214 protein-coding genes, 4 tRNA genes, 11 pseudogenes and 1 riboswitch (2 of these 230 only partly in view) are annotated in these 225,970 nt (G+C 71.1%); of the genes and pseudogenes, 61 read left to right on the forward strand and 168 right to left on the reverse strand.

Features of this window, described 5'->3' with window-relative positions:
- Positions 1–48 carry the start of a tryptophan--tRNA ligase gene (gene trpS, locus BN1555_RS12340; protein ID WP_093799439.1) on the reverse strand. 966 nt of this gene lie to the left of the window's left edge, so 48 of the gene's 1,014 nt are visible here — the first part of the coding sequence; it begins with the start codon at positions 46–48; the stop codon falls past the left edge of the window.
- A 54-nt stretch (positions 49–102) separates the two neighbouring features.
- Between trpS and BN1555_RS12345 the strand changes: the two genes are divergently transcribed.
- Both BN1555_RS12345 and BN1555_RS12350 read left to right on the forward strand, forming a co-directional pair.
- Positions 103–723, forward strand: coding sequence for an RNA polymerase sigma factor (locus BN1555_RS12345; RefSeq protein ID WP_093799440.1), 621 nt, complete (start codon positions 103–105; stop codon positions 721–723).
- The gene (locus BN1555_RS12350) at positions 716–1,555 is read left to right on the forward strand and encodes a hypothetical protein (protein WP_255306011.1); all 840 of its coding nucleotides are present in this window, start codon (positions 716–718) and stop codon (positions 1,553–1,555) included. Before BN1555_RS12345 ends, BN1555_RS12350 begins: the two co-directional genes overlap by 8 nt.
- 88 nt (positions 1,556–1,643) lie before the next feature.
- Here the strand turns inward: BN1555_RS12350 and glyA are convergent, their stop codons facing one another.
- The gene (gene glyA / locus BN1555_RS12355) at positions 1,644–2,915 is read right to left on the reverse strand and encodes a serine hydroxymethyltransferase (protein WP_093799441.1); all 1,272 of its coding nucleotides are present in this window, start codon (positions 2,913–2,915) and stop codon (positions 1,644–1,646) included.
- Between the two features lie 41 nt (positions 2,916–2,956).
- Positions 2,957–3,048: riboswitch (ZMP/ZTP riboswitch) on the reverse strand.
- Between the two features lie 119 nt (positions 3,049–3,167).
- Here glyA and rocD point away from each other — a divergent pair.
- Entirely contained in the window at positions 3,168–4,379 is a 1,212-nt protein-coding gene (gene rocD / locus BN1555_RS12360; RefSeq protein ID WP_093799442.1) for an ornithine--oxo-acid transaminase, read from the forward strand.
- A gap of 78 nt (positions 4,380–4,457) precedes the next feature.
- Here the strand turns inward: rocD and BN1555_RS12365 are convergent, their stop codons facing one another.
- From BN1555_RS12365 to BN1555_RS12375, 3 genes are all read right to left on the reverse strand, one after another.
- Positions 4,458–5,006, reverse strand: a complete 549-nt coding sequence (locus BN1555_RS12365; protein ID WP_093799443.1) for a hypothetical protein — start codon at positions 5,004–5,006, stop codon at positions 4,458–4,460.
- Positions 5,007–5,163: 157 nt separating this feature from the next.
- The gene (locus BN1555_RS12370) at positions 5,164–6,357 is read right to left on the reverse strand and encodes a glutathionylspermidine synthase family protein (protein WP_093799444.1); all 1,194 of its coding nucleotides are present in this window, start codon (positions 6,355–6,357) and stop codon (positions 5,164–5,166) included.
- A 38-nt stretch (positions 6,358–6,395) separates the two neighbouring features.
- Positions 6,396–6,677: a hypothetical protein gene (locus BN1555_RS12375; RefSeq protein ID WP_093799445.1), complete on the reverse strand. Its 282-nt coding sequence runs from the start codon at positions 6,675–6,677 to the stop codon at positions 6,396–6,398.
- A gap of 127 nt (positions 6,678–6,804) precedes the next feature.
- Between BN1555_RS12375 and BN1555_RS12380 the strand changes: the two genes are divergently transcribed.
- Complete coding sequence (locus BN1555_RS12380; protein ID WP_093799446.1) at positions 6,805–7,668, forward strand: DMT family protein; 864 nt, start codon at positions 6,805–6,807, stop codon at positions 7,666–7,668.
- Between the two features lie 160 nt (positions 7,669–7,828).
- On the opposite strand, the gene BN1555_RS12385 is transcribed toward BN1555_RS12380, so the two are convergent.
- Entirely contained in the window at positions 7,829–9,208 is a 1,380-nt protein-coding gene (locus tag BN1555_RS12385; protein WP_255306406.1) for a MocR-like pyridoxine biosynthesis transcription factor PdxR, read from the reverse strand.
- Between the two features lie 128 nt (positions 9,209–9,336).
- Between BN1555_RS12385 and BN1555_RS12390 the strand changes: the two genes are divergently transcribed.
- Positions 9,337–9,870 (forward strand): carboxymuconolactone decarboxylase family protein, encoded by a 534-nt coding sequence (locus BN1555_RS12390; RefSeq protein WP_093799447.1) that lies wholly within the window; start codon positions 9,337–9,339, stop codon positions 9,868–9,870.
- 77 nt (positions 9,871–9,947) lie between these two features.
- Here the strand turns inward: BN1555_RS12390 and BN1555_RS12395 are convergent, their stop codons facing one another.
- The 9 genes from BN1555_RS12395 to BN1555_RS12435 all read right to left on the reverse strand — a co-directional run bounded on the left by BN1555_RS12395 (position 9,948) and on the right by BN1555_RS12435 (position 21,800).
- Complete coding sequence (locus BN1555_RS12395; protein WP_093799448.1) at positions 9,948–10,913, reverse strand: ABC transporter substrate-binding protein; 966 nt, start codon at positions 10,911–10,913, stop codon at positions 9,948–9,950.
- Between the two features lie 51 nt (positions 10,914–10,964).
- The gene (locus tag BN1555_RS12400; protein ID WP_093799449.1) at positions 10,965–12,971 is read right to left on the reverse strand and encodes an ABC transporter permease subunit; all 2,007 of its coding nucleotides are present in this window, start codon (positions 12,969–12,971) and stop codon (positions 10,965–10,967) included.
- Positions 12,968–14,023, reverse strand: a complete 1,056-nt coding sequence (locus tag BN1555_RS12405) for a quaternary amine ABC transporter ATP-binding protein (protein WP_093799450.1) — start codon at positions 14,021–14,023, stop codon at positions 12,968–12,970. The genes BN1555_RS12400 and BN1555_RS12405 overlap by 4 nt, the downstream gene beginning before the upstream one ends.
- A complete protein-coding gene (locus BN1555_RS12410) occupies positions 14,023–15,555 on the reverse strand; it encodes a GMC family oxidoreductase (protein WP_093799451.1) in 1,533 nt (510 codons plus the stop codon). The genes BN1555_RS12405 and BN1555_RS12410 overlap by 1 nt, the downstream gene beginning before the upstream one ends.
- A gap of 97 nt (positions 15,556–15,652) precedes the next feature.
- Positions 15,653–17,155: an aldehyde dehydrogenase family protein gene (locus BN1555_RS12415; protein ID WP_093799452.1), complete on the reverse strand. Its 1,503-nt coding sequence runs from the start codon at positions 17,153–17,155 to the stop codon at positions 15,653–15,655.
- A 356-nt stretch (positions 17,156–17,511) separates the two neighbouring features.
- The gene (locus BN1555_RS12420; RefSeq protein WP_093799453.1) at positions 17,512–18,501 is read right to left on the reverse strand and encodes a malate dehydrogenase; all 990 of its coding nucleotides are present in this window, start codon (positions 18,499–18,501) and stop codon (positions 17,512–17,514) included.
- A 311-nt stretch (positions 18,502–18,812) separates the two neighbouring features.
- Positions 18,813–19,928 (reverse strand): helix-turn-helix domain-containing protein, encoded by a 1,116-nt coding sequence (locus BN1555_RS12425; RefSeq protein ID WP_093799454.1) that lies wholly within the window; start codon positions 19,926–19,928, stop codon positions 18,813–18,815.
- A gap of 352 nt (positions 19,929–20,280) precedes the next feature.
- Positions 20,281–20,904, reverse strand: coding sequence for a DUF3017 domain-containing protein (locus BN1555_RS12430; RefSeq protein WP_093799455.1), 624 nt, complete (start codon positions 20,902–20,904; stop codon positions 20,281–20,283).
- Positions 20,905–20,924: 20 nt separating this feature from the next.
- On the reverse strand, positions 20,925–21,800 hold the full coding sequence (locus BN1555_RS12435) for a bifunctional methylenetetrahydrofolate dehydrogenase/methenyltetrahydrofolate cyclohydrolase (protein WP_093799456.1): 876 nt from the start codon (positions 21,798–21,800) through the stop codon (positions 20,925–20,927).
- A 256-nt stretch (positions 21,801–22,056) separates the two neighbouring features.
- On the opposite strand from BN1555_RS12435, the gene BN1555_RS12440 reads away from it, so the two are divergent.
- A complete protein-coding gene (locus BN1555_RS12440; protein ID WP_093799457.1) occupies positions 22,057–22,665 on the forward strand; it encodes a hypothetical protein in 609 nt (202 codons plus the stop codon).
- Positions 22,666–22,737: 72 nt separating this feature from the next.
- Here the strand turns inward: BN1555_RS12440 and purH are convergent, their stop codons facing one another.
- Complete coding sequence (gene purH, locus BN1555_RS12445; RefSeq protein WP_093803362.1) at positions 22,738–24,273, reverse strand: bifunctional phosphoribosylaminoimidazolecarboxamide formyltransferase/IMP cyclohydrolase; 1,536 nt, start codon at positions 24,271–24,273, stop codon at positions 22,738–22,740.
- Between the two features lie 23 nt (positions 24,274–24,296).
- Entirely contained in the window at positions 24,297–24,965 is a 669-nt protein-coding gene (purN, locus tag BN1555_RS12450) for a phosphoribosylglycinamide formyltransferase (RefSeq protein ID WP_093799458.1), read from the reverse strand.
- 265 nt (positions 24,966–25,230) lie between these two features.
- Here purN and BN1555_RS12455 point away from each other — a divergent pair, with 265 nt between their 5' ends.
- Complete coding sequence (locus BN1555_RS12455; RefSeq protein WP_093799459.1) at positions 25,231–26,013, forward strand: hypothetical protein; 783 nt, start codon at positions 25,231–25,233, stop codon at positions 26,011–26,013.
- A 25-nt stretch (positions 26,014–26,038) separates the two neighbouring features.
- Here the strand turns inward: BN1555_RS12455 and BN1555_RS12460 are convergent, their stop codons facing one another.
- On the reverse strand, positions 26,039–27,496 hold the full coding sequence (locus BN1555_RS12460) for a cell division protein PerM (RefSeq protein ID WP_141662840.1): 1,458 nt from the start codon (positions 27,494–27,496) through the stop codon (positions 26,039–26,041).
- A 116-nt stretch (positions 27,497–27,612) separates the two neighbouring features.
- Here BN1555_RS12460 and BN1555_RS12465 point away from each other — a divergent pair, with 116 nt between their 5' ends.
- Positions 27,613–29,097 carry a helix-turn-helix domain-containing protein gene (locus BN1555_RS12465; protein WP_093799461.1) on the forward strand — a complete coding sequence of 495 codons (1,485 nt, stop codon included), beginning with the start codon at positions 27,613–27,615 and terminating at the stop codon, positions 29,095–29,097.
- A 126-nt stretch (positions 29,098–29,223) separates the two neighbouring features.
- Here BN1555_RS12465 and sucD read toward each other — a convergent pair whose 3' ends face one another.
- The 8 genes from sucD to BN1555_RS12505 all read right to left on the reverse strand — a co-directional run bounded on the left by sucD (position 29,224) and on the right by BN1555_RS12505 (position 38,911).
- Entirely contained in the window at positions 29,224–30,108 is an 885-nt protein-coding gene (sucD, locus tag BN1555_RS12470; protein WP_093799462.1) for a succinate--CoA ligase subunit alpha, read from the reverse strand.
- Between the two features lie 19 nt (positions 30,109–30,127).
- Entirely contained in the window at positions 30,128–31,306 is a 1,179-nt protein-coding gene (sucC, locus tag BN1555_RS12475; protein ID WP_093799463.1) for an ADP-forming succinate--CoA ligase subunit beta, read from the reverse strand.
- A 339-nt stretch (positions 31,307–31,645) separates the two neighbouring features.
- A complete protein-coding gene (locus tag BN1555_RS12480) occupies positions 31,646–32,614 on the reverse strand; it encodes a hypothetical protein (RefSeq protein WP_093799464.1) in 969 nt (322 codons plus the stop codon).
- Positions 32,615–32,721: 107 nt separating this feature from the next.
- Positions 32,722–33,558 (reverse strand): hypothetical protein, encoded by an 837-nt coding sequence (locus BN1555_RS12485; RefSeq protein ID WP_141662841.1) that lies wholly within the window; start codon positions 33,556–33,558, stop codon positions 32,722–32,724.
- A 147-nt stretch (positions 33,559–33,705) separates the two neighbouring features.
- The gene (locus tag BN1555_RS12490; RefSeq protein ID WP_093799466.1) at positions 33,706–34,923 is read right to left on the reverse strand and encodes a VWA domain-containing protein; all 1,218 of its coding nucleotides are present in this window, start codon (positions 34,921–34,923) and stop codon (positions 33,706–33,708) included.
- Positions 34,920–37,265, reverse strand: a complete 2,346-nt coding sequence (locus tag BN1555_RS12495; protein ID WP_093799467.1) for a DUF5682 family protein — start codon at positions 37,263–37,265, stop codon at positions 34,920–34,922. The genes BN1555_RS12490 and BN1555_RS12495 overlap by 4 nt, the downstream gene beginning before the upstream one ends.
- Positions 37,262–38,383, reverse strand: a complete 1,122-nt coding sequence (locus tag BN1555_RS12500; protein WP_093799468.1) for an ATP-binding protein — start codon at positions 38,381–38,383, stop codon at positions 37,262–37,264. Before BN1555_RS12500 ends, BN1555_RS12495 begins: the two co-directional genes overlap by 4 nt.
- A 102-nt stretch (positions 38,384–38,485) precedes the next feature.
- Positions 38,486–38,911 carry a hypothetical protein gene (locus tag BN1555_RS12505; protein WP_093799469.1) on the reverse strand — a complete coding sequence of 142 codons (426 nt, stop codon included), beginning with the start codon at positions 38,909–38,911 and terminating at the stop codon, positions 38,486–38,488.
- A 133-nt stretch (positions 38,912–39,044) separates the two neighbouring features.
- Here BN1555_RS12505 and BN1555_RS12510 point away from each other — a divergent pair, with 133 nt between their 5' ends.
- Positions 39,045–40,418: an SWIM zinc finger family protein gene (locus BN1555_RS12510; protein WP_093799470.1), complete on the forward strand. Its 1,374-nt coding sequence runs from the start codon at positions 39,045–39,047 to the stop codon at positions 40,416–40,418.
- Positions 40,419–40,434: 16 nt separating this feature from the next.
- On the forward strand, positions 40,435–42,159 hold the full coding sequence (locus tag BN1555_RS12515) for a DUF5691 domain-containing protein (protein ID WP_255306012.1): 1,725 nt from the start codon (positions 40,435–40,437) through the stop codon (positions 42,157–42,159).
- An 8-nt stretch (positions 42,160–42,167) separates the two neighbouring features.
- On the opposite strand, the gene BN1555_RS12520 is transcribed toward BN1555_RS12515, so the two are convergent.
- Positions 42,168–42,581, reverse strand: coding sequence for a coenzyme B12-dependent isobutyryl CoA mutase small subunit (locus BN1555_RS12520; protein ID WP_093799471.1), 414 nt, complete (start codon positions 42,579–42,581; stop codon positions 42,168–42,170).
- A 357-nt stretch (positions 42,582–42,938) separates the two neighbouring features.
- On the opposite strand from BN1555_RS12520, the gene BN1555_RS12525 reads away from it, so the two are divergent.
- Together BN1555_RS12525 and BN1555_RS12530 are read left to right on the forward strand one after the other, a co-directional pair.
- Positions 42,939–43,802, forward strand: a complete 864-nt coding sequence (locus tag BN1555_RS12525) for an esterase/lipase family protein (protein ID WP_093799472.1) — start codon at positions 42,939–42,941, stop codon at positions 43,800–43,802.
- A 225-nt stretch (positions 43,803–44,027) separates the two neighbouring features.
- Positions 44,028–45,590, forward strand: a complete 1,563-nt coding sequence (locus BN1555_RS12530; protein WP_093799473.1) for a M23 family metallopeptidase — start codon at positions 44,028–44,030, stop codon at positions 45,588–45,590.
- Positions 45,591–45,712: 122 nt separating this feature from the next.
- On the opposite strand, the gene pcrA is transcribed toward BN1555_RS12530, so the two are convergent.
- On the reverse strand, positions 45,713–48,172 hold the full coding sequence (pcrA, locus tag BN1555_RS12535; RefSeq protein ID WP_093799474.1) for a DNA helicase PcrA: 2,460 nt from the start codon (positions 48,170–48,172) through the stop codon (positions 45,713–45,715).
- 297 nt (positions 48,173–48,469) lie between these two features.
- Here pcrA and BN1555_RS12540 point away from each other — a divergent pair, with 297 nt between their 5' ends.
- Positions 48,470–49,810: a glycosyltransferase gene (locus tag BN1555_RS12540; RefSeq protein ID WP_093799475.1), complete on the forward strand. Its 1,341-nt coding sequence runs from the start codon at positions 48,470–48,472 to the stop codon at positions 49,808–49,810.
- Here BN1555_RS12540 and BN1555_RS12545 read toward each other — a convergent pair.
- Positions 49,788–50,141, reverse strand: a complete 354-nt coding sequence (locus BN1555_RS12545; RefSeq protein ID WP_093799476.1) for a hypothetical protein — start codon at positions 50,139–50,141, stop codon at positions 49,788–49,790. The two genes, BN1555_RS12540 and BN1555_RS12545, sit on opposite strands and share 23 nt — an antisense overlap.
- A gap of 297 nt (positions 50,142–50,438) precedes the next feature.
- Here BN1555_RS12545 and BN1555_RS12550 point away from each other — a divergent pair, with 297 nt between their 5' ends.
- The gene (locus BN1555_RS12550) at positions 50,439–51,581 is read left to right on the forward strand and encodes a C40 family peptidase (RefSeq protein WP_093799477.1); all 1,143 of its coding nucleotides are present in this window, start codon (positions 50,439–50,441) and stop codon (positions 51,579–51,581) included.
- Between the two features lie 316 nt (positions 51,582–51,897).
- Here BN1555_RS12550 and BN1555_RS12555 read toward each other — a convergent pair.
- From BN1555_RS12555 to BN1555_RS12570, 4 genes and pseudogenes are all read right to left on the reverse strand, one after another.
- A pseudogene (locus BN1555_RS12555) lies at positions 51,898–52,032 on the reverse strand (glyoxalase); the annotation flags it as partial.
- 223 nt (positions 52,033–52,255) lie between these two features.
- The gene (locus BN1555_RS12560; RefSeq protein WP_093799478.1) at positions 52,256–52,627 is read right to left on the reverse strand and encodes a toxin Doc; all 372 of its coding nucleotides are present in this window, start codon (positions 52,625–52,627) and stop codon (positions 52,256–52,258) included.
- On the reverse strand, positions 52,628–52,867 hold the full coding sequence (locus tag BN1555_RS12565) for a hypothetical protein (protein WP_093799479.1): 240 nt from the start codon (positions 52,865–52,867) through the stop codon (positions 52,628–52,630).
- A gap of 129 nt (positions 52,868–52,996) precedes the next feature.
- Complete coding sequence (locus BN1555_RS12570) at positions 52,997–53,668, reverse strand: MOSC domain-containing protein (RefSeq protein ID WP_093799480.1); 672 nt, start codon at positions 53,666–53,668, stop codon at positions 52,997–52,999.
- 138 nt (positions 53,669–53,806) lie between these two features.
- Between BN1555_RS12570 and BN1555_RS12575 the strand changes: the two genes are divergently transcribed.
- Positions 53,807–54,703, forward strand: coding sequence for an IS982 family transposase (locus BN1555_RS12575; RefSeq protein ID WP_093799481.1), 897 nt, complete (start codon positions 53,807–53,809; stop codon positions 54,701–54,703).
- A gap of 744 nt (positions 54,704–55,447) precedes the next feature.
- Here the strand turns inward: BN1555_RS12575 and BN1555_RS12580 are convergent.
- Positions 55,448–55,690 carry a DUF397 domain-containing protein gene (locus BN1555_RS12580; RefSeq protein WP_093799482.1) on the reverse strand — a complete coding sequence of 81 codons (243 nt, stop codon included), beginning with the start codon at positions 55,688–55,690 and terminating at the stop codon, positions 55,448–55,450.
- Positions 55,687–56,490, reverse strand: a complete 804-nt coding sequence (locus tag BN1555_RS12585) for a helix-turn-helix domain-containing protein (protein WP_255306014.1) — start codon at positions 56,488–56,490, stop codon at positions 55,687–55,689. Before BN1555_RS12585 ends, BN1555_RS12580 begins: the two co-directional genes overlap by 4 nt.
- 70 nt (positions 56,491–56,560) lie before the next feature.
- Between BN1555_RS12585 and BN1555_RS12590 the strand changes: the two genes are divergently transcribed.
- Positions 56,561–56,989, forward strand: a complete 429-nt coding sequence (locus BN1555_RS12590; protein ID WP_093799484.1) for an ATP-binding protein — start codon at positions 56,561–56,563, stop codon at positions 56,987–56,989.
- Positions 56,990–56,999: 10 nt separating this feature from the next.
- On the forward strand, positions 57,000–57,587 hold the full coding sequence (locus BN1555_RS12595) for a riboflavin biosynthesis intermediates N-glycosidase (RefSeq protein WP_093799485.1): 588 nt from the start codon (positions 57,000–57,002) through the stop codon (positions 57,585–57,587).
- Positions 57,588–57,594: 7 nt separating this feature from the next.
- Here the strand turns inward: BN1555_RS12595 and BN1555_RS12600 are convergent, their stop codons facing one another.
- The 3 genes from BN1555_RS12600 to BN1555_RS12610 form a co-directional block, all read right to left on the reverse strand.
- A complete protein-coding gene (locus BN1555_RS12600; RefSeq protein ID WP_093799486.1) occupies positions 57,595–57,900 on the reverse strand; it encodes a hypothetical protein in 306 nt (101 codons plus the stop codon).
- 321 nt (positions 57,901–58,221) lie between these two features.
- Entirely contained in the window at positions 58,222–58,893 is a 672-nt protein-coding gene (locus BN1555_RS12605) for a LuxR C-terminal-related transcriptional regulator (RefSeq protein ID WP_093799487.1), read from the reverse strand.
- On the reverse strand, positions 58,890–60,200 hold the full coding sequence (locus BN1555_RS12610; protein ID WP_093799488.1) for an ATP-binding protein: 1,311 nt from the start codon (positions 60,198–60,200) through the stop codon (positions 58,890–58,892). The genes BN1555_RS12605 and BN1555_RS12610 overlap by 4 nt, the downstream gene beginning before the upstream one ends.
- Before the next feature lie 183 nt (positions 60,201–60,383).
- Between BN1555_RS12610 and BN1555_RS12615 the strand changes: the two genes are divergently transcribed.
- Together BN1555_RS12615 and BN1555_RS12620 are read left to right on the forward strand one after the other, a co-directional pair.
- The gene (locus tag BN1555_RS12615) at positions 60,384–61,712 is read left to right on the forward strand and encodes a PspC domain-containing protein (RefSeq protein ID WP_093799489.1); all 1,329 of its coding nucleotides are present in this window, start codon (positions 60,384–60,386) and stop codon (positions 61,710–61,712) included.
- On the forward strand, positions 61,699–62,004 hold the full coding sequence (locus BN1555_RS12620) for a hypothetical protein (protein ID WP_369688970.1): 306 nt from the start codon (positions 61,699–61,701) through the stop codon (positions 62,002–62,004). Before BN1555_RS12615 ends, BN1555_RS12620 begins: the two co-directional genes overlap by 14 nt.
- On the opposite strand, the gene BN1555_RS12625 is transcribed toward BN1555_RS12620, so the two are convergent.
- The 4 genes and pseudogenes from BN1555_RS12625 to guaA all read right to left on the reverse strand — a co-directional run bounded on the left by BN1555_RS12625 (position 61,914) and on the right by guaA (position 66,314).
- Positions 61,914–62,447 carry a DoxX family protein gene (locus BN1555_RS12625; RefSeq protein ID WP_093799490.1) on the reverse strand — a complete coding sequence of 178 codons (534 nt, stop codon included), beginning with the start codon at positions 62,445–62,447 and terminating at the stop codon, positions 61,914–61,916. The genes BN1555_RS12620 and BN1555_RS12625 overlap by 91 nt on opposite strands.
- Before the next feature lie 153 nt (positions 62,448–62,600).
- Positions 62,601–63,860: a hypothetical protein gene (locus BN1555_RS12630; RefSeq protein WP_176710273.1), complete on the reverse strand. Its 1,260-nt coding sequence runs from the start codon at positions 63,858–63,860 to the stop codon at positions 62,601–62,603.
- A 300-nt stretch (positions 63,861–64,160) separates the two neighbouring features.
- A pseudogene (locus BN1555_RS38945) lies at positions 64,161–64,646 on the reverse strand (Uma2 family endonuclease); the annotation flags it as partial.
- Between the two features lie 84 nt (positions 64,647–64,730).
- Complete coding sequence (gene guaA, locus BN1555_RS12635; RefSeq protein ID WP_093799492.1) at positions 64,731–66,314, reverse strand: glutamine-hydrolyzing GMP synthase; 1,584 nt, start codon at positions 66,312–66,314, stop codon at positions 64,731–64,733.
- A gap of 322 nt (positions 66,315–66,636) precedes the next feature.
- Between guaA and BN1555_RS12640 the strand changes: the two genes are divergently transcribed.
- Entirely contained in the window at positions 66,637–66,942 is a 306-nt protein-coding gene (locus tag BN1555_RS12640) for a chorismate mutase (protein ID WP_093799493.1), read from the forward strand.
- Positions 66,943–67,685: 743 nt separating this feature from the next.
- Positions 67,686–68,900, forward strand: a complete 1,215-nt coding sequence (locus BN1555_RS12645; RefSeq protein ID WP_255306015.1) for an LAETG motif-containing sortase-dependent surface protein — start codon at positions 67,686–67,688, stop codon at positions 68,898–68,900.
- A gap of 137 nt (positions 68,901–69,037) precedes the next feature.
- On the opposite strand, the gene BN1555_RS12650 is transcribed toward BN1555_RS12645, so the two are convergent.
- The 6 genes and pseudogenes from BN1555_RS12650 to BN1555_RS12675 form a co-directional block, all read right to left on the reverse strand.
- A complete protein-coding gene (locus BN1555_RS12650) occupies positions 69,038–70,864 on the reverse strand; it encodes a GMC oxidoreductase (protein ID WP_093799495.1) in 1,827 nt (608 codons plus the stop codon).
- 28 nt (positions 70,865–70,892) lie between these two features.
- A complete protein-coding gene (locus BN1555_RS12655) occupies positions 70,893–72,509 on the reverse strand; it encodes a succinic semialdehyde dehydrogenase (protein WP_093799496.1) in 1,617 nt (538 codons plus the stop codon).
- A 170-nt stretch (positions 72,510–72,679) separates the two neighbouring features.
- The gene (locus BN1555_RS12660) at positions 72,680–74,275 is read right to left on the reverse strand and encodes a serine/threonine-protein kinase (RefSeq protein ID WP_093799497.1); all 1,596 of its coding nucleotides are present in this window, start codon (positions 74,273–74,275) and stop codon (positions 72,680–72,682) included.
- A gap of 143 nt (positions 74,276–74,418) precedes the next feature.
- Positions 74,419–76,955: pseudogene (locus BN1555_RS12665) on the reverse strand (protein kinase).
- A 151-nt stretch (positions 76,956–77,106) separates the two neighbouring features.
- Entirely contained in the window at positions 77,107–79,014 is a 1,908-nt protein-coding gene (locus BN1555_RS12670) for a serine/threonine-protein kinase (protein ID WP_093799498.1), read from the reverse strand.
- Positions 79,015–79,248: 234 nt separating this feature from the next.
- Positions 79,249–80,958, reverse strand: a complete 1,710-nt coding sequence (locus tag BN1555_RS12675; protein ID WP_093799499.1) for a glycerol-3-phosphate dehydrogenase/oxidase — start codon at positions 80,956–80,958, stop codon at positions 79,249–79,251.
- Positions 80,959–81,189: 231 nt separating this feature from the next.
- On the opposite strand from BN1555_RS12675, the gene BN1555_RS12680 reads away from it, so the two are divergent.
- The gene (locus BN1555_RS12680) at positions 81,190–82,452 is read left to right on the forward strand and encodes a nucleotide sugar dehydrogenase (RefSeq protein WP_093799500.1); all 1,263 of its coding nucleotides are present in this window, start codon (positions 81,190–81,192) and stop codon (positions 82,450–82,452) included.
- Between the two features lie 81 nt (positions 82,453–82,533).
- Here BN1555_RS12680 and BN1555_RS12685 read toward each other — a convergent pair whose 3' ends face one another.
- From BN1555_RS12685 to BN1555_RS12705, 5 genes are all read right to left on the reverse strand, one after another.
- Complete coding sequence (locus BN1555_RS12685; protein WP_093799501.1) at positions 82,534–83,985, reverse strand: FG-GAP repeat protein; 1,452 nt, start codon at positions 83,983–83,985, stop codon at positions 82,534–82,536.
- A 163-nt stretch (positions 83,986–84,148) separates the two neighbouring features.
- The gene (locus tag BN1555_RS12690) at positions 84,149–85,273 is read right to left on the reverse strand and encodes a GuaB3 family IMP dehydrogenase-related protein (protein ID WP_093799502.1); all 1,125 of its coding nucleotides are present in this window, start codon (positions 85,271–85,273) and stop codon (positions 84,149–84,151) included.
- 113 nt (positions 85,274–85,386) lie between these two features.
- Positions 85,387–86,889 carry an IMP dehydrogenase gene (gene guaB, locus BN1555_RS12695; protein ID WP_093799503.1) on the reverse strand — a complete coding sequence of 501 codons (1,503 nt, stop codon included), beginning with the start codon at positions 86,887–86,889 and terminating at the stop codon, positions 85,387–85,389.
- Positions 86,890–87,028: 139 nt separating this feature from the next.
- Positions 87,029–87,604 (reverse strand): sigma-70 family RNA polymerase sigma factor, encoded by a 576-nt coding sequence (locus BN1555_RS12700; RefSeq protein WP_093799504.1) that lies wholly within the window; start codon positions 87,602–87,604, stop codon positions 87,029–87,031.
- 254 nt (positions 87,605–87,858) lie between these two features.
- Complete coding sequence (locus BN1555_RS12705; RefSeq protein ID WP_003948568.1) at positions 87,859–88,470, reverse strand: response regulator transcription factor; 612 nt, start codon at positions 88,468–88,470, stop codon at positions 87,859–87,861.
- A gap of 380 nt (positions 88,471–88,850) precedes the next feature.
- Between BN1555_RS12705 and BN1555_RS12710 the strand changes: the two genes are divergently transcribed.
- Positions 88,851–89,177: a WhiB family transcriptional regulator gene (locus BN1555_RS12710; RefSeq protein ID WP_093799505.1), complete on the forward strand. Its 327-nt coding sequence runs from the start codon at positions 88,851–88,853 to the stop codon at positions 89,175–89,177.
- Positions 89,178–89,268: 91 nt separating this feature from the next.
- Here BN1555_RS12710 and BN1555_RS12715 read toward each other — a convergent pair whose 3' ends face one another.
- Entirely contained in the window at positions 89,269–90,165 is an 897-nt protein-coding gene (locus BN1555_RS12715; RefSeq protein ID WP_093799506.1) for a LysR family transcriptional regulator, read from the reverse strand.
- Between the two features lie 127 nt (positions 90,166–90,292).
- On the opposite strand from BN1555_RS12715, the gene BN1555_RS12720 reads away from it, so the two are divergent.
- The 7 genes and pseudogenes from BN1555_RS12720 (at position 90,293) to BN1555_RS12750 (ending at position 97,812) form a co-directional block, all read left to right on the forward strand.
- A complete protein-coding gene (locus tag BN1555_RS12720) occupies positions 90,293–91,066 on the forward strand; it encodes an SDR family NAD(P)-dependent oxidoreductase (protein ID WP_093799507.1) in 774 nt (257 codons plus the stop codon).
- Between the two features lie 620 nt (positions 91,067–91,686).
- On the forward strand, positions 91,687–92,796 hold the full coding sequence (locus tag BN1555_RS12725) for a substrate-binding domain-containing protein (protein WP_093799508.1): 1,110 nt from the start codon (positions 91,687–91,689) through the stop codon (positions 92,794–92,796).
- A gap of 100 nt (positions 92,797–92,896) precedes the next feature.
- Positions 92,897–94,224: pseudogene (locus BN1555_RS12730) on the forward strand (ABC transporter substrate-binding protein).
- A 7-nt stretch (positions 94,225–94,231) separates the two neighbouring features.
- Positions 94,232–95,127: pseudogene (locus BN1555_RS12735) on the forward strand (carbohydrate ABC transporter permease).
- Positions 95,124–95,993: a carbohydrate ABC transporter permease gene (locus tag BN1555_RS12740; RefSeq protein ID WP_093799509.1), complete on the forward strand. Its 870-nt coding sequence runs from the start codon at positions 95,124–95,126 to the stop codon at positions 95,991–95,993. Before BN1555_RS12735 ends, BN1555_RS12740 begins: the two are co-directional and overlap by 4 nt.
- 24 nt (positions 95,994–96,017) lie before the next feature.
- Positions 96,018–97,046, forward strand: a complete 1,029-nt coding sequence (locus BN1555_RS12745; protein ID WP_093799510.1) for a hydroxyacid dehydrogenase — start codon at positions 96,018–96,020, stop codon at positions 97,044–97,046.
- Positions 97,047–97,116: 70 nt separating this feature from the next.
- Positions 97,117–97,812 (forward strand): ester cyclase, encoded by a 696-nt coding sequence (locus BN1555_RS12750; protein WP_093799511.1) that lies wholly within the window; start codon positions 97,117–97,119, stop codon positions 97,810–97,812.
- Between the two features lie 95 nt (positions 97,813–97,907).
- Here BN1555_RS12750 and groL read toward each other — a convergent pair whose 3' ends face one another.
- The 7 genes from groL to BN1555_RS12785 all read right to left on the reverse strand — a co-directional run bounded on the left by groL (position 97,908) and on the right by BN1555_RS12785 (position 104,113).
- The gene (groL, locus tag BN1555_RS12755) at positions 97,908–99,539 is read right to left on the reverse strand and encodes a chaperonin GroEL (protein ID WP_093799512.1); all 1,632 of its coding nucleotides are present in this window, start codon (positions 99,537–99,539) and stop codon (positions 97,908–97,910) included.
- Between the two features lie 94 nt (positions 99,540–99,633).
- Positions 99,634–99,942 carry a co-chaperone GroES gene (gene groES / locus BN1555_RS12760; RefSeq protein ID WP_028812332.1) on the reverse strand — a complete coding sequence of 103 codons (309 nt, stop codon included), beginning with the start codon at positions 99,940–99,942 and terminating at the stop codon, positions 99,634–99,636.
- 268 nt (positions 99,943–100,210) lie between these two features.
- Positions 100,211–101,113: a polysaccharide deacetylase family protein gene (locus BN1555_RS12765; RefSeq protein ID WP_093799513.1), complete on the reverse strand. Its 903-nt coding sequence runs from the start codon at positions 101,111–101,113 to the stop codon at positions 100,211–100,213.
- On the reverse strand, positions 101,110–102,033 hold the full coding sequence (locus BN1555_RS12770; protein ID WP_093799514.1) for a polysaccharide deacetylase family protein: 924 nt from the start codon (positions 102,031–102,033) through the stop codon (positions 101,110–101,112). Before BN1555_RS12770 ends, BN1555_RS12765 begins: the two co-directional genes overlap by 4 nt.
- A 101-nt stretch (positions 102,034–102,134) precedes the next feature.
- Positions 102,135–102,683 carry an NUDIX hydrolase gene (locus tag BN1555_RS12775; RefSeq protein WP_141662843.1) on the reverse strand — a complete coding sequence of 183 codons (549 nt, stop codon included), beginning with the start codon at positions 102,681–102,683 and terminating at the stop codon, positions 102,135–102,137.
- Between the two features lie 21 nt (positions 102,684–102,704).
- Complete coding sequence (locus tag BN1555_RS12780) at positions 102,705–103,181, reverse strand: hypothetical protein (protein ID WP_141662844.1); 477 nt, start codon at positions 103,179–103,181, stop codon at positions 102,705–102,707.
- A complete protein-coding gene (locus BN1555_RS12785) occupies positions 103,178–104,113 on the reverse strand; it encodes a hypothetical protein (protein ID WP_093799517.1) in 936 nt (311 codons plus the stop codon). Before BN1555_RS12785 ends, BN1555_RS12780 begins: the two co-directional genes overlap by 4 nt.
- A 46-nt stretch (positions 104,114–104,159) precedes the next feature.
- Here BN1555_RS12785 and BN1555_RS12790 point away from each other — a divergent pair, with 46 nt between their 5' ends.
- Positions 104,160–105,329 (forward strand): THUMP-like domain-containing protein, encoded by a 1,170-nt coding sequence (locus BN1555_RS12790; RefSeq protein WP_255306017.1) that lies wholly within the window; start codon positions 104,160–104,162, stop codon positions 105,327–105,329.
- Positions 105,330–105,376: 47 nt separating this feature from the next.
- Here the strand turns inward: BN1555_RS12790 and BN1555_RS12795 are convergent, their stop codons facing one another.
- From BN1555_RS12795 to tsaB, 5 genes are read right to left on the reverse strand one after another with little or no spacing between them, the layout of a single operon-like run.
- Positions 105,377–106,012 carry a hypothetical protein gene (locus tag BN1555_RS12795; RefSeq protein ID WP_141662845.1) on the reverse strand — a complete coding sequence of 212 codons (636 nt, stop codon included), beginning with the start codon at positions 106,010–106,012 and terminating at the stop codon, positions 105,377–105,379.
- A gap of 34 nt (positions 106,013–106,046) precedes the next feature.
- Positions 106,047–106,310, reverse strand: coding sequence for a hypothetical protein (locus BN1555_RS12800; protein ID WP_093799520.1), 264 nt, complete (start codon positions 106,308–106,310; stop codon positions 106,047–106,049).
- Positions 106,307–107,404 (reverse strand): tRNA (adenosine(37)-N6)-threonylcarbamoyltransferase complex transferase subunit TsaD, encoded by a 1,098-nt coding sequence (tsaD, locus tag BN1555_RS12805; protein WP_093799521.1) that lies wholly within the window; start codon positions 107,402–107,404, stop codon positions 106,307–106,309. Before tsaD ends, BN1555_RS12800 begins: the two co-directional genes overlap by 4 nt.
- Positions 107,397–107,891, reverse strand: coding sequence for a ribosomal protein S18-alanine N-acetyltransferase (gene rimI / locus BN1555_RS12810; protein WP_093803365.1), 495 nt, complete (start codon positions 107,889–107,891; stop codon positions 107,397–107,399). The genes tsaD and rimI overlap by 8 nt, the downstream gene beginning before the upstream one ends.
- Positions 107,892–107,908: 17 nt before the next feature.
- Complete coding sequence (gene tsaB / locus BN1555_RS12815; protein ID WP_093799522.1) at positions 107,909–108,568, reverse strand: tRNA (adenosine(37)-N6)-threonylcarbamoyltransferase complex dimerization subunit type 1 TsaB; 660 nt, start codon at positions 108,566–108,568, stop codon at positions 107,909–107,911.
- 136 nt (positions 108,569–108,704) lie between these two features.
- On the opposite strand from tsaB, the gene BN1555_RS12820 reads away from it, so the two are divergent.
- Entirely contained in the window at positions 108,705–109,256 is a 552-nt protein-coding gene (locus BN1555_RS12820) for a hypothetical protein (RefSeq protein WP_093799523.1), read from the forward strand.
- A 15-nt stretch (positions 109,257–109,271) separates the two neighbouring features.
- On the opposite strand, the gene BN1555_RS38950 is transcribed toward BN1555_RS12820, so the two are convergent.
- The 7 genes from BN1555_RS38950 to glmS form a co-directional block, all read right to left on the reverse strand.
- Positions 109,272–109,439, reverse strand: a complete 168-nt coding sequence (locus BN1555_RS38950) for a hypothetical protein (protein ID WP_176710030.1) — start codon at positions 109,437–109,439, stop codon at positions 109,272–109,274.
- Between the two features lie 127 nt (positions 109,440–109,566).
- A complete protein-coding gene (gene tsaE, locus BN1555_RS12825; protein WP_093799524.1) occupies positions 109,567–110,079 on the reverse strand; it encodes a tRNA (adenosine(37)-N6)-threonylcarbamoyltransferase complex ATPase subunit type 1 TsaE in 513 nt (170 codons plus the stop codon).
- A complete protein-coding gene (locus BN1555_RS12830; protein ID WP_093799525.1) occupies positions 110,051–111,283 on the reverse strand; it encodes an alpha/beta fold hydrolase in 1,233 nt (410 codons plus the stop codon). Before BN1555_RS12830 ends, tsaE begins: the two co-directional genes overlap by 29 nt.
- Positions 111,284–111,295: 12 nt before the next feature.
- Positions 111,296–112,438: an alanine racemase gene (gene alr / locus BN1555_RS12835; protein WP_255306407.1), complete on the reverse strand. Its 1,143-nt coding sequence runs from the start codon at positions 112,436–112,438 to the stop codon at positions 111,296–111,298.
- A 205-nt stretch (positions 112,439–112,643) separates the two neighbouring features.
- Positions 112,644–114,182, reverse strand: coding sequence for an NAD(P)H-hydrate dehydratase (locus BN1555_RS12840; protein WP_093803367.1), 1,539 nt, complete (start codon positions 114,180–114,182; stop codon positions 112,644–112,646).
- Positions 114,183–114,195: 13 nt separating this feature from the next.
- Positions 114,196–114,564 (reverse strand): holo-ACP synthase, encoded by a 369-nt coding sequence (locus BN1555_RS12845; RefSeq protein WP_093799527.1) that lies wholly within the window; start codon positions 114,562–114,564, stop codon positions 114,196–114,198.
- Positions 114,565–114,568: 4 nt separating this feature from the next.
- A complete protein-coding gene (glmS, locus tag BN1555_RS12850) occupies positions 114,569–116,443 on the reverse strand; it encodes a glutamine--fructose-6-phosphate transaminase (isomerizing) (RefSeq protein ID WP_093799528.1) in 1,875 nt (624 codons plus the stop codon).
- 77 nt (positions 116,444–116,520) lie between these two features.
- Between glmS and coaA the strand changes: the two genes are divergently transcribed.
- Together coaA and BN1555_RS12860 are read left to right on the forward strand one after the other, a co-directional pair.
- Positions 116,521–117,510 carry a type I pantothenate kinase gene (gene coaA, locus BN1555_RS12855; protein WP_093799529.1) on the forward strand — a complete coding sequence of 330 codons (990 nt, stop codon included), beginning with the start codon at positions 116,521–116,523 and terminating at the stop codon, positions 117,508–117,510.
- A gap of 12 nt (positions 117,511–117,522) precedes the next feature.
- Positions 117,523–118,467, forward strand: a complete 945-nt coding sequence (locus tag BN1555_RS12860; RefSeq protein ID WP_093799530.1) for a DUF389 domain-containing protein — start codon at positions 117,523–117,525, stop codon at positions 118,465–118,467.
- On the opposite strand, the gene glmM is transcribed toward BN1555_RS12860, so the two are convergent.
- The 4 genes from glmM to BN1555_RS12880 all read right to left on the reverse strand — a co-directional run bounded on the left by glmM (position 118,464) and on the right by BN1555_RS12880 (position 122,865).
- Complete coding sequence (gene glmM, locus BN1555_RS12865) at positions 118,464–119,822, reverse strand: phosphoglucosamine mutase (protein WP_093799531.1); 1,359 nt, start codon at positions 119,820–119,822, stop codon at positions 118,464–118,466. The two genes, BN1555_RS12860 and glmM, sit on opposite strands and share 4 nt — an antisense overlap.
- Positions 119,823–119,962: 140 nt before the next feature.
- The gene (gene rpsI / locus BN1555_RS12870; protein WP_093799532.1) at positions 119,963–120,490 is read right to left on the reverse strand and encodes a 30S ribosomal protein S9; all 528 of its coding nucleotides are present in this window, start codon (positions 120,488–120,490) and stop codon (positions 119,963–119,965) included.
- A 45-nt stretch (positions 120,491–120,535) separates the two neighbouring features.
- Positions 120,536–120,979: a 50S ribosomal protein L13 gene (gene rplM, locus BN1555_RS12875; RefSeq protein ID WP_028812351.1), complete on the reverse strand. Its 444-nt coding sequence runs from the start codon at positions 120,977–120,979 to the stop codon at positions 120,536–120,538.
- Between the two features lie 257 nt (positions 120,980–121,236).
- Positions 121,237–122,865, reverse strand: a complete 1,629-nt coding sequence (locus BN1555_RS12880; protein ID WP_093799533.1) for an ABC-F family ATP-binding cassette domain-containing protein — start codon at positions 122,863–122,865, stop codon at positions 121,237–121,239.
- A gap of 47 nt (positions 122,866–122,912) precedes the next feature.
- Between BN1555_RS12880 and BN1555_RS12885 the strand changes: the two genes are divergently transcribed.
- Positions 122,913–123,797: a hypothetical protein gene (locus BN1555_RS12885; protein WP_093799534.1), complete on the forward strand. Its 885-nt coding sequence runs from the start codon at positions 122,913–122,915 to the stop codon at positions 123,795–123,797.
- Here BN1555_RS12885 and truA read toward each other — a convergent pair.
- The 31 genes from truA to rpsJ form a co-directional block, all read right to left on the reverse strand.
- A complete protein-coding gene (truA, locus tag BN1555_RS12890; RefSeq protein WP_093799535.1) occupies positions 123,771–124,631 on the reverse strand; it encodes a tRNA pseudouridine(38-40) synthase TruA in 861 nt (286 codons plus the stop codon). The two genes, BN1555_RS12885 and truA, sit on opposite strands and share 27 nt — an antisense overlap.
- 88 nt (positions 124,632–124,719) lie before the next feature.
- Positions 124,720–125,217, reverse strand: coding sequence for a 50S ribosomal protein L17 (gene rplQ, locus BN1555_RS12895; RefSeq protein ID WP_028812355.1), 498 nt, complete (start codon positions 125,215–125,217; stop codon positions 124,720–124,722).
- A 79-nt stretch (positions 125,218–125,296) separates the two neighbouring features.
- Positions 125,297–126,319, reverse strand: a complete 1,023-nt coding sequence (locus BN1555_RS12900; protein ID WP_003956430.1) for a DNA-directed RNA polymerase subunit alpha — start codon at positions 126,317–126,319, stop codon at positions 125,297–125,299.
- 163 nt (positions 126,320–126,482) lie between these two features.
- Positions 126,483–126,887 (reverse strand): 30S ribosomal protein S11, encoded by a 405-nt coding sequence (gene rpsK, locus BN1555_RS12905; RefSeq protein WP_003948617.1) that lies wholly within the window; start codon positions 126,885–126,887, stop codon positions 126,483–126,485.
- 65 nt (positions 126,888–126,952) lie between these two features.
- Positions 126,953–127,333 (reverse strand): 30S ribosomal protein S13, encoded by a 381-nt coding sequence (rpsM, locus tag BN1555_RS12910; protein ID WP_093799536.1) that lies wholly within the window; start codon positions 127,331–127,333, stop codon positions 126,953–126,955.
- A 192-nt stretch (positions 127,334–127,525) separates the two neighbouring features.
- The gene (rpmJ, locus tag BN1555_RS12915) at positions 127,526–127,639 is read right to left on the reverse strand and encodes a 50S ribosomal protein L36 (RefSeq protein ID WP_009740505.1); all 114 of its coding nucleotides are present in this window, start codon (positions 127,637–127,639) and stop codon (positions 127,526–127,528) included.
- A gap of 61 nt (positions 127,640–127,700) precedes the next feature.
- On the reverse strand, positions 127,701–127,922 hold the full coding sequence (gene infA, locus BN1555_RS12920) for a translation initiation factor IF-1 (protein WP_003956442.1): 222 nt from the start codon (positions 127,920–127,922) through the stop codon (positions 127,701–127,703).
- 149 nt (positions 127,923–128,071) lie between these two features.
- Complete coding sequence (gene map / locus BN1555_RS12925) at positions 128,072–128,908, reverse strand: type I methionyl aminopeptidase (RefSeq protein WP_093799537.1); 837 nt, start codon at positions 128,906–128,908, stop codon at positions 128,072–128,074.
- A gap of 103 nt (positions 128,909–129,011) precedes the next feature.
- Positions 129,012–129,674: an adenylate kinase gene (locus BN1555_RS12930; RefSeq protein ID WP_093799538.1), complete on the reverse strand. Its 663-nt coding sequence runs from the start codon at positions 129,672–129,674 to the stop codon at positions 129,012–129,014.
- The gene (gene secY / locus BN1555_RS12935) at positions 129,674–130,987 is read right to left on the reverse strand and encodes a preprotein translocase subunit SecY (protein WP_093799539.1); all 1,314 of its coding nucleotides are present in this window, start codon (positions 130,985–130,987) and stop codon (positions 129,674–129,676) included. Before secY ends, BN1555_RS12930 begins: the two co-directional genes overlap by 1 nt.
- 239 nt (positions 130,988–131,226) lie before the next feature.
- Positions 131,227–131,682, reverse strand: a complete 456-nt coding sequence (gene rplO / locus BN1555_RS12940) for a 50S ribosomal protein L15 (RefSeq protein ID WP_028812360.1) — start codon at positions 131,680–131,682, stop codon at positions 131,227–131,229.
- Between the two features lies 1 nt (position 131,683).
- Positions 131,684–131,866, reverse strand: coding sequence for a 50S ribosomal protein L30 (rpmD, locus tag BN1555_RS12945; RefSeq protein WP_028812361.1), 183 nt, complete (start codon positions 131,864–131,866; stop codon positions 131,684–131,686).
- The gene (rpsE, locus tag BN1555_RS12950; RefSeq protein WP_028812362.1) at positions 131,866–132,468 is read right to left on the reverse strand and encodes a 30S ribosomal protein S5; all 603 of its coding nucleotides are present in this window, start codon (positions 132,466–132,468) and stop codon (positions 131,866–131,868) included. Before rpsE ends, rpmD begins: the two co-directional genes overlap by 1 nt.
- A gap of 46 nt (positions 132,469–132,514) precedes the next feature.
- Complete coding sequence (gene rplR / locus BN1555_RS12955) at positions 132,515–132,898, reverse strand: 50S ribosomal protein L18 (protein WP_093799540.1); 384 nt, start codon at positions 132,896–132,898, stop codon at positions 132,515–132,517.
- Between the two features lie 3 nt (positions 132,899–132,901).
- Positions 132,902–133,441 (reverse strand): 50S ribosomal protein L6, encoded by a 540-nt coding sequence (gene rplF / locus BN1555_RS12960; protein ID WP_093799541.1) that lies wholly within the window; start codon positions 133,439–133,441, stop codon positions 132,902–132,904.
- A gap of 21 nt (positions 133,442–133,462) precedes the next feature.
- Complete coding sequence (gene rpsH / locus BN1555_RS12965) at positions 133,463–133,861, reverse strand: 30S ribosomal protein S8 (protein WP_028812365.1); 399 nt, start codon at positions 133,859–133,861, stop codon at positions 133,463–133,465.
- Positions 133,862–134,083: 222 nt separating this feature from the next.
- The gene (locus BN1555_RS12975; RefSeq protein ID WP_003956452.1) at positions 134,084–134,269 is read right to left on the reverse strand and encodes a type Z 30S ribosomal protein S14; all 186 of its coding nucleotides are present in this window, start codon (positions 134,267–134,269) and stop codon (positions 134,084–134,086) included.
- A gap of 2 nt (positions 134,270–134,271) precedes the next feature.
- Positions 134,272–134,829, reverse strand: coding sequence for a 50S ribosomal protein L5 (gene rplE / locus BN1555_RS12980; protein ID WP_028812366.1), 558 nt, complete (start codon positions 134,827–134,829; stop codon positions 134,272–134,274).
- On the reverse strand, positions 134,829–135,152 hold the full coding sequence (rplX, locus tag BN1555_RS12985; protein WP_028812367.1) for a 50S ribosomal protein L24: 324 nt from the start codon (positions 135,150–135,152) through the stop codon (positions 134,829–134,831). Before rplX ends, rplE begins: the two co-directional genes overlap by 1 nt.
- 2 nt (positions 135,153–135,154) lie before the next feature.
- Complete coding sequence (rplN, locus tag BN1555_RS12990) at positions 135,155–135,523, reverse strand: 50S ribosomal protein L14 (protein WP_003966950.1); 369 nt, start codon at positions 135,521–135,523, stop codon at positions 135,155–135,157.
- A 100-nt stretch (positions 135,524–135,623) separates the two neighbouring features.
- Positions 135,624–135,908 (reverse strand): 30S ribosomal protein S17, encoded by a 285-nt coding sequence (rpsQ, locus tag BN1555_RS12995; RefSeq protein ID WP_028812368.1) that lies wholly within the window; start codon positions 135,906–135,908, stop codon positions 135,624–135,626.
- Positions 135,908–136,132 carry a 50S ribosomal protein L29 gene (gene rpmC, locus BN1555_RS13000; RefSeq protein ID WP_028812369.1) on the reverse strand — a complete coding sequence of 75 codons (225 nt, stop codon included), beginning with the start codon at positions 136,130–136,132 and terminating at the stop codon, positions 135,908–135,910. Before rpmC ends, rpsQ begins: the two co-directional genes overlap by 1 nt.
- Complete coding sequence (gene rplP, locus BN1555_RS13005) at positions 136,132–136,551, reverse strand: 50S ribosomal protein L16 (protein WP_028812370.1); 420 nt, start codon at positions 136,549–136,551, stop codon at positions 136,132–136,134. Before rplP ends, rpmC begins: the two co-directional genes overlap by 1 nt.
- Positions 136,552–136,556: 5 nt before the next feature.
- Positions 136,557–137,402: a 30S ribosomal protein S3 gene (gene rpsC / locus BN1555_RS13010; protein WP_028812371.1), complete on the reverse strand. Its 846-nt coding sequence runs from the start codon at positions 137,400–137,402 to the stop codon at positions 136,557–136,559.
- Entirely contained in the window at positions 137,402–137,749 is a 348-nt protein-coding gene (gene rplV / locus BN1555_RS13015) for a 50S ribosomal protein L22 (protein ID WP_028812372.1), read from the reverse strand. The genes rpsC and rplV overlap by 1 nt, the downstream gene beginning before the upstream one ends.
- Before the next feature lie 41 nt (positions 137,750–137,790).
- Entirely contained in the window at positions 137,791–138,072 is a 282-nt protein-coding gene (rpsS, locus tag BN1555_RS13020) for a 30S ribosomal protein S19 (protein ID WP_093799542.1), read from the reverse strand.
- 12 nt (positions 138,073–138,084) lie between these two features.
- Positions 138,085–138,921 (reverse strand): 50S ribosomal protein L2, encoded by an 837-nt coding sequence (gene rplB / locus BN1555_RS13025; RefSeq protein ID WP_069927446.1) that lies wholly within the window; start codon positions 138,919–138,921, stop codon positions 138,085–138,087.
- 39 nt (positions 138,922–138,960) lie between these two features.
- A complete protein-coding gene (gene rplW / locus BN1555_RS13030; RefSeq protein ID WP_093799543.1) occupies positions 138,961–139,284 on the reverse strand; it encodes a 50S ribosomal protein L23 in 324 nt (107 codons plus the stop codon).
- Complete coding sequence (rplD, locus tag BN1555_RS13035; RefSeq protein ID WP_093799544.1) at positions 139,284–139,937, reverse strand: 50S ribosomal protein L4; 654 nt, start codon at positions 139,935–139,937, stop codon at positions 139,284–139,286. The genes rplW and rplD overlap by 1 nt, the downstream gene beginning before the upstream one ends.
- 7 nt (positions 139,938–139,944) lie before the next feature.
- On the reverse strand, positions 139,945–140,589 hold the full coding sequence (rplC, locus tag BN1555_RS13040; RefSeq protein ID WP_028812377.1) for a 50S ribosomal protein L3: 645 nt from the start codon (positions 140,587–140,589) through the stop codon (positions 139,945–139,947).
- 14 nt (positions 140,590–140,603) lie between these two features.
- Positions 140,604–140,912, reverse strand: coding sequence for a 30S ribosomal protein S10 (gene rpsJ / locus BN1555_RS13045; protein ID WP_003948644.1), 309 nt, complete (start codon positions 140,910–140,912; stop codon positions 140,604–140,606).
- Positions 140,913–141,839: 927 nt separating this feature from the next.
- On the opposite strand from rpsJ, the pseudogene BN1555_RS13050 reads away from it, so the two are divergent.
- Positions 141,840–143,716, forward strand: a pseudogene (locus tag BN1555_RS13050) (PIG-L family deacetylase).
- Positions 143,717–143,833: 117 nt separating this feature from the next.
- On the opposite strand, the gene tuf reads toward BN1555_RS13050, so the two are convergent.
- The 6 genes from tuf to BN1555_RS13080 all read right to left on the reverse strand — a co-directional run bounded on the left by tuf (position 143,834) and on the right by BN1555_RS13080 (position 149,658).
- Positions 143,834–145,027 carry an elongation factor Tu gene (gene tuf, locus BN1555_RS13055; protein ID WP_093799545.1) on the reverse strand — a complete coding sequence of 398 codons (1,194 nt, stop codon included), beginning with the start codon at positions 145,025–145,027 and terminating at the stop codon, positions 143,834–143,836.
- Positions 145,028–145,173: 146 nt separating this feature from the next.
- Positions 145,174–147,303 carry an elongation factor G gene (gene fusA / locus BN1555_RS13060; protein ID WP_093799546.1) on the reverse strand — a complete coding sequence of 710 codons (2,130 nt, stop codon included), beginning with the start codon at positions 147,301–147,303 and terminating at the stop codon, positions 145,174–145,176.
- Between the two features lie 38 nt (positions 147,304–147,341).
- Entirely contained in the window at positions 147,342–147,812 is a 471-nt protein-coding gene (gene rpsG, locus BN1555_RS13065; protein ID WP_018101248.1) for a 30S ribosomal protein S7, read from the reverse strand.
- A 2-nt stretch (positions 147,813–147,814) separates the two neighbouring features.
- Positions 147,815–148,186, reverse strand: a complete 372-nt coding sequence (gene rpsL, locus BN1555_RS13070) for a 30S ribosomal protein S12 (protein ID WP_003948652.1) — start codon at positions 148,184–148,186, stop codon at positions 147,815–147,817.
- A 304-nt stretch (positions 148,187–148,490) separates the two neighbouring features.
- Complete coding sequence (locus BN1555_RS13075) at positions 148,491–149,099, reverse strand: hypothetical protein (protein WP_093799547.1); 609 nt, start codon at positions 149,097–149,099, stop codon at positions 148,491–148,493.
- Between the two features lie 112 nt (positions 149,100–149,211).
- On the reverse strand, positions 149,212–149,658 hold the full coding sequence (locus tag BN1555_RS13080) for a helix-turn-helix domain-containing protein (protein ID WP_093799548.1): 447 nt from the start codon (positions 149,656–149,658) through the stop codon (positions 149,212–149,214).
- 169 nt (positions 149,659–149,827) lie between these two features.
- On the opposite strand from BN1555_RS13080, the gene BN1555_RS13085 reads away from it, so the two are divergent.
- From BN1555_RS13085 to BN1555_RS13095, 3 genes are read left to right on the forward strand one after another with little or no spacing between them, the layout of a single operon-like run.
- Complete coding sequence (locus BN1555_RS13085; protein WP_093799549.1) at positions 149,828–150,118, forward strand: WhiB family transcriptional regulator; 291 nt, start codon at positions 149,828–149,830, stop codon at positions 150,116–150,118.
- Positions 150,118–150,870, forward strand: a complete 753-nt coding sequence (locus BN1555_RS13090; protein WP_093799550.1) for a hypothetical protein — start codon at positions 150,118–150,120, stop codon at positions 150,868–150,870. Before BN1555_RS13085 ends, BN1555_RS13090 begins: the two co-directional genes overlap by 1 nt.
- Positions 150,867–151,058, forward strand: coding sequence for a hypothetical protein (locus BN1555_RS13095; RefSeq protein ID WP_093799551.1), 192 nt, complete (start codon positions 150,867–150,869; stop codon positions 151,056–151,058). Before BN1555_RS13090 ends, BN1555_RS13095 begins: the two co-directional genes overlap by 4 nt.
- Before the next feature lie 188 nt (positions 151,059–151,246).
- Here BN1555_RS13095 and BN1555_RS40300 read toward each other — a convergent pair whose 3' ends face one another.
- From BN1555_RS40300 to BN1555_RS13145, 10 genes are all read right to left on the reverse strand, one after another.
- Positions 151,247–151,585: a hypothetical protein gene (locus tag BN1555_RS40300; RefSeq protein ID WP_255306019.1), complete on the reverse strand. Its 339-nt coding sequence runs from the start codon at positions 151,583–151,585 to the stop codon at positions 151,247–151,249.
- 191 nt (positions 151,586–151,776) lie between these two features.
- Positions 151,777–152,034 carry a hypothetical protein gene (locus BN1555_RS13105; RefSeq protein WP_093799552.1) on the reverse strand — a complete coding sequence of 86 codons (258 nt, stop codon included), beginning with the start codon at positions 152,032–152,034 and terminating at the stop codon, positions 151,777–151,779.
- A complete protein-coding gene (locus BN1555_RS13110; protein WP_093799553.1) occupies positions 152,031–152,282 on the reverse strand; it encodes a hypothetical protein in 252 nt (83 codons plus the stop codon). Before BN1555_RS13110 ends, BN1555_RS13105 begins: the two co-directional genes overlap by 4 nt.
- 76 nt (positions 152,283–152,358) lie before the next feature.
- The gene (locus BN1555_RS13115) at positions 152,359–153,219 is read right to left on the reverse strand and encodes a peptidoglycan-binding protein (protein ID WP_093799554.1); all 861 of its coding nucleotides are present in this window, start codon (positions 153,217–153,219) and stop codon (positions 152,359–152,361) included.
- Between the two features lie 121 nt (positions 153,220–153,340).
- Entirely contained in the window at positions 153,341–153,982 is a 642-nt protein-coding gene (locus BN1555_RS13120; RefSeq protein WP_093799555.1) for a hypothetical protein, read from the reverse strand.
- Positions 153,983–154,064: 82 nt separating this feature from the next.
- Positions 154,065–154,352 carry a hypothetical protein gene (locus BN1555_RS13125; RefSeq protein WP_093799556.1) on the reverse strand — a complete coding sequence of 96 codons (288 nt, stop codon included), beginning with the start codon at positions 154,350–154,352 and terminating at the stop codon, positions 154,065–154,067.
- Complete coding sequence (locus BN1555_RS13130) at positions 154,349–156,724, reverse strand: hypothetical protein (protein ID WP_093799557.1); 2,376 nt, start codon at positions 156,722–156,724, stop codon at positions 154,349–154,351. The genes BN1555_RS13125 and BN1555_RS13130 overlap by 4 nt, the downstream gene beginning before the upstream one ends.
- Positions 156,711–157,556 (reverse strand): hypothetical protein, encoded by an 846-nt coding sequence (locus tag BN1555_RS13135; protein ID WP_093799558.1) that lies wholly within the window; start codon positions 157,554–157,556, stop codon positions 156,711–156,713. Before BN1555_RS13135 ends, BN1555_RS13130 begins: the two co-directional genes overlap by 14 nt.
- 6 nt (positions 157,557–157,562) lie before the next feature.
- Positions 157,563–158,633: a hypothetical protein gene (locus tag BN1555_RS13140; RefSeq protein ID WP_093799559.1), complete on the reverse strand. Its 1,071-nt coding sequence runs from the start codon at positions 158,631–158,633 to the stop codon at positions 157,563–157,565.
- A 64-nt stretch (positions 158,634–158,697) separates the two neighbouring features.
- The gene (locus BN1555_RS13145) at positions 158,698–159,423 is read right to left on the reverse strand and encodes a hypothetical protein (RefSeq protein ID WP_141662846.1); all 726 of its coding nucleotides are present in this window, start codon (positions 159,421–159,423) and stop codon (positions 158,698–158,700) included.
- A gap of 46 nt (positions 159,424–159,469) precedes the next feature.
- Between BN1555_RS13145 and BN1555_RS13150 the strand changes: the two genes are divergently transcribed.
- The gene (locus tag BN1555_RS13150; RefSeq protein ID WP_093799561.1) at positions 159,470–159,889 is read left to right on the forward strand and encodes a hypothetical protein; all 420 of its coding nucleotides are present in this window, start codon (positions 159,470–159,472) and stop codon (positions 159,887–159,889) included.
- Positions 159,890–159,950: 61 nt separating this feature from the next.
- Here BN1555_RS13150 and BN1555_RS13155 read toward each other — a convergent pair whose 3' ends face one another.
- From BN1555_RS13155 to BN1555_RS13220, 13 genes and pseudogenes are all read right to left on the reverse strand, one after another.
- The gene (locus BN1555_RS13155; protein WP_093799562.1) at positions 159,951–160,253 is read right to left on the reverse strand and encodes a hypothetical protein; all 303 of its coding nucleotides are present in this window, start codon (positions 160,251–160,253) and stop codon (positions 159,951–159,953) included.
- 95 nt (positions 160,254–160,348) lie between these two features.
- Positions 160,349–160,639 (reverse strand): hypothetical protein, encoded by a 291-nt coding sequence (locus BN1555_RS13160; protein ID WP_093799563.1) that lies wholly within the window; start codon positions 160,637–160,639, stop codon positions 160,349–160,351.
- 124 nt (positions 160,640–160,763) lie between these two features.
- The gene (locus tag BN1555_RS13165; protein ID WP_093799564.1) at positions 160,764–161,354 is read right to left on the reverse strand and encodes a phage tail tube protein; all 591 of its coding nucleotides are present in this window, start codon (positions 161,352–161,354) and stop codon (positions 160,764–160,766) included.
- A 105-nt stretch (positions 161,355–161,459) separates the two neighbouring features.
- Positions 161,460–161,861 (reverse strand): hypothetical protein, encoded by a 402-nt coding sequence (locus BN1555_RS13170; RefSeq protein WP_093799565.1) that lies wholly within the window; start codon positions 161,859–161,861, stop codon positions 161,460–161,462.
- 216 nt (positions 161,862–162,077) lie between these two features.
- Positions 162,078–165,976 (reverse strand): annotated as a pseudogene (locus BN1555_RS13175) (DNA-directed RNA polymerase subunit beta').
- A gap of 98 nt (positions 165,977–166,074) precedes the next feature.
- On the reverse strand, positions 166,075–169,557 hold the full coding sequence (rpoB, locus tag BN1555_RS13180) for a DNA-directed RNA polymerase subunit beta (RefSeq protein WP_093799566.1): 3,483 nt from the start codon (positions 169,555–169,557) through the stop codon (positions 166,075–166,077).
- Between the two features lie 549 nt (positions 169,558–170,106).
- Entirely contained in the window at positions 170,107–170,490 is a 384-nt protein-coding gene (rplL, locus tag BN1555_RS13190) for a 50S ribosomal protein L7/L12 (protein WP_093799567.1), read from the reverse strand.
- A gap of 110 nt (positions 170,491–170,600) precedes the next feature.
- On the reverse strand, positions 170,601–171,131 hold the full coding sequence (gene rplJ, locus BN1555_RS13195) for a 50S ribosomal protein L10 (RefSeq protein WP_028812389.1): 531 nt from the start codon (positions 171,129–171,131) through the stop codon (positions 170,601–170,603).
- A gap of 318 nt (positions 171,132–171,449) precedes the next feature.
- The gene (gene rplA, locus BN1555_RS13200; RefSeq protein ID WP_093799568.1) at positions 171,450–172,172 is read right to left on the reverse strand and encodes a 50S ribosomal protein L1; all 723 of its coding nucleotides are present in this window, start codon (positions 172,170–172,172) and stop codon (positions 171,450–171,452) included.
- Between the two features lie 79 nt (positions 172,173–172,251).
- Complete coding sequence (gene rplK, locus BN1555_RS13205; RefSeq protein ID WP_028812391.1) at positions 172,252–172,686, reverse strand: 50S ribosomal protein L11; 435 nt, start codon at positions 172,684–172,686, stop codon at positions 172,252–172,254.
- Positions 172,687–172,847: 161 nt separating this feature from the next.
- A complete protein-coding gene (gene nusG, locus BN1555_RS13210) occupies positions 172,848–173,726 on the reverse strand; it encodes a transcription termination/antitermination protein NusG (RefSeq protein WP_093799569.1) in 879 nt (292 codons plus the stop codon).
- A gap of 74 nt (positions 173,727–173,800) precedes the next feature.
- Entirely contained in the window at positions 173,801–174,088 is a 288-nt protein-coding gene (secE, locus tag BN1555_RS13215) for a preprotein translocase subunit SecE (protein WP_093799570.1), read from the reverse strand.
- Positions 174,089–174,194: 106 nt separating this feature from the next.
- Positions 174,195–174,267, reverse strand: a tRNA-Trp gene (locus BN1555_RS13220).
- 193 nt (positions 174,268–174,460) lie between these two features.
- Here BN1555_RS13220 and BN1555_RS13225 point away from each other — a divergent pair.
- Together BN1555_RS13225 and BN1555_RS13230 are read left to right on the forward strand one after the other, a co-directional pair.
- Complete coding sequence (locus BN1555_RS13225) at positions 174,461–175,687, forward strand: pyridoxal phosphate-dependent aminotransferase (protein ID WP_093799571.1); 1,227 nt, start codon at positions 174,461–174,463, stop codon at positions 175,685–175,687.
- 124 nt (positions 175,688–175,811) lie between these two features.
- Positions 175,812–176,831: an adenosine deaminase gene (locus BN1555_RS13230; protein ID WP_093799572.1), complete on the forward strand. Its 1,020-nt coding sequence runs from the start codon at positions 175,812–175,814 to the stop codon at positions 176,829–176,831.
- Here the strand turns inward: BN1555_RS13230 and BN1555_RS13235 are convergent.
- Positions 176,824–177,417: a TetR/AcrR family transcriptional regulator gene (locus BN1555_RS13235; protein ID WP_093799573.1), complete on the reverse strand. Its 594-nt coding sequence runs from the start codon at positions 177,415–177,417 to the stop codon at positions 176,824–176,826. The two genes, BN1555_RS13230 and BN1555_RS13235, sit on opposite strands and share 8 nt — an antisense overlap.
- Positions 177,418–177,513: 96 nt before the next feature.
- Here BN1555_RS13235 and BN1555_RS13240 point away from each other — a divergent pair, with 96 nt between their 5' ends.
- Positions 177,514–178,152 (forward strand): NAD(P)-dependent oxidoreductase, encoded by a 639-nt coding sequence (locus BN1555_RS13240; protein ID WP_093799574.1) that lies wholly within the window; start codon positions 177,514–177,516, stop codon positions 178,150–178,152.
- A gap of 32 nt (positions 178,153–178,184) precedes the next feature.
- On the opposite strand, the gene BN1555_RS13245 is transcribed toward BN1555_RS13240, so the two are convergent.
- The 6 genes from BN1555_RS13245 to BN1555_RS13270 all read right to left on the reverse strand — a co-directional run bounded on the left by BN1555_RS13245 (position 178,185) and on the right by BN1555_RS13270 (position 180,824).
- On the reverse strand, positions 178,185–179,240 hold the full coding sequence (locus BN1555_RS13245; protein ID WP_093799575.1) for a UDP-N-acetylmuramate dehydrogenase: 1,056 nt from the start codon (positions 179,238–179,240) through the stop codon (positions 178,185–178,187).
- 163 nt (positions 179,241–179,403) lie between these two features.
- A complete protein-coding gene (locus tag BN1555_RS13250) occupies positions 179,404–179,832 on the reverse strand; it encodes a MaoC family dehydratase (RefSeq protein ID WP_093799576.1) in 429 nt (142 codons plus the stop codon).
- On the reverse strand, positions 179,832–180,284 hold the full coding sequence (locus tag BN1555_RS13255; RefSeq protein ID WP_093799577.1) for a MaoC family dehydratase N-terminal domain-containing protein: 453 nt from the start codon (positions 180,282–180,284) through the stop codon (positions 179,832–179,834). Before BN1555_RS13255 ends, BN1555_RS13250 begins: the two co-directional genes overlap by 1 nt.
- Positions 180,285–180,377: 93 nt before the next feature.
- Positions 180,378–180,542 carry a 50S ribosomal protein L33 gene (gene rpmG / locus BN1555_RS13260; protein ID WP_003956487.1) on the reverse strand — a complete coding sequence of 55 codons (165 nt, stop codon included), beginning with the start codon at positions 180,540–180,542 and terminating at the stop codon, positions 180,378–180,380.
- An 89-nt stretch (positions 180,543–180,631) separates the two neighbouring features.
- A tRNA-Met gene (locus BN1555_RS13265) sits at positions 180,632–180,704 on the reverse strand.
- A gap of 47 nt (positions 180,705–180,751) precedes the next feature.
- A tRNA-Thr gene (locus BN1555_RS13270) sits at positions 180,752–180,824 on the reverse strand.
- A gap of 231 nt (positions 180,825–181,055) precedes the next feature.
- On the opposite strand from BN1555_RS13270, the gene BN1555_RS13275 reads away from it, so the two are divergent.
- Complete coding sequence (locus tag BN1555_RS13275; RefSeq protein WP_107081075.1) at positions 181,056–182,315, forward strand: amidohydrolase family protein; 1,260 nt, start codon at positions 181,056–181,058, stop codon at positions 182,313–182,315.
- Between the two features lie 91 nt (positions 182,316–182,406).
- A complete protein-coding gene (locus BN1555_RS13280) occupies positions 182,407–183,063 on the forward strand; it encodes an SDR family oxidoreductase (protein ID WP_093799579.1) in 657 nt (218 codons plus the stop codon).
- A 159-nt stretch (positions 183,064–183,222) separates the two neighbouring features.
- On the opposite strand, the gene BN1555_RS13285 is transcribed toward BN1555_RS13280, so the two are convergent.
- A tRNA-Tyr gene (locus tag BN1555_RS13285) sits at positions 183,223–183,304 on the reverse strand.
- Positions 183,305–183,528: 224 nt separating this feature from the next.
- Here BN1555_RS13285 and BN1555_RS13290 point away from each other — a divergent pair.
- The 3 genes from BN1555_RS13290 to BN1555_RS13300 all read left to right on the forward strand — a co-directional run bounded on the left by BN1555_RS13290 (position 183,529) and on the right by BN1555_RS13300 (position 185,351).
- Positions 183,529–184,017, forward strand: coding sequence for a YajQ family cyclic di-GMP-binding protein (locus tag BN1555_RS13290; protein ID WP_093799580.1), 489 nt, complete (start codon positions 183,529–183,531; stop codon positions 184,015–184,017).
- Positions 184,018–184,179: 162 nt separating this feature from the next.
- Complete coding sequence (locus tag BN1555_RS13295; protein WP_093799581.1) at positions 184,180–184,698, forward strand: methylated-DNA--[protein]-cysteine S-methyltransferase; 519 nt, start codon at positions 184,180–184,182, stop codon at positions 184,696–184,698.
- Positions 184,695–185,351 (forward strand): alpha-ketoglutarate-dependent dioxygenase AlkB family protein, encoded by a 657-nt coding sequence (locus BN1555_RS13300; RefSeq protein ID WP_093799582.1) that lies wholly within the window; start codon positions 184,695–184,697, stop codon positions 185,349–185,351. The genes BN1555_RS13295 and BN1555_RS13300 overlap by 4 nt, the downstream gene beginning before the upstream one ends.
- Positions 185,352–185,409: 58 nt before the next feature.
- Here BN1555_RS13300 and BN1555_RS13305 read toward each other — a convergent pair whose 3' ends face one another.
- Positions 185,410–185,679 (reverse strand): GlsB/YeaQ/YmgE family stress response membrane protein, encoded by a 270-nt coding sequence (locus BN1555_RS13305; RefSeq protein ID WP_093799583.1) that lies wholly within the window; start codon positions 185,677–185,679, stop codon positions 185,410–185,412.
- Positions 185,680–185,736: 57 nt separating this feature from the next.
- Here BN1555_RS13305 and BN1555_RS13310 point away from each other — a divergent pair.
- Positions 185,737–186,966 (forward strand): annotated as a pseudogene (locus BN1555_RS13310) (APC family permease); the annotation flags it as partial.
- A gap of 129 nt (positions 186,967–187,095) precedes the next feature.
- Here BN1555_RS13310 and BN1555_RS13315 read toward each other — a convergent pair.
- The 12 genes and pseudogenes from BN1555_RS13315 to BN1555_RS13370 form a co-directional block, all read right to left on the reverse strand.
- A pseudogene (locus BN1555_RS13315) lies at positions 187,096–187,487 on the reverse strand (YccF domain-containing protein).
- On the reverse strand, positions 187,484–188,347 hold the full coding sequence (gene htpX, locus BN1555_RS13320) for a zinc metalloprotease HtpX (protein WP_093799584.1): 864 nt from the start codon (positions 188,345–188,347) through the stop codon (positions 187,484–187,486). Before htpX ends, BN1555_RS13315 begins: the two are co-directional and overlap by 4 nt.
- A gap of 145 nt (positions 188,348–188,492) precedes the next feature.
- On the reverse strand, positions 188,493–190,001 hold the full coding sequence (locus BN1555_RS13325) for an NADH-quinone oxidoreductase subunit N (protein WP_093799585.1): 1,509 nt from the start codon (positions 189,999–190,001) through the stop codon (positions 188,493–188,495).
- Positions 189,998–191,605 carry an NADH-quinone oxidoreductase subunit M gene (locus BN1555_RS13330; RefSeq protein WP_093799586.1) on the reverse strand — a complete coding sequence of 536 codons (1,608 nt, stop codon included), beginning with the start codon at positions 191,603–191,605 and terminating at the stop codon, positions 189,998–190,000. Before BN1555_RS13330 ends, BN1555_RS13325 begins: the two co-directional genes overlap by 4 nt.
- A 3-nt stretch (positions 191,606–191,608) precedes the next feature.
- Complete coding sequence (locus BN1555_RS13335) at positions 191,609–193,603, reverse strand: NADH-quinone oxidoreductase subunit 5 family protein (RefSeq protein ID WP_093799587.1); 1,995 nt, start codon at positions 193,601–193,603, stop codon at positions 191,609–191,611.
- Positions 193,600–193,986 (reverse strand): NADH-quinone oxidoreductase subunit NuoK, encoded by a 387-nt coding sequence (nuoK, locus tag BN1555_RS13340; protein ID WP_093799588.1) that lies wholly within the window; start codon positions 193,984–193,986, stop codon positions 193,600–193,602. The genes BN1555_RS13335 and nuoK overlap by 4 nt, the downstream gene beginning before the upstream one ends.
- On the reverse strand, positions 193,986–194,552 hold the full coding sequence (locus BN1555_RS13345) for an NADH-quinone oxidoreductase subunit J family protein (RefSeq protein ID WP_093799589.1): 567 nt from the start codon (positions 194,550–194,552) through the stop codon (positions 193,986–193,988). Before BN1555_RS13345 ends, nuoK begins: the two co-directional genes overlap by 1 nt.
- Positions 194,549–195,151 carry a NuoI/complex I 23 kDa subunit family protein gene (locus tag BN1555_RS13350; protein ID WP_093799590.1) on the reverse strand — a complete coding sequence of 201 codons (603 nt, stop codon included), beginning with the start codon at positions 195,149–195,151 and terminating at the stop codon, positions 194,549–194,551. The genes BN1555_RS13345 and BN1555_RS13350 overlap by 4 nt, the downstream gene beginning before the upstream one ends.
- A complete protein-coding gene (locus tag BN1555_RS13355) occupies positions 195,151–196,119 on the reverse strand; it encodes a complex I subunit 1/NuoH family protein (protein ID WP_093799591.1) in 969 nt (322 codons plus the stop codon). The genes BN1555_RS13350 and BN1555_RS13355 overlap by 1 nt, the downstream gene beginning before the upstream one ends.
- Complete coding sequence (locus BN1555_RS13360) at positions 196,116–197,348, reverse strand: NADH-quinone oxidoreductase subunit C (RefSeq protein ID WP_107081076.1); 1,233 nt, start codon at positions 197,346–197,348, stop codon at positions 196,116–196,118. Before BN1555_RS13360 ends, BN1555_RS13355 begins: the two co-directional genes overlap by 4 nt.
- A complete protein-coding gene (locus BN1555_RS13365; protein ID WP_093799592.1) occupies positions 197,345–197,965 on the reverse strand; it encodes an NADH-quinone oxidoreductase subunit B in 621 nt (206 codons plus the stop codon). Before BN1555_RS13365 ends, BN1555_RS13360 begins: the two co-directional genes overlap by 4 nt.
- A complete protein-coding gene (locus BN1555_RS13370; protein WP_093799593.1) occupies positions 197,956–198,348 on the reverse strand; it encodes an NADH-quinone oxidoreductase subunit A in 393 nt (130 codons plus the stop codon). Before BN1555_RS13370 ends, BN1555_RS13365 begins: the two co-directional genes overlap by 10 nt.
- Before the next feature lie 201 nt (positions 198,349–198,549).
- Between BN1555_RS13370 and BN1555_RS13375 the strand changes: the two genes are divergently transcribed.
- From BN1555_RS13375 to rarD, 6 genes and pseudogenes are all read left to right on the forward strand, one after another.
- Complete coding sequence (locus BN1555_RS13375) at positions 198,550–199,866, forward strand: sensor histidine kinase (protein ID WP_093799594.1); 1,317 nt, start codon at positions 198,550–198,552, stop codon at positions 199,864–199,866.
- An 87-nt stretch (positions 199,867–199,953) separates the two neighbouring features.
- On the forward strand, positions 199,954–201,309 hold the full coding sequence (locus tag BN1555_RS13380) for a sensor histidine kinase (protein WP_093799595.1): 1,356 nt from the start codon (positions 199,954–199,956) through the stop codon (positions 201,307–201,309).
- A gap of 251 nt (positions 201,310–201,560) precedes the next feature.
- A pseudogene (locus BN1555_RS13385) lies at positions 201,561–202,219 on the forward strand (response regulator).
- A 282-nt stretch (positions 202,220–202,501) separates the two neighbouring features.
- Positions 202,502–204,469 (forward strand): 2-oxoacid:acceptor oxidoreductase subunit alpha, encoded by a 1,968-nt coding sequence (locus BN1555_RS13390; protein ID WP_093799596.1) that lies wholly within the window; start codon positions 202,502–202,504, stop codon positions 204,467–204,469.
- The gene (locus tag BN1555_RS13395) at positions 204,462–205,541 is read left to right on the forward strand and encodes a 2-oxoacid:ferredoxin oxidoreductase subunit beta (RefSeq protein ID WP_093799597.1); all 1,080 of its coding nucleotides are present in this window, start codon (positions 204,462–204,464) and stop codon (positions 205,539–205,541) included. The genes BN1555_RS13390 and BN1555_RS13395 overlap by 8 nt, the downstream gene beginning before the upstream one ends.
- 163 nt (positions 205,542–205,704) lie before the next feature.
- The gene (gene rarD, locus BN1555_RS13400; protein ID WP_093799598.1) at positions 205,705–206,724 is read left to right on the forward strand and encodes an EamA family transporter RarD; all 1,020 of its coding nucleotides are present in this window, start codon (positions 205,705–205,707) and stop codon (positions 206,722–206,724) included.
- Between the two features lie 173 nt (positions 206,725–206,897).
- On the opposite strand, the gene BN1555_RS13405 is transcribed toward rarD, so the two are convergent.
- Positions 206,898–208,352, reverse strand: coding sequence for an MFS transporter (locus BN1555_RS13405; RefSeq protein WP_093799599.1), 1,455 nt, complete (start codon positions 208,350–208,352; stop codon positions 206,898–206,900).
- A 90-nt stretch (positions 208,353–208,442) separates the two neighbouring features.
- On the opposite strand from BN1555_RS13405, the gene BN1555_RS13410 reads away from it, so the two are divergent.
- A complete protein-coding gene (locus BN1555_RS13410; RefSeq protein WP_093799600.1) occupies positions 208,443–208,922 on the forward strand; it encodes a winged helix-turn-helix transcriptional regulator in 480 nt (159 codons plus the stop codon).
- 60 nt (positions 208,923–208,982) lie between these two features.
- On the opposite strand, the gene BN1555_RS13415 is transcribed toward BN1555_RS13410, so the two are convergent.
- Positions 208,983–209,603 (reverse strand): CGNR zinc finger domain-containing protein, encoded by a 621-nt coding sequence (locus BN1555_RS13415; protein WP_255306020.1) that lies wholly within the window; start codon positions 209,601–209,603, stop codon positions 208,983–208,985.
- Positions 209,604–209,640: 37 nt separating this feature from the next.
- Between BN1555_RS13415 and BN1555_RS13420 the strand changes: the two genes are divergently transcribed.
- Together BN1555_RS13420 and BN1555_RS13425 are read left to right on the forward strand one after the other, a co-directional pair.
- Entirely contained in the window at positions 209,641–210,090 is a 450-nt protein-coding gene (locus BN1555_RS13420) for a VOC family protein (protein WP_093799602.1), read from the forward strand.
- Between the two features lie 211 nt (positions 210,091–210,301).
- Positions 210,302–211,621: a M28 family metallopeptidase gene (locus BN1555_RS13425; protein WP_093799603.1), complete on the forward strand. Its 1,320-nt coding sequence runs from the start codon at positions 210,302–210,304 to the stop codon at positions 211,619–211,621.
- A gap of 183 nt (positions 211,622–211,804) precedes the next feature.
- On the opposite strand, the gene BN1555_RS13430 is transcribed toward BN1555_RS13425, so the two are convergent.
- Genes BN1555_RS13430 through BN1555_RS13440 form a run of 3 tightly spaced genes read right to left on the reverse strand, consistent with a single transcriptional unit; the run spans position 211,805 to position 214,937 of the window.
- On the reverse strand, positions 211,805–212,701 hold the full coding sequence (locus BN1555_RS13430; protein ID WP_093799604.1) for an ABC transporter permease: 897 nt from the start codon (positions 212,699–212,701) through the stop codon (positions 211,805–211,807).
- Positions 212,688–213,641: an ABC transporter ATP-binding protein gene (locus tag BN1555_RS13435; protein WP_093799605.1), complete on the reverse strand. Its 954-nt coding sequence runs from the start codon at positions 213,639–213,641 to the stop codon at positions 212,688–212,690. Before BN1555_RS13435 ends, BN1555_RS13430 begins: the two co-directional genes overlap by 14 nt.
- Positions 213,642–213,689: 48 nt before the next feature.
- Positions 213,690–214,937, reverse strand: coding sequence for a LolA family protein (locus tag BN1555_RS13440; protein ID WP_093799606.1), 1,248 nt, complete (start codon positions 214,935–214,937; stop codon positions 213,690–213,692).
- Positions 214,938–215,380: 443 nt separating this feature from the next.
- Between BN1555_RS13440 and BN1555_RS13445 the strand changes: the two genes are divergently transcribed.
- Entirely contained in the window at positions 215,381–215,851 is a 471-nt protein-coding gene (locus BN1555_RS13445) for a hypothetical protein (protein ID WP_176710031.1), read from the forward strand.
- 188 nt (positions 215,852–216,039) lie between these two features.
- Here BN1555_RS13445 and BN1555_RS13450 read toward each other — a convergent pair whose 3' ends face one another.
- The gene (locus tag BN1555_RS13450) at positions 216,040–217,050 is read right to left on the reverse strand and encodes a polyprenyl synthetase family protein (RefSeq protein ID WP_093799607.1); all 1,011 of its coding nucleotides are present in this window, start codon (positions 217,048–217,050) and stop codon (positions 216,040–216,042) included.
- Positions 217,051–217,250: 200 nt separating this feature from the next.
- On the opposite strand from BN1555_RS13450, the pseudogene BN1555_RS40305 reads away from it, so the two are divergent.
- Both BN1555_RS40305 and fahA read left to right on the forward strand, forming a co-directional pair.
- Positions 217,251–217,982: pseudogene (locus BN1555_RS40305) on the forward strand (hypothetical protein); the annotation flags it as partial.
- A gap of 68 nt (positions 217,983–218,050) precedes the next feature.
- Positions 218,051–219,277 carry a fumarylacetoacetase gene (fahA, locus tag BN1555_RS13460; RefSeq protein WP_093799609.1) on the forward strand — a complete coding sequence of 409 codons (1,227 nt, stop codon included), beginning with the start codon at positions 218,051–218,053 and terminating at the stop codon, positions 219,275–219,277.
- 239 nt (positions 219,278–219,516) lie between these two features.
- Here the strand turns inward: fahA and recQ are convergent, their stop codons facing one another.
- The 4 genes from recQ to nuoL all read right to left on the reverse strand — a co-directional run.
- A complete protein-coding gene (gene recQ, locus BN1555_RS13465) occupies positions 219,517–221,607 on the reverse strand; it encodes a DNA helicase RecQ (protein ID WP_093799610.1) in 2,091 nt (696 codons plus the stop codon).
- A gap of 141 nt (positions 221,608–221,748) precedes the next feature.
- Positions 221,749–223,404, reverse strand: a complete 1,656-nt coding sequence (gene nuoN / locus BN1555_RS13470) for an NADH-quinone oxidoreductase subunit NuoN (protein WP_093799611.1) — start codon at positions 223,402–223,404, stop codon at positions 221,749–221,751.
- Positions 223,401–224,978 carry an NADH-quinone oxidoreductase subunit M gene (locus BN1555_RS13475; protein WP_093799612.1) on the reverse strand — a complete coding sequence of 526 codons (1,578 nt, stop codon included), beginning with the start codon at positions 224,976–224,978 and terminating at the stop codon, positions 223,401–223,403. Before BN1555_RS13475 ends, nuoN begins: the two co-directional genes overlap by 4 nt.
- A gap of 5 nt (positions 224,979–224,983) precedes the next feature.
- Positions 224,984–225,970, reverse strand: the 3' portion of a protein-coding gene (nuoL, locus tag BN1555_RS13480; RefSeq protein WP_093799613.1) for an NADH-quinone oxidoreductase subunit L. The gene runs 966 nt beyond the window's last position; the window shows 987 of its 1,953 coding nt (coding positions 967–1,953); its start codon lies beyond the right edge, outside the window; it ends in the stop codon at positions 224,984–224,986.

Raw genomic sequence — 225,970 nt, forward strand, 5'->3', positions numbered from 1 at the left:
TGCGGTGGGCTGGATGCCGGAGAGCACGCGAGGACGATCAGAGGCCATGGACTCATTCTCTCAGGTGTGGAACCCCACTCGGTTCTCCGGTGTATCAAGAGAGTGAGGGCGCGGGAGGGGATCCTGGAGGGGGGCCGCATCGGCATCGGCGATGCTGCGGCGATCGCGCGCGTACGGTCCGGGGAGCCCGAGGCGTACGCGGAACTGGTGCGCGCCCACACCGGAATCGCGCTCAGGGCGGCGGTGGCCCTCGGAGCCGGTGCGGACGCGGAAGACGTGGTGCAGGCGGCCTTCTTCAAGGCGTACCAGTCGCTGGGACGCTTCAGGGAGGGCTCGGCCTTCCGGCCCTGGTTGCTGCGTATTGTCGCGAATGAGACGAAAAACACAGTTCGCTCCGCAGGGCGGCTGCGGGCCGCCACGGGGCGGGAGGCGGCGCTGCTCGGCGCCGGGCCGGTGATACCGGAGTCGGCCGACCCGGCGGCGGCGGCGCTGGCGGAGGAGCGGCGGGCGCTGCTGCTGGCGGCGCTGGGCGAGCTGAACGAGGATCAGCGCCGGGTCGTCACGTACCGCTACCTGCTGGAGATGGACGAGGCGGAGACGGCGGAGGCGCTGGGGTGGCCGCGGGGCACGGTGAAGTCCCGGCTGAACCGGGGGCTGCGGAAGCTGGGGCGGATCCTGCCGGGGCAGTGGGAAGGGCGGGAAGGGGGTGATGGGCATGGGTGAGAAGCACTCGGACGGGCTACCGGAAGGGCCCCGGAAGGAGCAGTGGCAGGAACGGCAGGAGGAGTTGCGGGAGGAGTTGCGCGGGCTGGGGCGGCGGATGGGGGTCCCGGACGTCGACGGGGCGACGATGGCCGAGCGGGTGCTGGCGCAGATCGTCACGGAGGCGCGGGCCGTGCCGGTGGCCGCCCGGCCCGCGGGGCGCGGTGAGCGGGCGCGGGCCTGGGCGCGGCGCAGGTGGCGGCTGCTGACCGCCGCCCTGTCCGGGCTCCTGGTCATGCTGGTGCTCACGCCCCCGGTGCGGGCGGCCGTCGCGGACTGGTTCGGCTTCGGCGGCGTGGAGGTGCGGTACGACCCGAATACCCCGCCGCCGCCGGGGCCGCCCGGCGGCGGGGCGCCCGGCTGCCCGGACGGGCTGACGGTGGCGGAGGCGGCGCTGCGGGCGGGCTTCGACCCGGTGCTGCCGCGCGGGCTGGGTGCGCCCGGCGCGGCCTCGGTCTCGCGCGACCGGCGGGTGCTGTCGGTGTGCTGGCGGGCGGACGGCGGCCGGACCGTGCGGATCGACGCGTTCAGGGCGGCCGTCGATCCGCTCTTCCACAAGTCGACGCCGGTGCCCGCCGAGTACACGGAGGTGCACGGACGGGCGGCCCTGTGGTTTCCGGAGCGTCACCGGCTGACGCTGCTGCTCGTGGACGGGGACGGCCGGCCGTACACACCGCAGGTCAGGGCGGCGGGACCGACGCTGCTCTGGCAGCGGTCCGGGGAGCTGACGCTGCGGCTGGAGGGGGTGGCGTCCCTGGAGCGCGCGGTGGAGCTCGCGGAGTCCGCCGGCTAGGGGAAGCCCGCGGGGCCCGCCGGAGCCGGGACCGCGAGGCCCCGGCCCGGCGGGGCCTCGTCGTCAACTCACCGGCGGGTGGGGGACGTCAGTCCGTGGGGAGGCCCGGCGCCGGGAAGGCGGCCATGAGGTCGGCGACCTCGGCGCGGATCGCCGTGAGCGCCTCCTCGTCACCGGTGCGGGCGGCGGTGACGCCCCGGTCGATCCAGCCGGCGACGGCCGGCATGTGCTCCGTGCCGAGACCGCGCGAGGTGAGGGAGGGGGTGCCGATGCGGACGCCGGAGGGGTCGAACGGCTTCCTCGGGTCGTACGGGACGGTGTTGTAGTTGACGACGATCCCGGCCCGGTCGAGCGCCTTCGCCGCCACCTTGCCCGGCACGTCCTTGGGGGTGAGGTCCATCAGGATCAGGTGGTTGTCGGTGCCGCCCGAGACCAGGTCGAAGCCGCGCGCGAGCAGCGCCTCGGCGAGCGCCTCGGCATTGGCGACGACCGCGTGCGCGTAGTCGCGGAAGGAGGGCTGGGCCGCCTCGTGGAGGGCGACGGCGACGGCCGCGGTGGTCTGGTTGTGCGGGCCGCCCTGGAGGCCGGGGAAGACCGCCTTGTCGATGGCCCTGGCGTGCTCCTCACGGGACATCAGCATCGCGCCGCGCGGGCCGCGCAGGGTCTTGTGGGTGGTCGTGGAGATCACGTCGGCGTGCGGGACCGGGGACGGGTGGGCGCCGCCCGCGATCAGTCCGGCGATGTGCGCGATGTCCGCGACGAGTACGGCGCCGGACTCGCGGGCGATCTCCGCGAAGGCCGCGAAGTCGATGGTGCGGGGAAGGGCGGTGCCACCGCAGAAGATCAGCTTCGGGCGTTCCTTGAGGGCGAGTTCGCGCACCTCGTCGAAGTCGATGAGCCCGGTGTCGGGGCGTACGCCGTACTGGACGCCGCGGAACCACTTGCCGGTGGCCGAGACGCCCCAGCCGTGGGTGAGGTGGCCGCCCATCGGGAGGGCCATGCCCATCACGGTGTCACCGGGCTCGGCGAAGGCGAGGTAGACGGCGAGGTTGGCGGGCGAGCCCGAGTAGGGCTGGACGTTGGCGTGCTCGACGCCGAACAGGGTCTTGGCGCGGGTGGTGGCGAGCAGCTCGACCTGGTCGATGTTCTGCTGGCCCTCGTAGTAGCGCCGGCCCGCGTAGCCCTCGCTGTACTTGTTCTGCAGGACGGTGCCGGAGGCTTCGAGTACGGCCTGCGAGACGTAGTTCTCGCTGGGGATCAGGCGCAGGGTGTCGGCCTGGAGCTGTTCTTCGGCGCCGACCAGTGCGGCGATCTCGGGGTCCGTGGCGGACAGGGCGGGGTGGCTGAGCGGGAGAGTCATGCCGTCCTCCGGGGCGAGCGGGTGTGTGACCGGTCGTGATCCCGGGGTGCCCAGGCGGGCGGCACCTCGTGCTGGGGTTCCCCGCGCGGCTTCCCCGCGGTCCGTTCCGCGTACGCCAGTCGCCGTGCGTACCGCCACCCTAGCGGCCTCGCCGCCGCGCATGGTTTCTTCGTCCGGCATACGAGCGACGATAGAAAGGGGCGTCGTTCCCGCCCCTCGCCGGATGGATTCGTCCCGACGATCGGAGACCCCGTGCCGACCACCCAAGCCGCCATCACCTCTGCGGAGGCGCACAGCGCGCACAACTACCGTCCTCTCCCCGTCGTCGTCACCTCGGCGGACGGTGCCTGGATGACCGACGTCGAGGGGCGCCGCTACCTCGACATGCTCGCCGGGTACTCCGCGCTCAACTTCGGCCACGGCAACCGCCGGCTCATCGACGCCGCCAAGGCGCAGCTGGACAGAGTGACGCTGACCTCGCGGGCCTTCCACCACGACCGGTTCGCCGAGTTCTGCGCGCGACTCGCCGAGCTGTGCGGCATGGACATGGTGCTGCCGATGAACACCGGGGCCGAGGCGGTGGAGACCGCCGTGAAGACGGCCCGCAAGTGGGGCTACAAGGTGAAGGGCGTGATGGACGGCACGGCGAAGATCGTCGTCGCGGCCAACAACTTCCACGGCCGCACGACGACCGTCGTCAGCTTCTCGACGGACCACGAGGCCCGCGCGGACTTCGGCCCCTACACGCCGGGCTTCGAGATCGTCCCGTACGGCGACCTGACGGCGCTCGACGCCGCGGTGACCGACAACACCGTGGCCGTGCTGCTCGAACCCATCCAGGGCGAGGCGGGGGTCCTGGTGCCGCCGGCCGGGTACCTGGCGGGCGTACGGGAGCTGACCCGCGAGCGGAACGTGCTCTTCATCGCGGACGAGATCCAGTCGGGTCTCGGGCGTACGGGCAAGACCTTCGCCTGTGAGCACGAGGGTGTGGTCCCGGACATGTACGTCCTGGGCAAGGCGCTGGGCGGCGGTGTCGTGCCGGTGTCCGCGGTCGTGTCGTCGGCCGAGGTGCTGGGCGTCTACCGGCCGGGCGAGCACGGTTCGACGTTCGGCGGGAACCCGCTGGCCTGCGCGGTGGCGCTGGAGGTCATCGCGATGCTGCGCACCGGTGAGTTCCAGGAGCGCGCCACCGAGCTCGGCGACCACCTCCACCAGAAGCTGGGGCTGCTGGTGGGCGGCGGCGCGGTGGAGGCGGTGCGCGGCCGCGGGCTGTGGGCGGGCATCGACATCGCCCCGTCGCTCGGCACCGGCCGGCAGATCTCCGAGAAGCTGATGGACCGGGGTGTCCTGGTCAAGGACACCCACGGTTCGACGATCCGGATCGCCCCGCCGCTGGTGATCAGCAAGGAGGACCTGGACTGGGGCCTCGACCAGCTCGGCGCGGTGCTGGAGGGCCGGGGGTAGGCGGGTCCGTGCCCGTGCGTCCGCCGCGGCGCCCCGCGGCGGACGCACGGGCACGGCCGGAGCGAGGTCGGACCGCGGTCAGGACGCGGGGCAGCGCACCGTGGGGTTCCACGGGTCGAACAACCCCTTCGGGTTGGTCTTGTACAGCCAGACGTGCAGGTCGTAGTGGATCGGCATGCCCGGCTCGTGGCCTTCCATCGGCCCGTCGAACTTCTGGCCGAACATCGTCGGGCGGTCGTCGTCCGTCCCGAGGTTCTGGTCACGGTCGACGACGAGGTACTCCACCCCCACCAGCTTCCGCTTCTCGCCCTTCGGCCCGGGCTCGTACAGCAGGGCCGCCGGCCGGGCCGGGTCGGTGGAGCCGACGTTCTTCTCGTTGACGTAGTGGTGGCCCATGGCGCCCACGTCCGGCAGGTCCGCGCATTCGTCGGTCCGCTTGAAGCCGTGCTGCACCGCGAGCGGCTCCCAGAGGTACTTGGCCGTCGCCACATAGGCCTTGGCCAGGTCGGCCTGCCTCTTCTTGTCCGTGTCCCGGCTGTCGCTCCCGGCTTGTGCCGGGCCGGCTGCCAGGGCCAGCGCGGAGACGACGGCGAGCGCGAGCGCTGCCTTGACGGTGCGTGCGGGCATGCGAACTCCTGGAGAGTGAGGGCCCGGCAGGTGCGCCGGGCCTGAGCGGGCCCACCCCTGGACCTCACCCCGGCCCACGTGAGCAGAGTGTCCTTCGGGGCGGCGCGCTGCACGCGGGGTGGCCCATTGGACTGACGCCCCGGCCCGCCGCCGGCCCTCAGAGAATGACGTGGGGCAGGAAGCGGGCGTACTCGTCCGTGACCAGACCCGACGACTCGCGGATGCCCAGACCGGCCGCCTCGTTCTCGACGACCCACGCTCCGAGCACCACGCGGTTGCCGTCGAAGTCGGGCAGCGGGGCCAGCTCCTGGTAGCAGAGGCGCTGTTCGCCCGCGGCCGGAGCGGGGGCCGTGCCCGGGGCGTGGACCGTGACGCCCGCGCCCTCGCGGCCGAGCAGCGGCTTGGCGACGTACCCGGGACCGTCGGCGGCGGCCAGTTCGCGGGGGCCGTCGAGGTAGGCGGCGAGCAGGTTCGGGTGGCCGGGGTAGAGCTCCCAGAGGATCGCCAGCAGCGCCTTGTTGGAGAGCAGCATCTTCCAGGCCGGCTCGATCCAGCAGGTGGTGCCGGTGCCGCCGCCGTTGTCGAGGGTGTCCAGGACGTGCGGGCCGAAGCGGTCGGTCGTCAGCCACTCCCACGGGTAGAGCTTGAAGCAGCTGCGGATGAAGCGCAGACGGCCGTCGACGAAGCGGCCCGAGAGCCGGTCCCAGCCGATCTGCTCGACGGACAGCGCCTCGGTGGCGATGCCGGCCTGCTGGGCGGTCTCACGCAGGTACGCCACCGTCATCAGGTCCTCGCCGAGCTCGTCTCCCTCCGAGTGGACGAAGTGCAGCGGCCCGGGCGGCAGGAGCGGCGCCTGGCGCCGCCAGGCTTCGACGAGCCGCTCGTGAAGGGAGTTCCACTGGTCGGCGCCGGGGAAGCGCTCCTCCATCCAGAACCACTGCGGGCTGGCCGCCTCCACCAGCGAGGTGGGCGTGTCGGCGTTGTACTCCAGCATCTTGGCGGGGCCCGTGCCGTCGTACCGCAGGTCGAACCTCCCGTACACGGAGGGGAGTTCGGCCCGTCGGTGCCAGGAGGCGGCGACGCGCGAGGCCAGTTTCGGGTCCGTGATGCCGAGGTCGGCGAAGCGGTCGTGCTCGACGATGTGCGCGGCGGCGGCCAGGCACATGGCGTGCAGTTCCTCGACGACCTCCTCCATCGCCTCGACCTCGGGCAGGGAGAACGCGTAGTACGCGCTCTCGTCCCAGTACGGGCGCAGCGACCCGTCGGGGAAGCGGGTCAGCGGATAGACGAGGCCCTGCTCCTCGACGGTCCGCTGCCAGTCGGGGCGGGGTTCGATCGTGTGCCGCTTCATCGGTGGGTACCCGGGGTCCCTGGAGATTCCACGGTCCGTCAGCCGCCGCCGGAGCCGGAGCCGGAGCCGAAGCCGCCCCGGTCGACCGCGGACTTGTCGAAGCTGCCGTCCGTTACCTTGCCGCTGCTGACGTGGCCGCCGTAGTAGTACCTGCCGGTGCCGTCGTCGTCGCACTTGTAGTCGGGCAGCACTTTGTGGGTCTTCGGGTCCACGCACCGCCGGTCGGGTTCCGAGCCGCAGGCGGTGAGCGTCGCCGCGAGGACGCCCATGCCGCCGAGCAGCACGGTGCCCGACCTCAGTTTGCGCCGTCGTACCGCCATGTTCCGGTCCCTTCCCCGCCGTTCGAACAGATCCTTCGGACCGTCCGACAGACTAGATGGCCCGCTTCCGCCACCGGAACCCGGTGTGTGTTCCCTTCCCCCCTAGAGTCGTTTTGTGCTCCTTGGGATGATCTGCGCTTTCTGCTCGGCGGTCTGCATCGGTACGGCCTCCGTCCTCCAGGCCGTCGCGACCCGCGCCGCGCGGCCCGGCACCGGCAGCGGAGTCGACGTGCGGCTGCTGCTGCGCTCCCTGCGCCAGTGGCGGTACGCCGTCGGTCTCGCCCTCTACGGCCTCAGCTTCACCCTCCAGGTCGTCGCCCTGCTCACCATCCCCCTCTACGCCGTCGAGGCGGCCCAGTCCGCGAGCCTCGCCGTCACCGCGGTGGCCGCCGCCCGTGTGCTGCGGGTCCGCCTCAGCCGTACGGAGTGGGGCGCGGTGGCCGCGGTCTGCGCGGGCCTGGCGGTGCTCGGGTTCTCCTCCGGCGCGGAAGGCGGAAGCGAGGGCCCGCCCGCCCTGCGGTACGTCCTCCTGGGCGTCGCGGGCGCCGTGCTGCTCGCGGGCGCTCCGGCGGGCCGCCTGCCCGGCCGGTCCCGCGCCCTGGTCCTGGGGCTCGGCGCGGGCACCGGCTTCGGGGTGGTGTCGGTCTCGGTGCGGCTGCTCGACGGCCTGACGCCTTCGGCGCTCGTCGCCGACCCCGCCGTGTACGCGCTGCTGCTGGCCGGCGGTGCGGCGTTCCTGCTGCTCGCCTCTGCGTTCCAGCGCGGTTCGGTGACCACGGCGACGGCGGGCATGGTGGTCGGCGAGACGGTCGGCCCGGCGGTGGTGGGCGTCGTCTGGCTCGGCGACCGTACGCGGGACGGCCTGGCGGCGGCCGCGGTCGCGGGGTTCGTGGTGGCGGTGGCGGGGGCGCTCGCCCTGGCCCGGTTCGGTGAGGCGTCGGTCGGCGCGGTGGCGCAGGAGACGGCCCCGGCCCCTTCCGCGAAAGACTGAGGCCGCCGTCCGTGAACTCGCGAGAGTGGTTTATCGTTCACCCTTATGTGGGGCGGAACGAGAAGCCGGAAGGCGTCCGCCGCACCCACACCCCCTACGGCCCCGGTCGGTCCCCCCGTCCGGCCGGGGCTCCCCCCCTCCGCCGGGCGCGAGCCGTCACTCACGGCAGCGCCCGGCACAGCGCGTCCAGCGCCCCCGCCCACGCGCTGTCCGGCGGTGTTCCGTATCCGATGACCAGGGCGTCCCGGTCCCGCTCCACCGACGGATGCCGGAAGCTGTCCACGCCGTACAGCGCGAGCCCCTGCCACGCCGCCGCCTGCACCACGGACGGTTCCGTGCCCGCCGGCAGTTCGAGCACCGCGTGCAGCCCCGCCGCGATCCCCGTCACCCGTACGTCCGGCGCCCGCTCCGCCAGCGCCGCCACCAGCTGGTCGCGGCGCCGCCGGTAGCGCAGCCGCATGGAGCGCACATGGCGGTCGTACGCCCCCGAGCCGATGAACTCCGCGAGCGTGAGCTGGTCCGGCGCGCTCGACACCCAGTCGACCGGGCCCTTGGCCTCCGTCACCTCCTCCACGAGCTCCTGGGGCAGCACCATCCAGCCCAGCCGCAGCCCCGGCGCGAGCGACTTGCTCGCCGTCCCCAGGTAGACCACGCGTTCCGGATCGAGTCCCTGAAGGGCGCCGACGGGCTGCCGGTCGTAGCGGAACTCCCCGTCGTAGTCGTCCTCCAGGATCAGCCCGCCCGTACCGCGCGCCCAGTCGACGGCTGCCGCGCGGCGGTCCGGATGCAGCGCGACCCCGATCGGGAACTGGTGGGCCGCCGTCAGCAGCACCGCCCCGACGCCCCGCAGCTCCCCCGGCTCCCCCAGCTCCCCGGTGCGCGAACCGAGCCCGTCGAACCCCAGCGCCGGGGTGCGCAGCCCCGCGTCCGTGAGCAGGTTCCGGTGGACGTCGAGGCCGTACGACTCCACCGCCACCTCCCGCACGCGGCGCTCCCTCAGCACCTTCGCCATGAGCCCCAGGCCGTGCGCGAAGCCCGAGCAGATGACGACCCGGTCCGGCGTGGCACGCACACCGCGCGCCCGCGCCAGGTACTCGGCGACGGCGGTGCGCAGCTCGACGCGCCCGCGCGGGTCGCCGTACCCGAAGGCCTCGTGCGGCGCGGCGGTCAACGCGCGCCTGGCCGCCTTCAGCCACTCGGCGCGCGGAAAGGACGCGAGGTCGGGGGCGCCGGGCATGAGGCTGTACGCCGGTGTGCGGCGGGCACCGTGCCGGGGCGCGGCGGCGGGCACGGCCCTGCGCGCGGCGGCCGGCCGGCCGGCGGCCCGCTGGGCGACATGTGTGCCCGAGCCCTGGCGGGCGGTGAGCCAGCCCTCGGCGACCAGGCCGGTGTACGCGTCGGCGACGGTGTTGCGGGCGACTCCGAGGTCGACGGCGAGCGAGCGGGAGGACGGCAGCCGGGTGCCGGGGGCCAGCCGTCCCGTGCGGACGGCTTCGCGCAGGGCGTCCATCAGGCCCGTGCGCAGCCCGCGGCCGCTCAGCTCGACGTGGAGGTCGACTCCGGCGGCGGCATCGGCGGTGACATCGGCGGCCGCCGCCGCATTGGCCCATGAATCCGTCACGGAAATGGACCATACCGGTGGGCCGACGCCCCCGTAGCGTCGTCCCCATGAGCACAGAGACGAGCACAGGCCCGACCACGGGCGCGAACGCCACGGCCACCGAGTACGCCCACGAGCACACGCCCCGCCTGCAGTGGGCGAAACTGGCGCCCGAGGTCTACAAGGCCATGCTCGCGCTCGAGATCGCGGCGAAGAAGGGCCTCGACCCCGTCCTGGTCGAGCTGGTCAAGATCCGTGCCTCGCAGATCAACCACTGCGCCTTCTGCCTCGACATGCACTCCAAGGACGCGCTCGCCGCGGGCGAGACGGTCGAGCGGATCATCCAGCTCGCCACCTGGGAGGAGTCCCGGCACTTCTACACGGAGCAGGAGGCCGCGGCGCTCGAACTCACCGAGGCCGTGACCGTCCTGACCGAAGGGGCCGTCCCCGACGAGGTGTGGGAGAAGGCCGCCGAGCACTTCGACGACGTCCAACTGGCCCAGCTGACGGCCGTGATCGCGGTCATCAACTCCTGGAACCGGTTCGGCGTGACGACCCGCATGGTCCCGGGCCACTACACCCCGGGCGCCTTCAAGCGCTGACGCACGGCGAGGGGCCCGCCGCCCGTACGGGAATGCCCGTACCGGCAGCGGGCCCCTCGCCCCGCCCCGGATGCCGCTCACTTCTCCGGCATCCAGGCCCTCCACGTCGGCTCGTTCGCCTTGACCCACTTCTCGGCCGCGGCCTCGGGCGCCATCTTCTCGTCCGCGATCATCAGGGCGACCTCGTTCTGCTGCTCGGTCGTCCACCTGAAGTTCTTCAGGAACTCCGCCGCCTCGCCGCCGTTCTTCGCGAAGTCCGCGTTGAAGAACTTCTGGAGCGGCGTCTCCGGGTAGCCGCAGGCGATCTTCTCCGGGACGGCGTCACAGCCTTCCTTGTACTCCGGCAGCTTCACCTCGACCATCTCGATCTCGGCGTTCAGCCACTGCGGCGTCCACCAGTACGTCAGGAACGGCTTCTTGGCCTTGGCGTACTTCTGCATGGCCGTGATCTGGCTGGCCTCGGAGCCGGCGTAGGTCGTCTTCAGGTCCAGGTTCAGGTTCTTGATGAGCGCGTCGTCGTTGGTGACGTAGTCGGGCGATCCCTCGAGGATCTCGCCCTTGCCGCCGCTCTCCGCGGTCCGGAAGTCCTCGGCGTACGTGTTGAGGTTCTTCCAGTCCGTGACGTCCGGGTGTTTGTCGGCGTAGTACTTCGGCACGAACCAGCCGATGTGCCCGGTGACACCGAGACCGCCGCCCCTGACGACGGTCTTCTTGGTGTCGACGTACCGCTTCTCCTCCTCGGGGTGGCCCCAGTCCTCCAGGATCCCGTCGATGTTGCCCCTCGACAGCGCGTCCCACGCGAGGACCTCGCCCATCTGCTGGGTCTTGACGGTGTAGCCCAGCTCCTCCTCCAGGAGGTACGCCGCCACAGCGGTGTTGGCCTGGGCCCCGACCCACGACGGGACGGTCAGCCTGACGGTCTTCGCGCCGTCGACGACGCTGCTCCTGCCGGTCTCGGCGGCTGTGCACCCGCTGAGCGCGAGCAGCCCGAGGGCGGCGGCGCAAGCGGTGGCCGTACGGAGTTTCCGCGTGTTCGTACGCATGGTGAGGGGGTCTCTCTTCTCTGGCGGGGCGGGCGGCGGAGGGGCGGGCGGTCAGCCGTGCGAGCGGGAGCGGGCCGCGCCGGGCTGGGTGAGCCGGTCGAGCACGAGCCCGAGGCAGACGATCGCCGCTCCGGCGGTCACGCCGACGCCCATCTCGCCGCGCGAGAGGCCCTTCACCACGTCGTAACCGAGCGCGCCGCCACCGACGAGGCCGCCGACGACGACCACCGCGAGCACCAGGACCACGCCCTGGTTGACGGCGAGCTGGAGCGCCGGGCGGGCCAGCGGCAGCTGGACCTGGAGGAGCTGCTGGCGGGAGCTCGCGCCCATGGACCGTGCGGCCTCCAGCGCGGACGGGTCGACGTCCCTGATGCCCTGGGTGGTGATGCGGACGACGGCGGGCAGCGCGTACACGACGGCCGCGATGATCGCGGACGCGCGCGTGACGCCGAACAGCGCGACCACCGGGATCAGGTACACGAACTGCGGCATCGTCTGCATCGCGTCCAGCACCGGCCGCATCCACCGCTCGAAGCGTCCCGCCCGCGCCGCCGCGACGCCGAGCGCGAAGCCCAGCAGCAGCGTCACGACGAGCGCCGCGATCACCTGGGAGAGCGTGTCGAGGGACTCCGTCCATACGCCGAGCACGCCGACGGCGCCCATCGCGAGCGTCGAGGTGAGCGCGGTCGCCCACGACCCGGCCAGCCACGCCAGAGCGGCGACGAGCAGCAGCAGCGCCCACCAGGGCAGCCAGACCAGGCCGTCGCGCAGCGGGTTGAGCACCCACAGCGTGAAGTTCTCCGACCAGACATCCGTGCCGCCGAGGACCGGGACGCCCGAGGCGAGGTGCTCGGTGACCCAGCCCTGGGCCCTGTTGACGGGCGTGGAGACGTCGTACGTCCAGCCCTGCGGCCAGGTCCGCGCCGACAGCGCGCGGCCGGCCACGGCGGCGGTCGCGGCGGCCGCCGCGACCAGCGACCAGCCGCGCCACCCGTGCAGCAGCCGGGAGGCACCCGGCGTGGAAGTGCCGAGCCGCTCGCCCGCCGCCGCGGTCGTGCGGTCGAGCCAGACCGCGATCAGCACGATCGGGATGCCGGCCGAGAGCGCCTTGCCGACGTCGACCGTGGACAGCGCCGAGTAGACCTCTTCGCCGAGACCGCCGGCGCCGACGAGCGCCGCGATGACGACCATCGAGAGCGCCATCATGATCGTCTGGTTGAGGCCGAGCAGCATCTCCCTGCGGGCCAGCGGCAGCCGCGCCGTCCACAGCCGCTGCCATCCGTTCGCGCCGAGCGAGGACGAGGCCTCCAGGACGCCGGCGTCGGCGCCGCGCAGACCGAGCGCCGTGAGGCGGGCCATCGGCGGGGCGGCGTAGATGACCGTGCAGAGGAGGGCCGCGGGCGTACCGGTGCCGAAGACGAGCACGAACGGCAGCAGGTAGGCGAAGGCCGGCATGACCTGCATCGTGTCGAGCACCGGGCGCAGCATCCGGTGGAAGCGGTCGGAGAGGCCGGCCACGAGTCCGAGCAGGATGCCGAGTACGCAGGCGAGGCCGACCGCCACCACCATCAGCGCGAGGGTGAGCAGGGTGGCGTTCCACATGCCGAGCAGCCCGCAGACGGCGAACACGACGGCCGCGGTGCCCGCCGTCTTCGCGCCGCGCCGGCCGAGTCCGGCGGCGCGCCACGCGAAGAGCACCGCCAGGGCGGCGAAGCCCGGCCAGCCGAGGGCGTTCAGGGCGGTGTAGACGGCGCCGACCGCGTCGGTGGCGGTGTTGGAGAGGTGCAGCAGGAAGTACAGGAACAGCGGGTGGGTGTCGCGGTTGTCGATGACCCACAGGTTGGCGTCGTCGAGCGGGCCCGACACGTCGACGGTCAGGCCGGCGGGCCAGCTGCCGCCGCCCCCCAGCACGATGCCGAGCGGTACGAGCACGAACGCGGCGGCGGTGAGCGCGAGCAGCTTCCGGCCGGCCCGGTGACGTACGACAGCGGCGAACCGGCCCAGGGCGGGCCCCGCCGTCGCCCCGTCCTTCACGGGCGCGGTGACGGCCGCCGTCATGCGGCGACCGCCTTCGTCGTGCCCAGGCCCGCGACGACGGCGAGGAGCCCCTGGTGGTCGACGATGCCGACGCAGTGTCCGTTCTCCATGACGCGGGCGGGCTCGCCGGTGCGGGCGACGGCCTCGATGGCGGCCGAGACGGTGGCGTCGGGGGAGACGGACGCGCCGGTCTCGGTCTCGCGCGCGTCTCCGGCGGGGCGCATGGCCGTGCGTACGGTCATGACCTGCTCGCGCGGTACGTCGCGCACGAAGTCCCTTACGTAGTCGTCGGCGGGCGCGCCGACGATCTCCTCCGGGGTGCCGAGCTGCACGATCCGGCCGTCGCGCATCAGCGCGATCCGGTCGCCGAGCCGCAGTGCCTCGCTCAGGTCGTGGGTGATGAAGACCATGGTGCGGCCCTCTTCGCGGTGCAGGCGGACGACCTCTTCCTGCATGTCGCGGCGGATCAGCGGGTCGAGGGCGCTGAACGGTTCGTCGAAGAGCAGCACTTCGGGGTCGACGGCGAGGGCGCGGGCCAGGCCCACCCGCTGCTGCTGCCCGCCGGAGAGCTGGCCGGGCCGGCGCTCCCCCATCCCCGCCAGGCCGACCTTCTCGACGACCTCGGCGGCCCTGGCGCGCCGCTCGGAGCGGCCCATGCCCTGGATCTCCAGGCCGTAGGCGACGTTGTCGAGGACGGTGCGGTGCGGCAGCAGGCCGAAGTGCTGGAAGACCATGGAGGCGCGGTGGCGGCGCAGTTCGCGCAGCCGCGTCCGGTCCATGGACAGGACGTCCTCGCCGTCGATGACGACGGTGCCGGAGGTGGGCTCGACGAGGCGGGTCAGGCAGCGTACGAGGGTGGACTTGCCGGAGCCGGACAACCCCATGACGACGAAGACCTCCCCCTTGCGCACGTCGAAGGAGACGTCACGCACGGCGGCGGTGCAGCCGGTGCGGGCCCGCAGCTCGTCGGCGGGCAGGTCGGCGTACTCCTTGTGCGCGGGTACGCGGTCGGCCTTCGGCCCGAAGACCTTCCACAGGTTCTGTACGGAGAAGACCGGTTCGGCGGCGGTCATCACGCATCACCTCCCGGTGCGGTTGTCGGAGCAAGCAGTTCGGCGCACTTCTCCCCGACCATCAGGACCCCGATCATCGGGTTCACGGCGGGCATCGTCGGGAAGACGGATGCGTCGGCGATGCGGATTCCTTCGAGTCCACGGATCCTCAAGTCCGGTGCCACTACGGCACCTTCGTCCTCGCGGGCGCCCATGCGGCAGGTGCCCGCCGGGTGGTACACGGTGTGCGCGACCTTGCGGGCGTACTCGCTGATGTCCTCGTCGGAGATGACCTCGGGGCCGGGGCAGACCTCGCGCTTGAGCCACTTCGCCAGCGGCTCGGCCTTGGCTATCTCGCGGGCGATGCGGATGCCGTCGACGAGTGTCCGGGCGTCGTAGTCGTCCTCGTCCGTGAAGTAGCGGAAGTCCAGGGCGGGCTTCACGGCCGGGTCGGCGCTGGTCAGGAAGAGCCGGCCGCGGCTGTGCGGCTTGGGGATGTTCGGGGTCATCGACACGCCGTGCTCGGGCCGCTCGTAGCCGAGGCGCTCCGGGTTGTCGGTGAACGGGATCTGGTAGAAGTGGAACATCAGGTCCGGGCCGCGGCTCGCCGCGTCACGCCGTACGAACAGGCCCGCGTCGGAGTCCATCGCCGAGTTCTCGGGGATCGGCCCGTCCGTCTCCCAGACGATGACCGACTCCGGGTGGTCGAGCAGGTTCTCGCCGACGCCGGGCAGGTCGTGCACGACGGGTATCCCGAGCCCTTCGAGATCGGCCTTCGGGCCGATGCCGGAGTGCAGCAGCAGCCGCGGGGTGTCCACCGCGCCCGCGCACACCAGCACTTCGCGGTCCGCCTCGACGAGCACCTCCTCGCCGTCCTTCGTGCGGACGCGGACACCGGTCGCCCGGGTCCCGTCGAACTCCAGCCTGTACGCCCAGCTCTCCAGCATGAGGTGGAGGTTCGGCCGGTCGAGGAAGGGGTGCAGGTACGCGACCGAGGCGGACGAGCGCTTGTTGTCCTCCGGGTGGTACGCGAGGTCGAAGAAACCGACGCCCTCGTGGAAGGGCTCCTTGTTGAACCCCTCGACGCGCGGCACGCCGATGGCGCCCTGCGCGGCGTCGACGAAGTCGCGGGCGATGGCGTTCCGGTCCCTCTCGTCGACCGGCACGATGTTGTTGCGCAGCTTGTGGAAGTACGGCGCCATGGAGGCGGCGTCCCATCCCTCGGCGCCGGCGGCCGCCCACTCGTCCCAGTCGGACGGCAGTGGCTGGAAGGCGATGAGGGTGTTGTGCGAGGAGCAGCCGCCCAGGACGCGGGCGCGGCTGTGCCGGATGTGGGAGTTGCCGCGTGGCTGCTCGGTGGTGGGGTAGTCGTAGTCGAGCTCACCACCCAGCAGGCCCATCCAGCGGCGCAGCGTGAGGACTTCGGGGCGGTCGACGTCGGAGGGACCGCCCTCGATGACGGCGACGCGGACGGACGGGTCCTCGGTGAGCCGGGACGCGATCACCGAACCTGCGGTTCCGCCGCCGACGACGACGTAGTCGTATACGGGCATGGGTTGCTGCTCCTCTTCGTGCGGGGCGCCACAAAGTGCTGTCGCGTAATGGGGACGGGGGGACGGGTGGGCCGGCCACGTCGGGCCGGGCCGGGTGTCAGCCCGCGAACCAGCGCACCGGGCGCGGTTCCAGGTTCTGGTAGACGTGCTTGGCCTCGCGGTACTCGGCGAGCCCGGAGGGCCCGAGCTCGCGCCCGATGCCCGACTTGCCGAAGCCGCCCCACTCCGCCTGCGGCAGGTAGGGGTGGAAGTCGTTGATCCACACGGTGCCGTGCCGCAGCCGCCCCGCGACGCGCCGCGCGCGCCCGGCGTCGGCCGTCCACACACCGCCGGCCAGGCCGTACTCGGTGTCGTTGGCGAGGGCGACGGCCTCGTCCTCGGTACGGAAGGTCTCCACCGTCAGGACCGGCCCGAAGACCTCCTCGCGTACGACGCGCATCTCGCGGTGGCACTGGTCGAGGACGGTCGGCGCGTAGAAGTACCCGCCCTCGGGCCGTACGTCGGACGGTTCGGGCCGCGCGCCGCCGGAGCGCAGGACCGCGCCCTCCTCCAGCGCGGAGGCGACGTACATCTCGGTCTTCGCCAGCTGCTGCGCGGAGACGAGCGGCCCGCACTCCACGCCGTCGGCCGTGCCGCGGCCGAGGCGGATCTTCGCGGCCCGGCGGGCGAGTTCGGCGACGAAGCGCTCGCGCACCGACTCCTCGACGATGAGCCGGGAACCGGCCGAGCAGACCTGTCCGCTGTGGATGAAGGCGGCGTTCAGGGCCTGGTCGACGGCGGTGTCGAAACCCTCTTCGGTCGCGCAGGCGTCGGCGAAGACGACGTTGGGGTTCTTGCCGCCCAGCTCCAGCGCGACCTTCTTGACGGTGACGACGGCGGCCCGCATCACCTTCGTACCGCTGGCGAGGCCGCCCGTGAACGACACGAGGTCGACATCGGGGTGCTCCGCCATGCGCGCGCCGACGGGGTCGCCCGCGCCGGTGACGAGGTTGGCGACACCGGCCGGAAGTCCCGCCTCGGCCAGCAGCTCGATGAGTGCGACGGTCGTCAGGGGAGTGATCTCGCTCGGCTTGACCACGAAGGTGTTGCCCGCGGCCAGGGCCGGGGCGATCTTCCAACTCACCTGGAGGAGCGGATAGTTCCAGGGCGCGATGAGTGCGCAGACGCCGACCGGCTCGTGCACGACGACGCTGTGGATCTCCGGCGACCCGGCGTCGACGACCCGGCCGCCGCCCTCGCCCACGACGAGGTCGGCGAAGTAACGGAAGGCGTCGCTCACGCAGTCGACGTCGATCCGCCCCTCTTCCAGCGTCTTCCCGGCGTCACGGCTCTCCAGGAGGGCGATCTCCTCGCGGTCCCGCTGGAGCAGCTCACCGACGCGCCGCAGCAGCGCGGCCCGCTCGGCCACCGGGGTGCGGGGCCACTCGCCCGAGTCGAACGCCGCACGGGCCGCCGCCACCGCGGCGTCGACGTCCGCGGCGCCGCCCTCGGCGACGACGGCGAAGGGCTTGGCGTCCGCGGGGTCGATGATCTCGCGCGTGGCACCGGAAGCGGCCGCCTGCCACTTTCCGTCCACATGAATGGTCTGTTGTACCGACACGTCGCGTTTCGCCTTCCGTTCCCGATATGTTCCGCCAGTGAAGACCGGCGATCGGGAGCCCTCCCCCCCAGGGCGAAAACCATGCACAGAACATGGCCGAAAGTGCCCTGCGTCACGAACGTTATGTAACAAAGCCGATCAAAAAATGTCAGCCAGGGCGAAGTGACGGCCGTTTCCTCCGCCGCGCGGGCGAACGCCTCGGCCCGGGCCGCAGCCGGCCGAGGGGGGCACGCCGTCGGGAGGCACGGGCAGCGTGACGCCGTGCACGACACCGGGCACGACAACGCCCCCGGCGGCCGGTCGGACCGGCTGCCGGGGGCGTCGGCGCGTATCCGCGGAACGCGGAACGCGGGAAATCAGATCAGGCCGAGCTCGCGCACCGCGTCGCGCTCTTCCTTGAGCTCCTGCACCGACGCGTCGATGCGGGCACGGGAGAACTCGTTGATGTCCAGGCCCTGGACGATCTCGTACTTGCCGTCCTTGCAGGTGACCGGGAAGGAGGAGATGAGGCCCTCCGGGACGCCGTAGGAGCCGTCCGACGGGATGCCCATCGACGTCCAGTCGCCGGCCGCCGTGCCGTTGACCCACGTGTGGACGTGGTCGATGGCGGCGTTGGCCGCCGAGGCGGCCGAGGACGCGCCGCGGGCCTCGATGATCGCCGCGCCGCGCTTGGCGACGGTCGGGATGAAGGTGTCGGCCAGCCACTGCTCGTCGTTCACGGCCTCGGCGGCGTTCTTGCCGGCGATCTCCGCGTGGAAGATGTCCGGGTACTGGGTCGCCGAGTGGTTGCCCCAGATGGTGAGGCGCTTGATGTCGGAGACCGGGGCGCCGGTCTTCTTCGCGAGCTGCGACAGCGCGCGGTTGTGGTCCAGGCGGGTCATCGCGGTGAAGCGCTCGGCCGGTACGTCCGGGGCCGCGGCCTGCGCGATGAGCGCGTTGGTGTTGGCCGGGTTGCCGACGACGAGGACCTTGATGTCGTCCGCGGCGTTGTCGTTGATGGCCTTGCCCTGCGGCTTGAAGATGCCGCCGTTGGCGGACAGCAGGTCGCCGCGCTCCATGCCCTTCGTACGGGGACGGGCGCCCACGAGGAGGGCGACGTTGGCGCCGTCGAAGCCGACGTTCGGGTCGTCGGTGATCTCGATGCCCTGGAGCAGCGGGAAGGCGCAGTCGTCGAGCTCCATGGCGGTGCCCTCGGCGGCCTTCAGGCCCTGCGGGATCTCCAGGAGACGCAGCTTGACCGGCACATCCGCGCCGAGCAGGTGGCCGGAGGCGATGCGGAAGAGCAGCGCGTAGCCGATCTGGCCGGCCGCGCCGGTGACGGTGACATTCACGGGAGTGCGGGTCATGGCGATCTCCGTAAGACAGCTGGCGGTGGGGGTCCCTGCCCCTCGTTGCTGGACATCCCCGGCACGCCCCGACTCCGGCGCCGGTCCGGCGGCTGAATCTTGACGTGAAGAGATATCCAGCGGTCAGGCTATCCGACCCGGGGGGCGACGATCTCCCGCCCCCGTGTGGTGGAGCGCACATACCCCCGAACGCGGGCGGCCGCCCGCGCAGGGGGGGAACGCGGGCGGCCGCCCACCGGGGTGCCGCGCACCCGTGGGGGGATGCCGCGCTCCTTCCCCGTACGGGCGCGGGCATTCCCCCTCTTCGCCGGTTATTCCTGAGGGGTGCAGCCCTTCGCGCCGGATGCCAGGGTCGCGCACGCCTTCGCGTCACCGGACCTGGCGACGGCGACCATGGGGGTGTACGCGTCCCTGTCCGCGTCGACCAGGCCGTTCTGCTCCTTGGCGGTCCCGGCACCCGTGATCCGCACCGTGTCGCCCACTGCCGCCCGGGTGATACGCGCCCACGCCGCCCCGCACGTCTTGCTGTACCGGACCTCGACGAGGGAGGTGCCCACGGTCGCGCTGGCCGTCGTCCTGGCGAACTCACCGCCGCAGCCCATGGTCTCCGGGTCCTTGCCCGTGCAGGCGTCGCCGCTGCACTCGACACCGATGGGCAGCTCGGGGGCCGAAGTGGCCGAAGTGGCCGGCCGGACCGTCGGCTTGTCCTTCACGACGGGATCCCCGTCCGCGCCGCCGAGGCCGGTCAGCAGTACGGCGGCCGCTATGACCAGGAGCGTTCCCACGACGCCCGCGAGGAACATCGTGACCTTCCGGTGCCCGCGCCGGCCGTCCGGCGAACCCGGCCCCGGATCCGGCACTGAACCCGGACCCGGCACCGCCCCCGGGCCCCGCCCCGGTTCCCTGCCGGCCGGCTGCCGCGGTACGCCGAAGTCCTGCGGCGTACGTCCGCCCGGACCCGTGCCGGCGGAGCCCGCGCCGGGGCCCGCTCCCGTACCGGCGGAGCCCCGGCCCGTGCCGGGGGCGGCCTGATCCGCGGTGGTGCGCCGGCCCGGCCTGCCGCCCCCGGCGGGCGCGGTGGTCCGGCCGGACCCGCCCAGGGCGGCACGCGCCTGCGCGATGCGGATCGCTTCCATGGTCATGTCGTGGCGCATCTCGGAACGGCTCCACGCGCGTTCCGCGAGCTCCCACATGGTGGTCAGGTGGACCGCGTTCGTACCGGTCACCTCGGCCAGCGCGAGGACCGCGCCCTTGGGCGCGAGCAGCCGGCCGTTCAGATAGCGCTCCCAGGACGTCTTGCTGTAGCCCGTCCGGTCCGCCACCGCCGGGACGCCGAGTCCGCTCCGGTCGACGAGCCGGCGCAGCTGGTCGGTGAACTCCTTGACCTGAGGATCGAGCCCCTCCGGCAGATCCTTCCAACGAGGCATTGCTTCCCCCTTGTCCCCCCGTACGTGCCCGATGCGCCCCGTGCTCCCACGTCCCCCGCCGAACCCTTCACGGTCCGTGGTCCGGACTACCCAGAGGGATGCGCGAAGCCAGGGTGTCAGTTCCTGGGGCAGGAGCGCACGGGAGCGTTCGGGAGTCCGGCGCGCTCCCCCTGCGCGCCCCTCCCGGATCCCCGGAGTGCCGTCCCCCGGTGACGGCCCGGCCCGGCGGCCCCGGCCTCGGCCGGGGCTCCACCGCCCCGTCACGTACGAGGAAGGCCGGAGGCCGGGCCCCGCGTCCGGGCCCGGCGCGGCGGACGTCGCGGAGCCGGACCCCCCGGTCCCCGCCGCGTCCCTACCGCACCGTGAAGCGGACCGCCGACTCCAGGAACGGGAACTCCAGCCACGGACTGGGCTGGGCCATCAGCGCGAGCAGCACGATGACGGTGCCGAGCAGGCCGTACGTCGCCATGTCGGTGAAGCGCGAGCGCACGGCCAGCATGCCCACGGACGGGACCAGCCGGCGCATCACGGCGCCGGAGATCAGGGCCAGACCGATCAGCAGCGCGCCGATGCGGAAGCCGAGGCCGAACGCGTCGACCGCGACGAGGAACAGCCCGAGCCCGGTCGCGCCGAGGACGGTCAGGAACGGCCACTGCCGGACCGGGGCCACGGCGTCCCCGGACGCGGCCCGTCCGCCGCCCTCGGGCCGCGCGGTGTCCCGGGTGAACATCGGGAAGCGCCGCGTGGTCCGGACGGGACCGTCCGGACCCGGGGCACTGACGACGCCCTTGGCCGTCGGCTCGGGCTCTTCCGCGCCGAGGGCCTCTTCCGCGTCCCCGGCGCCCTCCGGATCACGGACGCCTTCCGCCTCCCCGCTGCCCTCCGCGCCTCCGGTGCCTTCCGTCTCGCGCGCGACCGCCTCCACGGTGGCGTCCCCGGTGGCGGCCGGGTCGTCCGGGCTCGTACCAGCACCCATGGGTGGCGCTTCCTTCCCGCTCAGCCCGCGGCGGAGTCGGCGTCGGCGGCGGAGCGCTCCGCCGCCTCGACGACGTTGACCAGCAGCTGGGCGCGGGTCATCGGGCCGACACCGCCCGGGTTCGGGGCGACCCAGCCGGCGACCTCCGCGACACCCGGGTGGACGTCTCCGACGATCTTGCCGTCCTCGTCCCGGCTGACGCCGACGTCGAGCACGGCCGCGCCCGGCTTGACGTCCTCGGGCTTGATCAGGTGCGGCACACCCGCCGCGGCGACGACGATGTCCGCCTGCCTGAGGTGCGCGGACAGGTCACGCGTGCCGGTGTGGCACTGGGTCACCGTCGCGTTCTCGGACTTGCGGGTCAGCACCAGCGGCATCGGGCGGCCGATGGTGATGCCGCGGCCGACGACCACGACGTTCGCTCCGTCGATCTCCACGCCGTGGTGGCGGAGCAGCTGGACGATGCCGTACGGCGTGCACGGCAGCGGGCCGGGCTCGCCGATCACGAGCCGACCGAGGCTCATCGGGTGCAGGCCGTCGGCGTCCTTGGCCGGGTCCATCAGCTCCAGGACGCGGTTGGTGTCGATGCCCTTGGGGAGCGGGAGCTGGACGATGTAGCCCGTGCACTCCGGGTTCTCGTTGAGCTCCCGCACCACCGCCTCGATCTCCTCCTGGGAGGCGGTCGCGGGCAGTTCGCGCTGGATCGACGCGATGCCCACCTGGGCGCAGTCGCGGTGCTTGCCCGCGACGTACCACTTGCTGCCGGGGTCGTCACCGACCAGCACGGTACCGAGCCCGGGGACGACGCCCTTGGACTTCAGAGCCGCCACGCGGGCGGTCAGGTCGGACTTGATCGCGGCTGCGGTGGCCTTGCCATCGAGAATCTGGGCGCTCATGCCCCCATCCTCGCGGATGGACCCGCCCGGGTTCCAATCAGGCCCCGGCGGCCCCACGCGCCGCAACCTCCGGGCGGTCCCGAGGTTGCACTTGCACAACACATACGAATACCCGCTGGACAAGGAGACGAGTGGCCTACAACGATGATCCGCGCAGTGCCGCGGGCAGCGGCGGGGGGCAGAACCGGTTCGTCGAGCAGAATTCCTTCCGCGCCGGCCGCGTCGTCCCCAGCACTTCCAACGGAGGAACACCGCCATGAGCTTCGGCGACCCGAACAATCCGTACGCGCAGGGTCAGCAGGGCGGCCAGCAGGGCCAGCCCGGCTACGGCTACCCGCAGCAGGCCCCCCAGGGCGTGCCGCCCCAGGGCCAGCAGCCCGGTTACGGCTACCCGCAGGCTCCGCCGGTGCAGCAGCAGTACGGCGGCTACCCGGGCATGCCGCAGGAGATGCCGGGCGGCGTGAAGGCCGCCCGCGTCATGCTGTACGTCATCGCGGGCTTCCAGGTCATCGGCGCGATCCTCTTCGGGCTCACCGCCGTCACGCTCAGCGCGGCCAAGGACGAGCCGTCGCTCAGGAACGACGTCCAGTTCCAGGAGCTGGCGGACATGTCGTCCGGCGCGCTGTGGGGCGGCACCGTCCTGGTCCTGCTGTGGGGCGTGCTCGCGATCTTCCTCGCCGTGAAGTTCGGCAGCGGCGGCAACGGCATCCGCATCACCACCATCGTGTTCGGCGCGATCACCGCTCTGCTCGGTATCTACCCGTTCATCCTGGTCGGCCTGGTCCACACGGTCCTGGCCGTCCTGATCATCGTGTTCCTCGCCAAGTCCGACGGCGGGCAGTGGTTCAACCGTCAGCGCGCGTAACGCGCAGGGCGCGGGCGGACACGCCCGGACGACGAAGGCCGCGGCCCCCGTGGGGGCCGCGGCCTTCCGTCATCAGTGGAAGAAGTGGCGCGTGCCGGTGAAGTACATCGTCGCGCCCGCCTTCTTCGCGGCCTCGACGACCTGCTCGTCACGGACCGAACCGCCCGGCTGGACCACGGCCCTGACCCCGGCGTCCAGCAGGATCTCCAGCCCGTCCGGGAACGGGAAGAACGCGTCGGAGGCGGCGTACGCCCCCTGCGCGCGCTCCTCGCCCGCGCGCTCCACCGCGAGCTTCGCGGAGTCGACGCGGTTGACCTGGCCCATGCCGACGCCGACGGACGCGCCGCCCTTGGCGAGCAGGATCGCGTTGGACTTCACGGCGCGGCAGGCGCGCCAGGCGAAGGCCAGCTCGGCGAGTTCGCCGTCGGGGAGCGCCTCGCCGGCGGCGAGCGTCCAGGTGGACGGATCGTCGCCCTCGGCCTGGAGCCGGTCGGTGACCTGGAGCAGCGCGCCGCCGTCGATCGCCTTGACCTCGATCTCCTCGGAGGGGGCGTCGGGGCAGACCAGCACGCGGATGTTCTTCTTGCGGGCCAGCACCTCGACGGCGCCGTCCTCGTACCCCGGGGCGACGATGACCTCGGTGAAGATCTCCGCGACCTGCTCGGCCATCGCCACCGACACTGGCCGGTTGACGGCGATCACGCCGCCGAAGGCGGACAGCGGGTCGCAGGCGTGCGCCTTGCGGTGCGCCTCGGCGACGTCCGCGCCGACGGCGATGCCGCACGGGTTGGCGTGCTTGATGATCGCGACACAGGGCTCGGTCTGGTCGTACGCGGCGCGCCGCGCGGCCTCCGTGTCCGTGAAGTTGTTGTACGACATCTCCTTGCCGTGCAGCTGCTCCGCCTCGGCGAGGCCGCCCGTCCCGGAGGTGTAGAGCGCCGCGGGCTGGTGCGGGTTCTCGCCGTACCGCAGAACACTCTTCCGCTCGTACGTCGAACCGAGGAAGTCCGGGAAGCCGCTGTCGTCCGCCGCCGCGTAGTCGGCGGCGAACCAGGAGGCGACCGCCACGTCGTACGCCGCCGTGTGCTGGAAGGCCTCGGCCGCCAGGCGCTTGCGGGCCGTCAGGTCGAACCCGCCGTCCTTGACCGCGTCGAGGACATCGGCGTACCGCTCGGGGCTGGTGACGACCGCGACCGACGGGTGGTTCTTGGCCGCGGCGCGGACCATCGACGGGCCGCCGATGTCGATCTGCTCGACGCACTCGTCCGCGCTCGCGCCGGAGGCGACGGTCTCCTTGAACGGGTAGAGGTTGACGACCACCAGGTCGAACGGCTCCACCCCCAGCTCCTCCAGCTGCGCGCGGTGCGCGTCGAGGCGCAGGTCGGCGAGGATACCGGCGTGGACGCGCGGGTGCAGCGTCTTGACGCGGCCGTCCAGGCACTCGGGGAAGCCGGTGAGCTCCTCGACCTTGGTGACCGGGACACCGGCCGCGGCGATCTTCCCGGCGGTGGAGCCGGTGGAGACCAGGGTGACGCCCGCCTCGTGCAGGCCGCGGGCCAGCTCTTCGAGGCCCGTCTTGTCGTAGACGCTGACCAGCGCGCGGCGCATCGGCCGCTTCGTACCTTCGGCGGTCACTGGATAACTACCTTTCGTCCCTCGATGTGATAGCCGTTACGGGCCAGGCGCCCCACGACATCGACGAGCAGCCGTCGCTCGACTTCCTTGATGCGCTCGTGAAGAGCGGCACCACCGTCTTCGTAGTCCTCGTCCCGGACCTCGACCGCGCCCTGCGCGATGATCGGGCCGGTGTCGACGCCGTCGTCGACGAAGTGGACGGTGCATCCGGTGACCTTCGCGCCGTACGCGAGTGCGTCGCGGACGCCGTGGGCCCCGGGAAAACTGGGCAGCAGGGCGGGGTGGGTGTTCACGACCCGGCCGCCGAAGCGCGCGAGGAACTCCTTGCCCACGATCTTCATGAAGCCGGCCGACACGACCAGGTCGGGCTCGTACGCCGCCGTGGCCTCGGCCAGCGCCAGGTCCCATTCCTCGCGCGAGGAGAAGTCCTTCACGCGGCGGACGAAGGCCGGCACTCCGGCGCGCCGGGCGCGCTCCAGACCCGCGATCCCCTCCCGGTCGGCGCCGACGGCCACGATCCGCGCGCCGTACGCGGCGGGGTCGTCGCCGATGGCGTCGAGCAGGGCCTGGAGGTTCGTACCGGAGCCGGAGACCAGCACGACGATGCGGGCCGGCGCGCCGGAGGCACGGGGGAGGACGGTCTGCGAAGGGGGCGGGGAGGCCACGGCGGGTCTCTTTCTCGCGGATGGTGCGGCTTGTGTGGTCGTACGAACGAATCGAGCCTCCCGATACGGGGAACTCTACGAAGACGCCAACCGTCGGCAACGATACCGGCACACCGAGCGGCCCCCACGGGACGGGTGCGTGGCCGGGAGGTAGCGTCAGGGGACAGGAGTCCGTCCGCGGACGGCGACCATCCGTCTCCGGACGGGAACAGACGACATACAAGGACCCTCTGTGCACCGGGTCCGAGGGGAAGACGTTCACCAGATGACGGACCGACGCCGCCGCGCGGCTCTCCGCCTCCCGCTGTCCGAGACGTACGCCGGAGAGCGGGGTTCTCAGTTGCTGCTGCGGGAACGCCAGTCCTCGTCGACCCCGTCGCCGCAGGGGGACGACAATCCCTTCGCGCCGCCTCCCGAGGGACGGCCCGACGAGCCGTGGCGACCGCGCGAGCCGGCGAACGGCGGTGGCCGCGACGACGGGGGCGAGCCCTCGCAGGGCGACCGGTGGAGCCCCCGGCAGCCGGGCCGCCAGGGCGGCGGATGGGGCGGACGCCAGAGCGGCCCCGAGGGGCCGGGCGGCCAGGGCGGCGGAAACAACACGGGGCTGCGGTGGGATCCCACCGACCCGACGCAGCGCCGGGCGCGCTACGCGCTGCTCTCCGGCATGTGGGCGTTCTTCTTCGCGCTGTTCGACCTCCCCGAGGTCGCGCTGCTGCTGGGAGCGCTGGCGCTGTACTGGGGCATCAGCTCGCTGCGCGCGAAGCCGCGGCAGGGCCAGGGCGCGGCGGCGGGTGCCGTCGCACCGGCCACGCCCGCACGGGTGCCGGCGCCGACGGCCGGCAGCACGAGGCCACAGACGACGGCGGCGGTGAGCGGCCTGGTCACGGCGGCGCTCGCGCTCATGATCGTGGCGACGACCTTCACGGTGCAGCTGGTCTACCGCGACTACTACACGTGCGTACAGGACTCCCTGACCCAGTCCGCACAGGTGTCCTGCAACGAACTGCTCCCGGAGTCCCTGCGCCCGGTCTTCGGAGTGAAGGAGTAGCTCCGGGCCTCGGGACGCCCCCGCTCTACGGCGGCGGGAGCACGGCGGACGCCCCGTCCGCCGTGCTCCCGGGCCCCTCCCCCGCCGCAGCCCATCCCACCTCACGCACACCGCTGTCGTGCCAGTCCACCTGCGTACCGGCCGAAGGATCGCCGACGGGGAAGAAATCGGCTTCGCCGTCGTACTCCGCGTCCGGCGGCGTCGTCCCGCGCCACGGGCGGGGGGTGCGGTCGCGCAGGCGCCACGCGCGCAGGGCGAGTGCGCCCGGGACACCCAGCGTCACCGTCCACACCAGCGCCGCACCGCCCGTGCGCCACCACACCGGCCCGAACTCCGACAGCGCGCCCACGCCCAGCGGACCGCCCGCCGGCACCGCCAGCACCGCCATCGCCACCGCGCACCCCACGCCGGCCAGAGCGGCCGCGAGGGCCGTCTCGCGGGCGGTCCAGGCTTCCTCCCGTACGGCGAAGGGCGGTACGGCCGTGCGGACCGTGAACCACGCGACCGCGACCGCCGCCGCGACCGGCACGGCCAGCGTCGCCCAGGCGGCCGGCGCCGTTCCCCCACCGGCCGGAACCGCCGCGAGCAGCGGGAAGTGCGGCAGCGCCGGTGTCCCCACCACCCCCAGCGGCGTGGCCGTCGCGCCCGCACCCAGGGCGAAACCGGGACCGAGCCCGTACGCGGCGCCCCACACGGCCACGTTCGGCGCGAGCGCCAGCATCAGCAGCACGAGTGCGAACTGTCCGGACCACACCCCCGCCAGCCGCAGGAACGCCCCCTGCGCGGCCCCCGCATGCCACACCAGGGACGCCAGCGCGACCATCGCGCCACCGCCCAGCAGCACCGCGGTCCCCGCCCCGGCGGCTCGCAGCGCCACCCTGAACCGGGAGCGCACCACGGCCGTCCGCACGCCCTGCGGCACCCAGTCCGGCAGCGGCCCGAGCGGGCGCCCGTTCGCCGTCCACACCCCGCCCGCCGCGCTCGCCGCCGCGACGACGGGCAGGTGCAGCACCGCGCTGAGCGCCCCGGCGGGCAGCGGCCCGCCGTACGCGTACAGCAGCGCGGCAGCTCCCACCACCACGTAACCACCGGTGACACCGCACAGCACCACCCACGCCGACGGCCGCGGGCGCCCGTTCCGGGGCTCCAGCGCGTCGCGCGCGGCCCGGTGCGCGAGCCACACCGGCACCACCGCGAGCAGCATCGGAGTCAGTCCCACGGGCGCGGGAACACCGGACAGCGTGTCGTGGCGGACGAGCTCGACCCCGTGGGCCAGCAGCCACAGCCCGGCGGCGGCGCGCAACGCCCCGCCGGGCCCGCTGTCGGGGTACGGGGAGCTGATCCACAACACCGTCACCAGGACGGCGAGCGAGCCGAGGCCGAGCCCCGCGGCGACCACTCCCCGCACGAGACAGGCGGCCTGCGCCGAGGAACGGCTGTGCGCGGACGGCAACCACGTACCGCGATGGGTCACTTGAGTCACCCGGACATGCTGTCAACGACACGCGCTTAATGCGTGTTAACACGTGATCGACCGCCGTGTCGCTCAATATATGTTTATGTACTTTTTCGCCCGGTGCAGCGTTATGGGGGGATTTCATGACGCAGCGCACTGAATCCACCCCCGCCACCCCGCTGCCCTCCGCCATGGAACGGCGCAGGCTGCGCGAAGCGAAATCGCTGACCCAGGAGCAGGTCGCCGCCGCTCTGGGCGTCACCCGCGAGACGGTCGAGTCATGGGAGTCCGGCCGGAGGGACCCCCAGCGCGACAAGCGTGCGGCGTACGCCGAGCTGCTCGCCTCCTCCGCCGGGGCGCACACCCCCGAGGCCGCGCCCGGCCCCGCCGCAGAACCCGCAGTGCCAGGAGGAGACACGCCAGGACACCCCTCACAGGGCACCGGACACAACACCCCCGAAGACGCCCCCCACCCCGCCGCAGAACCCGCAGTGCCAGGAGGAGACACGCCAGGACACCCCTCACAGGGCACCGGACACAACACCCCCGAAGACCCCCCCCACCCCGCCGCAGAACCCGCAGTGCCAGGAGGGGACGTGCCGGGGCGCTCCCCGCAGGGCGCCGAACGCAACGAGCCCGAAGAAGTCCCCGTACCCGAACGTTCGGCGCCCGAGGAGACGCCCCGGCGCGGCACCGACTCCGAAGCCCCCGCACCAGCGCTGCCCCCGGCACCCGCACCACCCCGGGAACCAGAACCCGCGCCCGAACCCGCACCATCCCAGGAACCCGCACCCGAACCCGAACCCACCCCCGCCGAGGCCTTCGACACCCTCTGCACCCGCTCCGCCCCCGCCATCCTGGCCCAGACCTACCTCCTCACCGGAAGCCGGCGCCTCTCCCGCGAGTCCGTCGAGTACGCCTTCCACCTCGCCTGGCAGCGCTGGCCCGAGGTGGCCACCGACCGCGACCCGGCGGGCTGGGTCAGGGCAGTGGCGCACGAGTACGCGACCTCCCCCTGGCACCGGCTGCGCCTCACCCGCAAGCGCCCCGACCTGCCCTCCGGCGACCGCGACCGCCGGGTGCTGCTCGACGCGCTGCTGGCCCTGCCGCCCAGGCACCGCCGCACCCTCCTGCTGCACGACGGACTCGGCCTCGTCCTCCCCGACACGGCGGCCGAGACCGAGGCGAGCACCCGGGCCGCCGCGAACCGCCTGCTCAACGCGCGCGCCGCGGTCGCGCAACGACTGCCGGCACTCGCGAACGCCCGCACCCCCGCCGAGCAGTCCGCGCTGTTCCACGAGCGCCTCAACGACCTCGCCGAGACCGGGCCGGTACCGCCCGTCAGGCTGCCGCCCGCCCGCGCCGTACGGAGGGCGAGCGAGCGCAGGACACGCTTCTGGACGCAGGCGACCGCCTGCTTCACCGCGGCGCTCATGGGCGCCACGGGATTCACCCTCACCACAGCGCCCACGCGGTACGAGCCCACGCCCGCGCCCGGCGAACCCGTCGGCGGCGTCCCGGTGTACGCCGGCCCGCAGACGCTCTCGCCCCAGGACGAGGAACTGCGCGACAAGCTCCGCACGGCTCCGACGAACGGCTCGTACCGCCTGCTCCCGGAAACCCACTGACCGGCTCACCGGCTCACCGACTCACCGAACGCGAACGGGCCCGTACCCCCTCATCAGGAGGTACGGGCCCGTACCGGACAGCCGGAGCGCGAACGCGAACACAGAAGCAGGCGCCGGAGCGGCGTACTAGCCGGCCAGAATGGCGCGCGCCAGCTTGGCCGTCTCGGTCGGCGTCTTGCCGACCTTGACGCCCGCGGCCTCAAGGGCCTCCTTCTTGGCCTGTGCGGTGCCAGAAGAACCGGACACGATCGCGCCGGCGTGGCCCATCGTCTTGCCCTCGGGGGCGGTGAAGCCCGCGACGTAGCCGACGACCGGCTTCGTCACGTTCTTCGCGATGTAGTCCGCGGCACGCTCCTCGGCGTCGCCACCGATCTCACCGATCATCACGATCAGGTCGGTGTCGGGGTCGGCCTCGAACGCCGCGAGGGCGTCGATGTGCGTCGTACCGATGACCGGGTCGCCACCGATGCCGACGGCGGACGAGAAGCCGATGTCACGGAGCTCGTACATCATCTGGTAGGTCAGCGTGCCCGACTTCGACACGAGACCGATGCGGCCGGGCTTGGTGATGTCGCCCGGGATGATGCCGGCGTTGGACTGGCCCGGGGTGATGAGACCGGGGCAGTTCGGACCGATGATCCGCGTCTTGTTGCCCTTCGAGCCCGCGTACGCCCAGAAGGCGGCGGAGTCGTGGACGGCGATGCCCTCGGTGATCACGACGGCGAGCGGGATCTCGGCGTCGATCGCCTCGACGACGGCGGCCTTCGCGAAGGCCGGCGGCACGAAGAGGACGGACACGTCGGCACCCGTCTTCTCCATCGCCTCCTTGACGGAGCCGAAGACCGGTACCTCGGTGCCGTCGAAGTCGACGGACGTGCCGGCCTTGCGCGGGTTCACGCCACCGACGATGTTGGTGCCGTCGGCCAGCATGAGCTTGGTGTGCTTCATGCCGGTCGCACCGGTCATGCCCTGGACGATGACCTTGGATTCCTTGGTCAGGAAGATAGCCATGGTGTTCTGACCTCGTCCCTTACTTCGCAGCCGCGAGCTCGGCGGCCTTGTCGGCCGCGCCGTCCATGGTGTCCACGCGCTGCACGAGCGGGTGGTTGGCGTCGGAGAGGATCTTGCGACCGAGCTCCGCGTTGTTGCCGTCGAGACGCACGACCAGCGGCTTGGTGACTTCCTCGCCCTTGGTCTTGAGCAGCTCCAGGGCCTGGACGATGCCGTTGGCGACCTCGTCACAGGCGGTGATGCCACCGAAGACGTTGACGAACACGGACTTGACGTCCGGGTCGCCGAGGATGATCTCCAGGCCGTTCGCCATGACCTCGGCGGAGGCGCCGCCACCGATGTCGAGGAAGTTGGCGGGCTTCACGTTGCCGTGGCTCTCACCGGCGTACGCGACGACGTCCAGGGTCGACATGACCAGACCGGCGCCGTTGCCGATGATGCCGACCTCGCCGTCGAGCTTGACGTAGTTGAGGTTCTTGGCCTTGGCGGCAGCCTCGAGCGGGTTGGCTGCGGCCTTGTCCTCGAGGGCCTCGTGCTCGGGCTGACGGAAGTCGGCGTTCTCGTCGAGAGACACCTTTCCGTCGAGCGCGATGATGCGGCCGTCGGCGACCTTCGCGAGGGGGTTGACCTCGACGAGGAGCGCGTCCTCGGCGACGAAGGTGTCCCACAGCGTCACCAGGACCTCGGCGACCTGCTCGGCGACCTCGGCCGGGAACTTCGCCTGGGCGACGATCTCGCGGGCCTTCTCGATGGTCACGCCCTCGACGGCGTTGACCGGCACCTTCGCGAGGGCCTCGGGGGTCTTCTCCGCGACCTCCTCGATGTCCATGCCGCCCTGGACGGACGCCATGGCGAGGAAGGTGCGGTTGGTCCGGTCGAGGAGGTAGGAGACGTAGTACTCCTCCGCGATCTCCGGAGCGGTCTCGGCGATCATCACCTTGTGGACCGTGTGGCCCTTGATGTCCATGCCGAGGATGTCCGTCGAACGGGCAACAGCCTCGTCCGGGGTGGCGGCCAGCTTCACGCCGCCGGCCTTGCCACGGCCACCGACCTTGACCTGGGCCTTGACGACCGACTTGCCGCCCATACGCTCGGTGGCCTCGCGCGCCGCCTCAGGCGTCTCGATGACTTCACCGGCCAGCACCGGTACACCGTGCTTGGCGAAGAGGTCCCTCGCCTGATACTCGAACAGGTCCACGCGCGTTCCGTCCTTGTGATCGCGGTTTTTTGTCTGCGTGGGCGTGCCGCGAGGGCAACGTGACAGCGCTGTCACAAGGGAGGCGTACACGGTGTCCGATACGCGGCATGTCCGTCTCGCAGGTTATCCCCGTGACCCGTGGGTCCGTAAATCGCAGATCACACCTGAGCGGTGATACCGGTCACAGGTCGCACGTGCGGCCCATCGGCGGAGACCGGCGGCGGACCGGCAGGGGCCCCGACGGGTGGGCGGCGGACACGGCGGCGGACACAGGGCCGGGCGGCCCCCACCCCAATGAGGACCGCCCGGAGACTTCGAACCGCGTGTCGGACGCCGGGCTCAGATGCCCTGGGTCAGGTACGACGCGTACCCCGGCGTGACCGAGGAGACCGCGTCCTGGGCGCCGGAGACGGCGTTTCCGGCGAGCGGGGTGGAGGCGACCGTGCCCGACAGGTCCCGCGCGAACGGCTGGACCTCGGACACGACACCGCCCGCGAACGGCGTCACGTCGCCGACGACACCGTGCGCGAAGGTGTGGGCGCTGCCGCCGACGCCGTACGCGACCGGCTGGACGTGGTCGACGACGGTGTCGACGAGCGGCTGGACCGCGCCGACGACTCCGCCCACGAATGGGTGGACCTCGGAGACGACGCCGCCCGCGAACGGCGTCACGTCGCCGACGACACCGTGCGCGAAGGGCGTCACGTCGCCGACCGCGCCCCGGGCGAGACCGCCGACGTCACCGACCGCCTGCCCGGCGACCGGGAGCACGCCGTCCACGGCACGAGCGGCGATGGGCGGCAGGGTGTCCTGGGCGACGGCGTGGGCGAGCGGGGTGGCGTCGGTGACCGCGCCCCGGGCGTGACCCTGTGCCCGGGCCGGCGCCTGCTCGGTCTCGGAGGCGAAGGCGGAGAGCGGGCCGAAGAGGTAGTCGACCTCGTCCTGGACGTCGGCTATGGAGGGCGCGTCGGCCACGGAAGGGGCGGCGGGCAGGTCGTACGCCGGCAGCTGGGCCTCGGCGTACTGGTGGGCCTGCTCGGCGACACCCTGCACGTCGTGGTGGTGTACGTCGCGCTGCACGTCGCGCGCGGCGTGCACGGCGTCCTTGACCGCGACGTCCGCGACGTCTACGTCCGCGGCCTCGGTGCCCGCGGCCTCGACGTCCTCGACCGCGTCGGAAACCGCGTCCGGGGCGGACAGCGGCACCGAGACGGACAGCTCGGCCGCACTGGCGGCAGCGGTGCCGAGGGCCCACATACCGCCGGCGGTGGCGGCGACGGCGATGGAACGGCGGATGTTCTTGTTCATGCTTGTGTCAGATCCTTCGAATGCATTCGGCTGTCCGGAGATTTCCGGATGGCGGGCAGACCTGTCCCGCCCCCGCGCGGCAGGTCATTGAGCGGGGACGGTCTGCCCTAGCCGGGGAATTCGAGGATTTCGTGCGGCCTGTCGTACGTCGGCGCGGCCGTTGCCGGCAACGTGGCCCCGCGCACCAGCGCGAACCGGACGCCGTCCGTGAACGCGGCCGCGTGCTGATCGCCGGAGCGCGGCGCGCTCCCGTCTCCGGCGGGTGCCTGTACGGGCGTCTTCCCGCACTTGGCGCGGTCCGCGCTCCAGGGCGTGTCGCCGTGACGCCGGTCGGGGGCGCACGGGTAACCGCCCTCGCCCCCTGCGCTGCCGGCCACGACCGCGGTGTGGGCCACGGGCCCGCTCCCGGTCCGCGGCGCCCGGTCGACGGAGTCCTGGTGCGCGGAGTTCGCGGACTTCTCCGGCGCTGCGGGCACCTCGGATCCGGGTGCCCCGGATCCGGGCGCTTCGGACGCGGGCAGCTCAGGCACCGGCACTTCCGGTACGGGAAGTTCAGGCACCGGCGCCACGATCACCGGCAGCGCGGGCACGGCCGGCCGATGCCCGGTGACACGGTCCTTCAGCTCACCGACCGGCCGGACGACGCGCCGTACGACCTCGGCCACCGGCTCTGCCGCCTCACGCACGGTCTGAGCGGCCTCGCCCGCCACCGGTTGCCGCACTGCCGGTTGCCGCAGCTCCCGCTCCGGCAGCTCCGGCTTCAGTACCGGGGCCACGACAGCGGTGGCGACATGGGGCAGCGGTGGTACCTCGACGGCGTACGCCTGCCCGCCCCACAAGAAGCCCAACGCCAGCAGGCCGCCCAGGAACAGCACCACCCGCAGCGCACGCCTCCGGCCCGCCCGGCACGGTACGCGCGGGGCGGTGGCGGGGAGAGCAACCACGGCAGTCAAGATGAACGGCGCCTTCGCAAGGGATCGCAGGGATCGCAAGGGTTGCAGGAATTCGCAGGAGTGCGCGAATTCCACAGAGGAACGGAACGACGGCAGATGCTCGCACGAGCCTCCCGGGGTCGCGCAAGTCGCCCCCTGCTAATGACTGGACATGTCCGGTATGGGTAGCGGCCGCTTCTCGAGCGCCGCAGCCATCACCTCCGGAAAAAGGTCCGGCGTACAGGCGAAGGCAGGGGCGCCGAGGGCCGCCAGGGCCGCCGCGTGCTCGCGGTCGTAGGCGGGGGCGCCTTCGTCGGAGAGCGCGAGCAGGGCGACGAACTGCACGCCCGACGCCTTCATCGCCGCGACCCGCTTCAGCATCTCGTCCCGTATGCCACCCTCGTAGAGGTCGCTGATGAGGACGACCACGGTGTCGGCGGGCCGGGTGATCTGCGACTGGCAGTACGCGAGGGCGCGGTTGATGTCCGTACCTCCGCCCAGCTGGGTGCCGAAGAGGACGTCGACCGGGTCGTCCAGCTCGTCGGTGAGGTCGACGACGGCGGTGTCGAAGACGACGAGACGGGTGTTGATCGCGCGCATGGACGCCAGGACCGCGCCGAAGACCGACGCGTAGACGACGGACGCGGCCATCGACCCCGACTGGTCGATGCACAGGACGACGTCCTTCTTCACGGACTGCGACGCCCGCCCGTATCCGACGAGCCGTTCGGGTACGACGGTCCCGTACTCGGGGAGGTAGTTCTTGAGATTGGCCCGGATCGTCCGGTCCCAGTCGATGTCCCGGTGACGGGGACGGCTGACGCGGGCGCTGCGGTCGAGGGCGCCGGTGAGCGTGGCCCTGGTGCGGGTCGCGAGGCGCTTCTCCAGGTCCTCGACGACCTTGCGCACGACGACGCGTGCCGTTTCCCGGGTCGTCTCGGGCATCGCCTTGTTGAGCGAGAGCAGCGTCCCGACGAGATGGACGTCCGCCTCGACGGCCTCCAGCATCTCCGGCTCCAGGAGCAGCGCCGACAGCCCCAGGCGCTCTATGGCGTCACGCTGCATGACCTGCACGACGGAGCTCGGGAAGTACGTACGGATGTCGCCGAGCCAGCGCGCCACGGACGGCGCGGAGGCACCGAGCCCGGCCGAGCGGCCGGCCGGACTGCCGCCGGAGCGGCCGGCGTCGCGCCCGCCGTAGAGCGCGCCGAGCGCCCCGTCCATGGAGGCGTCCCGTCCGGTGAGCACACACCCGGTTCCGTCACCCCCCTCCGCGCCCAGCACCAGCCGCCAGCGCCGAAGCCGCTCCCCGCTCCCGTCGTTCGCCTTCACGTCCCCCGCCTTCTCGTCCCCGCTCACGCTCGCGCTCACGTTCATCGGGCCTCCCCGGCCGGTTCGTCGTGGTCCGCGCCCAGCAGGAGCCGCAGCACCGGCAGCACGGCGTCGGCGCGCTCCGCGTCGAGTCCGGGGCCGAAGCCGGGCGCACCGGCCTCCGTCCGCGCCGGGCGCGCGGCGGACGGGCCGCGCCGGACCAGTTCGCCCAGCGTGCGCCGCACTCCCGGCTCGTACGCCGAGAACGTGCGGCGCAGCAGGGGCAGTACGTCGGTGAACGCCTCGTCCGGCACACCGGTCAGCCAGGTGTCCACGAGGCCGAGGAGCCGTTCGTCGTGCACGAGGAGCATTCCTCCGCCGGAGGCGCCGCCGACGAAGCCCTCGATCCAGGCCGCGGCGTCGGCCGGCGGGGTGCCGGGCGAGAGGACCAGCCCCATGAGGCGCGCCGCCTCGTCCTCCACGAGCCGTCCGTCGTCCAGCAGCAGCCGCACCGCCCGGCCCCGGATCACCCCGCCGACGGCGTCCCGCCCGGCGAGCGTGCGGAGCACCGACGCCCAACGCCCGCGCAGGTCACCGGGGTTGTCGAGGTCACCCGGTCCGGCACCGGCCAGGAGGCCGATCGCCGTGTGGACCGCGTCGAGGTGGCGGCGCATGTCCGCCGCACCGTCCGCGTCGAGACCGGTGCAGGCGGGCGGCAGCCCTACGCAGATCCGCTCGGCGAGACCCACGGCGACCTCGCCCAGCGCGACCGTGTCCGTGCCGCGCACATCGCCGTACCGCAGGGAACGGGCGAGCGCGGGCAGGGCCTGGGCCAGGTGCCCGACGTCCGTGTCCAGCGCGGCGCGGTCGGCGAGGGCCCGCATCACCACGGGCAGGGCGTCGGGCAGCCCGGCCAGCAGGCACCGCTCGGCGAGGGCGGTGACGTCGGCGAGCACGGTGGCCGACACGGCCTGGGACTCGGCCTTGGCGGTGGCCGCGAAGAGCACCGTGGTGCCCCACACCCCGGCCTCCGCGACCCGCACCGAGAGCTCGGGCTCCCAGCGCAGCCGCCAGGTCTCCCGGAACGTCCCCGTGCTCCCCCGCGCCGCGGCCGGCTCGCCCCAGCCGACGGACAGGAGCCGCAGCCGGTGCAGCAGCAGGCTGCGCGCCGCGTCGGTGTCCTTGCGCAGGTCGAGTTCGAGCTCCCGTTCCCGCGGCTCCGGTCTGAGCCGCAGGCTGCGCTGGGTCCGGGTGAGGTCGCGTTGCAGCGGTACGGCGGGCGCCGCGTCCGGGACCTCGCCGAGTACGTCGCCGACGACGAGCCTGTCGTGCACGAGCGCGAGCGGTACGTCGGAGCCCTCGCACATCACGGCCCGGACGGCGTCGGTCGCTTCGGTGAGCCCCGCGAGCGGGCGGCCGCGCATGGCGGCGAGCGTCCCGGCGAGCCGGACGGCCTCGATGACGTGGGCGGAGGAGACCATCCGGTCCTCGTCCCGCAGCAGCCCCGCGACCTTGGTCATCCAGCGTTCGACAGGGCGGTCGGGGGCTCCGAAGAGGTGCCCGTACCAGCCGGGCGACTCGATGCCCGCGCCGTACCCGCTGCGCCGGGCCAGCCTGCGGTGGGTCCAGGGCACCCAGGTCATCTCGGCCTTGACCTTGGGCAGGCCCTTGAGCAGTGCCCGGTCGGCGGTCACGGTCGAGACCTTCGCGCCGAGTGCCGGCAGGTGCCACGCGCCGCAGACGACGGCGCAGCCGTCGCCGAACTCCTTGCGCGCGGAGCGGAGCTGGAGCCTCATGTACGCCTCGCGCACCCGGTCGCGGGTGTGCCCGCCGTCTCCGTACGCCTCGCGCAGGGCGCCCATGGCCTCGGCGAGCGCCTCGAACGGCGCGAACGGACCGGCTTCCCCGCCGCTGCCCCCGCCCCCGTCCCCGTTCCCGCGGTGCTCGACCACGTCCTCCCACCACCGCTCCGGATCGTCGTACCCGGCGGCCTCCGCGAGCATCCCGACCGGGTCGACGGCGAGGGACTCCGCCGGCTCGCCCTCCGCGTCCCCCTCCCCCGCCCCTTCCCTCTCCTCCTCCGCCAGTGCCAGGGAGTGCGCCGCCGGAAGGTCGATGAAGCGGACCGGTACGCCGTGTCCCAGAGCCCACCGGATCGCGACCCATTCGGGGGAGAACTCGGCCAGCGGCCAGAACGCGGCCCGCCGCGGGTCGTCGGTGACGTGCGCGAGCAGGGCCACGGGCGGGCGCATCGCCTCGTCGGCCGCGAGCGGCAGCAGGGCGTCGCCCTCGGGCGGCCCCTCGATCAGTACGGCCCGGGGCCGCGCGGCGTCGAGCGCCCCGCGCACCGCCCGGGCCGAGCCGGGCCCGTGGTGGCGCACGCCCAGCAACAGCGGGCCGGACGTCATCCCGAGACCTCCCGGCAGGCACGGTAGAAGTCCTTCCAGCCGTCCCGTTCGCGGACGACCGTCTCCAAGTACTCCTGCCAGACGACGCGGTCGGCCGCCGGGTCGCGCACGACCGCGCCGAGGATGCCGGCCGCCACGTCGCCGGAGCGCAGCACACCGTCCCCGAAGTGCGCGGCGAGGGCCAGGCCGCCGGTGACGACGGAGATCGCCTCGGCCGTGGACAACGTGCCCGAGGGGGACTTGACCTTCGTGCGGCCGTCGGTTGTGACGCCGTCGCGCAGCTCGCGGAAGACGGTGACGACGCGCCGGATCTCGTCGAAGCCGTCAGGGGCGGCCGGCAGGTCGAGGGAGCGCCCTATCTGGCCGACGCGCCGCGCCACGATGTCGACTTCGGCCTCCGCCGTCTCGGGCAGCGGCAGTACGACGGTGTTGAACCGGCGGCGCAGCGCGCTGGAGAGGTCGTTGACCCCCCGGTCGCGGTCGTTGGCGGTGGCGATGAGGTTGAAGCCGCGGACGGCCTGCTGCTCCTGTCCCAACTCCGGGATGGGCAGGGTCTTCTCCGACAGGATCGTGATCAGGGTGTCCTGCACGTCGGCCGGGATGCGGGTGAGTTCCTCGACCCGCGCGGTCATGCCGTCGGCCATGGCCCGCATGACGGGACTGGGTACGAGCGCGTCGCGGCTGGGCCCGTGCGCGAGCAGCCGGGCGTAGTTCCAGCCGTAGCGGATGGCTTCCTCGGGCGTCCCCGCCGTGCCCTGCACGAGCAGGGTCGAGTCGCCGCTGACGGCGGCGGCGAGATGCTCGGACACCCAGGTCTTGGCGGTGCCGGGGACACCGAGCAGCAGCAGTGCCCGGTCGGTGGCGAGCGTGGTGACGGCGACTTCGACGATCCGGCGCGGCCCCACGTACTTGGGTGTGATCACCGTGCCGTCGGGCAGGACCCCGCCGAGCAGGTACGTGGCCACGGCCCACGGCGAGAGCAGCCACCTGGCGGGCCGCGGCCGGTCGTCGGCCGCGGCCAGCGCCTTGAGCTCGTCGGCAAACGCGTCCTCGGCGTGCGGCCGCAGGGCCTCGCCGGTGTCCGTACGTGCGACGGCGTCGGTTTCGGGCACGGTCATGGATCCCCCTCCAGATTTCCCGGATGTGGGATCCACCGTGCACCACGCCACTGACAACCGGCCGTAGCCGCAGGTCAGGGCCCAAACGACAGCCTGCGGGAGTTACTGCGCGATCGGGGAGACCGCGATGCAGCCGAGCAGGGCCTTCTCGCCGGTCGCCTCCTTGATCGTCTTGCCCTTGTAGACGACCTTGCAGGTCAGGTCGGCGGTGTCCGTGATGCTGATCGGGGACACGGCGGGCGGCATGATGCCGCGCAGCGTGACCGTCTTCTTCCACGGCAGCACGGGCTTCTTGACCGACACCATCTTCGGGTCCATGGCCGAACCCCCACCGCCCGCGTACTCGATGGACTCGACGGCCTTGCCGGTGACCTCGTACGTGACCTCGTACTTCTCGTCGATGGCCTTGTCGACCTGCTCGACGCCCTCCTCCTTGGCGGCTTCGGTCACCTCGGAGCAGGCGCCCAAACCGAACGTGAGGCCGGTGACGGCGGCGGCGCAGACAGCGGTACGAACGATGCGGTTCATGTGTGATCCCCCCGGATCTGTAGATAAGGAGATCGCACCCAATCGAAAAGGCGAAGTCAAGTCAAATTGCGACCGGTTCCGCGAATTCGCAGGTCAACGCCGATTGTCAGTGGTGGCCCGTAGCGTCCTTCCCATGAATCAGCAGGGGGTGCGCTGGACTGCGGAACAGGTGCTGGCCTTGGCTCCTGACGATGCGTCACGCAAAGCGGGAAGCAGGCTCGGCACGGCCGGGCCGTGGTCGGAGGCCGGAAGCAGCGGTTCGGGGGTCGTCTGGGGGCTGTGCAAGGGCAGCGGCAGCACGCCCTACCGGACGGTGGTCGACACGACGGGCGCCGGCCCCGCCTGCAAGTGCAGCTGCCCGAGCCGGAAGTTTCCGTGCAAGCACGCGCTGGGCCTGCTGCTGCTCTGGGCCGCGGACGAGGCGGCCGTGCGGGACACGGGGGCGCCGCCGGACTGGGCCGGAGAGTGGGTGGAGGCCCGCAGGAGGCAGGCCGGGCAGAAGCGGGACCGGGGCAGGCCGGACGGCGCCTCGGGCCCGTCCGCCGGGGCGGCCGGATCCGAGGCGGCGAAACGCAGGGCCGAGCAGCGCGCCGAGCGGATCACCCTGGGGGCCGCGGAGCTGGAGCAGCGCCTGACCGACCTGCTGCGCGGCGGTCTCGCCACCGCCGAGCAGACGGGTTACGGGCTGTGGGAGGAGACGGCCCGCCGCATGGTCGACGCCCAGGCTCCGGGACTGGCGGCGCGGGTGAGGGAGTTGGGTGCCATACCGGCGTCCGGGCCCGGCTGGCCCGCGCGGCTGCTGGAGGAGTGCGCGCTGCTGCACCTGCTGGACGCGGCCTGGCTGGGCCGCGACCGGCTGCCGGAGCCGCTGGCCGCCACCGTGCGGACACGCGTCGGCCTCACCGCGCCCGCCGGGGGCCCGCCGGTCCGGGACCACTGGCTGGTGCTCGCCCAGTACGACACCGCCGACGGCAAGTTGGTCACGCGCCGCATATGGCTGTACGGCAGGGAGTCCGGGCGTACGGCGCTGGTGCTGTCCTTCGGGGCCGGGGGCCGCGCGCCCGAAGTGGCCCTGCCCGCAGGTCTGATGCTCGACGCCGAGCTCATGTACTACCCCGGCGGGGGGCAGCCCAGGGCGGACGTGGGCGAGCGGTTCGCCGACCCGGTCCCGATCGACGCCCCGCCGCCCGGCATCGGCAGCGCCGAAGCGGTCGGCGCCTACGGGAGGGCCCTGCGCGACGACCCGTGGCTCGGCTCCTGGCCGGTGACCCTGGGCCGCGTCGTACCGGTCCCCTCCGGCGGCACCTGGCAACTGGCCGACGCGGAAACGGATTCGGCCCTGCCCGTCGATCCCGCGGCGCTGTCCCGCCCCGGGCTGTGGAAGCTCGTCGCCCTGTCGGGCGGCGGCCCCGTCACGGTCTTCGGCGAGTGCGGCCACCGCGGCTTCACTCCGCTGACGGCCTGGGCCGACGGCTCGGCGGAAACCGTCCCGCTCATCGAAACCTGACCGTACGGAGGGACCGATGACCATCCACACCATCAGCACCGTCCACACCACCAGCGCGGCAGCGGGCACCACGGCGGCGGACGCCACGGCCACGACCGCCTGGGAAGAGCTCGTCACCACCGCGCTGCTCGGCACCGACCGCCGTACGCCGCCACCCGGCGCCGCGGTACCCGGCAGGGACGCCCCGGCCGCGCTGCTCGACGCCGCCGCGCGGCAGACCGTACGCCGCAGGGCGGGGCTGCTCCCGGCACGCGCCGCGGCACGCCCCGAGCCCACGCCGCACGATCCGCGTCCCCCGCTGCCCGCGGCCGCCCGCCGCCGGCTCGCCCAGCTGCTGGCCGGCCGGTCCCCGTCCCCCGCCGCCGGCGGGCGGCGCGGCACCGCCCCCGACCTCACCGAGCTGCTCCCCCAGTGGCTCGGCGCCGCGAACCGGCACCGTTTCCAGGCGCCGCCCGCCCTGCTCCCCGCGCTGCTGGACGCCGCCCGGGCCCGTACCGACCTGCGGCCGCAGGCCCTCGCCTTCGCCGGGCCGCGCGGGCTGTGGCTGGCCCGGTTCAACCCGGACTGGCGGTTCGCGCTGCGCGGCGCGTCGGGCGGCACCGCGCTGCCCGACCCCGGGGACGCGGCGGCCGTGCGGCAGCTGTGGGACGAGGGCCTGTTCGCGGAGCGTGTCGGCCTCCTCACCGCCGTCCGCGCCCACGATCCGGGCGCCGCGCTCGCGCTGCTCGCCGCCACCTGGCCCACCGAGCGCGCCGAGGACCGTCTGATGTTCCTGGACTCCCTGCGCACCGGCCTCTCGGGCGCGGACGAGCCCTTCCTGGAGCAGGCCCTGTCCGACCGCAGCCGCAACGTGCGGGCCACCGCCGCCGAGCTGCTCTCCGCGCTGCCCGGTTCCGCGCTGGCCGCCCGGATGGCTGCCCGCGCCACCACCTGCGTCAGTCTGGACCGCTCCGGCCGCGCGGCTGGCGGCGAGCGCATCTGCGTGGAGGCCCCGCACGAATGCGACGCGGACATGCAGCGCGACGGCGTGTCGCCCAGACCGCCGGCGGGGCGGGGCGAGCGGTCCTGGTGGCTGGGCCAGCTGGTCGAGTCCGCGCCGTTGCACGCCTGGCAGCACCGGTTCGGCGGCCGTACGCCGCAGGAGATCGTCGCCCTGCCCGTGGGCGACGACTGGAAGGACGAGCTGCACGCCGCCTGGTGCCGCGCCGCGGTGCGCCAGCGGGACGCCGCCTGGTCCCGCGCCCTGCTCGGCGCGCCGTCCACACCGCCGGCCACCGGCCCCGGCACGTCGTCCCTCGCCGAGCGCGCGAAACTGCTGGCCACCCTGGAGGACGGCGAGCGGGCCGAGTGGGTGGCCGCGTTCATCGCGGCGCACGGCCTCTCCGAGGCGTTCCAGCTGCTCGGGGTGTGCACCGTGCCCTGGGCGGAGACGCTCGGCCGCGCGGTGATCGACGCACTCGACATCGCGCGGGACGCGGGGAGCTACCCCTGGAGCTTCAGCGGGGTCATGGGGCTGGCGGAGCGCTGCCTCGACCCCGGCGAGGCCGACCGCCTGGAGATCCTCACGGCGACACCGGACGAGCAGGAGGACGCGTCACCCGGGGCGGGCGGCTACTGGTCGGAAGCGTTCCAACGCCTCGTCGGCACCCTGCGCCTCAGGGCCGCGATGCTCGCGGAGCTGTCGGACGCCCCCGCCCCGGCCGCCGGACGGGCCGGATCTTCCGGCCCGTCCGGCGGCTGAGGCCGTGCCTACGCCTGGGCCGCCTGGCGGACGTGAGTGTTGACCCAGTCCACGATCGACTGCGTCGTCGCACCCGGTGTGAAGATCTCCGCGACGCCCTTCTCCTTCAGCGGCGCGATGTCCGCCTCCGGGATGATGCCGCCGCCGAAGACCTTGATGTCCTCCGCGTCGCGCTGCTTGAGCAGCTCGATGACCTTCACGAAGAGCGTGTTGTGCGCACCCGAGAGGATCGACAGGCCGATCGCGTCGGCGTCCTCCTGAATGGCGGTGTCCACGATCTGCTCGGGCGTCTGGTGAAGCCCGGTGTAGATGACCTCCATACCGGCGTCGCGCAGAGCCCGCGCGATGACCTTCGCCCCGCGGTCGTGTCCGTCGAGTCCCGGCTTGGCAACCACCACGCGGATCGGCCCGGTCACACCCATCACTGCCTCCATGTACCGACTGCGCCGTCATTGGCACGCGCCCCGCACCGATGAGGACGGGGAAGTGAACGAACGTTATCGACAGCATCCCGCACCCGTCCGTTTCACGGTGGGCAGGGAGGGGGAAATCACACATGGGACATGTTCGCTATGCGTCGTTCCTGCCTCATCAGGCGCTACGGCGGCAGCAGCCGCAGCAGTCGGGACGCTCGCAAGGGGAGCCGCGACGAGGTCGCCGTGCCACCGGGCCGTCAGCCGCACGGCCCGGTGGCACGGCCACCGAGTTCCTCAGCACGGCGCCCCGACGAGGGCACACGGGGCCGGAGCCGCCTCCCGCGTGCCGTTCGGAGGTCGGCCATGAGGGTCCTGCCCTTCTTCTTTCCGCCCGGTCCGTTCCAGCTCCGCCTGTCGGCCGCACTCCTGAGAGCCACCGCCCTGGAGTGCGCCATCCTCGCCGGACACCTGGTCCTCTACCCGTCCGGCATCGCCCAGGAGCGCCGCCACGACGTGGGTACGCTCCCCTCCCCGGCGCCCGCGGAGCCCGGGACCGCCCGGCTTCCCGCCACCGGCCCCGGCCCCGGCCCCGGCCACCCTCCCGTCATACTGCTCCACGGATTCGTCGACAACCGCTCCGTATTCGTCCTGCTGCGCCGGTCCCTGGCCCGGCACGGCTGGCGCCACCTGGAGTCCCTCAACTACTCGCCGCTGACCTGCGACATCCGCACCGCGGCCGAGCTGCTCGGCCGCCATGTCGAGGAGATCTGCGGCCGTACGGGCCACGCCCGGGTCGATATCGTCGGCCACAGCCTCGGCGGCCTGATCGCCCGTTACTACGTGCAGCGACTGGGCGGCGACGCGCACGTGCGCACCCTCGTCACCCTCGGTACCCCGCACGCCGGCACCAGCGTCGCTCCGCCGATGAGCGCCCACCCCCTCGTGCGGCAGATGCGCCCCGGCTCCGACGTGATCGAGGAGCTGCGCGAGCCCGCGCCCGCCTGCCGGACGCGGTTCGTGAGCTTCTGGAGCGACCTCGACCAGGTGATGGTCCCGGTCGAGGCGGCGTGCGTCAGCCACCCGGATCTCATCGCACAGAACGTACGGGTGGCGGGAATCGGCCATCTCGCTCTGCCCGTCCATCCGGCGGTCGCCGCCGGGATCCGGCAGGTGCTCGAGGAGCAGGACACGGGGGCGGGCGCGTCCGGCACGGCCTCCGTCGCCTGACCTCACCTCCCCCTCGGTCGAACAATCGTCGAACACAGAACCAAGGCTGTGCCCGCCGTCCGCCAAAAGACGGCCTAATGCCCGTTTCCGGAACGCGCGAAATCCGGCAAAGATTGTCGCCGTCGCTTACCGCCGGGTACAGTCGCGCCACTGCTTTGCCTCTGGGGCTCCTCCCGGGACCCCAGCCCCCACAGGTCCTGCATTGCCGAGGCGAGAGAGAAGTTGGTGGACGACCAGCACGCCCAAGCCGGGTACGACGGCTACTCCACCGGCAGTTTCCGGACAGACCCGCTCTTCGGAGCCTTTCCCGCCGAGACCGCCCAGGAAAGTCACTACGGAGCAGGTCACAGCGGTCAGTACGACACCACCCAGTGGGACACCACGGGTGCCCACCAGAGCGTGGGCTACGACGCGTACGGCATGCAGCAACAGCAGTACGACACCACCGGGACGTGGCCCGCCGCCGGCCACCGGACGGCGGCCGACATCCCGGCCCAGTCAACCGGCCAGTGGGACACCACCGCTTGGGACCGGACGGGGCAGTTCGACACCGGTCACATCGGCAGCGGCCCGTACGAGACCGGCACGTACGAAACGGCGCAGTTCCCCCAGGCCACCGCCGACACCACCGGGCAGTGGAACATGATGCCGGGCTACGACACCGGCACGTACGACGCCACCGCCTGGAACACCGGCCACACGGGCGACCACACCGGCGCGCACGCCACCGTCCCCCCCCTGCAAGTCCTCTACGAGACAGCCGAGTTCCCCGCGGCCGTCCTGCCCGAAGCCCCCACCGCGTACGAACCGCCCGGACCGCACGGATCGCACGAGACGCCCGGCGGGCACGACACGCCCGAGGCCGAGCACGCGTACGTACCGGAGCACGAGTACACGCCGGAGCGCGACCCGGAGCGCGATCCGGAGCACGAGCCCGAATCCGCGCCGGAGTCCGAGCACATCCCCGCCGCCGCGACCGCCGCCGCAGCCCCCGTCCCCGCCCCCCGCTCGGCCCGCCGCAACGGCGGCAACGCCGGCCGCGGCCGCCGCCGCACCCCCGCCAAGCGCTCGGCCCTCCTCACCGTCGCCGTCCCCTCCGCCTGCGTGATGGGCGTGGCCGGCATCGCCGCCGCCTCGGTCGGCAACGTCGGCGGCGCCCCCGCCGAGGAGAAGAAGGACACCACCACGACGGCCTCCGCCGCCGACTCCGGCCCGGTGGAGCCCGTGACGGTCAACAACAAGCTGGACACCCAGCTCGCCGCCCTCGACGCGGACGCCAACGACTTCGCCGACCGCGCCAGCCGCACGCAGGAACGCATCGACCTCCAGGCCCGCCAGGAGGCGGAGAAAAGGCGCAAGGCCGAGGAGGCCGCCCGCAAGGAGGCCGCCCGCCCCAAGTTCGCCGTGCCGGTCCAGCAGCACGGCCTCAGCGCGTACTACGGCCAGGCCGGTGTCAACTGGATGTCCGTGCACTCCGGCATCGACTTCCCGGTCGGGTACGGCACACCGGTGATGGCCGCGACCGACGGCACGGTCCGTACGCAGTACAACACCGCCTACGGAAACATGGCGATAGTGACCGCCGCCGACGGCACGGAGACCTGGTACTGCCACCTCAGCAGCACCAAGATCCGCTCCGGACCGGTCCAGGCCGGTGATGTCATCGCGTACGCCGGCGACTCGGGCAACTCCACAGGCCCGCACCTCCACTTCGAGGTGCGTCCCGGCGGCGGGTCGCCGGTCGACCCCCTGCCGTGGTTCCGCAGCCACGGCCTCAGCCCGACGTAGAACACGCCCACCCGCAGAACCGGCGGCCCGGCAGAACCGGCGACCCCGTAAAACACGCCCGCCCCGCGGAACCGCCCGCCCCGCAGGACCGGCGGCCCCGCAGGGCGCGAGGCCGTGCGTTCCTACAGCTTCTCGACCGGCGCGTACCGCAGCAGCAGTTTCTTCGGCCGCTCGTCGCCGAAGTCGATCGTCGCCTGCGCGTCCGCCCCCGTCCCCGTCACCGTCATCACGGTGCCGAGCCCGAACTGGTCGTGCGTGACCCGGTCACCGACCGACAGCGCGACCACCGGCTTGTCCGAGGCCCGTCGTGTGGCGAATCCCGAAGCACTCCCGCCCCCGGACCGCGACCGCGACGAGGACAGCGAGGACGACAGCGACGAGGCGACGCCCGACACCGGCCCCGCCGGAACCTGCGCCCCCTTGCGCTTCCACGTCAGGTACGTCTCCGGGATCTCCTCCAGGAACCGCGACGGCGGGTTGTACGACGGCTGTCCCCACGCACTGCGCATCGCCGCCCGCGTCAGGTAGAGCCGCTCGCGGGCGCGCGTGATGCCGACGTACGCGAGGCGCCGCTCCTCCTCCAGCTCCTTGGTCTGGCCGAGGGCGCGCATGTGCGGGAAGACGCCGTCCTCCATGCCCGTCAGGAACACCACAGGGAACTCCAGGCCCTTGGCGGTGTGCAGCGTCATCAGCGTGATGACCCCGGACCCGTCCTCGTCCTCGTCGGGGATCTGGTCGGAATCGGCGACGAGCGCCACCTTCTCCAGGAACTCGGCCAGCGTCCCCGGCTCTTCCCCCTCCCGCTCCTGCTCGAACTCCAGCGCCACCGCGGCGAGTTCCTGGAGGTTCTCGATGCGCGTCTCGTCCTGCGGGTCGGTCGACGCCTGCAACTCGGCGAGGTAGCCGGTCCGTTCGAGGACGGCCTCCAGCACCGTGGCGGGCCCCGCCCCCGACTCGACGATCGTGCGGAGCTCCTCCATCAGCGTGTTGAAGCGCTTCACGGCGTTCGACGAGCGGGCCGCCATGCCGTACGCCTCGTCCACGCGCCGCAGCGCCTGCGGGAAGCTGATCCTCTCGCGCAGCGACAGCGCGTCGATCATCGCCTCGGCGCGGTCGCCGATGCCCCTCTTCGGTACGTTCAGGATGCGGCGCAGCGGAACGGTGTCCTCGGGATTGGCCAGGACGCGCAGGTACGCGAGCACGTCCCGGACCTCCTTGCGCTCGTAGAAGCGCACGCCGCCGACGACCTTGTAGGGCAGTCCGACGCGGATGAAGATCTCTTCGAAGACGCGGGACTGGGCGTTCGTACGGTAGAAGACGGCGACGTCGCCGGCCTTCGCGTCGCCCGCGTCCGTCAGCCGGTCGATCTCCTCGGCGACGAACTGCGCCTCGTCGTGCTCGGTGTCCGCGACGTATCCGGTGATCAGGGCGCCGGCGCCGGCGTCCGTCCACAGGTTCTTCGGCCGCCGGTTCTCGTTGCGCTCGATGACGGCGTTGGCCGCGGTGAGGATGGTCTGCGTCGAGCGGTAGTTCTGCTCCAGCAGGATCGTCGTCGCGTCCGGGTAGTCCTCCTCGAACTGGAGGATGTTGCGGATCGTGGCGCCGCGGAAGGCGTAGATCGACTGGTCGGCGTCGCCCACGACGCACAGCTCGGCCGGGGCCTGCCCCTCGCCCGACGGGCCCACCAGTTCGCGCACGAGCGTGTACTGGGCGTGGTTGGTGTCCTGGTACTCGTCGACCATGACGTGGCGGAAGCGCAGCCGGTAGTGCTCGGCGACGTCCGGGAACGCCTGGAGCAGGTGCACCGTGGTCATGATGATGTCGTCGAAGTCCAGCGCGTTGGCCTCGCGCAGCCGCGCCTGGTACAACGCGTACGCCTGCGCCAGGGTCTTCTCGAAGCCGTCGGCGGCCTGCCCCGCGAAGGTCTCCTCGTCTATCAGCTCGTTCTTCAGGTTCGAGACCTTGGCGCTGAACGCCTTCGGCGGGAAGCGCTTCGGATCGAGGTCGAGGTCGCGGCAGACGAGCGCCATCAGGCGCTTCGAGTCGGCGGCGTCGTAGATCGAGAACGAGGACGTGAAGCCGAGCCTCTTCGACTCGCGGCGCAGGATGCGCACGCACGCGCTGTGGAAGGTGGAGACCCACATGTGGCCCGCGCGCGGGCCGACGAGCTCCTCGACGCGCTCCTTCATCTCGCCCGCGGCCTTGTTGGTGAAGGTGATCGCGAGGATCTGGCCGGGGTGCACACCCCGGTTGGCCAGCAGGTACGCGATCCGGTGGGTGAGCACCCGGGTCTTTCCGGAGCCGGCGCCCGCCACGATGAGCAGCGGCGACCCGGCGTGCACGACGGCGGCGCGCTGCTCTTCGTTCAGCCCGTCGAGCAGCGCGGCGGCGTCCACGACGGGGCGCGGCGCGCCGTCCCGGTAGTACGGGTCCCTGGTCGCCGGGGGCGCGTCGAAGGCGCCCCCGAAGAGGTCGTGCGGGACCTCCTCCGGGGCGGTGTCGGTGTCCTCGGGGGGCGGCGGGTCCGCGTCCTGCGCGTGCTGGAGGCCGGCCAGGAAGCTGTCGTCAAAGAGGCTGCTCATCGTTGTCCAAGCTTAGGCGGGTCCGCCGGCAGCCCGCCCCGGATTCGCCCCGCCCCGCTCCGTCCGGGCCGGTGGGAACCCGTGATCCGGTGTCCGTGAGCTTCCTCACGCCGTCGGTGAAGGGCGCCCGCCCGACCTTCCGGAGGCGCTTGTACCGGTTGTCGTGCGATGCCACAATCACGCCGCAACCAGCGTGCCGGCAGGGGGAGTTGCGACGCGATCGGCGCAATCGACGAGAAGTGCGGGCGCGGACCCGGACGACTCCGTACTGATCGGACCGACCGGAGGAGAAGGAAAATGACCGAGCGCAGGCAGAGGCTGACCGTCCTGTTCGTGCCGGAGAGCGCGTACGGCCCGACGAACAACTGCGTCGGCATCGCGGACGTGCTGCGCCGCCGCGGTCACCGCGTCGTGTTCGCCGCCGAGGCGTCGTGGAAGGGGAGGCTGGCCGCGCTCGGCTTCGAGGAGGACCTCGTCGACCTCGCGCCGCCGCCGGCGGACGGAGCGCCGGAGCAGGATCCTGGCCAGTTCTGGAAGGACTTCGTCCGCGACACCGCCCCGGAGTTCCGCAAGCCGACGATCCAGCAGCTGGAGACGTGGATCAGACCGGTGTGGGAGGAGCTGACCGCCGGCGCCCGGCACTGCGAGCCGCAGCTGAAGGAGATCATCGCCCGGACCCGCCCCGACGTCATCGTCGAGGACAACGTGGTGGCCTTCCCGGCCCTGCTCACCGCCGGGGTCCCCTTCGTGCGGATCAACTCCTGCAACCCGCTCGAGATCAAGAGCCCGGCCGTCCCGCCCGCCTTCTCCGGCTGCCCGACGGCCGACCGCACCGGCTGGGCGGCCTTCCGCGCCGAGTACGACCGCACCCACCGCGAGCTGTGGACGTCGTTCAACGCGTGGGTGGTGGAGCAGGGGGCGCCGCCCCTGGCCGACCTCGAATTCATCCACGAGTCCGAGACCGCGAACCTGTACGTCTATCCGGGGGCCGCCGACTACCCGCGCGAGCTCGGCCCCACCTGGCGCCGCCTCGACTCGTGCGTACGCGAGACCGACAGCGCGGACTTCGACGTCCCGCCGGGCGAAGGCGCGCTCGTCTACTTCTCGCTCGGCTCACTGGGCTCGGCCGACGTGGAGCTGATGCGCCGCGTCATCGGCGTACTGGCGAAGACGCCCCACCGCTACGTCGTCTCCATGGGCCCGCTGCACGAGGAGATCGAGCTCGCCGCGAACATGACGGGCGCCGAGTTCCTCCCCCAGGCGTCGGTCCTGCCCCACGTCGACCTGGTGATCACCCACGGCGGCAACAACACGACGACCGAGTCGCTGCACTTCGGGAAGCCGATGGTCGTGCTGCCGCTGTTCTGGGACCAGTACGACAACGCGCAGCGCATGGACGAGCTCGGCTTCGGCGTCCGCCTGGACCCGTACCGCTGCACGGACGGGGAACTGACCGCCGCGATCGACCGCCTCCTCGCCGACACCGCCCTGCGCGAGCGCCTGGCCGCCACGGGCTCGGAGATCCGCGGCCGTGACGGCCTGCGCACGGCGGCCGACGCGGTCGAACGGTCCGCGCGGGCGGCCGGAGCCGCCGGGCCGACCGGGGTGTCCGGGCTCAGGTCCAGAGCACCGCGATGAAGATGTTGGCGACGGTCAGCCCGCCGACCGCCCCGAAGAGCGCCTTCTCCGCCCTCTCCTCGTCCCGCTTGACGTAGACGAGGCCGAGGATCACCACCAGGACCGCCAGCTTGATGCCGATCTTGAGGTTGTTCACGCTCTGGCCGTCCGCCTGGTTGAGCCCCACCAGCGCCACGCCCGTGATCAGCATGGTCAGCGCGCCGTGCAGCATCGCGGGCGTGAAGCGGGCCGTGCCCGCGCCTATCGCCTTCATCTGGGTCAGGAAGCCCCCGAGCAGCGAGGCGATGCCGATGATGTGCAGGCCGACGAAGACATTGATGAGTACGTCCATGGGCCGGAGCCTAGCCCCGGCCCTAGCAGCCCTCGCCGCCAGGTATGCCTGCCATCGCCGTATCGGTCACGGAAGAACGGAATGTTCTATTCCGATGTGGGTCCCCTTCTCATCCCCGTACACGGAAATGCCTGTTTCGACCACTCTCGGTCATTGTGTCTCTCCCCCGTGACCGTCCGGTTTAGCGTCCCTCCCCAGGTGGCCGATTCCCCACCGCCGCCCCTGCCCGGAGCGGCGGTCGGCCGCCACCGCCGAAGGTCCGGCGGCGGGCCGCCGCCCCGTGCGGCCCGCCGCCGGATGCGAGCGGCCGACGTACAGCGCCGTACAGGACGGAAGGACGTAAACGCCCTCGTGGCCTCGCACCGAAAGCCCAAGCAACGCATGTTCACCGGCAGCACCGCCCGCACCGCCGCAACCCTCGCGCTCGCCTCGGCCGCGAGCGCCACCGCGTTCGACGGCGTCGGGCACGCGGAACCCGCCCTCACCCCCGCTCAGGTGAAGGCGAAGGTCGACCGGCTCTACCACGACGCGGAGGTCGCCACCGAGAAGTACAACGGCGTGAAGGAGAAGGCGGACAGCGGCCGCGAGGCGCTGGACCGGCTGCGCGACGAGGCGGCCCGCAGGACCGAACGCCTCAACGCCTCACGCAACGCCCTGGGTTCGCTCGCCACCGCGCAGTACCGCGCGGGCGCGATCGACCCGTCCGTGCAGGTGGCGCTCACGTCCGACCCGGACCGGTACCTGGAACGCGCCGCGGTCGCCGAGCGCGCCGGCGACCGGCAGGCGGCGGCCGTCACCGGGGTGCGCAGGCAGCTCGGCAGGATCGATCAGCTGCGGGCGGAGGCGGACAGGCACCTGGAGCGGCTCGCGTCGCAGCAGAAGGAGCTGCGCGCCCACAAGGCGAGGATCCAGGGCCGGATCGGCGCGGCCGAGAAGCTGCTCTCCCGGCTCACGGCGGAGCAGCGGGCCCAGTACGCGCGGCAGGACGGCCACGGCGCACCGGCCGCCGCCCCCGCGCGTGCCGACCGGACCGACCGGACCGACCGGACCGCCCCGGACGCCCCGCGCGGCGGCCCGGTCCGGGCGCCCAATCCCCGCGCCGGCCAGGCGGTCTCCTTCGCGTACGGGGCGATCGGCAAGCCGTACGTCTGGGGCGCCACGGGGCCCTCCGCCTTCGACTGCTCGGGCCTGACCCAGGCGGCCTGGAAGTCAGCGGGCGTCTCGCTCCCCCGCACGACGTACACGCAGATCCACGCCGGACAGCGTGTCCCGCGCTCGCAGCTGGCCCCCGGGGACCTGGTCTTCTTCTACTCCGGCCTCAGCCACGTGGGCCTCTACATCGGCGACGGCCAGATGATCCACGCGCCCCGCCCCGGCGCCCCGGTCCGCGTGGCCCCGATCGACCAGATGCCGTTCGCGGGGGCGACACGGCCCGCGTAGGCCCGGCGGCACGGGGTAAGTGCCGTACGTAGGGCAAAACGCACGCCACTCCCTATGTCACCACCGTGAACGGAGGGCCGACCATGCCGGGCATCATCAACCGGATCAAGCAGTACGCGAGCAGCCCGCAGGGGCGTCGGACGATCGCACAGGGACGCCGCGCGGCGTCCGACCCCAGGAAGCGCGCCCAGGCCAAGCAGCTGCTGGGACGGCTGCGGGGCGGCCGGAGGCAGTACTGAGGGGTGAAGCAGGGGGCGCAGGCGCCGGGTCCGGTGATCCGGCGCCTGCGCCTGCTCATGCCTCCGGTCACGCCCGGCGCGTCCTCACGCGCCAGCGACGCGAACCCGTCGGCCGCCACGGCCTCCCGGAACCCGAAGTGGGTGACGAGGAAGCCCGCGGAGGCGGCTACGTCGTCGACGGTCAGGGACAGGGCGGTGGCGGCTATCCTCACTTGTCCTCCTGGGAGTTGGTACGGGCGCTCCGCACAGGCGGACACATTGACGGGCCGGTGGGCAAAGGCCCGGGCAGCCCTGGCGGGCCCGGATCCGGCGCGCTCGGCCGGGAACAGGCAGCTGCCGGACGAACGGGGGCGCTCGGACAGGCCGGCCGCGTGAGCGGTCATGGGGTGCTGCGGCAGCGCGCTGCGGCCACGACCGCGGCCTGAGGCGGTCGTCTCAGATGCGCCAGGCGCGCAGCCGCTCGGCGACGGCGAAGACGTCGAGGTTCTCGGTGCGGATCTCGCGGACCAGCTCGGTGAGCGCGCCGTACGGCGGGTCGATCCCCTCACCGGCCGAGGCCAGGTAGTACGTCGCCACCGAGACGCCGTACAGCGAGTTGCGGAAGGGCAGCGGCCCGAGGCGCACGATGGTGTGCAGCAGGGCCGCCGCCCGCCACGCGCCGTCGGGGTAGGTCTCCATCGTCGGGATGCGGGTCTTGTGCCGGGCCACGGCGGCCACCAGGACCGAGTAGTCCGCGACCGAGCAGTCCTCGGGAATCGCCCGCTCCTGGGCGGCCAGAAGCCACGGAATGTCGATGTACAGGCTCATTCAGGCGGCCTCGTCGCCCTGCTTGCGGTCCCACGGCGGGACCTCGTCGGGGAACGCCGCGTCGAATTCCGCCTTGTGCTCGTTGAAGAACTTCGCGACGCCCTCGACGAAGAACCGGCGCTTCTGCTCCAGCACGGAGACGTCGTGCACGTACGCCTTCACGCTCTTGCCCTCGGCAGCGGCCGCCTCGCGGACCCCGGCGAGCTCTTCTTCGGTGAATTCGATGTTCACGGCGGGCATGCTTCGATGCTAGACGAGTAGTTCCGAATGTAGCTGGCATTTGGGGCGACTGGGTACTTCAGCGGCCTGGTTGAGCACCTTGGTTGGCCGCGGGCCGGTGAGTGCGAGACTTTTCGGGTGTTGCCCGGCCTACCCGTTGCCGTACTTCGCCGTGTACGTGCGAGCGATCTCCAGCTGTTCCCGCTCCATCCACTCGGCCGCCACCAGGACGCCGGGCAAGGTCTTGCGCTGCGTCGTCACCGCACGGAACAGGTATGAGACGGTCACGTCGTGATCGGGACGACGGATAATCTCGACTTGATCGCCAGTGCGGAACTCACCAGGTTCGATCACACGCAGCATCGCCCCTGGGGAGGCAGCCTGGGTGAAACGCCGCACCCAGCCCTTCTCTCCGAGCCAGCCGGCGAAGGTGCGGCACGGAATGCGCCCGCCCGTCACTTCGAGTACGACCTCGGGGCCGACCCGCCAACGCTCGCCGACCAACGCGTCGCGCAGGTCGAGGTCGACGGTGGTGAGGTTCTCGCCGAACGCACCGTTGTCCAGCGAACGGCCCAGCTCCCGCTCCCAGCCGTCCATGTCTTCGCGCGCGAAGGCGTACACGGCCCGGTCCTCGCCGCCATGGAACCGCAGGTCGCACACCGCGTCTCCGGACACTCCGCTGGCCCCGACCCCGGGTGGGCCCGGCGACGCCACCCGGACCGGTCCCTGCACCGGCTGCTTGTCGATGCCCGTCATGCCGGACGGGGCGTCGGTAAAGGTCACGGGCTTGGCCGGGCCCACGTTCACGCTGAGGATCTTCACGGTACGCAGCCTATGTCCGCTTCAAAACGCGGCCGCCCCCTCCCCCACAGTGTGGTGACGCACGACGCAAACACAGCCTGAACAACTTGAGCTCTCTCTCCCCTCGCCCCGCAAAGCGAGGGCATCCAAGATCGTTTTGTGACAAACGAGCACTTGGACGCCCTCATCACCGAACTGTACGTAAAGATCGACGACGAGATCGGAGGGGCCCGATGCCTGGGCAGACCACCGCTGTTGAGCGACTCTGAGCTGGTCTGTCTTGCCGTCGTGCAAGCTCTGCTGGGCTTTGTCTCGGAGGCACGCTGGCTGCGCTTCGCCCGCAGCAATCTGGGCTCGATGTTCCCCTACCTGCCCAAGCGACCGGGATACAACAAGCGACTGCGGTCCGCACTGCCGCTGGTCAAGAAGGCGATACGCCTCCTCGCGGCGGATACGGACTTCTGGTTCGACAACCACTGGATCGTCGACTCCACGCCGGTGCCGTGCGGGACGTCGAGGCCGACGGTGAAACGCTCGGAGCTGGCCGGCTGGGCCGGATACGGATACTGCGCCTCCCACTCCCGCTTCTTCTGGGGCCTGCGCCTGTACCTGGTCTGCGCTCCGACCGGCATGCCCATCACCTGGGCCCTGGCCAACCCGAAGATCGACGAGCGGGAGGTCCTGGCCGCGATGTTGGACCGCGAACCGCACCTGACCGCCGAGAGGCCCGGCCTGCTGCTGATCGCGGACAAGGGCTTCGCCTCCAAGGAGTTCGAGGCCGATCTGGCCTTCCAGGGCGTGGAGTTGCTCCGCCCTTCCTTCAAGCGGGAAAAGCGCCGCACGGGCGAGTCCCTACTGAAGTCGGTGCGGCAGCTGATCGAGTCCGTCAACGACACCCTCAAGGGCCAGCTCGATCTGGAACAGCACGGCGGGCGGACCTTCGAGGGCGTCGCCGTCCGCGTCGCCCAGCGCATCCTCGCGATGGCCACGGCCATCTGGCACAACCACAAGACCGGCGCACCGGTCCTGCGATCGCTGACCACATTCGATCACTGAACACATCGGAACTACTCGTCTAGTAGTCCCGGTACCTTTCCGGTGCCGGGAACCGTTGATCTCGCGCAGCTCCTCCACCCGCCGGTGGACCACCTCCGCCGGGAGCCCCCGGCAGACCTGGCAGAGCCCGCCCGGCAGCGATACGGACCCGCCGGGCGCCCCGCACTCCGTGCACGGCATCACCCGGCGCCGCGCCGCCCCTGCCGCGGGCTCGGGCGCGGGCTCGGGCTCGGGCGGCAGCTTCTCGCGCAGCCGGCTGCGGACGATGCCGCCCGGCGAGTGCACCTGCTCCGGGAGCCCCGCCGTGAGCGCGCGCACGAGGCGGTCCGCGCTCATCCCCCGCGCGAGCCACTGCGCCGCGTCGGCCTCCAGCGCCGCGCATCCGGCGGCGGAGAGCACCATGCGGGGGTCGGTCCGGCCCAGCGAGGCGAGGACGTCGTACGCCGCCGAGCGGCCGGAGGCCCGGCTCTCCCGCACCGGCCCCGCGCCCGCCTCCGCGTCCGGTACGTCACCGGCCTCGAACCGCTCCCACCAGGCGTCGTCGCGGGCGGTGCGCGAGAAGTACGTGTGCCACACCCAGCGCGTGCATCCCTCGCCCACGTTCTCCCCGACACGTCGTGTGGCAAGCCGGTCATGGAAAGTCACCCCTCAGGTGCCGCGCGGGAGTTGGGAGGGTGGGTGGGCCCAGCCCACCACCCATTCCTTGAAAAGGACGCTCGGGTCTCGCCGCTCGGATCTCGAAGCTCAGCCGCGCGTTGCGTACGCGACGAACCGAGCCCAGGAGGGGGCGGGGAGGGTGAGCTCGGGGCCGTCCTTGAGCTTCGAGTCACGGACGTGGACGGTGTCGGGGCAGGTGGCGACCTCTACGCAGGCGCCGCCTTCGGTACCGCTGTACGTCGATTTCTTCCAGGCGAGGGCGACTTCGACGCAGTCGCCGCCTCCCGTTCCGCTGTAACTGGACTTGAACCAGACCAGTTCTGTGCTCACAGTTCCTCCGCCAACTTGCCGATGAATCGCACGGACTCTTCAGGGCTGAGTGCCCGCCGAAGGATCATGGCATGGCGCTGCGTGACGATGCAGACCTTCTCCGGGTCCGAATACAATACGCCTGCCGTCTGCCCCTCCTCGTAGGCAAGATGCTCATGCTCAGGGGTCTCCAACAGAACGATGGGCCCATTGAGTCCCGGATGAGCACCCCCGCCGGGGAGGACCTGAATGGTGACATTCCGCTGCTCACCCGCCTCCGCCAGGTGGTGCAACTGCCGCCTGTGTGCTTCCGCGCTGCCGACAGCGTCATTCAACGCAGCCTCAGCGATTACGAAGTTGAATGATCTGGTGCGCTTCTCCAGCAGGAGCTGCCGCTCCAATCGAGCTGCCACCCGAACGTCGATCGTCTCGTCATCCAGTGGCGGCCAGTGTGCGCCGAGCAGAGCCCGGACCGTCTCTTCGGTCTGCAATAGGCCCGGAATCAGCAGCGGCTGGAAAGAGCTGAGGACAATCGCCTCAGCCTCGTAGCGGATGAAGTCCTGGGAGTACGACAGGAACTTCTCCGGCACCAGAAACTCCCGCGCCGCGATCAGCAGCCCGCCCGCCCCGCACAGCCCGTCCGCCACCTGGAGCAGGTGCAGCGTCGGTTTGCGCCGCCCCGCCTCCATCGACTTCACGTACTCGTAGCTGCAACTGGCCTCCTCGGCCAGCGCCTCCCGCGTCACTCCCGCCCGCTCGCGCCACCGTTTGATCTGGTTGCCGCAGTACCGCCACGCCATCGGGGGTTCGGGGTTCGTCATGGATACAACCACCCTCTGTACGCGAGCCGTTACTTCAGCAGGCTATTCCCACCTCTGCACCGTATGAGCCATGAACGACCACATCGAGTGGCATTTCCGCCGCCACCCCCGCAACGTCCGCCGGGCCCGCGTCCTCCTCGCCGAGCAGGCACGGGAGTGGAAGGTGCCCGATGCCGTCGCCGAAACCGCCGTGCTCCTCCTCAGCGAGCTCGTGACGAACTCCCTGCGCCACGCGGGGTGCGCGCCCGGTCGGGAGATCCGGGTGCGGTTCGCGGTACGGGGCGACGTCCTCCGTGTCGAGGTGTCGGACGCCTGCGTCGTGCTCCCGCATCCGCGCGACGCGTCGCCGGACGACGAGACGGGGCGCGGGCTCGCGCTGGTCGACGCGCTCGCCGGGCGGTGGGGGGCCGCGCCACGGGAGTGCGGGATCGGCAAGACGGTGTGGTTCGAGGTCGATGCCGAGGTCAATTGCCTTGAGGCGGCCGACGACGGTGTGTAACGGTGCGCCCATGCCGAACGATCCCCGCGCCCCTCTTCCCAAGTCCGTCGGGGAGGCCATGGTCGCAGAACAGACCGCCGGTACCCGTCTGCGCCACCTCTGCTTCTGGGGCCATCAGCCCACTCCCGGAGCCGCCGCCGGGCCCGGCTGCCTCAGCCAGTGGTGGCCCGTCGAGTTCACCGAGGACGGCCACACCTACCGCTCCGCCGAGCACTACATGATGGCGCACAAGGCGTGGCTGTTCGGTGATCCCGGAACCGCCGCCGAGATCCTCGGCGCCGAGCATCCCGGCGAGGCGAAGTCCCTGGGCCGCCGGATCGCCGGCTTCGACGAGGCGCTCTGGCGCGAGCACCGGTACGGGATCGTCGTACGCGGCAACATCGCCAAGTTCGGACAGCACGACGACCTGCGCGCGTACCTCCTGGGCACGCGCGACCGCGTCCTGGTCGAAGCCAGCCCGGTGGACCGGATCTGGGGCATCGGGCTGGCGGCCGACGACGAACGCGCCGCGTCCCCCACCACCTGGCGCGGGCTGAACCTGCTCGGCTTCGCGCTGATGGACGCCCGTGACGCGCTGGGGAACACGGGCAACAGCTGAGTACGCCTCACGGTTTCAGCGGCTCGACGAAGCGGTACCGGCCCCTGTCCCTGCTGCCCCGCTCCCCCGGCGGGCCCAGCTCCACCAGGGCCATCGGCCGGTCGGTCAGCTCGCCGGTGTCGGGGTCGAACGCGATCTCGCCGCTGGCGCCGCGCACCCGGAACGAGCCGTTGGTCTGGCCCGGCAGTTCGTGGACCGTCCCGGCGGTGACGTGTTCCGGGCCGTAGCTGTCGACGGCCCGGCGGGCGGCGATGCCCACCGTGTACACCGCGTCGTGCCCGACCATCGCCTGGTCGTTGGCCAGCGCGTCCACAGGGCCGCCGCGCACCTCCAGGTAGCGGCGCTCGAAGTCGGCGTACGGCCCGCGTTCCCGGCCGCCGTACGGCCCCGGCCGCCGTCCCCGGGGAGGATCAGCGACTCGACGTACGTCTGCACCTACCGGTCGCGTTCCGATTCCCCCGCCCAGTCCCGCGGCATCAGTCCGCTTCCTCCCGCGTCCGGCGCCGCATCGGTGCGGCGTCACCAGAGGAGGATCGATATCCCTGTGGCGCAAGGGAACTGACAAGTGATGGACCAAGGACGTATCTCACGCCGGCCACCGGTCCCGCACCGGCGGACGGCACACCGGCCGGCGTCACACCAGCCGGCGTGCCGTCGCCCAGCGCGTCAGCTCGTGCCGGTTGGAGAGCTGGAGCTTGCGCAGGACCGCGGACACATGGCTCTCGACCGTCTTGACCGAGATGAAGAGCTGCTTCGCGATCTCCTTGTACGCGTACCCCCGGGCGATCAGCCGCAGCACCTCGCGCTCGCGCTGCGTGAGGCGGTCCAGGTCCTCGTCGACCGGCGGCGCGTCCGTCGACGCGAACGCGTCCAGCACGAAGCCCGCCAGCCGGGGCGAGAAGACCGCGTCGCCGTCCTGCACGCGGAAGACCGAGTCGACGAGGTCGGTGCCGGTGATCGTCTTCGTCACGTACCCCCGCGCGCCGCCCCGGATCACGCCGATCACGTCCTCCGCCGCGTCCGACACCGACAGGGCCAGGAACCGCACCGGGTTCTCCGCCGCCTGCATCAGCGGCGCGCAGCGGCGCAGGACCTCGACGCCGCCGCCGCCCGGCAGGTGGACGTCGAGCAGGACCACCTCGGGGCGGGTCGCCGTGATGACCGTGACCGCCTGGTCGACGTCGGCGGCCTCGCCGACCACCTCGACGCCGGTCGTCTCCGTCTGCCCGATCTCCGCCTGCACCCCCGTACGGAACATGCGGTGGTCGTCCACCAGCACCACCCGTACGCGCCTGTCCTCCGTCATGCGTCCGCCGCCCTCTCCATCTCAAGCTCGACTTCCGTGCCCCCGTCGGGCGCGGAACGCAGCCTCGCCGTGCCGCCGTTGCGCTGCATCCGTCCGATGATCGACTCCCGCACGCCCATACGGTCGTCCGGTACCGCGTCGAGATCGAACCCGGGCCCCCGGTCCCGTACGGACACGAAGACCGTCCGGCCCTCGACCTCGGCGTAGACCTGCACCGCCCCGCCCTCGCCACCGTACTTGGCGGCGTTCACCATCGCCTCGCGCGCGGCCTGCATCTGCGCTGTCAGCCCGTCGTCGAGCGGGCAGTCGCCGACGACCACGACCTCCAGCGGCACGCCGTGCTTGTCCTCGACCTCCGCCGCCGTGCGCTTGACCGCCTCCGCGAGGGTGTCGGGCTCCTGCGACTCGTCCTTGCCGTTGCCCTCCGGCTTGTAGAGCCAGTTGCGCAGTTCCCGCTCCTGGGCGCGGGCGAGGCGCCGTACCTCTCCCGTGTCCTCCGCGTTGCGCTGGATCAGGGTCAGGGTGTGGAGCACCGAGTCGTGGACGTGGGCCGCGACTTCGGCGCGTTCCTGGGCGCGGATGCGCATCAGGCGCTCCTCGGACAGGTCCTGGGTCATCCGGACCAGCCAGGGGCCCGCGAGGAGCGCGATGCCGGCGACGACCGCGAGGGCCGCCGTCAGTACGCTGCCGAGCTGCGCGGCGGATCCCCGTACCACCAGGAACGCGGTCAGGCCCATGCCGACCAGCGCGACTCCCGCCATGCCGCGCGCGAGTTGCAGCATCCGGCGGCGGCGGCCGGTCCCCGTCCAGTGGGCGCGGCGCGCGTTGTCGGCCTGGCGCCACACCAGGACGACGCCCAGGCTGATCAGCAGCGTCGGCCAGACGTACCGCCCGGCCCGGCCCCCCACTTCGACGCTGCTGACGAAGGTGCCGGCGCTGATGAGCAGCGCGAAGAGCGCGAAGACCTGTCCCTTGTCGGGTTTGCGGAGCCTGCGGCGCCCGTCGGGTGCGGTCTCGAAGGCCGAGCGCGGCGCGTCCGCCCCGCCCGCCCCGCCCACGCCGCCCACGCCGAGCGGCACCACGAACCAGAAGACGGCGTACAGCAGCGCGCCCATGCCGTCCGCCAGGAAGAGGACGAGGAAGACGATCCGTACCCACACGACCGGCACCCCGAGATGCCCGGCGAGCCCGCGCGCGACCCCTCCGAGCATCCGCCCCTCGGCGCTGCGGTAGAGCTTGCGCGGCTGCAGCTCCTCCGGTTCGGGGGCGTGGGAGCCCGCGGCTCGGCGGGGCGTGGCGACTGGCATGCCCCGATGGTCACACGTACGGGCGGGCGGGGGCATCAGGGGCGGTCCCCTACATGCCCCTGACCCGTCACCGGCGGGGCGGGCCGCAGCCGGGGCGCCGGAAGGGCGTCAGGGGCGGAAATCAGGGATCGTCCAGGGTCGGCGCGGGTGCCGCGGCGCCGGAGCGCCCCGCACCATGGACGTATGACACAGCCGTACGACGCCGCCGCTCCCCGGGGAGCCGCCGAGGAACCGCTGCCGCAGACGCCGCAGCCCCCGCTGCGCCGCAGCAGGCGGCACAAGCTGGTGGGCGGCGTGTGCGGCGGGCTCGGCCGGCACTTCGACCTCGACCCGGTGATCTTCCGGATCGGTCTCGGCGTCCTGACCGTCACCGGCGGCATCGGCCTGATCTTCTACGGCTTCGCGTGGCTCGTCGTCCCCCTCGACGGCGAGGACGAGAACGAGGCCCGCCGGCTGCTCACGGGCCGGGTCGACGGCGCCGCCCTCATCGCCGTGCTCTTCGCCCTCGCCGGCTGCGGCCTCTTCCTCTCGATGCTGAACAACAACTCCGTCCTCGGCTTCGCCGTCATGCTCTCGATCGCCCTCGCCGGCGCCGGCTACTGGTCCCAGCGCCGCCGCCTCGCCGATCCCAGGACCGGCCCGCTCGATCCGGTGGCCGCGCAGGCGGCCGCGGTCGCGCCGCCCGAGACGCAGGCTCCGCCCGTGCCCGGAGCGCCCTCCTGGTGGCGGGACCCCATCGTCAAGGACGGCACCACGGGCCCGGTCGCCGGCGGCTACCTGTGGGGCCCCGAGGACGCGGTCGCGGACGCGGCGCCGGACCTGGACCCGGCCGGCACCCCCGGCGGCCCCCCGCGGCAGCGGCGCGATCCGGCGACGCGCGGTCCGCGCGGCATCGGCGGCCGGGTGTTCCTGCTGGCCTTGCTGGCGGCCGGACTCGGCACCGGTCTGACGTGGGACACCCAGCCGCTCGGCACGAGCCTCCAGACCGGCCTGTCCTGCGCTCTCGGTGTCTTCGGGCTCGGCATCGCGGTCAGCGCCTTCCGCGGGCGTACGAGCATCGGCTCGGTCTTCCTCGCCGTGATCACGGCGCTGTTGCTGGCCGGGGCCGCCGCCCTGCCGAAGGAGATCTCCACGGACTGGATGCGTACGGACTGGACCCCCGCGTCGGCCTCGGCCGTGCGGCCGGGATACCAGCTCGGGTCGGGCGTGGGCACGCTCGACCTCAGCGCTGTGCGCATCCCCGCGGACTCCTCGGTGGCCACCCGGGTGGAGGTCGGCGCCGGGCTGCTCAAGGTCGTCGTACCGAAGGACGCGACGGTGGAACTCCGCACGGAGCTGGGCGCCGGCGACATCCAGCTGCCGGGGCAGACCCGGCAGGGCCTCCGCGTCCGGACGGACCACGACCGGCAGCAGACGCTGGAGCCGCCGCAGGGCGGCGAGGGCGCCGGGACGCTCGAACTGCGGCTGGAAGTCGGCGTCGGACAGGTGGAGGTGACCCGTGCGGCGAAGTGAGAAGCAGACGCGGACGGAGGCCGGCCCGTCCCGTTTCCGGCACGAGTTCAGGCCCGGCAGGCTGATCACCGGCCTCGTCCTGCTGGGCACGGCCGTCGCGTACGCCGGTGACGCGGGCGGCCTCTGGCACGTCCCCTCCTACGTGGTGCTCCCGGCGCTCTGCCTCGGACTGCTGGTCGCGGGCACGGCGAGCTGGGTGGCCTACAGCGTGCGCCGGCGCGCCGCCAGAGCGGCGTCGACGGAGAGGAACGCGGCGCCCGCGAGCACCAACGGCAGCCAGGCCATGAGGTAGACCAGGTCGTTCCCGTAGTAGTACGGATCGCTCTGCCAGCTCACGGTCAGCCACAGGCTCAGCGAGATCAGCGCCCCGCCCAGCGCGGCCAGCCGTGCGAGCAGCCCGATCAAGGTGGCGACGCCGACGGCGAGTTCACCGATGGCGATGGTGTAGCCGAAGCCCTCGGGGTTCTTGAGGGCGAGGTCGACGAGGGTGGGGACGGCCGAGCTGTCGCGCACGGCGCGCATCATGTCGCCGATCGACCCGGTGCCGGCCGCCGACATGAACCGGCTGTCCGTCAGCTTGTCGAGCCCGGCGTAGACGAAGGTGACGCCGAGGAAGAGCCGCAGGGGCAGCAGCGCGTAGCGGCTCGCCGTCGCCCGCAGGCCCCCGCGCCCGCGCGGCCCGTCGCCCCACCCCGTGCCGGTCGTGCCGCCGCCGGTCCGATAGCCGTGAGTCATGGTCTGGTCCCGCCTCTCCGAAACGCCCGTGCGGCGCGGGCACAATTCTTCCCGCCCTGTTCGAAGAGGGATACGTGTGCGGTGGGGATCGGGCTCAGACGGCCGCCCGCCGGCCGCTCACCGGCACGCTCCCGGTGCCCCGCCGACTCCCGCTCAGTCCGTGACGTCGATCGTCACCGGCTCGGTCTCCGTGCCCGCCGCCGTCACCACCTGCACCTCGACCCGGCCCGGCTCGACCTCCACCGGCACGGGCACGGTCAGCACCGTGTCCGTCGGATTGGCGAAGCCGCCGGTCACCGGGATCAGCGGCACATGGACGTGCACCGTTCCGATCCGTACGACCATCCGGGCCAGCCGGTCGGGGGTCCCCGCGCCCGGCGGCACGAAGCCCGCGCCGCGGATCTCGATGTCGTCGCCGGTGCGGATGGGCGCGTCCAGGTCGCCCGCCTCCCTGGTCCGTACGACCGACAGGACCACCGGGCGGCCGCCCTCCGCGTACTTGCCCGCGAAGTACGTCGCCGCCGAGACCGCCACCAGCAGGGCCAGACCCCACGGCAGGTCGGGCAGCTGCTCGGGCCGCCGGGCGAGGCGTACCACCGCGAAGACCACCGCGACCCCGCTCACCAGGACGTACTGGATGTCGGAGAAGCTGCCGCGGCCCGAGTCGTCGGTGAGCAGGTCGGCGGCGCGGGGCCGGTCGGCCCGTACCTTCTGGAGGCGCTGGGTGAGCACGCGCACGGTCACCACATGGCGGACGACGACGGCGATCGCGCAGGTCAGCGCGAGGACGGTCACCATGCCGACGCCACGGGCGAGTTCGAGGCCGGCGATGAGCGCGTCACGGCCGCCGTGGTCGGAGGCGCCGGCCAGCTGGATCGCGATCACCAGCACCGCGAAGACGACGAGCAGCACCCAGCTCGCGGCGACGGCGCGCGAGGTCGACAGCCGGTTGTCCTCGCCGATGAGGGGCGCGAGGAGCCCGCCGCGCGCCCGGTGCACGTGCGCCGCGCCGGTCAGCAGGGCGGCGGTGACGAGCGCGGCGAGGAGCCCCGCGGTGCGGGCCGCGGTCCACCCGGCGCCGATGGCGGTGAAGGCCTGCGCGAGGACGAGCACGAGCACCCCGCCCCACACCACGGCCAGCGTGCTGCGCCACACCCGCCGCAGCCACGCCTCGCCCGCCTCGCGGCTGCGCTCGGCGACCGCGCGGGCCGACTGGGTCAGCTCGTCCGACACCCACTGGCGCGAGGCGCCGGCGGAGTGCGCGACGGCGGCGGGCAGGCCCCGGCCCGCGGCCAGACCGTCCCGCTTGGCGAGGAATTCCGCCACCGCGCGCCGGTGCCCCTCACGCACGCCCTGGGGGCAGTCGCCGCACGTACAACCGCCGCCGCCACCGCCACTGTGCGTGTTCTGCATCGCCTCTTGCACAGCCACGGAGGATGCCGCCCTTTCGAACCAACCCGCCGGAGGGAACTTCCTTCCGCGATAAGGAAATTGTGCCGTACGCGGGACGGCCCGCGCGCCGCGGCCGGCGCCGGCCCCGACCGTGCGCGCTCGGACCGTCCCGGGCCGGCGGTTGATCGCCGTGAGGCCGATTGCGATGACGAAGGGATACTCCACTGACAGGTTCTCCCTCTGGAGACCAGTCGGTACGGAGGAACGGGTCGCAGGATCCAGCTCGTAGGTGCAGACAACGGGCAGGCCGTCGCTCTCTTCGACCCGCCAGAAGTACGTGACACCGGCCGCGGCGTACTTGCGAGGCTTGACCTCGCGGTCCCGGGCCTCGGAGTCCGGCGATACGACCTCGACGGCCAGGAGGATGTCCTCGGGCCTGAACCACGTCTGTTTCGGCCCCGTGTTCGCCTTCGCTGAAAACACCGGCACGTCGGGTCCGGGGCGATTGTGCTTGTCCAGCTTGATCGTCATTTCCCGGACGACGTCCAGATGGTCCGGGGCCTGCTCCCAGAGGGCGTTCTCCGGCAGGCGCATCGTCCGCGCGTGAAACGCCGTCTGCGGACTCATGAACACCAGGCTCCCGTCGATCAGCTCGGTGTGCGGCGGGAGGCCCGGGATCCGGTCGAGATCATCCGCCGTCCAGCCACCCCCGGGCGGGATCGGCCACAGGTACTTCTGCTCTTCGAGCTCGTAACTCAGGTGCGGCGCTCGTGGTTGCTCCCGTGCGACGGGGTCTCGCGTGCACAGTCAGCGTACCCACGGGATACGACGGCGCCGCCGCTCAGACGAATGAGCGACGGCGTCGGCGTTGACCTGACCGAGCGGGGAGGGTCACTCCCACTCGATCGTGCCCGGCGGCTTGCTCGTCACGTCGAGCACCACGCGGTTCACGTCCGCGACCTCGTTGGTGATGCGGGTGGAGATCTTCGCCAGTACGTCGTACGGCATCCGCGTCCAGTCCGCCGTCATCGCGTCCTCGGACGAGACCGGGCGCAGCACGATCGGGTGGCCGTACGTCCGGCCGTCGCCCTGGACACCCACGGACCGTACGTCCGCGAGCAGCACGACCGGGCACTGCCAGATGTCGCGGTCCAGGCCGGCCGCCGTCAGCTCCTCGCGGGCGATCGCGTCGGCGTCGCGCAGCAGGTCCAGGCGCTCCTTGGTGACCTCGCCGACGATGCGGATGCCGAGGCCGGGGCCGGGGAAGGGCTGGCGCTGGACGATCTCCTCCGGCAGGCCGAGCTCCTGGCCGACCATCCGGACCTCGTCCTTGAACAGCTGGCGCAGCGGCTCGACGAGCTCGAACTCGATGTCGTCGGGGAGGCCGCCCACGTTGTGGTGGGACTTGATGTTCGCGGTGCCGGTGCCGCCGCCGGACTCGACCACGTCCGGGTAGAGCGTGCCCTGCACGAGGAACGCGACGTCCTCGCCCTCCGCGCCGGCCTCGGCGACGATCTCCGCCTGGGCCTGCTCGAAGACGCGGATGAACTCACGGCCGATGATCTTGCGCTTCTCCTCGGGGTCGGAGACCCCGGCGAGGGCGTTCAGGAAGCGCTCCTGCGCGTCGACGACCTTCAACTGCACGCCGGTGGCGGCGACGAAGTCCTTCTCGACCTGCTCGGTCTCGCCCTTGCGCATCAGGCCGTGGTCGACGTACACGCAGGTCAGCTGGTCACCGATGGCCTTCTGCACGAGCGCCGCCGCGACCGCGGAGTCCACGCCGCCGGACAGGCCGCAGATGGCGCGCTTGGTGCCGACCTGCGCGCGGATCGCGGCGATCTGCTCCTCGACGACGTTGTGCGTGGTCCAGTCGGGGTCGATGCCCGCGCCCCGGTAGAGGAAGTGCTCCAGGACCTGCTGGCCGTGCGTGGAGTGCATCACCTCGGGGTGGTACTGCACGCCGTACAGCTTCTTCTCGTCGTTCTCGAAGGCGGCGACCGGCACGACGTCCGTGGACGCGGTGACGCTGAAGCCCTCGGGCGCGACCGAGCAGGCGTCGCCGTGCGACATCCACACCGACTGCTCGGCGGGGGTGCCCTCGAAGAGCGTGGAGCCGGTCTTGGTGACGGCCAGAGGGGTACGCCCGTACTCGCGCGCACCGTTGTCGTCGACGGTGCCGCCGAGCGTCGTGGCCATCAGCTGGAAGCCGTAGCACATGCCGAAGACGGGGACGCCCGCCTCGAAGATCTCGCGGTCTATGGTCGGGGCGCCCTCGGCGTACACGGAGGACGGGCCGCCGGAGAGGATGATCGCCTTGGGGTTCTTGGCCAGCATCTCCGCCACCGGCATGGTGCTGGGAACGATCTCGCTGTAGACCCGGGCCTCACGGACACGGCGGGCGATGAGCTGGGCGTACTGCGCGCCGAAGTCGACAACGAGGACGGCGTCGGGGGCGGCGGGGGGCACTGCTGGCACGAGGGCGGCCTTCCGGCGGTGAAGGGTGTCGGGACGGTCAATTCTACCGGGGGCGAGTCATTCCCCTTGTCTCACCATCCGAACCCGGCGTTGGCCGTCCGCCGGCGGCAGGCCATACTGGCCTCATGCACCAGCAGCTGAGCTTCCTCTTTACCTATGGCACCCGGTCCGACCGGTGCCATGGTCGAGCTGCTTGAGCTACTGACAAGCGACTTCACAGGCGCCCCGGGCCGACAAGGCCCGGGGCGCTCTGTCGTTTCCGGACCCGGTCGCCGTCCAGGACGCCGTACCCCTTCCCCTTCCCGGTTCAGGAGATACGGACATGAGCACCAGCACCGCCGCCACCGCCACCGCCACGGAGAAGACCGGCGCCCGCACCGACGAGGCCGCGGACCTCATCGGCAACGCCCGGGAGCGCATCGACTCCCTCGACGACAGGATCATCGGTCTGATCCAGGAACGGATGGCCGTGTCGGCCGTCATCCAGGAGGCCCGCATCACCTCGGGCGGGCGCCGTGTGAACCTCTCCCGCGAGATGGAGGTCCTCGCCCACTACAGGGACGCCCTCGGCAAGCCCGGCACCGCGCTCGCGATGACGATGCTGGAACTGTGCCGGGGCCGCATCTGAGCGGGGCCGCATCTGAGTTCGGACACGTCCTCACCCGTACGGCGCGTGACCGGGCCACGCGGGGCTTCGTTGGTCCCGGTGTCCGTGCCAGCCAGGGGCGGGCGTGCAGGAAAGAACCACGCGTGGCCCCGCCGGGGCGTGCGGCGCACCGCATGTGCGCCGTGGGACCTCGTCCCGGCGTGCGTGACCGGTCGGCAGGGGACAGCAGCCCGGTCATCCAAGGCGGCCGGTTCCGGGGACGCCCGGAACCGGCCGGCCGTGTCCCGCGGTCCGGTCCCGGGATGTCGTCGAAACTGTTGCGCGCGCCGCGGCCGATCCCCCACGATGCAAGGGCGGCCCCGCCCCCGAACGGTTGCCGCCATTGGTCCACACCATCCGCGCGCGCCCGTCGCGCGCCGGGCAGACCGCCGGCGCACCACCCGCTCCCGCACCCCCGCTCCATCGCACGAGCCAGCGGCGTACCCCCCGGCGCCGCTTCTCAGCACCGACGCCGCCCTGACGTCGGTGCTGACGGCCGGGGCCCTGCGGACTCCGGTCCGCAGGGCCCTTCGCCTTGCACCGGCAGATGACAGATGGCGGATGTGGCGCACATCACACGAGGAGCCTGTGCGATTCCGGGCAACCCTTTACGCCTTCCACAGGTCATCCATGCGAACCAACGGCCACCCGTGCACCCCACATTCACGGCGGCCCTCACATCTCGTACCGCCGCCACGCGGTACGCCAGACTTTCTGAGGTCTACATGAAGCTTCGCCGCGCCATGGCCCTTGCGGCCGCGACGGCCGTCATAGCTCCTGCCGCTTTCCTGGCTGCACCGGCCGCGTACGCCGATGGGGACCCCGCGACCACCACGCAGACCGAGACGACCGACCCGGACGGGTCGACCGGCTCCGACCGGACCGACACCGAGACTCCGGAGTCCGACCCGGCCGGCGAGCCCGACCCGGACGACGCCGAGAACCCGGAGCCCGACCCGGCCACGGACCCGGTGACCGACACCGAGGACGGGACCGGGAAGGACCCGGCCGGTGACACCGACCCGGACGCCGACCCCGCCACCGACCCGGGCGCGGACGAGGACCCGGCCGGTGACACCGACCCGGAGGGCGAGGAGGACCCGGCCGACGGGACCGACCCGGCCACCGACCCGGACGCGGAGGAGGACCCGGCCGACGGGACCGACCCCGGGGACGAGCCGGGCACCAAGCCCGACGAGGACCCGGCGACGGACCCCGAGGACGAGTTCGAGGCCTGCGAGCCGGTCATCGACGAGGACGGCGACCTGATCGACGCCGCGTCCGCCCTCCGGCTGGACATCAACGGCCTGCCCGGCAGGATCGTCGCGGGCAGCGGCTGGCACAACTTCAGGATGACCGCCTCCAACACCACGGACGAGGCGCTCGGCGAGGTCCGCTGGATCGCCTTCGTGGACAACTACTCGGAGAGCGACAACGAGAACGACTGGCTGAGCAACCACCTGCAGCTCCAGTACCTCGACCAGGGCACCAAGACCTGGAAGTCCATCGAGGACGAGGAGTTCATGGGCAGGACGGAGCTCGGCGCGAAGGACGTCGTCGACATCCAGCTGCGCGTGAACATCGACGCGAAGGCCCCGTCCGGCGACAGCTTCGCCCTCGGCCTCGGCGCGTACCTCGACTCCGACGAGGAGTGCTACCGCTCCGCGCTCGGCTACTGGGAGTTCAGCGTCCTCGCGCCGGGCTCCGACAACGAGAACCCGGGCAAGCCCAAGCCGGTCGAGCCGCCCGTCGAGAAGCCCGTGGTCAGTCCCAAGGAGCCGCAGGGCGGCGCCAAGGAGATCCCGGTGACCGGCAGCCTCGCCGAGACCGGTTCCTCGTCCGCGATGCCGATGTTCGCCCTCGCGGGTGGCGCGGCCGTCGCGCTCGGCGTCGGCGCGATGTTCGTCGTACGCCGCCGCAAGGCCGGTTCCGAGGCCTGACACGGCCCGCGCACGGCCTGAACGTACCGGTGTGACACACCGGTGGAGAGCCGGCAGGAGGGGCTGCACTCGGAGGGGGGTGCAGCCCCTCCTGCCTGTCCGCTCAACGCTCGCTCCGCTGTCCGTCCGGCGCTCGCTCAGCTCTTGGGCGGGACCGCCGGTATGCCGAGGAACGGCAGCTTCAGCGCGCCGAAGGCGTCCTCCGGCACCGCCGGCGCCTTCGGCGCGACCGCGGCGAGGCGCTCGTACGCCGCGCCCTGCGCCGGGCGCACGTCCGGCTCGCCCTTGTTGGGCCAGTACGACATGGCCCGCTCCGCCTGTGCGGTGATCGTCAGCGACGGGTTGACGCCCAGGTTGGCGGAGACCGCGGCGCCGTCCACGACCGAGATGCCCGGGTGCCCGTACAGCCGGTGGTACGGGTCGATGACGCCCTGCTCGGGGGAGGCGCCGATCGGGCAGCCGCCGAGGAAGTGCGCGGTCAGCGGTGTGCCGATCAGCTCGCCTATGTTGCTGCCGGCGAAGCCGTTGATCTCCTCGGCGAGGACCGAGGCGGCGCGCGCCGCCTCGGGTATCTGCTTCGGGTTGGGCGCACCGTGCCCCTGGCGGGCGGTGAGCAGGCCCTTTCCGATGCCGCGCGGTTTGCGGTACGTCGTCAGGGAGTTGTCCAGGGACTGCATGACGAGGCCGATGATGGTCTTCTCCGACCAGCGGTGGTTGGAGAGCGAACGGGCGGTCAGCAGCGGATGCCTGGCGGCGTGGCCGAGCCAGCCGAGCACGCGGGGGAACTTCTCGGCGTACGGCACCTGGATGATGGACATCGCGCCCATCGCGTTGGAGCCCCTGCCGTAGCGGACGGGCTCGATGTGGGTGCTGGCGTTGGGGTGGATCGAGGACGTGATGGCGACGCCCCGCGTGAAGTCGGCCCTCCTCGCGCCGTTCTTCGCGCCGTGCTTCCTGCGGTAGCGGCGGTCGGTGGTCTGGGCGCCGACGAGGGCCTCGGAGTTGGTGCGGGTCAGTTCGCCGAGCCTCGAGGAGATGCGGGGGAGTTCGCCGCGGTCCTTCATGGCGTGCAGGAGGGTCTGCGTGCCGTACGTACCGGCGGCCACGACGACCCGGCGGGCGCGCAGGGTGCGCGGCGCGGCCCTGCGGCGGGCGTCGGTGGGGACGGTGGCGACGCGGTAGCCGCCGTCCGGGTGCTCGGCGAGGCCGATGACGGAGGTCATCGGGTGGACGACCGCGCCGGCCTTCTCGGCGAGGTGGAGGTAGTTCTCGTTGAGGGTGTTCTTCGCGCCGAGCCGGCAGCCGGTCATGCACGCGCCGCACTCGGTGCAGGCCCTGCGGGACGGGCCCGCGCCGCCGAAGTAGGGGTCGGGGACCTCCGTGCCGGGCGCGGCCTTCGCCGCACCGCCGGCGTCCTTGCCGTCGCCGTAGAAGACACCGACCGGTGCCAGGTGGAAGCTGCTCCCCACCCCCATGGCCTCGGCGGCGGCCTTCAGGTGCACGTCGGACGGCGTCATGGTCGGGTTCACGCGCACCCCGAGCATGCGCCTGGCCTGGTCGTAGTACGGCGCCAGTTCGTCCTGCCAGTCGGTGATGTCCGCCCACTGCCGGTCCTGGAAGAAGGGGGCGGGGGGCACGTACAGCGTGTTGGCGTAGTTGAGGGAGCCGCCCCCCACGCCCGCGCCGGCCAGGACCATGACGTTCCCGAGGAGGTGCACGCGCTGGATGCCGAAGAGACCGAGCGCGGGCGCCCACAGATAGTTCCTGATGTCCCAGGACGTCTTGGGCAGGGTCTCGCGGGTGAAGCGGCGGCCCGCTTCCAGGACGCCGACCCGGTACCCCTTCTCCGTCAGGCGCAGCGCGGAGACGGACCCGCCGAAGCCCGATCCGACGACGATGACGTCGTAGTCGTACGCGGAATCCGCCTCGGCCTCCCGGCTGCGGGCAGAGCTCTCCTGTGGCATGGGCGCTCCTCGTTGGAAAAGCCTGGGATCAGCGGAAACGCAGGGTCTTGAGCGCCTTCAGGCTGGTGCTCATGAACGCCGCGTACTTCTCGTCGTCCATGCCGAAGGACGGGGCCATCGGCATCAGCCGCTGGTGGGCGACGGTTTGGACCTCGGTGTACTTGAGGATGCCCTCGGAGCCGTGGCGGCGGCCGAGGCCCGATTCCTTCATGCCGCCCATCGGCGCCTGGACGCTGCCGTACGCCGGGGCGTAGCCCTCGTTGATGTTGACCGTGCCGGTGCGCAGCCGGGCGGCGATCGCGTGGCCTCGCTTGCCGTCCCTGGTCCAGACGCTCGAATTGAGGCCGTACGGCGTGGCGTTGGCCTGCTCGACGACCTCGTCCTCGTCGGTGAAGCGGTAGACGGAGACGACCGGGCCGAAGGTCTCCTCGGCGCACACCGCCATCGGCGCCTCGACGCCTTCGAGGATGGTCGGCTCGTAGAAGAGCGGGCCGATGTCGGGGCGGGCGACGCCGCCCGCGACGAGCGTGGCGCCCTTGGCGACGGCCTCCTCGACGTGCCGCTTCACGTTCTCCAGCTGGCGCCCGCCGACGAGCGAGCCCATGTCGGCGCCGTACGCGAGGGACGTGCCGAGGCGCATCGCCTTCGTACGGGCGGCGAACCGGGCCACGAAGTCGTCGGCGACCGACTCGTGGACGTACAGCCGCTCGATGGAGACGCACAGCTGTCCGGCGGAGGAGAAGCAGGCGCGGACCGCGCCCGCCGCGGCCTTCTCGACGTCGGCGTCGGCGAGGACCAGCATGGCGTTCTTGCCGCCGAGTTCGAGGGACACGCCGATGAGGCGGGCGGCGGCGCCCCGGGCGACCTCGCGGCCGGTGCGGGTGGAGCCGGTGAAGGAGACGTAGTCGGCGTGCTTGACGATCTCGGGGCCGACGACCGGGCCTTCGCCGAGGACCACCTGGAAGGCCCCGGCGGGCAGACCGGCCTCGACGAGGAGGTCGCGGGCCCACAGGGCGGTCAGCGCGGTCTCGGTGTCGGGCTTCATCACGACGGCGTTGCCGGAGACGAAGGCGGGCAGCGCGTCGCCGACCGACAGTTCGAGCGGGTAGTTCCAGGGGGCGATCTGGCCGACCACTCCGCGCGGCTGGCGCAGCTCGGTGACCTTGGTCAGGGTCGGGACGGCTCCGGTGCGCCGCCTGGGCCTGAGGTAGGAAGCGGCCTTGCGCCCGTAGTGGCGGGCGGCTATCGCGACGGCCTGGACCTCCTCGTGCGCGTGCAGACGGGCCTTGCCGGTCTCCAGCTGGATGAGGTCGAGGACCTCGGCCTGGCGCTCCAGGACGAGGTCGTGGAAGCGGAGCAGGACCGCGGCGCGCTGCCGGACGGGTATGGCGGCCCAGACGGGCTGGGCGGCGCGCGCCCGCGCGAAGGCGGTGGCGACGTCCTCGGGGGTGGACTCGGGCAGGTCGGCCAGCTTCTCCCCGGTGAAGGGGGTGTGGTTGGCGGTACGGCCGGAACCGACCACGTCACGCGTGAGCTGTGCGACCACCTCGGGAGTGACCACATCGGCCGCGGTGCGCGCCTCGGCGGGGGCGGCGGCGCGGGGGTTCGTACCGAGGGCGGCCGCGGGGGCCTGCGTGTCCGTCATGAGGGCGAGAGTAAGCCTCCCGGGAGGCTTTTGGTACCCACCGGTAACGCCTTTTCACCAGCCCCTCACCATCGTGCCAGCATTCACTGGCACATAACCCCTGATCAGGGCTTGTGTTCCCGGTCCGTGTTTCCGGCTCGCGCTTTCGGCCCGTGTTCCCGGCTCGCGGGCTAGCCGCGGGCGAACGAGTCGAGGGCGGTGTCGAAGTGCCGTTTCGCCTCGTCCTGCCGGCCGACCGGCGCGGAGACCCTCACGTCGTACATCAGGCTGCCCTCCTCCCAGGAGACTTCGTACGTGTGCCGGTCCTCGTCGCCCGCCCCGAAGCCGTTCGCCTTGAACTCCCAGAGCGCCGCGGGCCATCCGTTGTGGGTCGTCCGGGTGACCTTGCCCTCGCGGTAGCCGGGGTGGGTGCGCGGACCGTTCGCGTGCGCCAGCCTCATCGCGCCGAGCGGGCCGCCCGCTGCGGGGATCTGCTGGCGTACGCCGATCCTGACGCTCCTGTCCGGCGACATGTAGGAGACCCGGTCGTCGTCGGCCGAGCGGTGGTAGCCCTCGGGGACGGCGAGCGTGAAACCCGCGGGATCGGTCACCTTGCGGTAGCCGGCCGGGGGCGTGCGGGCGGTGGCGCCCGTGCCGGAGGGGCCGGGCGGTCCCCCGGCGTCTCCGCCGCCGGACACGGTCGAGGTGACCGTACGGGTGGGCGCGGTGTCCGTACGCCCGTTGCCGCCGCGGCCGTCACCGCCGTCGTCGCCGCCGTCGAGGAACAGCGCCGCGGTCCCCGCGCCCGCCCCCGCCGTCACGACCACGAGGGCGCCCGCGACGAGCGCGCCCCGGACGCCGCCGGCCCGGGGCCGCGCCGCCCCGGGGGCGAGGGGAATGTTCGGCTGCGTGGCCGAATAAGGCGCCCCGGGAGACGCGCCGGTGGCGAGGAAGGCGAGCAGCAGCCGCTCCGTCTCGGCCGCGCCGAGCCTGCGCTCCGGGTCGCGCTCCAGCAGGTGCTGCACGACGGGGAGCAGCGGGCCCGCGGCCACGGGCACCTGGATCGGGTCGTGCATGACCGCGCACAGCACCCCGCCCAGCGAGTCGCGGTGGAACGGCGACTCGCCGCTCACCGCCGTGCACAGCAGCACGCCGAGCGACCACATGTCGGACGCCGGGCCGGCGCCGACGCCCTCCATCCGCTCGGGCGCGGTGTACTCGGGAGAGCCGACGAAGGACCCGGCGTTGGTGATCGTCGTACCGCCGGAGAGCCGCGCGACCCCGAAGTCGGTGAGGACGACACGGCCGCTGCCCGCTTCCAGCAGGACGTTGGCGGGCTTGAGGTCACGGTGCAGTACGCCGCGCTCGTGGGCCATGCGCAACGCCCTGACCAGCGCGAGGCCGATCCTCGCGGCCTCACGGGGGTCGACGGGCCCTTCGGCCGCGATGCGGTCCGCGAGCGAATCGCCGTCGATCAGCTCCATGATGATGTACGACAGCCCGGTGCCGGGGTCCTCGACGATGTCGTGCACGACGATCACGTGCGGGTGGACCAGCTGGGCCACGGTCCTGGCCTCCCGCAGCGCCCGCTCGCGGCGCATCTGCGCGTCGGCGGCGGTCGAGCCGGGTTCGTCGCCGCCGAAGTGGAGTTCCTTGACGGCGACCTGCCGGTCGAGCAGTTCGTCCGTCGCCTGCCAGACGGTGCCCATGCCGCCGCTGCCCAGCCGGTCACCGATGCGATAACGCCCGGCGACCAGGCGGCTTCCGCCCACGGCCTCGCCGGTCATGCGGTGTGAGTGGTCCACGTTTCCTGCCCCGCGTCTACGGCTGCCAGATTACGGAGCGGAAGACGGCCATGGAACCTCGTACCTCTCACGTGTCCCAATGTGATCGGTCGCCGGGCGCGTGGCACGGCCTCCGGGAGGGTCGCTCAGCCCGTCACCCGGTAGGCGTTCGTGGCCTGTTCGTATATCTCGGTGATCTCGTCGCGCTGCGTCTCGGGGCCGATCACCTGGACGACGTGGTAGCGGTCGCCGACGATCATCGCGAGGTTGCGGACGTACACGTCGCGCCCGCTGCTGTCCTGCCAGGTGAACTGGCCCTCCGCCATGGCCCGCCCGCCCACGTCGATGCGGCGCAGCCCGTTCTGCGTGGACCAGGAGGAGTCCCTGACGGGCTGGAGCTCCCGCTCCTTCCTGAGCTGGTAGTCCATCGGGTCGCTGCCCTGCTCCTCGACGGAGTCCCGGCCGGGGACGATCAGCAGCTCGAACGCGCCGCCGCGGTAACGGACCTGCCCGGCGTCGTTGATCGGCCGCCGTTCCCAGTCCTTGTCCACGGCTGTCTGGAAACCTTCGGGATCCTTGCGGATCCCGTACCCCTCGGCGACGTCGGCGGCCGGGGCGGAGGTCTGCGGCTGCTGGGCACCGGACGCCTCCGGGGTTTTCCGAGGAGTCCTCTCCGGTGCCTCCTCCTCAGGCGGCGCGGGCGCGGTGGTGCCGGAGGAGCCGGGGGCGGCGGTGCTCCTGCTGTCCCCCGCGTTCTCGGGGGCGCCCTGGCTCCGGTCCTGTTCACCGGCCTTCGGCATGAAGACCATGGCGTAGACGAGCGCGGCGGCCAGGCCGAGGAGGATCAGGAGCAGGAGCGTACGCCCGAGCGAACGGGGGCCGCCGCGCTGCTTCTTCTGGATCCGCGGTTCCTTGATCCGCGGCTCCCGCGGAGGCCGCGGCTCTCTCGGCTCCCCCTTGCCCCCGGCCCTGGTCTTCTTGTGCCGGTGGCGTCCGTGCGCGTCGGCCGCCCCGCCGCGGCGCCTGCGTACGAGCTCACCGCGGCGGCGCACGATCGGAAGCCGCGTGGCGTCGACGGACGGCAGCGGCACGACGTTCGCACCGGCATCCGGCTCGGGGGCGGACCGTACGAGCGAGCGGAGCCAGCCGCGCACCTCCTCGAAGTCGGGGCGCTCGGTGGGATCCTGACGCAGCAGCGATTCGACGACGGGCCGCAGGGGGCCGCACTCCTCGGCGAAGGCGGGCGGCTCGGCGCAGACGAGCTGGACCAGCTCCACGGCGCTCTCCTCCGGGTACGGGGCGTGGCCCTGCACGGTACGGAAGAGGAGCGCGCCCAGGGCCCAGAGGTCGGTCGAGGGGCCGATGGGCGGGGCGAGCTGCCAGTTCCCGTGGACGGAACCGGCCTGTTCGGGGGCCCAGCGCTCGGTGACGGCGCCGACGACGGCGATCCGCGCCTGCCGGGCGCGCTCGGCGGCGAGTGGGGTGGCGGGCCCGCGGTACGCGGGGGCCCGCCCACCCGCCACGAACTCGTCCCAGCTGTGGGCTTCTTCCTGGGGCCGTCCCTGTGCATGACCCTGCGCATGCCCCTGTGCCTGGCCGCGTCGCAGGCCGTCGGCGCGCAGGGCGTCGCCTGTTCCGGCACCGGGGGCCGCGCCGTGCCGGTCGCCGCCCGGCTCCGGGCGCCCGGCGGACGCGGGTCCGGACATGGGGTCGAGGCCGGGGTCGGCGTACGGGCTGATCGCCCGCGCCCCCCCGGCCGGGCGCGGCATCGCGCGCTGCGCCGGGAGCGGGCGCGCGCCGCCGCCCGGGTGCTGCTCCTCGGTGACCCGGGCCGCCGCGCGGGCTCCCGCGCGGTACGCCGCTATCGCCCCGGCGCGGGCGGCGCGGACCTCGGCGGCGGCGTTCCCCCTCCGGCCGGCAGCGCGGTGCGCGCGTCGGGGTCATGGGCAGAGCCGGGCGCGGCGCCCGGACCGGGACCGTACGGCACGGCCTCCGCCCCACGGCCGCCTCCGGCCGCCCCGTGCCCCGAAGGACCGGCGTCGCCCCAACCGCCGTCGCTCTCCTCCGCGTCCACCGCCGGCTCCGCCGGCACCGGCACGGGGGCGTACCCGCAGAGCGCCTCCTCCGCCGCGCCGGCCGCGAGCCCGGTCAGGACGATGCGGCCGTCGTCGCAGACGAGCACCGTGCGGACGGTGATGTTCCGGTGGGTCCAGCCGTGCGCGTGCAGCACCCGCAGCGCGGTCAGCACGTCGGAGGCGATCTCCGCGGCCCGGTAGGGACTCAGGGGCCTCTCGGCGAGCAGCGCCGCCAGCGGCCGCGCCGCCACCAGTTCGCTCACGATCCAGAGCGAGCCGTCCTCGGCGAAGACGTCGAAGACCTGGTCGAGTCTGGGGTGGTCGGGGATCTGCGCGGCGGCCTGCGCCGCCTCGACGGCCCGCCGCACGGCGGGGTCGGCCGGCCGCCGCGTCGCGCGCCCGGCGGCATGCCGCTGCCCCGCCCCGCCACCGCTCTCGCCGTCCAGGAACTCCGCGTCCACGACCTCGGGCAACGGCACCTGGCGGACCAGGACTTCCTGACCGCTGTAGGTGTCGAAGGCCCTGGTCTCGACCAGTTCGTACGCGTCGGAAGGCGGCAACGGAAGGCGGTAGCGGTCGGCAAGTACCCGTCCCGCGTAGTCGTCCACGACGCCTCCCCAGAGCGCGCTGTTCCCCCGGCCAGTCTGACCGCATCAAGTCGTCAATTCCGGTCGCGTACGGTCAGTCCACGAGCTCTCACGATACGTGGCTGGGACCGGCCGCGCGGCCGGGTCCGGGCAACCCGGCGGTGTCAGTCCGTCAGTCCTTCGGTGCGAACGTGTCGAACGCGGTCTCGCGCAGCGTCCGGCACTCGTCGCCGTTCCACTCGCTCGCCTTGCAGCTGACCATGATCGAGTATCCGTGCCGCGCGTCCACCTTGAAGCCACGGTTCAGGACATGCACCCGCGTGCCCCGCACGTCGCGCTCGAACTCCCAGTCGGCGGTGGTGGGATACCCGTTGTAGTCGACGGGCCTTATTCCGAAGTGCTTGTAGTTGTTGCTGGTCGCGGCGACCCCGATCCGGGCCGCGGCCCAGGCCGCGCGCGCGTCGTCCCCGGGGCTGTCCGTGAAGTCGACCTGGACGCGCGGGTACCCGCCGTCCTTGTTGTAGATGCCGCCGGAGTTCGTGCCCGCTATGCCGTTCCGCCGGAACCCCTCGGGCATCGCCATGGTGAAGTGGAACTGGTCGTCGCCGACCTTCGCGTACCCGTCGGGCAGCCCGCCGTCCTTCGACGGACCGTCCGTCCCGGACTTGCCCGGGTCCTGGCTGTCGTCGCCCTTGCCGGAGTCCCCGGACCGGCTCTGGCCGTCGCTCGGGGCCTGCCCCTGCTCCTCGCCCTTCCCGCCGTCCGTTTCCGTGCCGGTGCCCGTGCTTTCGCCGTCCTTGGCGTCGTCGCCGGCCGTGGCGCCGCTCGAAGCGGACGTCCCGTCCTTGGACTTGCCCTGCGTGCTGTCGTCGGGGCCACTGCTCAGTGCGACGGCGAGCACGGTGCCGATCACGGCGAGCGCCGCGACCACCGCCACGAGGACCAGCGTGCGCCGCGGTACGACATCCGTCAGCGAGGCCCGCTCCGGCGGCCTCGGACCCGGCGCGGACTGCGACTGCTGCGCCTCCCCGGTCCGGGTCTGCGCGGTCTGCTTCTGCTTGGCGGACTGGGCCGCCGCCGCGTTCCGTACGGACTTCAACGCGCCCCGCACCCGCTCGCCGGCGTCCGTCGCCTCGTCGTTCCTGGGCGGCCGCACCGCGCTGAGCACGTCCTCGGGCACGGGCGGCAGTGCCACCACCCGCGTCGCCTCCGGCGACGGCTCGGGCTCGGCCGGCTTGTCGGGCAGGCTGAGCACATCGTTGAGGAGCGCCCGCGCGCCCGCCTCGTCGAGCCGCTGGCCGGGATCCTTGGCCAGCAGGCCGTAGATCACCTCTTCCAGCGGTCCCGCGTTCTTGGGCGGGTCGAGCGGCTCGGTCATCACGGCCGTGAGGGTCGCGATCGCGGACCCCTTGTCGTACGGCGGGGTGCCCTCCACCGACGCGTACAGCAGACCGCCCAGCGACCACAGGTCGGCGGCCGGGCCCGGCTTGTGGCCACGGGCCCGCTCCGGCGAGATGTACGAGGGGGCGCCCACCAGCATGCCGGTCGAGGTGATCGACGGGTCGCCCTCGACCTGGGCGATACCGAAGTCGGTCAGCACGACCCGGCCGTCCTCGGAGATCAGCACGTTGGACGGCTTCACATCGCGGTGCAGGATGCCCTCGCGGTGCGCGGCGCGCAGGACGTCGAGAATGGCGAGGCCCACCTCGGCGGCGCGACGCGGCGTCAGCACCCCGTCCTCGCGCACGGCTTCGGCGAGCGACTTGCCCTCGATCAGCTCCATGACGATCCACGGCCGGTCGTCCTCGTCGACCACGTCGTAGACGGTCACGGCGCCGTTGTTGCGGATCCGGGCGATCGCCTTCGCCTCACGCAGCGTGCGCGTGATGAGCCGGCGCTTCTCCTCGTCGTCGATGCTCGTGGGGAAGCGCAGTTCCTTCACGGCGACCGTGCGCCCCAGCGTCTCGTCGACGGCGCGCCAGACCGTGCCCATGCCGCCCCGGCCGAGCACCTCTCCGAGCCGGTACCGCCCGGCGAGAAGACGCCCCTTGGTGTCCTTGGACTGCTCCGCCTCCGACATGCGTCCCCTCTGCGATCCCTGATCTTCGCCCGCGATGGCTGCGTTCCAGGGTGATGCAGTAACCCGCCCTGGCAGAGCAATCATTGTCCCTCACTGCGCGACCGATCGTGGTCCCGGGTCGTCGGCCCCTCTCCGCGGCACCGACAAAAGGGACCACTCCCAGTTCACAGCAGTGTCAGGGCAGCTGCACCGAATCTCCCCGCACCGGAGTCGAGTTCCCCGCCCGTGGCCGGATCACTGCAACGGCACGATGTCCGGCGCTCCCAGCCGCGCCGCGTCCGCCGTCAGGTCGTCCGGCTGGCGCTGCGACTCCCGCTCCGCCTCGACCCGCTTCTCGTAGTGCGCGACCTCCTTCTCGATCTGCTCCTTGTCCCACCCGAGCACCGGCGCCATCAGCTCCGCGCACTCGCGCGCGCTGCGCGTTCCCCGGTCGAAGGTCTCGATGGAGATGCGCGTGCGCCGGGTCAGTACGTCGTCGAGGTGGCGCGCGCCCTCGTGCGAGGCGGCGTAGACCACCTCCGCCCGCAGGTAGTCGTCCGCCGCGCTCAGCGGTTCGGCCAGCGACGGGTCGCGGGCGATCAGGTCCAGCAGTTCCTCGGTGAGCGAGCCGTACCGGTTCAACAGGTGCTCCACGCGCACCACGTGGAGCCCCGCGCGCGCCGCTATGCGGGCCCGCGCGTTCCACAGCGCCCGGTACCCCTCGGCCCCGACGAGCGGCACGTCCTCCGTCACGCACGCGGCGACCCGCTGGTCGAGGGCGTGCACCGCCTCGTCCACGGCGTCCTTCGCCATCACGCGGTACGTCGTGTACTTGCCGCCCGCGACCACGACGAGCCCCGGCACCGGGTGCGCCACCGTGTGCTCGCGCGAGAGCTTGCTGGTGGCGTCCGACTCCCCGGCCAGCAGCGGCCGCAGGCCGGCGTACACGCCCTGGACGTCGTCACGGGTCAGCGGCACCGCCAGCACCGCGTTCACATGCTCCAGCAGGTAGTCGATGTCCGCGCTGGACGCCGCCGGATGCGCCTTGTCCAGGCTCCAGTCCGTGTCGGTCGTCCCCACGATCCAGTGGCGCCCCCACGGGATGACGAACAGCACCGACTTCTCGGTCCGCAGGATCAGCCCGGTCGACGAGTGGATCCGGTCCTTCGGCACCACCAGGTGGATGCCCTTGGACGCCCGTACGTGGAACTGCCCGCGCTCGCCGATCAGCGCCTGGGTGTCGTCCGTCCACACGCCGGTCGCGTTGACGACCTGCCGGGCCCGGACCTCGTACTCCCCGCCGCCCTCGACATCCCGCACCCGCGCCCCGACGACCCGTTCGCCCTCCCGCAGGAAGCCGGTCACCCGGGCCCGGTTGGCGACCTGGGCGCCGTACTGCGACGCCGTGCGCACCAGCGTCGTCACGTAACGCGCGTCGTCCATCTGGGCGTCGTAGTACTGCAACGCGCCGACCAGTGCGTCCTTCTTCAGCGCGGGCGCGACCCGCAGCGCGCGCCCGCGCGTCAGGTGACGGTGCATCGGCAGTCCGCGCCCGTGCCCGGACGACACCGACATCGCGTCGTACAGCGCCACGCCCGACCCGGCGTACCACCGCTCCCACCCCTTGTGCTGGAGCGGGTAGAGGAACGGCACCGGCTTCACCAGATGCGGCGCCAGCCGTTCGAGGAGCAGCCCGCGCTCCTTCAGCGCCTCCCGCACGAGGGCGAAGTCGAGCATCTCCAGATAGCGCAGCCCGCCGTGGATCAGCTTGCTCGACCGGCTCGACGTGCCCGAGGCCCAGTCCCGCGCCTCGACCAGGCCGGTCGCCAGCCCGCGCGTGACGGCGTCGAGGGCCGTTCCCGCACCGACCACTCCGGCGCCCACGACCAGCACGTCCAGTTCACGCTCGGCCATCGCCGCGAGCGCCTCGGCGCGCTCGGCGGGCCCCAGTGTCGCTGTCCTCACCGCTGCCTCCCGTAGTCGTCGGGTGGTCGGGATCACATCCCCGCCCCCTCGATTCTGTCCGCAGGGCCCGCATTCAGCCACCGCCTGTGGACAACACTCCCGCGCCCCGGCCGCACACAATGCCGCATAACGGTCATATTTACGCCTAGTCTGACATTGCGCTCGCCCGAACTGTCCACAGGGTTTGCGCGTTGCCTCCCCTCCGGCTATTGGGAAGGACGGCCCACCGCCATGCCCGCAGATCTCGCCGTCATCGGACTCGGCCATCTCGGCCTGCCCCTCGCCCAGGCCGCGGTCGCCTCCGGCATCGACACCCTCGGCTACGACACCGACCCGCACCTCCTCGCGGACCTCACCGCGGGACGCACCCCGGGCGACGGCTCCCTCACCGCCGCCGACCTGCGCCGCATGCTGGCCGGGGGGTTCCGTACCGTCAGGGCGCCGACCGAACTCGGTCGGGTCCGTACCGCGGTCATCTGCGCCCCCACTCCGCTCGGCGCCGACCGCACGCTCGACCTCAGCGCCGTCGGCGAAGCCGCCAGGATCCTGGCGGCGCAGCTGCGCCCGCACACCACGGTGCTGCTCGAATCCGCCGCGTACCCCGGCACCACGGAAGAATTCCTCCGTCCCATCCTCGAGGAGGGATCCGGGCTGCGCGCGGGCCGCGACTTCCACCTCGCGTACTCCCCCAGTCGGGTGGATCCCGGCAACCGGCTCCACACCTTCGCGGGCACCCCGCAGGTCATCGGCGGCCTCACCCCCGCCTGCACCGAATCGGCCGCCGCCTTCTACGGGCGCCTGACCGACAAGGTGGTCCGGGCGCGGGGCCCGCGCGAGGCCGAGACCGTCGGCGTACTCGAAACCAACTACCGGCACGTGAACATCGCGCTGGTCAACGAGATGGCCGTGCTCTGCCACGACCTCGGCGTCGACCTCTGGGACGTCATCCGCTGCGCCGAGACCAAGCCCTTCGGCTTCCAGTCGTTCCGCCCGGGCCCCGGCGTCGGCGGCCACGGCGTTCCCGTCGACCCGAACTACATCCCGCACAGCAGCAGCACCCCCGGCCACCCGCTGCGCATGGTCGGCCTCGCGCAGGAGATCAACGACCGCATGCCGCAGTACGTCATCCAGCGCTGCGCCACACTCCTCAACGAGCACGGCAAGTCCGCCCGCGGCGCCCGCGTCCTGCTCCTCGGCGTCACCTACAAACCGGACCTGGCCGACCAGCAGGGCGCCCCCGCCCAGGAGATCGCCGCCCGCCTGGTGGACCTGGGCGCCCAGGTCGGCTACCACGACCCGCACGTCCCCCACTGGCGTGTCCGGGACGTCCCGGTCCCCCGCGCCGACTCCCTCTACGAGGCCGCCGCCAACGCCGACCTGACCGTGCTCCTGCAGAACCACCGCACGTACGACCTCCAGGCCCTCGCGGTGAAGGCCCAGCTCCTCCTCGACACCCGGGGCGCGACCCCGACGGGTGCGAGCCACCGCCTCTGACGCAGGAGAGGCGGTGGCTCGCGAGGCCGCGCGGGTGCGGCCGACCGGAGAACCGGTCAATCCGGTCAGCCGGTCAGCCGGTCAGCCGCTGAAGTGGAACCCGAAGTTGGCGCCGCCGGTGGGGCCGCCGAGGCCGGCCAGGTTGAAGCTGGTGGCGCCGGCGCCGGTGAGGCCCGAGGTGTCCGTCTTCAGCTTCCAGACCCGGCCCTTGAAGCCGTCCTCGCCGTTGCCGCCGACGTAGACCTCGGGCCTGCCGTCCCGGTCGGTGTCGATGACGCGGACCGCCGATCCGAAGTGGTCGGCGGTCTCCGACGTGCTGGGAATCCCCGCCGAGTTCTGCGTGAAGGACTTCGCACCCGTGGTGGTGACTCCGGTGGCGCTGCCGCGCAGGACGGTGATCGCCCCACTGGCCGTGACGGCCGCGTCGCTGCCCGTCTCCCCCTCGGCGCCGACGACGATGTCGGCGTAACCGTCCTGGTCGGTGTCGGCCACGGACACGTCCGAGCCCCAGCGGTCCCTCTCCTCGTCCACCCCGGGGACGCCCGTGCTCTTCTGCGTGTACGTCCGGCCGGGCAGCGTCGTGCTGACGCCCTCCGGGCCGCCGTACGTGACGAAGATCCTGCCCCCGAGCGCCTCGGCGCTCCGGTCGGGGCCACCGCCGACGAAGTCCTGGTAGCCGTCCTTGTTCAGGTCGCCGAAGGAACCGTTCCAGCCGGAGGTGACCGCGCCGCCCCGGACCAGGCCGGAGGCCGTGCCCCTGAGGACGGAGCCCTCGGTCCGCGACATGTCGCCGGTGGCGGTGCCGTGGGCCACGACGTCCCGGACGCCGTCGCCGGTCATGTCACCGACATGGACGTGGTTGACGCTGTGGCCGTCCTCGGCCGGGGTGTCGCGGAACCGCACGGCCGACGGCTTGCCCGTGGAACGGCTGACCGGGCCGCGCACGACGACCACGCCGTACTTCGTGCCGGGGTGCTCACCGACGGCCGCCGGCGCGACGATGTCCGCGACGCCGTCGCCCGTGACGTCGCCGACTCCGGTGCTGGAGTTGAACAGCCGGGGCGCGGTCGCGGCGTCCCCGGAGCCGGTCGTCACCGTGGTGGCCGGCGCGGTGACGCCCTGCGCGCCGCCCCAGAAGACGAGGACGCCGGAGCCGTCGCGGACGATCAGGTCGTCGTAGCCGTCCCCGTCCACGTCACCGTGGCCTCCGAGGTAGCCCCACCTGCGGTCCGCGGCCGGCTCGCCGGGGACGCCGGGCGTGGCCTGGGTGAGAAAGGCGGCGGTCCCGAGCTCCGGACCGGTGGCCGATCCGTACACGACGGAGATGCCGCCGGCCTTCTTCAGACCGGCGACGGTGGCGGATTCCGCGCTGATCGCGAGGTCGGGGTAGCCGTCCCCGTTGAAGTCCGCGGTCGTACGGTCCGCCGGCTGCGGCTGCGGCTCCGGTTCCACGGCCGTGGCCGGAGCGATGCCGGTGAAGCTCAGAACAGTGATCGCGCACATGCCGGCGGTCACCAGGAAAAACTTGCGCAAGACACAACCCCCCAGGTCGATCTTCGGGCGGCCGGACCGGCCGCCCGAAGATCAAAGCACACGCTCTCCGGGAGGAAGCGGGGTGGGAAGAAGCGGGACCGCCCAGCACTTCGCCCCGCCCGGAAACCCGGCGGGGCGAAGCACCGGACACGTACGGCCGGGGTCAGCGCTTGTGCTCGGCCGGGGAGACCGTCACCTCGACGCGCTGGAACTCCTTGAGCTCGCTGTAGCCCGTGGTCGCCATCGAGCGGCGCAGCGCGCCGAACAGGTTCATCGAGCCGTCCGGGGTGTGCGACGGGCCGAGGAGGATCTCCTCGGTCGTGCCGACCGCGCCCAGGTCCATGCGCTTGCCGCGCGGCACGTCCTCGTGGACGGCCTCCATGCCCCAGTGGTGGCCGCGCCCCGGCGCGTCCGTCGCGCGGGCCAGCGGCGAGCCCATCATCACGGCGTCCGCGCCGCAGGCGATGGCCTTCGGCAGGTCGCCGGACCAGCCGACGCCGCCGTCGGCGATGACGTGCACGTACCGGCCGCCGGACTCGTCCATGTAGTCGCGGCGGGCCGCGGCGACGTCGGCGACGGCGGTCGCCATCGGCACCTGGATGCCGAGCACGTTGCGCGTGGTGTGCGCGGCGCCGCCGCCGAAGCCGACGAGGACGCCGGCCGCGCCGGTACGCATCAGGTGCAGCGCGGCGGTGTACGTCGCGCAGCCGCCCACGATGACCGGGACGTCGAGTTCGTAGATGAACTGCTTGAGGTTCAGCGGCTCGGCGGCGCCCGACACGTGCTCGGCGGAGACCGTGGTCCCGCGGATCACGAAGATGTCGACACCGGCGTCCACGACGGCCTTGGAGAACTCGGCCGTACGCTGCGGAGACAGCGCGGCGGCGGTGACCACGCCCGAGTCTCGCACCTCCTTGATGCGCTGCCCGATCAGGTCCGCCTGGATGGGAGCGGCGTAGATCTCCTGGAGCCGGCGGGTCGCGGTCTCGTCGTCGAGCTCCGCGATCTCCTGGAGCAGCGGCTCCGGGTCCTCGTACCGCGTCCACAGACCTTCGAGGTTCAGTACGCCCAGGCCGCCCAGCTCACCGATGCGGATGGCGGTCCTGGGCGAGACGACCGAGTCCATCGGAGCGGCCAGGAAGGGCAGCTCGAAGCGGTAGGCGTCGATCTGCCAGGCGATCGAGACCTCCTTCGGGTCCCGGGTGCGCCGGCTCGGCACGATGGCGATGTCGTCGAACGCGTACGCCCTGCGGCCGCGCTTGCCGCGCCCGATCTCGATCTCAGTCACGTGTGTGGCCTTTCCCTCTTGGTATGCCGTTCCAGTATCCCCGACACACGCGCCAGGGGCGGCCCCTGGAAATTCCGGGGCCGCCCCTGTGCGCGCGTCGGTGTTACCGCGTGTTACTTCCTGCTGTAGTTCGGCGCCTCGACCGTCATCTGGATGTCGTGCGGGTGGCTCTCCTTGAGGCCCGCCGAGGTGATCCGGACGAACCGGCCGTTCTGCTGGAGCTCCGGGATCGTGCGGCCGCCGACGTAGAACATCGACTGGCGCAGGCCGCCCGCGAGCTGGTGCACGACGGCGGACAGCGGGCCCCGGTAGGGCACCTGGCCCTCGATGCCCTCGGGCACGAGCTTGTCGTCGGCGCCGACGCCCTCCTGGAAGTACCGGTCCTTGGAGTACGACTTGGCCTGGCCGCGGGACTGCATCGCGCCCAGCGAGCCCATGCCGCGGTACGACTTGAACTGCTTGCCGTTGATGAACATCAGCTCGCCCGGCGACTCCTCGCAGCCCGCGAGCAGCGAGCCGAGCATCACCGTGTCGGCGCCCGCGACGATCGCCTTCGCGATGTCGCCGGAGTACTGGAGGCCGCCGTCGCCGATGACCGGCACACCGGCCGCCTTCGCGGCGAGCGAAGCCTCGTAGATCGCGGTGACCTGCGGCACGCCGATGCCGGCGACCACCCGGGTCGTGCAGATGGAGCCGGGGCCGACACCGACCTTGATGCCGTCGCAGCCGGCGTCGATGAGCGCCTGGGCACCGTCGCGGGTGGCGACGTTGCCTCCGATGACGTCGACCGCGGAGTTCGACTTGATCTTGGCGACCATGTCGCCGACGAGCCGGGAGTGGCCGTGCGCGGTGTCGACGACGATGAAGTCGACGCCCGCCTCGATCAGCGCCTGGGCACGCTCGTACGCGTCGCCGGCGACACCCACGGCCGCACCGACGAGCAGCCGGCCCTCGGCGTCCTTGGCGGCGTTCGGGTACTTCTCGGCCTTGACGAAGTCCTTGACCGTGATGAGGCCCTTGAGGGTGCCCGCGTCGTCGACCAGCGGAAGCTTCTCGATCTTGTGGCGGCGCAGCAGCTGGACCGCGTCGACGCGGGAGATGCCGACCTTGCCCGTGACGAGCGGCATCGGCGTCATGATCTCGCGGACCTGACGGGAGCGGTCGGTCTCGAAGGCCATGTCACGGTTGGTGACGATGCCGAGGAGCTTGCCCGCCGGGTCGGTCACCGGCACGCCGCTGATGCGGAACTTGGCGCACAGCTCGTCGGCCTCGCCGAGCGTGGTGTCCGGGCGCACGGTGATCGGGTCGGTCACCATGCCGGACTCGGAGCGCTTGACGAGGTCGACCTGGTTGGCCTGGTCGGCGATCGAGAGGTTGCGGTGCAGGACACCGACGCCGCCCTGACGGGCCATGGCGATGGCCATGCGCGACTCGGTGACCTTGTCCATCGCGGCGGACAGCAGCGGGACGTTCACCCGGACGTTCTTCGAGATGTACGAGGAGGTGTCGATCTGGTCGGGGGCCATGTCCGACGCGCCGGGCAGCAGCAGCACGTCGTCGTAGGTCAGCCCGAGCATCGCGAACTTCTCGGGCACTCCATCGACGTTGGCAGTCATGCCTGACACCTTCCCAAATGGTCTTGCTCGGCGCGGATGTCCATGCTAACGGGATCGCGGGGTGTCTCATTCCACGAGCAAGATCACCCACGGAATTCGTACATTCATACGGCAGGCGGGCGCGCGAAGAGCCGTCCGGCTACTGCCCGGCGAGGGCCCGCAGTCTGCTGAGCGCGCGGTGCTGCGCCACCCGGACGGCGCCGGGCGACATGCCCAGCATCTGCCCGGTCTCCTCGGCGGTCAGGCCCACCGCGACCCGCAGGACCAGCAGCTCGCGCTGCGCCTGCGGGAGATTCGCCAGAAGTTTCTTGGCCCACTCGGCGTCACTGCTGAGCAGCGCGCGCTCCTCGGGGCCGAGGGAGTCGTCGGGCCGCTCCGGCATCTCGTCGGACGGCACGGCGGTCGAACCGGGGTGACGCATGGCGGCCCGCTGGAGGTCGGCGACCTTGTGGGCGGCGATGGCGAAGACGAACGCCTGGAAGGGCCTGCCGGTGTCCTTGTAGCGCGGCAGCGCCATCAGGACGGCGACGCAGACCTCCTGCGCCAGGTCCTCCACGAAGTGGCGGGCGTCACCGGGCAGCCGGCTCAGCCGGGTGCGGCAGTACCGCAGGGCCAGCGGGTGGACCCGGGCCAGGAGATCGTGCGTGGCCTGCTCGTCGCCCTCGACCGCACGCCGGACGAGTGCACCGATCACCGTCGTCTCGTCGTCGCGCATCGGTCCATGGTGCCTTGGCGCCGGGTCATTCGCGGCACCACGTCCGTAGTTGTGCACTGAAGCGTTATGAGCGGGTACGCCGGAACTCATCTCCTGCCCCTCCCCTCCCGCTCGACCGAATCGTCCCTGAGGAACTCTTCCACTCCCCAAGGATGCGGCATCGGCGGCGGAAAGGGGCACGCCCGTCCGTCACCCCGTCCGCCGGGGGGCGGACGGGGAACGCGGCAGCCGCGCGAGAGCGCACCGGCCGGGTCCTATCGGACCAGGCCCCAGCGGAATCCGAGCGCGACCGCGTGCGCCCGGTCCGAGGCGCCGAGTTTCTTGAAGAGCCGCCGGGCGTGCGTCTTGACCGTGTCCTCCGAGAGGAAGAGCTCACGGCCGATCTCGGCGTTGGAGCGTCCGTGGCTCATGCCTTCGAGCACCTGGATCTCACGCGCCGTGAGCGTCGGGGCCGCGCCCATCTCGGCCGACCTGAGCCGACGCGGGGCGAGCCGCCAGGTCGGGTCGGCGAGCGCCTGGGTCACCGTCGCCCGCAGTTCGGCGCGCGAGGCGTCCTTGTGCAGGTAGCCGCGGGCGCCGGCGGCGACCGCGAGCGCGACCCCGTCGAGATCCTCGGCGACCGTGAGCATGATGATCCGGGCGCCCGGGTCCGCGGAGAGCAGCCGGCGCACGGTCTCGACGCCGCCCAGACCGGGCATGCGTACGTCCATCAGAATCAGGTCCGAGCGGTCGGCGCCCCAGCGGCGGAGGACTTCCTCGCCGTTGGCCGCTGTCGTCACGCGCTCGACGCCGGGCACGGTCGCGACCGCGCGGCGGAGCGCCTCTCGGGCAAGCGGGGAGTCGTCGCAGACGAGGACGGATGTCATGACCGCCCTCCGCAGCTGATGCGCGTCACCTTGAGCCTCCAGGCTGGTACGTATTTCGTCACCTGTGCGATTGACGCTCCCGGACACTTGCCCGATCGCTTGTTCCTTCAACCGCTTCACACACTCAACGACGGTCACTCGAAAGAGTTACGGGCCGGACGGGCGACATCGGCACTCTACGTAAGGGCGCGGTTGCGCAGGGGCGCATCAGGGGTTGCCATGTCTTCTGAGTAAAGCTATGCCCCATTTAGCGGCTTTTCTTCCGTTTTGCTGGTGTCTGTGGCTAGATTCGCAATGAGTCATATTTACATCTGCTTACACCAGTGGATGCCGCCTCAAGTCCAGAGCACTCTCGATGCATCGATGCAAGGGGACAAGCAATGGCAGATTTCTCCCGCCTTCCCGGACCCAACGCCGATCTGTGGGACTGGCAGCTGCTCGCAGCGTGCCGTGGGGTGGACAGCTCTCTCTTCTTCCACCCGGAGGGGGAGCGGGGCGCGGCACGGAGTGCGCGTGAGAACTCGGCTAAGGAGGTCTGCATGAGGTGCCCGGTGCGCGCGGAGTGCGCGGCGCACGCTCTTGCGGTGCGTGAGCCCTACGGCGTGTGGGGCGGACTGACCGAGGACGAGCGCGAAGAGCTGATGGGCCGCGCGCGCAACCGCCTCATCTCGGCTTCGGCGGGGCCCACTGCCACGCCGACCTCGTGAAGGAACGTTTCTGCTCCTCCCCCCTGCTCCCGCTCCTGACCCGCCCTCACCCCGCGCCACGCCGTCCCACGCCGTCCCGCGCCGTCCCCGCTCAGCGAGCCGCAGCCAGCGCCAGCTGATCGAGCGTGGCCGCCACCGCCGGCACCTGGGCCAGGTCCGGGAGCGTGAGGGCCACGATCTCGCGCCGCACCGGAGGCTCCACCGCCACGGTGCGCGCGCCCTTCGGACGTACCGACTCCATCGCCAGCTCGGGCAGGACCGCGACCCCCAGGCCGGCCCCCACGAGGCCGATCACGGCCGGGTAGTCGTCGGTCGCGAAATCGATCCGGGGCGCGAAGCCCGCGCTCTCGCACACCTCGACCAACTGCCTGCGGCAGCGCGGGCAGCCCGCGATCCAGGGTTCGTCGGCCAGCTCGCCGATGCCGACCCGGCCGGCCTCCGCGAGCCGGTGCCCCTCGGGGACCAGACCGACGAGACGGTCGGTGAGCAGCGGGCGTACGACCAGGTCGCCCCAGTCCTCGGTGGCGCCGCCGGGACCGTAACGGAACGCCAGCGCCACGTCGCAGTCCCCCTCCCGCAGCATTTCGACCGAGCGCGGGGGCTCCGCGTCGACCAGGGAGACGCGGGTGCCGGGGTGGGCGGCGCGCAGGGCGGCCAGCGCGGTGGGCACCAGGGTGGAGCTGCCGCTGGGGAACGACACCAGGCGTACGCGTCCGGCACGCAGGCCCGCGATGGCGGCGACCTCCTCCTCGGCGGCGGTCAGTCCGGCGAGGATGCCGGCGGCGTGCCGGACCAGGGCTTCCCCCGCCTGGGTGAGTCGCATCTCGCGGCCGGTACGGATGAGGAGCGGGGTGCCCGCGGACTGTTCGAGGGCCTTCATCTGCTGGCTGACGGCAGGCTGTGTGCAGCCGAGTTCGCGCGCGGCGGCGGAGAACGAGCCGGTGGCGGCGACGGCGCGCAGGACACGGAGATGACGGGCTTCGATCACCCTTGAAGCATAAGTGACTCTTGGAGCGATCGCGGAATAATGACAAGCAGCTTTGAGCTCTGGCCGGTCTCTGCGGTCGGGAAGCCTGCCGGGCGGGCGGGGCGTGCGGGGCACTAACGTGCCGCGTATGACGACTGCACTGATTACAGGGGCCACAGCAGGCATCGGCGCCGCCTTCGCGCGGCGCCTCGCCACGGACGGGCACAACCTGGTGCTGGTGGCGCGCGACACCGAGCGGCTCCAGGAGCAGGCGACAGAGCTGCACGATCTGCACGGCATCGAGGCGGAGGTGCTGACCGCCGACCTGTCGACGGAGGCCGGGATCGCGTCGGTCGAGAAGCGGCTGTCGGACCGCAGACACCCGGTGGACCTGCTGGTCAACAACGCCGGGTTCGGCAACAAGGGGCGCTTCCTCGAAGTGTCCATGGCCGACGAGCTGACCATGCTGAAGGTGCACTGCGAGGCGGTCCTGCGGCTGACGGCGGCGGCCACCGCGGGGATGAAGGAGCGCGGGCGCGGCGGTGTCGTCAACGTCGCGTCGGTCGCGGCCTTCGTGCCGCGCGGGACGTACGGCGCCTCCAAGGCGTGGGTCGTGCAGTTCACGCAGGGCGTGGCGCGGGACCTGGCGGGCAGCGGGGTGCGGCTGATGGCGCTGTGCCCGGGGTTCGTGCGTACGGAATTCCACGAGCGGGCCGGGATGGGGACGGACAACATCCCCAGCTGGATGTGGCTCGACGCGGACAAGCTGGTGGCGGCCGCGATGAGCGATCTGGCGCGCGGGAAGACGGTGTCGGTGCCGGATCCCCGGTACAAGGCACTGATGGGCGCGGTGAAGCTGGCGCCGCGCGGCCTGCTCGGAGGGATCACTTCGAAGACGGGCCGGAAGTACGGGCCCCGATAGCAGGGGTCCCGGTAGTGCTGGCCTCGGTGGTACGGGGCTCGGTAATGCAGGGGGAGCTGGAGAGTTGATCCGTTCTCCCGGGTCACCCGGATGGCGCGACCGGTGGTCCGGACGTCGGCGGGGGTGGCGACGGGGGCCGGGGCGGGCTCGGCGGTGCCCGCGGCGGGACCTCCGGCGTAGCGGCGAGGTGTCCGTGCGGGGCGTGGCCGCCCGCGCCCCGGAAGGCGGCGGGCAGGAACGTACGGGCGGATCCCTCGAGGCCGTCGGAGCGAGGGCCGGACCAACCGGGCCGGGCGCGGGGCAGGTTGATCAGAGCGCGGCGGGGGACGCGTGGGGGCGTACGGCCGGCGGGACCCGGTCCGCCGTCGCCTCCCGGTCGTCACGGCTCCAGTGGGTGTACGGGCTCTTCGGCTGGTTCCCGAGCGGCATGATGCTCCCTCGGAGAGCTGGGGGCGGACGAACGGTCGGACGGGTGGCCGGGTGGACGGCCGGGTGGGCTGCGGCGTCGCCGGAATCCAGAACCCGGGTTGATTGGACGTCAATGGATTACGACTGAATGATCGAAACTCATATCGTTCGATCATTCTGGCCTGCGCCACAACTGCGAGGGGACTGCCGCCGTGCGCGAGAGTGCTGCTGAACGTCACGACCGACTGCTGGACCTGGTGCGGGAACGGGGTTCGGCCCGCGTGTCGGATCTCGCCGACCGGCTGGGAGTCTCCCCCGTCACCGCGCGCCGGGACGTGGAGGAGCTGGCCGGGCGCGGCCTGCTCGACCGGGTGCACGGGTCGGTGTCGTGGCCGCAGGAGCAGAGCGGCGGCGGCACCGGCGCCGCCGGCGGCGGGCTGGTGCTCGGCATGCTGGCGCCCTCGGCGACGTACTACTTCGCCGAGGTCATCCGGGGCGCGCACGAGGCCGCGGCGCGGGCCGGCGCCCGGCTGATCCTGCGGATCTCCGACTACCGGCCGGAGGAGGACCACGCGCGCACCGAGGGCCTGCTGGCGGCGGGCGCCGAGGGTCTGCTGGTCGCGCCGGGATGGCGGCGGCCGGGCGACCCGGCGGCGTACGGCGACTGGATCGCCTCGCTGCCCGTGCCCGCCGTGCTGCTGGAGCGCCTGCCGGCGGCGGGTTCTCCGCTGGACGGGACCGACCGGGTCTGCTCGGACCACCGGCACGGGGTGCTGCTGGCGGTGCGCCACCTGAGGGAGCTGGGGCACGGGGCGCCGCTGCTGATGGCCCGCGACGACTCGCCGACGGCTCTCGCGGTGCGCGCCGGGTACGCGGACGCGCTGGGCGTGCTGGGGCTGCGCCCACCGCGGGACGTGATCGATTCCGTACCGGCGGAGGTGTGTCCGGACCGGTTCGAGGCGGCGGTACGGGCCCTGCGGGAGGCGGTGGCTTCGGGGGCGGCGACGGCCGCGCTGATCCACAACGACGTGGACGCGATCCAGGTGGTGCAGCGGCTGGCCGAACTGGGCGTGCGGGTGCCGCAGGACCTGGCGCTGATCGCGTACGACGACGAGGTGGCGGCACTGGCGGACACCCCGCTGACGGCGGTGGCGCCGCCCAAGCGCGAGGTGGGGCGGCAGGCGGCCGGACTGCTGGTGGAGCGGTTGGGGCGGGGGCGGCCGGGACGGGGGCGGGACGCGGGCGGGGAGGAGCCGCGGCGGCATCTGACGCTGCTTCCGCAGTTGCGCGTACGGGCGTCCTGCGGAGCCTCATCGATCTGATCTTTTTTCGATCATTCAATCTTTCGCTCTTGACTTCGGTCGGCGCTGGTCCAAGGATCACGGCCAACGCCCGTCCCGCCGCCTGTTCAGGAGCCCTTCCGTGAGCCGCAGTCGGAACAGAACGACCCACGTCATAGTCGGCGCCGCCACCGCCCTCGCCGTCCTCACGGCCTGCGGCGGCAGCGGTGCGGACAAGGAGTCCGCCACCCCCGGCAGTGACGGCAAGCCCGTCCCGATCACTTTCTGGGGCTGGGCCAAGGGCTCGAAGGAGGTGGTCGACGCTTTCAACGCCTCGCACGAGAACATCCGGGTGAAGTACGAGGAGATCCCCTCGGGCAACGCCGGCGGCTACGCCGAGATCTCCAACGCCGTGAAGGCGGGCAACGCCCCCGACCTGGTCTCCGTCGAGTACCCGATGCTCCCGGAGTTCGTCAGCCAGGGATCGGTCCAGGACATCAGCGGCCACCTCTCCGACGACGTGAAGAAGAAGTTCCTGCCGCAGGCGGTCGAGCTGACCACCCTCGGCGGCAGGAACTGGGCCGTTCCCCTCGACGCCTCGCCGCAGGCCTTCTACTACCGCAAGGACCTGTTCGAGCAGTACGGCGTCGAACTCCCCAGGACCTGGGACGAGTTCCGTGAGGCCGCCGAGAAGGTCAGGAAGGCCGACAAGAAGGCGCGCATAGGCACCTTCTTCCCCGACGACCCGACCACCTTCCAGGCGATGGCCTGGCAGGCCGGCGCCCAGTGGTTCAAGGCCGAGGACGACACCTGGAAGGTCGACACGACCGACGCCGCGACCAAGAAGGTATCGGCGTACTGGCAGGGGCTGCTCGACGACGACCTGGTCCGCAGCAACGCCTCCTTCAGCCCGGAGTGGACCAACTCCCTCAAGAGCGGCTCCACCATCGGCTACCTCGGCGCCTCCTGGGGCGCGGGCGTCCTGACGGGCATCCTGCCCGAGCAGAGCGGCAAGTGGGCCGTCGCCCCGATGCCGTCCTGGGACGGCGAGCCCGCCAGCGGCATGCTGGGCGGCTCACCTTCGCGGTGACCAAGGACAGCCGGAAGACGGAGGCCGCCGTCGAGTTCGCGCAGTGGACGACGACCACCGAGGACGGCATCGAGGCCCGGATCGCCTCCGGTACGTCGAGCGCCTTCCCCGCCGCCGCCGGACTGCGCCCGGCCGCCAAGGCCGCCTTCGACCCGAAGTTCTACGGCGGCCAGGACACCTACCAGGTCTTCGAGGACGCCGGCGCCTCCATCTCCCCCGACTGGGCGTGGGGCCCCAGTACCGGCACCACCAACACCGTCATCAAGGACGGGTTCGGCAAGGTCGCCGGCGGTGGTGCGACGATCGCCGACGCGGTCGAGGCCGGGCACGACGCGACCGTCTCCGAGCTGAAAAGGCGCGGCCTGAAGGTAGAGGGCTGAGACGACCGTGAAGGCCCGCACCCGGACCAACGCCGCCGCCGGCATGCTGCTGGCCCCCTTCTTCGTGCTCTTCACCCTGGTGATGGTGGTGCCGACCGGGTACGCGGTCTGGCTGAGCCTGTTCACCGAGAAGCAGTCGGGGCTGGGCTTCGGCGGATCGGAGACCGTCTTCAGCGGCCTCGGCAACTACGCGGCCGCGCTGGGTGATCCGGCCTTCCGCGAGGGCTTCGCCGTACTCCTCGGATACTGCGTCTTCCACATCCCGCTGATGACCGGCGGAGCCCTCGCGCTCGCCCTGCTCCTCGACTCGACGCTGGCCCGCGCCCGCCGCTTCTTCCAGCTCGCGCTCTTCCTGCCGCACCCCGTCCCCGGCATCATCGCCGCGCTGATCTGGGTCTACCTCTATACGCCCAGCTCAGCCCGGTCGTCGACGCGATGGAGGCCGGCGGCATCGGTTTCGACTTCTTCGCACCCGAAGGCGCCCTCCCCTCCGTCATCAACATCGCGCTGTGGGAATGGCTCGGCTACAACATGGTGATCTTCTACGCCGCCCTCCAGGCCGTGGACCGTTCCGTACTGGAAGCGGCCACGGTGGACGGGGCCGGCTCCTGGCGCATCGCGTTCAGCGTCAAGGTCCCGCTGATCCGCGCCTCGGTCGTGATGGTCGCGCTGTTCACGGTCATCGGCTCGCTCCAGCTGTTCACCGAGCCGCTGATCATCGACAAGGGCACCGGATCGTCCGTCACCTCCACCTGGACGCCGAACATGTACGCGTACACCGCGGCCTTCGACCGGGGCGACTACGGACTCGCGGCCGCCGCCTCCGTCCTCCTCGCGCTCACCGCCGCGCTGCTCTCCTTCGCGGTCACCCGCTTCACCGGCCGGAAGGGGAAGAAGGCATGAGCTCTCCGGACAGAACCGCGAGCACCACCACCAGCCGCTGGCTGTCGAAGTCCGCCGTCAACGGCGCGCTCGTCCTCGCCACGGTCTACATGCTTCTCCCCCTCGTCTGGCTGGTCACCGCAGCCACCAAGGACACCGGCGGACTGCTCGCCGGAAACGCCTTCTCCTTCGAGGACTTCAGCCTCGGCGCGAACCTCTCCGCCCTGGCCTCGTACGGCGACGGCGTCTACTTCCGCTGGTACCTCAACAGCCTGCTGTACGCGGGCGGGGGCGCCCTCGCCAGCTCGCTGATCAGCGTCGCCGCGGGCTACGCCTTCGACAAGTACCGGTTCAGGGGCAAGGAGAAGCTGTTCGGCACCGTCCTGCTGGGCGTGCTGGTCCCTACGACCGCACTCGCCCTGCCCATGTACCTGCTCGCCAGCGAGGTGGGCATCGTCAACACCTACTGGGCCGTGCTCGTCCCCGTACTGGTCCACCCCTTCGGCGTCTACCTCGCCCGGGTCTTCAGCGCCGGCTACATCCCGGACGAGGCCCTCGAAGCCGCCCGTATCGACGGAGCGGGTGAGCTGCGCACCTTCTGGTCCATCGGCATGCGCATGATCATGCCGGGGTTCGTGACCGTCTTCCTCTTCCAGTTCACCGCCATCTGGAACAATTTCTTCCTCCCCCTGGTGATGCTCTCGGACCGGAAGCTCTTCCCGCTGAGCCTCGGCCTGTACGCGTGGAACAGCAACGCCCACGGTGAGCCGGAGTTCTACCCCCTCGTCGTCACCGGCTCCCTCCTCGCCGTCATCCCCCTGATCGTCGCCTTCGTCTCCCTTCAGCGGCACTGGAAGGCCGGGCTCACCGCCGGAAGCGTCAAGTGACTCAAGAGGAGCCCGAGTTCCCCCATGCACCACGCCACTGACAGTCAGCCGTCCCTGCTCCTCGCCATGGGCCCCGGCATCGCGGAACGCCTGTTCACCGACCGCCACCGCGTCCGGCTGGCCGGGCTGGCGCACACCGACCCGCACCTGGTCGCGCACGACCTCACCACCCCGGCGCCGCACGTCGCGGCGGCCCTCGCCGAGGCCGAGGTCCTGTTCACCTGCTGGGGCGCCACGCCGCTCACCGCCGAAGTCCTCGACGCCGCCCCGAACCTGCGCGCCGTCATCCACGCGGCGGGCTCCGTCAAGCACCACGTCACCCGGGCCTGCTGGGACCGCTCCATCGCCGTGACCTCCGCGGCGGCGGCCAACGCCCTGCCCGTGGCCGAGTACACGCTCGCCGCGATCCTCTTCACCGGCAAACGCGTCCTGCACTCCGCCGCCCGCTACCGCGTCCTGCGCGCCGACCACGACTGGGGCGCGGATCTCCACGGCGCCGGGAACCACCGCCGCACCGTGGGCATCATCGGCGCCTCGCGCATCGGCCGCCGCGTCATCGAACTGCTGCGCCCCTTCGATCTGGCCGTCCTGCTGTACGACCCGTACGTCACCCCGCGGGAAGCCGCCGCGCTCGGCGTCGAGCCGGTCTCCCTGGACGACCTGTGCGCACGGAGTTCCGTGGTCTCGGTCCACGCCCCGCAGCTCCCGGCGACCCACCACATGATCAGCACCCGCCAGCTGGCCGCGATGCCCGCCGGCGCGACCCTGATCAACACCGCCCGGGGCTCCCTCGTCGACGAGAGCGCGTTGCTCCCGGAGCTCGTCTCCGGCCGCCTGCACGCCGTACTCGACGTGACGGACCCGGAACTGCCACCGCCGGACTCGCCGTTGTACGACCTCCCGAACGTCCTGCTGACCCCCCACATCGCGGGCTCTCTGGGCGGCGAACTCCACCGCATGGCGGACCAGGCGCTGGACGAGCTGGAGCGTTACGCCGCCGGCCGGCCCTTCGCCGACCCGGTGCACCCGGCGTCCCTGGGACACTCCGCCTGATGCGGCGCAAACAGCGCATCTCACTAAAATGGATGTGTCTCATACCTCACTAGCAGGCTCGGGAGACGTCGTGAAATTCGTACAGTTGATCGACTACACAACCGATCGCTCAGATGACATGAACCGGCTGCTGGACAGGTGGGCCGAGCAGACCAAGGGCAAGCGCACCGCCACGCACAACATCGTCGGCAACGACCGGTCCGAGAAGAACCACTACGTCGAGATCGTCGAATTCCCGTCGTACGAAGAGGCGATGAAGAACTCCCAGCTACCGGAGACCGACCGCACCTTCCAGGAGATGGTCGCGCTCTGTGACGGGATGCCCTCGTTCACCGACCTCGATGTGGTCCGCGACGAACAGCTGAACAAGGACCTCTGCAACCGCTTCTTCACCGAGATCGCCGTCGAAGGCAACCTCGACGCCATCGACGAGGTGTTCGCGGCCGACTACCGGGACCACGACATCATCAAGGAAGAGGAGAGCACGGTAGGGGCCGACGTCATCCGCAGCGACCTGACCGGCTGGCGCAACGGCTTCGACTTCAGCTTCACCATCGACAAGCAGGTGGCCGAGGGCGACGAGGTGGTCATGCTGTGGACCTGGACCGGCACCCACAAGGGTGAGTTCATGGGCATCGCCCCCACGGGCAAGAAGTGCACCATCACCGGCACCACGGTCTTCAGCTGCCGCGACGGGAAGATCCAGGAAGGCTGGTGGCACATGGACGCCCTTGGCCTGATGCGACAGCTGGGCGCCGTCCACTGAGCGAAGGGCCCCCGGAACGACAAGGCCCCTGTTCCCACCGCCGAGCGGTGGGAACAGGGGCCTTCACGCGTCGTACGACGTCACGCCGTATGACGTCAGTGGCTGTGGCCGTGGCCGCCGTGGCCGTGGCCGGCGTCCGCCTCTTCCTCGGCCGGCTTCTCGACGACCAGGGTCTCGGTCGTGAGCAGCAGCGACGCGATGGACGCGGCGTTCTCCAGCGCGGAGCGGGTGACCTTGACCGGGTCGATGACACCGGCCTTGACCAAGTCGCCGTACTCGCCGGTCGCGGCGTTGAAGCCGTGGCCCTTGTCGAGCTCGCTCACCTTGGCGGTGATGACGTAGCCCTCCAGGCCGGCGTTCTCGGCGATCCAGCGCAGCGGCTCGACGACGGCGCGGCGGACGACCGCGACACCCGTGGCCTCGTCGCCGGTCTTGCCCAGGCCGCCCTCCAGCACCTTGGCGGCGTGCACCAGAGCGGAGCCACCACCGGAGACGATGCCCTCCTCGACCGCGGCGCGGGTCGCGGAGATGGCGTCCTCCAGACGGTGCTTCTTCTCCTTCAGCTCCACCTCGGTGGCGGCGCCGACCTTGATCACGCACACGCCGCCGGCCAGCTTCGCGAGGCGCTCCTGGAGCTTCTCGCGGTCCCAGTCGGAGTCGGTGGACTCGATCTCGGCCTTGATCTGGTTGACGCGGCCGACGACCTCGTCGGCGTTGCCGCCGCCGTCGACGATCGTCGTGTCGTCCTTGGTGACGGTCACGCGGCGGGCGGTGCCCAGCACGTCCAGACCGGCCTGGTCGAGCTTGAGGCCGACCTCTTCGGCGATGACGGTCGCACCGGTGAGGGTGGCGATGTCGCCGAGCATGGCCTTGCGGCGGTCACCGAAGCCGGGGGCCTTCACCGCGACGGCGTTGAAGGTGCCGCGGATCTTGTTGACGACCAGGGTCGACAGGGCCTCGCCCTCGACGTCCTCGGCGATGATCAGCAGCGGCTTGGAGGCGCCGGCCTGGATGACCTTCTCCAGCAGCGGCAGCAGGTCCTGGATCGAGCCGATCTTGCCCTGGTGGATCAGGATGTACGGGTCGTCGAGGACGGCCTCCATACGCTCCTGGTCGGTCACCATGTACGGCGAGAGGTAGCCCTTGTCGAAGGCCATGCCTTCGGTGAAGTCGAGCTCCAGGCCGAAGGTGTTGGACTCCTCGACGGTGATGACACCGTCCTTGCCGACCTTGTCCATCGCCTCGGCGATGAGCTCGCCGACCTGCGAGTCCTGGGCGGAGAGCCCGGCCACGGCGGCGATGTCGGACTTGTCGTCGATCGGGCGGGCCGTCGCGAGGAGGTCGTCGGAGACCGCCTTGACCGCGGCGTCGATGCCCTTCTTCAGGGCGGCCGGGGAAGCGCCGGCGGCGACGTTGCGCAGGCCTTCGCGGACCAGCGCCTGGGCCAGCACGGTGGCGGTGGTGGTGCCATCACCCGCGATGTCGTTGGTCTTGGTCGCCACCTCCTTCACGAGCTGGGCGCCCAGGTTCTCGTACGGGTCGTCGAGCTCGACCTCACGCGCGATCGTGACACCGTCGTTGGTGATGGTGGGGGCGCCGAACTTCTTGTCGATGACGACGTTGCGGCCCTTGGGGCCGATCGTCACCTTGACCGTGTCGGCAAGCTTGTTGACGCCGCGCTCGAGGGCGCGACGGGCGTCCTCGTCGAACTTCAGAATCTTCGCCATGGAGCTTCTCTGTCCTCTCAAACGAAATGCGCCCCGGGCCGCCCGGCAATCGCTGGGGGCCAGGGGCGCAGATCAAAAGCAATCTTGGGGCGAGTTACTTCTCGATGATCGCGAGCACGTCGCGAGCCGAGAGGACGAGGTACTCCTCGCCGCTGTACTTCACCTCGGTGCCGCCGTACTTGCTGTACAGCACGACATCGCCGACGGATACGTCGAGCGGCAGGCGCTCGCCGTTCTCGAAGCGGCCCGGGCCCACGGCCAGGACGACGCCCTCCTGGGGCTTCTCCTTGGCGGTGTCCGGAATGACCAGGCCAGAGGCGGTGGTCTGCTCGGCGTCGAGCGGCTGGACCACAATGCGGTCCTCGAGCGGCTTGATGGCAACCTTGGAGCTGGTGGTCGTCACGGTCCGGTCTCCCCCTTCGGAGATCTCACGGGGTTAACTGATGTGGGGTGGCGACCAGGTGGATCCGTCGTCGCGGGTGCCGGACCTGCCCGTCGCTACTATTGGCACTCGCCGGTGGAGAGTGCCAACGCCGAGACTATGACGCGGTTAGCACTCGGTCAAGCGGAGTGCCAATTCAGCGCCGCCGCGCGCGTCCCCGCCCCGGTGCCCGGCCGCGTCGGAGGCAGTCCTCGGAAGCAGCTCCCGGAGGCAGTCCCCGAAGCACTCCTCAGAGGTAGTCCTCCAGCCGCGCCACCGCGAACCCCTGTTCCTGGATGCGGCGCAGCACCCGCACCGTCGTCTCCGTGAGCGCCGGCCCCTTGAGCTCGCCGGGGCCCCGGGGGTTCGCGAGCACGATGTCGCCCGGCCGCAGCCGGCCGCCCCGCGCGTACCGCAGGTCGCCGCCTCGCACCGAAGCCCCCCACAGCACCACCGCGTCGGCCCCGCAGTCGCCCGCCGCCCGCAGCGTCTGGTTGTTGTACGCGCCGTGGGGCGGCCTGAAGAACCTCGGCCCGGTGCCGAAGCGGGCCTCCAGGCGGTCCCGCTGGCCGCAGATCTGGGCGCGCTGTCCGGCGTACGGAAGACCGGGCAGGTAGACGTGGCCGACCCCGTGGTTCTGCACCGTGCCGGGGCCGCCGCCCGCCCGCCTCAGCCGGTCGAAGCGGCCGTGTCCGGGCGAGGTCGCGCTGTCCGTCAGGAACACGCTGACCGGCAGGTCCAGTTCGTCGACCAGCCGCACGAACGCGGAGTCCTCGGCGACGCCGTCGCCGAAGGTGAGGAAGACGACCTTGTCGCGGGTCGGTACGCGGTCCACGACGAAGGGCCGGTCCGGTTTACGGACCGGGGGCGCCGGCGCCGGACGGAGCGGCTCCCGCAGCCCCCACCACGCGTACGCCCCGGGCCGCGGCGCCGGCCCTCCGTGCGGCTGCCCGCCGTGCTGCTGCCCGCCGTGCGCCCGGAGGGCCTCGGCCCCCGCGGCCCCCGTCTCCCGCGCCTCCCGCACCTTCGGAGCGACGCTGCGCACCGCCTTCCCGCCGAGCCGCTCGACCGGTTCCACGGACTGTGCGCATCCGGTGAGCGCGAGCGCACCGGCCGCCAGCAGCCCGGCCGGCAGCCGGTGCGCACGTCTCACAGGTAGTCCTCCAGCCTGGCCACGGCGTACCCCTTGGCGGTGACCGTCTTCATGACCCGCCGGATCATGTCCGGCATGGTTCCCTTCCAGTCCTCCCTGCCGCGGAAGTGCGTGAGGATGATGTCGCCGGGATGCAGGTCCCGGTCCCACTCCCGCCACTCCATCCGGTCGGGGAACGCCTCGGCGGCCCACAGCGGCACGGCCTTCACGCCGCAGGCGCGGGCGGCGCGCAGGGTGTCGGCGTTGTAGTTGCCGTACGGCGGCCTGAAGAGCCGGGGCCGCTTGCCGAACCGCTTCTCGATGACGGCCTGCATGCCGCAGATCTCGCGCTTCTGCCGGGCGTAGGTGAGGCCGGGCATGTAGGGGTGGTTGAGGGTGTGGTTGTGCAGGGCGACGCCGCGCGCCTGCATGCGCTCGAAGTAGCCGTAATTCTCGCGCACCAGGTAGTCGCTGAGGAAAGCGCTGTAGGGGATGCCCAGCTCGGTCATCATCCGCAGCAGTTCCGGGTCCTTCTCCGCGCCGTCGTCCATCGTCAGGAAGACGACCCGCTCGTCGACCGGGACGGTGGTGAACACGGGCGGCAGCCCGCGCCCGGCTTCGAACCCCTTGCGCGTGGTGATCCTCGGCTTCACGGCGGGTGGCGGGGGCGCGACGAGCGGGGTCTGCGCGAGCCCCCACTTCTTGGCGGCTGCGACACGCATGGTCTGGGCGTGCCGCAGCCGCTCGGCGTACACGGCGAGGGAGCCCGCGGGGCCCGCGCGGTGCGCCTGCTGCTGGCCGGGGGCCGGCGCGGCGGGCTCGGTGGGCTCGGTGGAGGGCGTGGCGCAGCCGGCGGCGACGAGGGAGGCGGCCAGCAGCACACCGAGCCCCGCCGCGTACCCCTTTCCGGCCCTCTTTACCTTTTGTCGCACTAGTCGCATGGCGCCGCATACTGCCAGCGCGCGTCCCCCGATCCCGGCCGACACCCGCGCGAAGAGCCCGCCGTCCCCCGGGCGGCCGACGCCCCGCGCGCCGGGGGCGTTCAGCCGTACATCGCGGCCACCCCCAGCGCGGCGAGCGTGAACCCGTCGCGCACCTCCCCGCACCGGACCCCGTCGGCCAGTTCCTCCCGCGACCACCAGCGGGCGGCCGCCACCTCGCCGTCACCACTACCACCGCCGTCCAGTACGGCGTCGGCGGGGACGGTCACCTCCACCACCGCCACTTCGCTCTCCAGCAGGCCGGAGTCGACGTCCACCGAGGCCAGCACCCTGGCCGCGCCGCCCCGCAGACCGGTCTCCTCCGCGAGCTCGCGCAGCGCGTCGGCGGCCGGCTCGGTCTCCCCGAAGCCCCGGGGCAGCTCCCACATCCACCGTCCGACGGCGGGCCGCCACTGGCGGACCATCAGGGTGCAGCCGTCGCGCCGGGCCAGCACCACCACCCCGGTACGGCCCGCGCCGACCCGCACCCGGTGCAGTTCCATCGTCCGTCCGGCGGGCAGCCGGTACGTGTCGAGGAAGACCTCGCACCACCGGCCGTCCGGGTCGCCGTACACCCTGCGCGAGCCGGCGCGCTCCGGCTCACTGTCCACCGTCACCGTCCCTGGCCACCGTCACCGTCCGTCCGGCTCCGCCGTCACCGTCGTCGGCAACTCCACCACATCGCACCGCCCCCGGTACGCGTCGAGCGAGCGCCTCCCCACCGCTCTCCCCCCGGCCAGCACCACCGCCACCACCACGGGAACCATGGTCCCCGCCATGCCCGAGACGGCGTCGCCCAGCAGCCCCTCGCCCGCCACCAGGCTCGCCGCCGCGCCCAGACCGCCCGCCGCGGTCAGCTCCCCGGTCCGGCCGCCCACGGTCCGTACAGCCTGCTGGATCCGCGTCACCGGAACACCGCCTGCGGCCGGGCCACCGCTTCCCGGGTCTTTCGTACGGCCGCCGAGCAGATCTCCTGTCTCCTGCAACGCGGCCGGATCACGCGTCTCCCACCAGCGGCCGAGCGCGTCGGCCGCGTCGTCGGCGAACCGCTGCCAGTCCTCCCCGGGCATCAGGCCCAGCCGCCGCTCGAAGCCCGTCGGAAACGTCACCAGCGGCATCTCCCCGGTGAGCGCCGCCGCTTCCCGCCTGCGCACCCCGCGCCGGGCGCGGCCAGCGCCAGCATGCAGCGCTCGCCCGCCGCGATGGCCCGGTAGTAGGTCTCGTCGAAGGACTCCCGCAGCAGTTCGGCGTCGTCGTGTTCGGCCCGGTCCGCGGCCCTGGACAACGGTTCGATCCGGTCGTACAGCAGGCTGCGGTTGGGCATCCCGCCCACGTCGAGCGCCCCGCCGGTCCACGCCTCCAGCACCCCCCGGCCCGCATCGCTGCGCAGTTCCCGGGGCGCGGGCGGCGGCTGCACGGCGTACGCGGTGGCGTAGTCCGCCGGGGCCAGGTCACGCACCTCCAGCAGCCCGCGCCCGGCGGCTTCCAGCCAGTCGCGCCAGCGGGCGACGAGGCGCAGCCGCAGCGCGGGGTCCAGCTCGCCGGTCGCGCGCAGCAGCCGGTCCACGGCGTCCACCGGCCCGTCGGCGCCGGGAACCGCGACGCCGCCGCCCGCCTCCGCCAGCCGGTGCTGGAGCCGGCGGCACCGCTCGCCGCTCAGCGGGAGCGAGGACAGCAGGAAGCCGCGCGAGAGCATGGCGAGCAGCTGGGCGCCCAGGTCCGCGTCCCGGGAATTGACCCGCACGGGCAGCATCGCGCCGCCGCCGACCGCCCGTAACGCCAGCTCGTCCAGGAGCTCGGCCGGGCGCAGCACCGCGAACGCGGCGCCGTCCAGCAGCTGGGTGTAGGTCAGGAAGACCACGCCGCCCTGGATCACCTCCCAGCGCAGCCGCCCCAGCAACTCCACCCGGCTCTCCGCCGTGGCCCGCTCCTGCGGCACCCCGTCCGTGCCGTACGCACCGAGCAGCGCGCGCTGGCGCACGCTGTCCCACCCCGAGCTGAGTACCGCGTCCACGGATCCCCCGATCTCCGCCTGCCCCACGACACCTCGACAGTACGTCCCGCCACCGACAGGGAGAATGGTGTGCGTGGATCCCGACTCCTTCTCCGCCCTGCTCACCGACGAGGGCCAGTTCCTGCTCACCGCGCTCCGCGACCACGACCCCGCGCAGGAGCTGGCCACCGCCACCCGGCTGCGCCGCGACCACCCCGCCGCGCTGGTCTCGGCGGCGCTGGGGCAGGCGCGGCTGCGGCAGCGGGCCGTGGCGAAGTTCGGCGCCGAGGACGCGTACCGGATGTTCTTCACCCCCAACGGCGTCGAGCAGGCCACCCGCGCGGCGGTGGCGGCGTACCGCGCCGGCCGCTTCGCCGCGCTCGGCGTACGGAGCGTGGCCGATCTGTGCTGCGGCATCGGCGGCGACGCGATCGCGCTGGCCCGCGCCGGGATCCGCGTCCTGGCCGTCGACAGCGACCCGCTGACGGCCGAGGTGGCCCGCGCGAACGCCGAGGCGCTCGGCCTCTCCGGCACCGTCGAGGTCCGCTGCGCCGACGTCACGGACATCGACACGTCCCCGTACGACGCGGTCTTCGTCGACCCGGCCCGGCGCGGCGGCCGCGGCCGGATCTTCGACCCGGAGGCGTACTCTCCGCCCCTGTCCTGGGCGATCGAGGCGGCCCGTACGTCCGCGCACGCCGCACTCAAGATCGCGCCGGGCATCCCGCACGAGGCGGTCCCGGACGACGCCGAGGCGGAATGGGTCTCGGACGGCGGCGACGTGAAGGAGGCGGTGCTCTGGTTCGGCACCGCGCCCGGCACCGTCCGCGCCACGCTGCTCCCCGGCCCGCGCACCCTGGCCGGCACCGGACTGCCGGACCCGGAGCCCGGCGAGGTCGGCCGCTACCTCTACGAGCCGGACGGCGCCGTCGTCCGCTCGCACCTGGTGGCGGAGGTCGCGGAGCAGGTCGGCGGGCGTCTGATCGACGAGACGATCGCGTACATCACGGCGGACGAGCTCCGCCCCACGCCGTACGCCACCGCCTACGAGATCACCGACCGGATCCCCTTCGGCCTGAAGAAGCTGAAGGCGCTGCTGCGGGAGCGGGGGGTCGGCGTACTGACCGTGAAGAAGCGCGGCTCGGCGGTCGAACCGGAGGAACTGCGCCGCAGGATGAAGCTGTCGGGGCCGAACTCCGCCACGGTCTTCCTCACGCGCGTCGCGGGCGCCCCGACCGTGCTGATCGGCCACCCGGCGCCGTAGCCGGGCGCCGGGCCCCCGGGCGGGCCGCTCCGCGCCGCGGCGGCCGTTCAGCTCTTCACGCCACCCGCCGCGCCCACCCGCACCGCCCACCGGTAGTGCCCCACCGCCTTCGCCGCGCCGATCAGTCCGGCCGCCCACAGGATGACCCCGAGCCCGAAGAAGAAGACCGCGTCCGTGTACGTCTCGGTGCCCGGCCGCGCCGTCACCGCGAACCCGAACGACGACCACAGGCCGAGCCCGCACACCACCAGCGACGAAAGCAGCCACGCGGGGCTGAGCCCGGGAACGCGCCACCGCGTGGCCGGGAAGCCGTGCTCACGTCCCACCGCGGCCCAGCCCAGCAGCAGCTGACGGATCGTACGGTCGCGGCGCGCGCCCATGCCGAGGAAGACCCAGCACACCACGGCGCCCCCGAGCCCGACCGCGCCGAAAGCCGCGGCGAAGAAGACGGTCAGCGGGTCGCCCGGCCCCCCGAACGCGTTGAGGGCCGCCCCGACCGTCCCCCATCCGAGCGCGGCGCCGCCCACCAGCAGCCAGAACCGCACCAGCCGTCCGGGGCCGAGACCGCGTGCGGTCAGCTCGTCCATGGCCCGCGCCCGGTCGGCGCGCATCGCCCCGGGACCGGGCCAGACCCGCAGGTGCTCGGACGGCGGGGGCGGAGGAAGCGGCGTACGGCGAGACATGCGCACGACACTACCCAGTGGCCGGCGGGCCGGATCAGGCCCCTTCGACCGACTCGAAGCGCCAGCGGTGGACCGCCCGCGTGATCAACTCACCCTCGGGCTCCGGCAGTTCGGGAAGCTCCGCGTCGTACGCCGCCTCCCACCACGTCATGACGAGCACGCGGTCCTGCGGCGCCCGCAGGACCTCCCTGCGCACCGGCTCGCCCGCCAGGGCCCGGACCTGCGTCCGGGCCCACTCCAGCAGCTCCCCGCCCCGGCCCTCGACGGCACGGGCCTCCCACATCAGCGCGACGGTCATGAGTAGAGGTTGTCCTTGCTGATCTCGTGCACGTGGTCGTGGTCATGAGCGGCACCCGGTACGTGCGGTTCGGTGACCGGCAGCGAGGAGTCCGCCGACAGGTCCCAGTCCGACGCCGCCCGGCCCCGCGCCACCATCTCCGCGCCGAGCGCCGCGACCATCGCCCCGTTGTCCGTGCACAGCCCCGGCCGCGGCACGCGCAGCCGGATGCCGGCCCGCTCGCACCGCTCGGCCGCCAGCGCCCGCAGCCGCGAGTTGGCGGCCACGCCGCCGCCGATCATCAGGTGGTCGACGCCCTCGTCCTTGCAGGCCCGGACCGCCTTGCGGGTCAGTACGTCGACGACCGCCTCCTGGAAGGACGCCGCCACGTCCCGCACCGGCACGTCCTCGCCCGCGCTGCGCTTGGCCTCGATCCAGCGGGCGACGGACGTCTTGAGCCCCGAGAAGGAGAAGTCGTACGGCGCGTCGCGCGGCCCGGTCAGCCCGCGCGGGAAGGCGATCGCCTTCGGGTCGCCCTCCTTCGCGAGGCGGTCGATGACGGGACCGCCGGGGAAGCCCAGGTCCAGCACGCGCGCGATCTTGTCGAAGGCCTCGCCCGCCGCGTCGTCGATGGTCGCGCCCATCGGCCGTACGTCGCTCGTGATGTCGGGGGCCAGCAGCAGCGACGAGTGGCCGCCGCTCACCAGCAGCGCCATCGTGGGCTCGGGCAGCGGCCCGTGCTCCAGCTGGTCGACGCAGATGTGCGAGGCCAGGTGGTTCACGCCGTACAGCGGCTTGCCCAGCGCGTACGCGTAGGCCTTCGCCGCGGACACCCCCACCAGCAGCGCGCCCGCCAGCCCGGGTCCGGCCGTCACCGCGATGCCGTCCAGGTCGGAGGCGGCGACCCCGGCCTCCTTCAGCGCGCGCCCGATCGTCGGAACCATCGCCTCCAGGTGCGCGCGTGAGGCGACCTCGGGCACCACGCCGCCGAAGCGGGCGTGTTCGTCGACGCTCGACGCGATGGCGTCGGCGAGCAGGGTCGTACCGCGCACGATCCCGACGCCGGTCTCGTCGCAGGAGGTCTCGATGCCGAGGACGAGCGGTTCGTCAGCCATGGTGAATCTCGGTTTCTCGTACGGAATTCGCAGGGTTTGCCGGGTCGGTCGTCGTCGTCAGCCGCATCACGAGCGCGTCGACGTTGCCGGGCTGGTAGTAGCCGCGCCGGAAGCCGATCGGCTCGAAGCCGAAGCGCTCGTACAGCTTCTGCGCGCGCGTGTTGTCGACGCGCACTTCGAGGAGCACCTCGGCGCACTCGAAGGCGCTCGCGTACCCCAGCAGGTCGGTGAGCAGCCGGGACCCGAGCCCGGTGCCCCACTGGTCCTTCGAGACGGCGATGGTCTGTACGTCGCCGAGTCCCCCGGCGGCGGCGAGCCCGGCGTACCCGACGATCCGGCCCGCCTCCTCGGCCACCACGTAGCGGCGGGTGGCCCGCGGCCCGCGCGCGTGGGCGAGCTCGGACCAGAACATCCCCGGCGACCAGGCGTCCTCGGGGAACAGCCCGCGCTCCAGACCGAGCACCGGCTCGATGTCCCACCAGCGCATTTCCCTCAGGCCCGCGGTCACTTCGGCGTGACCACCTTGTAGTTCTTCGGGACCTGCGCGTCGGGCCGGCGCAGGTACAGCGGCAGCGGCGCCAGGAACGCCTCCGCCTCCCCCGCCGCGAGCTTCTCGGCGGCCAGCGACGCCAGCGCGCCCGCCGACTGGTGTTCGGGGCCGCGCGCGTCCGGGAAGGCCCCGGGGTAGAGCAGCGCGCCCGAGCCGACCACCGGCAGGTCCGCGAGTTCCTCGGCGATGTCGGCGGGGCGGTCGACGGCGGGCTCGGAGACCCGCGTACGGGCATCGGCGTACCGCGCCCAGTAGACCTCCTTGCGGCGCGCGTCGGTGGCCACCGCGAAGGGGCCGGTGAGCCCGGAGGCGTACGCGAGGCCGTCCAGGGTGCACAGCCCGTGGACCGGCACTCCGAGCACGAGACCGAAGGTCTCGGCCGTCGCGAGACCGACCCGCAGGCCGGTGTACGGACCGGGGCCGACCCCCACGACCACTGCGGTGACGGCGTCGAGTTTCAGGCCGGCTTCGGCGAGCACCCGGTCGACGGTGGGCAGCAGCAGCTCCCCGTGCCGACGTGCGTCGACCTGTCCGGCCTCGGCAACGACGGAATCACCGTCGTGGAGGGCGACGGTGACGGCTGGGGTGGCGGTATCAACAGCGAGCAAGAGCACACAAACAGCCTACGGCCCGCGTAGCGGAGGCACGGCGTCCCCCGTCCCTCCCGGCCGCTGCTGCTACCGTCACCACACATACGCACGCGGCAAGAACATGAGGTGGAGCAAGGTGGCAAGGAGCAGCTCGGGATTCGTGGCCGGGCTCACCGCGGCAGCCGTGGCCGGGGTCGCCTTCCTCGCCTACCAGGCGTCGGCGAGCGCCCCGCCCCCCGCCCAGCTCGCCGAGCCCGGTTCCGGCAAGTCCCCCGCCGCGCACGCCACGCACCCGCCCAAGAAGAAGCCCGAGAAGAAGAAGGACGTGTTCGCGGTGCCCGCCAGGTCGGGCGCGGGCCTGCGCGTCGTCTACGCGCTGGGCGACCGGCGGGTGTGGCTGGTGGACGAGCAGGGCAAGGCGACGCGGACCTTCGAGGTCATGCCGAGCACGGTCAGCCCGCCGCCCGGCACGTACGCGGTGACCTCGCGCTCGGGGAGCATCACCGGCTCGGACGGGGTGCAGATCGAGCACGTGGTCCGGTTCACCAACGTCGAGAACGTGGTGATCGGCTTCAGCGCCGCGGTCGACGGCTCCATGCCGAGCCCGGACCCGGCCGCGGGCAAGACCGGCGGCGTCCGCATGCAGCGCGCCGACGGCGACGCGATGTGGCGCTTCGCGACGGTCCGCGTGAAGGTCGTAGTCGTTCCGTAAATACGCTCGTAAGAGCTACGCGGCGTCGCGTCGCTCCGTGTGCTCGTGCTCCTCGGCGGGCGCCTCGCACTCCTGCGGCTCCCGCGGCGGTGTGGAGACCGCCGTGGCCGCCGCGCACGAGGCCAGCAGATCGCGCATGGACATGGACAGGGGCTGAGTCGCTTCGTGTTCTGAAGCCGGCATGGATGCCTCCTGTGGCTCCGGGGGCAGGCGTGGTTAGGTAGGCCTAACCATGTCTCGGCATCCATGTGACCACGCCCGGCGCCACCGGCGCAACATCTTGCCGACGTCTTGTCGGAACGTACGGACGTCAGGCCCCCAGCGCGGCCAGGTCCTCCCCGGCCCACCGCTCGCCGACACCGCGCACCGTCACCTCGCGCACGTCGTCGTCCGCGTCCCCCACCGCCCGGTGGATGACCACGTGGAGCCGGTCGTCCGACAGCTCCTCGACCTTCCCGTCGCCCCACTCCACCACCACGACGGAGTCGGGCAGCGAGACGTCCAGATCGAGGTCCTCCATCTCGTCGAGCCCGCCGCCCAGCCGGTACGCGTCCACGTGCACCAGAGCGGGACCGCCGGTCAGCGAGGGATGGACGCGGGCGATGACGAACGTCGGCGACGTCACGGCGCCGCGCACCCCGAGCCCTTCGCCGAGCCCGCGCGTCAGCGTCGTCTTGCCCGCGCCGAGTTCACCGGTGAGCATCACCAGATCTCCGGGGCGGAGCACTTTCGCGAGCCGGCGCCCCAGCTCCTGCATGAGAGCGGGCGAGTGGACGGTGAGGACGGCGGTGACGTCAGCCGCCGGGCTGTGCGGTGCTTCCATACGTCCCAACGTTAGCGGCTGCCGGCACGGCGCCCACGCGGGCCAGCAGATCCGCGAGCCGGTCGGTGACCACCTCGGGGTGCTCCAGCATGACCAGGTGCCCGGCGTCCGGGACCGTCACCAGCTCGGCGTCCGGCAGCAGGCGGGCGATGCCCTCGCTGTGCTCGCTGGGCGTCACCAGGTCCTTGTCGCCCGCCAGGACGAGCACCGGCACCTCGGCGAAGATCTCCAGCGCCTCCGCCTTGTCGTGGTCCGTGAACGCCGGGTAGAACGCGGCGACCACGTCGATCGGCGTCGCCTCGATCAGCCGCTCCGCGAACCGCGCGACCGCCGGGTCGACGTCCTTCGAGCCGAACGAGTACCGCTTGACGAGCCCGGCGAAGAGATCGGCCGTGGCGCGCCGGCCCCGCTCGACGATCTCCGCCTGCGAGCCGAGGGCGCGCAGCACGCGCGGCAGGACACGGCGTACGGCGTTCACACCGGCCACCGGCAGCCCGAAATTGACCTCGCCGAGCTTCCCCGACGACGTACCGACGAAGACGGCGCCCACCACGCGCTCGCGGATCAGCTCGGGGAACTGGTCGGCCAGCGCCATCATCGTCATGCCGCCCATCGAGTGCCCCACCAGCACCAGCGGCCCCTTGGGCGCGGCAGCGTCGATGACGGCCTTGAGATCGCGTCCCAGCTGCTCGATGTCGATCGCGACGCCCCGTTCCTGGGCCGCGCCGCGCGCCGAGCGCCCGTGACTGCGCTGGTCCCAGTGGACCGTACGCACCACACCGCGCAGCGCCGCCCGCTGGAAGTGCCACGCGTCCTGGCTCAGGCAGAAGCCGTGGCTGAAGACGACGGTGACGGGAGCCGGGGTCCGGCGCCCGAAGAGCCGGCGCCGCCGCGGACCGCCGGCGTCGGCGTCCGCCTCCACCTCGTCGACCTCGAAGTAGATCTCGGTGCCGTCGTCCGCCACGGCCTGCCCCGGCATCCCGCGCAGAGCGCCGTACGGCCCGGCGGCGTCCAGTGCGAGCCGTGCCTTCCTGCGTATGCCGCGGCCGACGGTCATCCGCTCCAGGGCGACACCCGCGGCGGCGCCCGCCGCGACCACACCTACCGCGGTGCCGGCCAGGCCCGCCCGACGCCAGTTGCCGACGGCGGCGGACGCGGCCTCCGCGGCCACCTCCACCGCCCCCGGCGCGCTGCTCTCGCTCACGGTGGCGATCTCCTAGTTTTCGGGGTCCTCGTTCACATAGACACGGGGTACCCGCGATCCGATGCGCGTGACAATTTCGTATGCGATGGTGCCCGCGGCCTGCGCCCAGTCCTCGGCCGTCGGCTCCCCCCGGTCGCCCGGACCGAACAGCACGGCCTCGGCGCCCGGCTCCACCACGTCGCGCCCCAGATCGACCACGAACTGGTCCATGGCGACCCGCCCGGCGACCCGGCGCCACTTGCCGCCGACCAGCACCGGTCCGCTGCCCGAGGCGTGGCGCGGGATCCCGTCGGCGTACCCGACGGGGATCAGCCCCAGCGTCGTCTCCTCACCGGTGACGTAGTGGTGCCCGTAACCGACACCGTGCCCCTCCGGAACCCGCTTGACCAGCGCCACGGACGCCGCGAGGGTCATCACGGGCCGCAGTCCGAAGTCGGCGGGCGTGCCGAGCTCGGGGCTCGGCGAGACGCCGTACATGGCGATGCCGGTCCGTACGAGGTCGAAGTGCGCGTGGGGCAGGGTCAGCGTCGCCGGTGAGTTGGCGATGTGCCGCACCTCGGGCTCGGCCCCGGCCTTCTCGGCGTAGTCGACCAGATCCTGGAAAACGGCCAGCTGCGCGTCGATCGAGGGGTGCCCGGGCTCGTCCGCGCAGGCGAAGTGCGACCAGAGCCCGGTGATCCTGACGGCGTCCCGCGCCTCCAGGGCGTGGCGCACCAGCTCGGGCCAGTCGGCGGGCTGGCAGCCGTTGCGCCCGAGCCCGGTGTCGGCCTTGAGCTGTACGCGTGCCACGCGCCCCGCCGCACGCGCCGCCTCGACGACTTCCCGGAGCGCCCACATCCCGCTCACGGACACGTCGATGCCCGCCTCGACCGCCTCGCGCCAGGGCCCGCCCGGGGTCCACAGCCAGCACATCAGCGGCCCGTCGAACCCGGCGGCGCGCAGCGCCAGGGCCTCTTCGGGGGTCGCGGTCCCCAGCCAGGTCGCCCCGGCGTCGAGGGCGGCGCGCGCGCAGCGGACAGCGCCGTGCCCGTACGCGTCCGACTTCACCACGGCCATCAGCCGGGCGTTCGCCGCGCGAGCACGCAAAGCCCGCACATTGGCCCGCAGGGCCGCCAGATCGATCTCGGCGCGGGCTCGCATGGGGGTATGAGTCATCGCGGTCATCGCGCCAAGTGTCTCAGAGCCCTGCGACGGCCCGGATCCAACGCCGCCGCCCCGGCCCGCCGGGAACGGCCGACGTCCCGAGGACTGCCCACCGGCGCGGGAGGGCGGACCGCACAGGAAGCGGCGTTCGGGACGTAAAACGTGATGTGTGCGCAGGGAGTGGGCTTCGTACGAGGAGCACTGCACCGCGGCTGGATCATGCGGTCCCGAACGCCGCCCCCGGAGCGGCCCGCCCCCGCCCAGCCCCCACGGCGCCGGCCGCACCCCCGCCCCGCCCCCGTCCCACGACCCCGCGCCAAGCCCCCGGCAGCGCGTCCGCCACATCCATCGCCCCCACGGGAGCCCCGTCCGCCGCCAGCCGCCCCGCCAGTCCGTGCACGTACGCCGCGACCGATCCCGCGTCCATCGCCCCGAGCCCCGCCGCCAGCAGCGCCCCCGCCAGCCCGGACAGCACGTCCCCGCTCCCCGCGGTGGCCAGCCAGGGCGTGCCCGTCGGATTCACCCGCACCGGCCGTCCCGCGAACCCCGCACTCGTTCCGCCCGCCGGCGCCACCAGCGTCGTGGACCCCTTGAGCAGCACCGTCGCCCCGTACAGCGCGGCCAGCTCCCGCGCCGCGACCAGCCGCCCCGCCTCCACTTCCTCCCGCGGGACCCCCAGCAGCGCCGCCGCCTCCCCCGCGTGCGGCGTCAGCAGCGTCGGCGCGTCCCGCTCCCGCACCATCTCCGGCTCCAGGGGCCGCAGCCCGTCGGCATCGACCAGCACCGGAACGTCCGACGCCAGCACGTCCTCCAGCGCCCCGCCGGCGTCCTCGCCCAGCCCCGGCCCCACCACCCACGCCTGCACCCGCCCCGCCTCCGACGGCGGCCCCGCGTGCACCAGCGCCTCCGGGAAGCGCGTGACGACCGCGCCGGCGCCCGGCCCGACGTACCGCACGGCCCCGGCCCCGCCCCGCAGCGCCCCGGCCACCGCGAGCACCGCCGCTCCCGGGTACCGCTCCGACCCCGCCACGACGCCGACCACCCCGCGCCGGTACTTGTCGCTCTCCGCGCCCGGGACCGGCAGCAGCGCGGCCACGTCCGCGTGCTGCAGCGCCTCGGCGTCCGCCTCCACCGCTTCGAGATCGAGCCCCAGCTCGACCAGCCGCACGGCCCCGACGTACTCCCGCGCGGGGTCGATCAGCAGCCCCGGCTTGTACGTGCCGAAGGTGACCGTCACATCGGCGCGCACGCACTCCCCCCGCACCTCCCCGCTGTCCGCCTCGACCCCGCTGGGCAGATCCACGGCGACGACCACCGCCCCGGAGTCCCGCGCCGCCCGCGCCAACGGCACAGCGGCGTCCCGCAGCCCGCCCCTCCCCCCGATCCCGGTGATCCCGTCGACCACGAGATCGGCACGCGCGAGAGCTCCAGCCGCATCACCGGCCACCGCCACCGAGCCCCCGGCGCGCCGCAACGCGGCCAGCCCGCCCCCGTGCGCCCGCCGCGCGTCCAGCAGCACGGCGGTGACCCCCGCCCCCCGCCGGGCCAGCCGCGCGCCCGCGTACAGCGCGTCGCCCCCGTTGTCGCCGCTGCCGACCAGCAGCACGACCCGCGTCCCGTACACCCGCCCCAGCAGCCCCGCGCACACCGCGGCGAGCCCGGCCGCGGCCCGCTGCATCAGCGCGCCCTCGGGGAGCCGGGCCATCAGCTCCCGCTCGGCGGTCCGTACGGTCTCCACGCCATGAGCAGCGCGCATCAGCGAAAACACCTCATCCTTCGGCGATGACAACGGCGGAAGCGACCCCCGCGTCGTGACTGAGCGAGACGTGCCAGGACCGGACCCCGAGCGCCTCCGCCCGCGCCAGCACCGTCCCGCTCACCCGCAGCCGCGGCTGCCCGCTCTCCTCGACGTACACCTCGGCGTCCGTCCAGTGCAGCCCGGCCGGCGCCCCCAGCGCCTTCGCGAGGGCCTCCTTGGCCGCGAACCGGGCGGCGAGCGAGGCGATGCCGCGCCGGTCGCCGCTCGGGAGGTACAACTCGTTGTGCAGGAACAGCCGCTGGGCCATCTGCGGCGTACGTTCCAGAGACGCCCGGAACCGTTCGATCTCGGCGACGTCGATGCCCACCCCAATGATCACGAGCTCACTCCACCGTCACGGACTTGGCCAGGTTCCGGGGCTGGTCGACCTCATTGCCCCGCGCCGTGGCCAGCTCGCAGGCGAAGACCTGCAACGGCACGGTCGAGACCAGGGGCTGCAGGAGCGTCGGCGTGGCCGGGATCCGGATCAGGTGGTCGGCGTACGGGACGACCGCCTCGTCGCCCTCCTCCGCGATCACGATCGTCCGCGCCCCCCGCGCCCGGATCTCCTGGATGTTCGAAACGATCTTGTCGTGCAGCACCGACCGCCCCCGGGGCGACGGCACCACCACCACCACCGGGAGGTCGTCCTCGATCAGCGCGATGGGCCCGTGCTTCAGCTCGCCCGCCGCGAACCCCTCCGCATGCATGTACGCGAGCTCCTTCAGCTTGAGCGCACCCTCCAGGGCGACCGGGTACCCCACATGCCGCCCCAGGAACAGCACCGTCTTCTTCCCCGCCAGCGACCGGGCCAGCTCCCGCACCGGCTCCATCGTCTCCAGGACCCGCTCCACCTCGCCCGAGATCTCCGACAGCTCGCGCACCACGTCCCGGACCTCGTCCCCCCACTTGGCCCCGCGCACCTGCGCCAGGTAGAGCGCGACCAGATAGCAGGCGACCAGCTGCGTCAGGAACGCCTTGGTGGAAGCGACGGCGATCTCGGGCCCGGCGTGCGTGTAGAGCACCGCGTCCGACTCCCGCGCAATGGTCGACCCGTTCGTGTTGCACACGGCGAGCACCTTCGCACCCTGTTCCCGCGCGTGCCGCAGCGCCATCAGCGTGTCCATGGTCTCGCCGGACTGCGAGATCGCGATCACCAGCGTCCGGGCGTCGAGGATCGGATCCCGGTACCGGAACTCGCTCGCCAGCTCGGTCTCACAGGGGATCCGCGTCCAGTGCTCGACGGCCAGCTTCGCGATCATCCCCGCGTGGAAAGCGGTCCCGCAGGCCACCACCACGACCTTGTCGACCTCCCGCAGCACGGAATCGGGGATCCGCAGCTCGTCCAGCCTCAGCGCCCCGCCCGCGTCGATCCGCCCCAGCAGCGTGTCGGCGACGGCCTTCGGCTGCTCGGCGATCTCCTTGAGCATGAAGTAGTCGTAGCCGCCCTTCTCGGCGGCGGAGGCGTCCCAGTCGATGCGGTACGACCGCACCTCGCCGGGCGCGCCGTAGAAGTCCGTGACCGAGACCGAGACGCCGGCCGCGCCGCCGCCCTCGCCGTCCCGCCGTACCTCGACGACCTGGTCCTGCCCCAGCTCGATCGCCGACCGCGTGTGCGCGATGAAGGCGGCCACGTCGGACGCGAGGAAGGCCTCCCCCTCCCCCACACCCACCACCAGCGGCGAGTTCCGCCGCGCCCCCACCACCACGTCGGGCTCGTCCGCGTGCACGGCGACCAGCGTGAACGCCCCGTCGAGCTGCCGGCACACCAGCCGCATCGCCTCCGCGAGGTCCCCGCACGAGGAGAAGGACTCGGCGAGCAGGTGCGCCACGACCTCGGTGTCGGTCTCGGACCCCAGCTCGTGCCCGCGCTCGGCGAGCTCGGCCCGCAGGCCGGCGAAGTTCTCGATGATCCCGTTGTGCACGACGGCCACACGCCCCGCGTTGTCCAGATGCGGGTGCGCGTTGGCGTCGGTGGGCCCCCCGTGCGTGGCCCACCGGGTGTGCCCGATGCCCGTGGCCCCGGCCGGCAGCGGCCGCTCCACGAGTTCCTTCTCCAGGTTGACGAGCTTGCCGGCCTTCTTCGCCGCGGCCAGTCCACCGTCCGCGAGCACAGCCACACCTGACGAGTCGTAACCCCGGTACTCGAGCCGCTTCAGTCCCGCGATGACAACATCAAGCGCCGACTGCCCGCCGACGTACCCCACGATTCCGCACATGTCCGCACCCTACGGCCGACGCTCCACGTGACCGAGCACACCACCCACGACAGCTCCGCACCCCCGACAATGTTCATGTGATCACTTCGCCGCCACGGTCCACCCACCGCCGGGCAGACGCTTCGCCGTACCTGGACCTCACACGGGCGGAGTGGAGCGCGCTGCGCGAGAAGACCCCGCTCCCCCTCACGGCGGAGGAACTCGAACGGCTCCGCGGCCTGGGCGACGTGATCGACCTCGACGAGGTGCGGGACGTCTACCTCCCCCTCTCCCGGCTGCTCAATCTCTACGTCCAGGCGACCTCTGGCCTGCGCGGCGCCCTCAACACCTTCCTCGGCGACGCGGGCAACGGCCACGGCGCCCAGCGCGGCACGCCCTTCGTCATAGGGGTCGCGGGCAGCGTCGCCGTGGGCAAGTCGACCGTCGCCCGCCTCCTCCAGGCGCTGCTGGCCCGCTGGCCGGAACACCCGCGCGTGGAGCTGCTGACCACCGACGGCTTCCTCTACCCGATGGAGGAGCTCAAGCGGCGCGGCCTCACGGCGCGCAAGGGCTTCCCCGAGTCGTACGACCGGCGCGCCCTGACCCGCTTCGTCGCCGACATCAAGGCCGGCAAGAACGAGGTCACCGCGCCCGTCTACTCCCACCTGATCTACGACATCGTGCCCGGCGAGCGCCTCACGGTCCGCCGCCCGGACATCCTGATCGTCGAGGGCCTGAACGTCCTCCAGCCGGCGCTGCCCGGCAAGGACGGCCGCACCCGGGTCGCTCTCGCCGACTACTTCGACTTCAGCGTGTACGTCGACGCGCGCGCCGAGGACATCGAGACCTGGTACCTGGGCCGCTTCCGCAAGCTGCGCGAGACCGCGTTCCAGGACCCCTCCTCGTACTTCAGGAAGTACACCCAGGTCTCGGAGGAGGAAGCCCTCGACTACGCCCGTACGATGTGGCGGACCGTCAACAGGCCCAACCTGCTGGAGAACGTGGCGCCGACGCGCGGCCGTGCCACGCTGGTGGTGCGCAAGGGCCCCGACCACAAGGTCCAGCGCCTCTCGCTCCGCAAACTCTGAGGAGTACGTGCCGTGCTGCACCTTCGCCTGATCGTCCCCGCCGACCGCACCGACGAGGTCCTGCACACGGTGGAGAAGTCGGTCGGCACGGCGCATGTCGCCGTCGTCCCCGGCGCGGCCCGCAACCCGGCCGGCGACCTCATCCTCTGCGACGTGGCGCGCGAGGCGGGCGACGACCTCATCAGCGATCTGCGCACCCTCGGCATCGACGAATGCGGTTCGATCGCCGTGGAGAACATCGACCTGTCGCTCTCCACGCGCGCCGACCGGGCGGAGAAGGAGGCGCCGGGCGAGGCCGCGGACGCGGTGCTGTGGGAGCAGCTGTCGGACGCGACCCACGAGGAGTCGACGCTCTCCGTCACCTACATCGCGTTCCTGTCGCTGGCCACGATGATCGCGGCCTGCGGTGTGCTGCTCGACAACGCGATCCTGATCGTGGGCGCGATGGCGGTGGGCCCGGAGTTCGGCCCGCTGGCCGGCTTCTGCACGGCGCTGGTGCGGCGCGCGCCGCGCCTGGCCTGGCGCTCGTTCGCCGCGCTGATCGTGGGGTTCGCGGCGACGATGGCGGTGACGGTCGTGTTCAGCCTGTTCATGAACGCGACGGGCCTGTTCACCGACGAGATGCTGCACGGCGACCGCCCCAACACGGGGTTCATCTACGCCCCGGACCTGCTGTCGTTCGTCGTCGCCGTACTGGCGGGCGCGGCCGGCATGCTCTCCCTCACGTCGGCCAAGTCCGGCGCCCTGGTCGGCGTCGCGATCTCGGTGACGACGGTCCCGGCCGCGGCCAACGCCGCCGTGGCGCTGAGCTACGGCGACGTGAAGCAGACCTGGGGCTCCACCGAGCAGCTCCTGCTGAACCTGCTCGGCATCGTCGTCGCCGGTACGCTCACGCTGCTCGCCCAGAAGTTCCTCTGGGCGAAGCAGCACAAGCGCACCGCGTACGGGAACGCCTAGCCGAGCGCCGACTTCACCACATCGGCGAGCCGCCCGGCGACCGCCTTCGCCTGCTCGATGTCGGCCGCCTCGACCATGACCCGCACGAGCGGCTCGGTGCCCGAGGGCCGCAGCAGCACCCGCCCCGTGGCGCCCAGTTCCCGCTCGGCGTCGGTGACGGCGGCCGCCAGCTCGGCGGAGGTGGTGACGCGCGACTTGTCGACGTCGGGCACGTTGACGAGGATCTGCGGCAGCCGGCTCATGACCCCGGCGAGGTCCGCGAGCGTACGCCCGGTGGCTGCCACCCGCGCGGCCAGCATCAGCCCGGTCAGGGTGCCGTCGCCGGTGGTCGCGTGGTCCAGCACGATGACGTGCCCGGACTGCTCGCCGCCGAGCGCGTACCCCTCGGCCTTCATCGACTCCAGTACGTACCGGTCGCCGACGGCGGTCTGTACGAGCTCGATGCCCTCGCGCTCCATGGCCAGCTTGAAGCCGAGGTTCGACATGACGGTGCCGACGACGGTGTTCTTGCGCAGCTGTCCCGCCTCGCGCATGGCGAGCGCGAGCACGGCGAGGATCTGGTCCCCGTCGACCTCGTTGCCCAGCGCGTCCACGGCCAGGCACCGGTCGGCGTCGCCGTCGTGCGCGATACCGAGATCGGCGCCGTGCTCGACGACGGCGGCCCGGAGCATCTCCAGGTGCGTGGAACCGCACCCGTCGTTGATGTTGAGCCCGTCGGGGTCGGCACCGATGGTGACGATCTCGGCGCCGGCCCGGGCGAAGGCCTCGGGAGAGACGCGGGAGGCCGCCCCGTGCGCCTCGTCGAGGACGACCTTCACGCCGTCGAGACGATTGGGCAGCACACCGATCAGGTGGGCGATGTACTGGTCGACACCCTTGGCGTAGTCGGAGACCCGGCCGACGCCCGCTCCGGTCGGCCGGGCCCACGGCTCACCGGTGCGGTGCTGCTCGTACACGTCCTCGATGCGGATCTCCAGCTCGTCGGCGAGCTTGTGCCCGCCGCGCGCGAAGAACTTGACACCGTTGTCCGGCATGGCGTTGTGGCTGGCCGAGAGCATGACACCGAGATCGGCGCCCAGCACACCGGTGAGGTACGCCACCGCGGGGGTGGGCAGAACCCCCACCCGGAGCACGTCCACACCCGCACTCGCCAGGCCCGCCACGACGGCGGCCTCCAGGAACTCTCCCGACGCACGCGGATCACGACCGACCACGGCGGTCGGCCGATGCCCCTCGAAGGTGCCCGCCTCGGCGAGTACGTGCGCCGCCGCGACCGACAGGCCGAGCGCGAGCTCGGCCGTCAGATCCGCGTTGGCGACACCGCGCACGCCGTCAGTGCCGAAGAGTCGTCCCACTGGTGTCCTCCGAAATACTCCGAAAATGCAAGCTCTGGTGCGCTGTACGCCGCCATACACCCGGCATACCGATAAACGAACGCCCCGACAGCACACAATGTGCCGCCGGGGCGAACGTCTGGAGCAGCCGAGCAGGCGGATTAGCGCTTGCTGTACTGCGGCGCCTTACGGGCCTTCTTGAGACCGGCCTTCTTGCGCTCGACCGCACGGTCGTCGCGGGAGAGGAAGCCGGCCTTCTTCAGGGTGGGACGGTTGTTGTCCACGTCCGCCTCGTTCAGCGCACGGGCGACACCGAGACGGAGCGCACCGGCCTGACCGGAGACGCCGCCACCCGCGATGCGGGCGATGACGTCGTAGCGGCCGTCGAGCTCGAGCACCTTGAAGGGCTCGTTGACTTCCTGCTGGTGAACCTTGTTCGGGAAGTAGTCCTCGAGCGTACGCCCGTTGATCTTCCACTTGCCGGTGCCCGGGACGATCCGGACGCGGGCGATGGCGTTCTTGCGACGGCCCAGGCCGGCCGCGGGCTGCGGGTCACCGAAGCGGCCCGCCAGGGACTCGCTGGTGTACTCGCCCTCGACGGGAACCTCGGACTCGAAGGTGGTCACCTCGGCGAAGGTCTCTTCGGCCTCGGAACCCTCGACGGGCGTCTCTGCAGTGGTCTCGGCCACGATTCTCCTCAGATTTCTTTCGTTCTTAGGGGGGTGTGGCCGGAACTACTGCGCGACCTGGGTGATCTCGAACGGCACCGGCTGCTGAGCCGCGTGCGGGTGCTCGGGACCTGCGTAGACCTTCAGCTTCGAGAGCATCTGACGACCCAGGGTGTTCTTGGGGATCATGCCCTTGATGGCCTTCTCGACGGCCTTCTCGGGGCTCTTCGCCAGGAGCTCGTCGTAACGGACGGAGCGCAGACCACCCGGGAAGCCGGAGTGGCGGTACGCCATCTTCTGGGTCTTCTTGTTGCCGGAGAGGTGAACCTTCTCGGCGTTGACGATGATGACGAAGTCGCCCATGTCCATGTGGGGGGCGTAGATCGCCTTGTGCTTGCCCCGCAGGAGGTTGGCGGCAGTCGTCGCCAGACGGCCCAGGACGATGTCCTGCGCGTCGATGATGTGCCACTGGCGCGTGACATCGCCGGGCTTGGGGCTGTACGTACGCACGGTCGTAGCCTTCGCTTCTTCAGTGAGTGGGTCCTGACAAGGCCACTGGGACGATCACGACAGCCTTGGCGGCATCCGGGGACGCAACCCGTCTGCCTGCCGCTGGTCATCGGCCCGGTGGACCGGCGTAAGGGCCCCTCGCGTGAGAACGACCAAGCCAATACGCATAACGAACTGGAAGCCTACCCGCCCGCCCCCGTACGGGTCAAAACGGCCCGGCGGAGGCGCGCACCGGCCTCCCGCGCGGCGCGGTGCCCCTACCGTGTCCGCTCCACCCGGCGCTCGTCCCACACCGGCTCCGCCGTCTCCCGCACGACACCGTCCGACCCGAAGACCAGGTAACGGTCGAAGGACTTCGCGAACCACCGGTCGTGCGTCACGGCGAGCACCGTCCCGTCGTACGCCTCCAGCCCCTCCTGCAACGCCTCCGCGGACTCCAGGTCGAGGTTGTCCGTCGGCTCGTCGAGCAGCAGCGCGGTCGTCCCCTCCAGCTCCATCATCAGGATCTGGAACCGTGCCTGCTGCCCGCCCGACAGCCGGTCGAACGCCTGGTCCCCCTGGCGCTCCAGCTCGTACCGGCGCAGCGCGCCCATCGCCCCGCCCCGGTCCTTGGAGTGCTCGGACCACAGGATGTCGACGAGCGTACGGCCGACCAGCTCGGGGTGCGCGTGCGTCTGCGCGAAGTGCCCGGGCACCACTCGCGCGCCCAGCTTCCACTCCCCCGTGTGCTTGACGTCCTCCCCGGCGAGCAGCCGCAGGAAGTGCGACTTGCCGGACCCGTTCGACCCGAGCACGGCGACCCGCTCCCCGTAGTAGACCTCCAGGTCGAACGGCTTCATCAGCCCGCTCAGCTCAAGCCCCTTGCACACGACGGCCCGCACCCCCGTGCGCCCGCCCCGCAGCCGCATCCGGATGTCCTGCTTGCGCGGCGGCTCCGGCGGGGGCCCCGCCTCCTCGAACTTCTCGAACCGCGTCCGCATGGCCCGGTACCGCGAGGCCATGTCGGGGCTGCTCGCGGCCTGTCCCCGCAGCCTCAGCACCAGGGCCTTGAGCCGCGCGTGCTCCTCCTCCCACCGGCGCATGAGCTCCTCGAACCGCGCGAACCGCTCGGCCCGCGCCTCGTGGAAGGTGTCGAACCCGGCGCCGTGGACCCACGCGTCGGCACCCGTCGGCCCCGGCTCCACGCTCACGATCTTCTCGGCGGCCCGCGAAAGGAGCTCGCGGTCGTGGGACACGAAGAAGACCGTCTTGCGGGTCTCCTTCAGCCGCTCCTCCAGCCACCGCTTGCCGGGCACGTCCAGATAGTTGTCCGGCTCGTCGAGCAGCAGCACCTCGTCGGGCCCCCGCAGCAGGGCCTCCAGTACGAGCCGCTTCTGCTCGCCCCCGCTGAGCGTGCGCACCTCGCGGAACTGTGCCTTGTCGTAGGGAATCCCCAGTGCCGCCATGGAGCACATGTCCCAGACGGTCTCGGCGTCGTACCCGCCGGCCTCCGCCCAGTCGGACAACGCCTGCGCATAAGCCATCTGCGCCTTCTCGTCGTCCACGGTCAGAATCCCGTGCTCGGCCCTGTCGACGGCGGAGGCCGCCTCCCGGATTCGCTCCGGGGACACAGCCACCAGCAGGTCCCGCACGGTCCGCTCGTCCTGTACGGACCCCACGAACTGCCCCATCACCCCGAGCCCGCCGCTCACCGTCACCGAGCCACCGTGCGGCTGCAGCTCCCGGGAGATCAGCCGGAGCAGGGTCGTCTTGCCCGCCCCGTTGGGCCCGACCAGGGCCACGACCGCGCCCTCCCCGACCCGGAAGGAGACGTCGCCGAGCAACGGCCGCCCGTCCGGCAAGTAGTACTCGACGTGTGCGGCCTCAAGATGTCCCATGCTCCGCATTGTCGCCGCCGTCCGCCGCATCACCCAACCGGATTAGGATGCGCGGCATGAGCTTTGGGCAAGGGGGGCCCTCCTGGGGTGGCCCCGAGGGACAGCAGAACCCTCAGGATCCGTACGGAACGCAGTCGTCGGGGGACACGCCGGACTGGGCGGCGCTCGCCGACGCCTCCGCCGCGCGCGCCCGCCGCAAGCGGTGGCTGTACATCGGCGGCGGCGTGCTGGCGACCGCCGTGGTCGGCGCGATCGTGGCGACGGCGGTCGTCACGACGAACAAGAACAACGGCACCACCGGCTCCACGACCGGGCTGCCGACCGCGGAGACCCTGCCGACCGAGTCCGCCCAGCCCGGCCCCTCCTTCTCCTCCCAGGCTCCCCCGCCCCCGCCGAATCCCAGAGACTTCATCTCCAGCGCCAGGAAGGACACGGCGCCGCTCAGCGCCGACACCCTGTACCCCGGCAAGCGGCTGACGATGGGCGACCGCGCCTACGCCAAGGGCGCGACGAACCGCATCGCCGGCTGCTCCGCCGCGGCCCAGGGCGCGCTGGGCTCCGTACTCGCGAACAACGGCTGCGACCAGGTCATCCGCGCGACGTACTCCAAGAACGGCGTGGCCGTCACCGTGGGCGTCGCGGTCTTCGAGACCACCGCCCAGGCCGAGAAGGCCAAGGAGCAGGCGAGCGGCGGTCTCGCGTCCCTCCCCGGCGCCGGCGTCCCCACCTTCTGCCGGGGCGGCGTGTTCTGCCGCAAGACCACCAACGCCTACGGCCGCTACGCCTACTTCACCGTCGCCGGCTTCACCGACGGCAGGAACGTCACCACGTCCGACAAGGACGTCTACACGGCCGGTGACGACATCGCCGAGTTCACGTTCCGCCAGATCCACCAGCGCGGAAGGGCCCAGGCGTCAGCAGCAGCCGCCGCCGGGCAGTGACCGCATGTTGCGGGCCTGACGGGCACGCGCCGCCAGCAGCTCGTCGGCCGGATAGCCGACTTCCTCCAGGGTGAGGCCGTGCGGGCGTACGACATGGACGGAGGAGTCCCGTACGCCCGCCGCCAGCACCTTCCCCGGCCAGTCCGCGTCCCGGTGCCCGTCCCCGACGAACAGCATCGCGCCGACCAGCGAGCGCACCATGTTGTGGCAGAAGGCGTCGGCGCGCACGGTAGCGGTGATGACACCGTCCGCCCCGCGCTCCCAGCTGAGCTGCTGCAGGGTGCGGATGGTGGTCGCGCCCTCCCGCCTCTTGCAGTACGCCGCGAAATCGTGCTCCCCGACCAGCTTCCCGGCCGCCCGGTTCATGGCGTCCACGTCCAACGGCCAGTCGTGCCACAGCACATGGCCGCGCAGCAGCGGGTCGACGCCGCCGGGGTTGTCCGTCACGCGGTACGCGTAGCGCCGCCAGACGGCCGCGAACCTGGCGTTGAACCCCGCGGGAGCCTCCGCGACCTTCCACACCCGCACATCGTGCGGCAGCCGTCCGGCCAGCCGCCGCAGCAGCTTGTCCCGGTGCTCGGCCCACACGTCCTCGGGCAGGTCGACGTGCGCGACCTGCCCGCGCGCGTGCACGCCCGAGTCCGTACGCCCCGCGACCGTCAGGTCGTACGTCTCCGATGACCGCGTCACGGTCCGCAGCGCGGTCTCGATCTCACCCTGGACCGTGCGCCGCTCGGACTGCTTCGCCCACCCGGAAAAGTCCTTCCCGTCGTACGAAAGATCCAGCCGCACCCGCACGAATCCCGGCGCCGCGCCCTCAATGTCCTCGCTCACCAGCGAATCCTTTCGATACAGCACACAACGGAACGGGCCCGCACCGCCCCGAAGGGTGATGCGGGCCCGCCCGGTGGAGTCGACGCGCTCAGGCGTCCTTGGACTCGCCCTCGGCAGCCTCGGCGGCCGGAGCGTCGTCCTGGGCAGCCTCGTCCTTCTTGGCTGCGTCTTCCTTGACCGCACGCTTCGTCGCGGCCTCGGCCTCACCGGTGGCCTGCTGGGCCACGGTCAGGGCCTCGACGAGCTCGATGACCGCCATCGGGGCGTTGTCGCCACGACGGTTGCCGATCTTCGTGATGCGGGTGTAACCACCGGGGCGGTTCTCGTACCGCGGAGCGATCTCGGTGAAGAGCGTGTGGACGACGCTCTTGTCCGTGATCGTCTGCAGCACCAGGCGACGGTTGTGGATGTCGCCCTTCTTCGCCTTGGTGACCAGACGCTCGGCGACGGGGCGCAGGCGGCGGGCCTTGGCCTCGGTCGTCGTGATGCGGCCGTGCTCGAACAGCGACTTCGCCAGGTTGGCGAGGAGCAGACGCTCGTGCGCGGCGCTGCCGCCCAGACGGGCACCCTTTGCGGGACGCGGCATGGTGTTTCTCCTAGTGTCTGCACCGGCCGTATCAGGTACCGGTGTCAGTTACCGACGAGCTAGTGCCCGCCGGAAGTGCTTAGTACTGCTCGGTCTCGACGAAACCGGCGTCCGCGTCGTCGTCGGCGCCGAAGGCGTCGGCGGCGGCGGTCGGGTCGAATCCGGGCGGGCTGTCCTTGAGGGCCAGGCCCATGCCGGCCAGCTTCGCCTTGACCTCGTCGATCGACTTCGCACCGAAGTTGCGGATGTCGAGCAGGTCGGCCTCGGAACGCGCCACGAGCTCACCCACGGAGTGGATGCCCTCGCGCTTGAGGCAGTTGTACGAACGAACGGTGAGCTCGAGCTCCTCGATCGGCAGCGCCAGATCGGCGGCGAGCGCGGCGTCCGTCGGGGACGGGCCCATGTCGATGCCCTCGGCGTCGATGTTGAGCTCGCGCGCCAGACCGAACAGCTCGACCAGGGTCTTGCCGGCGGACGCCATGGCGTCACGCGGGCGCATGGCCTGCTTGGTCTCGACGTCGACGATCAGCTTGTCGAAGTCGGTGCGCTGCTCGACACGGGTCGCCTCGACCTTGTACGTGACCTTGAGCACCGGCGAGTAGATGGAGTCGACCGGGATACGGCCGATCTCCTGGCCCACCTGCTTGTTCTGGACGGCGGAGACGTAGCCGCGACCGCGCTCGACGGTCAGCTCCATCTCCAGCTTGCCCTTGCCGTTGAGCGTGGCGAGCACCAGGTCGGGGTTGTGCACCTCGACACCGGCCGGCGGGGCGATGTCAGCAGCGGTGACCAGGCCCGGGCCCTGCTTGCGCAGGTACATCACGACGGGCTCGTCGTGCTCGCTGGAGACGACCAGCTGCTTGATGTTGAGAATGAGGTCGGTGACGTCCTCCTTGACACCCGGCACGGTGGTGAACTCGTGCAGGACGCCGTCGATCCGGATGCTGGTGACAGCGGCACCGGGGATCGAGGAGAGGAGCGTACGGCGAAGGGAGTTGCCGAGGGTGTAACCGAAGCCCGGCTCGAGGGGCTCGATCACGAACCGCGAGCGGTACTCGTCGACGACCTCTTCGGTCAGCGACGGACGCTGAGCGATAAGCATGAGAAATGCCTCCAGTCTTGGCACCCACTATTTGATGCCAACTACTACAAGGGTACGGGCGGCACGGCCCGGAAGGGCCGTGCCGCCCGAGTACAGCGCGCACGGAGGGAAGGTCGGTCTTCACTCCGTGCGCACTGCAACAACCAGAGTCGGACGCGGAGCGTCAGACGCGGCGGCGCTTGGGGGGGCGGCAGCCGTTGTGCGGGGTGGGGGTGACGTCCTGGATCGAACCGACCTCGAGGCCGGTGGCCTGGAGGGAGCGGATCGCGGTCTCACGGCCGGAGCCGGGACCCTTGACGAAGACGTCGACCTTGCGCATGCCGTGCTCCTGCGCGCGACGGGCAGCCGACTCGGCGGCCATCTGCGCGGCGAAGGGGGTGGACTTGCGCGAGCCCTTGAAGCCGACGTGGCCGGCGGAGGCCCAGGAGATCACGTTGCCCGTGGGGTCGGTGATCGAGACGATCGTGTTGTTGAACGTGCTCTTGATGTGGGCGTGCCCGTGAGCGACGTTCTTCTTTTCCTTGCGGCGCACCTTCTTGGCGGCGCCCTGACGACCCTTGGGGGGCATCTATATCTCCTACGGGAGGTGGTCGGTCCTACAGCGAAGACCGCTGATGAGCGTCCGGCTGAGGACTACTTCTTGCCCGGCTTCTTCTTGCCGGCGATCGCGCGACGCGGACCCTTGCGGGTACGGGCGTTCGTGCTGGTGCGCTGGCCGTGAACCGGGAGGCCGCGGCGGTGACGCAGACCCTGGTAGGAGCCGATCTCGACCTTGCGGCGGATGTCGGCCTGCACCTCGCGACGGAGGTCACCCTCGGTCTTGAAGTTCACGTCAACGTACTCGCGGATCTTGACCAGGTCCTCTTCGGCCAGGTCGCGAACGCGCGTGTCGGGGTTCACGCCGGTAGCGGCGAGCGTCTGCTGGGCACGGGTGCGACCGATGCCGAAGACGTAGGTGAGGGCGACCTCGATACGCTTTTCGCGCGGGAGGTCAACGCCTTCAAGGCGTGCCATTCATGGCTCCTGTTTGCTTGGAGGTCTTCCGCAGAACCGTTCCGTGGCCGCCGACCCCTCCCTCGAAGGGAGCGGTACGGACCAGGTCCCCGGCCTCCGCCGGAGGTGTCAGCACCCGTGGGCACTGGGTTCTGCGTATGTACGTATTTACGTGCGTCGCGCGAAGTTCTGCGAGATGCAGGGGGTCGTGCGTCAGCCCTGGCGCTGCTTGTGGCGCAGGTTTTCGCAGATGACCATGACCCGGCCGTGACGGCGGATCACCTTGCACTTGTCGCAGATCTTCTTGACGCTCGGCTTGACCTTCATGGGATGTGAGGTTCTCCGGGTCAGTGCCACCACCCCGTGGAACACGGGGTGCGGGCAAGATCTACTTGTACCGGTAGACGATCCGGCCACGCGTCAGGTCGTACGGAGAGAGCTCCACGACGACCCGGTCATCCGGGAGGATGCGGATGTAGTGCATACGCATCTTGCCGCTGATGTGCGCGAGGACCTTGTGACCGTTCTGCAGTTCCACCTTGAACATTGCGTTCGGGAGGGACTCGATCACGGTGCCCTCGATTTCGATGGCACCTTGCTTCTTGGCCACGCTTCGCCCTTCGAATCGGCTACCTTGATCGACTCTCGCATCCGCATGCAGGCATACGGGTACACGCGAGCCGACGAGTCAGTCTACGTCAGGCTCCCGGAAAAGACGAATCCGGGGAGTTTGCCCAGCAGTGGAGATCGTTAAGCGGTTCAGGCCAGGGGATCGGGCGCGGCCGTCACGCCGTACTCCGCCAGCTTGGCCCTGCCGCCGTCCGGAGAGGTGAGGACCAGCGGCCCCTCCTCCGTCAGCGCCACCGAGTGCTCCCAGTGGGAGGACCAGGTCCCGTCGGTGGTGACGACGGTCCAGTTGTCCTCCAGGACGTCCGTCTGCGCCGTACCGAGGCTCACCATCGGCTCGATCGCCAGACAGAAGCCGGGAACCAGCTTCGGACCCTTGCCGCGCTTGCGCGTGACGTAGTTCAGCAGGTGCGGGTCCATGTGCATCTCGGAGCCGATGCCGTGGCCGCCGTAGTCCTCGATGATCCCGTACTTGCCCGTCGCCGGACGCGGCTGGCGGCGGATGTACGACTCGATCGCCTTGGAGATGTCGACGAGCCGGTTGCCCAGCTTCATCGCGGCGAGCCCGGCCCACATCGACTCCTCGGTCACCCGGGAGAGCTCGATCAGCTCGGGCGCGTGCCCCGTGCCCACGAAGGCGGTGTATGCCGCGTCGCCGTGCCAGCCGTCGACGATCGCGCCGGCGTCGATCGAGATGATGTCGCCGTCCTTGAGGACCGTCTTCTCGTCCGGGATGCCGTGGACGACGACCTCGTTGACCGACGTGCAGATCGTGGCGGGGAACCCGCCGTACCCGAGGAAGTTCGACTTCGCACCGTGCTCGGCGAGCACCTTGCGCGACACCTCGTCCAGGTCCTTGGTGGTGGCGCCCGGCACGGCCGCCTCACGCGTGGCCGCGTGGACGGCGGCGACGACCAGCCCCGCCTCGCGCATCTTCGCGATCTGCTCGGGGGTTTTGATCTCCACCATGAGTGTGCCTTCCGCATTCGCTGTCACTACGTACTACCCGCCCAACAGTACGGCCGCGGCGCCTCTCGGACACCGCGGCCGCAACCGTTGTACTGCTGCTCGGTCAGCCCTCGGCGGAGGACTTCTTCAGAGCTTCCATCGCACGCTTGGTCACTTCGTCGACCTTGCCCAGCGCGGAGATGGTGACCACCAGGCCCTGAGTCTTGTAGTGGTCGATGATCGGCTCGGTCTCGCTGTGGTAGACCTCCAGCCGGCGCCGCACCGTTTCCTCGGTGTCGTCTCCGCGCTGGTAGAGCTCACCGCCGCAGGCGTCGCAGACGCCGTCCTGCCGGGGCGGGCTGTACGTCACGTGGAAGACGTGGCTGGAGTCGTTGCGGCAGATGCGGCGGCCCGCGATCCGCTTCACCACCTCGTCCTCGGGGACTTCGAGGTCCAGTACGGCGTCCAGCTTCTGGCCCTCGGCCTTCAGCGTCTCGTCGAGCGCCACCGCCTGGGAGACGTTCCGCGGAAAGCCGTCCAGCAGGAAGCCGCCCTCGGCGTCGGGCTGGTCCATGCGGTCCTTGGCCATCCCGATGGTGACCTCGTCCGGAACCAGGTTGCCGGCGTCCATGAAGGCCTTCGCCTGCTTGCCGAGGGCCGTGCCCTGGCTGATGTTGGCGCGGAAGAGGTCGCCCGTGGAGATGTGCGGGATCGACAGGTTCTTGGCAAGGAACGCGGCCTGCGTTCCCTTGCCGGCACCGGGCGGCCCGACGAGGACGATTCGCATCAGCGGAGGAACCCTTCGTAATTGCGCTGCTGGAGCTGGCTCTCGATCTGCTTCACGGTCTCCAGGCCCACACCCACGATGATGAGGATGCTTGTTCCACCGAAGGGGAAGTCCTGGTTCGCGCCGAAGCCCGCCAACGCCATCGTCGGCACAAGAGCGATCAGACCCAGATACAGCGAGCCCGGCCAAGTGATCCGGTTGAGCACATAGCTCAGGTACTCGGCGGTAGGCCGACCTGCCCGGATACCCGGGATGAAGCCACCATACTTCTTCATGTTGTCGGCGACTTCCTCGGGGTTGAACGAGATCGCCACGTAGAAGAAGGCGAAGAACACGATCAACAGGAAGTACGTGGCGACGTAGATGGGCTTGCCGTCGACGAAGTTCGCCTGGATCCAGGTGCCCCAGCCGGAGTTTCCACCGCCGCCGCTGAACTGGACGATCAGCATGGGGATGTAGAGCAGCGACGACGCGAAGATGACCGGGATCACACCGGCCTGGTTGACCTTCAGCGGGATGTACGTGGACGTACCGCCGTAGGACTTCCGGCCGATCATGCGCTTCGCGTACTGCACGGGGATCCTGCGCTGTGCCTGCTCGACGAAGACCACGAGGCCGACCATCGCGAAGCCGACCAGGATCACGATGCCGAACTCGATCCAGCCGTTGGCCAGCTCGCCCGACTCCTTGATGGCCCACAGTGCGCCCGGGAAGCCGGCGGCGATCGAGATGAACATCAGGATCGACATGCCGTTGCCGATGCCGCGGTCGGTGACGAGCTCACCGAGCCACATGACGGCCGCGGTGCCCGCGGTCATCGTGACGACCATCACGATGGTGACGAAGATGGACTTGTCCGGAACGATCTGGCCCGCGACGGGACAGCCCTGGAAGATCGCGCCGTTACGGGCGGTGGCCACCAGACCGGTGCCCTGGAGCACGGCGAGGGCGACCGTCAGGTAACGCGTGTACTGCGTGATCTTGGCGGTACCGGACTGCCCCTCCTTCTTGAGGGCCTCCAGTCGCGGAATCACCACGGTCAGAAGCTGGAGGATGATGCTCGCCGTGATGTACGGCATGATGCCGAGCGCGAAGATCGTGATCTGCAGCAGGGCGCCGCCGCTGAACAGATTGACGAGCCCGAAGAGCCCGCCCGTCTGAGCCTGGTCGACACAGATCTGCACGTTCTTGTAGTTGACGCCGGGAACCGGAACGTGGGCCCCGAGCCTGTACAACACGATGATGCCCAGTGTGAAGAGCAGCTTCTTGCGCAGGTCGGGCGTCTTGAACGCCCGGGCGAACGCGGTGAGCACGGTGCCTCCTGCGACCCCCGCGCTACTGCGTCAGAGGTGACGGTATTGAGGATCGACGAATCCGACGGAACAACGAGTGCAACGAATACAAAGCAGTCAAAAGCCGTGCGGACACACCGCACGGAAGTTAACGGTGCACGCCACCATACCGGCGACCATGCCCCCCTAGGAACGACCAACCGGGGATGCCCCTTATGTGAGGCATCCCCGGTCGATGTTCAAGCCATCGGGCTCGTCTCTCAGACGAGCTCGGTGACGGTGCCGCCAGCGGCAGCGATCTTCTCCTTGGCGGAGGCGGAAACGGCGTCAACCGTCACCGTCAGCGCCACGGAGACCTCGCCGGCGCCGAGCACCTTGACGAGCTGGTTCTTACGCACCGCACCCTTGGCGACCAGGTCGGCCACCGTGACCTCTCCACCCTGCGGGTAGAGGTCGGCGAGCTTGTCCAGGTTCACGACCTGGTACTCGGTGCGGAACGGGTTCTTGAAGCCCTTGAGCTTCGGGAGACGCATGTGGAGGGGCATCTGCCCGCCCTCGAAGCGCTCCGGAACCTGGTAACGGGCCTTGGTGCCCTTGGTACCACGACCTGCGGTCTTACCCTTGGACGCCTCACCACGACCCACACGGGTCTTGGCGGTCTTGGCGCCCGGGGCGGGCCGGAGGTTGTGGACCTTCAGCGGGTTGTTCTCCGCCATGTCAGTCGACCTCCTCAACCGTCACGAGGTGGCGGACGGTGTGAACCATTCCGCGGAACTCGGGGCGGTCCTCCTTGACAACCACGTCGTTCAGGCGCTTGAGCCCGAGCGAACGCAGGGTGTCGCGGTGGTTCTGCTTGCTGCCGATGTACGACTTCGTCTGCGTGATCTGGAGACGGGCCATTACGCACCCGCTCCCGCACGCGCACGCAGCAGGGCCGCGGGGGCCACGTCCTCGAGGGGCAGACCACGGCGAGCCGCGATCTCCTCGGGACGCTGCAGACCCTTGAGGGCCGTCACAGTCGCGTGGACGATGTTGATGGGGTTCGACGAGCCGAGCGACTTCGACAGGATGTCGTGAACGCCGGCGCACTCGAGCACGGCACGCACCGGGCCACCGGCGATAACGCCGGTACCGGGGGAAGCCGGCTTGAGCAGGACGACGCCCGCAGCCTTCTCGCCCTGAATCGGGTGAGGGATGGTGCCCTGGATGCGCGGAACCTTGAAGAAGGACTTCTTGGCCTCTTCAACGCCCTTGGCAATGGCCGCGGGAACTTCCTTGGCCTTGCCGTATCCGACGCCTACAGTGCCGTCACCGTCGCCCACCACGACCAGCGCGGTGAAGCTGAAGCGGCGACCACCCTTGACAACCTTGGCGACACGGTTGATCGCGACAACGCGCTCAACGTAAGCGGTCTTCTCGGCGGCAGCGCCACCGTCGCGACCCTTCCGGTCCCGCCGCTCGCCGCCACCGGCACCGCTTCCGCGGCGCTGGGGTCCAGCCATTGGATTTACCTCTCTCTGTTACGTCCGTTAGTCCCGGAACCGGGGCTTAGAACTTCAGCCCGGCTTCGCGGGCGGCGTCAGCCAGAGCGGCAATGCGCCCGGCGTACCTGTTGCCACCACGGTCGAACACGACGGCCTCGACGCCGGCAGCCTTCGCGCGCTCGGCGACGAGCGCACCCACCTGCTGGGCCTGGGCGCTCTTGTCGCCCTCGCCACCACGGATCGAGGTGTCCAGGGTCGACGCCGACGCGAGCGTGTGGCCCGCGATGTCGTCGATGACCTGCGCAACGATGTTGCGGTTGGAACGCGTCACGACCAGGCGCGGACGCTCCGGCGTACCGGAGACGTGCTTGCGGACCCGGATGTGGCGGCGCTTGATGGCAGCGCGCTTGTACGCGTCACCCTTGGCGATCTTCACACCGTATGCCATGGCTTACTTACCCGCCTTTCCAACCTTGCGGCGGATAACCTCGCCGGCGTACTTGACGCCCTTGGCCTTGTACGGGTCGGGCTTCCGCAGCTTGCGGATGTTCGCGGCGACCTCGCCGACCTTCTGCTTGTCGATGCCCTCGACGCTGAGCTTCGTGGGCGACTCGACCTTGAAGGTGATGCCCTCGGGGGCCTCGACGACGATCGGGTGGCTGTAGCCCAGGGCGAACTCCAGGTTGGAGCCCTTCGCCTGGACGCGGTAACCGACACCGCTGATCTCGAGCGCCTTGCTGTAACCCGTGGTCACGCCGGTGATCATGTTCGCCACCAGCGTGCGGGACAGGCCGTGGAGGGCCTTGTTCTGACGCTCGTCGTTGGGGCGCAGCACCGAGAGGGTGCCGTCCTCGCCCTTGGTGACCTCGATCGGCGCAGCGACGGTGTGCGAGAGGGAACCCTTGGGGCCCTTCACCGCGACCGTGCGGCCATCGATGGTGACGTCCACACCGGCGGGAACCTGGATGGGGAGCTTGCCGATTCGCGACATTAGCTTTTCCTCCGTTCCCGACTACCAGACGTAGGCGAGGACTTCCCCACCTACGCCCTTCTTGCCTGCCTGCTGGCCGGTCAGGAGACCGTGGGACGTGGAGATGATCGCCACGCCCAGGCCGCCGAGGACCTTCGGCAGGTTGGTGGACTTCGCGTACACGCGCAGACCCGGCTTCGAGATCCGCTTGATGCCCGCGATGGAGCGCTCACGGTTCGGGCCGAACTTCAGCTCGAGGACGAGGGACTTGCCGACTTCGGCGTCCTCGACCTTCCAGCCGGTGATGAAGCCCTCCTGCTGGAGGATCTCCGCGATGTGCGACTTGATCTTGCTGTGCGGCATAGCCACGGTGTCGTGGTACGCCGAGTTCGCGTTACGCAGACGAGTCAGCATGTCCGCGATCGGATCAGTCATGGTCATGAATTGGCCTTCGGCCTCTCTCGCCGGGGTTTCCTGTATGCGCCATCCCTCTCCCCACTCAGTGGCGGGACGGGTGCGGTGCGGGGACCTACGGCGTAGTAAGTCGGTCAGGGCGGCAGGCGCCCAACCCTTCAAGCCTACGGCATGCGGGGGTGGGCTCCTGCCGACCAGATACTTACCGAGAGCTTCGGGTAATCCGTACGCCCAAAGGGCAGTACAGGACTACCAGGAGCTCTTGGTCACGCCCGGCAGCTCGCCACGGTGAGCCATCTCACGAAGGCACACGCGGCACAGGCCGAACTTGCGGTAGACGGAGTGCGGCCGGCCGCAGCGCTGGCAGCGGGTGTACGCGCGCACACCGAACTTCGGCTTGCGGGCGGCCTTAGCGATCAGAGCCTTCTTCGCCACGGTCAGTTCTCCTTGAACGGGAAGCCGAGGTGACGAAGGAGGGCACGACCCTCGTCGTCGTTGGTCGCCGTGGTGACCACGGTGATGTCCATGCCCCGGACCCGGTCGATCTTGTCCTGGTCGATCTCGTGGAACATGACCTGCTCCGTGAGACCGAACGTGTAGTTGCCACGGCCGTCGAACTGCTTCGGCGACAGACCACGGAAGTCACGGATACGCGGCAGCGCGAGCGACAGCGTACGGTCCAGGAACTCCCACATGCGGTCACCGCGGAGGGTGACGTGGCAGCCGATCGGCTGACCCTCGCGCAGCTTGAACTGCGCGATGGACTTCCGGGCCTTGGTGACGGCCGGCTTCTGACCCGTGATCGTGGTGAGGTCGCGGATGGCGCCGTCGATCAGCTTGGAGTCGCGGGCGGCGTCGCCCACACCCATGTTGACCACGATCTTGACGAGACCGGGGATCTGCATGACGTTCTCGTACGAGAACTCTTCACGCAGCTTGCCCGCGATCTCCTCGCGGTAGCGCAGCTTGAGGCGCGGTGCGGTGGTGGTAGTCATCAGATGTCCTCACCAGTCCGCTTGGCAACGCGGATCTTGTTGCCCTCGTCGTCAAAGCGGTAGCCGACGCGGGTAACGACCTTCTTGCCGTCCTTCTCAACAACCAGCTGCACGTTGCTGACGTGGACCGGAGCCTCGGTCGTCACAATGCCACCGGTCTGCGAACCGCGAGCGGTCTGGCCGGCCTTGGTGTGCTTCTTGACCCGGTTGACACCCTCGACGAGGACGCGGTTCTCGCGGGGGAAGGCCACGATGACCTTGCCCTGCTTGCCCTTGTCCTTACCGGTGATGACCTGAACCAGGTCGCCCTTCTTGATCTTCATGCTTACAGCACCTCCGGCGCGAGCGAGATGATCTTCATGAACTTCTTCTCGCGCAGCTCACGGCCCACCGGGCCGAAGATACGGGTGCCACGAGGGTCGCCGTCGTTCTTGAGAATGACAGCGGCGTTCTCGTCGAAGCGGATGTACGAGCCGTCCTGGCGGCGGCGCTCCTTGACGGTGCGAACGATGACAGCCTTGACGACGTCACCCTTCTTCACGTTGCCGCCGGGGATCGCGTCCTTGACGGTGGCGACGATGACGTCACCGATGCCCGCGTAGCGGCGACCCGAGCCACCGAGAACACGGATGGTGAGAATTTCCTTCGCACCCGTGTTGTCGGCGACACGCAGTCGCGACTCCTGCTGGATCACGTCTATCTCCTGATCGTCTGCCGGTTCCCGGCAGGGGCTTCATCGCTGAAGCCCCTGCCGAGCCTGGCGGAACTGACCTGAAGGCTTGAGCCTTCAGGAATTACTTGGCCTTCTCGAGGATCTCGACGATGCGCCAGCGCTTGCTCGCCGACAGCGGACGCGTCTCCATGATGAGGACGCGGTCGCCGACGCCTGCGGCGTTGGACTCGTCGTGAGCCTTGAGCTTGTTCGTACGGCGGATGACCTTGCCGTACAGGGCGTGCTTGACGCGATCCTCGACAGCGACGACGACAGTCTTGTCCATCTTGTCGCTGACGACGAGACCCTCACGGGTCTTGCGGAATCCGCGCTGCTCAGTCGTCTCAGTCACATTCTTCTCGCTCATCAGGCGCTCTCCACCGTCTCGATGCCCAGCTCGCGCTCGCGCATCAGGGTGTAGATCCGGGCGATGTCCTTACGGACGGACTTGAGCCGGCCGTGGTTCTCGAGCTGTCCGGTCGCCGCCTGGAAGCGGAGGTTGAACAGTTCTTCCTTGGCCTCACGGAGCTTCGCGACGAGGTCCTCGTCGTTGAGCTCGCGCAGCTCGGTCGCCTTGGTACCGGCCGCCATCACGACTCACCTGCCTCGCGCCGAACAATCCGGCACTTCATCGGAAGCTTGTGAGCAGCGCGGGTGAGCGCCTCACGAGCAATCTTCTCGTTCGGGTAGGACAGCTCGAACATGACCCGGCCCGGGTGCACGTTCGCGATCCACCACTCGGGAGAACCCTTACCGGAACCCATGCGGGTCTCGGCGGGCTTCTTCGTCAGCGGACGGTCCGGGTAGATGTTGATCCAGACCTTGCCGCCACGCTTGATGTGGCGGGTCATCGCAATACGAGCAGCCTCGATCTGGCGGTTCGTCACGTAGGCCGGGGTCAGCGCCTGGATGCCGTACTCGCCGAATGCGACCTCAGTGCCACCCTTCGCCATACCACGGCGCTTGGGGTGGTGCTGCTTGCGGTGCTTGACCCTACGAGGGATCAGCATTTCGGTCAGGCCTCCGTTCCGGTGCTCTCAGCCGGAGCAGCGGCGGCGGGAGCGTCGGCCTTGGGGGCCTCTGCTGCCGGTGCGCCCTGCTGCGGCTTGCGGCCGCGGCCGCCACGCTCGCCACCACGACCACCACGGCCACCGGCCGGACGGTCGGCCGCGCCGCCACCACGGGCCGGGCGGTTACCCGCACGGGCCGCAGCGTTCTCGGCACGGACCTCGGCGATGTTCTTGACGTCGCCCTTGTAGATCCAGACCTTCACGCCGATACGGCCGAAGGTGGTCTTGGCCTCGAAGAAGCCGTAGTCCACGTTCGCGCGCAGCGTGTGCAGCGGCACACGACCCTCGCGGTAGAACTCGGACCGGGACATCTCGGCGCCGCCGAGACGGCCACCACACTGGATCTTGATGCCCTTGGCGCCGGCCTTCATCGTGCCCTGCATGCTCTTACGCATGGCGCGACGGAAGGAGACGCGGGAGGAGAGCTGCTCGGCGACGGCCTGGGCGACCAGCTGAGCGTCCATCTCGGGGTTCTTGACCTCGAGGATGTTCAGCTGGACCTGCTTGCCCGTGAGCTTCTCGAGGTCACCGCGGATGCGGTCGGCCTCGGCGCCACGGCGGCCGATGACGATGCCCGGACGAGCGGTGTGGATGTCCACACGCACGCGGTCACGGGTGCGCTCGATCTCAACCTTCGAGATGCCGGCGCGCTCCATGCCGGACGTCATCATCCTGCGGATGGCGACGTCTTCCTTGACGTAGTCCTTGTACAGCTTGTCGGCGTACCAACGGGACTTGAAGTCCGTGGTGATGCCGAGCCGGAACCCGTGCGGGTTTACCTTCTGGCCCATTACCGGGAACCTTCCTTGCTGCTGACGACCACGGTGATGTGGCTGGTCCGCTTGCGGATCCGGTAGGCACGGCCCTGAGCGCGCGGACGGAACCGCTTCAGGGTCGGGCCCTCGTCGACGTACGCCTCGCTGATGACCAGCGAGGAGGCGTCCGTGTGGTCGTAGTTGTGCGCGGCGTTGGCAATGGCGCTGTCAAGCACCTTGCCTACCGGCACGCTGGCGGCCTGCGGGGCGAAACGCAGGACCGCCTGGGCCTCCGTGGCATCCATGCCACGGATAAGGTCCACCACGCGGCGGGCCTTCATGGGCGTGACGCGGATGTACCGCGCCTGGGCCCTGGCTTCCATGGTTGTCCCTTCGGTGTCGTTCATAGTCATCGCACCCCGCCTTAGCGGCGCTTCGACTTGCGGTCGTCCTTGACGTGGCCGCGGAAGGTGCGGGTCGGCGCAAACTCGCCGAGCTTGTGGCCGACCATCGACTCGGTGACGAACACCGGGACGTGAATCTTGCCGTTGTGCACCGCGATGGTGTGACCCAGCATGGCCGGGGTGATCATCGAGCGCCGGGACCAGGTCTTGATGACGTTCTTGGTGCCTGCCTCGTTCTGTACGTCCACCTTCTTGATGAGGTGTCCGTCGACGAAGGGCCCCTTCTTGAGACTACGCGGCATCTAAACCCGCTCCTAGCGCTTCTTGTTCGACTTGCGGCGGCGGACGATGTACTTGCTCGATGCCTTCTTCGGCGAGCGAGTACGACCTTCCTTCTGACCCCACGGGCTGACCGGGTGGCGACCACCGGAGGTCTTGCCCTCACCGCCACCGTGCGGGTGGTCGACGGGGTTCATCGCGACACCACGAACGGTCGGGCGGACGCCCTTCCAGCGCATGCGGCCGGCCTTGCCCCAGTTGATGTTCGACTGCTCGGCGTTGCCGACCTCGCCAATCGTGGCGCGGCAGCGGGCGTCGACCAGGCGGATCTCACCGGAAGGCATACGAAGGTGGGCCATCGTGCCCTCCTTCGCCAGCAGCTGCACGGAGGCACCCGCGGAACGGGCGAACTTCGCACCGCCGCCGGGCCGCAGCTCGATGGCGTGGATGGTCGTACCGACCGGGATGTTGCGCAGCGCCAGGTTGTTGCCGGGCTTGATGTCGGCGCCAGGGCCGTTCTCAATCCGGTCACCCTGCGTGAGGCCACGCGGCGCGATGATGTAGCGCTTCTCGCCGTCTGCGTAGTGCAGGAGCGCGATGCGCGCGGTGCGGTTCGGGTCGTACTCGATGTGCGCGACCTTCGCCGGCACGCCGTCCTTGTCGTGACGACGGAAGTCGATCACGCGGTAGGCGCGCTTGTGTCCGCCACCCTGGTGGCGAACGGTGATCCGACCGGCGTTGTTACGGCCGCCCTTGCTGTGCAGGGGGCGGACCAGCGACTTCTCCGGCGTGGACCGCGTGATCTCGACAAAGTCGGCTACGGAGGAGCCACGGCGGCCCGGCGTAGTCGGCTTGTACTTGCGGATTCCCATTTCTCAGTCCTCGTCCGATTCCGGACGACTCGACCTCCGTCAGGAGGTCGGGCCGCCGAAGATGTCGATACGGTCGCCCTCGGCGAGGGTCACGATGGCGCGCTTGGTGTCAGCGCGCTTGCCGAAGCCGGTCTTGGTCCGCTTGCGCTTGCCCTGCCGGTTGATCGTGTTGACCCCGGTGACCTTGACCCCGAAGACCGCCTGGACGGCCTGCTTGATCTGGGTCTTGTTGGAGCCGGGCGCGACGATGAACGTGTACTTGTTCTCGTCGAGCAGCGCGTAGCTCTTCTCGGAAACAACCGGCTTGACGAGGACGTCGCGCGGGTCCGTGAAGGTCTTGCTGGTTACGTTCGTCTCAGCCATCAGACGTCGCTCCCTTCGGTCTCATCGGCCTTGGTGGGGCCAGACACGAAAGACTCGAAGGCGGCCTGGGTGAAGACCACGTCGTCGGAGACGAGCACGTCGTACGTGTTCAGCTGGCCCGGCTCCAGGAGGTGCACCTGGGGCAGGTTGCGGGCGGACAGCCACGCGGCCTCGTCCGAACGCTCGGCGACCAGGAGCACGTGCTTGCGCTCGCTGACCTTGCCCAGCAGGGACTTCGCGGCCTTCGTGGAAACCGCACCCTCGACCACGCCGGAGACGACGTGGATGCGAGCGTTGCGGGCCCGGTCGGTGAGGGCGCCACGCAGAGCGGCGGCCTTCATCTTCTTGGGCGTGCGCTGCGAGTAGTCACGCGGCTGCGGGCCGTGGACGACGCCACCGCCGGCGAACTGCGGGGCGCGGGTCGAACCCTGACGGGCGCGGCCGGTGCCCTTCTGGCGGTACGGCTTCCTGCCGCCACCGCGGACTTCGCCACGGCTCTTGGTCTTGTGCGTGCCCTGGCGGGCAGCGGCCAGCTGAGCGACGACGACCTGGTGGATCAGCGGAATGCTGACCTTGGCGTCGAAGATCTCCGCGGGGAGCTCGACCGTCCCGGTCTTGTCGCCTGCCGGCGAAAGGATGTCAATGGTGCTCATCGGTTCCTCAAACCCCCTTGGCCGCGGTGCGGACCAGGACGAGGCCACCGTTGGGGCCGGGGACGGCGCCCTTGATGAGCAGCAGACCCTTCTCGGCGTCAACGGCGTGGACGGTCAGGTTCTGGGTGGTGACCCGCTCGTTGCCCATACGACCCGCCATGCGCATGCCCTTGAAGACACGGCCGGGAGTAGCACAGCCACCGATGGAACCGGGCTTGCGGTGCACGCGGTGGGCACCGTGCGAAGCCTTGCCACCGGCGAAGTTGTGACGCTTCATGACACCGGCGAAGCCCTTGCCCTTGCTCTTGCCCGTGACGTCGACCTTGACGCCGGACTCGAACACCTCGGCAGTGATCTCCTGGCCGAGCGTGTACTCGCTGGCGTCGGAGGTACGGAGCTCCACCAGGTGGCGGCGCGGGGTCACGTCGGCCTTGGCGAAGTGGCCCTTGAGGGGCTTGTTCACCTTGCGAGGGTCGATCTCGCCGAAGGCGATCTGGACCGACTCGTAGCCGTCGGAGTCATTCGTGCGGACCTGGGTCACGACATTAGGCCCGGCCTTGACGACGGTCACCGGGACAACCCGGTTGTTCTCGTCCCAGACCTGGGTCATGCCGAGCTTCTCGCCCAGGATGCCCTTAATCTGCTTAGCCATCTTTCCCGCGCCTCTCAGAGCTTGATCTCGATGTCAACGCCGGCCGGAAGGTCCAGGCGCATCAGCGAGTCAACGGTCTTGGGCGTCGGGTCGAGGATGTCGATGAGGCGCTTGTGGGTGCGCATCTCGAAGTGCTCGCGAGAATCCTTGTACTTGTGCGGCGACTTGATGACGCAGTACACGTTCTTCTCTGTGGGCAGCGGCACCGGGCCCGCGACCGACGCACCAGTGCGAGTCACCGTCTCGACGATCTTCTTCGCCGAAGAGTCGATGACCTCGTGGTCGTAGGCCTTGAGCCGGATGCGGATCTTCTGTCCCGCCATGGCTACCTAGTAGTCCTGTTCTCTCGTCACGCTCTGGGACCCGGGGGCTGTCTCTGTCAGCACCGCTCTTCTCCGACCCACGCGGTCGGGCGTGTCGCATCCTCGCCAGTAAGAAATCCCGAAGGTTTTCCCTGAAGCAGGGGATGCGGTCCGCGACCGCAAGCCGGGGGAGGAACACCCACCGGGTGCCTGGTGTCAGCCCCGCCAACGCTTCCCGAAAGATTCCCGTACGTCCGCCCCAGCGCTGCCCGGAGGGCAGTTAGGGCGACGAGTACTGTGGGACTCGCTTCCGGTCCTCCCGACGGGAGGCGCGCAGCATCGGCACTCAACCGAGCAACCCCGACAGTCTGCCATACGGGGCACAGCCCGCGCCAATCGGGCGCAAGAGGTTACCCCGTGCGTGACGAACGTCAAACCCGGCTCCCCCGGGCGCGCCGCGACCGCACGGGCGCCTTCGCCCGTACCCCGCGGACGCCCCGGCTCCCCCTCCGGCGGAGCCCACCGGCTCCGGTGTGCCTCAACTGCCCTTTTCCCAGAAGGCGTTCAAGGCGTCGGCGCAGGTCGTTCCGGCTTCGCCGCGGCGTCCGGGCATCGCACGCACCTGCGCACACGCGGCCGCGCGGAGGCAACCCCGCGTACCGAAACTCCGTCCACCTTCACGGAACGCAGCGCGAAGGACCGCCCGCTGCGGGGGAAGCGGACGGAGCAGCACGCGTGACCAGCACGACCGAACGGGGGCTCTCCCCTGCCCGCTCCCAGGACGTCACCGCATCCGGCCCCGGCAGGCGCGCCGTCGTCGCCTCCGCCGCCGCCGTCGCCGGCGGCACCGCCCTCTCCGCCTGCTCCGTCCCCGCCCCGCGCCGGACGGGCCCCGTCGCCGACCCGGTCCCGGGCAAGCAGATAGCCGGCCCCCGTCACGCGCTGCTGATGCAGATCCTGGCGCACCCCGACGACGACCTGTACTTCATGAACCCGGACACCCGGCAGACGCTGGACTCCGGCACCCCGCTGGTCTGCGTGTACGTCACCGCGGGCGAGGCCAACGGCGTCAACCGGATACCCGGCGCCGCCCCCGGGCCCGCCGACAGGGGGGCGTACTCCTCCGCCCGCCACCAGGGACTGCGCCAGGCGTACGCCGTCCTTCTGGGCCTCCCCGGTTCTCCCGGTGGCAGAAGTCCGTGACCACCCTGCGCGGGGACCACAGGGCCGAGCTGAACACCCTCGCGAACGGTGACCGCCGGGTCGAGCTGATCTTCCTCAACCTGGCCATGCACACCTCGTGGAAGCGGCTGGGGCTGCCCAGCCTGTGGGAGGCGCGCGGCCTGTCGCTGCGCACCGTCGTGGCCGACGGCTCGCCCCTGCAGAAGGCCGGCTCGTACGACTACGGGGGACTCGTCGACGTACTCGCGGGGCTGATGGACCGGTACCGCCCCACGGTCGTGCAGACCCTCGACCCCGACCCCGACATCCAGCACAGCGACGAGGCCACCCGGCGCCACGACAGCGAGCAGCCCGGCTACTCCGACCACGCGGACCACACCGCGGTCGCCTCCTTCACCTGGGCCGCGATGATCCGGTGGGTCGCCGAGGCGACGGAGGGCGGCGGTGCCGTGCCGGGCTTCGTCACCACCGCCTACCGCGGCTACTACAACCGCCACTGGCCGAAGAACCTCCCCGAGCCCGTGGTCAGGGAGAAGGCCGCGCACCTCGTGCCGTACGGCGGCGGGCCCGACTGGGCGTGCGGGAACACGGCGGGCTGCGGCGACTACAACGTCGGCGGCGACCGTCCGCTCACCAACCGCAAGGGCTGGGTCCGCTCCACCCACTACCGCTACCCCGGCGCCCGGCCCGTCGTCGCCACCGGCCCCGACGGGCGCCTCACGGCGTACGGCGTGCTGGGCCTGCGGGTCGCGCGCTGGCGCGAGACGGCGCGCGGCAGCGGCGCGTGGGGCGCGCCGGACGACCTCGGCGGCGGACCACTGGCTCCGGCGCTCGGCGCGGCCTCGCTCGAAGACGGCCGGCAGCTCCTCTTCGGCCTGCGCTTCTCCGCGCTCACGGGCCACGGCGCGGCCAACACGCGCGAGATCGCGGTACTCGAGCAGCGCGCGCCCGGCGGCGGGTTCGGTGCCTGGACCGGCCTCGGCAACCCGGAGAGGCGTCACGACCGGGGCCGCCGCATCGGCTCCCCCGTCGCGGTGGCCGCGCCCGACGGCCGGGTCCATCTCTTCGTACGGAACGCGGACAAGGGCATCAGCACGCGCGTCCGCGGCGCGGTCGGCGTCTGGGACGCCTGGCGCGACCTCGGCGGCGGCGAGATCCAGGACGGCCTCGCGGCGGTGGTGGACCGCGCCGGCCGCGTCCACGTCTTCGCCGCGGGGCGCGAGACCGTGCACCACTGGACGCAGGACGCGCCGGGCCGGCCGGTGGGCGCGCGCCCCGGCACCGGGCTGCCCACGCCGGGAGGCCCCCCCACCGCCCTCGCGGCGCCGGACGGCGGCATAGACGTGGTGTACCGGCGCCCCGCGACGGCCCGTCTGACGACGGCACGGGTGGGCGGCAGCAGCCCGGCGCGGCTGCGGTTCAACGGGTACGGGACGGTGGGCGCGGCGTCCGCTCCGACGGGACCCGTCCTGCTGGGCCGCAGCCCCGAGGGGCAGGTCCAGCTGCTCGCGGGCGGCCGCCTGGTACGCCGTGGGGACGGCGCCCCGGCCTCCCTGGAGGGCCCGGCACTGCACGTCGGCCCACAGGGACCGGTCGTGGTCGGTCTGGGCCCGGATGCCATGCCCTGGCTCTGGCGGCCCTAGGGGACCCCGCGAGCAAGCGGGGACCGGCACAAGCAGAAAGGGCCCCGGCGCCGCCGCGAACGGCGGGCCGGGGCCCTTCTTGGTGCTCTGGTGGAGCTACCAGGTCAAGCCACGAAATTACTTCGTGATCTTGGTGACCTGGCCGGCGCCCACGGTCCGGCCACCCTCACGGATGGCGAACTTGAGGCCCTCCTCCATGGCGACCGGCTGGATCAGCGCGACCGACATGACGGTGTTGTCGCCCGGCATGACCATCTCGGTGCCCTCGGGGAGGGTGACGACGCCGGTCACGTCTGTGGTACGGAAGTAGAACTGCGGGCGGTAGTTGTTGAAGAAGGGGGTGTGACGGCCACCCTCGTCCTTCGACAGGATGTAGGCCTGGGCCTCGAACTCGGTGTGCGGCGTGACCGAACCGGGCTTGATGATGACCTGGCCGCGCTCGACGTCCTCGCGCTTGATGCCGCGGAGGAGCAGACCGACGTTCTCGCCCGCCTGGCCCTCGTCGAGCAGCTTGCGGAACATCTCGATGCCCGTGACCGTGGTGGTGGTCTTCTCTTCCTTGATACCCACGATGTCAACGGTCTCGTTGACCTTGAGGATACCGCGCTCGATACGACCGGTGACGACCGTGCCACGACCGGTGATCGTGAAGACGTCCTCGATCGGCATCAGGAACGGCTTGTCGACGTCGCGCTCGGGCTGCGGGATCGACTCGTCGACGGCGGCCATCAGGTTCAGGACCGACTGGCCCCACTCCTTGTCGCCCTCGAGCGCCTTGAGCGCCGAGACACGCACGACCGGAAGGTCGTCGCCCGGGAACTCGTACTCGGAGAGGAGCTCACGGACCTCGAGCTCGACGAGCTCCATGATCTCTTCGTCGTCCACCATGTCGGCCTTGTTCAGGGCGACAACGATGTACGGCACGCCTACCTGGCGGGCCAGGAGCACGTGCTCCTTGGTCTGCGGCATCGGGCCGTCGGTGGCGGCGACCACGAGGATGGCGCCGTCCATCTGCGCCGCACCCGTGATCATGTTCTTGATGTAGTCGGCGTGACCGGGGCAGTCGACGTGCGCGTAGTGACGCGACTCCGTCTGGTACTCGACGTGCGCGATCGAGATCGTGATACCGCGCTGGCGCTCCTCAGGAGCCTTGTCGATCTGGTCGAAGGCCGAGGCCTCGTTCAGGTCCGGGTACGCGTCGTGCAGCACCTTGGTAATGGCGGCCGTGAGGGTCGTCTTACCGTGGTCAATGTGACCGATGGTGCCGATGTTGACGTGCGGCTTAGTCCGCTCGAACTTCGCCTTCGCCACTGGGTCCTCCTGGAGTGGTTCTGTACGCCTTGCTTCATCGGCGCCAGGTGATCTTTGCTGGGATGCCAACCGCCGGGGTCTCCCACACGGGGTCGCGGGGAAACCCCCGGCGGTCGGGTCAAGCCTAAAGCGTCAACTCGGGGGAGCTACTCGCCCTTGGCCTTCGCGATGATCTCCTCGGCGACGTTCCGCGGAACCTCGGCGTAGGAGTCGAACTGCATCGAGTAGCTTGCGCGACCCGAGGTCTTGCTGCGGAGGTCTCCGACGTAGCCGAACATCTCCGAGAGGGGCACGAGGCCCTTCACGACGCGAGCGCCGCTGCGCTCCTCCATGGCCTGGATCTGGCCACGGCGGGAGTTGAGGTCGCCGATGACATCGCCCATGTAGTCCTCGGGCGTGGTGACCTCGACGGCCATCATCGGCTCGAGGAGCACGGGAGAGGCCTTGCGGGCACCCTCCTTGAACGCCTGCGAACCGGCGATCTTGAAGGCGAGCTCGGAGGAGTCGACCTCGTGGTAACCACCGTCGATCAGGGTGACGCGGACGCCCACCATCTCGTAGCCGGCCAGGATGCCGAACTGCATGGCTTCCTGCGCACCCGCGTCCACCGACGGGATGTACTCCCGGGGGATGCGGCCACCGGTGACCTTGTTGACGAACTCGTACGAGGCGTCGCCACCCTCGATGGGCTCAAGGGCGATCTGCACCTTCGCGAACTGGCCGGTACCACCAGTCTGCTTCTTGTGCGTGTAGTCGATGCGCTCGACGGCCTTGCGGATCGTCTCGCGGTAAGCGACCTGGGGCTTGCCGACGTTCGCCTCGACGCGGAACTCGCGCTTCATGCGGTCGACAAGAACCTCGAGGTGAAGCTCGCCCATACCGCCGATGACGGTCTGGCCGGTCTCCTCGTTGGTGTGAACCTGGAAGGAGGGGTCCTCCTCCGAGAGACGCTGGATGGCTACACCCAGCTTCTCCTGGTCACCCTTGGACTTGGGCTCGATCGCGACCTCGATGACCGGCGCCGGGAAGTCCATGGACTCCAGGATCACCGGGTTCTTCTCGTCGCAGAGCGTCTCACCGGTGGTGGTCTGCTTCAGGCCCATGACGGCGATGATGTCGCCGGCGCCCACCGACGCGATCTCCTCACGCTTGTTCGCGTGCATGCGGTAGATCTTGCCGATGCGCTCCTTCTTGCCCTTGACCGAGTTCAGCACGGAGCTGCCGGCCTCAAGGCGGCCCGAGTAAACCCGGACGAAGGTGAGCTTGCCGAGGTGCGGGTCGCTCATGATCTTGAATGCAAGACCGGAGAACGGCTCGTCGTCGGAAGGCTTGCGCTGGACGACCTTCTCCGGGTCCTTGACGTCGTGGCCCTCGATGGCCTCGACGTCCAGGGGAGAAGGCAGGTAGCGCACGACCGCGTCGAGCAGGGGCTGGACGCCCTTGTTCTTGAACGCGGTGCCACAGAACACCGGGGTGACGGTGACGGAGTCGGCGCTGCCCTTGGAGGCGAGCGTGATGCGACGGATGGCGGCGTACAGCTGCTCCACCGAAGGCTCCTGGCCCTCGAGGTACAGCTCCATCATCTGGTCGTCGTGCTCGGCGACAGCCTCGAGCAGCTTGCCGCGCCACTCGTCGGCAGCCTCGGTGTGGGTGTCCGGGATGTCGACGATGTCGTACATCTCGCCCTTGGCGGCCTCGGCGGACCAGACAAAGGCCTTCATCGTCACGAGGTCGACGACGCCCTTGAAGTCTGCCTCAGCACCGATCGGGAGCTGCATGACCAGCGGCACCGCACCGAGGCGGTCGACGATCATGTCGACACAACGGTGGAACTCGGCGCCGGTGCGGTCGAGCTTGTTGACGAAGCAGATACGCGGCACGCCGTAGCGGTCCGCCTGACGCCAGACGGTCTCGGACTGCGGTTCGACGCCCGCCACACCGTCGAACACGGTGACAGCGCCGTCGAGGACGCGGAGCGAACGCTCCACCTCGACGGTGAAGTCGACGTGACCCGGGGTGTCGATGATGTTGATCGTGTGATCGACATCATCGAGCGGCCAGTGGCAGGTCGTCGCGGCAGACGTGATCGTGATGCCGCGCTCCTGCTCCTGCTCCATCCAGTCCATGGTGGCTGCGCCATCGTGGACTTCACCGATCTTGTAAGACACACCGGTGTAGAAGAGGATCCGCTCGGTGGTGGTCGTCTTGCCCGCGTCGATGTGGGCCATGATCCCGATGTTGCGGACCTTGGCCAGGTCAAGCGAAGTGGTGGCCATAAGGCTCAATCTTCTCTCGGTCTCGATGTGGGTAGCGACTACCAGCGGTAGTGCGCGAAGGCCTTGTTGGACTCGGCCATCTTGTGGGTGTCCTCGCGCTTCTTGACGGCAGCGCCAAGACCGTTGGAGGCGTCGAGCAGCTCGTTCATGAGGCGCTCGGTCATGGTCTTCTCGCGGCGGGCGCGGGAGTAACCCACGACCCAGCGCAGCGCGAGCGTGGCCGCACGACCGGGCTTGACCTCGATCGGCACCTGGTACGTGGCGCCACCGACACGGCGGGACTTGACCTCGAGAGACGGCTTGACGTTCTCGAGAGCGCGCTTCAGCGTGATGACCGGGTCAGCGCCGGTCTTCTCGCGGAGGCCTTCCATGGCGCCGTAGACGATCCGCTCGGCGGTGGAACGCTTGCCGTCGAGCAGGATCTTGTTGATCAGCGACGTGACAAGAGGAGAGCTGTAGACCGGGTCGATGATGACCGGGCGCTTCGGGGCGGGGCCCTTACGAGGCATTCTTACTTCTCCTTCTTGGCGCCGTAGCGGCTGCGAGCCTGCTTACGGTTCTTGACGCCCTGCGTGTCGAGGGAACCGCGGATGATCTTGTAGCGAACACCCGGCAGGTCCTTCACGCGACCGCCACGCACGAGCACGATCGAGTGCTCCTGCAGGTTGTGGCCCTCACCCGGGATGTAAGCAGTGACTTCGATCCCGCTGGTCAGACGCACACGCGCGACCTTACGCAGGGCCGAGTTCGGCTTCTTCGGGGTGGTCGTGAACACACGCGTGCAGACGCCGCGACGCTGAGGGGAACCCTCGAGTGCGGGCGTCTTGTTCTTCTCGACCTTGTCCTGCCGGCCCTTGCGGACCAGCTGCTGGATCGTAGGCACTACTTCTCCGGTTTCTGTGTGCCGATCACTGTGAAACTAACCTGGAACACCTCCGACCCACGCGGTCGGGTGTGTCGAACACTGGAAGCCCCCGCCGAAGCGGAGAAGTCACAGATTGCGATGGCCGTTCACGGACTCGCGGTGCGGTTGAGGACACGCACACGAGCCCAGGCACACCCCAGGCACAAGGTCTGAGCGTACCTACCTCATGGACTCCGGTCAAAACAAATGCCCACGCGCGGGACGGGCCGGGCACGCGGTGACGGACCGGGTCAGGCGTACACCCTTGCGGGCGCCGCTCGAGTCACGCGTCCTCACCCTCTTCGCGGCCCTCGCGGAAAGGCCGGGGACGGCGCAGCCTCGGTATCGTCGGAACCTTGGAGCTGCGGCTCTTGGGCACGAAGGTCGCGCGGGTGTGACGCTCCGGCTCCGTGGGGGTGCCGGCCCCGTGACCGCCGGTCGCGGACGGAGGGCCGGGAGGCCGCTCACTCGCGTCGCCCGGCGCCGGAGCCGGGTCCGCCCGCTCTTCGGGTAAGCGGTCGGCCGCCTCGGCGTCGTGGGCCCGGCGGTCGGGCGGGAACGGGATCACCGCGGCCTGGCCCGGGGTGCGGGAGACGAGCGAGAGGCGGCGCGCCTGGGCGGCCTGCCGCAGTGCCGGTTCGTACTCGGCGGCCGCGTCGCGCCAGCCGCTCGCGTACGCGTCGAGTTCACGGCGTTCGATCTCGGCGCGCAGCAGGACGACCAGGCCCTCGGGAGCGTGGTCCTCCAGGTACCGACCGAGCGAGGCGAGCAGTCCGGGCAGGTTTCGCGACGGAGGAAGAGGCCGCGGATCGCGGTCGTCCCGACCGGGAGGGAGGGAGGGCGGGCCGGCGGAACCACCGTTCGGCCGGGAGCATCCATCGCCCTCGACCATGCGTCACTCTCTTTCACGTCCCGTCGCCGCCCGGCGGCGCCACAGGTAGGTCCGCCTGCGCGCGTAGAGCAGGAAGACAGGCCGCAGCAGCTTACTGGGCGCCCGGTCGGCGCTACTCCCCGATATGCCGCCGGTCATGCCGCTGAGTTGCCGGAGGGAGGAACTGTCCGGCCACTCTGATGAACATCTCGCGCTGGTCGTCCGGGACGCCCAGCGCGGCCGCCGCCTCCTCCAGCGTCAGCCGGGAAGCCCCGCCGTCCGCGCCCACGGGCGCGGCGCGGGGCCGCTCAGGGAGTGGCAGGTCCACTTCGGTGAGCCTGCCGGAGCGGATGAGCATGTCCCGGACCGGTACGCGCAGGACGTGCGCGAGCCGCCGGGTCGTCTCCAGGTCGGGCATGCTCTGGCGCTGGAGCAGTCTGGTGATGGCGGCGCGATGGACGCCCGCCTCGTCGGCAAGCCGGGACTTTCCGCCGCCGCGGGGACTGTCGATGTCGTAGCCGCGCCGCCGGATCAGGTTTTCGACCCAGTTGGCGAACTGCTCGAGCTCACTGGTGGTCATGGGGGTGCCTCCCTCCGAAGCAGAGCACCACCCTAGCGCTCTCGCGCGCACAGAATTAATCCCCCCGCAAACACGTTTTTGTGAGGGTTTTTGACCGAGCCGAGGCAATTTAAGCCAGGGCTGCTTCATTTTTGTTGCGCGCTCGCTCGCAACATGCCATCGTGCCGCCATGACCTCATCGACCCCGCCGCCGGACGACGAGCGCGACCCGCGGTCGACGTGGTGGCGCTCCGCCGCCGCGTGCTCCGGGATGCCTCCGCAGATCGTCTTCGCCCGCCGGGAGAGGGATGCGGCACCGGCCCTGCGCGCGTGTGCGCGCTGCCCTGTCCTGCGCCGCTGCGAGGAGACCGTGGCCCCCGCCGACAACTGGTTCGACGGCGTGAGCGCCGGACGCCTCTGGCGCAACGGCCGCCCGGTCACCCGCGCCCAGCACACTGCCAAGCACCGAGGGGAAAGCTGATGGCACCCACCACCCCGACACCCGCCGCCAAGGACGCCGCTCTCTGGCTCGACCTGCTGGTCCGTCAGTTCCCGGAGCTGCTCGTCGAACTGTCCCCCGGCCCCCGGAGCCGGTCCGGCGACCGCCCCGAGCCCACCGCCGCCGAACTCGCCGCCCGTGACGCCCGCATCCGCGAGGAGCGCCGTGACGCGCTCGCCGTCGAGCGGACCCACGGCCTCACCGCCCCCGGCCACTCCGCAGCCCCGCTGCGGCTCCATGTCTCCGACGCGCTGCGCGACATCAGCGACGGGGTGGCCGAACTCGACGAGGCGGTGCACGACAAGCTCGGCCTCGGCCGGCCCCGCCGCGCCACCGTCCCCCAGCGGCTCACCCGCATCCGCGCCCTGCTCGGCCGGATCGCCGCGGAGCCCGTGCTGGCGGCCCATGTCAGGGACGAGCTGCGCCGGATGGCCCGGCGCTGCGGGCGCGCGCTCGGCGACACCGAGGCGATGGTCCGGGTCGGCGGGCGCTGCCCCTGGTGCGCCTCGGTCTCGCTGCGCGCCTTTCCGGCCCGGCGGGCCGTGCTCTGCGTGAACCCCGCGTGCCGGTGCTCCAGGACGGACTGCGACTGCCGTACGGACCTGGCCTTCCGGCACCTGTGGCACGAGGACGCCTGGTCGGCGCTGGCGGCGAACGGCGGCGACCTGGCGGAGATCGGCGTGGCGCTCGACGAGCGGGCGCCGGCTTCGGTGCGCGGAGGTGCGTACCGGTGAGCACCTCCACCCAGCAGCCTCTGATCACCGGCTTGCTCGCCGCGCAGGAGGTCGCCGTGGCGCCTGCGACCATCCGCAAGTGGGTCCAGCTGGGCCACCTCGCGCCGGCCGGACGGCAGGGCCGCGCACAGCTGTTCCGTCTGGAGGACGTCTTCGCCGCGGAACGCGCCACGCGCCGGCGTTCCTGACCGCGCCCGGCCCCGAACGCGGAAAACGAGGCGGCCGCACCCCGTCGGGGTGCGGCCGCCTCGTCCTCGCTGAGCCCGCTCGTACGATTCGGGCGGCGTCCCGGCTCCCGGCCTGCCCCTGGTCCGTTCAGCGGACGCCTTTCAGGACCCGGCACGGCCGCCGGCCGGCCGTTTCCGGCCGGCTCGCTTCAGCGGCCGTCCTCCTGACTGCCGTCCGGTCCGTCGCCCGAACCCCGGCCCGGGGAGGGCGCGGGTGCCTCCGGGGCGACGCCGGGTGGTTCGGGGAGCCGCAGGATCCGGACCGTTCCGGTGTCGTCGCCGGACACCAGGTCCATCGCCTCGCGCCAGCCGCTCGTGAACCCGCGGACCTCCGCGTCGATGGTCGCCCGCACGGCGACCTTGTTCACGACCGCCGCCAACGCGCGAGCCACCTCCCCGGTGTACGTGCCCGCCTCCCCCGCTTCGGCCGCCACCTCCACAGCAGCGGCCACCACATCGGCAAGCCGTTCTCCCGGACTGCTGACCATCACGCCTCCCCTTCACCACTTAGGCGCCCGCGCTCCAGAATCGCCACCTTCTCGAATGTGAGTTCGACGCAAGGCAGCGTAACGCAGGGACGCCGAGGCGTGCGGCACCTCACAGGCACCACACACCTCAAATTGCGAACGCGGACAAGCTAATTGCGCGCTCGCGCGATCGTCGCCTTCGGCCTTCCGGGTCAGCGCACCGCCGCCTGCCACAGCGTCACGGCGAGCGCCGCACACGACGTCAGCGCGGCCAGTGAAGGCAGCGGCCAGCGCGTGCGCTCCAGCGCGTCGAGCCGTTCCTCGTGCTCGCCGAGCACCTTGTCGGTCTGGTCGGCACGTTGCAGCAACAGCGCCAGATCACCGCGCGTGGTGGCGAACCCGACGTCCACCGAACGCCGCAGTCGCTCCAGTTCCACGACCACGCCTCTCTCCTCGTACTCCCGCATCATCCGCGGCCCTCCTCTCCTTGCGCGGACGGCGCTCGCGGTGCCGCCGTCCGCCGCAGCCACGGCGGCAGCCACCGCTGCACCGCGGGCGCGGACATCACGCGGCTGAACGCCGCCGCCAGTGCCGCGGCGCCGGCCAGCACGGGCACGTCCCGTACGGCCGGCTCCTCGGCCAGCAGCGGAGCCGCCGCGAGCAGCGCGCAGCCCGCCTGCGCGAACGTGCGGAGCGCCCGTCGCGTCGTCTCGGTCATGGTCGGACACCCCTTCTCTTGGTCGTCCTCCTCGGGCCCGGCGGGACCACACCCACCGGACCCGCTCCCGTCGGCCTCAGGTCCGGGGGACCCGGAGCCGGTCCCAGCTCGCACGGCCCGGGGTTCCGTCGGCGCCGGCGCCGCGATAGCCGAGCTTGCGCTGCCAGGCCGCGTACGACGCGCGGTCCGCGGCACCCCACACCGGCCCGGGGCCGACGGAGTACCGGCCGCACCCCTCGGCCACCAGCCGCTCGCCGACGGCCGTGAACAGGGGATCGCGGTGGCCCGGCACGAAGAAGGCACCGCCCGGGAACGGCGCGTACGCCGGCGTGGGCGGTGCCGACGGCCCGGACGGACGGCCGCCGAGGCGCTTGTCGATCCGGCCGCGCATCCCGTCCATGGAGAACGACGGGTCGATCTTGCGCCGGGTCCACTCCTTGTGGCCGATCACGCTCGCCCCGGACCAGCCGTGCGCGCGGCACACAGCGGCGGAGAGGCGTTCCACGGCGTCCAGTTGGGCCGCCGGGTACGGATCGCGGCCGTTGCCGAGATTCTCGATCTCGAAGCCGTAGAAGCGGGCATTGCCGTCGACCGCGTCAGGCCCCGGGGAGGGGACCGCACGTTCCACGCGTACGGCGGCCAGTACGGCGCTACTGCCGTTCCCTGCGTGGTTGGTACGGCCGTAGCCGACCAGGTGCACGGTGCCGTCCTTGGCGACGACGCCGACGCACAGGGGACCCGGCAGGTCCGGCACGCCCCGGCGGCAGAAGCCGACGCTGCTGGAGCCGGCGGTGTGGTGGAGCATCACTCCGTGGACCGGCCCCCAGGGACCCTTGTGGTTGCGGTTGTAGGTGTCCCAGCCGGTGTGTTCGGTGATGCGCACGCCCTCGGCGCGCAGTGCGCGGGCGAAGGCGTCGGCGGACAGGGGTGCCGCCATCGGGTCCTCCTCGGGTCGGGATCAGGGGCCGCAGGGTGAAAAACGGTCCCGGCCCGCCGTGGGCACGGCGGGCCGGGACCGGGGAACGCGGAACGAGCAGGGAACACGCGCGAAGGTCCGGTCAGAACACCGGGTCCACCCGCAGGAACCGGTGGGCGAACGTGGCCGTGCTGGTCGTCGCCGAGGACCGGTACGCGGGCGTGGCGGTGTACGCGACACCGCCGCTCAGCCCGCTGACCTGGAACTGGGTCGACGCGGAGCACTGCATGTTTCCGCCGAAGAGCGCTGCGCGGGTGTCGGCCGTGGCCAAGGTGATCGTCGTGCCCTGTTTGACGGTCATCGACATGTAACCGGCCCCGGTGGCAACGCTGCTGCTGATCCGGGCACCGATCGTCACGAGGACCGTGCCGGACGGCGGGGCGGTGAAGGCCGCCGCCATCGTGTCGCCGGTGGATCCTGTCAGGGCTTCGACGTACGACGCGGACGCCGTCGTACCGGCCACCGGATTGAGCTTCAGGACCGGGCTCGGAGTGGCCGGGTGCCAGTAACTGCCGGTGTAGTAGTAGTACCGGCCCGGGGTGGTGACCCAGGCCAGCATCCCCGTCACCGGCGTGGCGATCGAGGACAGGCTGGTGGTGTTGGCGACCCGCAGCACCGTCCGCCCGTCCAGTGCCTCGGCGAGGGACTGGAGGTGCTGGGGCACGTTGGCCGCGTCGGTGGGCTGCGGGTAGGGCAGATTGCTGAGCGGGGTGAGCTGGACCATGACAGGGCCCTCCTGGGATACGGGTACGAAAAGGGCCGGCGCCCCGCAGGGCGCCGGCCAACGGTCGGAGGCGGCGGAGGGATCAGCCGCCGAGGGGGGGCGGCAGGGTGTCCGGCGGCATGCCGCCGTCGTCCTCCCGCGAGACCGGATCGTCGATGGGCACCGGAACGGGCGCGGGCGCGTCCGGCGACGGATGCGAAGGATCGCCCCCGGGCCGCGCCGGTTCCCCGGGGCCCGGCAACGCGTCCCCCTCACCGTCGGCAGCCATGAGCACCACCTCCGGCCCGGGGACGAGTGCGGCGGCGGTGTCCTCCACCGCCGCCGCGTCGAGTACGGGGATCTCGGTCCCCCTCGCGTCGGCCCGGGTCACGCCACACCTCCCAGCGTCTCCACCAGCGTCCGGTACGTGATCTGCTCCGCCGTCAGGTCGGCGAGCTGCGCGTACTGTGCCGTCACCATCTGGTACGTGCGCAGTCGCCCGTACGCCGGATCCAGCGGCGCGTCCGGGACCAGGCCCTCGTCGGCCGGAACCCCGTTGTAGCCGGTCCCGCGCAGCGTCAGGGTCTGCTGCGGAGCCGACCCCGCCGTATACGTGGTGCGTATCCCGACCACCCACGCGAGGGTGTCCAGCCTCGCGCCGGCCGTGTCCACGACCCTCACCACATCGCCCAGCTGGAGCCGCGGGTCGTGCAGCACCTCGACCTCGCCCAGCACCGGCACCGGATACCGCCCGGCGTCGAGCATGGTCTGTGCCAGGGTGTACGCCGTGTTCGCGGACTGCACCCATTCCGACGCGGGCGCGAGGTACTGCTGCTTGCCGTAGTACTGCTGGCTCGTCGGGCTCCAGCGTGCCCACACGCGCTGCGCGGGGTCCGCCGACCGCTTGAGCGGGTCGATCTGCACCGAGGGCTTGCCGTCCTTGGTGACCGTCCACACACTCGTTGTCCCGGTGTTCGTGAACCGGACGATGTACGCCGGCCCCTCCCGGCGGGAGCTGACCGTGACCCGGCCCTTTACCGCCGTACCACCCGTCGCCGCGCTGCCGAACCGCACCCGGTGGGTGGCGATCGACGCGGACGTGTCGTCCACGATCGTCAGCGGCCCGATATCGCTCTCGTCGTCCGCGATCGCATACGAGACCTCCTCCGGCACTCCGGGCTTGATCTCCCTGATCCGGGTGTCGGTCTGCACCGTACCGTGGGCGAGTCCGATGCCCGCCCAGTCCTGGTACGGCTGCTCGCAGTGGTTGCGGCAGGCGTCGATCTCCTCGCTGACGGTGAGCGAGGAGATGTCCCGGACGGTGGTGACGGTGGTGTCCGGGGCCGCCGGCACCTTGTTGAACCGTGACGGACCGCGCCAGTGGAAGACGCCCTGCTCGTCGAACTCGGCCGTGGACATGGACGCGCGGGCGATCTCCGTGATCGCGTCCCACTGCGATCCCGAGACCTTGGGGATGTCGTACAGCGGCAGCGCGGCCTCGTCGAGCTCCGCGCCCTTGCGCCACTGGTCCTTCTGCTCCCACTCCGCACGCGGGTAGGAAGCGGTGTCCGTCCACGCCCGGTCGGTGACCTGGAGACACTCCACCGCCATGTCCGTGACCAGGTCGATCTGCTGGAGCTCGGAATGCGGGTGGGCGCCGGCGGCCTCGGTGAACGTCCCCGTACCACCGACGTGGTAGGAACCGTCGGGCGCGGTGAGTCGCGGCTGCACCGTCGGCAGCACGGTGGCTCCGGTCCCCCGGGTGTCCACCGTGAACCCCAGGTGCCAGCCGCCCCGCAGGGCCGCCAGCTTGGGGAACCCCCAGCTGAAGTACCAGGAGCCGCCGTCGACCGTCCCGGAGAAGATCTGGACTGTCCCCGTCGAGATGTCGAACTTGCCGCTGATGTAGCCGGCGGCGCCGCCGCTGCGGTCGAAGACGGCCTTCATCTCGATCACGCTGTCCTTGGCCAGCGCCGTGTTGACCCAGCACTCGACCTGGAACACCTTGCCGGGCAGCACGAACCGTGATCGCGGCATCCAGGACGCCCGCAGCCCGGCCTGCTCCGGCATCAGCGCCATCTCGAACGGTGCGCCGTCCCGGATCCACCGGTAGGACGAGCTGACGGGCAGCACCTCCGGCTGCCCGTACGTCGCGTTGAAGCCACCGTGCAGCGAGGCGTACAGGACCGTGAACGGTGCCAGGTCCCTGTCGTCGGCCAGGGGCGCCCGCGGCGGCGGGCAGGTGTGGATGCCGCCCTGGCGCAGCAGTTCGTCGACGCACCAGGTCGCCGTGGCGACCGGACGGCCGTAGTAGAAGCCCTGGTACGGGCGCGGCAGCGAGGCCGGGCCGCGCAGCCGCTCGGCGCCGTCCAGGGCCTGGATGGTCACACTGTCGCTGCCCGACGCGGCCGACCGGGACCGGACCGTTCCACGGAACGTGGGAAGCGTCCGGTCCGCAATCCCGGCGGAGTGCACGACCGACTGTCCGGGGCGCACCACGTCACCGGTGGCCCGGTCGGCCCAGGCCGAGTACAGGCGCGGCGCGTGTTCGCCGCCGGCCCCTCCGAGCAGCATCTCCAGCTGCGCCGAGGCGCTGCCCGACACGGCGCGCATCGCCTCGGGCAGGTCGGTGTTGTACGCCCGCTCCACCTTCCACGACTGGATCTGGGCGCCGAGCTCCCGGCCGCCGAGACGGGTCGAGTGGGCGGGGGCCCGCTCCGGGGCGGCGAGTGCGGCGTCCAGGCTCTCGTCAGTTGGCTGCACCGCGCACCTCCACGAGATCGATTCCGATGTTCCGGTACGGCAGCCGGGGGGACGGCGTGTCGGTCAGGCCGGTGACCGCCATGGGCGGGCACCCGTCGCCGAGCGCGTAGCCGACCGGCGCCTCGCCGATGGTGAGGCAGGCGCCGGCCAGCGCGGTGGCGCCGGTCTTCCCGGGCCGGCCGACCGGGGTGACGAAGACGGCGCCGGCCGGAGCGGTGCCGGAGACGACACCGCCGGTGGCCGAAACGGTCGACAGGTACGACCCGTCCACCGCCTTCCAGTCGAGCTGGGCGGTGCACAGCGCGGGGTCCCACTCCGGCGGGACCATCCACGACACGTTCATGCCCGGCGCCACGGGCCAGCCGGTCCAGGTGCCGTGCACCCAGCCGATGGCACTGGCGACGTCCCGGCAGTCTCCGGTGAAGACGTCACCGACGGAGGGCCGCAGCGTCATGTCGCCGGCCACCGTGAACCAGTGGTCACCGCCCCTCACGTCCCGGCTCTGCCCGGCCGCCTGGAGCGGGTCGAGCAGGTTGACCGAAGCCGGGTCGAGTACGACCACCGAGCCGCCGGCGTACACGTTCTGCCCGAGCATTCCCGGCCCGCTGATCCTGCGGGCGAGCCGCACCAGGTGCTGGGCGTCCTCGGGTTCCAGCCACTCGAAGGCGAGCTTCATCCGACGGGTGGTCCTGGGCGGGGCGACGAGCGTCACGTGTCCCTCCAGCGAACGGAACTCGGACACGTTGAGGTCGGGGCTGCGGTCCCAGCTCTTCGCGGCCTGCGAGATCTCCCGCAGCAGACCGGGCTTGCCGATCCAGAGGTTCCTTGCCATGTCTGCCTACCTCCGGGCGAGCTGGCGCTGCCCGACGAGGACGGCGCGGGCGATGGTCTGGGAGTCCACCTGGACGTGGACGGGACGGTCGGCGAGACGCTCGACGGCTTCGGCGAGGCGTGCGATCTGCGCACGGTTCGCACCGGGGCTCATCATCCGGTCGAGCTTGCTCAGCGGGATGACCGCCTCGGACTCCCCGCCCTCACCGATCAGCGCCAGCGTTCCGCCGTTGCGTGCCGGTACGACACCGCCCTTGGCGAGGTGCGGGACCGGGATCTTCGGCAGGTTGATGGAGAACGACTTGCCACCGAACTTGGGCACCCAGCTGGGGATGCTGACCTTGAACCCGTTCAGCGCGCCGATGACCACGTTGACCGCACTGGCGAAGCCGCGGAACGGAGTGAGCAGCATGTTGCCGATACCGCGCAGGACGGGTCCGATCGCCTTCATCGCGGCGGAGGTCGCGGACGAGATGGCCTTCATTCCCGCCTTGAACCCCTTCTGTACGACCGCGACGATCTTGTCGACCTTCACGAACTGAAGGATCAGCGGCGCGAGCAGTGTCATGATCAGGCCGAACGGACTGGCCGCCATGGCCAGGTTGAGCCCCTTCTGCGCCAGGCTCGCTCCCTTGAGCCCCTTGGTGAGCCCGCCTCCCATGGTCTTTCCTGCTTTGTCGGCGTTCTTGCCGGCCCTCCCGACGGACTTCTCGACGGCGTCGGACTGCTGCTTCACCCCCTGGAGCGCGGTCTTGGCCTTGTCCGCCGACCCCTTGAGCCTGTCCAGCGCACCCTTGAGCTTGTCGGCCCCGCCCTTGGCGGTGCCCAACGAGGTGTTGGCGGTGCGCAGCCCCGTGCGCAGCTTGCCCACCGCGGTGTCGCCCTGTGTGGTGGAAGTGCGCAGCTTCCCGATGGCGGCGCCTGCCCGGTCCGCACCGCCGCGGATGGTGTTGAGGGCGGAGTTTCCCTGCCCTACCGCCGACTTGAGACGGGTCAGTGGCGTCGTTCCACCGGCCACGATCCGGTTGAAGCCCTGCATGGCAGAGCCGGCTGTTCTCAGACTTCCGGCGAGTGACATCCCCGCTCCTGCCTTTCCCTAGTTCTGCGGACACCGACGGTCCGCACCCCGGACACGTCCCTCATCAGCCGCTGAGCGCCCTGGAAATCCCTACGACCTGGCTCAGCGTGCTCCGCAGGTCGCTGCGGAGCTGACCGACGGCGGTCTTGGCAGCCCTGGCGTTCTCGTTCGCTTCTCTCCCGGCCTTTTTGAGGTCCTCTTCCTCTTTCTTGATCACTTCCATGCGCGCTTCGAGTTTCGTGAGCTTTTCGGCACGCCCCTCGATCTTCGCCACCTTCCGGTCGACCTTCTTCTCGAGCATCTCCGCCCGATGCACTTCCCGTCCCATGGCGAAGCGAATATCCATGACTTTTCGTGCGGCGTTCGCCCGCCCCCCCGATCCGGCCTGATCCCGCAATTCACGCGCGTTGCCCCCGCCCTCCTCCACCCTTCCCTTGATGGATTCCAGACGGTCAATCTTCTTATTTATGACCTCCTGATCTTCGCTGACCTTTTTGTTGACCCGGTCGATGCGCTCCTGCAGGGACTTCTTCTGGTCCGCCCAGGGGAACGTGACGACCTGACGTCCGCGCAGCGTTATGCCCTTCTCGTCCGCCTTGAGGAGGGTGAAATCCGCCTTGACGAACGTCAACCCCAAGGCCAGGCCGCCGAGTTCGTACTTGATCAGCGTGACCGAGTGCTGAAGGTCGCGATACAGTGCCTTCTGGTGCTCGATATCGTTCTTGTTCATCCAGAAGGGGCGAACCCACGCCTCTTCCTTGGGTGCCGGTGCCGGTGTCGGAGTAGCCACCAGTCCTCCCTTTCCTTATGGCATGTCGATCCCCGATGGAGTTCGCATGACGTATCTCGATTTCCCGCCCTGGATCTCCTACGTAATACTCGTCGCCCCCACGGCAGCCATATTCCCCTTCGCCGCAACACGCCTCTACGCGCATCTGCGCCTGAAGAAGAGGGGGGCCAAAACAGCGGGGACATACCGTTCCTCGTACTACCTGAACGGTTCCTTTTCGCTCTCCTACAGCTACCGGGACCACAAGAACGGGCTGCACTTCCGGACAGCGAAGTCGGACGACTTCGGGCTGACGGGCGAAAAAGGAGAGCCCCTCCCGGTCGTCTTCGACCCCGCATTCCCGGGCCTGTCCCGTACGCAGGCCGAACTGCGACGCCTGCTGCCCTGGTCCCCGGTCAGCACCGGTACCTGGGCAGTGGTTCAGGCAGGCTGTGTGGTGTTTGCCGGCGCGAGGGGCTTCGGCTGAGCGAGCGAACACACATGGAGCTCGCGACGCCGGCGCAGGGGGGCGAGCCGGGTGAGCGCCGTCACCCGAAGAACGACACCAGCTGGGCCGGACCCGGCCCCGGTGCTTCCGGCTCCACCGCCGGCGCTTCGGCAGCGGGCTCAGCGCCCGGACGCGGCACCGGCGCCGGAAAGTCGAGGCGCTCCGCGTCCTCGTCCTGATTCACGGTGGCGAACATCCAGTTCGCTTCGGCCAGCTGGTCCACCGTCGTGGCCAGCAGATAGTCGGAGACCGACCACTCGGCCGCCTCCCCGTGCAGTTCCCGCGCCACCGCACTGTCCCGCGGCAGGTGCTTGAGCAGCACCGAGAGCCGTCTGGAGGTCATCAGACCGCGGTGCCAGTCGAGCAGATCGAGGCCGTAATGGCGGAGCAGGTCCGCCTCGAGGGCCTCGGCGTGTTCATCGACGAACGCACCGAGGCTCAGTCTTCCCCCAGGCCGAGCCCGGTCTCCTTGCCGTACGCCTCCAGGATGGCGGCGATGTCCTGCATGGTGATCTCGTGGTGGTCGAAGCGCGCGTACTGCTTCTCGCCGAGCAGCAGCCGCAGCAGACCGTCGACGTCGTTGTCGTCGAGGTCGCGCAGCTTGCGGGCGGTCGCCCGGGTCAGCTCGGTCGGCAGCTCGAAGACGTCGTCGTCGAGCTCGAAGGTCCAGGCGCGGCCGAGCGCTTCGAGGCGCTGGGCGCGAGCGGCGTTGACGTTGAAGCCGGACATGAAAGGGCTCCTTTGCGGAAGGGGTGCAGGGTGCGGAAGCGGAACGGAACGTGGGAGCGTGCCCGAGGGCACGGGAGGAGCGGCGGGGACCCGCGGAACGGGCCCCCGCCGCCGTCACCGGGCCTTACACAGCGCCGAAGGCCTTGTCCTTCATGATCCACGTGGCCAGGGTCGAGCTGTTCTCGGCGGCCAGCGCCGTGAAGGTGACACCGAGCTTCAGCGCGCCCGTACGGGACAGCCCGATCTCCTCGGTCTCGGTGACCTGGCCGCGCGGGATGATGAAGCGGTACGTGACGTCCGCACCGTCCTTGAACTCGATGCCGAGCTGACGCTCGTCCTGCTTCGGCTCGGCGGCAAGCTTGTACTGGTACGTGTCGGTGACACCGGTGGCGGTCACCGGGGTGACGGCGTCGCCCCCCATGAAGAACGACAGCGTGTCCTTGTTCAGCTGGAGCAGCTGGAACTTCACCGTCAGATCGCGGTCCGAGTAGATGAACCGCGCCGGGCTCACCGACTGCCAGGTGTCGACCGGGTCGATCTTGTCCTTCTTGTTGAACTTGATGCCGTCGGTGGTGGTGTAGCCCAGCTCGGTCCAGCCGGCCGCCCACTCGTCACCGGTGTGGGCCGGAGCGGCCGGACCGGTCGTCCCGGCCTTCGCGACGAGGATCCGGCCGGTTCCGGCGACGCGGATCTGACTGCCGTTGTTGCCTGCCATGTCTGCTCCTTGGATGGGTGGCGCGGCGGCGGATACCGTCGCGCCGGTGTACGGAAATGACGAAGGCCCCGCCGGTGGCGGGGCCTGCGAGGAAGAATGGTCGGGTCAAGCGGGCCGGACGGAGATCCGGACGGTCGAGAGGTAGCGGTTGCCGGCGGGCCGGTTGTAGTCGGGCAGCCAGCGCGGCCCGTCCGCCTCGGCGACATCGGTGACCGCCGCCCCGCCGTACGTGGTACCGGTCAGGGTGAGAACCGCGGTACGGGCCGCCAGCGCGACCGTGTGCGCCGCCGTCTTGTCCGGCCCGTACACCTCCAGGTCGATCAGCGGCTGGTCGAGGTGGAGATCATCCACCCACGCGCCGCCGACGCGGGAGACGAGGACGGCCTTCTGGGTGCCGTCGAAACCGGCCGGGGGCTTGTTGTCGACCACCGTCCCGGCCAACTCCGGCCGGTTCTTGAGGTGATCGACGACGAGCCGTTCCGCGTCCGGGAAGGCGAGGGGACTCACATGGACACTCCCTTCGGGGGCCTGTGCTGCGCTGCTGCGGAAAACACGAAGCGGCAGGTCCGCCGCCCGGGGGTCCCGGGCGCAGCTCTGCCGCTGCCCCAACTGTGATCCATGGAGGCGGACTTCGCAACTCAGTACGAGAACCGGTCCAGGAAACGCCGCAGGGCGGCCACCCCGTGAAGGGTGACCGCCCTGTGGACGTACAGACACGCGCTCTTACTGGTTGTACGGACCGTAGTCGTAGTCCTCCAGCGGAACGGCCTGGCCGGAGCCGGTGCCGAACGGCGAGTAGTCGATGTCGTCGTAGCCGACGGCCGAGTACATCGCGGCCTTGGCCTCCTCGGTCGGCTCGACCCGGATGTTGCGGTAGCGGGACAGGCCCGTACCGGCCGGGATGAGCTTACCGATGATGACGTTCTCCTTGAGGCCGATCAGGGAGTCGGACTTGGCGTTGATCGCCGCGTCCGTCAGAACCCTGGTCGTCTCCTGGAAGGACGCCGCCGACAGCCACGACTCGGTCGCCAGCGAGGCCTTGGTGATACCCATCAGCTGCGGACGGCCGGAGGCCGGGTGGCCGCCTTCCGTGACCACACGACGGTTCTCGCCCTCGAAGCGGCCGCGCTCGACGAGCTCGCCCGGAAGCAGCTCGGCGTCGCCCGACTCGATGATCGTCACGCGGCGGAGCATCTGCCGGATGATGATCTCGATGTGCTTGTCGTGGATCGACACACCCTGGCTGTTGTAGACCTTCTGGACCTCGCCGACCAGGTGCACCTGGACCGCGCGCTGACCGAGGATCCGCAGCACGTCGTGCGGGTTGGTGGCACCCACGGTGAGCTTCTGGCCCACCTCGACGTGGTCGCCCTCGCCCACCAGCAGACGGGCCCGCTTCGAGATCGGGAACGCCGTCTCGTCGCTGCCGTCGTCCGGGGTGACGACGATCTTCTTGGTCTTCTCGGTCTCCTCGATGCGGATGCGGCCGGCCGCCTCCGAGATCGGGGCGACACCCTTGGGCGTACGGGCCTCGAAGAGCTCGACGACACGGGGCAGACCCTGGGTGATGTCGTCACCGGCCACACCACCGGTGTGGAAGGTACGCATCGTCAGCTGCGTGCCGGGCTCACCGATGGACTGGGCGGCGATGATGCCGACCGCCTCACCGATGTCGACCAGCTTGCCGGTGGCCAGCGAGCGGCCGTAGCAGAAGGCACAGGTGCCGACCGCGGACTCGCAGGTCAGGACCGAGCGGGTCTTGACCTCCTCGACGCCGTGCATGACCAGCTGGTCGATGAGCACGTCACCGAGGTCGACGTTGGCCGGCGCGATGACCTTGCCGTCGATGACGACGTCCTCGGCGAGCATGCGCGCGTACACGCTCGTCTCGACGTCGTCGGTCTTGCGGAGGATGCCGTCGGCACCCTTCTCCGCGATCTTCAGCTTGAGGCCGCGGTCGGTGCCGCAGTCCTCCTCGCGGATGATCACGTCCTGCGAGACGTCCACCAGACGACGGGTCAGGTAACCCGAGTCGGCGGTACGCAGGGCGGTGTCGGCCAGACCCTTACGGGCACCGTGGGTGGAGATGAAGTACTCCAGCACGGACAGACCCTCACGGAACGACGCCTTGATGGGCCGCGGGATGGTCTCGTTCTTGGCGTTCGACACCAGACCACGCATACCGGCGATCTGGCGCATCTGCATCATGTTTCCTCGGGCACCCGAGTCAACCATCATGAAGATGGGGTTCGTCTTGGGGAAGTTCGCGTTCATCGCCTCGGCAACCTCGTTGGTCGCCTTGGTCCAGATCGCGATGAGCTCCTGAGTGCGCTCTTCCTTGGTGATGAGACCGCGCTCGTACTGCTTCTGGACCTTCTCGTCCTGTGCCTCGTAGCCCTTGACGATGGCCTTCTTGGCCTCGGGCACGACGACGTCGGAGATGGCCACGGTGACGCCCGAACGGGTCGCCCAGTGGAAGCCGGCCGCCTTCAGGTTGTCGAGCGTCGCCGCCACGATGACCTTGGGGTAGCGCTCCGCCAGGTCGTTGACGATCTCGGAGAGCTGCTTCTTGCCCACCGAGTAGTCGACGAACGGGTAGTCCTCGGGCAGCAGCTCGTTGAAGAGCGCGCGGCCCAGGGTCGTACGCAGCCGGAAGCTGTCGCCCTGCTGGTACTCCTGCTCGCCCTCCTCGGCGACCGGCGGCACCCAGCCACGCGGCGGGATGGTGCCCACCGGGAAGCGGATGTCGACCTTCGCCTGGAGCGAGAGCTCGCGGTTGTCGAACGCCATGGTCGCCTCGGCGGTGGAGCCGAAGGAGCGGCCCGCGCCGATGACCTTGCGTTCTTCCTCGTCGGTCGTGAGGAAGAAGAGACCGAGAACCATGTCCTGGGTCGGCATGGTGACGGGACGACCGTCGGCCGGCTTCAGGATGTTGTTCGAGGACAGCATCAGGATGCGGGCCTCGGCCTGCGCCTCCGCGGAGAGCGGCAGGTGCACGGCCATCTGGTCACCGTCGAAGTCCGCGTTGAACGCGGTGCAGACGAGCGGGTGGATCTGGATGGCCTTGCCCTCGACCAGCTGCGGCTCGAAGGCCTGGATGCCGAGGCGGTGCAGCGTCGGCGCACGGTTCAGCAGAACCGGGTGCTCGGCGATGACCTCTTCCAGGACGTCGTACACGACCGTGCGGCCGCGCTCGACCATGCGCTTCGCCGACTTGATGTTCTGCGCGTGGTTCAGGTCGACCAGGCGCTTCATCACGAACGGCTTGAAGAGCTCCAGCGCCATGGCCTTGGGCAGACCGCACTGGTGCAGCTTGAGCTGCGGGCCGACGACGATCACGGAACGCGCGGAGTAGTCCACACGCTTGCCGAGAAGGTTCTGACGGAAGCGACCCTGCTTGCCCTTGAGCATGTCGGACAGCGACTTCAGCGGACGGTTGCCGGGGCCCGTGACCGGGCGACCACGACGGCCGTTGTCGAAGAGCGCGTCGACGGCCTCCTGAAGCATGCGCTTCTCGTTGTTCACGATGATCTCGGGGCACCGAGGTCAAGGAGACGCTTGAGGCGGTTGTTACGGTTGATCACGCGGCGGTACAGGTCGTTCAGGTCGGAGGTCGCGAAGCGGCCACCGTCCAGCTGCACCATCGGACGCAGGTCCGGCGGGATGACCGGGACGCAGTCCAGCACCATGCCCTTGGGGCTGTTGCTGGTCTGCAGGAACGCCGAGACGACCTTGAGGCGCTTGAGCGCACGGGTCTTCTTCTGGCCCTTGCCGGTACGGATGATCTCGCGGAGCTTCTCGGCCTCTTCGTCCAGGTCGAAGGACTCCAGGCGCTTCTGCAGAGCAGCGGCGCCCATCGAGCCGTCGAAGTACGTGCCGAAGCGGTCGCGCAGCTCGCGGTAGAGCAGCTCGTCGCCCTCGAGGTCCTGGACCTTGAGGTTCTTGAAGCGGCTCCACACCTCGTCGAGACGGTCGATCTCGCGCTGCGCACGGTCGCGCAGCTGCTTCATCTCACGCTCGGCGCCTTCGCGCACCTTGCGGCGCACGTCGGCCTTGGCGCCCTCGGCCTCGAGCTCGGCCAGGTCGGTCTCGAGCTTCTTGGCACGGGCTTCGAGGTCGGCGTCGCGGCGGTTCTCGATCTGCTGACGCTCCACGGAGACGTGCGCCTCCAGCGACGGCAGGTCGCGCGTGCGGCGCTCCTCGTCCACGAACGTGATCATGTACGCGGCGAAGTAGATGACCTTCTCGAGGTCCTTCGGCGCGAGGTCGAGCAGGTAGCCGAGGCGCGAAGGAACGCCCTTGAAGTACCAGATGTGCGTGACAGGGGCGGCCAGCTCAATGTGGCCCATCCGCTCACGACGCACCTTGGCGCGAGTGACCTCGACGCCGCAGCGCTCGCAGATGATGCCCTTGAAGCGGACACGCTTGTACTTGCCGCAGTAGCACTCCCAGTCCCGGGTCGGGCCGAAGATCTTCTCGCAGAAGAGTCCGTCCTTCTCGGGCTTGAGCGTGCGGTAGTTGATGGTCTCCGGCTTCTTCACTTCGCCGTGCGACCAGGTCCGGATGTCGTCCGCGGTGGCGAGGCCGATCCGCAGCTCGTCGAAGAAGTTGACGTCGAGCACTTGTCGTCAATCCCTCTTTCGGGGTCGAGAGTCAATCATGGTCTGAACGGGTCCGGGGAGAGCCGGCCGCTGCGGTGAAGCAGCGGCCGGCCAACCCGTCAGACCTCTTCGACGCTGCTCGGCTCGCGCCGGGACAGGTCGATACCGAGCTCTTCCGCAGCGCGGAAGACGTCCTCGTCGGTGTCGCGCATCTCGATGGACATGCCGTCCGAGGACAGCACCTCCACGTTGAGGCACAGGGACTGCATCTCCTTGATGAGCACCTTGAAGGACTCGGGGATGCCGGGCTCAGGAATGTTCTCGCCCTTGACGATGGCCTCGTAGACCTTCACGCGGCCGGTGACGTCGTCGGACTTGATGGTCAGCAGTTCCTGGAGGGCGTAAGCGGCGCCGTAAGCCTCGAGCGCCCACACCTCCATCTCACCGAAGCGCTGGCCACCGAACTGGGCCTTACCACCCAGCGGCTGCTGGGTGATCATGGAGTACGGACCGGTCGAACGGGCGTGGAGCTTGTCGTCGACCAGGTGGTGGAGCTTGAGGATGTACATGTACCCGACCGAGACCGGGTCCGGGAACGGCTCGCCGGAGCGGCCGTCGAACAGGTGGGCCTTGCCGGACGGAAGGACCATCCGGTTGCCGTCGCGGTTCGGGATCGTGGACTCGAAGAGACCGGAGATCTCGTCCTCGCGCGCACCGTCGAAGACCGGCGTGGCGACGTTGGTGCCGGGGGCGACCTCGTCGGCGCCGATGGCCTTCAGACGCTCCATCCAGTCCTCGCTGCCCTCGACCTTCCAGCCCTGGCTGGCGAGCCAGCCCAGGTGGATCTCGAGGACCTGTCCCGGGTTCATTCGGGACGGGACACCCAGCGGGTTGAGGATGATGTCGACCGGGGTGCCGTCCTCCAGGAACGGCATGTCCTCGATCGGCAGGATCTTCGAGATGACGCCCTTGTTGCCGTGACGGCCGGCGAGCTTGTCACCATCGGTGATCTTGCGCTTCTGCGCGACGTAGACGCGGACCAGCTGGTTCACGCCCGGCGGCAGCTCGTCGCCCTCTTCGCGGTCGAAGACGCGGACGCCGATGATCTTGCCGACCTCGCCGTGCGGGACCTTCAGCGAGGTGTCGCGCACCTCGCGCGCCTTCTCGCCGAAGATCGCGCGCAGCAGGCGCTCCTCCGGCGTCAGCTCGGTCTCGCCCTTGGGCGTGACCTTGCCGACGAGGATGTCACCGGCGACGACCTCGGCACCGATACGGATGATGCCGCGCTCGTCGAGGTCCGCGAGGACCTCTTCGGAGACGTTCGGGATGTCCCGGGTGATCTCCTCCGGGCCGAGCTTGGTGTCACGGGCGTCGACCTCGTGCTCCTCGATGTGGATCGAGGAGAGGACGTCGTCCTGCACCAGACGCTGGCTGAGGATGATCGCGTCTTCGTAGTTGTGGCCCTCCCACGGCATGAACGCCACGAGGAGGTTCTTGCCGAGCGCCATCTCACCCTGCTGGGTGGCCGGACCGTCGGCGAGGACCTGGCCCTCGACGACGCGGGCGCCCTCGTCCACGACAACCTTCTGGTTGACCGAGGTGCCCTGGTTCGAGCGGGAGAACTTGGCGATCCGGTACGTGGTGTACGTGCCGTCGTCGTTGGTGACGGTGACGTAGTCCGCGGAGACCTCCTGGACCACACCGTCCTTCTCCGCCTTGATGACGTCACCGGCGTCGACCGCGCAGCGGTACTCCATGCCGGTGCCGACGAGCGGCGCCTCGGACGTGATCAGCGGCACGGCCTGACGCATCATGTTCGCGCCCATGAGCGCGCGGTTGGCGTCGTCGTGCTCGAGGAACGGGATCATCGCGGTGGCGACCGACACCATCTGGCGCGGCGAGACGTCCATGTAGTCGACGTCGTCGCCGGGGATGTAGTCGATCTCGCCGCCACGACGGCGGACGAGCACGCGCGACTCGGTGAAGCGCATGTCCTCACCCAGCGTCGCGTTGGCCTGCGCGATGACGAAGCGGTCTTCCTCATCGGCGGTCAGGTAGTCGACGTCGTCGGTGACGACACCGTCGACGACCTTGCGGTACGGCGTCTCGACGAAGCCGAACGCGTTGACACGGCCGTACGAGGCGAGCGAACCGATCAGACCGATGTTCGGGCCTTCGGGAGTCTCGATCGGGCACATGCGGCCGTAGTGGGACGGGTGCACGTCACGGACCTCGAAGCCGGCCCGCTCACGGGAGAGACCACCCGGGCCAAGAGCCGACAGACGGCGCTTGTGGGTGAGACCCGACAGCGGGTTGTTCTGGTCCATGAACTGCGACAGCTGGCTGGTGCCGAAGAACTCCTTGATGGAGGCAACGACCGGCCGGATGTTGATCAGGGTCTGAGGCGTGATCGCCTCGACGTCCTGAGTCGTCATGCGCTCGCGCACGACGCGCTCCATACGAGCCAGACCCGTGCGGACCTGGTTCTGGATGAGCTCGCCGACGTTGCGCAGACGACGGTTGCCGAAGTGGTCGATGTCGTCGGTCTCGACGACGATGCTGCGACCCGACTCGCCGACCGTCTCGACCTCGCCGGCGTGCAGCCGGACCAGGTACTTGATGGTGGCGATGATGTCCTTGCTGGTGAGGACGCCGGCGTTCAGCGGCTCATCGGCGCCGAGCTTCTTGTTCACCTTGTAGCGGCCGACCTTCGCGAGGTCGTAGCGCTTGGGGTTGAAGTAGAGGTTCTCGAGCAGCGTCTGAGCAGCCTCGCGCGTGGGCGGCTCGCCCGGGCGCAGCTTGCGGTAGATGTCGAGCAGCGCGTCGTCCTGGCCCTGGGTGTGGTCCTTCTCCAGGGTGGCGCGCATGGACTCGTACTCGCCGAACTCCTCGAGGATCTGCTCGGTGGTCCAGCCGAGAGCCTTGAGGAGGACGGTGACGGACTGCTTGCGCTTGCGGTCGATGCGGACACCGACCATGTCGCGCTTGTCGATCTCCATCTCCAGCCAGGCACCCCGGGACGGGATGATCTTGGCCGAGAAGATGTCCTTGTCGGACGTCTTGTCGATGGAGGAGTCGAAGTAGACACCCGGCGAGCGGACCAGCTGCGACACCACGACACGCTCGGTGCCGTTGATGACGAAGGTGCCCTTGTTCGTCATGAGCGGGAAGTCGCCCATGAAGACCGTCTGGGACTTGATCTCGCCGGTCTCGTTGTTGGTGAACTCCGCGGTGACGAAGAGGGGAGCCGCGAACGTGAAGTCGCGCTCCTTGCACTCGTCGATCGAGTTCTTCGGAGGCTCGAAGCGGTGGTCGCGGAACGTCAGCGACATCGACCCGGAGAAGTCTTCGATCGGCGAGATCTCCTCGAAGATCTCTTCCAGACCAGACTTGGTGGGGACGTCCTGTCCGCTCTCGAGAGCGGCCTCGACGCGACCCTTCCAAGCGGCATTGCCGAGCAGCCAGTCAAAGCTCTCGGTCTGCAGCGCGAGGAGGTTGGGAACCTCGAGAGGCTCCTTGATCTTTGCAAAGGAGATGCGCAGCGGGGCGGTGCTGGCGCCGTTGTTCGTATTGGAGGTCGAGGCGTTGCGCGAGGCGGCCAAGAGGGGGTCCTTCCGAGGGCTCGGACTCACTACGCGCGTACCGGTCCCAAGCTGGCACAGCGGCAGATATCCCTGGTCAGGGAAGTCGGTCATCGATGCTCGAGCGTGGGCATGCCCCTGGTGACGGGCAGGAGGCAGCTAACAGGCAGCGCAAAGGGTCAGTGTAGCCACTCGGCTCACTGATGTCCAGAGCGGGTTCTTTGAGACCCTCGCTGTACTCAACTCCTGCGGAAAACCATGCGCTGTATGCGCATATCGATACTGCCCTCTACGTCGCCGATCCATGCCTCGGATCCGGATCGGTATGACAACGCGTCCTGAGAATTGCGCGCCTCGTGCAGTTCGTCAAGGCCCCCCGCCCCTCCGGAAGGGGCGGACGCCGGCCACGGCGCCGCACAGCACCTGGACACCGCGAGGCGTACGGCGAAGATCACGATACTCGCCACAGCGCCGAGGGCAAGAACGGCGCCCCGGAAACGCCTAAGGGCGACCACCCGAACGGGTGGTCGCCCTTAGGACGAGAGCAGCTGAGTCAGAGACTCAACGAGGTCACTTGACCTCGACGGCCGCGCCCGCGCCCTTGAGGGACTCGGCAGCCTTCTCGGCGGCCTCCTTGGTGACCTTCTCGAGGACCGGCTTCGGAGCGCCGTCGACGAGGTCCTTGGCCTCCTTCAGACCCAGCGAGGTCAGCTCACGCACGACCTTGATGACCTGGATCTTCTTGTCGCCGGCACCGGTGAGGATGACGTCGAACTCGTCCTGCTCCTCAGCGGCCTCGGCGGGGGCGCCGGGGGCACCCGGGGCGACGGCGGCGACCGCGGCGGCGGCGGTGACGTCGAACTTCTCCTCGAAGGCCTTCACGAACTCGGAGAGCTCGATGAGGGTCATCTCCTCGAACTGCGCGAGCAGGTCTTCCTGGGCGAGCTTCGCCATGATGGCGTCCTTCCACTAATTCGGCTGGTGCCGATGTACATGTGAGGCGGGCGTACTTCCGGCCCGCTGCGACCGGCGCCTAGACGGCGTCGGTCAGAAAGCGAGCCGAATTACTCGGCACCGCCCTGCTCGGCCTGCTTGGCACGAAGCGCCTCCGCGGTGCGGACGAACTTCGAGGGAAGCGCCTTGAACAGCGAGGCAGTCTGGGACTGCTTGCCCTTCATGGCGCCCGCCAGCTTGGCGAGCAGAACCTCGCGGGACTCGAGGTCCGCAAGCTTCTTGATCTCATCGGCGGACAGCGCCTTGCCGTCAAGGACACCGCCCTTGATGATCAGGTTCGGGTTCTCCTTGGCGAAGTCACGAAGACCCTTCGCCGACTCCACCGGGTCACCGGTGATGAAGGCAACCGCCGTCGGACCTGCGAACAGGTCGTCCAGCGTGTTGATCCCGGCCTCGTTGGCCGCGATCTTGGTCAGCGTGTTCTTCACCACGGCGTACTGGGCGTTCTCACCGAGCGAACGACGCAGCGTCTTGAGCTGCGTCACGGTGAGACCCCGGTACTCGGTCAGCACGGCGGCGTTCGAGCTACGGAACTGGTCCGCGAGCTCGGCTACCGCGGCAGCCTTGTCGGGCCTTGCCATAGAGCGTCGGCCTCCTTCCGGGTGATGAGGACCGCTCAGAAGGGGCTGGGCAAAACGAAACGCCCCGGCGCAGGCGCACGGGGCTGAGCTCGACCGGAACGATCCCGGGAGCTTTCCACGACACCTGCGCAGGTCGTCCGCACCTAGCGGATCCTTCGGCCACCGCACCTTTCGCAAGGCACGGCAACGACCAGCGGTCTTTGGCTTCTGGGGAAGACTACGCGAACGGGTTACCCACAAGCAAATCGGGCCCCGCGTCTCCCGGAGGAGGTGCGGGGCCCGACTGAGCCACTCGGCGGGCCGTCAGGCCCGACCCGGTCAGACAGCTGCCGGGTCCTCCTCGACGAGGAGGTTACGGGTGCGGTTCGGGTCCAGCGGGATGCCGGGACCCATCGTCGTGGCGAGGGCGGCCTTCTTGATGTAGCGGCCCTTCGCGGCGGACGGCTTGAGACGGAGGATCTCCTCCAGCGCCGCGGCGTAGTTCTCGACCAGCTTCGTCTCGTCGAAGGAGACCTTGCCGATGATGAAGTGCAGGTTCGAGTGCTTGTCGACGCGGAACTCGATCTTGCCGCCCTTGATGTCCGTGACAGCCTTCGCCACGTCCGGGGTGACCGTTCCGGTCTTCGGGTTCGGCATCAGACCACGCGGACCGAGCACACGGCCGAGGCGGCCGACCTTGCCCATGAGGTCCGGGGTGGCGACGACGGCGTCGAAGTCCAGACGGCCCTTCGCGACCTCGTCGATGAGCTCGTCGGAGCCGACGATGTCGGCGCCGGCGGCTTCCGCGGCCGCAGCACGGTCACCGGTCGCGAAGACCAGGACCCGGGCGGTCTTGCCGGTGCCGTGCGGCAGGTTCACGGTGCCGCGGACCATCTGGTCGGCCTTGCGCGGGTCGACGCCCAGACGCATGGCGACCTCGACGGTGCCGTCGAACTTCGTGGTGGAGGTGTCCTTGGCGAGACGGACGGCCTCGAGCGGGGCGTACAGGCGCTCCCGGTCGATCTTCGCGTCCGCGCTGCGGAAGTTCTTGCTGCGCTTCACTTCTGCTCCTGGGGTATGGAGGGTGGAGTCGTGGTGCGGACCAGCGCTTGGCCCTACCACTGAGGTGCTACGGGGACTTTCAGCCCTCGACCGTGATGCCCATGGAACGGGCGGTGCCGGCGATGATCTTGTCCGCGGCCTCGAGGTCGTTGGCGTTCAGGTCGGGGAGCTTGACCGTCGAGATCTCGCGCACCTGAGCGGCGGTGAGCTTCGCGACCTTGGTCTTGTGGGGCTCGCCCGATCCCTTGTCCACGCCCGCGGCCTTGAGGATCAGCTTGGCGGCCGGAGGGGTCTTCGTCACGAAGGTGAAGGAGCGGTCCTCGTAGACCGTGATCTCCACCGGCACGACCATGCCACGCTGCGACTCGGTCGCGGCGTTGTAGGCCTTGCAGAACTCCATGATGTTGACGCCGTGCTGGCCCAGCGCGGGGCCGACCGGCGGAGCCGGGTTGGCCGCGCCGGCGTTGATCTGGAGCTTGATGAGCCCCGTGACCTTCTTCTTCTTGGGAGGCATTGCTCTCTCCGGGTCCTAGTGAGAGTTTCCTGCCATCCGATCACCGGACGGAGGCATACCGCACAACGATAACGGGTATCGAGGTGCGGCTAAAAACCGAGCAGGTCAGACCAGCTGCGAGAGCCGGTCTGACCTGGTCGGAAGCGGGTGTCCAGAAAGGGTCAGTTCTTCTGGATCTGGTCGAAGCTGAGCTCGACCGGGGTCTCGCGACCGAAGATCTCGACGAGGCCCTTGACCTTCTTCGAGTCGGCGTTGATCTCGTTGATCGTCGCCTGGAGGGTCGCGAAGGGGCCGTCGGTGACCGTGACCGAGTCGCCCACCTCGAAGTCCAGAACCTGGACCTCCATCTTGCGGCTGGGCGCCGGCTTGCCCTCGGCCTCGGCTGCCTCGCGGGCGGCCTTCTCCTCGGCCTCCGGGGCGAGCATCTTGACGATCTCGTCCAGCGTCAGCGGGTACGGGTCGTAGGCGTTGCCGACGAAGCCGGTGACACCGGGGGTGTTGCGGACGACGCCCCAGGACTCGTTGGTGAGGTCCATGCGGACCAGGACGTAACCGGGAAGCTTGTTCTGGCGGACGTTCTTGCGCTCGCCGTTCTTGATCTGGACGATCTCTTCCTCGGGCACTTCCGCCTGGTAGATGAACTCCTCGACGTTCAGCGACACCGCGCGCTGCTCCAGGTTCGCCTTCACGCGCTTCTCGTACCCGGCGTACGTGTGGATGACGTACCACTCGCCGGGCAGGGTGCGGAGCTCCTCGCGGAGGGCGGCGATCGGGTCGACCGGCTCCGCGGCCTCTTCCTCGGCGTCGGCCTCTTCCTCGGCGTCGGCCTCTTCCTCGGCGTCGTCCGCCTCGGCGGCTTCCTCCGCGATGTCCTCGTCGTCCTCGGCGCTCACGGCGGACTCTTCCGCCGACTCGCCCGCAGCCGCGTCAGCAGCTTCCGCCTGGTCCTCGTCGGCCGCCTCGACGATGTCGAGCTGGTCCTCAGCGGACTCCGCGCTTTCGCTCGGCTCAACGGCGTCGTTCAGGTTCGGGTCAGACACGGTGGCTGCTTCTTCCTGGATACAAATGGGTGGAACGTGCGAAAGGGGCGCCGGGAAGGGCGCCCTACGCGGGATCAGCCGAAAACGTACTTGACGGCTCGGGCGAAGCCCATGTCGATCACGGTCACGATGCCGATCATGACGACGACGAAGATAATCACCACGGTGGTGTACGTCGTCAGCTGGCTGCGGGTGGGCCACACGACCTTGCGCAGCTCGGCGACGATCTGGCGGTAGAAGAGCGCGAGACGGCCCAGGGGGCCCTTCTTGCCGCGCTTGCCGCCCTTGCGGGACTTCTTCTTGGAATCCGGCGTCTCGTCCTGGGCATCAGGCATGTCGATGGAGCCCACGGCGTCCGTCACGCTACTCACCTGATTCCGGGTCGTGGCCGTGCCGCGCCCGGTGGAGCCGCACGGCGGTGCATAGAAGTACGTACATGCGCACACATCCTGGCGAAGATGCGTGTAGCAGGGCCGGAGGGACTTGAACCCCCAACCGCTGGTTTTGGAGACCAGTGCTCTACCAATTGAGCTACGACCCTTTGTGGTTACCCCAACCTACCGCATCCGGCCGAGTGCATGGAGTGCGCACGGAGGAGCTGCCGTTGAGGGCCAACGACGAGTGAGTGTACGTGGTCACAGGCCCGGCGTCGAACAGACCGCCCCGGACCGCTTCGCGTCCACCCCTCGGCATCTGTGCGCCCGGCGTGTTTGTGGTCTGGGACGATGGGCCGTATGAGCGCTGCAACTCCTCCCACCGAGCGCCGGGTCTCAGCCCGAATCGGCGCGATCTCCGAGTCCGCAACCCTTGCCGTGGACGCCAAGGCCAAGGCCCTGAAGGCCGCCGGCCGTCCGGTCATCGGCTTCGGCGCCGGCGAGCCCGACTTCCCCACGCCCGGTTACATCGTCGAGGCCGCGATCGAGGCCTGCCGCAACCCGAAGTACCACCGCTACACGCCGGCCGGCGGGCTCCCCGAGCTCAAGGCCGCGATCGCCGCGAAGACGCTGCGCGACTCCGGCTACGAGCCGGACGCCTCGCAGGTCCTGGTCACCAACGGCGGCAAGCAGGCCATCTACGAGGCCTTCGCCGCGATCCTGGACCCGGGCGACGAGGTCATCGTCCCGGCGCCGTACTGGACGACGTACCCCGAGTCGATCCGCCTCGCGGGCGGTGTCCCGGTCGACGTGGTCGCCGACGAGACCACCGGCTACCGCGTGTCGGTCGAGCAGCTGGAGGCGGCCCGTACGGAGAAGACCAAGGTGGTCCTCTTCGTCTCCCCGTCCAACCCGACCGGCGCGGTGTACACCGAGGCCGAGACCGAGGCGATCGGCCGCTGGGCCGTCGAGCACGGTCTGTGGGTGCTGACGGACGAGATCTACGAGCACCTGGTGTACGGCGACGCGTCCGCGGTCTCCCTCCCGGCGGTCCTGCCCGAGCTGCGGGACAAGTGCATCGTGGTCAACGGCGTCGCCAAGACCTACGCGATGACCGGCTGGCGCGTGGGGTGGATCATCGGCCCGAAGGACGTGGTGAAGGCCGCGACCAACCTGCAGTCGCACGCCACGTCGAACGTCTCCAACGTCGCGCAGGCGGCGGCGCTGGCCGCGGTCTCCGGTGACCTGGACGCGGTCGCCGAGATGCGTTCCGCCTTCGACCGCCGCCGCCGGACGATGGTGCGGATGCTCAACGAGATCGACGGCGTCGTCTGCCCTGAACCGGAGGGCGCGTTCTACGCGTACCCCTCGGTCAAGGGACTGCTCGGCAAGGAGATCCGCGGCAAGCGCCCGCAGGACTCGGTCGAGCTGGCCGCGCTGATCCTGGACGAGGTCGAGGTGGCGGTGGTCCCGGGCGAGGCGTTCGGCACGCCGGGTTACCTGCGGCTTTCGTACGCGCTGGGCGACGAGGACCTGGTCGAGGGCGTGTCGCGGATCCAGAAGCTGCTGGCGGAGGCCCGCGACTAGCAATTGCTTCTCAGTGACTGAACGGGTCCCCGACAGCGGCCGGGGGCCCGTTTCTGCGTTCGGGCGGCCACTCGTTCGAGAAAAGGTGCTTCCGGGCGGCTCGTGTGTACGGCAGGATCTTGGGATGTTGAGTGTGCGCGATGTCCGACTGCTGCCGAAGGCCCATCTGCATCTGCATTTCACCGGGTCGATGCGGCCCGGCACGCTGCTCGATCTGGCCGACAAGTACGGCGTGCACCTGCCGGAGGCCCTGACGAGCGGGGAACCGCCGAAGCTGCGTGCGACCGACGAGCGGGGCTGGTTCCGCTTCCAGCGGCTGTACGACGCCGCCCGCTCGTGTCTGCGCGAGCCCGAGGACATCCAGCGGCTGGTGCGCGAGGCGGCCGAGGAGGACGTGCGGGACGGCTCGGGGTGGCTGGAGATCCAGGTAGACCCGACGTCGTACGCGCCGATGCTGGGCGGGCTGATCCCGGCCCTGGAGATCATTCTGGACGCGGTGGACAGCGCGTCGCGGGAGACCGGGCTCGGGATGCGGGTGCTGGTCGCGGCGAACCGGATGAAGCACCCGCTGGACGCGCGGACGCTGGCGCGCCTCGCCGTGCGGTACGCGGGCCGCGGGGTCGTCGGCTTCGGGCTCTCCAACGACGAGCGTCGGGGCATGGCCAGGGACTTCGACCGCGCGTTCGCGATCGCGCGCGAGGGCGGACTGCTCGCCGCGCCGCACGGCGGGGAGCTGACCGGGCCGGCGTCCGTACGGGACTGCCTGGACGATCTGCGGGCGTCAAGGATCGGGCACGGCGTCCGGGCGGCCGAGGATCCGCGACTGCTGCGGAAGCTGGCCGAGAGGGGCGTGACGTGCGAGGTGTGCCCGGCGTCGAACGTGGCGCTCGGGGTGTACGAGAAGCCCGAGGACGTGCCCCTGCGGACGCTGTACGACGCCGGGGTGCCGATGGCGCTGGGCGCGGACGACCCATTGCTGTTCGGGTCGCGGCTGGCGGCGCAGTACGAGCTGGCGCGGCAGCACCACGGGTTCACTGACACCGAGCTGGCGGAGCTGGCGCGGCAGTCGGTGCGCGGGTCGGCCGCGCCCGGTGACGTACAGGCGAAGCTGCTCTCCGGGATCGATCACTGGCTGGCTAGCTGATTCCGTTCAGCAGGGTCCGGGCGAGGGCGGCGGCGAACTCGTCCACGGACTGCGGGGGCTTCTTGCCGATGGTGGAGTCATAGGCGAAGGCGCGCTGGGCGCAGGCGCCCAGGAGCAGTGACGCGGCCGCGAAGGTGTCGGCGCCGGGGCTGAGGCGGCCGGCTTCGCACTCCGAGCGCAGATAGGTGTCGAGGCCCTCGATGGGCGTGTGGGGGCCGGTGCCCATCTCCCGCATCGAGTCGTCGTGGCGGCGCTTGAGCTTGGTCTCGGCGTAGAGCGAGGCGGCGATCGGGAAGCTCTCCGCGTAGAAGTGGACGGCCTGGCGGGCGATCTCGGTGAGGTTCTCCTCGACGGAGCGGGTCCCCGGATCGGCGGTGAGGCGGTGGAGGAGCGGGCCCAGCTCGGGCAGGCGCTCCTTCAGCACGGCCACGAAGAGCTCCTCCTTGCTCGCGAAGTGCTTGTACAGCGCGGCCTCGGAGCAGTCGGCGGCCCGGGCGATCTCCTTGGTGGTCGTACGGGCCAGGCCGATGGTCCGCATCAGCTCGTGGGAAGCGTCGAGGATCCGCTCTCTTGCGGGCTTCTGCATGTGTGCTCCATGAGAGCTTGACGGGTGAGTAAGCATTCACCCACCCTGATGGGAAGTGAAGTGAGTGAATACTTACCCACCTGGGGAGGGTGCGCAATGAAGATCACTGTTTTCGGCGCGACCGGCGGCATCGGACAGGAGATCGTCAAGCAGGCGCTGGCGGAGGGGCACCGGGTCACAGCGGTGGTGCGCGATCCGGCGCGGTTCGGCGTGACGGGGCAGCGCCTGGAGGTCTTCCCGGCACAGCTGAGCGACGGGGACCTGGAGACGCTGCGCCGGGCGGTGGCGGGGCGTGACGCCGTGCTCTCCGGGCTCGGGGCCCGCACCCGCAAGGACGCGGGGATCGCCGCGCACCTCACCCGCCGGGTGCTGCGGGCGATGGAGGCGGAGAGCACGCGACGCCTGCTGGTGGTCAGCGCGGCTCCGCTCGGGCCGGTGCCCGAGGGCCAGCCGCTCCTGGACCGCGCCATGCTGTCGGTGGTCGGCGCGGTCCTGAAGGACGTGTACGCCGATCTGCGCGTCATGGAGGAGGAGCTGGCGCGCTCGGCGACCGACTGGACGTCGGTGCGGCCGCCGAGGCTGCTCGACAAGCCGGTGACGGGAAAGTACCGGACGGTCGTCGGGGGCAGCCCGCGCAGCGGCAGGAGCATCGCACGGGCGGATGTGGCACACGCGATGCTCGCGATGGTGGACGACCCGGCGACCGTGAAGCAGGGGGTGGGGGTCGCGTACTAGGCCGGCGCGCCCCGCGGGGTTCTCCCCTGCCTCTACAGGCTGACGCCCACCGTCACCGGCTCGTTCACCAGCGTCACGCCGAACGCCTCGCGGACCCCGTCGACGACCTCGCGGGCGAGCGCCAGCAGGTCGTCGGTGGTCGCGTCCCCGCGGTTGGTGAGGGCGAGGGTGTGCTTGGTGGAGATACGGGCCGGGCCCGAGCCGTACCCCTTGGTGAAGCCGGCCTTGTCGATCAGCCAGGCCGCCGAGGTCTTGGTCCTGCCGTCGCCCGCCGGGAAGGCGGGCGGCGTCACACCGGAGCCGAGGCGCTCCCGGGCGCGGGCGAGGAAGGCGGCGTACTCCTCGTCCGTCAGGATCGGGTTGGTGAAGAAGGATCCCGCGGACCACGTGTCGTGATCCTCGGGATCCAGGACCATGCCCTTGCCCGCGCGCAGTTTCAGCACGGTCTCGCGGGCGACGGCGGCGGGCACGCGGTCGCCGGCCGCGACGCCCAGCGTGCGCGCGGTCTCGGGGTACTTGACGGGCGCGGACAGGCCGCCCGCGTCCTCCAGTACGAAGCGGACGCGCAGGACGACGAAATGGTCCGGGTCCCGCTTGAAGCGGCTGTGGCGGTACGAGAAGTCGCAGTCGGCAGCGGACAGGGTGACCGTCTCGCCCGCCCGGCGGTCGTAGGCGACGACCTCGGTGATGACGCCGGACACTTCCTGGCCGTACGCCCCGACGTTCTGGATCGGTGTCGCGCCGGCCGAGCCGGGGATGCCCGCGAGGCACTCGATGCCCGCGAGGCCCGCCTCCACGGTGCGGGCGACGGCGTCGGTCCAGACCTCGCCGGCGGCCAGTTCCAGCGACGTGCCGTCGAGGCGGAAGCCGGTGGTCGCGATGCGCAGGGCGGTGCCGTCGAAGCCCTTGTCGCCGATGACCAGGTTGCTTCCGCCGCCGATGACGAGCAGCGGGGTGCCGGCCGCGTCGGCCTCGCGGACGACGGCGATCACCTCGTCGTCGGTGGTGGCCGTGACGAGACGGGTCGCGGGACCGCCGAGCCGGAAGGTGGTCAGGGGGGCGAGGGGAGCGTCGTGGAGTTCCTGCACGGGACAAGCGTACGGGGCGCCTCCGGCAGCCGGAGGCGCCCCGTACCCGGGCGTCGGTGGACGAGCCGCTCCCCGTGCTCCCGCGGCGGCGGCCGCCGCTTCTCACGCCGGGGCGGGATCAGCGGGGGCCGCGACCCCCGCGATCGCGGGGGCGTCCCTTCCGTCAGGCGAGCCGGACCACGGCGCGGGACATGCCCAGCACCTTCTGCCCGGCGCTCATCGCGATCAGGTCCACCCGGACCCGGTTGTCGTCCAGCAGTGCGGCGACCTTGGCGCTGACCTCGATCAGCGCACCCTTGTCGTCGTTCGGGACGATGACCGGCTTGGTGAAGCGCACGCCGTACTCGACGACGGCGGCCGGGTCGCCGGCCCAGTCGGTGACCACCCGGATCGCCTCGGCCATGGTGAACATGCCGTGCGCGATCACGTCCGGCAGCCCGACCTCGGTGGCGAACTTCTCGTTCCAGTGGATCGGGTTGAAGTCGCCGGAGGCGCCCGCGTACTGCACGAGCGTGGCGCGCGTCACGGGAAAGGACTGGGCCGGCAGCTCGGTGCCGACCTCGACGTCCGCGTAGGAGATCTTCGCAGTCATCACGCCTCCTGCGCCGCGCGCGCGACGAGCTTCGTCCATGCCGTCACGACGTGCTCACCGGTCTCGTCGTGGACCTCACCGCGGATGTCCACGATGTCGTTGCCCGCCATCGACTTGACCGCCTCGATCGTCGAGGTGACCGACAGCCGGTCCCCCGCGCGCACCGGGCGCCGGTACGCGAACTTCTGGTCGCCGTGCACCACACGGCTGTAGTCCAGACCCAGCCGCGGGTCCTCGACGACCTGGCTCGCCGCCTTGAAAGTGATGGCGAAGACGAAGGTCGGCGGTGCGATCACATCGGAGTGGCCGAGCGCCTTGGCGGCTTCCGGGTCGGTGTACGCGGGGTTGGTGTCGCCCACAGCCTCGGCGAACTCGCGGATCTTCTCCCGGCCGACCTCGTACGGTGCGGTGGGCGGATAGGCCCGCCCCACGAAGGACTGATCGAGCGCCATGGACTCGTACCTCCTGATGCCTGATGAGTTGAACTGGGCAAACGACACGAGGCCGCCCCCGAAGTGGGGACGGCCTCGCATACGAGCCTGTATTTAGCGGGTTTCGCGGTGCGCAGTGTGCGAGTTGCAGCGCGGGCAGTGCTTCTTCATCTCAAGACGGTCCGGGTTGTTACGCCGGTTCTTCTTGGTGATGTAGTTCCGCTCCTTGCACTCCACGCAGGCCAGCGTGATCTTCGGGCGGACGTCGGTGGCAGCCACGTGAGTGCTCCTTGGACGGACGGATGAACGGATGAACGCATAAAAGAGTAGCCGATCGAAGGACCGACCCCACAATCGGCTACCGTGTGTAGCGGTGACCGGACTTGAACCGGTGACACAGCGATTATGAGCCGCTTGCTCTACCGACTGAGCTACACCGCTTTGATGACGGATCCCCCCGCCCGAAAGCGAGGATCACCGATCACCAGAGCCCCAATACGGAATCGAACCGTAGACCTTCTCCTTACCATGGAGACGCTCTACCGACTGAGCTATTGGGGCGAGCGATGAAGACATTACACGGTTGCCTGCCGATCGCCCAAATCCGTTTTCCGGCCCCGCTCCCCCGCCCTCTTTCCCGCGCTCACCCCACCCGTCCCGTACGCCACTCGTGCCCACACCGGTACGACTATTGCGCTCCTCGTCGAAGGCTGGTTTGCGGCCCCCTAGGCTCGTCTCACGCTGCGTGATCTTGATCTTGATCTTGTACGCCCGAGCCCCCGCAGGAGCCCGATGTCCGACAGCCAGCCGCAGCCGCCCCGTTCGTCCGGCGGCGGCTCGGGAAACGGCGACGGCCTGCCCGGCACCGACAGCACCACGCTGCTGCTGTGCTCGGCCCGCCTCACCGACGGCCGGACCGTGGACGTACGGCTCAGTGGCGGGCGCATCGAGGCCGTCGGCACCGCGGGCAGCCTCCCCGCGGTGGGCGCGCGCGTGGACCTCAGCGGCCATCTCCTGCTGCCCGCCCCCGCCGAGCCGCACGCCCACAGTGACACCGCTCTCACCGCCGACGTCGGCGGCCCGGTTCCGTACCGCACCGAGGAGGTCCAGCGCCGCACCACCGAGGCGGTGCTGCTCCAGCTGGGGCACGGCGCGACCGCGGTGCGCTCGCACGTGCGGATCGGGGACGTGCAGGGGCTCAGGTCCATGGAGGCGGTGCTCCAGGCGCGGCGCTCGCTGCGCGGGCTGGCCGATCTGACCGCCGTCGCCGTGCCCCGGCTGCTCACCGGCCTCGCGGGCGCGGACGGCCTGTCGATGCTGCGGGACGCCGTGAAGATGGGCGCCGGCGCGGTGGGGGGCTGCCCGGACCTCGACCCCGACCCGGCCGGCTACACGGAGGCGGTCCTGGAGGTCGCCGCCGAGCACGGCTGCCCCGTGGACCTCCATACGGAGGGTGACGATCCGGCCCGGCTCGCCCGGCTCGCGGCGATGGTGGGCGGCCTGCGGCCCGGGGTCACGATCGGCCCGTGCGCCGGGCTCTCCCGACTGCCCCTGGAGGCGGCGAAGCGTGCCGCCGGACAGCTGGCCGCGGCCGGGGTGACCGTGGTCTGCCTGCCGCAGGGCAACTGCGCGGGGGTCGAGCGGCGGGGCGGCGGGCCGGCTCCCGTACGGCTGCTGCGGGCGGCCGGGGTGCGGGTCGCCGCGGGCAGCGGGGCACTGCGGGACGTGGCCAACCCGGTGGGGCGCGGGGACCCGCTGGAGGCCGCCTACCTGCTGGCCTCGCAGGGCGGGATGCGGGCTTCGGACGCGTACGGGACGGTGAGCTCGGCGGCGCGGGAGGCGATGGGGCTGCCCGAGGTGCGGGTGGAGGCGGGGTTCCCCGCGGAGTTGGTCGCCGTACGCGGAGAGCGGATCGCGGGGGTGCTGTCGCTCGCGTACAGCCGCGTCGTCATCCATCGCGGGCGGGTGGTGGCGCGTACCAGCGCGGTACGGGAGTACTGCGACTCGGCGGCCGCCGTCGCGCTCGGCCTGCCGCGTCAGGGGCGGGGCTGAGCCGGCGCGCGCACCGCGCCTCACCCGGGTGTTGCACCCGGGGCGGCCGGGTCCTGAGCACGCACGCAGAGGTGCGCGTACGGTCGGGAGCATGCGCATTGTCATCGCGGGTGGACATGGTCAGATCGCACTGCGGCTGGAGCGGTTGCTCGCCGCACGCGGGTACGGGGTCGCGGGCATCGTCCGCGACCCCGGGCAGAGCGAGGATCTGCGGGAGGCCGGTGCCGAGCCGGTCGTGCTCGACCTGGAATCGGCCTCCGTCGAGCAGGTCGCCGAGGTGCTGGAGGGCGCCGACGCCGCTGTCTTCGCGGCGGGCGCGGGGCCCGGCAGCGGCACCGGGCGCAAGGACACGGTGGACCGGGGCGCGGCCGTGCTCTTCGCGGACGCGGCGGAGCGGGCGGGCGTACGCCGCTTCCTCGTCGTGTCCTCGATGGGCGCGGATCCGGAGCGGGCGGGCGACGAGGTCTTCGACGCGTACCTGCGCGCCAAGGGCGCGGCGGACGCGGACGTACGCTCCCGTACCGGCCTGGACTGGACGATCCTGCGGCCGGGCAGCCTGACGAACGACGCGGGCACGGGACTCGTACGCCTCGGGGCCTCGACGGGGCGTGGTCCGGTGGCGCGCGACGACGTGGCGGCCGTCCTGGCCGAGCTGCTGGAGACTCCGTCGACGGCGGGTCTGACTCTGGAGCTGGTCAGCGGCTCGGTGCCGGTCGCGGTCGCGGTGAAGGACGTCGCCGGCAACTGAACGTGATGCGGCTGCCGGAGAGTTCCGGCAGCCGGAGTGTTCCGGGTGTCGAGGAGTTCCGGGTGTCGAGGGCTCCTGGCCGGTTCATCAGCCGGCCCGTCAACCGGAAAACCCCCTCCGGTCCGCGTTTCTGCGGTCCGGAGAGGGTTTCCCTACCTGTGGCGGCGCCAGGATTCGAACCTGGGAAGGCTAAGCCGGCGGATTTACAGTCCGCTCCCATTGGCCACTCGGGCACACCGCCATGGGATGTCGCTTCGGTCGACCGCCTGGGCGGTGTTCCGTGGCAACGACGTAAACGATACCCGATACCCGGGGGTGCTCCGCCACCGGATTGATCAGTGCTCGGGGCGGGCGCGGGTGACTAGGCTTTACGGAAGCGGCACGGGAGCACCGGCCGCGTACCCCGCCCGGCGAGGCAACCCGGAACCGGTACCCCCATCCCCCGATCACAAGGAGCCACAGGACATGGCCGACTCCAGTTTCGACATCGTTTCGAAGGTCGAGCGGCAGGAGGTCGACAACGCCCTCAACCAGGCCGCGAAGGAGATCTCGCAGCGCTACGACTTCAAGAACGTCGGCGCCTCGATCGATTGGTCCGGCGAGAAGATCCTGATGCAGGCCAGCTCCGAGGAGCGGGTCAAGGCGATCCTCGACGTCTTCGAGACCAAGTTGGTCAAGCGCGGGATCTCGCTCAAGGTGCTGGACGCCGGCGAGCCGCAGCTGTCCGGCAAGGAGTACAAGATCTTCGCGTCCATCGAGGAGGGCATCTCCCAGGACAACGCCAAGAAGGTGGCGAAGATCATCCGCGATGAGGGTCCCAAGGGCGTCAAGGCGCAGGTTCAGGGCGACGAGCTGCGGGTCAGCTCGAAGAGCCGTGACGACCTCCAGGCCGTGCAGGCGCTGCTCAAGGGCAAGGACTTCGATTTCGCGCTGCAGTTCGTGAACTACCGCTGACCTGGCGGTTCGCCGCGGAGCGGGGGTGGAGGCGGCGCGGCCGGCTCCACCCCCGCCGCGATGTCCGAATTCCGCCAGCTCCGGCGGGCCCTGCGTCGCAGACTCGTCGTGACGGGGCGTACGGGAACGTACGGGAACGCACTGTGAGGGAAGGGACCGGCCATGACGCTCTACGCGACCGTGGACAGCCCGCTGGGTGAACTGCTGTTGGTGGGCGAGGAGTCCGCGACCGCCGTCGGCGGTACGGCACTGGCCTCGCTGTCGGTGCCCGGGCAGAAGGGCGGAGTCGCCGTCGGTGACGTGCCGGACGGGTGGCGGCGCGAGCCCGGGGCCTTCGAGGAGATCGCGCGGCAGGTGCGGGCGTACTTCGGCGGGGAACTGACGCGCTTCGACGTGGAGTACGCCGGCGGTGTCGGTACGGACTTCCAGCGGCGGGTGTGGGAGGCGCTGGAGACGATCCCGTACGGCACCACGACGTCGTACGGGAAGCTCGCCGAGCGGATCGGGGTCTCGCGGGCCGGGGTGCGGGCGCTGGGAACGGCGATCGGGCGCAACCCGCTGCTCGTCGTGCGGCCGTGCCACCGGGTGATCGGGGCGGACGGCTCGCTGACCGGGTACGCGGGCGGGCTCGAACGCAAGCGGCGGTTGCTGGAGCTCGAGGGGGCCGGGACGCCGGCGTGACCGGGCTGTTCCCCCGGGAGCGGGCGCAGATCGCGCCGGGGGCGGTGCACGTGCCCGGCTGGCTGCCGGTGGACGAGCAGCGGGAGCTGGTCGGGGCGTGCCGGGAGTGGGCGCGGGGCCCGGTGCCGATCCGGCGCACACGGCTGCCGAACGGCGGAGTCATGTCGGTGCGGACGGTGTGCGTGGGGTGGCACTGGCAGCCGTACCGGTACACGCGCACGGCGGACGACGTGAACGGCGCGCCGGTGGCCGCGTTTCCCGAGTGGCTGGCGGAGCTGGGGCGGCGGGCGCTGGCCGTCGCGTACGGGGACGAGGAGGCGGCGCGGGGGTACGCGCCGGACACCGCGCTCGTCAATTTTTATGACGGTGACGCGAAGATGGGGATGCACCAGGACAGGGACGAGCGGTCCGGGGCTCCCGTGGTGTCGCTGAGCATCGGCGACACGTGTGTGTTCCGGTTCGGCAATACGGAGAGCCGGGGGCGGCCCTACACGGATGTGGAGCTGGCCTCGGGGGATCTCTTCGTGTTCGGGGGGCCTTCGCGCTTCGCTTACCACGGGGTGCCGAAGGTGCTGCCGGGGACCGGTGGTCCGGGGACCGGGCTGGCGGGCGGGCGGCTCAACATCACGTTGCGGGAGACGGGGCTCGGGTAGTTCAGGTGGCTCGGGGCGGCTCAGGTGGTTCTGAGTGGGCCAGGCGGCTCGGGGCGGCTCAGCGGGAACGCGAGTGGCCGAAGAGGATCCGGTACACGACCAGGAGGGCGAGCGCCCCGCCGATGGCGGCGGCCCAGGTGGCCCCGTCGTAGAACTCGTTGGCGATCGGGCGGTCGAGGTAGCGGGCCGAGGCCCAGCCGCCGATGAACGCGCCCGCGACCCCGATGAGGGTCGTGCCGATCAGGCCGCCCGGATCGCGCCCGGGAAGCAGGATTTTGGCGACGGCTCCGGAGAGCAGACCGAGGACGATCCAGCTGATGATGCTCATGCAGCCGAAGACGTTCCGGAGCTCCGGGTGGTTGCGCAGGTCAGTAGGGTGCGGCCCATGACACAGGAACTGCGGCGGACGCTCGGGGTCTTCGATGCCGTGATGGTCGGGCTCGGGGCGATGATCGGCGCGGGGATCTTCGTGGCGCTCGCGCCGGCGGCGGGGGCAGCCGGCTCCGGGACGCTGCTGCTGGCGGGGCTGGCGCTGGCCGCTGTGGTGGCGTACTGCAACGCGATGTCCTCCGCACGGCTCGCGGCCCGTTATCCGGCCTCCGGTGGGACGTACGTGTACGGGCGGGAGCGGCTCGGGCCCTTCTGGGGGTATCTGGCGGGCTGGGGTTTCGTGGTGGGGAAGACCGCTTCCTGCGCGGCCATGGCGCTGGCGGTCGGGGCGTACGTGTGGCCGGAGCAGGCGCACGGCGTGGCTGTCGCCGCTGTGGTGGTGCTGACCGCGGTGAACTACGGGGGTGTTCAGAAGTCGGCGTGGCTGACGCGGGCGATCGTGGCGGTGGTGCTGGCGGTGCTGGTGGCTGTCGTGGCGGTGTGTCTCGGGGCGGAGGGGCCTTCGCTGGGTTCGGGACCCGGCGGTGCGGAGTCCGGCGGTTCGGGACCCGGTGGGGTGCTTCAGGCCGCCGGGCTGCTGTTCTTCGCGTTCGCCGGGTACGCGCGGATCGCGACGCTCGGCGAGGAGGTGCGCGATCCGGCCCGTACGATCCCGCGCGCGATTCCGGTGGCGCTGGGGATCGCGCTGGTGGTGTACGCGTGCGTGGCGGTCGCGGTGCTGTCGGTGCTGGGCGCCGGGGAACTGGCCTCTTCCGCGGCGCCCTTGGCGGACGCGGTGCGGGCGGCGGGCGTGGGGGAGCTGGCGCCCGTGGTGCGGACCGGTGCGGCTGTGGCGGCGCTCGGGTCGTTGCTGGCGCTGATCCTCGGGGTGTCGCGTACGACGCTGGCGATGGCCAGGGACGGTCATCTGCCGGGTGCGCTGGCCGCCGTACATCCGCGGTTCCAGGTGCCGCACCGGGCGGAGTTGGCGGTGGGGGCGGTCGTCGCCGTGGTGGCCGCGACCGGTGATGTGCGTGGAGCCATCGGGTTTTCGTCGTTCGGGGTGCTGGTGTACTACGCGATCGCCAACGCCTCGGCGTGGACGCTGGGGCCGGGGCCCGGGCGGGTCGTGGCGGCGGGCGGGGCCGTGGGGTGCGCGGGGCTGGCGTTCGCGCTGCCGGTGGCCTCGGTGGGGGCGGGAGCGGCGGTGCTGGCGGTGGGGGCGGCCGTGTACGGGGTCCGGAGGGCCGGGGCTGAGTCCGGCCCGGTCTCGCGCGCACGCGCCCGCCGCCGCGGGGTGCTGGGACCGGTGCCGCGCCGGGGCGTCCCCGCCCGGCACCGGGGCCGTCGGCCCTCGGGGCGGGGAGCTGGGCGGTTACCTGGACGCGAACGGCTGGTCCGTCGGGACGATTTCGCGGCCCAGCGGGAGCAGCGAGACGGGGATCATCTTGAAGTTGGCTATGCCGAACGGGATGCCGATGACCGTGACGCAGAGCGCGATGCCCGTGACGACGTGGCTCAGCGCCAGCCACCAGCCCGCCAGGACCAGCCACAGGACGTTGCCCACGCAGGAGGGGATCCCGCGTCGCGGCGCTCCACTGCGGTGTAGCCGAAGGGCCAGAGGGCGTAGCGGCCGATGCGGAAGGACGCCAGGCCGAACGGGATGCCGATGACCGTGACGCAGAGGAGTACGCCTGCCAGGAGGTAGCCCAGGAAGAGCCAGAAGCCGCTCAGCACCAGCCATATGACGTTCAGGATTGTCTTCACGGGCGGTGACCTGCCATCTGTTCGAGTCGGGCGATGCGTTCCGCCATGGGCGGGTGCGTCGAGAACAGCTTTGACGCCGCCTGCCCGGGGCGGAACGGGTTCGCGATCATCATGTGGCTCGCGGTCTCGATGCGCGGCTCGGGGGGCAGCGGCAGTTGCTTCGTGCCTGCCTCGAGCTTGCGCAGGGCGCTCGCGAGGGCGAGCGGGTCGCCGGTGAGCTGGGCTCCGGAGGCATCTGCCTGGTACTCGCGGGAACGGCTCACCGCGAGTTGGATGACGGAGGCGGCCAGGGGCCCCAGAATCATGATCAGCAGCATGCCGAAGAGGCCCGGGCCCTCGTCGTCGTCGGAGCGGCCGACGGGGATGAGCCAGGCGAAGTTGACCAGGAACATGATCACTGACGCCAGCGCGCCGGCGACCGAGGAGATCAGGATGTCCCGGTTGTAGACGTGGCTCAGTTCGTGGCCGATGACGCCCCGGAGTTCACGCTCGTTGAGGAGCTGGAGGATCCCTTCGGTGCAGCAGACCGCCGCGTTGCGGGGGTTGCGGCCGGTCGCGAAGGCGTTGGGGGCCTGGGTCGGCGAGATGTACAGGCGGGGCATCGGCTGGCGGGCCTGGGTGGAGAGGTCGCGGACCATGCGGTAGAGCTGTGGCGCCTCGAACTCGCTCACGGGGCGGGCGCGCATCGCGCGGAGTGCCAGTTTGTCGCTGTTCCAGTACGCGTAGGCGTTGGTGCCGAGTGCGACGAGAACCGCGACGATCAGACCCGTACGGCCGAAGAAGCTGCCGATGACGATGATGAGTGCTGACAGTCCCCCGAGGAGTACGGCGGTCCTCAGTCCGTTGTGCCGGCGGTGCACGGTGCGCCCTCCAAATGGTGCGGCAGGGGAACCCCTTGCTGGGGGGGGTGCTTCCACATTCAGTGGACCCTCCCTTACTGGTCAACGCCAAGCGAGGGGGGCTAGTTCCCTTGTGCTACCGGGGCGGCCGTCGGGCCGTCCGTGCTTACTGGAAGAGGTTGCCGGTGGCGAAGCGCAGTGCCAGCTGCGGTACGCCGGACAGGGCGATGCCCGCGACGGCGGTCAGGGCGATGGCGGCCGTGATGGGCACGGGGACCGCGTGGCGGGACGGTTCGCCCTCGGGAGCGCGGAAGAGGACGGCGGTCCACTGGAGGTAGTAGTAGAGCGCGATCACCACGTTCACCGCCATGACGACCGCGAGCCAGCCGAGCCCCGCGTCGACGGCCGCGGAGAAGACCGTGACCTTGGCGAAGAGACCGATGATGCCGGGCGGCAGCCCCGCGAGGCAGAGGAGGAAGAAGCCGAGTGCGAGGGCGGCGAGGGGGCGGGCCGCGTAGAGGCCGCGGTAGTCGGTGATCCGGTTGAGCGGGTGCGTGCGGGCGACGAGGGCCGCGACCGCGAAGGCGCCGAGGTTCACCACGGCGTACATCAGGGCGTACGCGACGGTGGAGCCGATCTGGTCGTCGCTGGAGTACGCCGCCGCGGCGATCGGGACCAGGATGTAGCCGGCCTGGCCGACCGACGACCAGGCCAGGAGGCGGACGGCGCTGTACGCGCGCGTGGCCGACTGGCGGAGGGCCGCCACGTTGCCCACGGTCATGGTGAGGGCTGCCAGCACGGCGATCGCCGGGCCCCATACGTCGGCGTAGGAGGGGAAGGCCACGACGGTGACCAGGATGAGGCCCGTGAAGCCGACCGCCTTGCCGATGACGGAGAGGTAGGCGGCTACGGGGAGGGGCGCTCCCACGTACGTGTCGGGGACCCAGAAGTGGAAGGGGACCGCGGCCGTTTTGAAGGCGAAGCCGATGAGAGTCAGTGCGACGCCTGCTTTGGCGAGGGTGTCGAGCTGCGCCGGTACGTCACCGAGGTGCACGGCGATCTCGGTGAGGTGCAGGGTGCCGGTCGTCGCGTACACGAAGCTGACGCCGAGCAGCGTGACGGCGGTGGCGGTGACGGAGGAGAGGAAGAACTTCAGGGCCGCCTCGGAGGAGAGGCGGTCGCCGCGCTTCATGCCGACGAGGGCGAAGGCGGGCAGTGACGCGACTTCGAGGGCGACGACGAGGGTGGCGAGGTCGCGGGCGGCGGGGAGCAGGGCCGCCCCGGCTGCCGAGGACATCAGGAGGAACCAGAACTCGCCCGCGGGGAGCTTGTCCTTCACCGTCTCGGTCATCGAGAGCAGGGCGGTGAGCAGCGCGCCGCCGAGCACCAGGAACTGGATGACGAGGGTGAAGTGGTCGGCGGTGTAGCTGCAGACGTCCGCGTCGGAGTTCAGGCAGAAGGTGGAGCGGTCGCCCCGGCGGAGGGGGAGGAGAGTGAGGATCGCCGCGGCCAGACCGGCGACGGAGAGCCGGCCGAGCAGCTGCTTCTTGCTCTCGGGCACGAAGAGGTCGGCGACCAGGACGATCAGGCCGACGGCCGCCGTGATGGTCGGCGGGGCGATGGCCGGCCAGTCGACGGACTGGACGAGGCTGGCGCTTTCGGCGGCCACGGTCACGACTTGCCTCCTGCGAGGAGCTTCTGCACGGCCGGGTCGGTGAGGCCGAGGAGGACCGCGGGCCAGAGTCCGGCGAGGACGGTGAGGGCGACGAGGGGGGTCCAGGCGGCGAACTCGTAGCCCTGGACGTCGGTGATCTTCGTCGGTCCGGATGCCTGCTGCGGGGGGACGCCCATGCAGACACGGCGTACGACGACGAGCAGGTACGCGGCGGTCAGCAGGGTGCCGAGACCGGCGATCGCCATGAAGGTGAGGAAGGCGGGGCGGCTGAGGCCCTCGGCGGGGTCGAAGGCGCCGAACATCGTCAGCATCTCGCCCCAGAACCCGGCGAGGCCGGGGAGGCCGAGGGAGGCGACCGCGGCGAAGGCGAGGAGGCCGCCGAGGCGGGGGGCGCGGCCGTAGAGGGCCGCACCGGTGGCACCGGCGAGGGTGTCGAGGTCCGCGGTGCCGTAGCGGTCCTTGAGGGCGCCGACCAGGAAGAAGAGCAGGCCGGTGATCAGGCCGTGGGCGATGTTGGCGAAGAGCGCGCCGTTGACGCCGGTGGGGGTCATGGACGCGATGCCGAGGAGCACGAAGCCCATGTGGCCGACGGAGGAGTACGCGATCAGGCGCTTCAGGTCGCCCTTGGCGCCCTTGCGGGCCAGGGCGAGGCAGGCCAGGGATCCGTAGATGATGCCGACGACCGCGAAGGCGGCGAGGTAGGGCGCGAAGACCTGCATGCCGTCGGGGGCGACGGGGAGGGCGATGCGGACGAATCCGTACGTGCCCATCTTCAGCAGGACGCCGGCGAGGAGGACCGAGCCGACGGTGGGGGCGGCGGTGTGGGCGTCGGGGAGCCAGCTGTGCAGCGGCCACATCGGGGTCTTGACGGCGAGGCCGAGACCGATCGCGAGAACGGCGACGACCTGCACGGACGTGGTCAGCCCACGGCCGTTGTCAGCGGCGAGCGCCACCATGTCGAACGTGCCCGCCTTCAGCCCGACGAGAAGGAGACCGAGCAGCATGACGACGGAGCCGAGCAGCGTGTAGAGGATGAACTTCCAGGCGGCGGGCTGCCTCTGGTCGCCGCCCCAGCGGGCGATCAGGAAGTACATCGGGATGAGGACCATCTCGAACGCCAGGAAGAAGAGGAGCAGGTCGAGTACGGCGAAGGTCGCGAGGGTGCCGGATTCGAGGACCAGGAGCAGGGCGACGAACGCCTTCGGGGAGGGGTCCGCGGCCCGCGGCGTCAGCTGCTCATGCTGCTGCTTGAAGTAGCTGTAGAGCGCGCAGAGGAAGGTCAGCAGCGCGGTCAGCACGAGGAGGGGGAGCGAGATGCCGTCGATGCCGAGGTGGATCCTGACGTCGAGCGCCGGGATCCAGCTGATGTCGGTCGTGGCCTGCATCTTCGACGGGTGGTCGTGGTCGAAGCCGAGGGTGAGGACGACGGCTGCGAGCAGGACCGCGCCGGTCACGGTCACGCCGTGGCGGAGCACGGCCTGGCCGGGGTTCCTGCCCTTGAGGCCCGGCGGGGCCGGGAGGAGCGCCGCGGCGGCGCCGACGAGCGGGACGACGACGATGAACGCCAGGAGGAACTGCATCACGGACGGGCTGATATCGATCACGGCTCACGCTCCGACGGCGGCGACGATGACGGCGGCGATCGCCAGGACGACGGAACCGGCGAGCAGCGCGCTGAGGTAGGTCTGCACATTGCCGGTCTGGGCTCGGCGGACGCCCGCGCCGAGCAGGCGCGGGACGGCGCCCGCACCGCGTACGTACGTCTCGACGACCTCGCGGTCCAGGAAGCGGACCAGCTCGGCGCCCGCCAGGACGGGCCGTACGAAGAGGGCGTGGTAGACGGCGTCGAGGTGGAAGCCGGCCGCCGCGTGGCGGTGCAGCGGGCCCAGGAGGAGCCGGCCGGGGTCGGCGGGATCGGGGGCCGACGCGATGTCGCCGTAGGCGGGGGTGTGGGTGGCGATGGCTTCCGCCTCGGAGACGGCCGGGCTGTCCTCGGGGTGGGCGGCCACGGCACCGATCGGGGGGCGGGCGGCCATGGCCGTGGTGTGGCGCCAGGCCCCGTAGGTGACCAGTCCGCCGACGAGGGCGACACCGGTGCCGAGGACCGCCGTGGTGACGGTCGGGGTGAGGGCGTGGCCGTCGAACCAGTCGTCGAGGTAGGTGACGGCGAGGCCGAAGGCGAGCGAGGGGACGGCGAGGACCCACAGGACGCCGTTCATGACGAGGGGCTGCTTGCCGTGATCGGGGGCGGCGGGACCGCGGCCGCGGAAGGCCAGCAGCCACAGGCGGGCGGCGTACGCCGCGGTGAGCAGGGCGGTGAGCAGGCCCGCGGCGAGCACGGTCCAGCCCGCGCCGGAGGGGACGCCCGCGGTCTCGCCGAAGGAGGCGTGTTCGGCGGCGACGAGAACGGCTTCCTTGGAGAAGAAGCCTGCGAAGGGAGGGATCGCCGCGAGCGCGAGCAGCGCGATCGTCATCGTCCAGTAGGCGTCGGGGATGCGCCGGGGCAGGCCGCTCATGCGGGACATGGCGGCCAGCGAATTGGTGCCGGCGGCGTGGATGACCACGCCGGCGGCGAGGAAGAGGAGCGCCTTGAAGGCGCCGTGGGAGAGGAGGTGGAAGACGGCGGCGCCGCGGTCGCCGACGGCCAGGGCCCCGGTCATGTAGCCGAGCTGGCCGATCGTCGAGTAGGCGAGGACGCGTTTGATGTCGTCCTGGGCCAGGGCGGCGAGGGCCGAGCCGACCATCGTGACCGCGGCCATCACGGCGAGGACGGTCAGGGCGGCGGCGGAGGCGGCGAAGACGGGGAGGAGGCGGGCCACGAAGTACACGCCGGCGGCGACCATCGTGGCGGCGTGGATCAGCGCGGAGACGGGCGTGGGACCCGCCATCGCGTCGGGCAGCCAGGTGTGCAGCGGGAACTGGGCCGACTTGCCCGCCACACCGGCGAGGAGCAGCAGGGCGATCGGCGTCGGGTGGTCGAGGCCGCCGTTCGCGACGGCGCCCAGGATGCCGGTGATCCGGAACGTACCGGCGTCGACGGCGAGTGCGAACAGGCCGAAGAGGAAGGGGACGTCGCCGAGCTTGGTGACCAGGAAGGCCTTGAGGGAGGCGGCCCGGGCCTCGGGCGTCTCCCAGTAGTGGCCGACGAGGAAGTACGAGCAGATGCCCATGATCTCCCAGCCGACCAGCAGCACCATCAGGTCGCCGGAGTAGACGACGAGCAGCATCGCGGAGGTGAAGAGGGAGACCAGGGCGGCGTACGAGGGGTAGCGCGGGTCGTCGCGCAGGTAGCCCGTCGAGTAGAGCTGCACGCAGGTCGCGACGGTCCCGACCAGGACGGCGACGAGAGCCGCGAAGCCGTCGAGGTGCAGGGCGAGGTCGATGGGGACCGAGCCGGTGGGGGTGAGCCGGGTCGAGGCGTCGATCGCCCTGCCGCCGCCCTGGTGTACGGCGACGATCGCGGCCAGCACGGCGGCGGCCAGGGCCGGCAGTACGGCCAGGGGGCGGACGAATCCGGGGGCGGTGCGGCCGAGCAGCAGGCCGGCCACTGCGCCCAGGAACGGAAGGAGGGGAACGAGGACGGCGAGGGTCGTGGTCGTCACGCGGCGGCCTCGGTCTTCTGTGCGGCCTTCTGTTCCAGGGCGGAAGCTTCGTCGTCGGCCGGGCCGGCCGGGTCCGGGCCTTCGGCGGTGTCGCGCAGCCTGTCGATGTCCGAGGACCCGCGGTTGCGGTAGACCATCAGGACGATCGCCAGGCCGATGCCGATCTCGGCCGCGGCGATGGCGATGGTGAAGAGGGTGAGGGCCTGGCCGGAGTGGAGGGTGTCGCGGAGCCATACGTCGAAGGCGACGAGGTTGAGGTTGACCGCGTTGAGCATCAGCTCGACCGACATCAGGACCAGGATCGCGTTGCGGCGCGCGAGCACTCCGTACAGCCCGGTGCAGAAGAGGAGGGCGGCGAGCACGGCGGGATAGGCGAGGTGCATCAGCGCTGCTCCTTGTCTTTGGCACTGTCGCTCTTGCGGGAGAGGACGATCGCGCCGACGAGAGCGGCGAGCAGGAGGACGGAGAGCGCCTCGAAGGGCAGCACCCAGTGCTGGAAGAGGATCTCGCCGCTCACCCTGGTCGAGCCCTGGACCGGTCCGTCCAGGTCGATCCAGGTGGTGCGGAACGCGTCCACGACCACCCAGACGAGTGCGGCGGCCGCTGCCGCGGCCACCGTGAGAGCGGCCCAGCGGTTGCCCGAGTCGGCGTCCGGGGAGCGCCCGATGGGGGCCCTGGTGAGCATCAGCCCGAAGAGGAGGAGCACGACCACGGAACCGACGTAGATCAGGACCTGCACCCAGGCGATGAACTCGGCCGTGAGCAGGAGGTACTCGACGGCGAGGCCGCCGAGCGCGACGACCAGCCAGAGGGCGGCGTGCACCAGCTGCTTGGTGGTGACCGTGACGACGGCCGCGCCGAGGGTGGCGATGCCGACGAGGAGGAAGGCGATCTCGACGCCGGTCGGGGAGAGGAAGCCCTGCCCGGCGGCTGCGGCGAGGTGGCTCATTCGGCGGGGCCCTCTGCTTCCTGCTGGGCTGCCTGCTGCTGCGCTGCCTGTTCCTGGGCTGCCTGCGCCTGCGCCTGCGCTGCCGCGAGCTTGTCGGCGGCCTTGCGGGCCGCCGCGATCTCCTTCGGTTCCTCCGCGCCCGGGTCCAGCGCGGGCGGCTCGGGAACCGTCCACATCCACTCGCGGAGCTTGTCCCGCTCGTGGGTGAGTTCGTGGATCTCGGTCTCGGCGTACTCGAATTCCGGGGACCAGAAGAGCGCGTCGAAGGGACACACCTCGATGCAGATACCGCAGTACATGCAGAGCGAGAAGTCGATCGCGAAGCGGTCGAGGACGTTGCGGCTGCGCTCGCGGCCGCCGGGGACGGCGGCCGGGACCGTCTCCTTGTGCGAGTCGATGTAGATGCACCAGTCGGGGCACTCGCGCGCGCAGAGCATGCAGACCGTGCAGTTCTCCTCGAACAGGCCGATCACGCCGCGCGTGCGGGGCGGGAGTTCGGGCTGGACGTCCGGGTACTGCGCGGTGACGGTCTTCTTCGTCATCGTGCGGAGCGTGACGGCCAGGCCCTTGGCGAGGCCGGAGCCGGGGATCGGAGGCATTACTGGATCGCCACCTTCACGATGCCGGTGAGCGCGATCTGCGCGAGAGCGAGCGGGATGAGTACGGTCCAGGCGAGCTTCTGGAGCTGGTCCTCGCGCAGCCGGGGGTAGGTCACGCGGAGCCAGATGATGCCGAAGGCGAGGATCGCGGTCTTGAGCAGCGTCCAGACCCAGCCGAGGCCGTCCGCACCCCAGGGGCCGTGCCAGCCGCCGAGGAAGAGGACGGTGGTCAGGCCGCAGAGGACGACGATTCCGGCGTACTCGGCGAGCAGGAAGAGCGCGAAGCGCAGGCCCGTGTACTCGGTGTACGCACCGAAGATGATCTCCGAGTCGGCGACCGGCATGTCGAACGGCGGGCGCTGGAGTTCGGCGAGACCGGCGACGAAGAAGACGATCGCGCCGACGATCTGCCACGGCAACCACCACCACTCGAAGGCGTTCAGGATGCCGGGGAGCGAGACGGTGCCGGCCGCCATCGCCACGGAGGCGGCGGCGAGCAGCATCGGCAGTTCGTACGCGAGCAGCTGGGCGGCGGTGCGCAGGCCGCCGAGGAGGGAGAACTTGTTGGCCGAGGCCCAGCCCGCCATGAGCGAACCGAGCACGCCGACGCCCATGACCGCGAGCACGAAGAAGATGCCCGCGTCGACGACCTGGCCGACCGCGCCCTCGCTCGGGCCGATCGGGATCGCGACGAGCACGAGGAGGTACGGGAGGAGGGCGACGGCGGGGGCGAGCTGGAAGATGCGCCGGTCGGCGTCGGCCGGGACGATGTCTTCCTTCTGCGCGAACTTCACACCGTCGGCGACGAGCTGCGCCCAGCCGTGGAAGCCGCCCGCGTACATGGGGCCGAGGCGGCCCTGCATGTGGGCCATCACCTTGTGCTCGGTCTGCCCCACGACGAGTGGGAGGACCAGGAACACGGCGAAGACGACGACCAGGCGGAGGGCGACATCGAGTACGTCGTTCACGCGTCGTCGCTCCCTCGGTCGCGGGTGGTGTCGTCGGTGGTGTCGTCGGCGGAGCGGGGGGCGTCCGGGCCGGGCACCTCGCGGGGCTCCTTCGCGGCTCCCGCGTCGCCGCGCAGTGTTCCGGCCGCCGCGTCGGCGGCCGAAGCCGCGTCGGTGTCGGTGTCCTCGGACGCGCCCGTCCTGGTCGCGGCCGCTTCCTCCGGTCGCTCCGCGTCCGCTTCCTCGAACGCGGGGCGCGCGTGGTGCCAGGGCGCGTCCGCGCTGCGCGCGGGGGCCGCCGGGGCGGGCCGGGACCCGGAGGCATCGGCCCCGCGGGATCCCGCCGACCCGGCCGACGCCTCGGCCGCCTGGCTCGCCGAACCCTCGGACACGCTGCGGGTACGGCGCGCAGGCGTCGGCGGCGCGGCTTCCGGAGCGGGCGTCGCCGCCTCGGCCGCCTGGCTCGCCGAACCCTCGGACACGCTGCGAGTACGGCGCGGGGGCCGTGCGGTGGCTTCCGGGGACGGCGCCGCGGCCTCGGCCGCCTGGGTGGCCGAGCCCTCCGTGACACTGCGGGCGCGGCGCGGCGGGCGGTCGGCGGCTCCCGCCGCACCGGCCGCGCGCGGGGTGCGTGCGGGGCGGGCCGGGGCCGGCGGGAGCTGGCCCTTCTGGGGCCCCCAGTCGTTCGGGTCCGGGACGCCGGGCGGCAGCATCTGGCGGCGCTTGGGCCCGCCGTGGTCGGACTCCCCCGGCTCCTTCGCACCGGGCCACGCCTTGGCGACCCGGGCCGCCAGGACGAAGTCCTTGCGCAGCGGGTGGCCCTCGAAGCCCTCGGGCAGCAGGAGCGGCACCAGGTGCGGGTGGTCCGTGAAGCCGATGCCGAACATCTCGTGCGTCTCGCGCTCGTGCCACTGGGCGCCCGCGTAGACCGCGACGGCGGTGGGCAGGACGGGCGCCTCGTGCGGGACGGTCGTACGGAGCAGCAGGCGTCGTACCGTACGGCCTTCGAGGGCGGCGACGTGGGCACAGACGCGGAAGCCCGTGCCCGGCTCGTCGACCGCGCTCAGCCAGTCGAAGTACGTGCAGCCGAGCTTGTCGCGCGCGGTCTCCAGGGCCGCGGTCCACGAGCCGGCCGGGACATCGACGGTGAGCAGGTCGTAGGCGCGCTCGGCGGTCGCTTCCTCGCCGAAGATCTCGGTGACGGCGTCCGGCAGGCCGTCGTACGCCGTCGTGCGGGGCGTCTCGCTCACTTCCCGGCCTCCCCCGGGGCCGGCGGCGGCGTGACGAGACCGCTCCGCAGGGCCGCCGTGGAGGGCCGTCCGTGGCCGTAGCGCTCACCCAGGGACTCGCGGGCGATCTTCTCCTGGAGCTTGAGGATGCCCTGGAGCAGCGCCTCCGGGCGGGGCGGGCAGCCCGGTACGTACACGTCGACCGGGATGATCTGGTCGACGCCCTTCGTCACGGAGTACGAGTCCCAGTACGGGCCGCCGCAGTTGGAGCAGGCGCCGAAGGAGATGACGTACTTCGGCTCGGGCATCTGCTCGTACAGCCGCTTGACGGCCGGGGCCATCTTGTCCGTGACCGTGCCGGAGACGACCATCAGGTCGGCCTGGCGCGGTCCCGGTGCGAAGGGGATCACGCCGAGCCGGATGAAGTCGTGGCGCGCCATGGACGCGGCGATGAACTCGATCGCGCAGCAGGCGAGGCCGAAGTTGAAGACCCACAGGCTGTAGCGGCGGCCCCAGTTCAGGACCACCTTCATGGGCTCGGGCGCGAGGCGGGCGAGGGCTCCCAGGCGCTTCGGCCCGGACGGCGGCGGCAGCGTCGGCTCGGGGAGATCGACAGAGGTCACTCGGGTCACGTCCATTCGAGGACGCCCTTCTTCCATGCGTACAGCAGTCCCACGGCCAGGAAGCCGAGGAAGATGAACATCTCGACCAGCGTCGTCGCGCCGTACTCGGGCGCGGCGAAGACCGTCGCCCACGGGAACAAGAAGATGGAGTCGACGGCGAAGATCACGTACAGGAAGGCGTAGACGTAGTAGCGGACCTGGGTGTGGGCCCAGCCCTCTCCGACCGGGTCCACGCCGCATTCGTACGTCAGCAGTTTCTCCGGCGTCGGCACGACGGGCCGCAGCAGTCGCCCGGCCCCGAAGGCCACGGCGACGAAGAGGACGCCGACGACTGCGAGCAGTCCGACGACCGAGTAGCTCTGGAAGTACCCGTCCGCGAGAACAGTCGGTTCCGGCATGTCCGCCCCTCTCGCTCCCTGACCTCGTCGCGTCCCGTCGCGCCTTGTCGCGCCCCGTTCGACGATCTGTACGCACGGGAGTCTAGGCCCTGGTAAAAGCTGGGTAAGCAGCCGCGTCGTACAGGGGGTGGGGTTATCCCCACTTCCTCACACCCAGCCACCCCATGGCATCCGCGACCGGGGGCCGTCAGGCTGGGGGTCATGACCGCCAGCGCCAGCGACCTTCTCCCAGATTACGACCAGTCGGACCACACCCAGCGTGCCGGTCACGCCGGACGTGCCGACCGGGCCGGCCATCCACCGCCCGTGCGTTTCCCCTATGGCCCGGACACCTGGAAGGAGATCGCGCATCTCCTCCTCGACCTGCCGACGGCCCTCTTCGGTTTTGTGTTCACCGTGGTGGTTCTCGCCCTCGGGTGCGGTCTTTCGGTCACGGTGATCGGTCTGCCCCTGGTGGTGGCGGGACTGCTCGGGGCGCGCCGGTTCGGCGCGGTGGAACGGGCGCGCGCACGTGCCCTGCTCGGTCTGTACGTCGACGAGCCGAGCCCGGTCGCCGCGGGACGGCGCCCGGGCGAAGGCGGTTTCCTCCCGTGGCTGTGGGCGGGCCTGAAGGACCCGGTGGGCTGGCGGACCGCGCTGTACGCGTTCGTCCGGCTGCCCTGGGGCGTGCTGGCCTTCGCGGTCACGCTGACCGGGCTCGTCGTGCTCTGGCCGGTGCTGCCGTACCTGGTGCGGGCGCTGGCCAACGCGGACCGGGCGATGGTGCGCGGTCTGCTCTGCCCCTCCGACGAACTGGAGCGGCGGATCGCCGAGCTGGAGTCGGGCCGGGGTGTCGTCGTCGACACCGCGGCCGCCGATCTGCGGCGCATCGAGCGCGATCTGCACGACGGGGCGCAGGCCAGGCTCGTCGCACTCGCCATGGGACTCGGCATGGCGAGGGAGAAGCTGACCGGTGACTTCAAGGACCCGGTCGCCGCGGCGGCGATGGTCGACGAGGCGCACGGCGAAGTGAAGCTGGCACTGCAGGAGCTGCGCGATCTGGCGCGCGGCATCCACCCTGCCGTGCTGACCGATCGCGGCCTGGACGCGGCGCTGTCGTCCGTCGCGTCGCGCTGCACGGCCCCGGTGCGGGTCACGGTCGGTCTGGCGGCGCGCCCGGCGGAGGCGATCGAGGGCATCGCGTACTTCACCGTCTCCGAGCTCCTGCAGAACGTCAGCAAGCACAGCGGGGCGCGGTCCGCTTCCCTGGACGTGTGGCGGAGCGGGGAGCGGCTGCTGATCCAGGTGCGGGACGACGGGTGCGGCGGCGCGCGGCTGGACGGCGGCACGGGCATGGCCGGTCTGGCCGAGCGGCTCGGTGCGGTGGACGGGCTCCTGGCCCTCGACTCCCCGGTGGGCGGGCCGACGACGGTCACGGCCGAGCTGCCGTGGCGCGACCGCGACGGGGCGGCCGAAGGCCCCGAAGGTGTGGCCAAGCGCGGTGCGGGGGTGGGGAAAACCCCCGGTGGAAAACGGTGACCGGCCTCATGGTCCCGGCCTGCCCGTCCCAGCATTCTTGAGGGACGCAGCCACTCAGCAGCATCAGAGCAGAAACGGACGGCAGTGATGGCCACGGAGTACGCATCGCAGACCAGAGACCGGTGGGGGCGCGAGGACCGCCCGGACCGCCCCCCGAAGAGGCACGTGCTGCCTCCGGCACTGCGCGCGCCGATCGAGGCCCGTACCTGGCGCGAGTTCGGTTACCTGATGCTCAGCCTGCCGATCAGCGTGCTGCTCTTCGTCTTCGCGGTCACCATGACGTCGCTGGGCACGGGTCTGCTGATCACCTTCCTCGGCGTACCGGTACTCGCGGCGGGCCTGGCCGGCTGCCGCGGCTTCGGGGTGGTGGAGCGGGCCCGCGCGAGGGCGCTGCTCAAACTGGACGTGGCGGACCCGGCGCCCGTCCGGGCCGGGCCGGGCGGCGGCCCGATGTCCTGGATGGGCGCGGTGCTCAAGAGCGGGGTGTCCTGGCGCCATCTGCTGTACGCCGTGCTGCATCTGCCGTGGGCGGTGTTCTCCTTCTCCGTGTCGCTGGTCTTCTGGTCGTACGGCTGGGCCATGCTCACGTATCCGCTGTGGCAGTGGGTGTTCCCGGTCTACACGGGGACGGACGGCATCCAGCTGTACGGCGACAACACGCACAGCATCTACCTCGACGAGCCCCACGAACTGGCCCTGACCAGCGCGTTCGGCCTGCTCTTCACCCTCGTCACCCCGTGGCTCATACGAGGCATGACGACCGTGGACCGGGTGATGGTGACCGGGCTGCTCGGCCCGTCCCGGCTCGCCACCCGGGTCTCGGAACTGGAGTCGGACCGGGGCGTCGTCGTCGACACCGCGGCCGCCGACCTGCGGCGCATCGAGCGCGACCTGCACGACGGGGCGCAGGCCAGGCTCGTCACCCTCGCCATGGACCTGGGACTGGCCAAGGAGAAGCTGACGGAGGACCCGGAAGCCGCGGCCCGCATGGTGGAAGGGGCGCACGGCGAGGTGAAGATCGCGTTGCAGGAGCTGCGGGACCTGGCCCGGGGCATCCACCCGGCCGTCCTGACCGACCGCGGTCTGGACGCGGCGCTCTCCGCGGTGGCCTCCCGGTGCACGGTGCCGGTGCAGGTCGAGGTGGATCTGCCGGCCCGGCCGGCCCCGGCGATCGAGGGCATCGCGTACTTCACCGTCTCCGAACTCCTGCAGAACGTCAGCAAGCACGCGCGGGCGTCCCGGGCCACGGTCGACGTGTGGCGGACGGAGGACCGGCTGATGCTCCAGGTGAGCGACGACGGGCAGGGCGGCGCGGACGCGACGGCCGGCTCGGGTCTGGCCGGGCTCGCGGAGCGGCTGGACGCGGTCGACGGGATCCTGGTGATCACCTCGCCGGTGGGCGGGCCGACCACGGTCACGGCGGAGCTGCCCTGGCGGGGCTGATCCGCCACCCGAGCGCCCGGCTGCCCGTTCAGGGGGCCGGGCGCCGCCTCCTCGCCCGCTCGTCCGGCTCCTGAGCTCCTGAGCTCCTGGCGCTTCCGCTCGCTCTCTTCTCGCGTCCCGGCAGCCCGTCCCGAGTCGTACGCCGCTATTCCCAGTACCTGAGCACGCGCCGGCCCGGATACTGAAATGCTGGACCCGACGGGGTGGGAAGCAAACAACTGCTGGGGAGCTGCACGGTCGTGGAGGACAGGGTGCGAGTGGTCATCGCCGAGGATTCAGTGCTGCTGCGGGAGGGCCTGACCCGGCTTCTGACCGACCGTGGGCACGATGTCGTCGCGGGCGTCGGAGACGCGGAAGCACTGATCAAGACGGTGGGGGATCTGGCGTCGCGGGACGAGCTGCCGGATGTGGTGGTGGCGGACGTACGGATGCCGCCGACGCACACCGACGAGGGCGTGCGGGCGGCGGTGCGGCTGCGCAAGGACTACCCCGCGATCGGAGTGCTGGTCCTGTCGCAGTACGTCGAGGAGCAGTACGCGACGGAATTGCTGGCCGGGTCGAGCCGGGGCGTCGGCTACCTGCTCAAGGACCGGGTGGCCGAGGTACGTGAATTCGTGGACGCCGTCGTCCGGGTGGCCCAGGGCGGGACCGCGCTCGATCCCGAGGTCGTGGCACAGCTGCTGGGCCGCAGCCGGAAGCAGGACGTCCTCGCCGGGCTGACCCCCGGGAACGGGAGGTGCTGGGTCTCATGGCCGAGGGCCGGACGAACTCGGCGGTCGCCAAGCAATTGGTGGTGAGTGACGGCGCGGTGGAGAAGCACGTCAGCAACATCTTCCTCAAGCTCGGGCTCTCGCCGAGTGACGGGGATCACCGTCGGGTGCTGGCAGTGCTGACCTATCTGAGGTCCTAGGTCACCGGCGCCGGACCGGCCGTGTTCTGGAGTGCAGCTCAGAGGTGGTCGGGAATGGTCGGGGGTGGCGGCCCCAGAACCAAGAGGCGAATACGGAGCGTCTTCGATGCAGAGCGCTGAGAGACGGGCTAAACATATCAAAGCAGGGCAATCGGGCGTCTCAGAACGGGATCCATCATGTGATCGGTCCAGGGAAGGGCACCCTTACCGACGTAGGGTGGGCCTTGGGGCCGCCGGTGGGCCGACCGGCCCGAACAGCCGCCTCGAAGGAGGTCCAGTTCAGTGACCAGCCAGGTCAGCAGCCCGGCCGAGAAGGCCGACGGAACCGATGGTGCCGGCGGAGCGAACGACACCGTCGTCGGGGAACAGCGCAGCACGCCGAACGGGAAGGTCTCCGAAAAGGAGGTCCGCCGGCTGGGTCAGGTGGTGATCCGTTTCGCGGGGGACTCGGGTGACGGGATGCAGTTGACGGGGGACCGTTTCACGTCGGAGACGGCGGCGTTCGGCAATGACCTGTCGACGCTGCCGAACTTCCCGGCCGAGATCCGGGCGCCCGCCGGGACGCTGCCGGGGGTCTCCAGCTTCCAGCTGCACTTCGCCGACCACGACATCCTGACCCCGGGCGACGCCCCGGACGTACTGGTCGCGATGAACCCGGCCGCGCTGAAGGCCAACCTGGCAGACCTGCCGCGCGGGGCGCAGATCATCGTCAACACCGACGAGTTCACCCGGCGGGCGATGGCCAAGGTCGGCTACCCCGCCTCCCCGCTGGAGGACGGCTCGCTGGCGGCGTACCACGTCCACCCGGTGGCGCTGACCACGATGACGGTCGAGGCGCTCAAGGACTTCGGGCTCTCCCGCAAGGAGGCCGAACGCTCGAAGAACATGTTCGCGCTGGGCCTGCTGTCCTGGATGTACCACCGGCCCACCGAGGGCACCGAGAGCTTCCTGCGCACCAAGTTCGCCGGGAAACCCCAGATCGCCGAGGCGAACGTGGCGGCGTTTCGGGCCGGATGGAACTTCGGCGAGACCACCGAGGATTTCGCCGTCTCCTACGAGATCGCCCCGGCCACCGCCGCGTTCCCGCCCGGCACCTACCGCAACATCTCCGGCAACCTCGCCCTGTCCTACGGGCTGATCGCCGCCGGCCACCAGGCCGACCTGCCGCTGTTCCTGGGCTCCTACCCGATCACCCCGGCCTCCGACATCCTGCACGAACTCAGCAAGCACAAGAACTTCAAAGTGCGCACCTTCCAGGCCGAGGACGAGATCGCCGCCATCGGCGCCGCACTGGGGGCGGCCTTCGGCGGGCAGCTCGCGGTGACCACCACCTCCGGGCCCGGGGTGGCACTGAAGTCGGAGACCATCGGGCTGGCGGTCTCGCTGGAGCTGCCGCTGGTGGTGGTCGCCATCCAGCGCGGCGGCCCCTCGACCGGACTGCCCACCAAGACCGAACAGGCCGACCTGCTCCAGGCCATGTACGGGCGCAACGGCGAGGCCCCCGTCCCGGTCGTGGCCCCCCGCACCCCGGCCGACTGCTTCGAGGCCGCCCTGGAGGCGGCCCGCATCGCACTGACCTACCGCACCCCGGTCTTCCTGCTCTCCGACGGCTACCTCGCCAACGGCAGCGAACCCTGGCGCATCCCGCACAGCGACGAGCTGCCCGACCTGCGGGTCCAGTTCGCCACCGGCCCCAACCACACCCTGCCCGACGGCACCCACGTGTTCTGGCCCTACAAACGCGACCCGCAGACCCTGGCCCGCCCCTGGGCCGTGCCCGGCACCCCCGGCCTGGAACACCGCATCGGCGGCATCGAGAAACAGGACGGCACCGGCAACATCTCCTACGACCCGGCCAACCACGACCACATGGTCCGCACCCGCCAGGCCAAAATCGACAACATCACCGTCCCCGACCTGACCGTCGACGACCCCCACGGTGCCCGCACCCTGGTCCTGGGCTGGGGCTCCACCTACGGCCCCATCACCGCCGCCGTACGCCAACTGCGCACGAACAACGTGCCCATCGCCCAGGCCCACCTGCGCCACCTCAACCCCTTCCCCCAGAACCTGGGCGACATCCTGGCCCGCTACACCAAGGTCGTGGTGCCCGAGATGAACCTCGGCCAGCTCGCCACCCTGCTCCGGGCCACCTACCTGATCGACGCCCGCTCCCACACCCAGGTCAACGGCATGCCGTTCCAGGCCGAACAGCTCGCCACCGCCCTGAAGGAGGCCACCGATGACTGAGCCGTCCACCAAAGGCACGGGCACGACCGAGGCACTCTCCCTCATCCCCCGGGCCGAGGCCCAGCAGACGATGAAGGACTTCAAGTCCGACCAGGAAGTGCGCTGGTGCCCCGGCTGCGGCGACTACGCCGTCCTGGCCGCCGTCCAGGGCTTCCTGCCCGAACTCGGCCTGGCCAAGGAGAACATCGTCTTCGTCTCCGGCATCGGCTGCTCCTCCCGCTTCCCCTACTACATGAACACCTACGGGATGCACTCCATCCACGGCCGCGCCCCCGCCATCGCCACCGGTCTGGCCACCTCCCGACGCGACCTGTCCGTCTGGGTCGTCACCGGCGACGGCGACGCCCTGTCCATCGGCGGCAACCACCTCATCCACGCCTTGCGCCGCAACGTCAACCTCAAGATCCTCCTGTTCAACAACCGCATCTACGGCCTCACCAAAGGCCAGTACTCCCCCACCTCCGAAACCGGCAAGATCACCAAATCCACCCCGATGGGTTCCCTCGACGCCCCCTTCAACCCCGTTTCCCTGGCCCTCGGCGCCGAGGCCACCTTCGTCGCCCGCACCATCGACTCCGACCGCACCCACCTCACCCAGGTCCTGCGCCAGGCCGCCGCCCACCCCGGCACCGCCCTCGTCGAGATCTACCAGAACTGCAACATCTTCAACGACGGCGCCTTCGACGCCCTCAAGGACAGGCAACAGGCCCAGGAAGCCCTCATCCGCCTCGAACACGGACACCCCATCCGCTTCGGCACCGAAGGATCAAAGGGCGTCATCCGCGATACCGCCACCGGCGACCTCAAAGTCGTCACCGTCACACCCGACAACGCCTCCCAGATCCTCGTCCACGACGCCCACGCACCGAGCCCCACCACCGCCTTCGCCCTCTCCCGCCTCGCCGACCCCGACACCCTCCACCACACCCCCATCGGAATCCTGCGCAGCACCCACCGCCCCACCTACGACACCCTCATGGCCGACCAACTCGACACCGCCCTCGAACAGAACGGCAAAGGCGACCTCAACACCCTCCTCACCGGCAACGACACCTGGACCGTCGTCGGCTGAGTCGCACGCCGTCCGTGAAGAGGGGCACCCGGTCCCAGGACCGGGTGCCCCTCTTCGCTCTCCCGCCACCGCCTGTCATGACCGTATTGCGATACGGACATGACAGGCGGGTCGTCCCGGCATTACCGTTCGACGCGATGACGTGTGTGGGTCGGGAGGGCCAGTGAAGTCGGTCAACGAACAGCGGTCGGGCTTGCTGTACGGCATCGGCGCCTATGGAATGTGGGGGCTGGTCCCCCTCTTCTGGCCGCTCCTCAAGCCCGCCGGCGCGATGGAGATCCTCGCCCACCGCATGGTGTGGTCGCTGGCCGTCGTCGGCATCGTGCTGCTGGCGGTACGCCGGTGGGCATGGATCGGGAAGCTGGTCCGCCAGCCCCGCAAGCTGGGCCTCATAGCCCTGGCCGCGACCGTCATAACGGTCAACTGGGGGCTGTACATCTGGGCCGTCAACAGCGGCCAGGTCGTCGAAGCCTCGCTCGGTTACTTCATCAACCCGCTGGTCACCATCGCCATGGGTGTCCTGCTGCTGAAGGAACGGCTGCGGCCCGTGCAGTGGACGGCGGTCGGGGTCGGCTTCGCGGCGGTGCTGGTACTGGCCGTCGGATACGGGCGGCCGCCCTGGATCTCCCTGGTCCTGGCGTTCTCGTTCGCGACGTACGGCCTGGTCAAGAAGAAGGTCAACCTCGGCGGCGTGGAGTCGCTGGCCGCCGAGACCGCCGTCCAGTTCCTCCCCGCGCTGGGCTACCTGCTCTGGATCGGGTCGCACGGGGACGCGACCTTCGGCGCGGAGGGGCTCGGGCACGCGGGGCTGCTCGCCGCCACCGGCATCGTGACCGCCGTCCCGCTGGTCTGCTTCGGTGCGGCTGCGATCCGGGTGCCGTTGTCGACGCTGGGGCTGTTGCAGTACCTCGCGCCGGTCTTCCAGTTCGGGCTCGGCGTCGTGTACTTCCACGAGGCGATGCCGCCGGAGCGCTGGGCCGGCTTCTCGCTGGTCTGGGCGGCGCTGGCGCTGCTGACGTGGGACGCGCTGCGTACGGCGCGGCGGGGACGGGCGGCAGCGGTGCGGCTGGCCGCGGTGGCGGCGACTGCCGCTGCGGCGCCGGCCGCTGCGCCGTACGCGGGTGGCGTGCCGGTCCCCGCGTCCGAGCCGGCACCGACGCCGACGTCCAGATCCGTGTCCTAGGGCGAGCGCCCGGCGGGGCTGTGGCCCCGCCCGCCCCTCCCCGCTGTGACCTTGTGCGGCTCCGCCGCGTGCGGGGCCCTTGCCCGGGGGCCCGGGCCCCGGCTCCGCCATCGCCGGAGGGGCTCCAGGGGAGCCCCTCCGGCGGCCAGGATGCCCGGGACCTGCCCCACTGCCTACCCCGCCGGTACAGCTCCCGGCCGCGCGGCGGTGGGCCGGGGCGTCTCCAGCGGTGTCCGCCCGTCGCTCCCGCCCTTTCCGCTCCTTGCGCCCCGCAGGCCGAACGCCGTGATCACCGCGCCCGCGACGACCATCACCGCCGGCACCGTCAGCGCAGCGCGGAACGCGCTGAGAGTGGATTCCGGGGAGCCGCCGCCGCCCGCCGCCAGGCCGTACACCGCCGTCACCGCCGAGATCCCGACGGCCGACCCGAACTGGGTCGCGGTGGCGAGCAGCCCGCCGGCCACCCCCTGCTCCTCCCCCTCGATGCCGTCCGTCGCGGCGATCGTGAGCGGCCCGTACGCCAGGGCGAATGCCGCGCCCGTGAGGAACAGCGTCGGGAGCATCGCGGCGTACGACCAGTCGGGGCCGACCGGCAGGAACAGCGCGTACGACACGATCGCCAGCACGAAGCCGCCGAAGATCACCCGGGCGTTGCCGAACCGGTCGACCAGGCGCGGGGTCAGCGTCGGTGCGAGGACCGCGTCGACGCCCATCACGACCAGGGCCAGGGCCGTCTCCAGGGAGGACCAGCCGCGCAGTTCCTGGAGGTAGAGCGTGACCATGAACTGGAAACCGAAGAAGGAGCCGACGAAGAGCAGCGCTCCCAGGTCGGCACGGACCATCGACGCCTTGCGCAGGATGCCGAGTCGTACGAGCGGGGCGGCCGAGCGGCGCTCGACCGTCACGAACACCGCCACGAGCAGCAGCCCGGCGGCCACCACGGCGGCCGTCAGCCGCCAGCCGTCGAAGCCGTGCTCCAGCCGTACGATCCCGTACGCCAGCAGCAGCATCGCCCCGGCGGCCGTCGCCGCGCCGGTGAGGTCGAAGGCTCCGCCGCGGCGGGCCGGCCGGGCCTCCACCGGGAGCAGCCGCAGCGCCGCGACCAGGATGAGGCCGCCCAGCAGGACCGGGGCGAAGAACACCCACCGCCAGCCGAGCTGGGTCAGCAGCCCGCCGATGACCAGGCCGAGCGAGAAACCGCCCGCGGCCGTGCCGGCGAAGACGAGCAGGGCCTTGTTCCGCTTCGGGCCCTCCTCGTACGAGGTGGTGATAATCGACATCGCGGCCGGAGTCATGAAGGCCGCGGCCACGCCGGTCACGAAGCGGGCGGCGATCAGCATCCAGCCCTCGGTGGCGAACCCGCCGAGCATGGAGAAGCCGAGGAAGACCGCGAGCCAGGTCAGGAACATCCGCCGCCGGCCGAGCAGGTCGGCCGCGCGACCGCCGAGCAGGGTGAATCCGGCGTATCCGAGGACGTAGGCGCTCATCACCCAGGCCGCGGTGCCGGTCGGCAACTCCAGGTCGGATCTGATGGACGGCACGGCGACCGACAGCATGGCGACGTCGATGCCTTCGAGGAAGATGGTGCCGCAGAGCACGAGCAGCAGCGCCCAGGCGCGTCGGGTCATGGGTAAGTGCCTCTCATATCAAGCCAGTTATCGGGATGCCGGTCAGTTCTCTCTTGTAACCAAAGGCATCCTGCGGCAGCATTCCGGCGCATGGAAGAAGGCACTTTGAAGTCACCGAGTAACTGCGAAGTCACCGGCTCCCAGGGGGTGTACGGCGACACCGACCCCTTCCAGTGGGACACCCGCGAGGACTGCGAGGTCCGCCAGATCCTCGACCGCGTCGCCGACAAGTGGTCGCTGCTGGTCATCGCGCTGCTCGACAGCCACATGCTGCGCTTCACCGAACTGCGGCGCAGGATCGACGGCATCAGCCAGCGCATGCTGACGGTGACGCTGCGCCAGCTGGAGCGCGACGGGCTCGTCAAGCGGACGGTGCACCCGGTGGTGCCGCCGCGCGTGGAGTACGAACTCACGCCGCTCGGCGCGACGTTGCACACCACGATCCGCTCCCTGGTCGCCTGGACCGAGGAGCACCAGAACGAGATCGCGGCGGCCCGCGCCGACTACGACGCCCGTACGGCGGCGGAGTCCGCGGCGCCGGAAGCCGCCGCGGCGGCTTCCGCCAGCTGACCCGGCTTCACGTCCCGTTGCGGGCACGGCCACCGGCCGCAGCGCCGCACGAACCGCCCCTCAGCCGTCCGCCGGGGCGACGCCCTCGCCGCGGCGGACGCGGTGGGCGCGCGCCTTGTTGCGGTTTCCGCAGCGCTCCATCGCGCACCAGCGGCGGCGGCCGGGGCGTGAGGTGTCGACGAACAGCAGGTAGCAGTCGTGCGAGCCGCATTCGCGGATGCGGTGGGCGTACGGTCCGGTGAACAGGTCGACCGCGTCGCGCGCCACCGTCGACAGCAGCCGGCCCCCGGTGGCGCCCGGCGCCCACGCGCGCACGGCGCCCGTCCCCACGACCACGTCGACACGGGCGGCCAGCGGCTCCCGCGCCGCCCGTTCGTTGACCACGTCGAGGTCGGCGGCGGCCAGGGCACGGCCGTGGGCGCGGTCGGCGGCCAGCCGGTGGAGCGCGTCGCGCAGGGCGCGCGCGTCCGACAGCTCGCCTCCGCTCACGGTCAGGTCGAGCCCTGCCGGCAGCCGGCTCCGCTCCGCCCACAGCGCCAGGTCGGCCGGGGTGTGCAGCATCTCGTACCGGGCGAGCGGCCCGGGGCCGCCGGTCGGCAGCAGTTCGAGGCAGAGGGTGCCCGCGTCGAAGAGATACGGACGCCCCTGCGGCGTGCGCAGGACCAGTCCGGGCGTTTCCATCGCGGGCTCCATCACGTAACCACTATAACCGGTTACCATGACACTGCACTGGAAGCTCGTCGTCGACGCCGACGACCCTCACGCCCAGGCCGTCTTCCGGGCCGCGGCCCTCGGCTACGAGGCGGAGGACAACAACGCCCTGATCGAGCGCCTCGTCGGTTCCGGCGCCGTACCGCCCGACGCGACGGTGGAATTCCACGGCCGTCGGGCCTTTCGCGATCTGGTCGCCGTCCGGCATCCGGACGACCCGTACGACAAGGACACGGGGACGGGGCCCGGCCGTCGGATCCTCTTCCAGCGCGTACCGGAGACGAAGGCGGTCAAGAACCGGCTGCACATCGACGTGCACGCCGAGCCGGGCACGCGGGAGGCCGAAGTCGCCCGCCTGGAGGCGCTCGGCGCGGCCGTCGTCCACCACGCGAAGGAGCCCGGGGGCTCATGGATGGTGATGACGGACCCCGAGGGAAACGAGTACTGCGTGCACTGAGGCGGCTTCCGCACCGCTCCCACTGTCCGGCATACGGACACGGGTGACCGGTTTCCGCTCTTGACGGTCGGTCGGACCCTCGCTGAACATTCAGCACGCACAGCCCGCGCACAACCGACGCACCATCAGCTCCAATGCCCCGCGCCGCCGCACGCGCCGCGGGGCATCTCGCACGTTCCGTCTGTCCCCGTACGGAATCCGGAGCCCCCACATGAACCTCTCCAGCACTCCCGGACGCACCGCCGCGGCCGTCGCCCTCGCCCTCACCGGCCTGGTCGCCGCCACCGCGCCCGCCGCGTCCGCCACCACCGCCGCCCCGTCCGCGGCGCTCGCCGCCCCCGACATACCCCTCGCCAACGTCAAGGCGCACCTCACCCAGCTCCAGTCGATAGCCACCGCCAACGGTGGCAACCGCGCCCACGGACGCCCCGGTTACAAAGCCTCCGTCGACTACCTGAAGGCCAAGCTGGACGCCGCCGGATTCACCACCTCCGTCACGACGTTCACCTCCGGCGGCGCGACCGGTTACAACCTGGTCGCCGACTGGCCGGGCGGCGACCCCAACCAGATCCTGATGGCCGGCGCGCACCTCGACTCGGTCGCCTCGGGCCCCGGCATCAACGACAACGGGTCCGGTTCCGCCGCCGTCCTGGAGACCGCCCTCGCCGTCTCCCGCGCCCAGCTCAAGCCCGAGAAACACCTGCGGTTCGGCTGGTGGGGCGCGGAGGAGCTGGGGCTCGTCGGATCCAAGGCATACGTCAACAGCCTTCCGACCACCGAGCGTTCGAAGTTCTCCGGCTACCTCAACTTCGACATGGTCGGCTCACCGAACCCCGGCTACTTCGTCTACGACGACGACCCGGCCATCGAGAAGACCTTCAAGGACTACTACGCGGGCCTCGGCGTCCCGACCGAGATCGAGACCGAGGGCGACGGCCGCTCCGACCACGCCAGCTTCAAGAACGTGGGCATACCGGTCGGCGGCCTCTTCACCGGCGCGAGCCGTACGAAGACGAGCGCCCAGGCCCAGAAGTGGGGCGGCACCGCCGGCCAGGCCTTCGACCGCTGCTACCACTCCTCCTGCGACACCACGGCGAACATCAACGACACCGCCCTGGACCGCAACAGCGACGCGATCGCCCACGCCGTCTGGACGCTGGGCACCGGATCCACCACCCCGCCCGGCGACGTGCACGAGAACACCACCGACGTCGCCGTCCCGGACAACGGCGCGGCCGTCACCTCGTCCGTCACCGTCTCGGGCCGCACGGGCAACGCCCCGGCCGCCCTCCAGGTGGGGGTGGACATCAAGCACACCTGGCGCGGCGACCTGGTCGTCGACCTCGTCGCGCCCGACGGGACGGCGTACCGGCTGAAGAACTCCAGCAGCAGCGACTCGGCCGACAACGTGATCACCACCTACACGGTGAACGCGTCGGGCGAGCCGGCCAACGGCACCTGGAAGCTCAGAGTCCAGGACATCGCCACGCAGGACACCGGCTACATCGACAGCTGGAAGCTCACCTTCTGACCGCGGACCGGCGGCCCGGCTCCCCCAGCGGGGCCGGGCCGCCGGCGCGTGCGGAGTGTGCGGGGTTTCCGGCCCGAAGGGGCCACGAGGGGACCGGCCCCCGGGCGGGGATCCCCATGCCGGGGGTCTCACGTTCTCCCGGAACAGCGCGTGACCGGTTTCCACGGGGTTGCCCCCCGTGCCTCAGGCCGTGATGTCCTTCGTCGTGAAGCGCGCCCAGGCCGCGGAGCCGAACACCGCCGCGTACAGCGCCTGGAGCCCGAGGTTGTCCAGCACCCCGTCCCAGTGGAGCGGCTCGCGCAGCAGGTCCGTGAAGGACAGCCAGTAGTGCGTGAAGAGATACGGATGGATCGCGTCCAGCTGCGGGACCGTGTCCAGGATCTGCACCGTGATCAGCAGTCCGACCGTCGTCGCCATCGCCGCGACACCGCTGTTGGTGAGGGTCGAGACGAACAGGCCGATCGCCGCGAGCCCGACCAGCGAGGCCGCCACGACCGCCGCGATCAGCACGGCCCGTACCAGCCCGTCCCCGAAGCCGATCCGCGTGCCCGAGATGGTGGTGACTTCGCCCAGCGGGAAGAGCAGGGCCCCGGTGACCAGCGCTGACACGGCCACGACCAGGGTCGCGACCAGGCAGAAGACCATCGTGGACGTGAACTTGGCGAGCAGCAGCCGGGTGCGTCCGGCCGGGGCGACCAGCAGATAGCGCAGCGTGCCCGCGTTCGCCTCGCCCGCCACCGCGTCGCCCGCGACGACGCCGACGGCCATCGGCAGGAAGACCGGCAGGGTCGCGGCGAGCGCGGCGAAGACGAGGAAGAGACCGTTGTTGGTGATCTGCGCGAGGAAGGCCGGTCCCGCGCCGCCCCCTCCGCCGCCGCCGCCGGCCGGCGAGCCGTCGCCCGTCTCGATCTTCACGGCGATGCCGATGAGCACGAGTACGGCGGCCAGCACCGCCAGCAGCGCGAGCGTGCGCCAGCGCCGGAAGGTGGTGGTCAGCTCGGACCGGAGGAGCCCGAGCGTCCACAGCGGGCTGCGGGCCCGCGGGTTCTCCTGCCGGACCGTCGTTTCAGCCCGCGACATCGAAACCCTCTCCCGTCAGTGCCACGAACGCGTCCTCCAGGGAGGCCCGTTCGACGCCGAAGGACCTCACCCGCACACCGGCCCGCACGAGTGCGGTGTTGAGGTCCGCCAGGTCCGCGTCCCCCGGCGGCAGCTCTCCGGTCACCCGGTCCTCCGCGACCGTCAGGCCGGTGACGCCCAGCTCCTTGAGCACCCGTGCCGCGTCCGCCGTGTCCGGTGTGGTGACGGCGAGCCGTCCGCGCGCACCGGCCGCCAGCTCGGCGACCGGACCCTGGGCGATCAGCCGCCCCCGGGCCATCACCGCCGCGTGCGTGCACACCTGCTCGATCTCGTCGAGCAGGTGCGAGGAGAGGAAGACCGTCGTGCCGTCCGCCGCCAGCTCCCGCACCAGCGAACGGATCTCGCGCATGCCCTGCGGGTCGAGGCCGTTGGTCGGTTCGTCGAGTACGAGCAGCCGGCGCGGCCGGAGCAGCGCGGACGCGAGCCCGAGCCGCTGCTTCATCCCCAGCGAGTACGCCTTGGCCTTCTTGCTCCCCGCAGCCGTCAGGCCCACCCGGTCGAGCGCCGCCGCGACCCGCGCCCGGCGGGTGCGCGGATCGGCCGCCGGGTCGGCGGAGTCGTAACGGATCAGGTTGTCGCGGCCCGACAGGAACCCGTACAGCGCGGGCCCCTCGATGAGCGCGCCCACCTCGGGCAGCACGCTGCGGGCGGCGCGCGGCACGGGTCTGCCGAGCAGGGTCGCCGTACCGGACGTCGGCTCGATCAGGCCCATCAGCATCCGGATGGTGGTCGTCTTCCCCGAGCCGTTGGGCCCGAGGAAGCCGAAGACACTGCCGGCGGGGACGGTGAGATCGAGGCCGTCGACGGCGAGCTGCCCGCCGCGGAAACGCTTGGTGAGCCCACGTGTGTCGATCACGGCCTCACTGTTCACGGCGGACAGCTCCTCCCTCCCGGCTCTGCCTCGTCTGCCCTGTCTTCCCCGCCTGTCCTACTTGGCCGCGTCGGCGGCCCGGACCAGCGCGTCCTTGGTGACCGCGCCGACGTACACCTTGCCGTCGTCCGTCATCAGGGCGTTGACGAGACGGGTTTCGAAGACCGTGCCCGAACCGAACTCACCGGACACCTTGTCGCCCAGCGCGTCCATGAACTGCTGGGCCTGCGGCGGCACATCGCCCGCCTCGGGCGCCTCGGAGCCGGCACCCGCTTCGCCGCCGGGGGACGAGATCTCGGCGACCGAGGTCCAGCCCTTGCCGATGACGTTCAGCCCCTCGAAGTCCTTCAGGCCCTCCTCGCCCTTGAAGTCCTTCCCGAAGTCCTTCTCCCGGGCCTTCGGCTCGTCGTCGCCCTCGGTCACCTTCGCGCCCTTGGGCGGGGTGAACGTGAAGGTGTCCGCGGACGGCTTCCCGAAGTCGACCTTCGTGAAGCCCACGTCGATCGCGGCCTTGCCGCCGCTGCTCGGCGTGAGCGTGAACTTGAGCGGTACGCCGTTCTGCGCGTCGACCGCGACCCGGACGGACCCGACCGTCGAACCGGACTGCTTGGGCTCGACGAGCAGCTGGTACGCGTCCCGGCCGGCGACCTGCGTCGTACCGTCGACCGTCACCGACGTGGTGTCGTCCGCGGCCTTCAGCACCTCCTCGGCCAGCTCCTTCGGCGTCGTCGGGACCCCCTCGGGCAGCTTCTCGGGCCGGCCGGAATCCTTGCCGGAGTCCTTGGCCGAGTCCTTGGCCTCCGCGGGCGCCTTGGTGTGGAAGGCCTCGTTCGAGGCACTGTCGTACGCCCAGACCTCACCGCCGTTGTGAATCAGGCTGTACTCCGCGGCGTCGCCCATGACCGACACCCGCTGCTTGTCCGGGCCGTCGGCCGCGACGCGCAGCGTGTGCGTACCGGAGGCGAGCTCCATCAGCCTGGCCTGCGGATCGGCCGACGAGCCCTCGTCCCCGCCCCGGGGCGCCAGGCTGTCCGCGATGCCGCCCAGGGAGGGGATGCCCAGGTCGGTGCTGATCTTCACGTTGCCGGAGAACTGCTGCGTGTCCGACGCCGCCATCTTCTCGACCAGCTGCTGAGCGGTGATCTTCGGCAGATCGGGGTCGCCGGAGTCGGCGAGCGCCGGGACGAGCCCGATGGTCGCCGCCGCCACCCCCGCCACCGCGACCGGGACGAGGTAACGCGCGGCCTTCCGGCGGCCCGCGGCGAAGTTCCCGTCGGTGGTCTGTGCGCTGTCGTTCGGTGCCATGTGTGCTCTACCTCCGTGGTTGGCGGCCGTCGTCCACTGCACTCGTCCACCCCGCGCCGCCATTCTCACCCGAATCGGTGGGGAGTGGTGGTTCTCATCCGACCAAAACGGCGGGCAGGAAGCGTCAACCCCCAGGATCAACTCCGTCTCCTGCTGCGGGATGACAAAAGGCGGCGGCGCCTCCCCCGTCAGTCAGGGAAGGCGCCGGTCGCCCCGTGCGTCCGTCGGCCGTCCAGATCCTGTCCGGCCGATCACGCAGCCGATCCGGGCACCGGTCCGATCCGGGAGGCCGGGAAACGGGGAAGCGCCGGGCCGCATGATCACTGGCGCGCCGGCCTGGCAGAACAGTGACCAGTGGGTACCGGGGAGCGCGAACGTAAGGTGTACCGACGGCTGCAGCGGCCGGCCCTGAGGTGATCCCGGACGCCGTTCCGGACGGCACGATGCCGTTCGTCGCCGGATACCGTGCCGAGGACGTGGCCGGCGGCTTCTCCCACCGGTACTACACCCCACGGCTCGCCGAGCGGCTCAACGAGGACTGGTACGACCACGACCTCGCCGTCTCCTCGGGTCTTCTCGATGACCGGCGTGAGTTCCTCGTTCAGCTTCCACAGGGCACCCGCACGCACCGGGCCGCCCTGCAGAACCCGCACAGCGACAGTGCCGCACCGGCGCTCCGGACCCGGGTCCGGCTTCTGGCCCACTGGGACATCATGGGCCGGGGCGCGGCATCGGCTTTCCCCGGCATACACGCGGGCCACCCAGGCTTCGCCATGATGGCTCTCGACGGCAGCGTGTACGTCATTGCCTCGACGGGCGGGATCGGCGGTCTCGCACCGCGCTTCAACGCACTACCTGAGAGATACCGCAGGTGGGCCGGCGTGACGCCGGTACGGGGATCAGCCGTCGCGTAGACGATGACCTCGTAGTCGCGCATGTAGTTGGTGTAACCGTGGTGCACGACAGCGTGATCGAAGGTCTCGTCCAGCATCTGTTCGAGTACGGCGGTATCTATACCGCCCTCTACCTCACCCGGCGAGACCTTCGACAACGAGATTCACGGATGTCACACGCCGTTCCCCGGAGACCGACCGGACAAGCCCTAGCCGGCGCGGTGCACCACCGCGTCGCACAGCTCCTCCAGAGCCGACTTCGCGTAGCACCCGGGCAGCGGCGCCAGCGACGCCCTCGCCCCCTCGGCGTACCGGATGGTGTCGCGGCGCGCCTGCTCCAGGGCCGGGTGCGCGCGCAGGCGCCGCAGCACCTCGGCGAGCAGGGCGTCGTCGGTGAGGTCCCCGTCGAGCAGCTCGCACAGCTCGACGTCCTCCGGACGCCCGTGCTCGGCGGCCTGGGCGCGCAGCAGCAGCACCGGCAGCGTGGGGATGCCCTCGCGCAGGTCCGTGCCCGGCGTCTTCCCGGACTCGTGGCTGTCGCTCGCGATGTCGAGTACGTCGTCCGCCAGCTGGAAGGCGGTGCCCAGGCGCTCGCCGTACTGGGTGAGGATGTCGACGACGCTCTCGTCGGCGCCCGACATCATCGCGCCGAAGCGCCCCGAGACCGCGATCAGCGAGCCGGTCTTGCCCGCGATGACGTCCAGGTAGTGCCCGACCGGCTCCTGGCCGTCGCGCGGTCCGGCCGTCTCCAGGATCTGGCCGGTGACGAGGCGCTCGAACGCCTCCGCCTGGATGCGTACGGCTTCGGGCCCGAGGTCCGCCAGGATGTGCGAGGCGCGCGCGAAGAGGAAGTCGCCGGTGAGGACCGCGACCGAGTTGCCCCAGCGGGTGTTGGCGCTGGCGACCCCGCGGCGTACGTCCGCCTCGTCCATCACGTCGTCGTGGTACAGCGTCGCCAGGTGGGTCAGCTCGACGACCACCGCGGAGGGCACGATGCCCGGCGCGTGGGGGTCACCGAACTGGGCGGCCAGCATGACCAGCAGGGGCCGAAACCGCTTGCCCCCTGCCCGGACCAGGTGCTGCGCGGCCTTCGTGATGAACGGAACCTCGCTCTTGGTCGCGTCGAGAAGCCCTTCCTCGACGGCTGCCAAGCCGTTCTGGACATCGGTCTCAAGAGCCTGGTCCCGCACGCTCAGTCCGAACGGCCCGACGACGGTCACGAGGGTTACTCCTGTCTGCTGACGATCACACGGATTGCCGATGTGTCGCTGTCTTCACTCAAGTCAGCGTATCCGGTCAGCTTTCGATCACAGTGAGCGCCTTCCCGTCACCCACACACAGCCCGGGAGACACCGGTATGTCCTCGCTCACCCGGTACGACCAGGAGTAGCCCTTTCGTCCCGCACCGTGTCCGGCACCCATCCCACTGACCCCGGCGACCGGCTTCCCCCAGGAGACGCCGCGCCGGTGGGACCACCGCCTCAAGGGCACGGACACCGGCGTCGTGCCGGAGCCGCTGCCGCGCTCCTGGACCAGCGCGTCGCATCCGCCGAAGACGGTGTACGAGGAGCCGCCGGGCCGGTGGGCCGACGACGCGGCGCGGCCGTCGCCCCACGTCACCACGGCGACGTACGCCTTCCGAAGCGACCCGGTGGCCGTCGCCTCCCCCATGCGGACCGGAATGGACGCCGGACGCTGCCTCCCCGTTCGGCAACGACGCGGACCCGCCGCCGGACCGGCGCGACGGAGGACGTCGCTTTCCGCCTCGACGGCATCGGCCACGGTTCTCCGCCGGGCCACCGCGTCCGCCTCTCCGTCCCGTCGGCGTACCGGCCGTGGAACTGGCCGGCGGATTCGGCGGGGTCCGCGCCCGGGCCGGCGGACCCGGCTGCGCCGTCCCGCCACGGGCCGGGACATGGAGACCACCACGCGCTCCGAAGCCGCGTGCGACGCGGCGGACTTCATCCCGTCCGACGGGGTGAAGTGCCGGGAGGCGGGTGAAACGGCCTTCCACCGGACGTGGGAGAAGCGGATCCCGCGCATGACGCGCCGACGGCTCCGGCCGGCCGGGCCGAAGTCCACCGCCCCGAAGGACGCTGAGCCGGAATTCCCGCCTCCAGCAAGGTCTTTTCGGACATTGCGAACTTTTTAAGCACTGCCGTCGCAGGCGGCTCCCACGTAACGTGTTCCCCCCATGACCTGGAAAGCGAGGCAGCACCGATGCCCGAGCAGAGCCCGCTCGACCTTGCCGAAGGCGACCTCTTCGGCCCGCACAACCTCCCTTACGGCGTCTTCTCCACCGCGGACGAGCCCGAGCGCCGCCGGGTCGGTGTCCGTATCGGCGGCCATGTGCTGGACGCGGGGGCGGCCGCACTCGCCCTGGGCTCTCCGTACGCCGCGCTGCTCGCCCGGCCCACGCTCAACCCGCTGCTCGCGGCGGGGCGTACCGCGTGGCGCGACGTGCGCCGCGCGCTCACCGCGTGGGTGACGAGCCCCGCGCACCGCGCCGACATCGAGCCCCTGCTGCACCCTCTCGCCGCGGTCACGCTGCACCTCCCGTACGACGTCGCGGACTACGTCGACTTCTACGCGAGCGAGCACCACGCCACCAACGTGGGCAGGATCTTCCGCCCCGACGGCGACGCGCTGACCCCCAACTGGAAGCACCTGCCGATCGGTTACCACGGCCGGTCCGGCACGGTCGTGGTCTCCGGCACGGACGTGGTGCGCCCCAACGGCCAGCGCAAGGCGCCGGCCGACCCGGCCCCCGTCTTCGGCCCCTCCGTCAAGCTCGACATCGAAGCGGAGGTCGGCTTCGTGGTCGGCACCCCTTCCCCGCACGGCACGCCGGTCCCGCTCGCGGACTTCCGGGACCACGTCTTCGGACTGTCCCTCCTCAACGACTGGTCGGCGCGGGACATCCAGGCCTGGGAGTACGTCCCCCTCGGCCCCTTCCTCGGCAAGTCCTTCGCCACGTCCGTGTCGGCGTGGGTGACCCCGCTGGAGGCCCTGGACGCGGCCCAGGTGGCGCCCCCGGCCCGCGACCTCCCCCTCCTCCCCTACCTCGACGACTCCGACGAGGAGGAGCCCGGCGGCTACGACATCCGCATCGAGGTGAGGATCAACGGCGAAGTGGTCTCCACTCCCCCCTTCTCCACCATGTACTGGACCGCGGCGCAGCAGCTGGCCCAGATGACGGTGAACGGCGCGTCGCTGCGTACGGGCGACCTCTTCGGCTCCGGCACGGTCAGCGGTCCCGAGGTGAACGAACGCGGCTCCCTCCTGGAACTGACCTGGAACGGCCGCGACCCGATCGAACTCCCCACCGGCAAGCGGACGTTCCTGGAGGACGGCGACGAGGTCACGATGACGGCATGGGCCCCCGGCCCGCACGGCACCCGCGTCGGCCTGGGCGAAGTGACGGGCCGCATCGCCCCCACGCCCTGACACACCCCCGACCGGACGGGCCAAGCCCCAGACCCCGGAGGCGTCCGGCGGCCGTGCCCCAGACCCCGGAGGCGCTGGACATTCCAGCCCCTCCGGGGTCGAGGAGCGGGGTCCGGGGCGGAGCCCCGGGAGCAGCGCCCCCGGCTCACCCGGCCCGTCCGGCGGGTGAGCCGGGGGCTGGGGCGGAGCCCCGGTTGCGGGAGGAGGCGGGGCGGGGAGAGAAGCCCCCTACGCCGACCCTACGGCTCCGGCTCGTCCCAGTCCGGCTCCGCGCCCCAGTCCCAGTCCGCCGCGTCCGCGTCGGCAACCCGCGCCGCACCCGCCGCCCCGGCCGGGGCCGAGGAAGCCGGGGCCGAAGGGGCCGACGAGGCCACCGGGGCAGAAGGGGCCGCAGGGGCTACTGGGGCCGCAGGGGCCGCAGGATCTCCAGGGCCCGCCGGGCCCTCCACCCCGCCCAGCGAGGCCAGCACCTCCAGCACCCCTTCCCCGTACGTGGCCAGCTTCTTCTCGCCGAGCCCGGCGACACCGCCCAGCTCCGCCACCGACCCCGGTCGCACCGTCGCGATCTCGCGCAGGGTCGCGTCGTGGAAGATCACGTACGCCGGTACGCCCTGCTCCCGCGCCTGCTCCGCGCGCCACGCCCGCAGCGCCTCGAAGACCGGCACCGCCTCCGTCGGCAGGTCCGCCTTGGCGGCCGCCGCCTTCGCCCTGCGCTCGCCCTTCGCGGACCCGGACCGCGCGGCCGGGACCGGCTTCGCCTCCTTGCGCAGGCGCACCTCACGCTCCCGGCTCAACACCGACGCGCTCTCGTCCGTCATGACCAGCGTGCCGTACTCACCCTCGACCGTCAGCAGGCCCTGTGCCAGCATCTGCCGCACCACGCCCCGCCACTCCGCCTCCGCCAGCTCCTCGCCGATGCCGAAGACCGACAGCTGGTCGTGGTCGAACTGGATCACCTTGGCGGTCTTGCGGCCCAGCAGGATGTCGATGATCTGGCCCGCCCCGAACTTCTGCCTGCGCTCCCGCTGCAACCGCACGATCGTGGACAGGACCTTCTGCGCCGCCACCGTCCCGTCCCACGTCTCGGGCGGGGTCAGGCACGTGTCGCAGTTGCCGCAGGCGGCCGCCTCGGGGTCCTGCCCGAAGTACGCCAGCAGTTGGGCCCGCCGGCACTGCGCGGTCTCGCAGAGTGCGAGCATCGCGTCCAGGTGGGAGGCGGCCCGCCGGCGGAACGCCTCGTCGCCCTCGCCGCTCTGGATCATCTTGCGCTGCTGCACCACGTCCTGGAGGCCGTACGCCATCCAGGCCGTCGACGGCATCCCGTCGCGCCCGGCACGGCCCGTCTCCTGGTAGTAGCCCTCGACCGACTTCGGCAGGTCGAGGTGGGCGACGAACCGCACGTCCGGCTTGTCGATGCCCATGCCGAAGGCGATGGTCGCCACGACCACCAGGCCCTCCTCCCGCAGGAACCGGGACTGGTGCGCGGCGCGCGTCCCTCCGTCGAGCCCCGCGTGGTACGGCACGGCCTCGATGCCGTTGCGGCAGAGGAACTCCGCCGTCTTGTCGACCGAATTGCGCGAGAGGCAGTAGACGATGCCCGCGTCCCCGGGGTGTTCCTCCCGCAGGAAGGACAGCAGCTGCTTCTTCGGGTCGGACTTCCCCACGATCCGGTACTGGATGTTGGGGCGGTCGAAGCTCGCCACGAAGTGCCGGGCCTGCGGCATCCCGAGCCGCTGGGTGATCTCGCGGTGGGTGGCGTCCGTCGCGGTCGCGGTGAGCGCGATCCGCGGCACCTCCGGCCACCGCCGGCCCAGCACCGACAGGTTCAGGTAGTCCGGCCGGAAGTCATGGCCCCACTGGGCCACGCAGTGCGCCTCGTCGATCGCGAACACCGAGATCTTGGCCCGGCCGATCAGGTCCAGGGTGGAGTCCAGGCGCAGCCGCTCCGGTGCCAGGTAGAGGAGGTCCAGCTCCCCGGCGAGGAACTCCGCCTCCATCGCGCGCCGCTCGTCGAAGTCCTGCGTGGAGTTGATGAACCCGGCCCGCACACCGAGCGCCCGCAGCGCGTCGACCTGGTCCTGCATGAGTGCGATGAGAGGGGAGATCACGATGCCCGTACCGGGCCTGACCAGCGCGGGGATCTGGTAGCACAGCGACTTTCCGCCGCCGGTCGGCATCAGCACGACCGCGTCCCCGCCGGCCACCACATGCTCGATGACCGCGGCCTGCTCACCGCGGAACGCCTCGTACCCGAAGACGCGGTGCAGCGTCTCCAGCGCGTCGCTGCGCGTCACCTCGCCGGCCTCGACCATGCCACCCGTCCCGTTCATCGCTCTGTCCCCCGTGCGTACCGTGCCCGGCTCCCCACGATAGGGGCACCCACTGACACCCCCGCCCGAAAACCGCCGCCCGGCACCCCTGCGAGGAGGGGCACCGGGCGGCGGTCGTGCCGTACGGGAGGCGGCACACGGTCAGCGCACGAAGACCCCCGCCTGGCCGGCCAGGTCCAGGAAGTACTGCGGTGCGAGACCGAGCACCAGCGTCACCGCGACGCCCGTCCCGATCGCCACCATCGTCAGCGGCGACGGCACGGCGACCGTCGGGCCGTCCGCCTTCGGCTCGCTGAAGAACATCAGGACGATCACCCGGATGTAGAAGAACGCGGCGATCGCCGACGAGACCACACCGACCACGACCAGCACCCCGGCGCCGCCCTCGGCCGCCGCCTTGAAGACCGCGAACTTCCCCGAGAAGCCCGACGTCAGCGGGATACCGGCGAAGGCCAGCAGGAACACCGCGAAGACGGCGGCCACCAAGGGCGAACGCCGCCCCAGCCCCGCCCATTTCGACAGGTGCGTCGCCTCGCCGCCCGCGTCGCGCACCAGCGTGACCACGGCGAAGGCGCCGATCGTCGTGAAGGAGTACGCCAGCAGGTAGAAGAGGACGGCCGAGACGCCCTCGCCCGTGGTCGCGATCACACCGGCCAGGATGAATCCGGCGTGCGCGATCGACGAGTAGGCCAGGAGCCGCTTGATGTCGGTCTGGGTGACCGCGACGATCGCGCCGCCCAGCATGGTGACGATCGCGATGCCCCACATCACGGGGCGCCAGTCCCAGCGCAGGCCCGGCAGCACGACGTACAGCAGCCGCAGCAGCGCGCCGAAGGCCGCCGCCTTGGTCGCCGCCGCCATGAAACCGGTGACCGGGGTCGGAGCGCCCTGGTAGACGTCCGGGGTCCACATGTGGAACGGCACCGCGCCGACCTTGAAGAGCAGGCCCATCAGGATCATCGCGGCGCCGATGAGCAGCAGCGCGTCGTTGCCCATGGTGGCGGCGAGCGCCGGGTCGATCTGCCGGACCGTGCCGTCGACGACGCTCGCGATCCGCGCGTACGAGAGCGAGCCCGCGTACCCGTACATCAGCGCGATGCCGAAGAGCAGGAACGCCGACGAGAAGGAGCCGAGGAGGAAGTACTTCACCGCGGCCTCCTGCGACATCAGCCGCTTGCGGCGGGCGACGGCGCACAGCAGGTACAGCGGGAGCGAGAAGACCTCCAGCGCCACGAACAGCGTCAGCAGGTCGTTGGCCGCCGGGAACACGAGCATCCCGGCGATCGCGAAGAGCGCGAGCGGGAAGACCTCGGTCGTGGTGAATCCGGCCTTGACCGCGGCCTTCTCACTGTCACTGCCGGGTACGGACGCGGCCTGGGCCGCGAACGAGTCGACGCGGTTGCCGTGCGCGTCCGGATCGAGCCTGCGCTCGGCGAAGGTGAACACGGCGACCAGCGAGGCCAGCAGGATCGTGCCCTGGAGGAAGAGCGCCGGACCGTCGACCGCGATGGCGCCCTCCGCCGCGATCTGCGCCTTCGTGGTGCCGTATCCGCCGGCCGCGAGCGCCACGACCGCCGCGAAGGCGGCGGCGAGGGCGACGACCGACAGGAACAGCTGCGCGTAGTACCGGGCCTTGCGCGGCACGAAGGCCTCGGCGAGTACGCCGAGCACCGCCGCGCCGACGACGATGAGCGTCGGCGACAGCTGCGCGTACTCGATGTGCGGGGCCGTGAAACCGCCCTCGGCGGCGGGCGCCGCGACCGTCGTCCACAGACCGTGGACAGCTGATGCGCTCACTTGGCCGCCTCCGCTTCAATCTCGGGGGTGGGGTCCGTCTTACGGACGTCGTTCATGGTGTGCTGCACGGCCGGGTTGACGATGTCCGTCAGCGGCTTGGGGAAGACGCCGAGGAGCAGCAGCAGCGCGATCAGCGGGGCGACGACCACCAGCTCACGGGCCTTGAGGTCGGGCATGGACCGCACCTCGGCCTTGACCGGGCCCGTCATCGTCCGCTGGTAGAGGACCAGGGTGTAGAGAGCGGCGAGGACGATGCCCAGGGTCGCGATGACGCCGGCCACCGGATACGCCGCGAACGCGCCGACCAGCACCAGGAATTCACTGACGAAGGGTGCCAGCCCCGGCATGGACAGCGTCGCGAGACCGCCGACCAGGAAGGTGCCCGCGAGCACCGGGGCCACCTTCTGCACCCCGCCGTAGTCGGCGATGAGCCGCGAGCCGCGCCGCGAGATCAGGAACCCGGCCACCAGCATCAGCGCGGCGGTCGAGATTCCGTGGTTGACCATGTAGAGCGTCGCGCCCGACTGGCCCTGGGACGTCATCACGAAGATGCCCAGGATGATGAAGCCGAAGTGCGAGATCGACGCGTACGCGATCAGGCGCTTGATGTCGCGCTGGCCGACGGCGACCAGCGCGCCGTAGATGATGCTGATCAGCGCCAGCACGAGGATGGCGGGCGTCGCCCACTCGCTGGCGTTGGGGAAGAGCTGGAGGCAGAAGCGCAGCATCGCGAAGGTGCCGACCTTGTCGACGACCGCGGTGATCAGCACGGCGACCGGGGCGGTCGCCTCTCCCATGGCGTTGGGCAGCCAGGTGTGCAGCGGCCACAGCGGCGCCTTCACCGCGAACGCGAAGAAGAAGCCGAGGAACAGCAGCCGCTCCGTGCTGGCCGCCATCTCCAGCTCGCCGCTCGCGCGCGCCTCGGCGATCTCCGCGAGCGAGAAGGACCCGGCGACCACGTACAGCCCGATGACGGCGGCCAGCATGATGAGTCCGCCGGCCAGGTTGTAGAGGAGGAACTTGACGGCGGCGTACGAGCGCTGGGCCGCCGCCGCCCCGTCGGTGCCCGCGTGCGCCCGGTCCCCGAAGCCGCCGATGAGGAAGTACATCGGGATGAGCATGGCTTCGAAGAAGATGTAGAAGAGGAAGACGTCGGTGGCCTCGAAGGAGATGATCACCATCGCCTCGACCATCAGGATCAGGGCGAAGAAGCCCTGGGTCGGCCGCCACCGCGAGGACTTCGTCTCCAGGGGCTCGGCGTCGTTCCAGCCGGCCAGGATCACGAACGGGATCAGCAGGGCGGTCAGCGCGATCAGCGCGACGCCGATGCCGTCCACGCCCAGCTCGTACCTGACTCCGAAGTCCGGGATCCAGGCGTGGGACTCGGTGAGCTGGTAGCGGTCGCCGGCGGGATCGAAGCGGACGGCCACCAGGGCGGCCAGGACGAGCGTGGCGAGTGAGAAGAGCAGCGCCAGCCACTTGGCGGCGGTGCGGCGGGCGGCCGGGACGGCGGCGGTCAGGACCGCGCCGACCGCCGGGAGCGCCGCCGTGACCGTCAGAAGGGGAAAGGACATCGTGATCAGACCGCCCTCATCAGCAGGGTCGCGGCAATGAGGATCGCCGTACCGCCGAACATCGAGACCGCGTACGAGCGGGCATAGCCGTTCTGCAGCTTGCGCAGCCGGCCGGAGAGCCCGCCGACCGAGGCGGCCGTACCGTTGACCACCCCGTCGACCAGGGTGTGGTCGACGTAGACCAGGGAGCGGGTGAGGTGCTCGCCGCCGCGGACCAGGACGACGTGGTTGAAGTCGTCCTGGAGGAGATCGCGCCGGGCGGCGCGGGTCAGCAGCGAGCCGCGCGGGGCGACGACCGGGACGGGCCCCCGGCCGTACTGGGCATACGCGGCCGCGACGCCGATCAGCAGGACGGCGACCGTCATCGCGGTGATCAGCGGCACGCTGATCGGCGGGTGCGGGTGCTCGAACTGCGTCACCGGCTCCAGCCAGTGCGCGAACCGGTCGCCGATGCTGAAGAACCCGCCCGCGAACACCGACCCGAAGGCGAGCACGATCATCGGGACCGTCATCGACCGGGGCGACTCGTGCGGGTGCGGCTCCCCATGGGCGCCGTGCGTCTGCGCGGCGGGCTCGACGTCCGGCTCCGCCGGGGAAGCGGTCGCCGTGTTGCGCCACCGCTCCTCGCCGAAGAACGTCATCAGCATCACGCGCGTCATGTAGTACGCCGTGATGCCCGCGCCCAGCAGGGTCACGGTGCCGAGGATCCAGCCCTGCGCGCCGCCGGAGGCGAACGCCGCCTCGATGATCTTGTCCTTCGAGAAGAAGCCGGACAGTCCCGGGAAGCCGATGATCGCGAGGTAGCCGAGCCCGAACGTCACGAACGTCACCGGCATGTACTTCCGCAGGCCGCCGTACTTCCTCATGTCGACCTCGTCGTTCATGCCGTGCATGACCGATCCGGCGCCGAGGAAGAGGCCCGCCTTGAAGAAGCCGTGCGTCACCAGGTGCATGATCGCGAAGACGTAGCCGATCGGGCCGAGGCCCGCCGC

The sequence above is a fragment of the Streptomyces sp. Wb2n-11 genome (genome assembly GCF_001049855.1).
Classification (GTDB): Bacteria; Actinomycetota; Actinomycetes; order Streptomycetales; family Streptomycetaceae; genus Streptomyces; species Streptomyces altiplanensis.

Excerpts from the sequence above, each read along its gene's own strand:
- BN1555_RS12350 (WP_255306011.1), top strand. The coding sequence starts at position 716 with ATGGGTGAGAAGCACTCGGACGGGCTACCGGAAGGGCCCCGGAAGGAG.
- glyA (WP_093799441.1), bottom strand. The coding sequence starts at position 2,915 with ATGACTCTCCCGCTCAGCCACCCCGCCCTGTCCGCCACGGACCCCGAG.
- BN1555_RS12365 (WP_093799443.1), bottom strand. The coding sequence starts at position 5,006 with ATGCCCGCACGCACCGTCAAGGCAGCGCTCGCGCTCGCCGTCGTCTCC.
- BN1555_RS12370 (WP_093799444.1), bottom strand. The coding sequence starts at position 6,357 with ATGAAGCGGCACACGATCGAACCCCGCCCCGACTGGCAGCGGACCGTC.
- BN1555_RS12375 (WP_093799445.1), bottom strand. The coding sequence starts at position 6,677 with ATGGCGGTACGACGGCGCAAACTGAGGTCGGGCACCGTGCTGCTCGGC.
- BN1555_RS12380 (WP_093799446.1), top strand. The coding sequence starts at position 6,805 with ATGATCTGCGCTTTCTGCTCGGCGGTCTGCATCGGTACGGCCTCCGTC.
- BN1555_RS12390 (WP_093799447.1), top strand. The coding sequence starts at position 9,337 with ATGAGCACAGAGACGAGCACAGGCCCGACCACGGGCGCGAACGCCACG.
- BN1555_RS12395 (WP_093799448.1), bottom strand. The coding sequence starts at position 10,913 with ATGCGTACGAACACGCGGAAACTCCGTACGGCCACCGCTTGCGCCGCC.
- BN1555_RS12400 (WP_093799449.1), bottom strand. The coding sequence starts at position 12,971 with ATGACGGCGGCCGTCACCGCGCCCGTGAAGGACGGGGCGACGGCGGGG.
- BN1555_RS12405 (WP_093799450.1), bottom strand. The coding sequence starts at position 14,023 with ATGACCGCCGCCGAACCGGTCTTCTCCGTACAGAACCTGTGGAAGGTC.
- BN1555_RS12410 (WP_093799451.1), bottom strand. The coding sequence starts at position 15,555 with ATGCCCGTATACGACTACGTCGTCGTCGGCGGCGGAACCGCAGGTTCG.
- BN1555_RS12420 (WP_093799453.1), bottom strand. The coding sequence starts at position 18,501 with ATGACCCGCACTCCCGTGAATGTCACCGTCACCGGCGCGGCCGGCCAG.
- BN1555_RS12425 (WP_093799454.1), bottom strand. The coding sequence starts at position 19,928 with ATGCCTCGTTGGAAGGATCTGCCGGAGGGGCTCGATCCTCAGGTCAAG.
- BN1555_RS12430 (WP_093799455.1), bottom strand. The coding sequence starts at position 20,904 with ATGGGTGCTGGTACGAGCCCGGACGACCCGGCCGCCACCGGGGACGCC.
- BN1555_RS12435 (WP_093799456.1), bottom strand. The coding sequence starts at position 21,800 with ATGAGCGCCCAGATTCTCGATGGCAAGGCCACCGCAGCCGCGATCAAG.
- BN1555_RS12440 (WP_093799457.1), top strand. The coding sequence starts at position 22,057 with ATGAGCTTCGGCGACCCGAACAATCCGTACGCGCAGGGTCAGCAGGGC.
- purH (WP_093803362.1), bottom strand. The coding sequence starts at position 24,273 with ATGCGCCGCGCGCTGGTCAGCGTCTACGACAAGACGGGCCTCGAAGAG.
- BN1555_RS12455 (WP_093799459.1), top strand. The coding sequence starts at position 25,231 with ATGACGGACCGACGCCGCCGCGCGGCTCTCCGCCTCCCGCTGTCCGAG.
- BN1555_RS12465 (WP_093799461.1), top strand. The coding sequence starts at position 27,613 with ATGACGCAGCGCACTGAATCCACCCCCGCCACCCCGCTGCCCTCCGCC.
- sucD (WP_093799462.1), bottom strand. The coding sequence starts at position 30,108 with ATGGCTATCTTCCTGACCAAGGAATCCAAGGTCATCGTCCAGGGCATG.
- BN1555_RS12480 (WP_093799464.1), bottom strand. The coding sequence starts at position 32,614 with ATGAACAAGAACATCCGCCGTTCCATCGCCGTCGCCGCCACCGCCGGC.
- BN1555_RS12490 (WP_093799466.1), bottom strand. The coding sequence starts at position 34,923 with ATGAACGTGAGCGCGAGCGTGAGCGGGGACGAGAAGGCGGGGGACGTG.
- BN1555_RS12495 (WP_093799467.1), bottom strand. The coding sequence starts at position 37,265 with ATGACGTCCGGCCCGCTGTTGCTGGGCGTGCGCCACCACGGGCCCGGC.
- BN1555_RS12500 (WP_093799468.1), bottom strand. The coding sequence starts at position 38,383 with ATGACCGTGCCCGAAACCGACGCCGTCGCACGTACGGACACCGGCGAG.
- BN1555_RS12505 (WP_093799469.1), bottom strand. The coding sequence starts at position 38,911 with ATGAACCGCATCGTTCGTACCGCTGTCTGCGCCGCCGCCGTCACCGGC.
- BN1555_RS12510 (WP_093799470.1), top strand. The coding sequence starts at position 39,045 with ATGAATCAGCAGGGGGTGCGCTGGACTGCGGAACAGGTGCTGGCCTTG.
- BN1555_RS12515 (WP_255306012.1), top strand. The coding sequence starts at position 40,435 with ATGACCATCCACACCATCAGCACCGTCCACACCACCAGCGCGGCAGCG.
- BN1555_RS12520 (WP_093799471.1), bottom strand. The coding sequence starts at position 42,581 with ATGGGTGTGACCGGGCCGATCCGCGTGGTGGTTGCCAAGCCGGGACTC.
- BN1555_RS12525 (WP_093799472.1), top strand. The coding sequence starts at position 42,939 with ATGAGGGTCCTGCCCTTCTTCTTTCCGCCCGGTCCGTTCCAGCTCCGC.
- pcrA (WP_093799474.1), bottom strand. The coding sequence starts at position 48,172 with ATGAGCAGCCTCTTTGACGACAGCTTCCTGGCCGGCCTCCAGCACGCG.
- BN1555_RS12540 (WP_093799475.1), top strand. The coding sequence starts at position 48,470 with ATGACCGAGCGCAGGCAGAGGCTGACCGTCCTGTTCGTGCCGGAGAGC.
- BN1555_RS12545 (WP_093799476.1), bottom strand. The coding sequence starts at position 50,141 with ATGGACGTACTCATCAATGTCTTCGTCGGCCTGCACATCATCGGCATC.
- BN1555_RS12550 (WP_093799477.1), top strand. The coding sequence starts at position 50,439 with ATGCGAGCGGCCGACGTACAGCGCCGTACAGGACGGAAGGACGTAAAC.
- BN1555_RS12560 (WP_093799478.1), bottom strand. The coding sequence starts at position 52,627 with ATGAGCCTGTACATCGACATTCCGTGGCTTCTGGCCGCCCAGGAGCGG.
- BN1555_RS12565 (WP_093799479.1), bottom strand. The coding sequence starts at position 52,867 with ATGCCCGCCGTGAACATCGAATTCACCGAAGAAGAGCTCGCCGGGGTC.
- BN1555_RS12585 (WP_255306014.1), bottom strand. The coding sequence starts at position 56,490 with ATGACGAACCCCGAACCCCCGATGGCGTGGCGGTACTGCGGCAACCAG.
- BN1555_RS12590 (WP_093799484.1), top strand. The coding sequence starts at position 56,561 with ATGAACGACCACATCGAGTGGCATTTCCGCCGCCACCCCCGCAACGTC.
- BN1555_RS12595 (WP_093799485.1), top strand. The coding sequence starts at position 57,000 with ATGCCGAACGATCCCCGCGCCCCTCTTCCCAAGTCCGTCGGGGAGGCC.
- BN1555_RS12605 (WP_093799487.1), bottom strand. The coding sequence starts at position 58,893 with ATGACGGAGGACAGGCGCGTACGGGTGGTGCTGGTGGACGACCACCGC.
- BN1555_RS12610 (WP_093799488.1), bottom strand. The coding sequence starts at position 60,200 with ATGCCAGTCGCCACGCCCCGCCGAGCCGCGGGCTCCCACGCCCCCGAA.
- BN1555_RS12615 (WP_093799489.1), top strand. The coding sequence starts at position 60,384 with ATGACACAGCCGTACGACGCCGCCGCTCCCCGGGGAGCCGCCGAGGAA.
- BN1555_RS12625 (WP_093799490.1), bottom strand. The coding sequence starts at position 62,447 with ATGACTCACGGCTATCGGACCGGCGGCGGCACGACCGGCACGGGGTGG.
- BN1555_RS12630 (WP_176710273.1), bottom strand. The coding sequence starts at position 63,860 with ATGCAGAACACGCACAGTGGCGGTGGCGGCGGCGGTTGTACGTGCGGC.
- BN1555_RS12640 (WP_093799493.1), top strand. The coding sequence starts at position 66,637 with ATGAGCACCAGCACCGCCGCCACCGCCACCGCCACGGAGAAGACCGGC.
- BN1555_RS12645 (WP_255306015.1), top strand. The coding sequence starts at position 67,686 with ATGAAGCTTCGCCGCGCCATGGCCCTTGCGGCCGCGACGGCCGTCATA.
- BN1555_RS12650 (WP_093799495.1), bottom strand. The coding sequence starts at position 70,864 with ATGCCACAGGAGAGCTCTGCCCGCAGCCGGGAGGCCGAGGCGGATTCC.
- BN1555_RS12655 (WP_093799496.1), bottom strand. The coding sequence starts at position 72,509 with ATGACGGACACGCAGGCCCCCGCGGCCGCCCTCGGTACGAACCCCCGC.
- BN1555_RS12660 (WP_093799497.1), bottom strand. The coding sequence starts at position 74,275 with ATGACCGGCGAGGCCGTGGGCGGAAGCCGCCTGGTCGCCGGGCGTTAT.
- BN1555_RS12670 (WP_093799498.1), bottom strand. The coding sequence starts at position 79,014 with ATGTCGGAGGCGGAGCAGTCCAAGGACACCAAGGGGCGTCTTCTCGCC.
- BN1555_RS12680 (WP_093799500.1), top strand. The coding sequence starts at position 81,190 with ATGCCCGCAGATCTCGCCGTCATCGGACTCGGCCATCTCGGCCTGCCC.
- guaB (WP_093799503.1), bottom strand. The coding sequence starts at position 86,889 with ATGACTGCCAACGTCGATGGAGTGCCCGAGAAGTTCGCGATGCTCGGG.
- BN1555_RS12700 (WP_093799504.1), bottom strand. The coding sequence starts at position 87,604 with ATGCGCGACGACGAGACGACGGTGATCGGTGCACTCGTCCGGCGTGCG.
- BN1555_RS12705 (WP_003948568.1), bottom strand. The coding sequence starts at position 88,470 with ATGACATCCGTCCTCGTCTGCGACGACTCCCCGCTTGCCCGAGAGGCG.
- BN1555_RS12710 (WP_093799505.1), top strand. The coding sequence starts at position 88,851 with ATGGCAGATTTCTCCCGCCTTCCCGGACCCAACGCCGATCTGTGGGAC.
- BN1555_RS12720 (WP_093799507.1), top strand. The coding sequence starts at position 90,293 with ATGACGACTGCACTGATTACAGGGGCCACAGCAGGCATCGGCGCCGCC.
- BN1555_RS12740 (WP_093799509.1), top strand. The coding sequence starts at position 95,124 with ATGAGCTCTCCGGACAGAACCGCGAGCACCACCACCAGCCGCTGGCTG.
- BN1555_RS12745 (WP_093799510.1), top strand. The coding sequence starts at position 96,018 with ATGCACCACGCCACTGACAGTCAGCCGTCCCTGCTCCTCGCCATGGGC.
- groL (WP_093799512.1), bottom strand. The coding sequence starts at position 99,539 with ATGGCGAAGATTCTGAAGTTCGACGAGGACGCCCGTCGCGCCCTCGAG.
- BN1555_RS12770 (WP_093799514.1), bottom strand. The coding sequence starts at position 102,033 with ATGCGACTAGTGCGACAAAAGGTAAAGAGGGCCGGAAAGGGGTACGCG.
- BN1555_RS12795 (WP_141662845.1), bottom strand. The coding sequence starts at position 106,012 with ATGTCTCGCCGTACGCCGCTTCCTCCGCCCCCGCCGTCCGAGCACCTG.
- BN1555_RS12800 (WP_093799520.1), bottom strand. The coding sequence starts at position 106,310 with ATGACCGTCGCGCTGATGTGGGAGGCCCGTGCCGTCGAGGGCCGGGGC.
- tsaD (WP_093799521.1), bottom strand. The coding sequence starts at position 107,404 with ATGGCTGACGAACCGCTCGTCCTCGGCATCGAGACCTCCTGCGACGAG.
- rimI (WP_093803365.1), bottom strand. The coding sequence starts at position 107,891 with ATGCGCTGGTGGGACATCGAGCCGGTGCTCGGTCTGGAGCGCGGGCTG.
- BN1555_RS38950 (WP_176710030.1), bottom strand. The coding sequence starts at position 109,439 with ATGCCGGCTTCAGAACACGAAGCGACTCAGCCCCTGTCCATGTCCATG.
- tsaE (WP_093799524.1), bottom strand. The coding sequence starts at position 110,079 with ATGGAAGCACCGCACAGCCCGGCGGCTGACGTCACCGCCGTCCTCACC.
- alr (WP_255306407.1), bottom strand. The coding sequence starts at position 112,438 with ATGACTCATACCCCCATGCGAGCCCGCGCCGAGATCGATCTGGCGGCC.
- BN1555_RS12840 (WP_093803367.1), bottom strand. The coding sequence starts at position 114,182 with ATGCGCGCTGCTCATGGCGTGGAGACCGTACGGACCGCCGAGCGGGAG.
- glmS (WP_093799528.1), bottom strand. The coding sequence starts at position 116,443 with ATGTGCGGAATCGTGGGGTACGTCGGCGGGCAGTCGGCGCTTGATGTT.
- BN1555_RS12880 (WP_093799533.1), bottom strand. The coding sequence starts at position 122,865 with ATGCGGAGCATGGGACATCTTGAGGCCGCACACGTCGAGTACTACTTG.
- BN1555_RS12885 (WP_093799534.1), top strand. The coding sequence starts at position 122,913 with ATGAGCTTTGGGCAAGGGGGGCCCTCCTGGGGTGGCCCCGAGGGACAG.
- rplQ (WP_028812355.1), bottom strand. The coding sequence starts at position 125,217 with ATGCCGCGTCCCGCAAAGGGTGCCCGTCTGGGCGGCAGCGCCGCGCAC.
- BN1555_RS12900 (WP_003956430.1), bottom strand. The coding sequence starts at position 126,319 with ATGCTTATCGCTCAGCGTCCGTCGCTGACCGAAGAGGTCGTCGACGAG.
- rpsK (WP_003948617.1), bottom strand. The coding sequence starts at position 126,887 with ATGCCCCCCAAGGGTCGTCAGGGCGCCGCCAAGAAGGTGCGCCGCAAG.
- rpsM (WP_093799536.1), bottom strand. The coding sequence starts at position 127,333 with ATGGCACGCCTTGAAGGCGTTGACCTCCCGCGCGAAAAGCGTATCGAG.
- rpmJ (WP_009740505.1), bottom strand. The coding sequence starts at position 127,639 with ATGAAGGTCAAGCCGAGCGTCAAGAAGATCTGCGACAAGTGCAAGGTG.
- map (WP_093799537.1), bottom strand. The coding sequence starts at position 128,908 with ATGGTGGAGATCAAAACCCCCGAGCAGATCGCGAAGATGCGCGAGGCG.
- BN1555_RS12930 (WP_093799538.1), bottom strand. The coding sequence starts at position 129,674 with ATGCGAATCGTCCTCGTCGGGCCGCCCGGTGCCGGCAAGGGAACGCAG.
- rplO (WP_028812360.1), bottom strand. The coding sequence starts at position 131,682 with ATGGCGGAGAACAACCCGCTGAAGGTCCACAACCTCCGGCCCGCCCCG.
- rpmD (WP_028812361.1), bottom strand. The coding sequence starts at position 131,866 with ATGGCCCGTCTCCAGATCACGCAGACGAAGTCGTACATCGGCAGCAAG.
- rpsE (WP_028812362.1), bottom strand. The coding sequence starts at position 132,468 with ATGGCTGGACCCCAGCGCCGCGGAAGCGGTGCCGGTGGCGGCGAGCGG.
- rplR (WP_093799540.1), bottom strand. The coding sequence starts at position 132,898 with ATGGCATACGGTGTGAAGATCGCCAAGGGTGACGCGTACAAGCGCGCT.
- rplF (WP_093799541.1), bottom strand. The coding sequence starts at position 133,441 with ATGTCGCGAATCGGCAAGCTCCCCATCCAGGTTCCCGCCGGTGTGGAC.
- rpsH (WP_028812365.1), bottom strand. The coding sequence starts at position 133,861 with ATGACCATGACTGATCCGATCGCGGACATGCTGACTCGTCTGCGTAAC.
- rplE (WP_028812366.1), bottom strand. The coding sequence starts at position 134,829 with ATGACTACCACCACCGCACCGCGCCTCAAGCTGCGCTACCGCGAGGAG.
- rplX (WP_028812367.1), bottom strand. The coding sequence starts at position 135,152 with ATGAAGATCAAGAAGGGCGACCTGGTTCAGGTCATCACCGGTAAGGAC.
- rpsQ (WP_028812368.1), bottom strand. The coding sequence starts at position 135,908 with ATGAGCGAGAAGAATGTGACTGAGACGACTGAGCAGCGCGGATTCCGC.
- rpmC (WP_028812369.1), bottom strand. The coding sequence starts at position 136,132 with ATGGCGGCCGGTACCAAGGCGACCGAGCTGCGCGAGCTCAACGACGAG.
- rplP (WP_028812370.1), bottom strand. The coding sequence starts at position 136,551 with ATGCTGATCCCTCGTAGGGTCAAGCACCGCAAGCAGCACCACCCCAAG.
- rpsC (WP_028812371.1), bottom strand. The coding sequence starts at position 137,402 with ATGGGCCAGAAGGTAAACCCGCACGGGTTCCGGCTCGGCATCACCACG.
- rplV (WP_028812372.1), bottom strand. The coding sequence starts at position 137,749 with ATGGAAGCCAGGGCCCAGGCGCGGTACATCCGCGTCACGCCCATGAAG.
- rpsS (WP_093799542.1), bottom strand. The coding sequence starts at position 138,072 with ATGCCGCGTAGTCTCAAGAAGGGGCCCTTCGTCGACGGACACCTCATC.
- rplB (WP_069927446.1), bottom strand. The coding sequence starts at position 138,921 with ATGGGAATCCGCAAGTACAAGCCGACTACGCCGGGCCGCCGTGGCTCC.
- rplW (WP_093799543.1), bottom strand. The coding sequence starts at position 139,284 with ATGGCTGAGACGAACGTAACCAGCAAGACCTTCACGGACCCGCGCGAC.
- rplD (WP_093799544.1), bottom strand. The coding sequence starts at position 139,937 with ATGAGCACCATTGACATCCTTTCGCCGGCAGGCGACAAGACCGGGACG.
- rplC (WP_028812377.1), bottom strand. The coding sequence starts at position 140,589 with ATGGCTAAGCAGATTAAGGGCATCCTGGGCGAGAAGCTCGGCATGACC.
- rpsJ (WP_003948644.1), bottom strand. The coding sequence starts at position 140,912 with ATGGCGGGACAGAAGATCCGCATCCGGCTCAAGGCCTACGACCACGAG.
- fusA (WP_093799546.1), bottom strand. The coding sequence starts at position 147,303 with ATGGCCACCACTTCGCTTGACCTGGCCAAGGTCCGCAACATCGGGATC.
- rpsG (WP_018101248.1), bottom strand. The coding sequence starts at position 147,812 with ATGCCTCGTAAGGGCCCCGCCCCGAAGCGCCCGGTCATCATCGACCCG.
- BN1555_RS13075 (WP_093799547.1), bottom strand. The coding sequence starts at position 149,099 with ATGGTCGAGGGCGATGGATGCTCCCGGCCGAACGGTGGTTCCGCCGGC.
- BN1555_RS13080 (WP_093799548.1), bottom strand. The coding sequence starts at position 149,658 with ATGACCACCAGTGAGCTCGAGCAGTTCGCCAACTGGGTCGAAAACCTG.
- BN1555_RS13085 (WP_093799549.1), top strand. The coding sequence starts at position 149,828 with ATGACCTCATCGACCCCGCCGCCGGACGACGAGCGCGACCCGCGGTCG.
- BN1555_RS13090 (WP_093799550.1), top strand. The coding sequence starts at position 150,118 with ATGGCACCCACCACCCCGACACCCGCCGCCAAGGACGCCGCTCTCTGG.
- BN1555_RS40300 (WP_255306019.1), bottom strand. The coding sequence starts at position 151,585 with ATGGTCAGCAGTCCGGGAGAACGGCTTGCCGATGTGGTGGCCGCTGCT.
- BN1555_RS13105 (WP_093799552.1), bottom strand. The coding sequence starts at position 152,034 with ATGATGCGGGAGTACGAGGAGAGAGGCGTGGTCGTGGAACTGGAGCGA.
- BN1555_RS13110 (WP_093799553.1), bottom strand. The coding sequence starts at position 152,282 with ATGACCGAGACGACGCGACGGGCGCTCCGCACGTTCGCGCAGGCGGGC.
- BN1555_RS13115 (WP_093799554.1), bottom strand. The coding sequence starts at position 153,219 with ATGGCGGCACCCCTGTCCGCCGACGCCTTCGCCCGCGCACTGCGCGCC.
- BN1555_RS13120 (WP_093799555.1), bottom strand. The coding sequence starts at position 153,982 with ATGGTCCAGCTCACCCCGCTCAGCAATCTGCCCTACCCGCAGCCCACC.
- BN1555_RS13135 (WP_093799558.1), bottom strand. The coding sequence starts at position 157,556 with ATGGCAAGGAACCTCTGGATCGGCAAGCCCGGTCTGCTGCGGGAGATC.
- BN1555_RS13140 (WP_093799559.1), bottom strand. The coding sequence starts at position 158,633 with ATGTCACTCGCCGGAAGTCTGAGAACAGCCGGCTCTGCCATGCAGGGC.
- BN1555_RS13150 (WP_093799561.1), top strand. The coding sequence starts at position 159,470 with ATGACGTATCTCGATTTCCCGCCCTGGATCTCCTACGTAATACTCGTC.
- BN1555_RS13155 (WP_093799562.1), bottom strand. The coding sequence starts at position 160,253 with ATGACCTCCAGACGGCTCTCGGTGCTGCTCAAGCACCTGCCGCGGGAC.
- BN1555_RS13160 (WP_093799563.1), bottom strand. The coding sequence starts at position 160,639 with ATGTCCGGCTTCAACGTCAACGCCGCTCGCGCCCAGCGCCTCGAAGCG.
- BN1555_RS13165 (WP_093799564.1), bottom strand. The coding sequence starts at position 161,354 with ATGGCAGGCAACAACGGCAGTCAGATCCGCGTCGCCGGAACCGGCCGG.
- rplL (WP_093799567.1), bottom strand. The coding sequence starts at position 170,490 with ATGGCGAAGCTCGCCCAGGAAGACCTGCTCGCGCAGTTCGAGGAGATG.
- rplJ (WP_028812389.1), bottom strand. The coding sequence starts at position 171,131 with ATGGCAAGGCCCGACAAGGCTGCCGCGGTAGCCGAGCTCGCGGACCAG.
- rplK (WP_028812391.1), bottom strand. The coding sequence starts at position 172,686 with ATGCCTCCCAAGAAGAAGAAGGTCACGGGGCTCATCAAGCTCCAGATC.
- BN1555_RS13225 (WP_093799571.1), top strand. The coding sequence starts at position 174,461 with ATGAGCGCTGCAACTCCTCCCACCGAGCGCCGGGTCTCAGCCCGAATC.
- BN1555_RS13230 (WP_093799572.1), top strand. The coding sequence starts at position 175,812 with ATGTTGAGTGTGCGCGATGTCCGACTGCTGCCGAAGGCCCATCTGCAT.
- BN1555_RS13235 (WP_093799573.1), bottom strand. The coding sequence starts at position 177,417 with ATGCAGAAGCCCGCAAGAGAGCGGATCCTCGACGCTTCCCACGAGCTG.
- BN1555_RS13240 (WP_093799574.1), top strand. The coding sequence starts at position 177,514 with ATGAAGATCACTGTTTTCGGCGCGACCGGCGGCATCGGACAGGAGATC.
- BN1555_RS13250 (WP_093799576.1), bottom strand. The coding sequence starts at position 179,832 with ATGACTGCGAAGATCTCCTACGCGGACGTCGAGGTCGGCACCGAGCTG.
- BN1555_RS13255 (WP_093799577.1), bottom strand. The coding sequence starts at position 180,284 with ATGGCGCTCGATCAGTCCTTCGTGGGGCGGGCCTATCCGCCCACCGCA.
- BN1555_RS13275 (WP_107081075.1), top strand. The coding sequence starts at position 181,056 with ATGTCCGACAGCCAGCCGCAGCCGCCCCGTTCGTCCGGCGGCGGCTCG.
- BN1555_RS13280 (WP_093799579.1), top strand. The coding sequence starts at position 182,407 with ATGCGCATTGTCATCGCGGGTGGACATGGTCAGATCGCACTGCGGCTG.
- BN1555_RS13290 (WP_093799580.1), top strand. The coding sequence starts at position 183,529 with ATGGCCGACTCCAGTTTCGACATCGTTTCGAAGGTCGAGCGGCAGGAG.
- BN1555_RS13295 (WP_093799581.1), top strand. The coding sequence starts at position 184,180 with ATGACGCTCTACGCGACCGTGGACAGCCCGCTGGGTGAACTGCTGTTG.
- BN1555_RS13305 (WP_093799583.1), bottom strand. The coding sequence starts at position 185,679 with ATGAGCATCATCAGCTGGATCGTCCTCGGTCTGCTCTCCGGAGCCGTC.
- nuoK (WP_093799588.1), bottom strand. The coding sequence starts at position 193,986 with ATGCACCTCGCCTATCCCGCCGTGCTCGCCGCCCTCCTCTTCTGCACC.
- BN1555_RS13345 (WP_093799589.1), bottom strand. The coding sequence starts at position 194,552 with ATGAGCCACCTCGCCGCAGCCGCCGGGCAGGGCTTCCTCTCCCCGACC.
- BN1555_RS13350 (WP_093799590.1), bottom strand. The coding sequence starts at position 195,151 with ATGCCTCCGATCCCCGGCTCCGGCCTCGCCAAGGGCCTGGCCGTCACG.
- BN1555_RS13365 (WP_093799592.1), bottom strand. The coding sequence starts at position 197,965 with ATGGACGTGACCCGAGTGACCTCTGTCGATCTCCCCGAGCCGACGCTG.
- BN1555_RS13370 (WP_093799593.1), bottom strand. The coding sequence starts at position 198,348 with ATGCCGGAACCGACTGTTCTCGCGGACGGGTACTTCCAGAGCTACTCG.
- BN1555_RS13375 (WP_093799594.1), top strand. The coding sequence starts at position 198,550 with ATGACCGCCAGCGCCAGCGACCTTCTCCCAGATTACGACCAGTCGGAC.
- BN1555_RS13380 (WP_093799595.1), top strand. The coding sequence starts at position 199,954 with ATGGCCACGGAGTACGCATCGCAGACCAGAGACCGGTGGGGGCGCGAG.
- BN1555_RS13395 (WP_093799597.1), top strand. The coding sequence starts at position 204,462 with ATGACTGAGCCGTCCACCAAAGGCACGGGCACGACCGAGGCACTCTCC.
- BN1555_RS13405 (WP_093799599.1), bottom strand. The coding sequence starts at position 208,352 with ATGACCCGACGCGCCTGGGCGCTGCTGCTCGTGCTCTGCGGCACCATC.
- BN1555_RS13410 (WP_093799600.1), top strand. The coding sequence starts at position 208,443 with ATGGAAGAAGGCACTTTGAAGTCACCGAGTAACTGCGAAGTCACCGGC.
- BN1555_RS13415 (WP_255306020.1), bottom strand. The coding sequence starts at position 209,603 with ATGGAAACGCCCGGACTGGTCCTGCGCACGCCGCAGGGGCGTCCGTAT.
- BN1555_RS13420 (WP_093799602.1), top strand. The coding sequence starts at position 209,641 with ATGACACTGCACTGGAAGCTCGTCGTCGACGCCGACGACCCTCACGCC.
- BN1555_RS13425 (WP_093799603.1), top strand. The coding sequence starts at position 210,302 with ATGAACCTCTCCAGCACTCCCGGACGCACCGCCGCGGCCGTCGCCCTC.
- BN1555_RS13430 (WP_093799604.1), bottom strand. The coding sequence starts at position 212,701 with ATGTCGCGGGCTGAAACGACGGTCCGGCAGGAGAACCCGCGGGCCCGC.
- BN1555_RS13440 (WP_093799606.1), bottom strand. The coding sequence starts at position 214,937 with ATGGCACCGAACGACAGCGCACAGACCACCGACGGGAACTTCGCCGCG.
- BN1555_RS13445 (WP_176710031.1), top strand. The coding sequence starts at position 215,381 with ATGCCGTTCGTCGCCGGATACCGTGCCGAGGACGTGGCCGGCGGCTTC.
- fahA (WP_093799609.1), top strand. The coding sequence starts at position 218,051 with ATGCCCGAGCAGAGCCCGCTCGACCTTGCCGAAGGCGACCTCTTCGGC.
- recQ (WP_093799610.1), bottom strand. The coding sequence starts at position 221,607 with ATGAACGGGACGGGTGGCATGGTCGAGGCCGGCGAGGTGACGCGCAGC.
- BN1555_RS13475 (WP_093799612.1), bottom strand. The coding sequence starts at position 224,978 with ATGTCCTTTCCCCTTCTGACGGTCACGGCGGCGCTCCCGGCGGTCGGC.